At 29.2% G+C, this 230,686-nt stretch carries 243 protein-coding genes, 1 pseudogene, 2 riboswitches and 1 other annotated feature (1 of these 247 only partly in view); of the genes and pseudogenes, 51 read left to right on the top strand and 193 right to left on the bottom strand.

The window, feature by feature from the left end; genetic code table 11:
* The 7 genes from B3Z56_RS04685 to B3Z56_RS04655 all read right to left on the bottom strand — a co-directional run.
* Nucleotides 1–221, bottom strand: the start of a protein-coding gene (locus tag B3Z56_RS04685; protein WP_346878346.1) for an NAD-dependent epimerase/dehydratase family protein. It extends 580 nt beyond the left edge of the window; the window shows 221 of its 801 coding nt (coding positions 1–221); it begins with the start codon at nt 219–221; its stop codon lies off the left edge, out of view.
* Between the two features lie 86 nt (nt 222–307).
* Nucleotides 308–790 carry a GNAT family N-acetyltransferase gene (locus B3Z56_RS04680; protein WP_346849306.1) on the bottom strand — a complete coding sequence of 161 codons (483 nt, stop codon included), beginning with the start codon at nt 788–790 and terminating at the stop codon, nt 308–310.
* A 42-nt stretch (nt 791–832) separates the two neighbouring features.
* On the bottom strand, nt 833–1,450 hold the full coding sequence (locus B3Z56_RS04675) for a lactate utilization protein (RefSeq protein ID WP_346877891.1): 618 nt from the start codon (nt 1,448–1,450) through the stop codon (nt 833–835).
* Nucleotides 1,451–1,567: 117 nt separating this feature from the next.
* Nucleotides 1,568–2,383 (bottom strand): alpha/beta hydrolase, encoded by an 816-nt coding sequence (locus B3Z56_RS04670; protein WP_346849308.1) that lies wholly within the window; start codon nt 2,381–2,383, stop codon nt 1,568–1,570.
* A 123-nt stretch (nt 2,384–2,506) separates the two neighbouring features.
* Nucleotides 2,507–2,764 carry a TfoX/Sxy family protein gene (locus B3Z56_RS04665; protein ID WP_346849309.1) on the bottom strand — a complete coding sequence of 86 codons (258 nt, stop codon included), beginning with the start codon at nt 2,762–2,764 and terminating at the stop codon, nt 2,507–2,509.
* A gap of 36 nt (nt 2,765–2,800) precedes the next feature.
* Nucleotides 2,801–3,355 carry a GNAT family N-acetyltransferase gene (locus tag B3Z56_RS04660; RefSeq protein ID WP_346849310.1) on the bottom strand — a complete coding sequence of 185 codons (555 nt, stop codon included), beginning with the start codon at nt 3,353–3,355 and terminating at the stop codon, nt 2,801–2,803.
* Between the two features lie 48 nt (nt 3,356–3,403).
* The gene (locus B3Z56_RS04655) at nt 3,404–4,192 is read right to left on the bottom strand and encodes an alpha/beta hydrolase (RefSeq protein ID WP_346878345.1); all 789 of its coding nucleotides are present in this window, start codon (nt 4,190–4,192) and stop codon (nt 3,404–3,406) included.
* Between the two features lie 584 nt (nt 4,193–4,776).
* Here B3Z56_RS04655 and lepB point away from each other — a divergent pair.
* On the top strand, nt 4,777–5,289 hold the full coding sequence (gene lepB / locus B3Z56_RS04650) for a signal peptidase I (RefSeq protein WP_346878344.1): 513 nt from the start codon (nt 4,777–4,779) through the stop codon (nt 5,287–5,289).
* Nucleotides 5,290–5,387: 98 nt separating this feature from the next.
* Here lepB and B3Z56_RS04645 read toward each other — a convergent pair whose 3' ends face one another.
* Together B3Z56_RS04645 and B3Z56_RS04640 are read right to left on the bottom strand one after the other, a co-directional pair.
* Nucleotides 5,388–5,906 (bottom strand): GNAT family N-acetyltransferase, encoded by a 519-nt coding sequence (locus B3Z56_RS04645; protein WP_346877895.1) that lies wholly within the window; start codon nt 5,904–5,906, stop codon nt 5,388–5,390.
* 65 nt (nt 5,907–5,971) lie between these two features.
* Nucleotides 5,972–6,865, bottom strand: a complete 894-nt coding sequence (locus B3Z56_RS04640) for an SPL family radical SAM protein (protein ID WP_346878343.1) — start codon at nt 6,863–6,865, stop codon at nt 5,972–5,974.
* Between the two features lie 276 nt (nt 6,866–7,141).
* Between B3Z56_RS04640 and B3Z56_RS04635 the strand changes: the two genes are divergently transcribed.
* Nucleotides 7,142–8,389, top strand: coding sequence for an aminopeptidase P family protein (locus B3Z56_RS04635; RefSeq protein ID WP_346878342.1), 1,248 nt, complete (start codon nt 7,142–7,144; stop codon nt 8,387–8,389).
* A gap of 96 nt (nt 8,390–8,485) precedes the next feature.
* Here B3Z56_RS04635 and B3Z56_RS04630 read toward each other — a convergent pair whose 3' ends face one another.
* The 3 genes from B3Z56_RS04630 to B3Z56_RS04620 all read right to left on the bottom strand — a co-directional run bounded on the left by B3Z56_RS04630 (nt 8,486) and on the right by B3Z56_RS04620 (nt 10,372).
* Nucleotides 8,486–9,292: a hypothetical protein gene (locus tag B3Z56_RS04630; protein WP_346878341.1), complete on the bottom strand. Its 807-nt coding sequence runs from the start codon at nt 9,290–9,292 to the stop codon at nt 8,486–8,488.
* Nucleotides 9,293–9,461: 169 nt separating this feature from the next.
* Nucleotides 9,462–9,950, bottom strand: coding sequence for a GNAT family N-acetyltransferase (locus B3Z56_RS04625; protein ID WP_346877898.1), 489 nt, complete (start codon nt 9,948–9,950; stop codon nt 9,462–9,464).
* Between the two features lie 80 nt (nt 9,951–10,030).
* On the bottom strand, nt 10,031–10,372 hold the full coding sequence (locus B3Z56_RS04620; RefSeq protein WP_346877899.1) for a hypothetical protein: 342 nt from the start codon (nt 10,370–10,372) through the stop codon (nt 10,031–10,033).
* 339 nt (nt 10,373–10,711) lie between these two features.
* Between B3Z56_RS04620 and B3Z56_RS04615 the strand changes: the two genes are divergently transcribed.
* Nucleotides 10,712–11,710, top strand: coding sequence for a phosphotransferase enzyme family protein (locus B3Z56_RS04615; RefSeq protein ID WP_346877900.1), 999 nt, complete (start codon nt 10,712–10,714; stop codon nt 11,708–11,710).
* A 51-nt stretch (nt 11,711–11,761) separates the two neighbouring features.
* A complete protein-coding gene (locus B3Z56_RS04610) occupies nt 11,762–12,058 on the top strand; it encodes a hypothetical protein (RefSeq protein WP_346849004.1) in 297 nt (98 codons plus the stop codon).
* Nucleotides 12,059–12,626: 568 nt separating this feature from the next.
* On the opposite strand, the gene B3Z56_RS04605 is transcribed toward B3Z56_RS04610, so the two are convergent.
* From B3Z56_RS04605 to B3Z56_RS04445, 33 genes are all read right to left on the bottom strand, one after another.
* The gene (locus tag B3Z56_RS04605; RefSeq protein WP_346878340.1) at nt 12,627–13,832 is read right to left on the bottom strand and encodes a GNAT family N-acetyltransferase; all 1,206 of its coding nucleotides are present in this window, start codon (nt 13,830–13,832) and stop codon (nt 12,627–12,629) included.
* Complete coding sequence (locus tag B3Z56_RS04600; protein WP_346878339.1) at nt 13,822–14,409, bottom strand: GNAT family N-acetyltransferase; 588 nt, start codon at nt 14,407–14,409, stop codon at nt 13,822–13,824. Before B3Z56_RS04600 ends, B3Z56_RS04605 begins: the two co-directional genes overlap by 11 nt.
* A 14-nt stretch (nt 14,410–14,423) precedes the next feature.
* Complete coding sequence (locus tag B3Z56_RS04595) at nt 14,424–15,035, bottom strand: class I SAM-dependent methyltransferase (protein ID WP_346878338.1); 612 nt, start codon at nt 15,033–15,035, stop codon at nt 14,424–14,426.
* Between the two features lie 424 nt (nt 15,036–15,459).
* A complete protein-coding gene (locus B3Z56_RS04590) occupies nt 15,460–15,984 on the bottom strand; it encodes a GNAT family N-acetyltransferase (RefSeq protein WP_346849009.1) in 525 nt (174 codons plus the stop codon).
* A gap of 200 nt (nt 15,985–16,184) precedes the next feature.
* Nucleotides 16,185–16,541 (bottom strand): hypothetical protein, encoded by a 357-nt coding sequence (locus tag B3Z56_RS04585; protein ID WP_346878337.1) that lies wholly within the window; start codon nt 16,539–16,541, stop codon nt 16,185–16,187.
* 94 nt (nt 16,542–16,635) lie between these two features.
* Entirely contained in the window at nt 16,636–17,349 is a 714-nt protein-coding gene (locus B3Z56_RS04580) for a class I SAM-dependent methyltransferase (RefSeq protein ID WP_346849011.1), read from the bottom strand.
* A gap of 134 nt (nt 17,350–17,483) precedes the next feature.
* Nucleotides 17,484–17,708 carry a hypothetical protein gene (locus B3Z56_RS04575; protein WP_346849012.1) on the bottom strand — a complete coding sequence of 75 codons (225 nt, stop codon included), beginning with the start codon at nt 17,706–17,708 and terminating at the stop codon, nt 17,484–17,486.
* Nucleotides 17,709–17,839: 131 nt separating this feature from the next.
* Complete coding sequence (locus B3Z56_RS04570) at nt 17,840–18,298, bottom strand: GNAT family N-acetyltransferase (protein ID WP_346878336.1); 459 nt, start codon at nt 18,296–18,298, stop codon at nt 17,840–17,842.
* 51 nt (nt 18,299–18,349) lie between these two features.
* Nucleotides 18,350–19,132, bottom strand: coding sequence for a GNAT family N-acetyltransferase (locus tag B3Z56_RS04565; protein WP_346849014.1), 783 nt, complete (start codon nt 19,130–19,132; stop codon nt 18,350–18,352).
* Between the two features lie 285 nt (nt 19,133–19,417).
* Nucleotides 19,418–19,705: a metal-sensing transcriptional repressor gene (locus tag B3Z56_RS04560; protein ID WP_346849015.1), complete on the bottom strand. Its 288-nt coding sequence runs from the start codon at nt 19,703–19,705 to the stop codon at nt 19,418–19,420.
* Between the two features lie 28 nt (nt 19,706–19,733).
* The gene (locus tag B3Z56_RS04555; protein ID WP_346878335.1) at nt 19,734–21,059 is read right to left on the bottom strand and encodes an MATE family efflux transporter; all 1,326 of its coding nucleotides are present in this window, start codon (nt 21,057–21,059) and stop codon (nt 19,734–19,736) included.
* 320 nt (nt 21,060–21,379) lie between these two features.
* Entirely contained in the window at nt 21,380–22,357 is a 978-nt protein-coding gene (locus B3Z56_RS04550; protein WP_346878334.1) for a DUF2935 domain-containing protein, read from the bottom strand.
* A 108-nt stretch (nt 22,358–22,465) separates the two neighbouring features.
* Nucleotides 22,466–22,915, bottom strand: a complete 450-nt coding sequence (locus B3Z56_RS04545; protein ID WP_346849017.1) for a helix-turn-helix transcriptional regulator — start codon at nt 22,913–22,915, stop codon at nt 22,466–22,468.
* A 155-nt stretch (nt 22,916–23,070) separates the two neighbouring features.
* Complete coding sequence (locus B3Z56_RS04540) at nt 23,071–23,457, bottom strand: hypothetical protein (RefSeq protein WP_035131806.1); 387 nt, start codon at nt 23,455–23,457, stop codon at nt 23,071–23,073.
* A 27-nt stretch (nt 23,458–23,484) separates the two neighbouring features.
* Nucleotides 23,485–23,922, bottom strand: coding sequence for a GNAT family N-acetyltransferase (locus B3Z56_RS04535; protein ID WP_346878333.1), 438 nt, complete (start codon nt 23,920–23,922; stop codon nt 23,485–23,487).
* Between the two features lie 13 nt (nt 23,923–23,935).
* On the bottom strand, nt 23,936–24,418 hold the full coding sequence (locus tag B3Z56_RS04530; protein ID WP_346878332.1) for an NUDIX hydrolase: 483 nt from the start codon (nt 24,416–24,418) through the stop codon (nt 23,936–23,938).
* 60 nt (nt 24,419–24,478) lie between these two features.
* The gene (locus B3Z56_RS04525) at nt 24,479–25,687 is read right to left on the bottom strand and encodes a DNA glycosylase AlkZ-like family protein (protein WP_346878331.1); all 1,209 of its coding nucleotides are present in this window, start codon (nt 25,685–25,687) and stop codon (nt 24,479–24,481) included.
* Nucleotides 25,688–25,787: 100 nt separating this feature from the next.
* Nucleotides 25,788–26,336: a 2'-5' RNA ligase family protein gene (locus B3Z56_RS04520; RefSeq protein ID WP_346878330.1), complete on the bottom strand. Its 549-nt coding sequence runs from the start codon at nt 26,334–26,336 to the stop codon at nt 25,788–25,790.
* Between the two features lie 179 nt (nt 26,337–26,515).
* Nucleotides 26,516–27,025, bottom strand: a complete 510-nt coding sequence (locus B3Z56_RS04515) for an NUDIX hydrolase (RefSeq protein ID WP_346878329.1) — start codon at nt 27,023–27,025, stop codon at nt 26,516–26,518.
* A 204-nt stretch (nt 27,026–27,229) separates the two neighbouring features.
* Nucleotides 27,230–27,586, bottom strand: coding sequence for a hypothetical protein (locus tag B3Z56_RS04510; RefSeq protein ID WP_346878328.1), 357 nt, complete (start codon nt 27,584–27,586; stop codon nt 27,230–27,232).
* 44 nt (nt 27,587–27,630) lie between these two features.
* Complete coding sequence (locus tag B3Z56_RS04505) at nt 27,631–28,908, bottom strand: S8 family serine peptidase (protein WP_346878327.1); 1,278 nt, start codon at nt 28,906–28,908, stop codon at nt 27,631–27,633.
* A complete protein-coding gene (locus tag B3Z56_RS04500) occupies nt 28,905–29,483 on the bottom strand; it encodes a GNAT family N-acetyltransferase (RefSeq protein WP_346878326.1) in 579 nt (192 codons plus the stop codon). The genes B3Z56_RS04505 and B3Z56_RS04500 overlap by 4 nt, the downstream gene beginning before the upstream one ends.
* 62 nt (nt 29,484–29,545) lie before the next feature.
* Nucleotides 29,546–30,253, bottom strand: coding sequence for a class I SAM-dependent methyltransferase (locus tag B3Z56_RS04495; RefSeq protein WP_346878325.1), 708 nt, complete (start codon nt 30,251–30,253; stop codon nt 29,546–29,548).
* A gap of 92 nt (nt 30,254–30,345) precedes the next feature.
* A complete protein-coding gene (locus tag B3Z56_RS04490) occupies nt 30,346–30,969 on the bottom strand; it encodes an HAD family hydrolase (RefSeq protein ID WP_346878324.1) in 624 nt (207 codons plus the stop codon).
* A gap of 39 nt (nt 30,970–31,008) precedes the next feature.
* Complete coding sequence (locus B3Z56_RS04485; RefSeq protein ID WP_346878323.1) at nt 31,009–31,449, bottom strand: GNAT family N-acetyltransferase; 441 nt, start codon at nt 31,447–31,449, stop codon at nt 31,009–31,011.
* 158 nt (nt 31,450–31,607) lie between these two features.
* Nucleotides 31,608–32,138, bottom strand: a complete 531-nt coding sequence (locus B3Z56_RS04480) for a GNAT family N-acetyltransferase (protein ID WP_346849030.1) — start codon at nt 32,136–32,138, stop codon at nt 31,608–31,610.
* Between the two features lie 112 nt (nt 32,139–32,250).
* Complete coding sequence (locus B3Z56_RS04475) at nt 32,251–32,571, bottom strand: hypothetical protein (protein WP_346849031.1); 321 nt, start codon at nt 32,569–32,571, stop codon at nt 32,251–32,253.
* Nucleotides 32,572–32,724: 153 nt separating this feature from the next.
* Complete coding sequence (locus B3Z56_RS04470) at nt 32,725–33,552, bottom strand: GNAT family N-acetyltransferase (RefSeq protein ID WP_346878322.1); 828 nt, start codon at nt 33,550–33,552, stop codon at nt 32,725–32,727.
* A 25-nt stretch (nt 33,553–33,577) separates the two neighbouring features.
* The gene (locus B3Z56_RS04465; protein ID WP_346849033.1) at nt 33,578–34,000 is read right to left on the bottom strand and encodes a GNAT family N-acetyltransferase; all 423 of its coding nucleotides are present in this window, start codon (nt 33,998–34,000) and stop codon (nt 33,578–33,580) included.
* A gap of 353 nt (nt 34,001–34,353) precedes the next feature.
* Nucleotides 34,354–35,250: an AraC family transcriptional regulator gene (locus tag B3Z56_RS04460; RefSeq protein ID WP_346878321.1), complete on the bottom strand. Its 897-nt coding sequence runs from the start codon at nt 35,248–35,250 to the stop codon at nt 34,354–34,356.
* Nucleotides 35,251–35,403: 153 nt separating this feature from the next.
* Nucleotides 35,404–35,871, bottom strand: coding sequence for a GNAT family protein (locus tag B3Z56_RS04455; protein ID WP_346878320.1), 468 nt, complete (start codon nt 35,869–35,871; stop codon nt 35,404–35,406).
* Nucleotides 35,872–36,050: 179 nt separating this feature from the next.
* Entirely contained in the window at nt 36,051–37,283 is a 1,233-nt protein-coding gene (locus tag B3Z56_RS04450) for an alpha/beta hydrolase (protein WP_346878319.1), read from the bottom strand.
* Nucleotides 37,284–37,571: 288 nt separating this feature from the next.
* A complete protein-coding gene (locus B3Z56_RS04445) occupies nt 37,572–38,393 on the bottom strand; it encodes a MerR family transcriptional regulator (protein WP_346878318.1) in 822 nt (273 codons plus the stop codon).
* Between the two features lie 400 nt (nt 38,394–38,793).
* Here B3Z56_RS04445 and B3Z56_RS04440 point away from each other — a divergent pair, with 400 nt between their 5' ends.
* The 3 genes from B3Z56_RS04440 to ygiD all read left to right on the top strand — a co-directional run bounded on the left by B3Z56_RS04440 (nt 38,794) and on the right by ygiD (nt 41,068).
* Nucleotides 38,794–39,780, top strand: a complete 987-nt coding sequence (locus B3Z56_RS04440) for a 3-oxoacyl-ACP synthase III family protein (RefSeq protein WP_346878317.1) — start codon at nt 38,794–38,796, stop codon at nt 39,778–39,780.
* A 14-nt stretch (nt 39,781–39,794) separates the two neighbouring features.
* A complete protein-coding gene (locus B3Z56_RS04435) occupies nt 39,795–40,139 on the top strand; it encodes a hypothetical protein (protein ID WP_346849040.1) in 345 nt (114 codons plus the stop codon).
* 176 nt (nt 40,140–40,315) lie between these two features.
* A complete protein-coding gene (ygiD, locus tag B3Z56_RS04430; RefSeq protein ID WP_346849041.1) occupies nt 40,316–41,068 on the top strand; it encodes a 4,5-DOPA dioxygenase extradiol in 753 nt (250 codons plus the stop codon).
* A gap of 92 nt (nt 41,069–41,160) precedes the next feature.
* Here ygiD and B3Z56_RS04425 read toward each other — a convergent pair whose 3' ends face one another.
* The 6 genes from B3Z56_RS04425 to mntA all read right to left on the bottom strand — a co-directional run bounded on the left by B3Z56_RS04425 (nt 41,161) and on the right by mntA (nt 47,655).
* On the bottom strand, nt 41,161–41,493 hold the full coding sequence (locus B3Z56_RS04425; protein WP_035131768.1) for a PadR family transcriptional regulator: 333 nt from the start codon (nt 41,491–41,493) through the stop codon (nt 41,161–41,163).
* A gap of 12 nt (nt 41,494–41,505) precedes the next feature.
* On the bottom strand, nt 41,506–42,186 hold the full coding sequence (locus tag B3Z56_RS04420) for a DUF1048 domain-containing protein (protein ID WP_346849042.1): 681 nt from the start codon (nt 42,184–42,186) through the stop codon (nt 41,506–41,508).
* A 208-nt stretch (nt 42,187–42,394) separates the two neighbouring features.
* Nucleotides 42,395–45,811: a collagenase gene (locus B3Z56_RS04415; RefSeq protein WP_346877929.1), complete on the bottom strand. Its 3,417-nt coding sequence runs from the start codon at nt 45,809–45,811 to the stop codon at nt 42,395–42,397.
* Nucleotides 45,812–46,089: 278 nt separating this feature from the next.
* Entirely contained in the window at nt 46,090–46,731 is a 642-nt protein-coding gene (locus B3Z56_RS04410) for a lactate utilization protein (protein WP_346849044.1), read from the bottom strand.
* Between the two features lie 92 nt (nt 46,732–46,823).
* Complete coding sequence (locus B3Z56_RS04405; RefSeq protein ID WP_346878316.1) at nt 46,824–47,282, bottom strand: HepT-like ribonuclease domain-containing protein; 459 nt, start codon at nt 47,280–47,282, stop codon at nt 46,824–46,826.
* Nucleotides 47,236–47,655, bottom strand: coding sequence for a type VII toxin-antitoxin system MntA family adenylyltransferase antitoxin (gene mntA / locus B3Z56_RS04400; protein ID WP_346849045.1), 420 nt, complete (start codon nt 47,653–47,655; stop codon nt 47,236–47,238). Before mntA ends, B3Z56_RS04405 begins: the two co-directional genes overlap by 47 nt.
* A gap of 489 nt (nt 47,656–48,144) precedes the next feature.
* Here mntA and B3Z56_RS04395 point away from each other — a divergent pair, with 489 nt between their 5' ends.
* Nucleotides 48,145–48,309, top strand: a complete 165-nt coding sequence (locus tag B3Z56_RS04395; RefSeq protein WP_167402990.1) for a hypothetical protein — start codon at nt 48,145–48,147, stop codon at nt 48,307–48,309.
* A gap of 76 nt (nt 48,310–48,385) precedes the next feature.
* Here the strand turns inward: B3Z56_RS04395 and B3Z56_RS04390 are convergent, their stop codons facing one another.
* The 5 genes from B3Z56_RS04390 to B3Z56_RS04370 all read right to left on the bottom strand — a co-directional run bounded on the left by B3Z56_RS04390 (nt 48,386) and on the right by B3Z56_RS04370 (nt 52,513).
* Nucleotides 48,386–49,423: an MBL fold metallo-hydrolase gene (locus tag B3Z56_RS04390; RefSeq protein ID WP_346877930.1), complete on the bottom strand. Its 1,038-nt coding sequence runs from the start codon at nt 49,421–49,423 to the stop codon at nt 48,386–48,388.
* Nucleotides 49,424–49,518: 95 nt separating this feature from the next.
* Complete coding sequence (locus B3Z56_RS04385; protein WP_346849047.1) at nt 49,519–49,827, bottom strand: nucleoside triphosphate pyrophosphohydrolase; 309 nt, start codon at nt 49,825–49,827, stop codon at nt 49,519–49,521.
* 6 nt (nt 49,828–49,833) lie between these two features.
* Entirely contained in the window at nt 49,834–50,373 is a 540-nt protein-coding gene (locus tag B3Z56_RS04380) for a nitroreductase family protein (protein ID WP_346849048.1), read from the bottom strand.
* Nucleotides 50,374–50,540: 167 nt separating this feature from the next.
* Nucleotides 50,541–51,845: a branched-chain amino acid transport system II carrier protein gene (gene brnQ / locus B3Z56_RS04375; RefSeq protein WP_346877931.1), complete on the bottom strand. Its 1,305-nt coding sequence runs from the start codon at nt 51,843–51,845 to the stop codon at nt 50,541–50,543.
* Between the two features lie 185 nt (nt 51,846–52,030).
* A complete protein-coding gene (locus B3Z56_RS04370) occupies nt 52,031–52,513 on the bottom strand; it encodes a deoxycytidylate deaminase (protein ID WP_035131756.1) in 483 nt (160 codons plus the stop codon).
* 201 nt (nt 52,514–52,714) lie between these two features.
* On the opposite strand from B3Z56_RS04370, the gene B3Z56_RS04365 reads away from it, so the two are divergent.
* The 5 genes from B3Z56_RS04365 to B3Z56_RS04345 all read left to right on the top strand — a co-directional run bounded on the left by B3Z56_RS04365 (nt 52,715) and on the right by B3Z56_RS04345 (nt 55,942).
* On the top strand, nt 52,715–53,302 hold the full coding sequence (locus B3Z56_RS04365) for a restriction endonuclease (protein ID WP_346849050.1): 588 nt from the start codon (nt 52,715–52,717) through the stop codon (nt 53,300–53,302).
* A gap of 155 nt (nt 53,303–53,457) precedes the next feature.
* Nucleotides 53,458–53,649 (top strand): ferredoxin, encoded by a 192-nt coding sequence (locus B3Z56_RS04360; protein ID WP_346849051.1) that lies wholly within the window; start codon nt 53,458–53,460, stop codon nt 53,647–53,649.
* Between the two features lie 252 nt (nt 53,650–53,901).
* Complete coding sequence (locus tag B3Z56_RS04355) at nt 53,902–54,102, top strand: EscE/YscE/SsaE family type III secretion system needle protein co-chaperone (RefSeq protein WP_035131749.1); 201 nt, start codon at nt 53,902–53,904, stop codon at nt 54,100–54,102.
* A 284-nt stretch (nt 54,103–54,386) separates the two neighbouring features.
* The gene (locus B3Z56_RS04350; protein WP_346877932.1) at nt 54,387–55,457 is read left to right on the top strand and encodes a uroporphyrinogen decarboxylase family protein; all 1,071 of its coding nucleotides are present in this window, start codon (nt 54,387–54,389) and stop codon (nt 55,455–55,457) included.
* A 284-nt stretch (nt 55,458–55,741) separates the two neighbouring features.
* Nucleotides 55,742–55,942 carry a hypothetical protein gene (locus B3Z56_RS04345; RefSeq protein ID WP_035131744.1) on the top strand — a complete coding sequence of 67 codons (201 nt, stop codon included), beginning with the start codon at nt 55,742–55,744 and terminating at the stop codon, nt 55,940–55,942.
* Between the two features lie 116 nt (nt 55,943–56,058).
* Here B3Z56_RS04345 and B3Z56_RS04340 read toward each other — a convergent pair whose 3' ends face one another.
* The 25 genes from B3Z56_RS04340 to B3Z56_RS04220 all read right to left on the bottom strand — a co-directional run bounded on the left by B3Z56_RS04340 (nt 56,059) and on the right by B3Z56_RS04220 (nt 72,670).
* On the bottom strand, nt 56,059–56,589 hold the full coding sequence (locus tag B3Z56_RS04340; protein WP_346849053.1) for a DUF3888 domain-containing protein: 531 nt from the start codon (nt 56,587–56,589) through the stop codon (nt 56,059–56,061).
* 195 nt (nt 56,590–56,784) lie between these two features.
* Nucleotides 56,785–57,396, bottom strand: a complete 612-nt coding sequence (locus tag B3Z56_RS04335; RefSeq protein ID WP_346878315.1) for a DUF1048 domain-containing protein — start codon at nt 57,394–57,396, stop codon at nt 56,785–56,787.
* Nucleotides 57,389–57,721 (bottom strand): PadR family transcriptional regulator, encoded by a 333-nt coding sequence (locus tag B3Z56_RS04330; RefSeq protein ID WP_346849055.1) that lies wholly within the window; start codon nt 57,719–57,721, stop codon nt 57,389–57,391. Before B3Z56_RS04330 ends, B3Z56_RS04335 begins: the two co-directional genes overlap by 8 nt.
* Before the next feature lie 205 nt (nt 57,722–57,926).
* The gene (locus B3Z56_RS04325) at nt 57,927–58,781 is read right to left on the bottom strand and encodes an RNA methyltransferase (RefSeq protein ID WP_346878314.1); all 855 of its coding nucleotides are present in this window, start codon (nt 58,779–58,781) and stop codon (nt 57,927–57,929) included.
* Between the two features lie 201 nt (nt 58,782–58,982).
* A complete protein-coding gene (locus B3Z56_RS04320; protein ID WP_150843961.1) occupies nt 58,983–59,270 on the bottom strand; it encodes a CD3324 family protein in 288 nt (95 codons plus the stop codon).
* A 274-nt stretch (nt 59,271–59,544) separates the two neighbouring features.
* Nucleotides 59,545–60,294 carry a DUF5694 domain-containing protein gene (locus tag B3Z56_RS04315; RefSeq protein WP_346878313.1) on the bottom strand — a complete coding sequence of 250 codons (750 nt, stop codon included), beginning with the start codon at nt 60,292–60,294 and terminating at the stop codon, nt 59,545–59,547.
* Nucleotides 60,295–60,429: 135 nt separating this feature from the next.
* Nucleotides 60,430–60,903: a hypothetical protein gene (locus tag B3Z56_RS04310; RefSeq protein WP_346877937.1), complete on the bottom strand. Its 474-nt coding sequence runs from the start codon at nt 60,901–60,903 to the stop codon at nt 60,430–60,432.
* Between the two features lie 189 nt (nt 60,904–61,092).
* Nucleotides 61,093–61,539: a hypothetical protein gene (locus tag B3Z56_RS04305; protein ID WP_346849059.1), complete on the bottom strand. Its 447-nt coding sequence runs from the start codon at nt 61,537–61,539 to the stop codon at nt 61,093–61,095.
* A 49-nt stretch (nt 61,540–61,588) separates the two neighbouring features.
* Nucleotides 61,589–62,254: a Type 1 glutamine amidotransferase-like domain-containing protein gene (locus B3Z56_RS04300; protein ID WP_346878312.1), complete on the bottom strand. Its 666-nt coding sequence runs from the start codon at nt 62,252–62,254 to the stop codon at nt 61,589–61,591.
* A gap of 63 nt (nt 62,255–62,317) precedes the next feature.
* Nucleotides 62,318–63,091 carry a class I SAM-dependent methyltransferase gene (locus B3Z56_RS04295; protein WP_346877939.1) on the bottom strand — a complete coding sequence of 258 codons (774 nt, stop codon included), beginning with the start codon at nt 63,089–63,091 and terminating at the stop codon, nt 62,318–62,320.
* Between the two features lie 39 nt (nt 63,092–63,130).
* Nucleotides 63,131–63,259, bottom strand: a complete 129-nt coding sequence (locus B3Z56_RS04290) for a hypothetical protein (RefSeq protein WP_346878311.1) — start codon at nt 63,257–63,259, stop codon at nt 63,131–63,133.
* Nucleotides 63,246–63,731 (bottom strand): hypothetical protein, encoded by a 486-nt coding sequence (locus B3Z56_RS04285; RefSeq protein WP_346878310.1) that lies wholly within the window; start codon nt 63,729–63,731, stop codon nt 63,246–63,248. Before B3Z56_RS04285 ends, B3Z56_RS04290 begins: the two co-directional genes overlap by 14 nt.
* A gap of 53 nt (nt 63,732–63,784) precedes the next feature.
* Entirely contained in the window at nt 63,785–64,279 is a 495-nt protein-coding gene (locus B3Z56_RS04280; protein ID WP_346877941.1) for a hypothetical protein, read from the bottom strand.
* 289 nt (nt 64,280–64,568) lie between these two features.
* A complete protein-coding gene (locus B3Z56_RS04275; RefSeq protein WP_346878309.1) occupies nt 64,569–64,892 on the bottom strand; it encodes a hypothetical protein in 324 nt (107 codons plus the stop codon).
* Nucleotides 64,893–64,934: 42 nt separating this feature from the next.
* The gene (locus B3Z56_RS04270) at nt 64,935–65,252 is read right to left on the bottom strand and encodes a hypothetical protein (RefSeq protein WP_346877943.1); all 318 of its coding nucleotides are present in this window, start codon (nt 65,250–65,252) and stop codon (nt 64,935–64,937) included.
* A 55-nt stretch (nt 65,253–65,307) separates the two neighbouring features.
* A complete protein-coding gene (locus B3Z56_RS04265) occupies nt 65,308–65,811 on the bottom strand; it encodes a YcxB family protein (RefSeq protein ID WP_346877944.1) in 504 nt (167 codons plus the stop codon).
* A 247-nt stretch (nt 65,812–66,058) separates the two neighbouring features.
* Nucleotides 66,059–66,352: a GNAT family N-acetyltransferase gene (locus B3Z56_RS04260; protein ID WP_346877945.1), complete on the bottom strand. Its 294-nt coding sequence runs from the start codon at nt 66,350–66,352 to the stop codon at nt 66,059–66,061.
* A gap of 38 nt (nt 66,353–66,390) precedes the next feature.
* On the bottom strand, nt 66,391–67,206 hold the full coding sequence (locus B3Z56_RS04255; protein WP_346878308.1) for a class I SAM-dependent methyltransferase: 816 nt from the start codon (nt 67,204–67,206) through the stop codon (nt 66,391–66,393).
* Between the two features lie 68 nt (nt 67,207–67,274).
* A complete protein-coding gene (locus tag B3Z56_RS04250; protein WP_346878307.1) occupies nt 67,275–67,811 on the bottom strand; it encodes a flavodoxin domain-containing protein in 537 nt (178 codons plus the stop codon).
* A 35-nt stretch (nt 67,812–67,846) separates the two neighbouring features.
* Complete coding sequence (locus B3Z56_RS04245) at nt 67,847–68,515, bottom strand: hypothetical protein (protein ID WP_346878306.1); 669 nt, start codon at nt 68,513–68,515, stop codon at nt 67,847–67,849.
* A 185-nt stretch (nt 68,516–68,700) separates the two neighbouring features.
* On the bottom strand, nt 68,701–69,165 hold the full coding sequence (locus B3Z56_RS04240; protein ID WP_346849070.1) for a pyridoxamine 5'-phosphate oxidase family protein: 465 nt from the start codon (nt 69,163–69,165) through the stop codon (nt 68,701–68,703).
* Nucleotides 69,166–69,284: 119 nt separating this feature from the next.
* A complete protein-coding gene (locus B3Z56_RS04235; RefSeq protein WP_346877948.1) occupies nt 69,285–70,559 on the bottom strand; it encodes a MerR family transcriptional regulator in 1,275 nt (424 codons plus the stop codon).
* Between the two features lie 432 nt (nt 70,560–70,991).
* Entirely contained in the window at nt 70,992–71,621 is a 630-nt protein-coding gene (locus tag B3Z56_RS04230; protein WP_346877949.1) for a site-2 protease family protein, read from the bottom strand.
* Nucleotides 71,622–71,823: 202 nt separating this feature from the next.
* On the bottom strand, nt 71,824–72,075 hold the full coding sequence (locus B3Z56_RS04225) for a hypothetical protein (RefSeq protein ID WP_346877950.1): 252 nt from the start codon (nt 72,073–72,075) through the stop codon (nt 71,824–71,826).
* Nucleotides 72,076–72,088: 13 nt separating this feature from the next.
* The gene (locus B3Z56_RS04220) at nt 72,089–72,670 is read right to left on the bottom strand and encodes a hypothetical protein (protein WP_346878305.1); all 582 of its coding nucleotides are present in this window, start codon (nt 72,668–72,670) and stop codon (nt 72,089–72,091) included.
* Nucleotides 72,671–73,167: 497 nt separating this feature from the next.
* On the opposite strand from B3Z56_RS04220, the gene B3Z56_RS04215 reads away from it, so the two are divergent.
* The gene (locus tag B3Z56_RS04215; RefSeq protein WP_346878304.1) at nt 73,168–73,704 is read left to right on the top strand and encodes a nitroreductase family protein; all 537 of its coding nucleotides are present in this window, start codon (nt 73,168–73,170) and stop codon (nt 73,702–73,704) included.
* 63 nt (nt 73,705–73,767) lie between these two features.
* Here B3Z56_RS04215 and B3Z56_RS04210 read toward each other — a convergent pair whose 3' ends face one another.
* A complete protein-coding gene (locus B3Z56_RS04210; protein WP_346878303.1) occupies nt 73,768–75,189 on the bottom strand; it encodes a hypothetical protein in 1,422 nt (473 codons plus the stop codon).
* A 362-nt stretch (nt 75,190–75,551) separates the two neighbouring features.
* On the opposite strand from B3Z56_RS04210, the gene B3Z56_RS04205 reads away from it, so the two are divergent.
* The 3 genes from B3Z56_RS04205 to B3Z56_RS04195 all read left to right on the top strand — a co-directional run bounded on the left by B3Z56_RS04205 (nt 75,552) and on the right by B3Z56_RS04195 (nt 78,233).
* Nucleotides 75,552–76,931, top strand: coding sequence for a hypothetical protein (locus B3Z56_RS04205; protein ID WP_346878302.1), 1,380 nt, complete (start codon nt 75,552–75,554; stop codon nt 76,929–76,931).
* Between the two features lie 25 nt (nt 76,932–76,956).
* A complete protein-coding gene (locus B3Z56_RS04200; RefSeq protein WP_346849078.1) occupies nt 76,957–77,649 on the top strand; it encodes a hypothetical protein in 693 nt (230 codons plus the stop codon).
* Between the two features lie 77 nt (nt 77,650–77,726).
* On the top strand, nt 77,727–78,233 hold the full coding sequence (locus B3Z56_RS04195; protein WP_346877955.1) for a hypothetical protein: 507 nt from the start codon (nt 77,727–77,729) through the stop codon (nt 78,231–78,233).
* Nucleotides 78,234–78,407: 174 nt separating this feature from the next.
* Here the strand turns inward: B3Z56_RS04195 and proC are convergent, their stop codons facing one another.
* The 3 genes from proC to B3Z56_RS04180 form a co-directional block, all read right to left on the bottom strand.
* Nucleotides 78,408–79,208: a pyrroline-5-carboxylate reductase gene (gene proC / locus B3Z56_RS04190; protein ID WP_346849080.1), complete on the bottom strand. Its 801-nt coding sequence runs from the start codon at nt 79,206–79,208 to the stop codon at nt 78,408–78,410.
* 97 nt (nt 79,209–79,305) lie between these two features.
* Nucleotides 79,306–81,678 (bottom strand): trans-4-hydroxy-L-proline dehydratase, encoded by a 2,373-nt coding sequence (hypD, locus tag B3Z56_RS04185; protein WP_346877956.1) that lies wholly within the window; start codon nt 81,676–81,678, stop codon nt 79,306–79,308.
* Between the two features lie 3 nt (nt 81,679–81,681).
* Nucleotides 81,682–82,593: a trans-4-hydroxy-L-proline dehydratase activase gene (locus tag B3Z56_RS04180; protein WP_349680902.1), complete on the bottom strand. Its 912-nt coding sequence runs from the start codon at nt 82,591–82,593 to the stop codon at nt 81,682–81,684.
* A gap of 367 nt (nt 82,594–82,960) precedes the next feature.
* Between B3Z56_RS04180 and B3Z56_RS04175 the strand changes: the two genes are divergently transcribed.
* Nucleotides 82,961–83,371, top strand: coding sequence for a hypothetical protein (locus B3Z56_RS04175; protein WP_346877957.1), 411 nt, complete (start codon nt 82,961–82,963; stop codon nt 83,369–83,371).
* 68 nt (nt 83,372–83,439) lie between these two features.
* Here B3Z56_RS04175 and B3Z56_RS04170 read toward each other — a convergent pair whose 3' ends face one another.
* From B3Z56_RS04170 to B3Z56_RS04155, 4 genes are all read right to left on the bottom strand, one after another.
* Nucleotides 83,440–83,793: a hypothetical protein gene (locus tag B3Z56_RS04170; RefSeq protein ID WP_346877958.1), complete on the bottom strand. Its 354-nt coding sequence runs from the start codon at nt 83,791–83,793 to the stop codon at nt 83,440–83,442.
* Nucleotides 83,793–84,161 (bottom strand): PqqD family protein, encoded by a 369-nt coding sequence (locus tag B3Z56_RS04165; protein ID WP_346849084.1) that lies wholly within the window; start codon nt 84,159–84,161, stop codon nt 83,793–83,795. The genes B3Z56_RS04170 and B3Z56_RS04165 overlap by 1 nt, the downstream gene beginning before the upstream one ends.
* 96 nt (nt 84,162–84,257) lie before the next feature.
* Nucleotides 84,258–86,165 (bottom strand): OPT family oligopeptide transporter, encoded by a 1,908-nt coding sequence (locus B3Z56_RS04160; RefSeq protein WP_346877960.1) that lies wholly within the window; start codon nt 86,163–86,165, stop codon nt 84,258–84,260.
* Nucleotides 86,166–86,465: 300 nt separating this feature from the next.
* Nucleotides 86,466–87,971 carry a YfcC family protein gene (locus B3Z56_RS04155; protein ID WP_035131673.1) on the bottom strand — a complete coding sequence of 502 codons (1,506 nt, stop codon included), beginning with the start codon at nt 87,969–87,971 and terminating at the stop codon, nt 86,466–86,468.
* 772 nt (nt 87,972–88,743) lie between these two features.
* On the opposite strand from B3Z56_RS04155, the gene B3Z56_RS04150 reads away from it, so the two are divergent.
* The 3 genes from B3Z56_RS04150 to B3Z56_RS04140 are packed head-to-tail and all read left to right on the top strand — an operon-like array spanning nt 88,744 to nt 91,341.
* On the top strand, nt 88,744–89,118 hold the full coding sequence (locus tag B3Z56_RS04150; protein ID WP_346877961.1) for a GntR family transcriptional regulator: 375 nt from the start codon (nt 88,744–88,746) through the stop codon (nt 89,116–89,118).
* 1 nt (nt 89,119) lies between these two features.
* Nucleotides 89,120–90,028, top strand: coding sequence for an ABC transporter ATP-binding protein (locus B3Z56_RS04145; RefSeq protein ID WP_346877962.1), 909 nt, complete (start codon nt 89,120–89,122; stop codon nt 90,026–90,028).
* Nucleotides 90,010–91,341 (top strand): hypothetical protein, encoded by a 1,332-nt coding sequence (locus B3Z56_RS04140; protein WP_346878300.1) that lies wholly within the window; start codon nt 90,010–90,012, stop codon nt 91,339–91,341. The genes B3Z56_RS04145 and B3Z56_RS04140 overlap by 19 nt, the downstream gene beginning before the upstream one ends.
* A gap of 54 nt (nt 91,342–91,395) precedes the next feature.
* Here the strand turns inward: B3Z56_RS04140 and B3Z56_RS04135 are convergent, their stop codons facing one another.
* Nucleotides 91,396–91,923: a DUF5662 family protein gene (locus B3Z56_RS04135; protein WP_035131665.1), complete on the bottom strand. Its 528-nt coding sequence runs from the start codon at nt 91,921–91,923 to the stop codon at nt 91,396–91,398.
* Nucleotides 91,924–92,008: 85 nt separating this feature from the next.
* A complete protein-coding gene (locus B3Z56_RS04130) occupies nt 92,009–92,362 on the bottom strand; it encodes a YxeA family protein (RefSeq protein WP_346877964.1) in 354 nt (117 codons plus the stop codon).
* A 114-nt stretch (nt 92,363–92,476) separates the two neighbouring features.
* On the opposite strand from B3Z56_RS04130, the pseudogene B3Z56_RS04125 reads away from it, so the two are divergent.
* Nucleotides 92,477–92,599 (top strand): annotated as a pseudogene (locus B3Z56_RS04125) (transposase); the annotation flags it as partial.
* Between the two features lie 100 nt (nt 92,600–92,699).
* Here the strand turns inward: B3Z56_RS04125 and B3Z56_RS04120 are convergent.
* The 9 genes from B3Z56_RS04120 to B3Z56_RS04080 form a co-directional block, all read right to left on the bottom strand.
* Nucleotides 92,700–93,110: a DUF1259 domain-containing protein gene (locus B3Z56_RS04120; protein WP_346849091.1), complete on the bottom strand. Its 411-nt coding sequence runs from the start codon at nt 93,108–93,110 to the stop codon at nt 92,700–92,702.
* Nucleotides 93,111–93,354: 244 nt separating this feature from the next.
* Nucleotides 93,355–94,038, bottom strand: a complete 684-nt coding sequence (locus B3Z56_RS04115; protein WP_346878299.1) for an amino acid ABC transporter ATP-binding protein — start codon at nt 94,036–94,038, stop codon at nt 93,355–93,357.
* 13 nt (nt 94,039–94,051) lie between these two features.
* Nucleotides 94,052–94,693, bottom strand: coding sequence for an amino acid ABC transporter permease (locus B3Z56_RS04110; protein ID WP_346878298.1), 642 nt, complete (start codon nt 94,691–94,693; stop codon nt 94,052–94,054).
* Nucleotides 94,694–94,705: 12 nt separating this feature from the next.
* Nucleotides 94,706–95,503, bottom strand: a complete 798-nt coding sequence (locus tag B3Z56_RS04105; RefSeq protein WP_346849094.1) for an amino acid ABC transporter substrate-binding protein — start codon at nt 95,501–95,503, stop codon at nt 94,706–94,708.
* A gap of 148 nt (nt 95,504–95,651) precedes the next feature.
* A complete protein-coding gene (locus tag B3Z56_RS04100; RefSeq protein ID WP_035131655.1) occupies nt 95,652–96,248 on the bottom strand; it encodes an NAD(P)H-dependent oxidoreductase in 597 nt (198 codons plus the stop codon).
* Nucleotides 96,249–96,331: 83 nt separating this feature from the next.
* Nucleotides 96,332–97,045 (bottom strand): pirin family protein, encoded by a 714-nt coding sequence (locus B3Z56_RS04095; RefSeq protein ID WP_346878297.1) that lies wholly within the window; start codon nt 97,043–97,045, stop codon nt 96,332–96,334.
* A 50-nt stretch (nt 97,046–97,095) separates the two neighbouring features.
* The gene (locus B3Z56_RS04090; RefSeq protein ID WP_346878296.1) at nt 97,096–97,539 is read right to left on the bottom strand and encodes a MarR family transcriptional regulator; all 444 of its coding nucleotides are present in this window, start codon (nt 97,537–97,539) and stop codon (nt 97,096–97,098) included.
* A 103-nt stretch (nt 97,540–97,642) separates the two neighbouring features.
* On the bottom strand, nt 97,643–98,323 hold the full coding sequence (locus B3Z56_RS04085) for a DNA alkylation repair protein (RefSeq protein WP_346849097.1): 681 nt from the start codon (nt 98,321–98,323) through the stop codon (nt 97,643–97,645).
* Nucleotides 98,324–98,510: 187 nt separating this feature from the next.
* Entirely contained in the window at nt 98,511–100,238 is a 1,728-nt protein-coding gene (locus B3Z56_RS04080) for an oleate hydratase (protein ID WP_346849098.1), read from the bottom strand.
* 273 nt (nt 100,239–100,511) lie between these two features.
* Here B3Z56_RS04080 and B3Z56_RS04075 point away from each other — a divergent pair, with 273 nt between their 5' ends.
* Nucleotides 100,512–101,711 carry a DUF2812 domain-containing protein gene (locus B3Z56_RS04075; RefSeq protein WP_346878295.1) on the top strand — a complete coding sequence of 400 codons (1,200 nt, stop codon included), beginning with the start codon at nt 100,512–100,514 and terminating at the stop codon, nt 101,709–101,711.
* A 120-nt stretch (nt 101,712–101,831) separates the two neighbouring features.
* Here the strand turns inward: B3Z56_RS04075 and B3Z56_RS04070 are convergent, their stop codons facing one another.
* Nucleotides 101,832–102,320, bottom strand: a complete 489-nt coding sequence (locus B3Z56_RS04070; protein ID WP_346877974.1) for a hypothetical protein — start codon at nt 102,318–102,320, stop codon at nt 101,832–101,834.
* Between the two features lie 2 nt (nt 102,321–102,322).
* Nucleotides 102,323–102,475: a hypothetical protein gene (locus tag B3Z56_RS04065; protein WP_346877975.1), complete on the bottom strand. Its 153-nt coding sequence runs from the start codon at nt 102,473–102,475 to the stop codon at nt 102,323–102,325.
* 275 nt (nt 102,476–102,750) lie between these two features.
* On the opposite strand from B3Z56_RS04065, the gene B3Z56_RS04060 reads away from it, so the two are divergent.
* Entirely contained in the window at nt 102,751–103,527 is a 777-nt protein-coding gene (locus tag B3Z56_RS04060; protein ID WP_346849102.1) for an SDR family NAD(P)-dependent oxidoreductase, read from the top strand.
* A 103-nt stretch (nt 103,528–103,630) separates the two neighbouring features.
* Here the strand turns inward: B3Z56_RS04060 and B3Z56_RS04055 are convergent, their stop codons facing one another.
* From B3Z56_RS04055 to B3Z56_RS04035, 5 genes are all read right to left on the bottom strand, one after another.
* Nucleotides 103,631–105,031, bottom strand: coding sequence for an MATE family efflux transporter (locus B3Z56_RS04055; RefSeq protein WP_346849103.1), 1,401 nt, complete (start codon nt 105,029–105,031; stop codon nt 103,631–103,633).
* A gap of 326 nt (nt 105,032–105,357) precedes the next feature.
* Entirely contained in the window at nt 105,358–108,681 is a 3,324-nt protein-coding gene (locus B3Z56_RS04050; protein ID WP_346878294.1) for a DEAD/DEAH box helicase, read from the bottom strand.
* Nucleotides 108,682–108,898: 217 nt separating this feature from the next.
* Nucleotides 108,899–109,540 (bottom strand): hypothetical protein, encoded by a 642-nt coding sequence (locus B3Z56_RS04045; RefSeq protein ID WP_346878293.1) that lies wholly within the window; start codon nt 109,538–109,540, stop codon nt 108,899–108,901.
* Nucleotides 109,541–109,943: 403 nt separating this feature from the next.
* Nucleotides 109,944–110,255 carry a YbjQ family protein gene (locus B3Z56_RS04040; RefSeq protein ID WP_035131635.1) on the bottom strand — a complete coding sequence of 104 codons (312 nt, stop codon included), beginning with the start codon at nt 110,253–110,255 and terminating at the stop codon, nt 109,944–109,946.
* A complete protein-coding gene (locus tag B3Z56_RS04035; RefSeq protein ID WP_035131633.1) occupies nt 110,236–110,460 on the bottom strand; it encodes a hypothetical protein in 225 nt (74 codons plus the stop codon). The genes B3Z56_RS04040 and B3Z56_RS04035 overlap by 20 nt, the downstream gene beginning before the upstream one ends.
* A 262-nt stretch (nt 110,461–110,722) precedes the next feature.
* Between B3Z56_RS04035 and B3Z56_RS04030 the strand changes: the two genes are divergently transcribed.
* The 7 genes from B3Z56_RS04030 (at nt 110,723) to B3Z56_RS04000 (ending at nt 116,547) form a co-directional block, all read left to right on the top strand.
* Complete coding sequence (locus B3Z56_RS04030) at nt 110,723–111,394, top strand: DUF969 domain-containing protein (protein WP_346878399.1); 672 nt, start codon at nt 110,723–110,725, stop codon at nt 111,392–111,394.
* 14 nt (nt 111,395–111,408) lie between these two features.
* Nucleotides 111,409–112,338 (top strand): DUF979 domain-containing protein, encoded by a 930-nt coding sequence (locus B3Z56_RS04025; RefSeq protein ID WP_346877978.1) that lies wholly within the window; start codon nt 111,409–111,411, stop codon nt 112,336–112,338.
* Between the two features lie 67 nt (nt 112,339–112,405).
* A complete protein-coding gene (gene pcp / locus B3Z56_RS04020) occupies nt 112,406–113,050 on the top strand; it encodes a pyroglutamyl-peptidase I (RefSeq protein ID WP_346849107.1) in 645 nt (214 codons plus the stop codon).
* The gene (locus B3Z56_RS04015; protein ID WP_346877979.1) at nt 113,050–113,487 is read left to right on the top strand and encodes a gamma-glutamylcyclotransferase family protein; all 438 of its coding nucleotides are present in this window, start codon (nt 113,050–113,052) and stop codon (nt 113,485–113,487) included. The genes pcp and B3Z56_RS04015 overlap by 1 nt, the downstream gene beginning before the upstream one ends.
* Before the next feature lie 137 nt (nt 113,488–113,624).
* A complete protein-coding gene (locus tag B3Z56_RS04010) occupies nt 113,625–113,825 on the top strand; it encodes a hypothetical protein (RefSeq protein ID WP_346878292.1) in 201 nt (66 codons plus the stop codon).
* A gap of 119 nt (nt 113,826–113,944) precedes the next feature.
* Complete coding sequence (locus B3Z56_RS04005) at nt 113,945–114,622, top strand: Crp/Fnr family transcriptional regulator (RefSeq protein ID WP_346849110.1); 678 nt, start codon at nt 113,945–113,947, stop codon at nt 114,620–114,622.
* A 221-nt stretch (nt 114,623–114,843) separates the two neighbouring features.
* Nucleotides 114,844–116,547 (top strand): tetratricopeptide repeat-containing diguanylate cyclase, encoded by a 1,704-nt coding sequence (locus B3Z56_RS04000; protein ID WP_346878291.1) that lies wholly within the window; start codon nt 114,844–114,846, stop codon nt 116,545–116,547.
* A 153-nt stretch (nt 116,548–116,700) separates the two neighbouring features.
* On the opposite strand, the gene thiC is transcribed toward B3Z56_RS04000, so the two are convergent.
* A complete protein-coding gene (thiC, locus tag B3Z56_RS03995; RefSeq protein WP_346849112.1) occupies nt 116,701–118,014 on the bottom strand; it encodes a phosphomethylpyrimidine synthase ThiC in 1,314 nt (437 codons plus the stop codon).
* Nucleotides 118,015–118,212: 198 nt separating this feature from the next.
* Nucleotides 118,213–118,314: riboswitch (TPP riboswitch) on the bottom strand.
* A 243-nt stretch (nt 118,315–118,557) separates the two neighbouring features.
* Between thiC and B3Z56_RS03990 the strand changes: the two genes are divergently transcribed.
* Nucleotides 118,558–118,965 (top strand): hypothetical protein, encoded by a 408-nt coding sequence (locus B3Z56_RS03990; protein WP_035131622.1) that lies wholly within the window; start codon nt 118,558–118,560, stop codon nt 118,963–118,965.
* A gap of 72 nt (nt 118,966–119,037) precedes the next feature.
* Here the strand turns inward: B3Z56_RS03990 and B3Z56_RS03985 are convergent, their stop codons facing one another.
* The 4 genes from B3Z56_RS03985 to B3Z56_RS03970 all read right to left on the bottom strand — a co-directional run bounded on the left by B3Z56_RS03985 (nt 119,038) and on the right by B3Z56_RS03970 (nt 124,810).
* Nucleotides 119,038–119,532 (bottom strand): threonine/serine exporter family protein, encoded by a 495-nt coding sequence (locus tag B3Z56_RS03985; protein ID WP_414632766.1) that lies wholly within the window; start codon nt 119,530–119,532, stop codon nt 119,038–119,040.
* Between the two features lie 5 nt (nt 119,533–119,537).
* The gene (locus B3Z56_RS03980; protein WP_346877982.1) at nt 119,538–120,299 is read right to left on the bottom strand and encodes a threonine/serine exporter family protein; all 762 of its coding nucleotides are present in this window, start codon (nt 120,297–120,299) and stop codon (nt 119,538–119,540) included.
* Nucleotides 120,300–120,654: 355 nt separating this feature from the next.
* Nucleotides 120,655–122,556, bottom strand: coding sequence for an ABC transporter ATP-binding protein (locus B3Z56_RS03975; RefSeq protein WP_346877983.1), 1,902 nt, complete (start codon nt 122,554–122,556; stop codon nt 120,655–120,657).
* Nucleotides 122,549–124,810, bottom strand: a complete 2,262-nt coding sequence (locus B3Z56_RS03970; protein ID WP_346849115.1) for an ABC transporter ATP-binding protein — start codon at nt 124,808–124,810, stop codon at nt 122,549–122,551. Before B3Z56_RS03970 ends, B3Z56_RS03975 begins: the two co-directional genes overlap by 8 nt.
* A 341-nt stretch (nt 124,811–125,151) precedes the next feature.
* Between B3Z56_RS03970 and B3Z56_RS03965 the strand changes: the two genes are divergently transcribed.
* A complete protein-coding gene (locus B3Z56_RS03965) occupies nt 125,152–125,595 on the top strand; it encodes a MarR family transcriptional regulator (RefSeq protein ID WP_346878290.1) in 444 nt (147 codons plus the stop codon).
* 75 nt (nt 125,596–125,670) lie between these two features.
* Here B3Z56_RS03965 and B3Z56_RS03960 read toward each other — a convergent pair whose 3' ends face one another.
* The 10 genes from B3Z56_RS03960 to B3Z56_RS03915 form a co-directional block, all read right to left on the bottom strand.
* Nucleotides 125,671–125,976 carry a hypothetical protein gene (locus tag B3Z56_RS03960; protein WP_346878289.1) on the bottom strand — a complete coding sequence of 102 codons (306 nt, stop codon included), beginning with the start codon at nt 125,974–125,976 and terminating at the stop codon, nt 125,671–125,673.
* A gap of 37 nt (nt 125,977–126,013) precedes the next feature.
* Nucleotides 126,014–126,805: a hypothetical protein gene (locus tag B3Z56_RS03955; RefSeq protein WP_346878288.1), complete on the bottom strand. Its 792-nt coding sequence runs from the start codon at nt 126,803–126,805 to the stop codon at nt 126,014–126,016.
* Complete coding sequence (locus tag B3Z56_RS03950) at nt 126,798–127,436, bottom strand: HD domain-containing protein (protein WP_346878287.1); 639 nt, start codon at nt 127,434–127,436, stop codon at nt 126,798–126,800. Before B3Z56_RS03950 ends, B3Z56_RS03955 begins: the two co-directional genes overlap by 8 nt.
* Before the next feature lie 121 nt (nt 127,437–127,557).
* The gene (locus tag B3Z56_RS03945) at nt 127,558–128,247 is read right to left on the bottom strand and encodes an HAD family hydrolase (protein WP_346878286.1); all 690 of its coding nucleotides are present in this window, start codon (nt 128,245–128,247) and stop codon (nt 127,558–127,560) included.
* 31 nt (nt 128,248–128,278) lie between these two features.
* A complete protein-coding gene (locus tag B3Z56_RS03940; RefSeq protein WP_346878285.1) occupies nt 128,279–128,869 on the bottom strand; it encodes a Type 1 glutamine amidotransferase-like domain-containing protein in 591 nt (196 codons plus the stop codon).
* Nucleotides 128,870–129,037: 168 nt separating this feature from the next.
* On the bottom strand, nt 129,038–130,006 hold the full coding sequence (locus B3Z56_RS03935) for an NAD-dependent epimerase/dehydratase family protein (protein ID WP_346878284.1): 969 nt from the start codon (nt 130,004–130,006) through the stop codon (nt 129,038–129,040).
* Between the two features lie 253 nt (nt 130,007–130,259).
* A complete protein-coding gene (locus B3Z56_RS03930) occupies nt 130,260–132,269 on the bottom strand; it encodes an ABC transporter permease (protein ID WP_346878398.1) in 2,010 nt (669 codons plus the stop codon).
* A complete protein-coding gene (locus B3Z56_RS03925; RefSeq protein ID WP_346849123.1) occupies nt 132,259–133,026 on the bottom strand; it encodes an ABC transporter ATP-binding protein in 768 nt (255 codons plus the stop codon). The genes B3Z56_RS03930 and B3Z56_RS03925 overlap by 11 nt, the downstream gene beginning before the upstream one ends.
* A 275-nt stretch (nt 133,027–133,301) precedes the next feature.
* On the bottom strand, nt 133,302–134,312 hold the full coding sequence (locus B3Z56_RS03920; protein ID WP_346878283.1) for a sensor histidine kinase: 1,011 nt from the start codon (nt 134,310–134,312) through the stop codon (nt 133,302–133,304).
* A gap of 139 nt (nt 134,313–134,451) precedes the next feature.
* The gene (locus B3Z56_RS03915; protein ID WP_035135324.1) at nt 134,452–135,126 is read right to left on the bottom strand and encodes a response regulator transcription factor; all 675 of its coding nucleotides are present in this window, start codon (nt 135,124–135,126) and stop codon (nt 134,452–134,454) included.
* A 244-nt stretch (nt 135,127–135,370) separates the two neighbouring features.
* On the opposite strand from B3Z56_RS03915, the gene B3Z56_RS03910 reads away from it, so the two are divergent.
* A complete protein-coding gene (locus B3Z56_RS03910; protein ID WP_346878282.1) occupies nt 135,371–136,843 on the top strand; it encodes a S41 family peptidase in 1,473 nt (490 codons plus the stop codon).
* A gap of 47 nt (nt 136,844–136,890) precedes the next feature.
* On the opposite strand, the gene B3Z56_RS03905 is transcribed toward B3Z56_RS03910, so the two are convergent.
* Complete coding sequence (locus tag B3Z56_RS03905; protein ID WP_346849126.1) at nt 136,891–138,063, bottom strand: MalY/PatB family protein; 1,173 nt, start codon at nt 138,061–138,063, stop codon at nt 136,891–136,893.
* A gap of 232 nt (nt 138,064–138,295) precedes the next feature.
* On the opposite strand from B3Z56_RS03905, the gene B3Z56_RS03900 reads away from it, so the two are divergent.
* From B3Z56_RS03900 to B3Z56_RS03890, 3 genes are all read left to right on the top strand, one after another.
* Nucleotides 138,296–139,447 carry a double-cubane-cluster-containing anaerobic reductase gene (locus B3Z56_RS03900; protein ID WP_346849127.1) on the top strand — a complete coding sequence of 384 codons (1,152 nt, stop codon included), beginning with the start codon at nt 138,296–138,298 and terminating at the stop codon, nt 139,445–139,447.
* A 179-nt stretch (nt 139,448–139,626) separates the two neighbouring features.
* Entirely contained in the window at nt 139,627–141,795 is a 2,169-nt protein-coding gene (locus B3Z56_RS03895) for a helix-turn-helix domain-containing protein (RefSeq protein WP_346849128.1), read from the top strand.
* 345 nt (nt 141,796–142,140) lie between these two features.
* Nucleotides 142,141–143,517: an MATE family efflux transporter gene (locus tag B3Z56_RS03890; RefSeq protein ID WP_346878281.1), complete on the top strand. Its 1,377-nt coding sequence runs from the start codon at nt 142,141–142,143 to the stop codon at nt 143,515–143,517.
* 126 nt (nt 143,518–143,643) lie between these two features.
* Here B3Z56_RS03890 and B3Z56_RS03885 read toward each other — a convergent pair whose 3' ends face one another.
* The 4 genes from B3Z56_RS03885 to B3Z56_RS03870 form a co-directional block, all read right to left on the bottom strand.
* Nucleotides 143,644–144,123 carry a hypothetical protein gene (locus B3Z56_RS03885; RefSeq protein ID WP_346849130.1) on the bottom strand — a complete coding sequence of 160 codons (480 nt, stop codon included), beginning with the start codon at nt 144,121–144,123 and terminating at the stop codon, nt 143,644–143,646.
* A 277-nt stretch (nt 144,124–144,400) separates the two neighbouring features.
* Complete coding sequence (locus B3Z56_RS03880) at nt 144,401–144,991, bottom strand: hypothetical protein (RefSeq protein WP_346849131.1); 591 nt, start codon at nt 144,989–144,991, stop codon at nt 144,401–144,403.
* 170 nt (nt 144,992–145,161) lie between these two features.
* Nucleotides 145,162–145,788 (bottom strand): response regulator, encoded by a 627-nt coding sequence (locus B3Z56_RS03875; protein ID WP_035135308.1) that lies wholly within the window; start codon nt 145,786–145,788, stop codon nt 145,162–145,164.
* Complete coding sequence (locus B3Z56_RS03870; RefSeq protein ID WP_346849132.1) at nt 145,785–146,855, bottom strand: sensor histidine kinase; 1,071 nt, start codon at nt 146,853–146,855, stop codon at nt 145,785–145,787. The genes B3Z56_RS03875 and B3Z56_RS03870 overlap by 4 nt, the downstream gene beginning before the upstream one ends.
* Before the next feature lie 153 nt (nt 146,856–147,008).
* Here B3Z56_RS03870 and B3Z56_RS03865 point away from each other — a divergent pair, with 153 nt between their 5' ends.
* From B3Z56_RS03865 to B3Z56_RS03855, 3 genes are read left to right on the top strand one after another with little or no spacing between them, the layout of a single operon-like run.
* On the top strand, nt 147,009–147,941 hold the full coding sequence (locus B3Z56_RS03865) for an ABC transporter ATP-binding protein (RefSeq protein ID WP_346849133.1): 933 nt from the start codon (nt 147,009–147,011) through the stop codon (nt 147,939–147,941).
* A gap of 14 nt (nt 147,942–147,955) precedes the next feature.
* On the top strand, nt 147,956–149,071 hold the full coding sequence (locus B3Z56_RS03860; protein ID WP_346849134.1) for an ABC transporter permease: 1,116 nt from the start codon (nt 147,956–147,958) through the stop codon (nt 149,069–149,071).
* Complete coding sequence (locus B3Z56_RS03855) at nt 149,058–150,218, top strand: ABC transporter permease (RefSeq protein WP_346878280.1); 1,161 nt, start codon at nt 149,058–149,060, stop codon at nt 150,216–150,218. Before B3Z56_RS03860 ends, B3Z56_RS03855 begins: the two co-directional genes overlap by 14 nt.
* A gap of 169 nt (nt 150,219–150,387) precedes the next feature.
* On the opposite strand, the gene B3Z56_RS03850 is transcribed toward B3Z56_RS03855, so the two are convergent.
* The 10 genes from B3Z56_RS03850 to B3Z56_RS03805 all read right to left on the bottom strand — a co-directional run bounded on the left by B3Z56_RS03850 (nt 150,388) and on the right by B3Z56_RS03805 (nt 162,186).
* Nucleotides 150,388–151,200, bottom strand: coding sequence for an ABC transporter permease subunit (locus B3Z56_RS03850; protein ID WP_346849136.1), 813 nt, complete (start codon nt 151,198–151,200; stop codon nt 150,388–150,390).
* A gap of 1 nt (nt 151,201) precedes the next feature.
* Nucleotides 151,202–152,089, bottom strand: a complete 888-nt coding sequence (locus B3Z56_RS03845; RefSeq protein WP_346849137.1) for an ABC transporter ATP-binding protein — start codon at nt 152,087–152,089, stop codon at nt 151,202–151,204.
* A gap of 10 nt (nt 152,090–152,099) precedes the next feature.
* On the bottom strand, nt 152,100–152,546 hold the full coding sequence (locus tag B3Z56_RS03840) for a hypothetical protein (RefSeq protein WP_346849138.1): 447 nt from the start codon (nt 152,544–152,546) through the stop codon (nt 152,100–152,102).
* 12 nt (nt 152,547–152,558) lie between these two features.
* Nucleotides 152,559–152,996: a LytTR family DNA-binding domain-containing protein gene (locus tag B3Z56_RS03835; protein ID WP_346878279.1), complete on the bottom strand. Its 438-nt coding sequence runs from the start codon at nt 152,994–152,996 to the stop codon at nt 152,559–152,561.
* Between the two features lie 273 nt (nt 152,997–153,269).
* Nucleotides 153,270–154,559 (bottom strand): dicarboxylate/amino acid:cation symporter, encoded by a 1,290-nt coding sequence (locus B3Z56_RS03830; protein ID WP_346878278.1) that lies wholly within the window; start codon nt 154,557–154,559, stop codon nt 153,270–153,272.
* A gap of 168 nt (nt 154,560–154,727) precedes the next feature.
* Nucleotides 154,728–154,962 (bottom strand) — a binding site (T-box leader).
* A gap of 144 nt (nt 154,963–155,106) precedes the next feature.
* Nucleotides 155,107–156,315 (bottom strand): AfsR/SARP family transcriptional regulator, encoded by a 1,209-nt coding sequence (locus B3Z56_RS03825; RefSeq protein ID WP_346878277.1) that lies wholly within the window; start codon nt 156,313–156,315, stop codon nt 155,107–155,109.
* A gap of 17 nt (nt 156,316–156,332) precedes the next feature.
* A complete protein-coding gene (locus tag B3Z56_RS03820) occupies nt 156,333–157,886 on the bottom strand; it encodes an amidohydrolase (protein ID WP_346878276.1) in 1,554 nt (517 codons plus the stop codon).
* A gap of 143 nt (nt 157,887–158,029) precedes the next feature.
* Nucleotides 158,030–159,238, bottom strand: coding sequence for an ArgE/DapE family deacylase (locus B3Z56_RS03815; RefSeq protein ID WP_346878275.1), 1,209 nt, complete (start codon nt 159,236–159,238; stop codon nt 158,030–158,032).
* 16 nt (nt 159,239–159,254) lie between these two features.
* Entirely contained in the window at nt 159,255–160,691 is a 1,437-nt protein-coding gene (gene nhaC / locus B3Z56_RS03810) for a Na+/H+ antiporter NhaC (RefSeq protein ID WP_346878274.1), read from the bottom strand.
* A gap of 331 nt (nt 160,692–161,022) precedes the next feature.
* Nucleotides 161,023–162,186, bottom strand: a complete 1,164-nt coding sequence (locus B3Z56_RS03805) for a GerMN domain-containing protein (protein ID WP_346878273.1) — start codon at nt 162,184–162,186, stop codon at nt 161,023–161,025.
* Nucleotides 162,187–162,399: 213 nt separating this feature from the next.
* Between B3Z56_RS03805 and B3Z56_RS03800 the strand changes: the two genes are divergently transcribed.
* Complete coding sequence (locus B3Z56_RS03800; protein WP_346878272.1) at nt 162,400–163,746, top strand: Na+/H+ antiporter NhaC family protein; 1,347 nt, start codon at nt 162,400–162,402, stop codon at nt 163,744–163,746.
* A 130-nt stretch (nt 163,747–163,876) separates the two neighbouring features.
* Here the strand turns inward: B3Z56_RS03800 and B3Z56_RS03795 are convergent, their stop codons facing one another.
* The 3 genes from B3Z56_RS03795 to B3Z56_RS03785 form a co-directional block, all read right to left on the bottom strand.
* A complete protein-coding gene (locus B3Z56_RS03795; protein ID WP_346878271.1) occupies nt 163,877–164,980 on the bottom strand; it encodes a hypothetical protein in 1,104 nt (367 codons plus the stop codon).
* Between the two features lie 147 nt (nt 164,981–165,127).
* Nucleotides 165,128–166,087 (bottom strand): ribonuclease Z, encoded by a 960-nt coding sequence (locus tag B3Z56_RS03790; protein ID WP_346878270.1) that lies wholly within the window; start codon nt 166,085–166,087, stop codon nt 165,128–165,130.
* 156 nt (nt 166,088–166,243) lie between these two features.
* Nucleotides 166,244–166,552: a hypothetical protein gene (locus B3Z56_RS03785; RefSeq protein WP_346849148.1), complete on the bottom strand. Its 309-nt coding sequence runs from the start codon at nt 166,550–166,552 to the stop codon at nt 166,244–166,246.
* Between the two features lie 196 nt (nt 166,553–166,748).
* Here B3Z56_RS03785 and B3Z56_RS03780 point away from each other — a divergent pair, with 196 nt between their 5' ends.
* The 3 genes from B3Z56_RS03780 (at nt 166,749) to B3Z56_RS03770 (ending at nt 169,265) form a co-directional block, all read left to right on the top strand.
* Entirely contained in the window at nt 166,749–167,777 is a 1,029-nt protein-coding gene (locus B3Z56_RS03780; RefSeq protein ID WP_346878003.1) for a GntG family PLP-dependent aldolase, read from the top strand.
* A 223-nt stretch (nt 167,778–168,000) separates the two neighbouring features.
* Nucleotides 168,001–169,131 (top strand): sodium ion-translocating decarboxylase subunit beta, encoded by a 1,131-nt coding sequence (locus B3Z56_RS03775; RefSeq protein ID WP_346849150.1) that lies wholly within the window; start codon nt 168,001–168,003, stop codon nt 169,129–169,131.
* Entirely contained in the window at nt 169,131–169,265 is a 135-nt protein-coding gene (locus B3Z56_RS03770; RefSeq protein WP_341349072.1) for an OadG-related small transporter subunit, read from the top strand. Before B3Z56_RS03775 ends, B3Z56_RS03770 begins: the two co-directional genes overlap by 1 nt.
* A 57-nt stretch (nt 169,266–169,322) precedes the next feature.
* On the opposite strand, the gene B3Z56_RS03765 is transcribed toward B3Z56_RS03770, so the two are convergent.
* The 40 genes from B3Z56_RS03765 to B3Z56_RS03570 all read right to left on the bottom strand — a co-directional run bounded on the left by B3Z56_RS03765 (nt 169,323) and on the right by B3Z56_RS03570 (nt 210,801).
* Nucleotides 169,323–170,618 carry a metallopeptidase TldD-related protein gene (locus B3Z56_RS03765; RefSeq protein ID WP_346878269.1) on the bottom strand — a complete coding sequence of 432 codons (1,296 nt, stop codon included), beginning with the start codon at nt 170,616–170,618 and terminating at the stop codon, nt 169,323–169,325.
* A 1-nt stretch (nt 170,619) separates the two neighbouring features.
* Nucleotides 170,620–172,002 (bottom strand): TldD/PmbA family protein, encoded by a 1,383-nt coding sequence (locus tag B3Z56_RS03760; RefSeq protein WP_346847437.1) that lies wholly within the window; start codon nt 172,000–172,002, stop codon nt 170,620–170,622.
* A gap of 76 nt (nt 172,003–172,078) precedes the next feature.
* A complete protein-coding gene (locus B3Z56_RS03755) occupies nt 172,079–172,834 on the bottom strand; it encodes a nucleoside phosphorylase (protein ID WP_346878268.1) in 756 nt (251 codons plus the stop codon).
* Between the two features lie 42 nt (nt 172,835–172,876).
* Nucleotides 172,877–173,386, bottom strand: coding sequence for a DNA topology modulation protein (locus B3Z56_RS03750; protein WP_346878267.1), 510 nt, complete (start codon nt 173,384–173,386; stop codon nt 172,877–172,879).
* A 56-nt stretch (nt 173,387–173,442) separates the two neighbouring features.
* Nucleotides 173,443–173,964, bottom strand: coding sequence for a GNAT family protein (locus B3Z56_RS03745; RefSeq protein ID WP_346847440.1), 522 nt, complete (start codon nt 173,962–173,964; stop codon nt 173,443–173,445).
* Nucleotides 173,965–173,988: 24 nt separating this feature from the next.
* Nucleotides 173,989–174,552, bottom strand: a complete 564-nt coding sequence (locus B3Z56_RS03740) for a GNAT family protein (RefSeq protein ID WP_346878266.1) — start codon at nt 174,550–174,552, stop codon at nt 173,989–173,991.
* Nucleotides 174,553–174,693: 141 nt separating this feature from the next.
* Nucleotides 174,694–175,455, bottom strand: a complete 762-nt coding sequence (locus B3Z56_RS03735) for a GNAT family N-acetyltransferase (protein ID WP_346847442.1) — start codon at nt 175,453–175,455, stop codon at nt 174,694–174,696.
* A gap of 39 nt (nt 175,456–175,494) precedes the next feature.
* Nucleotides 175,495–176,067, bottom strand: a complete 573-nt coding sequence (locus B3Z56_RS03730; RefSeq protein WP_346878265.1) for a GNAT family N-acetyltransferase — start codon at nt 176,065–176,067, stop codon at nt 175,495–175,497.
* 80 nt (nt 176,068–176,147) lie between these two features.
* The gene (locus B3Z56_RS03725; RefSeq protein ID WP_346878264.1) at nt 176,148–176,714 is read right to left on the bottom strand and encodes a GNAT family N-acetyltransferase; all 567 of its coding nucleotides are present in this window, start codon (nt 176,712–176,714) and stop codon (nt 176,148–176,150) included.
* Between the two features lie 120 nt (nt 176,715–176,834).
* Nucleotides 176,835–177,374, bottom strand: a complete 540-nt coding sequence (locus tag B3Z56_RS03720; protein WP_346847447.1) for a GNAT family protein — start codon at nt 177,372–177,374, stop codon at nt 176,835–176,837.
* Nucleotides 177,375–177,435: 61 nt separating this feature from the next.
* Complete coding sequence (locus B3Z56_RS03715) at nt 177,436–177,834, bottom strand: GNAT family protein (protein WP_346847448.1); 399 nt, start codon at nt 177,832–177,834, stop codon at nt 177,436–177,438.
* A gap of 3 nt (nt 177,835–177,837) precedes the next feature.
* Nucleotides 177,838–178,914, bottom strand: a complete 1,077-nt coding sequence (locus tag B3Z56_RS03710) for a hypothetical protein (RefSeq protein ID WP_346878263.1) — start codon at nt 178,912–178,914, stop codon at nt 177,838–177,840.
* Between the two features lie 47 nt (nt 178,915–178,961).
* Nucleotides 178,962–179,705, bottom strand: a complete 744-nt coding sequence (locus tag B3Z56_RS03705) for a S66 peptidase family protein (protein WP_346878262.1) — start codon at nt 179,703–179,705, stop codon at nt 178,962–178,964.
* A gap of 160 nt (nt 179,706–179,865) precedes the next feature.
* On the bottom strand, nt 179,866–180,387 hold the full coding sequence (locus tag B3Z56_RS03700; protein WP_346878261.1) for a GNAT family N-acetyltransferase: 522 nt from the start codon (nt 180,385–180,387) through the stop codon (nt 179,866–179,868).
* A 30-nt stretch (nt 180,388–180,417) separates the two neighbouring features.
* Entirely contained in the window at nt 180,418–181,215 is a 798-nt protein-coding gene (locus B3Z56_RS03695) for a methyltransferase domain-containing protein (protein WP_150845740.1), read from the bottom strand.
* A 227-nt stretch (nt 181,216–181,442) separates the two neighbouring features.
* Nucleotides 181,443–182,018: a GNAT family N-acetyltransferase gene (locus B3Z56_RS03690; protein ID WP_150845739.1), complete on the bottom strand. Its 576-nt coding sequence runs from the start codon at nt 182,016–182,018 to the stop codon at nt 181,443–181,445.
* A 39-nt stretch (nt 182,019–182,057) separates the two neighbouring features.
* Entirely contained in the window at nt 182,058–182,939 is an 882-nt protein-coding gene (locus B3Z56_RS03685) for an aminoglycoside 6-adenylyltransferase (protein ID WP_346876533.1), read from the bottom strand.
* A gap of 1 nt (nt 182,940) precedes the next feature.
* Nucleotides 182,941–183,630 (bottom strand): 5'-methylthioadenosine/adenosylhomocysteine nucleosidase, encoded by a 690-nt coding sequence (locus B3Z56_RS03680; protein ID WP_346876534.1) that lies wholly within the window; start codon nt 183,628–183,630, stop codon nt 182,941–182,943.
* 54 nt (nt 183,631–183,684) lie between these two features.
* Complete coding sequence (locus B3Z56_RS03675; protein ID WP_346876535.1) at nt 183,685–184,278, bottom strand: GNAT family protein; 594 nt, start codon at nt 184,276–184,278, stop codon at nt 183,685–183,687.
* 81 nt (nt 184,279–184,359) lie between these two features.
* Nucleotides 184,360–184,833, bottom strand: a complete 474-nt coding sequence (locus B3Z56_RS03670; protein ID WP_346876536.1) for a GNAT family N-acetyltransferase — start codon at nt 184,831–184,833, stop codon at nt 184,360–184,362.
* An 11-nt stretch (nt 184,834–184,844) separates the two neighbouring features.
* Nucleotides 184,845–185,672, bottom strand: coding sequence for a DUF2785 domain-containing protein (locus B3Z56_RS03665; protein ID WP_346878260.1), 828 nt, complete (start codon nt 185,670–185,672; stop codon nt 184,845–184,847).
* Between the two features lie 48 nt (nt 185,673–185,720).
* A complete protein-coding gene (locus B3Z56_RS03660; protein ID WP_346878259.1) occupies nt 185,721–186,272 on the bottom strand; it encodes a GNAT family protein in 552 nt (183 codons plus the stop codon).
* Between the two features lie 32 nt (nt 186,273–186,304).
* Nucleotides 186,305–187,495, bottom strand: coding sequence for a hypothetical protein (locus B3Z56_RS03655; protein WP_346878258.1), 1,191 nt, complete (start codon nt 187,493–187,495; stop codon nt 186,305–186,307).
* A 104-nt stretch (nt 187,496–187,599) separates the two neighbouring features.
* On the bottom strand, nt 187,600–187,728 hold the full coding sequence (locus B3Z56_RS03650) for a hypothetical protein (RefSeq protein ID WP_346878257.1): 129 nt from the start codon (nt 187,726–187,728) through the stop codon (nt 187,600–187,602).
* Between the two features lie 306 nt (nt 187,729–188,034).
* Entirely contained in the window at nt 188,035–188,169 is a 135-nt protein-coding gene (locus B3Z56_RS03645) for a hypothetical protein (protein ID WP_346878256.1), read from the bottom strand.
* Between the two features lie 54 nt (nt 188,170–188,223).
* On the bottom strand, nt 188,224–189,084 hold the full coding sequence (locus tag B3Z56_RS03640; RefSeq protein ID WP_346847462.1) for a GNAT family N-acetyltransferase: 861 nt from the start codon (nt 189,082–189,084) through the stop codon (nt 188,224–188,226).
* Nucleotides 189,085–189,158: 74 nt separating this feature from the next.
* Nucleotides 189,159–190,001, bottom strand: coding sequence for an MBL fold metallo-hydrolase (locus tag B3Z56_RS03635; protein ID WP_346847463.1), 843 nt, complete (start codon nt 189,999–190,001; stop codon nt 189,159–189,161).
* Nucleotides 190,002–190,342: 341 nt separating this feature from the next.
* Nucleotides 190,343–190,918, bottom strand: a complete 576-nt coding sequence (locus B3Z56_RS03630; protein WP_346878255.1) for a Type 1 glutamine amidotransferase-like domain-containing protein — start codon at nt 190,916–190,918, stop codon at nt 190,343–190,345.
* A gap of 127 nt (nt 190,919–191,045) precedes the next feature.
* Nucleotides 191,046–191,330: a GNAT family protein gene (locus B3Z56_RS03625; protein WP_346878254.1), complete on the bottom strand. Its 285-nt coding sequence runs from the start codon at nt 191,328–191,330 to the stop codon at nt 191,046–191,048.
* Between the two features lie 5 nt (nt 191,331–191,335).
* Nucleotides 191,336–191,581 (bottom strand): hypothetical protein, encoded by a 246-nt coding sequence (locus B3Z56_RS03620; protein WP_346878253.1) that lies wholly within the window; start codon nt 191,579–191,581, stop codon nt 191,336–191,338.
* A 20-nt stretch (nt 191,582–191,601) separates the two neighbouring features.
* Entirely contained in the window at nt 191,602–192,375 is a 774-nt protein-coding gene (locus B3Z56_RS03615; protein WP_346878252.1) for a GNAT family N-acetyltransferase, read from the bottom strand.
* Nucleotides 192,376–192,421: 46 nt separating this feature from the next.
* Nucleotides 192,422–192,853, bottom strand: a complete 432-nt coding sequence (locus B3Z56_RS03610; protein WP_346878251.1) for a GNAT family N-acetyltransferase — start codon at nt 192,851–192,853, stop codon at nt 192,422–192,424.
* A 166-nt stretch (nt 192,854–193,019) separates the two neighbouring features.
* Nucleotides 193,020–193,496 (bottom strand): ASCH domain-containing protein, encoded by a 477-nt coding sequence (locus tag B3Z56_RS03605; protein WP_346878250.1) that lies wholly within the window; start codon nt 193,494–193,496, stop codon nt 193,020–193,022.
* 711 nt (nt 193,497–194,207) lie between these two features.
* Nucleotides 194,208–195,995, bottom strand: a complete 1,788-nt coding sequence (locus B3Z56_RS03600) for an ABC transporter ATP-binding protein (RefSeq protein WP_346847469.1) — start codon at nt 195,993–195,995, stop codon at nt 194,208–194,210.
* A 20-nt stretch (nt 195,996–196,015) separates the two neighbouring features.
* Nucleotides 196,016–197,761: an ABC transporter ATP-binding protein gene (locus B3Z56_RS03595; protein ID WP_346876545.1), complete on the bottom strand. Its 1,746-nt coding sequence runs from the start codon at nt 197,759–197,761 to the stop codon at nt 196,016–196,018.
* Nucleotides 197,762–198,153: 392 nt separating this feature from the next.
* Nucleotides 198,154–198,312, bottom strand: coding sequence for a hypothetical protein (locus tag B3Z56_RS03590; RefSeq protein ID WP_346878249.1), 159 nt, complete (start codon nt 198,310–198,312; stop codon nt 198,154–198,156).
* A 261-nt stretch (nt 198,313–198,573) separates the two neighbouring features.
* A complete protein-coding gene (locus tag B3Z56_RS03585; protein ID WP_346847472.1) occupies nt 198,574–199,080 on the bottom strand; it encodes a GNAT family N-acetyltransferase in 507 nt (168 codons plus the stop codon).
* A gap of 97 nt (nt 199,081–199,177) precedes the next feature.
* Entirely contained in the window at nt 199,178–199,591 is a 414-nt protein-coding gene (locus B3Z56_RS03580) for a hypothetical protein (RefSeq protein ID WP_150845722.1), read from the bottom strand.
* Nucleotides 199,592–199,745: 154 nt separating this feature from the next.
* The gene (locus B3Z56_RS03575) at nt 199,746–205,883 is read right to left on the bottom strand and encodes a S8 family serine peptidase (protein ID WP_346878248.1); all 6,138 of its coding nucleotides are present in this window, start codon (nt 205,881–205,883) and stop codon (nt 199,746–199,748) included.
* Between the two features lie 265 nt (nt 205,884–206,148).
* A complete protein-coding gene (locus B3Z56_RS03570) occupies nt 206,149–210,801 on the bottom strand; it encodes a cell wall-binding repeat-containing protein (protein WP_346878247.1) in 4,653 nt (1,550 codons plus the stop codon).
* A gap of 516 nt (nt 210,802–211,317) precedes the next feature.
* On the opposite strand from B3Z56_RS03570, the gene arsM reads away from it, so the two are divergent.
* Nucleotides 211,318–212,109 carry an arsenite methyltransferase gene (gene arsM / locus B3Z56_RS03565; protein WP_346876549.1) on the top strand — a complete coding sequence of 264 codons (792 nt, stop codon included), beginning with the start codon at nt 211,318–211,320 and terminating at the stop codon, nt 212,107–212,109.
* A 95-nt stretch (nt 212,110–212,204) separates the two neighbouring features.
* Here arsM and hisS read toward each other — a convergent pair whose 3' ends face one another.
* Both hisS and B3Z56_RS03555 read right to left on the bottom strand, forming a co-directional pair.
* Nucleotides 212,205–213,521, bottom strand: coding sequence for a histidine--tRNA ligase (gene hisS, locus B3Z56_RS03560; RefSeq protein ID WP_346847476.1), 1,317 nt, complete (start codon nt 213,519–213,521; stop codon nt 212,205–212,207).
* A 353-nt stretch (nt 213,522–213,874) separates the two neighbouring features.
* A complete protein-coding gene (locus tag B3Z56_RS03555; protein WP_346876550.1) occupies nt 213,875–214,933 on the bottom strand; it encodes a P1 family peptidase in 1,059 nt (352 codons plus the stop codon).
* 189 nt (nt 214,934–215,122) lie between these two features.
* Between B3Z56_RS03555 and B3Z56_RS03550 the strand changes: the two genes are divergently transcribed.
* Both B3Z56_RS03550 and B3Z56_RS03545 read left to right on the top strand, forming a co-directional pair.
* Nucleotides 215,123–215,347 (top strand): DUF1659 domain-containing protein, encoded by a 225-nt coding sequence (locus B3Z56_RS03550; protein WP_150845717.1) that lies wholly within the window; start codon nt 215,123–215,125, stop codon nt 215,345–215,347.
* Between the two features lie 58 nt (nt 215,348–215,405).
* Nucleotides 215,406–215,627: a DUF2922 domain-containing protein gene (locus B3Z56_RS03545; protein WP_346878246.1), complete on the top strand. Its 222-nt coding sequence runs from the start codon at nt 215,406–215,408 to the stop codon at nt 215,625–215,627.
* Between the two features lie 114 nt (nt 215,628–215,741).
* Here B3Z56_RS03545 and lysA read toward each other — a convergent pair whose 3' ends face one another.
* Complete coding sequence (gene lysA / locus B3Z56_RS03540) at nt 215,742–217,049, bottom strand: diaminopimelate decarboxylase (RefSeq protein WP_346847480.1); 1,308 nt, start codon at nt 217,047–217,049, stop codon at nt 215,742–215,744.
* A gap of 141 nt (nt 217,050–217,190) precedes the next feature.
* A riboswitch (Lysine riboswitch) is annotated at nt 217,191–217,362 on the bottom strand.
* A 238-nt stretch (nt 217,363–217,600) separates the two neighbouring features.
* On the opposite strand from lysA, the gene B3Z56_RS03535 reads away from it, so the two are divergent.
* Together B3Z56_RS03535 and B3Z56_RS03530 are read left to right on the top strand one after the other, a co-directional pair.
* Complete coding sequence (locus B3Z56_RS03535) at nt 217,601–218,335, top strand: DUF3784 domain-containing protein (RefSeq protein WP_346878245.1); 735 nt, start codon at nt 217,601–217,603, stop codon at nt 218,333–218,335.
* 114 nt (nt 218,336–218,449) lie between these two features.
* Nucleotides 218,450–218,605 carry a hypothetical protein gene (locus B3Z56_RS03530; RefSeq protein ID WP_346847482.1) on the top strand — a complete coding sequence of 52 codons (156 nt, stop codon included), beginning with the start codon at nt 218,450–218,452 and terminating at the stop codon, nt 218,603–218,605.
* 70 nt (nt 218,606–218,675) lie between these two features.
* Here the strand turns inward: B3Z56_RS03530 and B3Z56_RS03525 are convergent, their stop codons facing one another.
* The 10 genes from B3Z56_RS03525 to nrdD form a co-directional block, all read right to left on the bottom strand.
* Nucleotides 218,676–219,986: an ABC transporter permease gene (locus B3Z56_RS03525; protein WP_346847483.1), complete on the bottom strand. Its 1,311-nt coding sequence runs from the start codon at nt 219,984–219,986 to the stop codon at nt 218,676–218,678.
* A gap of 8 nt (nt 219,987–219,994) precedes the next feature.
* Nucleotides 219,995–220,885, bottom strand: coding sequence for an ABC transporter ATP-binding protein (locus tag B3Z56_RS03520; protein WP_346878244.1), 891 nt, complete (start codon nt 220,883–220,885; stop codon nt 219,995–219,997).
* A gap of 260 nt (nt 220,886–221,145) precedes the next feature.
* Complete coding sequence (locus B3Z56_RS03515; protein ID WP_346847485.1) at nt 221,146–221,679, bottom strand: DUF5317 family protein; 534 nt, start codon at nt 221,677–221,679, stop codon at nt 221,146–221,148.
* Between the two features lie 55 nt (nt 221,680–221,734).
* On the bottom strand, nt 221,735–223,027 hold the full coding sequence (locus B3Z56_RS03510; protein WP_346847486.1) for an HD-GYP domain-containing protein: 1,293 nt from the start codon (nt 223,025–223,027) through the stop codon (nt 221,735–221,737).
* Nucleotides 223,028–223,294: 267 nt separating this feature from the next.
* Nucleotides 223,295–223,903 (bottom strand): hypothetical protein, encoded by a 609-nt coding sequence (locus B3Z56_RS03505; protein WP_346876557.1) that lies wholly within the window; start codon nt 223,901–223,903, stop codon nt 223,295–223,297.
* 222 nt (nt 223,904–224,125) lie between these two features.
* Complete coding sequence (locus B3Z56_RS03500; protein WP_346847488.1) at nt 224,126–225,310, bottom strand: AI-2E family transporter; 1,185 nt, start codon at nt 225,308–225,310, stop codon at nt 224,126–224,128.
* Between the two features lie 229 nt (nt 225,311–225,539).
* Nucleotides 225,540–226,064, bottom strand: coding sequence for a hypothetical protein (locus tag B3Z56_RS03495; RefSeq protein WP_346847489.1), 525 nt, complete (start codon nt 226,062–226,064; stop codon nt 225,540–225,542).
* 89 nt (nt 226,065–226,153) lie between these two features.
* Nucleotides 226,154–226,609 (bottom strand): dUTP diphosphatase, encoded by a 456-nt coding sequence (locus B3Z56_RS03490; RefSeq protein ID WP_346847490.1) that lies wholly within the window; start codon nt 226,607–226,609, stop codon nt 226,154–226,156.
* A 37-nt stretch (nt 226,610–226,646) separates the two neighbouring features.
* The gene (gene nrdG, locus B3Z56_RS03485) at nt 226,647–227,141 is read right to left on the bottom strand and encodes an anaerobic ribonucleoside-triphosphate reductase activating protein (RefSeq protein ID WP_346847491.1); all 495 of its coding nucleotides are present in this window, start codon (nt 227,139–227,141) and stop codon (nt 226,647–226,649) included.
* Nucleotides 227,142–227,155: 14 nt separating this feature from the next.
* The gene (nrdD, locus tag B3Z56_RS03480; protein ID WP_346847492.1) at nt 227,156–229,399 is read right to left on the bottom strand and encodes an anaerobic ribonucleoside-triphosphate reductase; all 2,244 of its coding nucleotides are present in this window, start codon (nt 229,397–229,399) and stop codon (nt 227,156–227,158) included.
* Nucleotides 229,400–229,771: 372 nt separating this feature from the next.
* On the opposite strand from nrdD, the gene rbr reads away from it, so the two are divergent.
* Both rbr and B3Z56_RS03470 read left to right on the top strand, forming a co-directional pair.
* Entirely contained in the window at nt 229,772–230,380 is a 609-nt protein-coding gene (gene rbr, locus B3Z56_RS03475) for a rubrerythrin (RefSeq protein WP_346847493.1), read from the top strand.
* A 100-nt stretch (nt 230,381–230,480) separates the two neighbouring features.
* A complete protein-coding gene (locus B3Z56_RS03470) occupies nt 230,481–230,639 on the top strand; it encodes a DUF1540 domain-containing protein (RefSeq protein WP_346847494.1) in 159 nt (52 codons plus the stop codon).
* Nucleotides 230,640–230,686: the final 47 nt, after the last annotated feature.

Below are 230,686 nucleotides of genomic sequence, written 5' to 3'. Positions count from 1 at the left end.
GACATCTCTTTTTCCACATCAATAATACTCCAAATAATTATATCAGGTTTAAATGAAAGCAACTTCTCTATATCTAATTTATTCAATACATTGATTTGTAAAAGTTCATGATTCCCTAATCTATAACAAGTTCCATAAATATCATCATTATTACATTTCTTAAGTTTCTTATATATTGTATTTCCTAAATATCCACTTGCCCCTATAATTAATATTTTCATAGTTGTATTCCCTTCTAAAAAATATAGTAAATACTTTCTTATTCTAATATTGTAAAAAGTTTTATACTATTCCATTTTTTCTTTTTTTATAATCTTTTTAAGTATAATCCAAATGGAATCTCGTAGTAGGTCGGGTTATTATTGTTATCAATATAATGATAATCGTAGTTTTGAAACTTTACCAATTCAATAAATCCCCAAGATTTATACATAGCTGTTAATCTTTCTAAATCATTGTTATCAGCTGCAATTGTTACTTCTTTAAATCCTTTTTCTTCAACTCTTTGAAGAACCCTTTCCATGAGCTTCTTCCCAAGTCCTAACCCCCTAAAGCCTTTTTCTATTCTGAAAGCACAAAGATAAGCTCTGTCTTTACCATTAGCTTCATTCTTATCTTCCGAATTCCAAAATATATAAAGCTCTCCTATTAACGAGCTATCTTTCTCATTTTCAATTGTCCAAAACTCTATATTATCTTTTTCAATTTCTTTAATGAAATATTCTTTAGTGGGAGATTCATTTTTCCATAAAGCCTTTAATTCATTCAAATTACCCGTCCTAATTATCATATTTATCTCTACCTTTCATGTAACTATTGAGTTAAATACATATTAAAAACCACATTCCTCATTAACTATAAATAATTTCATCCTATTTTTATCCGCTTGTCCCTCAATTATGGAAAGCACATTACAAACCCTTTCCTTTGATTTACAATCTACACATCTATTTATTTCTACACAGGGTGGATTATAACCTGCTCTTTTTGCATTTAAAGGACATGCTATGTTCTTAACTCTTTTCATTCCCTCTTCAACATTGTCTACAATTTTATTTTTACCTACAACTACAATTACTTTATCTGGTCCAAAAGTAATTGCTGCTACCCTATTTCCACTATGATCCACATTGATAATTCTCCCATCAGTGGTCACAGCATTAGAACCAGTAATATACCAATCAGTTATAAGAGCTTTCTTTTTCAGCATTTTAGTTTCATCCTTAGTTTTTCCAAGTTCTTTATCATAAACTATATTTCCTCTGTCCATCAGTGATTCTACTATATTCATTTTCTGAAGGGTAGCTGAATGACCAATTCCAATGATACATTCTTCATGTATAATTTTTAATATATGATTCTTAACTTCAGTTAAATCTTCAAAACATTCAACCTCTATATTTCTCATCCTAAAGTTTTCTTTTAACTTATTTATAGTATTTATATCCATGATTATACCTCCATAATAATTTCATATAGAAAATACCGTATATACATAAATGAATAGTACGGTATTCTATAGATAAACATTTTAATTTCTTATTAAATACTCCTATGTTATAAGCTTCTATTCTTCAACAAATCTCATTAATTCTTCATTAAATTTTTCTTTCTGATCGTAAAATACTCCATGACCACTATATTTGAATGGTACAAGTTTTGAATTTCTAATACACTGATTTTGAATTTCAGCTAACTCAAATAGAACCACTTTATCATGAATGCCATGAAGAATTAATGTTGGAACTCTTATAGTCTCTAAATCAGAAAATAATTTTTCCTCACCTAGCCACGTGTTTGCAATAGATGCTGTGGCCCATCCAGCTGCCTGTAGTCCGAGATTAAAAAACCACTGAGAAAATGGTTCAGATATATATTTAAAGAAAAATATATCTCCGAAATCTCTCAGCATTTTAGGCCTATCATTATATGTCCCATCAATAATTTTAACAACTTCTTCTCTATCCAATCCATATGGAAAGTTTTTACGCTTAATAAGACTAGGTGCTGCTGCAGATATAAGAACTAGCTTAGATACTCCATATCCTTTATGACGAGCCATATATCTAATAGCTATAGCTCCACCTGTTGAATGCCCTGCTAGTGTGAAATCTCTAAGACTTAGTGCATCTACTACACATCTAACATCATCAGATAAACGATCATAATCATATCCATCATAAGGTTTATCAGAATCTCCAAAACCTCTGGTGTCTATTCCGATACATCTATACCCATACTTTGGAAATTGGTCAAACTGATATTCAAACAGATTATGGTTACCAGGCCAACCATGTAAAAATAGAATTGTTTTTTTTCCTTCTGGATTAAGATCCTCTACATAAATTTTCACATTTGGTTCAACTTTAATATAATATCCCACTCATTACCTCCATCAATGAAATAACTATATTGATAGATTATTCACTCAGAAGTTTTATGTGAGTATTTTCATGATGATTGTCCAATATATTGTTTGGTGATATTATAGGAATATTAGATTTACTTAGCTTTTTACTGTATTATAGAATTCTTTTAGATCTCGCTTTACTTCCTCTGAAAGAGAATGCCATCTGATTTCTTGTATTGCTCCCTCTAATGCACATAACCTATTGATACAAGCAGAATCGTCTATGGCTTTAATATCTAACCATGCTTGTTTACTCCCGACTGTTTTTAATTGTTCAACAGTTTTTATGCCGACTTCATTAAGTTGTTCTTCTAGTTTCTTACCTATATTAGGTAATTCAGATAATTTACTCATAGTTTCCTCCTATTTAAAGTTATTTAAATTTTAAACTTATACTTTTGTCCTTATAAAATAATCATCATATAGCATCATTTTTCTATTTAATGGTACATAATATTTTTTCTTTAATGACTCAATACGCTCAGTTGCATTTGGAATTGCTTTTGTAAGAATTCCCTCAACATTAAAGAGTTCAAAAAAATTCTTATTTACAATTTCTAAAATATCATCTATATATTTTTGTTTTTCATATTTACTATGCAAATCTATTCTCAATAATCCATAATGGTTAAACTCATCTTCTGCTTCTCTTTTAAACATTTCAATAGTTCCAATTCTTTCATTTGTATCATTCAAAATTATCGTCCATCTCACAAAGTATTTATTCTCATAGGAAAAAGTCCAAAATTTAATTGCCTCCTCCATTCTTTCAACTGTTGTATAATAGAAATCATCACCATTACAGTTATCAGAATTAAACAATTTCACAGCCTCTTTATCTGAATAACACTTTAGCAATTCCTCTGCATCTTTAATTGTTGTCTGTTTTAATGCAGTCAAATGATTTTTTAATATAGGGCACTGCTCATAAACATTCCTTATCATTTTAATCTTCTCCTTAAGTTAGTGCTTTTGCCTTAACTTTATCCTCATCTATCTTGATTCTAACTCTCTGAAGATTATTTCATAGAATTTATCTTTACTATAAACTTCATTCCAAGGGTTATGTCCACATTTCTTTAATAATATGAATTTAAAATCCTTTATGGTTCTTGTCAGTGGCTTTTCAACACCTTCAAAAGAATGAGAATCATATTCACCATGTATAGCAATTACAGGACATTTTATATTCTTTCCAAAATCCAAAAGCTCTCCATTGCTTCTTAATTTATTAATTTCTTCCATACAACTTTGAAAAACTTCTGGTTGGAAATCTAGAGATTCATTTTCAATAGAAATTGGACTAAAATAATCCGCCTTTGCCATTAATTCTCCAAATTCACGCAATACTTCTTTTTTGTTTGGATTATTATGTTCATTTAATAATTGAAATAATGTACCAACTCTTAAGTTTTCTTCTTCTGTAAGTCTGTTAGCTCTTTTACTATTCATTGATGAAAGATAAATATCTTCATAGGATCCACTTCCTATAAGTATAACCTTACTTACTAACTCTGGATATTTCCATGCAAAAATATAACTTAACCATGCTCCCCATGAATGACCAATTAGTGTTACTGGAAATTGTCCATTATTTTCAAGCAATTCTTTAAGTTCAGAAACTTGTCCATCAATAGAATTTGCTGATTGCATAGGTTCAAGAACTCCATATTTCATTGACAATTCTTTTGCTACTGGAGCCATTCCCCCTGGAGCACCAGGTCCTCCGTGAATAACTGCTATATTATATGGTTGGCTTCCATACCTTCGTATCTTAATCATATAATTACTCCCTTTTATAAATATATTAGACAATTTTTATATTATCTCTAATATTTTTTGAATTTTAATCCTTATCATTGTTAATCTTTACAATTATTTATTTTCTTTATTATACAAAACCTTAAAGTTTATTACAAATTTTTTCTATTTATGTATATTCATAATAATTATCTATTCTTATCAGTAAGTATTTTTCTTAATCTATTTCCCTAAATATAAAAAAATATTTTAAATCAATATATATTCCAATATGGTAAATAATAGTATAATAGACTTAACCCTCATTAAATCTTAGGCTGAATAAATGTGTTATTAAATGTTATGAAAGATGTGGATTCAAGGCTATAAAAATCCTTAAAAAAAGAGAATTTCATGAAGGTCAGTATAGAGATAATTTGATAATGCATCTGGTCAGGTTTTAATATATATCTACTATTTAATAAAAATATTATATAGAAGGATGTGCTTGTTTTGAAAAGATATTCTTTCCTAGACTTAGGTAAATGTTTATTAGTTGCTATTCCTACGGCCTATTTATTAGGAGTAGTAATTATGTTTATAATTCAATGTTGGAGGTTTTTCATATGAAGGAGTGGTTACAACGAAAGTCTATATCTAAACCAGAATTCCTATTAATAGTTATTTTATTATCTATTGCTTTTATCCTACAAGGCGGACTTTTAGTTTTTAAAATAGGTATATACTATTCAACTGTTTCTGGGAAATCTATGGAAAAAACTTTATCAGATGATTCCAAACTACTTCTTATTAAATCTGATTTGAAAAAAATTAAGCGTGGAGATTTAGTTTCTATTAAAGCTGATAATGAAGGTAGTTATAACTTACTTAAGCGTGTTATAGCACTCCCTAATGAAAATATAAAAATCAAGGAAAACAAAGTATATATTGATAGGCAGCTTCTAGATGAACCTTATGCCTATTATAGTCAATCCAGCAAAGATGATTTAAACCTTACGATTCCACCTGATGGATACTTTGTCATGGGGGATAATAGATTAGATAGCGTAGATTCTCGTGACTTTGGACCAATATCAAAAACTTTAATAAATTCTGTAGCATTAAAATTTAGAAAATAACTCAAAGAATAATCATTATACATTAAAAATAGGAATAGATATGTTGCTAGTAATATACCTACTCCTATTTACTATTATATCCGATTTAACTTTATCTCTTAATTTTCTTTTAAAAATCTAGCTAGTAACAATGTGTTTTTGTATTCACCTTTGATTTTTATGTTTTTATTTTTTCTTCCCTCTTCAATAAATCCGAACTTTTTATAAAGTGCTATAGCAGGTGTATTTTCTTCAAAAACCTCTAATTCAATTTTCTCAACTTGATTTTCTTTGCACCACTTTATAACCTCTTCCATTAACAAAGTTCCTATTTTTAACCCACTGTATTCCCTTAAAATTGTTATACCAAAATCTGCAACATGACTTGTCCTTTTAGTTCTACCCCTTTGTAATGTGGTAGAACCTACTATTTTCTCATTTATCTCTGCTACTAAAAATAAAGATGTATTTTTAATATATTCTGCCTCGTCTTCAGCTGTTAAGTCAAATTCGTCTGGGTCTTTAGGAAAGAAACTTACCTCGCCCATTACTTGTTTCACTAACATTACAATTTCATTAGAATCTTCAACTGTTGCTTTTCTAATTATAAGTTCATTGTGATTTTTTATCTTCATCATAATTATAATACCTTTCTACACTTTAAATATTTTCCAATTTGCCATTTGTATTATATTTTCCAATTTCAATCAAAAATTGATAATTGAGTATGGCATTCTTGATTTAACTTTTCTTTCATTGGTTTGGAATAACTACTTGATAAACCATATTTTTCTCTCAAAGCATTTACTGTTTTATATAAATTATTTTTATATTCCTTATTTGCTCCACCAGTTTTATATAATAATAGTAGGTCATCATATATCTTTGGAAATTCTTTCTTTATGAAATCTAAAAATACTTTTCTTGTACTACCTCTTAAATAAAGAGTTCCTGGTAGAACGTAATCCACATCACATTCTTTAGCATGTAAATATAGAGAATTTATATTTTCAAAAGTATCTGTTATATATGGAATAATAGGCATAAAATGAAGTCCAGTAGATGCATTAGTTTTACTAAATTCCTTTAACATTGCAAATCGTTTTAAAGATTCTACTCCATTTGGTTCAATTAATTTTCGTATATTTTCATCCATAGATGTAATTGTAGCTGCTATATTTACATAGGTAACCCTAGAAAGATCATCTATTAAATCATAATCTCTTAAAATTAAATCTGATTTAGTTGAAATAATGCATGGTGTTTTATACTTTATCATAAGTCTTAATATATCCGGCATTAGTTTATACTGTTCTTCTACTGGTTGATAGCTATCTGTTACCCCTCCAATATTAACAACTTCCCTTTTCCACGAAGGACTACTCAGTTGTTTTTCCAATTGTTCAACCACATTAGTTTTTACATATATGTCTTCAAAATATTTATCTGAATCTAAATATTGATGTGAATACATAGCATAACAATATTTACAACCATGTTCACAACCTCGATATATGTTTAAATCCCAGGCAAAGGGTATTTTTCTTTTTAATTTATTACACGCTACATCACAAGTAATTTCTCTAATCTTTGCCATTTATTCACCTCCAATATAACAATTATAAGGAATATAAAAACTAATTATTTCATTTTTTACTTATGGGTAATATTTTACCATACATATGTATATTAAAGATATCTTTAAGAAAAAAAATTATTTTTATCCATGAATAAGTTTCTATATTTTCACTTATGTAATCATTTACTATAAACTGAAATTAGGTTAATATTATTATATAAACATCTTTTATAAAAAATTTAATGTGCCTTGAACTTAACTATTATCTATTACTTAATGAAGGGGTTGTTTGAAATGAATAAAGATTTTTTCAAGAAGAATAGGCTAAAGTTATCAATGGAATTAGCTAATGGATCCATATTAATAATGTTTGCTGGAAAAGCACCGAAGAAATCAAATGACTATAATTATAAGTTCACACCAAATAGAAATTTCTATTACCTGTGTGGAGTTGATGAAGAGCATATAAATCTTGTAGTTATTAAAGATAGAAATGGGAATATAGAAGAAAGACTTTATATCAGAAAATTTGATGAAAAAAGAACTAAGTGGGTAGGTAAGAGTATTAATGTTGAGGATGCTAAAAAAATATCTGGAATAAATGATATTAGATTTATAGATGACTTTAAAACAGATTTAAATAGTTTAATATCAACTAAAAATTTAGTCCATATATATTTAGATTTAGAAAAAGATGCCTATGAAGATGATTTAACTACTAATGGTTGCTTTGCCAAAGATTTAAAGGAAAGATACTCTCAGGTATTTATACACAACGTATATCCTAAGTTATCCATTCTAAGAATGTGCAAAGAAAAAGAGGAAATTAAAGAAATTAAATCTGCTATAGAGAAAACTAAATTAGGAATAGAAGCGATGATGAAAAATGCTAAACCTAATATTATGGAATATCAACTTGAGTCCTATTTCGATTTTTCATTAAAAAACAATGGTGTGAAAGATTTTGCCTTTCCAAGTATAATTGCCAGTGGGAAAAATGGAACAATTCTCCATTATGAAGATAATAATTGCGAAATTAATGATAACTCTTTGGTTTTATGTGATGTAGGTGCAGCATGGAATTATTATCATGGAGATATAACTAGAACCTTTCCTGTTAACGGTAAGTTTACCGAAAGACAAAAACAAATATACAATATAGTATTAAATGCTGAACTTGAAACTATAAAAGCTCTTAAACCAGGTCATACTTTTCAGTCAATAAATGAGGTTACAAAAAAAGCTTTAACAGAGGGATTAATTGACCTTGGTATAATAAAGGATGAAAATGAATTGTCTAATTATTACTATCATCAGGTAAGTCATCATTTAGGACTAGATACCCATGATGTAGAAGATTATGATGCGCCTTTTGAAGAAGGCATGGTAATTACAGTAGAACCTGGCCTATATTTATCCCAAGAAGGCATAGGAATAAGAATTGAGGATGATGTAGTTATAACTAAAAATGGATGTAAAGTCTTGTCTGATGAGATTATAAAAACTGTCGAAGAAATTGAAGAATTTATGAAGAAATGTTAAAAACAAAGAATTTTTTAATCCTTTAAAATATGAAGGAGAGTAAGTAAGTTTGTGTAAACACAAATTTACTTCTCTCCTTTTTTAATATATAAACTTTTATTTAATAAGTGCATATCCAAAGAGAGAATTGAAGGTTTCATTTGCTATTTTTGTAAAGTTCTCAGGTGTAGAATATTTATTTTCTAGATTAAGATTTTCCCATGTAGCAGTCCAGATTAGATATTTATCTAGGGGTAACATGCCCTTTACCTTTAGATGACAACCATCACGAACTAATAATCCATCTTTAGCTATTTTTTCAATATCAAAATATAACCTTGCACCTGTTTTATATTTCATTTTCTCATCCATAATAATTTTATTATTTTCCTTGGATAATACAACGACTTCACTTGAAACATTCCCATTAGAAAACATAATATAATCACTATAGTCCTTTGGATCACCAAGAAGCTCACCTATAGGCTTGTCCTTGTAGTTGCTACCTTCTTTTTTTAGTATATTCCACGACTTTAAACATCCATCGCTTTTAATTTTTTCCCAATTCTCCATTGTGGTACTATGAATAAGAACCCTAGGTTCATTTCCCCTTAAAAAAGCTTCATTATAATGATGATTCTCATATTCTTCCTTTGCTTTAATTAAGTCTTCCTCATCTACCGACAAAATCATATTCTTACAATAGCTATTTTCATATTCTATAAAATCCATAAGATTAAATTCCCACTGCTTACACTTTTTACTTACCTTTAAAGTATATACAGATGAATTGCCTCTTCCATTGGTTATTTCATAATTCTTAGAATTAGTTAAGCAAAATACAATCCAATCATCAGTATATCTTTCATCTGTAAATGGATTTATATGCTTCGGTTCAAATCCAGGTTCTGTAATGTATATCAAAAGCCTTCCTCCGTTCTTTAGATAATTGTTACCACTATTAAAACTAAATTATAATTATTCTGTTTTTAATATTTCTATTATAGCATATTTTCTAAATATTCATTATTATTTTTTATTTAATTTAATTATTAATATCTATGGCTTTAATATACTTAACATTATTCCTTTATTAAATTATATTCTCAACTTCAATAAATCCAAATTTTTTATATAGATCATAAGCAGGTTTATTGTCTATATGTACATCTATAATAATATCTTCTATATTCTTTTTATGCATATCATTTACACAGGTAGCTAATAGTGTAGAAGCAACTCCTTTATTTCTATGATCTGGTGCAACATGCAGTGAATAAATATGCATCTCATTCACACTTCCAGGTAAAGCTATTAAAATACCTATTACATCATCCTTACATTGTGCAGTTATAATATATCGTTTCGAAAAATCTCCCAAAATATTATTCCTAAGATTTTCAATAAACTTATCTGGTTTTTTACCAGAAAGGTCAGTGTCTAAGGTTCCCTCTATAAACATTGATAGATAAGTATTTAATTTACTTTCTAACTCTGCTCCTTCTAAAACTAGGTCACTGATTTTAAATTGAAATGGTCTTTCTATTTGGTTAATTAACCTCTTTCTAAGTTGTATGCTCATTTACTTATCCTCCTTTATAAATAATTAGTACAAGATATCAAACTCAAAAATTTTATAACCTACATACAAATATATTTCACTTAAAAATACATAAATTTTATAGTAATAATAAGCGCTGGTAGGGTTAAAACTACAATACCAACATTTATAATTAGGGCAGCGATTGTTAAAAATAAATCCACTTTAGGAACACATATATTACTAATCTCTCTTTCTCTTAGTGATTTTGAACTTAAAATGCTATATATCATTCCAATAATACTAATTACTAAAATTAATGATATGGTGATTAGTAAAAGTAACTCATTATCTTTAGGTAGATAAAATATATCCATGATCATAAATATAAAATATATAACTGCACTAATCCCAATAGATATAAAGGAATATAAATTAAGTTTCGTATGTGATTTTATTTTCATTTTAACTCCCCCAATGCTACACAATATTTAATAAGCACAACCTTGTTTTACCATATTATAACATATGTTCAAATTAAAAGCTAATTATCTCCATGAATATCATTTTTTATTAGCATAATGGAGTTATAATACCACATGAAATTATATTAAATTTTCCTCTTAAAATATACACCATTTAAGTTAATTATAGTAAAATATTCTTATACTATTGTACAACTATATATTTTTTGATTACCAGATATGTATACATTGACGTATTATGACCTCAAATCATGCTATATAAATTGGTCTAAAATTTAAACTCAGAATTATATTTATTTTAATAAGGAAGTGGAAGAATTGGATAGAGAAATTGAGAAATTATTTAATAATCAAATTTTAGGAGAAGCGGCAAGAAAGTTTAATATAGATATGTCTACACTAAATTTAATTGGAGGTTTTCAAAACTATGTTTATGAATATAAAAAGCAGGAGAAATCTTATATTTTAAGATTTACTCATAGCTCACATAGAAGCGATAACCTTATAAAAGGTGAACTTGACTGGGTTTTATATTTAATTAATAGTGGAGTGTCAGCTTCAAAGCCCATCTACTCTATCTCTGGTAATTTATCAGAAAAAATCCATATAGGAGGATCGTACTTTACAGCTACTTCTTTTGAAAAAGCTACTGGAAGAAAGATTGGATATCCTGAATGCATTAGTAATAAAGATTTATTTGAGAAATGTGGTAGATTAACAGGGAAAATGCATTTTTTATCTAAGAAGTACATACCTTCATCAAAAGAAATTAAGAGACCTGATTGGTCACATAATTACTATCTGCAAAACATAAAGAAATATATTTCTGCTGATCAGTTCAAGATTTTTGAAAGTTATGATGATATAGTGAATAGAATAAATAAGCTCTGTAAGGATTCTGATTCCTTTGGAATTATTCACGGAGATATTAATGTTGGAAATTTTTTCCTAGATAATAAAGATATTAATATATTTGATTTTGATGAGTGTCAATATAGTTGGTTTATTGAAGATATAGCTATTCAATTGTTTTATATTACTTATGTATTCTTAGATGATAGCATGGATGAAAGACAAGCTCAAAGTTGTATTTTTATGAAAAGCTTTATGGATGGTTACCTTAAAGAAAATCATATAGATGAATATTGGCTAAAACAAATACCTCTATTTCTTCAACTAAGAGAACTTATCGTCTATATAGGTATATGTCGTAGCACTGGTTTTTCTAACATGAGTCAATGGATGAAAAACTATATTTCTCAGAGCAAATCTAGAATCGAACAAGGAATTTCTATAGTAAGTGAGAACTATGTATAAACTACATAATTCTTTTATATACTTAAATATTTATTTTAGGAGGATAACATTTTGGATCTTTTGGGGGCATTTTCATATGCATGTTTAGCATTTCTTATTTTCAACTTATTATATATGATACTTATGAAATATAGAGGTAAAGCCATTAATTCCTTTATTATTATAGTAAATTCTCTATTCTTAGTACTTATATCAAATTTAAGTATATGGCAAGGAGGAATATATGTTGATGAATATAACCTAAGTGGTAGCAGTATAGATTTCTACATTAACCTTGTAAATATATCTATTTTTATTATCATAGCTTCTATAGCATCTTCCAATAAAAATGGACGTAAAAATCATTAGAAGGAGTTCTAATAGTATTGAACACTTAAATGATTATATTTTTATGAAAGTATGAGGGGCCTTCGCAAAATAAGCTAATCTAAGTAAATGTTGAGCTTGTACTTATATTATTGCTGTTCAGCCGTTTCGAAGCATTGATTTACTAAAAGGATTTATTCAAGTTAAAATCTACAACACAACAACTCGTATTCACTCAAACAAGTTGCGTTGCTTTACGATTTTACCATTCATAAATCCTAAGTAATAAATGTTCTAGGAGGTTCTTCTAATAAATTAGAAGAACTGAGTTCGAATAACTAAATCAAAGATTTAGATTCTTACTTATGCAAATGGCGTTCGTTAACAATAATATTAAAGTACATGCTCAACAGTTTATATAAGATTAGTGATATATTTTGCGAAAGCATCTTCCTAACCTTCTACTCTCCTATTTCCTCCAAGTGCCCTGTATCATTAATGCATTTCACAGCTATCGTATTGCTTATCTCATCACATTTAACAATACTTATACTACAATTATCAAATTCCATGTTATATCTTTTAAAAATCATTATTACAAACTACACCATTAAAAATAATATGGATTATAAAGAAACTTTCTAGGAAACCAATGGTCTAATATTATTTTAAACTTTGAATCTGATAGTATAATCCATTCCTTAAATTCAAGCTCTTCTACAGAGTATGCACCATACAATAGTGCGGTAAGCCCTTTTATGTCCATCTTTACATCTGGTTTTTTACTCTCATATTTGCTCATTTTTAGTTTCTTATTCACAGCTTCTAACTTATAAATACCATTATTCCACTGACAATGTTCATCATATAATTCTAAAATAATATTACCTTCTAAAGCTACATTAATATCATTCATTGCTTCTACTGCATCAATAATTCTTACCATCCATGGATTATTGTTAATCTTTACTTCAAAAGGCCTCATTGGATCATTCAACCATGTCCAAAAATTAGTACCATATGGAACTCTTAATTCTATATGTGAAAATTGGTCTTTGTGCTTTGCAAAATATCTGAATAACATCACTCTGCTTTCTATGTCTTTCCAATACATTTCTGCCACAAAAATTTTTCCATTTTCTCCTGATCCTATTTTAATATACTTTGCTGCTGCCATAGTTTTATTATTTTTCTTTATAAATACTACAATTACACCACCATGATCTTCTATCCAATACTCCTTGGACATATTATTGAGAAAAACAAGTCCATGATGCTCCAACAAATCAAGTTCAAATTTAAATGCTTCAAATTCCTCTTGCACCTCAATAGCTCTTACTCTTTTCTCTTCCCATTCACCATTTATTTTTGATACATCTTTTAAATAATGAAAAAATCCATCTAAAGAAATTTTAACTAGCAAATTGTCATTTGTACCCACATACCCAAAAGAATTATAAAAACTTTCTTTAAAAGGATGTAATAAACTAATAGATTGATTTTTTTCTTTCATATCTATAAATGCTAATTTTATCAAGTCCTTTACATATCCCTGCAAACGATATTCAGGAAAAGTAGCCACATGGGAAACCCCTCCCATCTTCTTAATTACACCTCTCACTGACTGATTAAATGTATAGTTCCTTATCATAGCTACTAGTTTCTCTTCATCAAACATTCCTAATATTTCATCAGGAGTATAAAATGATAATTCATCCTTTGCTGGTTTAGTATCAGTCCACTGACGGCCTGTACAATATACGTGTAGCTCCCTTACTTGCTCAATATTCTCAGCTTTAATTTTTTTAATTTCCATAGGCATATTCTCCTATATATTTCTTTAGAGATTGCTCCATTCTGCTTTTCATTGATAATATGTCTATTAAGAATACATCCACCAAAAGTTTACCCTCCATCTGATATTCTTGTTTGGCAACTTGTCCACAAAATTTGTGATAAAACTGATTTGATGCTGCATAATGATGGTTATAGATAACAATCTTTTCCATACCCATAGACATGTAGAAACTCAATGTATAAATAATCATCATGAGAGAAATCCCCCTATTTCGCTGGTCAGGATATACCCAAATCCCATTTAACTCTATACCTTTTTCAGGTATATCAAAGGTTTCCGCAAAACTGCTAAAGGCTACTCCAAGCATCTTGTCATTTTCAAATGCTCCAATTAACAAGCGAACATCATTATTTTCTTTCCCTGTATGCATCCACTCTACCCAGAAGTCTAATTCTTGAGAAACTGAAAGGATGTTTTCAGCCTTACCTGCCAACTCTTCCGTCCAGCACAAAATCTTTAATTCTAAGGCCTGCTGCATGTCAGATTCCTTTAATTGTCTAATTTCAATCATTGATTCATCCCCCCAATTATACAACTAATCTTATTCAATTACTTTTTCACTAGTATATATTCAAGATAAACTGATGTATTTTCTCTATCATCGATATTTCTTTTTACTGATTTCTTTTCCTTATATATAACTTCAAATTTTGTAAGGGCTTGCTCAATTTCGTTATCCTTATAATGACAATAGATCACTTCATCATTATTTTCAATTTGTAAAAACTCCCCTTCACCAATTTCTTTTCCTATGCCATAAGTATCACACTCTTCACCTAAAAAATTCACATAGCATAGTCCTCCAGGTTTTAACACTCTATAAAATTCTGATAAAGCAAGTGAGAAATCTTCTTTTTTCATATGAACAGATGTATTATAAGAATACAAAAAACTAAAAAACTCATTTTCAAAAGGTATTTTTCTCATATCACCAAATATGATATTTAAATCTTTATCTTGTTCTATACAAAATGCCCTTGCTTTTTCTAGTTGATCTTCAGATATTTCAATTCCATAGGTTTCATATCCAAATTCATAAAACAAAGAAAGAGGTGGATTAGAACCACCAGCACCACAGTCTAATATAATTTTCTCAGAGGAATTGTTATTACAATATTTTAAGAAATTATATAACGGAATAGCATTTATAAGGTTATGCATATTTTATTACCACTCCTTATATTTAAAATTTATACTATTTGTTTACTAATAAAAATAATCTATTATACTGTTCATGTTGATTATAGTAAATATCCTTTTTAAGATATATATGAAAATATTTTTCCAATATACTACACCATTTTTCTGTTTCTAAATTCCACAAGTAATAAATCATTGTCTAAGTGTGTAATTCCCCACTTCCACATCCATATAATCTACAATGCTATTTGTTCCACTACTTAACCACTTTAAAGCTTCATTTAAATCTTCTTGTCCCAAATCTGCATTTTCATATTTATTTGGTATTACTGCTTAAAATATATTGTCCCAAAATATTTTTGTGCTATTATAATTCTCCATTGATATTTCTCCCTTCCTTCAATAGAGTTCTTCACTAGTGGACTTAGCTTACTACACGTTATGATTATAATCTTAGATTAGTCATTTCATATGATGGATGATACAGTCCTGTTGGTTCATAGAAATTATCTCCTATATAATGAAAATCTAAGCATACTAAAAGTTTTTTAGATCCAACATTATGTGGGTGATGTCCTGCAAAAAGCTTGTCTGCATTTAATTTAGAAAAACAATAATTGATTACTGCTTTTGCTGCTTCATGGGCATAACCTTGACCCCAGTATCTTTTACGAAGATGAAAACCAATTTCATATGAGTGTTGTTTAGATTTAAATGGGCGTGCACCACAGCAGCCAATCAGTTCTCCTGTTGTTATTTCAAATATAGGCCAATATTGAACATGAAAACCCTTGCCATTACAAATTTCAATATTTAAACGATTGTGAATATCATTTTCTGTAAATTCCCCTGTAGCACAAATAAATTTAGTAACATCCTTTTCTCCCCAAAGCTGATGTGCTAGTGTAAAGTCGCAATCTGACCAATTTGAGAAACCTATACGCTCTGTTTTCATAAAGTAATCTCTCAAACCTTTCACCTCCTATTATGTGGATAATATTTCTATGGCATTATGATACTTCCTATTAATAGGTTAGCTTATTTATTCTATTTTCATCTCAAATAATGCAAATGCTCCACCATTATCTAATAAGAATTTATCAACTATCTCAAATCCTAGACTCTTATAAAGATTACATAATTTCTTATTAGTCCATCCTGTATCTAATCTTAAGTATTTAATATTTCTTTTTTACATTCTTCTATTGCAAATTTAACCATTTTGCCTGGTAGACCCAATCCTGCATACTCTCTTCTCACGCACAGTTTATGTATATATCCAGCTTCATTTTCCTTTGAATTTGGCCAAAAGAAAGTATCACTCCATTGCAATATCATACAACATGCATTAGCTCCTGAAACTTTTCCCACACAAAAATCTTCTTCCATAACATTTACCATTAATTTTTCTTTTGTAAGGTGTTCATCCTTCCATACATTTAATCCAACAGAGCGTCCCCAATAAGCGACTTCTTTCATAATATTAATTACATTATCAACTTCTCCGGTAGATACGATAAAATTCATATTTCTCCCCCTCAAATTTGTAATCTGACACACCATAAATTGTCATCAACTTAATTTAAAATTTTCACTATATAAATATAAAGATATTTACATTTTATTTTTTCTTCAATAATGTTGTCCACATAAAAGATTTTCCAAATATATTGTCATTTTCGATCTCTTTCATCTCTCTAAATTCAAGTATATTGAAGTGTAGTTTTAAAATTGTTTTTAGCTTATACTCAGAAAATCCAAGTCCACCATGCATTGAATAATCTCTATACACATCATAATCAGATATATTTGCACCTCCGTTTAAATTAAAACAGTTCATGGAAAAATATCCATCTGGCTTTAAAAGTTTTAAAACAGCACTTAGGTATTGATTTCTCCTATGAGGTTTTATATGATGAAAACATCCTGAATCATAGATAAAATCAAAACTCTCTGGTTCACATTTAAAGTCAAATATTGATTGGCATAAAAAATTCACTTCTATAGATTGTTCTTTCGCCAATTGTTTTCCCCATTCAATAGATGTTTTTGAAAAATCAATTCCATAAACTTCAAACCCTTTGTGTGCAAGATATAATGAATTTCTACCATTTCCACATCCTATATCAAGTGCTTTTCCTTGTTTTAATAAATCTAACTCAAAATATGAAGCAAGGTTTTCATCAGGAATATTTTTAAAGAATGGAATTGCTTTTTCCTTATCAGAATAAAAATTGCTCCACCACTCATTATCCCGTTTCTCTACTAAATTATCTAACATATCAAGTATGTCATTTTCACTTTTAATAATCTCTGAATTGATTTTTTCTATCACACATATTCCCCCCTATACATTTATAACGGATATCAATCATTAATTTTCAAAGAAAAATATATCTCCCATTATCATCTCTCAATTGTAATTTTATCCCAATGCTCCAAGGATTTAGATATAGTTAAATGTATATATCATCTATTTGGATTTTCATTAGGAAAACAACAAATTACTGTATCGAGATACTCAATACCACAAAAATATTCACATATTGAAGTATTTTTCACTGCACATTTATGTGTATTAGAACCTTCTTTTTCATTCCAAGGACAACGACTTTGCTTCCAATCAACCTTGTCATTACTTGTTAAATCTATGTCCATATTTGCACCTAAAAGTTTTTTTATTTTTTCTTTCATAATCTTTACTCCTATTTGCCTAAATCAAAACTTAGTTAATATCTTCAAAGCTTCATTGACCATTATTAAAATATTATTAGTAATGTTTTAGAAGTTCATATTAAATCATCTTTGATATACAACTTTATAGTTTAACAAATTAACTTTTCATAAAAGAACAGAAATCCATCTTCTGATTGTCCAGTTTTTTTATAACCAGCTTTTTCATATAAATATTGATTTCTTACACTATAATAAGGAGTTCCCAATATCCATCTTTTTATCTGCGGATGCATTTCTTCCATTAGACTCATAGTCTTAAATCCAAAACCTTTATTATGATATTTCGGATGAATACATAGATCTTCCAATTCATAAAACTCTTGTTCTACTCCGTGTAGCCAAAAGAATCCAATTATATCATTATCAAGGATAATCTTATAGCATAAATAGTTTTTAATAAGTCTTCGTGTTTCTTCTTCTGAATCATATCCTGGAGGACCACCATCCCTTCCTGGTCCAAATCTACTTGTTTCATCATTATATGCAAATTTCTTAATTTCAGTTATAACTTTAGAATCTGTTAATTCTGCCTTTACAATGTTAATCATATTCATATTTCCTCCCCAACTATCTACTTTAATTCATGTTATAATCTATAACTATCTTATAAATAATATAGATGTCTTAATACCGCATATTGAGAATCCACATTTTTTATACATATCCTTTGCTGTATCGAAATTGTCTGTTATTAAGTATGCTATATCAGCTCCTGCATTAAGAGATTCTTCTAGCAATTTATGCAACATAGAAGTGCCATATCCTTGTTTTTGAAATTCCTCAATAATATCAAAATCCTCAATCTTTGCAATGCCATCTTTTATGAAAAGCTCACACTTACCTATAGGTTCCTTTCCCTTGTAGCAAACATAAAGGTTCAAATCAGGATTTTCCTTATATACCTCCATCTTTCTTTTGCTTCTTTTTATAGCAAACTCTTCTCCCATAGCTGCCTTATTGGCCTGTACATCAGCTTTGTATCCAGCATCAAGTATTTCAAGAGTATCTGCTTTTAAAGCTATGCAATCATCTTTTACTTTTAATTTCTTAAAATCTTTTGGCTCTATAGCCATAAAACAGTATTCTGTAATCTCAGGCTCTTGAATCAAGTTTTTTAACTCATCCCATTTCACACTATAATCCATCATGATATGTAAATGTTCATTATTTGACTTTTGCATTTCACCAAGCTTATTTTCAATAAAGCTTCTTAGTTCCCCCATCTCCATTGACTCTTTAAGAAAAGTGAAATTATGCATGTACATATCAAGTAGTTTTTTGTCTGTGAAAATGATTGATTTCTTCAGTTCAGCATAATCTGAAAAACATTTTATATATTTCAATTCAGTTTCCAAAATTTTTTCATATAATTCTGCCTTCATAATATAAATCTCCTTAACATATCTATTTTTGAATAATTACTATATATTTAAATTAATTACAAATAATTCTTTAAGAAAATTATAACATATAATTTTAATGAAAGTCCCAAAATATATCACATTCTTCTAATTTCTACTATTCTGTTTCCAACATCAACTATTTACATTTCAATGTTTGAATTGTAATATAGCTTGGTTATTAAATGAAAAAATATCACACATTCCTTTTAGAACATGTGATATTTAAACTAATTATAATTAGTATTATTAAAAATATTTTAGGATTTACTTAATAAATTTACCTATTGCATCATTTAAATCTGTGAGAACTTTTTTATCTCCTGTTTCTACAGCATCAACAACACAATTTTCAATATGATCTTGTAAAATTATTTTACCAATATTATTAATTGCAGATTTTACTGCTGAGACCTGTACTAATACTTCACTGCAATCTCGCCCATCCTCAACCATCTTTTTCACTGCCTCTAAATGTCCTATAGCTCTTGATAATCTATTTATTACAGCTTTAGTATTTTTATGTGTATGGTTATGTCCATTTTCATCACTCATAAATTTATCTCCTTTTGTTTTATTTTAATTATATGTTAATTTTCTGCCATTTTCCATTTAAGAAACGTTTTAGCAAAATAATACCTCTAATTGTAATATCTAAAGCATACCCAAGCCATACTCCCAATAATCCCAGCCCAAATGTTACTCCTAGTAAATATCCAACTATTACTCTCCCACACCAAATTCCTATTAGTGTTGCATACATTGGAAATTTTGTATCTCCAGCACCTTGCAACGCGCTGGTAAATACTTGGGTAATTGCTGCAAATGGCTGAAATAACGCAATCAACCTTAATACTCTTATAACCATTTCTTGTATTTCTTTTGCATCTGTAAAAATCATTGCAAATTGTGGGGCAAATATAAAAAATATAATTCCAATACAAATCATAAAAATAGTTGCAATGAAATCCGATAAAAAAACAATATTTTTAGCTTTATTAGTATTATCTTCACCAAGACTTATACCAACAAGAGTAGCTGTAGCAACCCCCAAACCCATTGCAGGTATATAGGAATAGCTTTCAATATTGCCTGCTATATTATGGGCTACATATGCTGATATACCAATAGAAATAATCATGCTATTGTATACTAATTGACCTAATCTCATAACTAATTTTTCAATTCCAGCTGGTATTCCAATTCTCATTATGGATTTTATTATATCTTTTTTAATCTTTATATTTGTCAAATCAAGCTTGATAACACTACCATTTACTAGTTTTAATAAAAGAATTAAAACATTTACTATACGTGAGATAGTTGTAGCTAAACCTAACCCTAGAATTCCTAATCCTAATCTCATAAAAATATAATTTAAAATTATGTTTAATATATTAGCAACACCCGTTGCTATCATTGGTGTACTAGTATCTTTAGTTGCTCTTAAACAACTTGATAGAATAAGTGATAAGCAAAGAAATACTGATGGTACTGCAACAACCATATAATATGGTACTGTATAACTTAATATTTCATTTGAAGCACCTGAAATCATTAATATCGGTTTATAAAATATTAAATTGACTGCTCCAACCAATATTCCTATTATGATACCTAATATATTGGATTGTTTTATGGTCGCATTGGCTTCCTCAAAATCACATCTCCCAACATTTCTTGAAATAATTGCGTTAGTTCCTATACTTATAGCAGTATAAAAAGCAATGAACACATTAACAATTAAATTAGTTACACTAATTGCTGCAATTGCACTATCATTAATCTGTCCTGCAAAGTAGGTATCTACCGTTCCCAGTAGTGTTTGAAGAATATTTTCTACTATTACAGGAATTGATAATAAAAATATAGTAATAATATTATCTTTATTTTTCTTTACCCAATTCATTCTATCCCTCCTTATATCATCCCCCCATAGGGGATAATATAAGGGTATCATTTATTAAAATACACTTCAAGGATCTTTGTAAAATTATCCATTTAACTTCTATAATACCAAACTTAAAATATTTTCTTTGACTTTATTAACGCATATGATAAATTAATCGCCTATATTCAATACCATTTTGCATGGTTATTATATGTAAATTATACCATATAAATTATAGGTAGCTTATTTATAAATTAATTATTGAAAAATAAAAATACCGTAAAATTCATCACTAAATTTCACAGTATTTTAGAAACCCATTTATTCTTATATCAATTTTATATATATGAAGAATATGTTTTTGTTTTGTAATTATTTAGCAATCTTAGATAATGATTTGCTTCTCTTAGAACATGATCTCCTAAGAGTGGTAAAATTATGGACTTAATCTTACAATTTAATAATCCTTCTGTTCCTTTCATCTTGAAATCTCTAATATCTTTAGTGGCCTCTCTACTCTCCTCAGTTACAGTGGATATATGTGCTAATGAAATTGTATTATCGTGCATAGTAAGTGCTTCTTCTGTCAATCTATCAAATTGCTTACCAAGCTTGTTAGCAACATTAAATAATTCCTCTTCTGTTGGATCTAAAAAGCCTCTAATAAATTTAGAATGCTCAGCCATAATTCTGTTCCAGAAAGCTTCCTGATCAACCATTTCCTTATTAATGTCCATCTCAACTCTTTCCTGTAACCTTCCTAACATTCTAAGATAGAACATTGCTTCTCTTAAAATATGATCCACTAAAAGTGGATAAGAACCTGTAAACATCTTGCACTTTAATACATTTACTTTTATTTTATTTTTTAACTTAGCTGTTTCATTTACTACAGGAATAATCTCTTTATTTAAATAAAATACTTCTTCTGATAAACCATCTAGAGTTTTACTATTTTGATAATCTCCTAAAGATAATTCCATTTCAGTTGTATTTGTATTGATATTAATTCCAGTGTAAAATTCTGTAGCTCTTTCTGCTTCTAGTGTATAGTTTGTAATTATTTCTCCTGTATTACCAATGTTTGGATCGATAATTCCACTAGATAATTTTATAGTCTTTCTAAGCAATCCATCTAGTTGTTCCTTTAACATATCTGCGTAATGAAGGTAATTTTGAGATCTAGGCATTAACGATGCACCAACAAAAACTAGATGCTCCTTCATTATTCTTAAAAAGAATAGATTTAATTCTAGCGATTGTTTAATAAACTTCTCCTTAGATAACATATTTTCTCCCTTTAAATAATACTTCATTAACAATATATGCTTATACCTATATACTGACATTGCAATTTAATTAATTTTTATTACAAAATATACTAATACACCTTGTTAATATTAAATTTACCACAAATTACGTTCTTACTGGTTGTTTTTCTTTTTTGCCATTTTATACTTTTGGTAAAGAATATCTTTTAAAACTAAAACAGTATTTACGTCATCAAACCCAAACTCAATTTTAAAAGCATCATATAACTCAGATATTTTCTCACTATAAGTATATATTCCTTTTATCCCTTGATATGAAGCCAAAATTGGATACTTTTTACTCCACGCACCTGTCCAGTCAATTTCATCAACTATCATTTCAATGCCAGTAACATCACCACTAATATGGCTTCCACTAATAAGATAATCATAACTTACATTATAAAGTTGACTTAGTAATTTTGCTTTAATAAGTTCAGGAACCGTTTGGTCGGTCTCCCATTTACTTACCGTTTGTCGAGATACACCTAATTTCTCTGCAACATCCTCCTGAGATAAACCTTTCTTTTTACGTAAATATAATAATTTTTCGCCTAATGACATAACTATCACCAGCCTTTCCTAAAATCCAAGTTAACTTGTAGCTATAGTATACTAAACACTAAACACCTTTTCTATCAAGTTAAAATGGAAATTTGTCAACTAAACTTAACATTCTAACTCTCTCGTATTTCCTTATCAACCCTAAAATATTTAATTTAATCGTAATTATTTATCATGCTCTCTTCATTAATGGCAGTATCTCCACTTACCTTTTCATCAGATTCCCCTTTAGACTTCATTAATTCATTAATGTATAAAGAATCTGCTATTGTTAAGCATTTCACTCTTGCCAATAATTCCTTTGATGCAGATTTTGCTGGAATACTCTTTATACACTTAGGTGGATTTTTACCATCACTAACATAAACTTTTATAATACCACCTTCAAGTATGTACTCTATTTTCCTTTTACCTGATGTTTTTATTTCAGTATTACTAGCTTTTGATTCTTCCAATAATTTCAAAAATTCTCCTTTTGAATTTTGCTTTTTATTTCTATCTTCATAATTTTTTATATAATAATTATTTAAAGTAACTTTCATTATGAATACTCTCCTTAAATTTATAACTTAATAACTCTTTCTAAATCCCATATTCGTTCTAAAACTATTTCTTTGATAAAAGTCGTCTGCTCCATCTGTTGAAAGTAAATCTAATCTTGTATTCGGATATAAATTATGACATATATCAATTAAAGCTTTTCCTATTCCCATTCCTCTATAGCTATTATCAATTATAATTTCAGCTATATAAGTAGTAATTTCTCCATCTGTTAATGCACGAACTAATCCAACTATTATGTCTCCATCTAATACAACAAGTGTAATATTAGAATTTTCCCATGCCTTTAATGCATTTTCTGATCTTTTTAAGAATGTCATCCATCCTTCTTTCTCATATAATACTTGAATAGAAGAAAAATCTGTTTCTTTAAATTGCCTAATATAAATTCCTTTTGGCAATTTTACTTGTCCAATTAATTCCTCTGTTAAAATAAATTTATTCATAAAAGAATTCCCCTTATATCTTTCTACTAACTTGTAAGTCAAATTCTGGCTTTGTAACATATGCTAGATATTGAACATTACCATCAAAATCTAAATATGCTTGAAAACGTTGACGAATTGATGGTGCCGTAATCATATCAAGAACTTTATCCTTCTTTACCCAACGTGATTCTGAATTCTCATCTGAAATACATAAGTCACCATCTACAAATGTACAAATAAAATCCATCATCACCTTTGTAGGTACTGTCTTAACTCCATTATATCCTTCATGTGTGGCTGTATTTGAGGAAATAGCAAAAAGTTTTTTTACTGTAACATTAATCCCACTTTCCTCTTTTATTTCTCTTACAACTGCATCAATAACGTTTTCTCCGACTTCAACTTGACCACCAGGAAAAACCCAGCCCCCATGATGAGTTTTGACTAATAAAATCTCTTCTTTATCATTTTCAACGACTCCTGCTCCTGTAACAATATGTGTTGGCATAATCATATATATCTCTCCTTGGTAAATTACTAGCAATTACTTTACATAATAAAAATTAACTATAGTCTAGCCTTTTATTTTCCTCCATGAACTTTCTTCTAATCCATCTGCTTTTAGATACTTACAGAATCTTTCAAAGCATCCCATCATAGCAGCTATAGACTCTTCTGTTACTTGATAGTTCTCTTCCCACCACCAATTTTTTATTATCAATGGTTCATTTCCTCGATGTATTTCAGGTTCAAATCTTGCTACAAGCTTATCTCCATATAAAACTGGTAATACATAATATCCATACTGCCTCTTTGAAACAGGTTTATATACTTCCCAACTATATTCAAAATCAAAAATATCTTTAACTAACTTTCTGTCCCAAAGAAGATTATCAAGTGGAGCCAGAAAACTTGCTTTTTTATCAATACTAGAATTAAGATTATCTAACATTGATGTATCGTCAGCCCTTATATAAAAAGTTTCATTTAGTCCTTCTACTTTTACAAGTATAAGCTCACCATCCTCTAGTAGTTCCTTTAATATTTTCTTTCTAAGATTTTTATCGGATACAAAATGACCAAGCCATCCTTCACCACTTCTCTCCCAATAAATCCCTATACTTCCTATTCTCCTTTTAAAATACCACTTATAAAAATCATCACCACTATTGAATGGATCTTTCATTTCCAGTATTTCTTTAGGCAATAGATTTTCTATCAAGTCATAAACCTTTTGTGTGTTCTTCTTTTCTTTAACGCCTAAAATTCCACTATTCCACATATAATCCATAGTAGCACTAGAAAGCTTTCCATGCCCCCAAACTCCACTTTCTACTCGTCCAAGATCCAACTTTGAAGGCAAGGTAGCACCATTTTTCCCTATATATTCCTTTGCTACACCAACATAGTTAATTGCTTCAATTGAATTCCTATGATGCAATACTCTCTCAATCTCTTCTTTTCTCCTTAATCTCACCCTCTCAAAATAAGGCCAGTCATTGACAGAATAGATAGCCATCATTTTATCCCAACCATCTATGATCTCTCTTTTATTATAAAGAAGAGTTTCTAGCATCATAGGGTTATAATTTTCAACTCTGGACTGAAGCACCAAATCAGCATTTCTCCCTACCATATTTAAAGGATCATATTGTATGCACCCTACTCTATTTATAAAATTCTTAATACCCTCTTCACCATCAAAAGATTTTGGTGAAGATAAACCCTGATACATAACCAGAAATTTTCTCAATTCGCCCTTTGACATAGTAATTTTTTTCATATTACTTCCTCACTAAAATTTTTATTTATTATATTATTTTCAATTTTAAGACTAGATTTTAAAATAAATTATTCTGAAAAACTTCTTATAATAATTATATTTACATGAAAATATTGAGCTTATGAGGTTTTGTTTCTTTTACAGGCATTACAACTTCAACAAAACCAATTTCTTCATATCTACTGTTTGGAAAAACCTCATAGTTTTCGATTATGTATTTTGTAGCTTCCACTAATGCTGATTCTTTATCTTCACTTCCCAGCATAACAGCACAATGAGGTACCCATTGTCCAGCTGTGTAATATTCCCAACCACTATGATCACAAAATGCAAAGGTTTCGTGTACATTTTTATGTAAAGCAATTAATTCATTACATACAACTGGTGCAAGATATACAGTTCTAGTATTATTAAACACCCCAATACTAGAAAGTAATGTAGGAAATGATTTTGTATCCTCAGCAATTTCTTTTAATAACTTGTCACACTTTTCAATATCAATATCATTAAATATAGCTATGGTAATATGAGGACGAGTCTTCCATTCTAAATACTTTTCACTGATTCCCTCTCTTGCAATTCCTTTAGCCAATTTAAGAATTTTTTCCTCTGTTTCCTTATCAAAATATAATTCTATTGCATATTTCATGCTAATTCTCCTCCAATATAAAGATAATTTATTATGAATGTGGCTATGAATTTCATGTTATTCAAACATCAAAGTCGCTGAAACCCTTGGTATGACAACAACTATTTAAATAGTTAAATAGTTGTATAGTTTCCTATGTAACTATTTTCATATATAAATAGTTACATATTTATTTTATTCTACTTAAAATTTAAAATAATTTCATTAACATAGTCATTCATAACTGTTCTATATTCTTCAGGTCTGTAGTCCATGGATTTTATCAAATTAATCATCTCTTGGGCTGAAATAAATTTAACATCGTCTACCTCTGACTTTTGTAAGGTTAAATCTGAAATATCAATATCTTTACATAATACAAAAATATCAATGAAATGATTGTATTTTTCCCATAAAACTCTTTTAAGAAAATTTATATCATCTATCTTTATACCTAATTCTTCATGTATCTCTCTAATAATAGCTTCTTTACTTGTTTCTCCAGCTATAACGTGCCCCATGTGAATATCCCATCCACCAGGTAAGAACTGTTTTGATTTTGACCTTTTCTGAATTAAGAATTCGCCCTTTGAGTTATGTATATATGCATGTGCTCCTAAATCATATTGTCCTTCTAAAAGCTCTTCATCTTTTGGTGCTATTTTACCACTTCTACTACCATCTCTATTTAAAATATCAAAATACTCCATGTGTTTTCCTCCTATAGAAATATTATTATTTTATCACCTACATAAACACTGCTTAAGCATGTTTTCATTGTAACATTTATTTTAATGCTATGTATATATTTTGTATATAAGTTAATTTATTCTACAAGAAAAAGCAAAGTGGTTACTTCAAAATAGAAGTAGCCACTTTTATAATTTTTAGAACAAATATCAGATATACCTATATTAATAAATCTCCAAGAATGATGTTATCTTTCCATCAGGACGACATTCTTCAAGAAGTCCAAACTCTGGATCATAAAATTTGCCTTTATAATGTACTACCCAATGTGTATACTTTGGCATGTGTACTGTCAAAATTGCTACTTCTGAAATCTTAGGATTCTTTTTAGATAATCTTACATTTTTATCAGCATGTTTAATGTTATAAAAATCAAGAGCTTCAATTAGCTGTCCAATGGATGTTGGCCCATGTGTATGCATATTTTTAATAACTTCATCAACTGACACTCCCGCAAGCATAGCTATGCATGCTTGTCCACATGCACATGGGTTTGGTTGCATTATTAATTTTATACTCATTTTCTTACTCCTCCCTAATGTACAAGTATTTAATATTACTATTCTTATTCAAAACTAGAGATTAATTTTTCAGGATTTATTATTTTTCCCTTATATTTTTCTGTTCCCTTTTCTATTTGTCTGCTATCTCCTGTTGCAAGAGCTTGTTTCCAAAATTCTTCTGGCGTAATATCTGGTTTTACTTGACAAGCTAAAGCATAAAGTCCAGCAAGATAAGGCATACACCAGCTCCATCCACCTTCTCTATAAAATACATAATCCTTCTCTCCTGTAGGGCTAGCTACGGTTTTAGAATCAATAGGAATAAGTAATAATTCTTCTGGTTTGTCCATATTAAATTTCTCTTCATAATACTTATTAAGTTCATCAATATGCTCTATTTTCGATACCCACTCTTTCCATTCTGTAACTTTATAATTAGAAATATCATTTTTATCTGCAAGGGAATCTATATCTAATCCATGGAAATAAAACTTATCCTCATATGTGTCAAACATATTTACTGTTATAACAAATATATTTTCTTCAATTGCTTTTTTTATTGCTTCTATAAATTCGTTATACCCCTTACTTTCAGGTTTGCATCCTGCTGATATAGATAAAACTCGTATCTTATCATCCTTTGGCAAAGATTTATTTACTTCAATAATTCTTTCAATTGCTTTTGCTGTCCAAGAAAAATCTATTTCCATTTCACTATTAACAAAGTTATAGTTTTCACATGCTATAAAATACAAATCTGCTTCTGATGCAACTCCAATATTCTTACCTGCTGCAATGGATGCCACTGCTGGAGCATGCATCTGTGCTTCTTCTGGTTCATAATGAATTTCTTCATACATCTTTACTCTATCATGATATTCCTCATGATTTACTAAAAGAGAATAATCGATAAATGCTATGTTTATCCCCTTACCAGTTATACCTCTTTCATGAAGTTTTTTTATTTGAAGACCTGGATTTTTATGAAACTCTAAAAAACTTTCAGGGTTAAACTCCTCTGGAAGTTTCCCTGGCCATTTTGTTTTACTATCAAACACTGAATTTAAAAGCTTATCTTTCTCCCCAGATAAATCAAGTTTCTCAAGGTCATATCCTCTTAAATCACTACTATTTTTTCCCCACTCATCTTTGAGTTCTTCAATGTTATTTATACTCCCTCTTCCAAAATCAGCCATGTACGGAAATCTTTCAATTTTTACATCTTCTTTAATATTATTATTAGTAGAAGTTGTTTCTTTGCTGTTAACTTTATTATTGCAGGCAGTTATATTTATTACAAATACTGCTACCAACAACACTATTGCTAACTTCTTTTTCATTTAATATCCACCCTTTCATTTTTCTCCACAATATTATCATCTTCTTTAGTTAGTACCGTTGCCTCTGGATTTCTTAATATATAATTTAGCTTATCTTCCCATCTATCATGCATATCATAAAAATGCTCTTCTCTATTTATAAACTCAAATCCAAATTTATCAAATATACTTTTCATTCTCTTATTTGAGCCCATTGTATCAGCATATATGCATTTAAGTTTTAATGTATTAAATACATAGTCTATTGCCAATTTAACTGCTTCAGTTCCATACCCTAATCCCTTATAATTATTATTGGCAAGGGTAATCCCAAGTTCACATCTGCTTTTTTCATAATCAATTCGCTTAAAAGATAATTCTCCAATGATTCTTCCATCCCTTAAAAAAATTCCAACCCTAGGATACCATGATTCCTTTTCTATAATAGAATCATACTTTTTATCAACCTTTTCTTTATCATAAATATAGGTATTTGGATCCATAATTGGATCTGTAACATAGGATTTATAGTGTTCATGATATTTATCTCTAGTATATGTTTTTAAATAAATCTTGTCTCCTTCAATTCTAATCATAGACTCCTCCTTAAAATAAGGTATACCTCCAGCTTTCCTAGCTTTACAGTTCATGAAGATTATTAGTTAACCTTTTTGACCACATAAAATATTTTATATGCTTTATCATCAATTGGAGATAATCTGAAATCTTTATACCTATTCATTATTTCAAAACCTGAAATCAAAAGAAATGCATCCATTTCTTCAACAGTATATGCCCTTTGAATATGTGTTTCACATTGATTATCACCAAAGTCAAAGACAGTTTTACCTATTTTACTTACCTTATCATATTCTAATATTTGTTTGAATTCTATATTATCAAACTTTCTATCAATTATTCCAAAATGCCTTTCTTCATATAAAACTGGAGTATTAATATCAAATATAAAAATTCCGTTATCCTCTAAATGTAAAAAAACATTTTTTAAAGTTTTTTTCATGTCTGAATCTGTTACTAAATAATTTAGTGCATCAAATGCACAAGTTATAAGCTGAAATTTTTTATTCAAAGTGAAATTTACCATATCTGCAACTGCAAATTCTATTCCCGTTGTAGTCTCCTTTGCTACATTAATCATATCCTTTGAAATATCAATTCCACTAACTTCAAAGTTTTCATTATATAGTTTCGATGCTAGTATGCCTGTACCACAACCAACATCTAACACAGAATTAATATTTAGATTGTAAATATTAATTACATTGTAAATTAAATCTACGTATTTAATACTCTCTTTTCCCCAACCTTTTTTATAAAACTTTGCTAATATCTCATAAGGTTTCATTGATTATTCTCCTCCTTTTTACTTCACAATATAATCTACAGATTGTTAATAAATCTATGTATTATAATTTATAAACATATGTTCTTATAGTGTTACACAAACTTTAAAAGTTCGTGAAAGCTATTAATTACATAATCATATTCTTTAACTTCCCCAAAACCATATTGTGCATAAATAAAAGGTATATTAGCAATTCGTGATGCTTTTAAATCTCCCTCAGTATCACCAACATATACTGAACTAATTAAGTTATTTCTTTTTATTATTAGTTTTATATTCTCACCTTTACTTAAACCTGTTCTTCCTACATTCTCATAATCTATAAAATATTTATCTAACTTATGTGATTTAAAAAAGGCTTCTATATATCCACATTGACAGTTACTAACAATAAATAATTTATATTTTTTAGATAATTCCTTTAAAGTTTCCTCTACCCTATCATATAGAATTGCACCATGTTTGCCTAAATGATTACATTCATCCTTACAGCAATGCTTAACTATTTTAAGTCTATTTTCTTCTTCTAAATATGGGAAAAACTTTAATGCAACATCCTCTATTACTAACCCCATAACACCCTTCATATCATCTAGCGTAAGTTTATTTATCACCTCATCATAGTTACCTATAGTTTTATTCCATGAATCTATAACACTAGATGTTGAGTCCCATATAGTTCCATCTAAATCAAAAATAATACTATCTATGTCCATATTTTTACACCTCATTTAACAGAATAAATGTATTTAACTCTATAAATCTAAAGCCATAATTATTTCATCTTCATCTACTTCTCCTGTATGAAGAAAGCCTAACTTTGTATAAAGATTTTTAGCAGCAATATCACCATCACAGTAACATAAAACTATTCTGCTGTATTTTGCATTATTTCTCATCAGTTCTATTGCTTTGAATACCGCTTCTTCTCCATATCCATTTCTCTGATATCTTCTATCAATCATCATTTGATCAAATACAAAGGCTTGTAATTCATCACACTCTCTATACATTAATAATCCTACTATTTCACTATCATTATATATTTCTTTAGCTTGACTTCTTTGAGGTCTAAAAACATAAGCTCTAGCCAAAATACCAACATTAGAGCATACATAATGTTGCTGTTCTTTTTCCACTTCTAGTAAGTTAACATCTCTCCAACTTTTCTCCGTAACTTCTTTTAAAAGTATCATTAAACTCCCTCCCTAGCATTCTCCAGAAACAGTAATCTTAATAAAATTATACCATATTACACCGGATTATCATCCATATATTTGTATATGTAGTAAAATTAGAAAATAAAAAAATATCGTATACTCATTTCTGAATAATCCGATATTTTATAACCTTACTATTTAATATAATACATGTTCAACTCTAAAGTACTTCCACAATTACTTTCTGCTTTATTGAATCCACCTTCTATTCCACCTAGAGCTTTAACTAACTGAATACTATTAGGATTACGACGATCTGCCTCATAAATAAAATAATCTAAATCCATATGTTCACGAAAAAAGTTAGTTAGACCAGTAATAGCTTCATATCCATACCCCTTACGTTGCTCATTCTTTCGTATCCATAAACCCACCTCAGGAGTCTTAGTATCTATCAGATGAATCTCTATACTTCCAATGAATTTATATTCCTTATCTAAAATACAACACACCAAATTTGTTCCCATTTCTTTAAGTTCTGTAAACTCATCAATAAATTTTCTTGTACTATCTAGGCTTTTAAAAGGCTCTGGATACTGGTATTTTGTTATTTCATCATTAAATTCAGTAAAATAATCATATGCAAATTCTTCTGAAATAGGCACAAGAAGTAACCTACTTGTTTCTATATTAAATCCTTTTTCATTAATAATATCCTTTATCATTCTTACCTCCGTTATATCTGAAAAACCAAATATCTTATCTAACTCATTTATCTACACTAGAGTTTTATCAACCATTATTTTTTGTTTCTTAACTATTTAGTTGAATTATGTATTATAACTGTTTCAAATCATTAACAGTCATTCCCTTTAATCTAGTACCATGGTTTTCACTATCAAAGTGAACATTACTATGTTTAGGATACATAAATTCGATCATTGCGAAGTTTGCAACATCAACTAAAAATTCTGTATTACCAGTTTCTTTATACTTTTTTAATCTTATTTCTAGATTTTCAACTGAATTAATTAAACCCTCACCATAGTTATTTTTTATAGGACCGTATTTATGATAACTGACGAACATTCTATTTTTTCTTAGTTTATCAAATTCTTCACTATATTCTGTCTGTAATACTTGTTCTATATCATTCATAATTTTCTCCTTAACTTTGCTTCACTATCTTAGAAATGCATCATTCATAAAAATATCATGAACTATTTAATATTGTTTATTCTCTTTTTTTATATTTACTTACTAACATCCATACAAATAGTTCAGGCATTAAATTTAATAAGCTAATCATATTTATTCATATGTATGTTCTGAAAAATAAGCAATTTCAATAAAACCATTTCTTTCATATAACTTTTTAGCACCAGTATTTGACTTAGCTACTCGAAGTCTTATGTTTCTAATAGATTCATTCATACTCATATTTCTAATACAATGTGCTAATATATAACTTCCATATCCTTTATTTTGAACTGTAGGTTTAACTACAATATCAGTTATATAGTTTTGGCAGAAAATATATGCACCTACCAACTCATTATTTATCCAGAATGAACGTACTTGGCTATGCTTATCTAAATCAATAAGCTTTTTGTAAAATTGTTCTTCATTTATGGCATTAGTATTTACCTGCCAACCATTATCTTTATATAACTGATAATATGAACTATCAAATAAGTTAATAAATTCTTTTAACATATCACTTTTGAATCCTTTATCAATTAAATTACAACAATTTAAATTAGGTAACTCCTTACCAATGAATTCAAGATGATATCCTTCAACATCTACTTTAAAACCTAATTTTCTTACTTCATTAATTATTTTTAGATTATTACCGTACACGTTAAAGCATATTTCTTTTGAGTCAAATTTTAAAATATATTCTTTAGTCTTATTTTTTATAATATCTAAAATTTGTTCTATATTGTTTCCATTAAGAAAATAAGCATAAAAAATGCAACAATCTTTATTGTCAACAGCTATAAATACTCCTATATTTTCCACTGTTGATACAGAATATATTATATCCACTTGATTGTTTTCAAATGCTTTTTCTACATACTCTTTTGCATGGGGAGATATATTATCTATGAGCATTAATATTTCTTTAGACTCCATTTATACTACTCCTTCCATAACATGCTTATTCTTCTGTATATATGGTTTCCCATGGATATTTAGAGTAAGCCGTTTTATGCCTTTTAAAACCAATTTTTTTATAGAAATCCTCATTTCCAAAAGTAGCGGTAAGATGAATAGGTATATAGTCTTCTCCTTCCAAAAGTGTGTTCATTAAATTCTTTCCTACACCCTTTTTCTGATATTCAGGCAATACCCCCACATCAAATACTGAGCCATAACATATGCCATCTGATATCATTCTACAGGCTCCTATTAATTTTTCATCATCCCATGCTATAACAACTTTATAACTATTTTTAAATGCTGATTGAATTTTGTGGTATTCATTATTTTCCATAAACCGTTTCAATAATCCAACTCTTTTATATAGGTCAAAAAGTTTATCCCACTGAATATTTTCTAATCCTACTTTATATGATATCATCTATACTTGCCCCTTCCTACTTTTCACTATTAAAATAATTATTTTATTTTAAATAAACATCACATTAAACACTAAAACTCATAATACTTTTTCCTATATGTGACCTGTAAAACAAGTAAACTTAATGAAATTATACCATATTAAACCAAATTATTTTCTATATATTTTTATAGTAATTTATATTTTAAATACCATGTTATTCAACTCTCAAATAATATTACTTTAATTATACAATTTACTATATAGTTAAATCATAAAATAAAAACACCGTGTAATCATTATTGAATACTACGGTATTTTAACCAATGAATATTTATTTTTTATAGATATTTTTAATTTTAGAATATATATATCTACTTCTTAGTAATAGGAACCCATATTTCGCAGGCATAATCATCATCATTTGTATCTCCTGGTAGATAAACTTCAAGTTCATAGTCTGCTGCTCTTTCATATCCACAGTTAGGAAGCCATTCTGCTGTTATTTTTGTCCACATGACATCAATTGGGTGCGCCTTGCCATTGAGGCTTCCTCTTGCAGTAAATACTGCCCATTTTCCTGCTGGTATAGTATAACTTTGCAAATCCGTTACAACATTTTCATCAACTTCAGCACCAATAGCCAGTATAGTTTCTCCATTTTCTAAAGTTTTGGTGAAACCCATCTGCCACATGGGGCTGCGATAAAGTTTGTATTCACATGCTATCTTCCTATCAATATCACCATCCAAAAATTCATCCCAAATATCCCATACTTCACCTAAAGCTTCTTTCCAATTATTAGCTTCAGCATTAGCAGACTGCCTCTTTATTTGTTTAACAAGTCCAACCAATTTTATTTCTTTCTTTTCCTCAATACGATACTCCATCTCAACATCTCCTTTTATTGAAATATGAAAAGTGATGGGTGGGTAGGCTTTAAGTTTTACTCCCAAAGTGCGCGCTACCTTAGGAGTTACACCATGCATTCCAACGAAAGCACGAGTAAATGCATCGGGCGAATTATATCCATACTTTATAGCAATATCAATAACTTTTTTATTGCTACTTTGTAAATCTAATCCTGCAAGGGTTAATCTTCTACGACGAATATATTCAGATAGAGATACTCCTACAACATAAGAAAAAACACGTCCAAATTGATGCATTGAGCAACAAGAAACTTTTGCTACTTCATCATACATAATATCATCAGTCAAATGATTCTCAATATAATCTATTGTTGCTGTCATTCTATCAACCCATTCCATTTTACCTTCCCCTTTCATATTTAATTGTAACAAAGGAAATATAAGACTACCCTACATTCCTAGTACAAATATGTAGGGTAGTCATCGGATAACGATTTACCCTAATGGACAACGAGTTCTAAGTATCGAAAGTACTGATACTAAGAACTCTATTTATAATTCTTTTGACATGGTTATAAATTCCATTTCTCCCTTAACTGTTTTTCCTATGAATTCATTTATAACTTTAAAATCTAAACTTTTATATAATCTTATAGCTCTTTCATTAAATTTAAGAACTGAAAGCTCTATATTTTTTAAATTGTACCTTTCCTTAGCAAATTCTAAAATAGCTTGTAAAAATTCCTTTCCCATGCCCTTGCTTGTTAAACTTGGTCTCATTTGAATTGAAAAGCTTACTTTATCATTAAGGTAAAAAGCACAATTTCCTACTAATTCATTTTTATCATCATAAATTGCGTACACATTATCATCCATAGGAAAACTTTTTACATAATTTATTTTTCCTTCTGAGAAGTCATTATCAAAAAATGAGTAAATTCCTTCATACTTCCATGTAAGCATATCTTCAACATCATTATTTGTTACTTTCCTAAATTCATATTTTGTAATTTTATTCATCCCCAAATCCCCCTAATTAAAATTTAACATTTTGTAAGTTTCACTGCTTATATGTAATTTAAACTTATATATTACATATTTATACATATTAGAACATACTTTTCAATATATTTATATCTATTACTATTTCAAAGAATACTGCTCTTATTTACCTTCCTAATGTACACATTGCTATATTCTTATAATTTCTCCTTTATTCCTATAAGTGAAATTAATCCATGTGCCAAGGTTTCTCCCCAAGATAAGTAATCATGTCCTCCATTAAACCATCGCAAATCAACTTTATATCCTTTAGATATCAATGTATCTCTTAAATTTATATTAGGATCTATAATTTTATACTTAGTTTCTAAAACCCCCATATCTAGGTAAAATTTAAGAGGAAGCCTGTTTACTTCTTTAAACATTTTGCTCATCCAGCAATCCTCATCAGGTACATAGTCTTCTGAATTATACCAAAAATAACCTGATTGAGAAAGGACATTTCCAAAAACTTCTGAATAGTTTAACCCTAAATAAGCTGCTGTTAATCCTCCTAGACTAAGTCCACAAATTATAGCTTTTTCTGGCATGCTAGAAATATTATAATTTTTTTTAGCCCATGGGATTACCTCCCTTGCAATGCACTTACAAAATGAATCATTACACTTTAGTTCTTTTCCTCTATTTTTTGTTGAATCAATAAATATGGCAACTATAGGTGGTATTTCTTTAGTGGCAATAAGATTATTCAAAGTTTCTATTGCAGAAAGATTAGAGATATAATCATCACCATCAGTTAAAACCATAAATCCATAAGGTTTTTCTTTCTTATCATATCCATAAGGTGTATAAACTCTGATTCTACGCTTATCCTCTAAGTTTTTACTTTCAAACCTATGTTCCTCTATTTTTCCTTCTGGTACATCTTCTATTTTTGTTGACCAAATATCTTCAGGTGACTTAGGCATTAATACATAAGAACCCTTATCTTCTGGATTCTCTTTATCAAAACTCAATGCTTTTTTGCAAAACTTATCATACTTAACTCTACTACCAAATCTTTCATTCCAATCATCATCCAATGGATCATTTGGTGAAAAGTAATATATAAATCTTAAATTATTTCTTACTTCATAAGTAATAAACCATAGATCCGTTTCCATTATTTTTTCCATTTGAAAATCTCTATAGTTATCTTTAAATTTATCTAATCCTATATCAGGTATAAACAAAACATTTTTACACTCTTTAATCCCTTCATATATAAAAGTAACTAAGCTATTCTTATCATCATTTTCTATATGTTCTATTATTGGAGAACCCTTATGTTGTAAATCATGTGTAAATTCTTCTACAGCCTTATGTCCATTCTGTTTAATCCTTTTTTCTAATTCAGTAATAGTTTTACTTTTTATTAAAGATTTTTTCATATAAATCTTTACTCCCTTCATTCACATAGCACTAAAAAAGTGAATCCTCATTTTATAACTCCCATAAAGTCATTAAAAGTAAGTATTAAAACCAAAAGCAGCTCCAAGGAAATTATACCATATTATACAAAATATCTATACTTGGTAATTTATATATAACACTTTAGCATTCAATTATTAAAAAATACCGTATATTCATTTTAAAGAATAATACGGTATTATAATATTCATTTTCTATTTATCTTTATATACATTTGAGTAGTCTATTTTTATTAAAAATTAATCATATTAATCTATAGGAAATTGTAGCTCTGTTACATATTCATTGGGATCATCTGTTACCCATTCACCTTCATGGTATATTTCACGCACTGGTCCACAGATTGAATACTTATTTTCTGAAATCCATTTGTACATTATTTCATAGGTTTCTCCAATTGTAGCAAATGAGCCATTATGAACTATACAAGCCATTTTTTCTATCATGGGCAGTTCAGATACTTTGACAGTATCACCTTCTGGGATTAATTTTGTTATAGGTTCTACAACCTCCATATCCTGTATTGAAGTATTATCTTTATGATAAAGTGTCATACACGGAATTGTACGTTTTCCTTTTACTTTATCTATATATTCATTAACTTGTACCCATAGGCTTTCACAAAATTCATCATAAGTTTGATTACCATCCTTCACAAAACATTTTCGCAATGATGCAACTAAGATTTTTTCTACTTTTTTAATTGAAATTTCATTCATAGTAGGTATGCCTCCATTCTTTATTAAAAATATATTTGTACGAAGACGTTGAAGCCTACTTGTTTCTAGTTCTAGTGCCTTTTCAAGTAAATCTGCTTTCACTTCCAAAACCTCTATAAGCGACTCATTACTAGAATTATTATTAAAGAAATTGCTAATTTCAACAAGTGAAAATCCAGCATCCTTTAAAGCAATTATTTTATTTATGGTTATAAGTTGACTTGCATCATAGTATCTATAACCAGTAAATTTGTCTATATATATAGGTTTTAAAATTCCTACATTGTCATAATGATACAGTGTATTAATTGAAAGTCCACTCATACGCGAAAATTCACCAATCTTAAACATAACTTCACCTCAACAAATAAGCTCTACAAGTGTGCACCTTGCCATCTATTATTATTATAAACCCTTCGGTAACCCAAGAGTCAACTACTATAAAAAAGTTAGAGGTTAATCCAACTTCCTCTCTTTTCATAAATTTATATCGGCTTCTAATAAAGTAAGAATATAAATTATAAAACATATAAAGTAAATCGAATTGTGACGATAATAATAGAGTGATATCAAAAATATAATACTATATTATATTTTAAATTTATTTTATTTGAAATTTTTGTAGAATAATAAACTCAGTAGAATATATTTTTTACTATATTTATAATTTTTACATATATATTGTACCATTTTGTTTATATGTAATATATATATTTAAACATCAAATTCAAATGTGAATGGGGAGGACTTTATGGGAATAAAAATTCAAGAAGTATCAATATATCATCCTAAAAAAAGAATAGAGAATCAACACTTCATTAACAAATATGGACAAGATTTAGAAAAACTTTTAAATCACTTAGGAAGAAAGTCTAGGTATTTAGTTGATAACAATACAGAAAATTCTCTTACTATGAGTGTGGAAGCTACTAAATCCTGTTTGAAAAAAGCTAATGTTAAGGCTTCTGAATTAGACATTATTGTATTTGTTAGTGATTCTGTAGAACATTTAATACCTACTAACGCTCTTTTGATACGAGATACTATAGATGCATGTAACTGCGATTTAACTTATGACATGAACGATAATTGTATAGGAATGATAACAGCTATAGATAGCATTGCGACCTATATGAAATCTAAAAGTAAATATAAAAAATCTTTAATCGTTGGTGCTTCATATGGCTCACTCCTTGCCAAAAGTGATTGTGAGTTAGTAAATTCTACTGTTGGAGATGGTGCTGCCGCAATATTACTTACTAGTGATGAAGAAACTGGTGGGGTTCTTAATTCTGCCTTCCATACTGATTCTAAAAATCATAAATATATGGTTTTCCCTGAATGTGGATTATCCCATATATATGATGAAGAACTGCCTATAGATAGTAAAAAATATGCTTGGGTAAATCATGATGTGTCTTACTTTAGTGATGAATGGGTAAAACTTATCAATAAACTCTTAAAAGAAGGAAATGAATCTATAACAGATGTAAAACACTTCTTATTTTCACAGTTTTCCCATGCTGATATAAAAGAAACATTAAATAAATTAAATTTAGAGGTTAGTAGTGACACTTATACCTTTGTTGCAGATGAATATGGTTATACTGGATGTACAAGCCCGTTTTTTGCGCTTAATAGAGCTATAGAAACTAAAAAGATAAATAAGGGAGATCTCGTTATTTTTTGTTCAGTTGGTTCTGGATACACAATGGGAGCTTTTTTATATAAATTTTAAAGGAGGAATTTTAAATGTATAAAGTAGAAGTTAATAATGCTAAGAAGGTCTTATTTATCACTGTAGGAGGATTTTTTCAAGAGGAGGATGGCAAAAATTTCTTAAATGATTATAATAATGCTGTAAAGTCTATAACTCCATCAAGCTTTACTCTTGCACTTGAAAGTTCAGAATTATCAACATCAAAAGCAGAAATGATTCCAATTCTTGAGAACTGCATTAAAATGTATAAAGCTACTGGGTTCAAAAATATAGTTTCAACACCACCAAGCTCAGCTATTGCTGCAATGCAATTAAAAAGATTATTAAGTTCATTAAATGTAGATATTGAATTTGTATCAGATTTATCTAAATTATAAAATACATATCTTAATTTTAAATAAGTGGTAAATAGCTTATCGACATGATTAGTTATTTGCCACTTATCTCTTGTATATTATAAATTTTAAGCAAAATAGTTATTAAATATATTTCACCTTATTTTTTGATATAATAAAATTAAGTTATATAATAAAGTATATTAAGGAGTGATATTATGAAATTCCCAATGGGTTTTATAGGGCATGGTTCACCAATGAATATCATAACTGACAATAGCTACACAAAAAGTATTTATAATATCTGTGAGACTCTACCTACACCAAAGGCAATAATGGTGGTTACTGCTCACTGGATGTCAGACGGTGCCACTGCAGTTACTACATCCCAAAATCCAGAACTTATATATGATTTTTATGGTTTTCCAAATGAATTATATGAAATAAAATATCCATGTCCAGGTTTTCCTGAAATCAGTAGAATGCTTGAAAATCTTGACATAAAGCCTATTAATACATATGGTCTTGACCATGGAGTTTGGTCAGTCTTAAAACATATGTATCCAAAGGCTGATGTTCCTGTAGTAGCCCTTAGTATTGATATGGCACAACCTGCTATATATCATTACGAAATGGGTAAAAAATTAAAATTTTTAAGAGAGCATGATATTTTAGTATTAGGCAGTGGAAACATTGTCCATAATTTATACTTAGCAGATATGAATTATGATACTACTCCATATCAATGGGCTATTGATTTTGAAAATGAAGTAGTAACAAATCTAAAATCAAGAAACTTTGAATCTCTAATTGAATATGGAGATAAAAAAAATAACGCCATTCCTACTAAGGATCACTATTTACCATTACTATATATACTTGGCATGGTGGATAAAAGTGATACAATAGAAATACTCTATAAAGGTATTCAAAATAAATCTATATCAATGTTAAGCTTTTTATTCAAATAATAGTTTAACATTACCGCCTCCAAAGTATACTAATATATAAGGATTTTATGGTTATATAAATTATTGAATATATTTAAATATTAAGAAATATATTACTGAATATTCCCTTTAATTATATCATTTATATTTTTACTCATATATTCCCAAGTATCCACAAAATCCTTTAGTTCTTCACGGCCTTTATCTGTTAAACTATAATATTTCCTAGCAGGGCCAAGGGGAGACTCCTTCATTTTTGACGATATAAAACCATTCTTTTGCAGGCGTGTATACAGTGGATATAAAGTTCCTTCAGAAATATCAGTAAAACCATTATCCTTTAATATTCTAGCAATGTCATATCCATAAATCTCATCTTTTAAATCTATAATTTTAAGAACACAGCCCTCTAAACTTCCCTTTAATAACTGTGATTTATTATTCATGGTTCCCTCCTTCTATTGATTTTTATTTTCAAAGAAATACTGTATCAAATAAATAGTTATAAGTATGCCCATGAATATTAAATAGTTAACTTCAAAAAGTACCTTTGTTAAAAACAGTTTAGTTAATACAAATATAGCTGTTATAATGCAAAAGCCTATCCATAATAAAAATGTTATCTTTCTATCTTTCTTTTTATCCTCTCCATTAAAAATATTATACATATATTGTATTTTAGATAATAAATAATTAGTTAATATAATTACAATTATAGTATTAACTAACATTGAAACTGTAACTGAAACTGTAAAAAGTGTTGTTTTATTTACCCAACTATCAATTAATTGTCCTACAAACATCTCAAACACGCCAGTAAAAATAATCAATATTATTGGTAGCTTAGAAACCTTCCAGTACACTTTTTCTAGCACTGAGTACCCTTCTATTGTTTCTGATATAAACTCATCACAAAAGGAATTTATATCACTATTTCCTAGTACTTCTTCTACGTCAATTCCTCTTTCCTCAGCTTGTAAAAATAAATCTAAACAATGGTGTATAAACTCCTCAGCATCATGATCATTAATATTTGAAAACCGTATTTTAAATAATATATTTTCAAACTTTTCCTCATTTTCTTTACTTAGTTTATTAATAAACTTATTAACCTCTTTTATATACTGTTTTGTTTTCATAAACTGCCCCTCCAAAACTTATTTCCAGTACTATTTATCACAAGGTATATTGTAATGCATAATAGTCCTTTTCTATATTGTATTGCATGGTAGTATTTTTGTCAATAAAAAAGCTTCAACTACATTTTAAATCTTACATTGTAGTTGAAACTTTATTATTTATCAAGTATAAAAAACTATAAATTTAGTTATAACTATTAAACTTACGCTATCTTTGTCTTATACCATCAACTTTAATAGTATAGTCAACACTGCTAGAGTTATTTAAAGAGTATAGTTTAATAAAATATTTACCAGGTACAGCCTTAAAGCTTCCACTAGTTCCATCTACTTCACTATTCTGACTCCAGCATACATAATTATTTAAGTTATCTGATTTACACACTATCCAAGTGTATCCTTGCTGAGTACTTCCAACCTTTATATTTACATTAGATGCAGTATCTACATCAAAGTAAAAAACGTCAGTGTCTCCACCTGTAGGTAGTTTTCCTTTTGCATCAATGTTGTTGTATATAGCTACATTTCCAGATTCAAAGCTATTATTTGGTTCTACTTCTGTAATATTACTTGGCACTTCTGGGTCATTATTATAGGACTTTATACCATTGATATTTATACTATAGTTTCCATTTTCTATAGCTTCATCTGTTGAGTATAGTTTAATATAATACTTTCCTGGAGTAGCACTAAAGCTTCCTTTACTTATATCTCCTTCAGTGTATTGCTTCCAACAGACGTAATTGTCTAAGTCATTCTCCTTAGAAACTATCCAAGTTATTTTAGATGAATTTCCTGTAATCTTTATATCAACTTCACCAGCATTATCTACTTCAAAAGCAAATGTATCCTCATCATTAGCATTTTGTATAGTACCAGTTACATCTTTATTATTAGCTATAAAGTAATTAGCCTGATTATAATCATTATTGGGTTCTACTTCTGAAGTTATTCCATTTTCTCCAGATGTTTTGCTAGCTTTAATATTAAATGTTGTTTCTCCAATGGCACCTTTGTTATCCGTAACTTTAAGGGTAACAACATAATTTCCTTCTTTATTATAAGAGTGAGTTGGATTTTTAGTTGAACTCGTAGATCCATCTCCAAAATCCCAATCATATGCTACTATAAATCCATCTGAATCTGCAGATTTATCTGCACTAAATAAAACCGTCTTATTTACTTCTACATTATCTGGAGCATCTATACTTGCAGTAGGAATTTTATTTTCAGGATTTACTGAGCTATCATTTAAAAGTCCTTTAAACACTAAGTTATATTCATATTTACCATTGACAACTTTATAATCAGTAAAATAGCAAGTTACTGTTTCATAGCCTGTCCAACCCTTTAATAATAGGTTTTTAAGCATTTCATTAGCTTTTTGATTCATTTCATTATTATCCTGTAATCTTCCTTTTGAAGTTCCACCTACATACTTACCAGATATCTTAAATGTGTTGAAATCTGCTGAATAAGTTTTATCTTGATTTACACCACTAATTCTACTTATACTTACTATGTCGGAAGAAATTTCTTCTATAGTTCTTTTAGGATGAACCTTTGTATAACTATCTGATACTAATGGAGTTCCTATAGTAGTATCCCCTATTAATTGCTGCATATATTGTTGATATTCTACATTTTTGTTTGAGTCAACCTTTAATTGTGAAATAAAATTTCTGTATGCTTTTATGTCAGTATTAATCACATAATCATTTATTTTATTTAATGATTCCATATCATTATTATACATGTAGCTTACAAGGGCAAAGCCATAATTATAGAATTGCCATCCACTATTGTATCCTGAAGATATAGTTTGACTTAATGTAAATCTGTTGGCTTCTTCCTTTGCAAGTTGATTCACTATAGCTTCTCTTGGTTTTACTCCTTCTGTACGAGTAGATCCAGCAAAGAACTCTGCTGAACCTTCTTCAAACCAAGTCAAATCTTCATTTTCATAAAATGGGCCTTGTCCCCATAAACCAGGAACTAAATATCTACCCTGTAGATAGTGAGTAAATTCATGTCTAAATAGTTCTTCTAAGCTATAAATACTTTCGTGAATTGTTCTTTCGTAAGTGTAAAAAGTTCCTATAGGTTCTATATATATTCCACCATTATCTGTACTAACATTACCTAAATATTGATTCATTTTATACTCTGATGGGGAGTTGAAAATTTTTATAGTTAGAACATTATCTTTATTTCCAGCTTCTAAAACTTTATCACTTCCAATATTTCTAAAGAATTGAGCTTCTACTTCCTTTGCTGCCCAATAAAGTCTTTTTACCTTTTCTTCTGAAACATTAGATCCAACTTGCATTACTATTGAGCCATTATCAAATGTATACTTATTAGGTAGGTACTTGTTGTAGCCCTCTTCTTGAAGTTGGGTATAGTTTATATTTTCTCCACGTGAGTTGATGCCTTTGTATAGATAATCAATTCTTTCTGCTGCTATAAAAAATTTCTCTGAATACTTATTTGAAGTATCCATAACATCAGTTAATAATCCAATTGCCATCTTCTGATTGCTGTGGAACACACCTAGTTCTCCTATTTGATAAATGGCATTATTAACTAACCATTGGTTACCACTACTAGTATTTTTCATCAATGCTATTTCTTTTAATTCATTTATAAAGGTATCAATTTTACCGTAGTAAGGCATTGTTGCAGGATCTTTTCCGTAGGCTGCAGAAGTTAAATCATAGGATATACCTTTAATTACTCCGTAGATAGCATTAGCCTTTGATAAATCAGTGCCATATATCTCTATATTGATTTTATAATCTCTTAATAGTGCTGCTGACTTATTAACTATTTCTACACTGGAAGATGCATTTCCAATTAAAGATCCAAAACTTTCAACTACACCATTTTGAAGTTTATTTCCAAACTTAAAGTTAGGATTGTCAATCATTGAGTTTAATGCTGGTAAGCATAAGTCTTTAAAGTTTCTATCATTTAGATAACTTAATTCAGTATTATAATATCCTAAATAGAACCCTGATCTTAAAACTTCTACTATAGTGGGAATACCATTGTTATTAGTGCCTGTAAAAGTTTTAGCTCTTGTATCTAGAGCCTCTATTATATACTTTACACGAGCTCTATCACCGTAAAATTCTTGTGAATCTGCAGAATACTTAAATAGTCCATCGATATTTCTCCACTCTAAGGATGCAATAGTATTAACCATTTCTTGATAGCTCATCGCTGAAAGTTCTTTTAATGTATAGTTGCGCTGAGCTTCAACTGCTTTTGTATCTACCCTCTTCTCTTCTGAAGGTTTAAGTAAACTGACATCATCTACTTTAGCCTCTGCTAATGTTTTAGCTTGAATAATTTCTTCATTATTTGAAATCCCATTTTTTAATACTCCATATGGTTTTAGCTTTTGTTCTAAATTTTGCTTTAAACTATCCTTATTATTTTCTGCTGCTATATTTATTGGTATCTTGTCCATATCTTCCATAGTCATAGCCATAACTCCAGTCGATGTATTTACCACCATAAATACACTTAAACATGCTAATGAAGCATTTCGCTTAAAATTTTTCCTCCCCATAAATCGGATTAAATTTTCAATTAATGTAATTTTAATCTTTTTATTCATTTTAATACCTCCATTGTAATTTTTTATTTTTTATATAATTATACTACTTTCATGAATAATTGCAATGTTTTTTAATCATTTTTTATATAATTATGAATATTTTTTATATTTTTTCAATATTTCAAAATACTATAATAAATTTATATATAAATATTTTCTATAAACAAAAAAATCCTTACATCAATCTATTACTTGATATAAGGATTTATTAAAGTCTATTATAGTATTGCAGACTAAAAAATTCATGTTCTATACGAACTATACATTATTTAAAATTATCAATAACCTAGTTGTTCTCCCACAATAATTACTTTTATTCTATTTTTAATAAACTGACCTCTTATAATTGTGAAATCATTACATATTCTGTTGGGACTTTTACAATCTACACAATAGCCTAAGGTAGTACATGGAGTATCTTTATTTAACCTCTTGGCATCAATAGGAGCAGCATAATTTCTAACTCTTTTTTCTGCCTCCTCTATGTCCTTTACAATCTTATTTATTCCAGCTACTAGAATAACTTGCTTTGGACCATAAAGTATGGGTGCAACCCTACTTCCATTACCATCAATATTATATAGTTCACCATTCTCTGTTAATGCATTAGTACTACACATGAATGTAGTTGCAGAAAAATTTTTTAGATAAATTTCCCTCTTCTCTTCACTAGTAATATCATCTCTATACTTGTCCCAAAATACATAATCACCTTTGCGTAGAAAATCTATAACTCCTGTTTCAAAAAGTGTCATAGAGTCTCCTACTCCTACTGTGGAATTATCATCTATTAGATTCTTTAAAAGCATTATTAGCTCATTTTTATCTTTAACAAAGAATCCACCCATGTTTCTTCTGTTCAGATTTTTTATAGTTCTATCAATTCTTTTCTCCATATACCATAAAGTATTGTTATCCATCTTAAGTGCTCCTTTCTAAAATAGAATTTTACATTTTAGTTGCTTTTGTAGATTGTGTTTTTTCATAATACTCTCTTTTCTTCTTTCATAATTTATAAATAACTAGCTGCTATTCTAATAATCTTTTTGAATTTACTTTTATATTTCACAATATGATTGAAAAGTTCTTCATGAGTTGGTTCTTTGTATCTATGAGCAATTCTATTTCTAATTAACTTAGATTTTTCTAAGAATTCATAAGTATCCTGATCTAAAATTCCCTCTTCTCTAAATATTTTTAAGCTATCACTTAAGCTTATACCTATCTTAAATCTTTTTATTTCCTTTAGTATAATGGAGCATAAATCCTCAAGTATGGTATGAAAACTAACAAATAACTGCCTTAAACTTGATTTTGCTAACTTTAAGAGTAATCTATCATTGCTAGTTTTAATAATTTCTATACATTCTTCTATATCACTACTACATTCCTTTAAATCCTCAATTATCCTCATAAGTCTTTCTTCATTCATACAAAACATCAACCTTTCTAAAATGAATAAAATTTTCATTTTCTCTATATATCCACTCCACGTCATCGCAAAACTCTTCAAAGACCTCATTATCAGTTGAATATATAATTTCGCAAGAGTTTAGAATACTTATCTTAACAAATATATCTAAAGTTTTACTCTTTAAATCTACAACATCAACTTCTCTTTCTAAAAACTTTTCTAAAAATAATTCTATTTCTAAAATATCATCTAAGGAGAAACTACCTCTTCCTAATACTGCAATATCTACATCTGATTCTTCATTAAACTCTTCAGTTAAAACACTTCCAAATACAACTATATTTATAATGTCAAATTTCTTTATAAAACCAGTAAATTCTTCTGATTTTAACTTATTTAAGATTTCTTCTTTAATTAATTGGTTTGACAATGTGATCACCAACTTTTCTAATATTCATATCTTTATTATATACAACATTTGTAAAATAATAAACCGTATTGTAAAATAAAATACGTTATACTACTTATCACTTTTTTTACTTTATATACACACTCTATTAATATATTTCACAATTACTTAATAGCTTTTAAAATTTATTGTAAATAGTTAATTTAATTAATTTATTTATAGTGTTTTATGTTAAAATAAAACTATAATATTACTTACATTAAAATTTTACGTTTTACATTTTTATTTAATTTTAAACTCTTATGAGATGAATGCTGGTTATGTTTTCGTTTCCATTTCCAGCATTTATCTTATAACCAAAATGTATAGATAATCAACATACCCTAAAAATATATAAGAGTAGTACTAATTTAATTGTGGTACTACTTTTTTTATTTAAGCTTATCTTAACTTTTAGTCATAACTCTGCCTTTCTAAAAATATATTTTTAAAGAAAGGAGCGATGAGAAAATGGGTAAGCAAAGAAGAGGTAAGGTTATTAAGAAAATAGTAGGTTGGAGAGGTACATGCCCTCTATGCGGTAGAAAAAGAGTAAAATTAGTTTGGACTAAGAAATGTGAAGACGGAAAAACTATAAACATCTGTAAAATCTGTTCATCAACAGTAGCTCAATAATTTCAGAACTTAAAAGGATGTTTTGAAATAACCTTATTTCTAAACATCCTTTATATTTATTTTAAAACTCACTCTTTTAACTTTCTTTAATGTATTTAACTATTGCCCAGACTAATCCTTTATTTGATATAACATAATAAATCTTTCCATCTTTATATAACTTATTTATCATTTCAAGCTTTTCAAGATAGACTAAGTGGGACATACACTCCCCTAACGCAAAGAATCTTTGAGTTATTGGGAAGTCTTCCCAGTTTTTAATTGTTATACTCCAGTGCATTCTTCCTGCAATTTCATAAGGGGAAAGTTTTTCTCCATTAGCCAAAATATCCATGATTTCCTCTAACCTAAGATCATAATGATCCTTGAGTTCTCTTATTCTCCTTTTAGTATTCCTTATAATAGCTCTATGAGAAGAAAGTGTTACGTCTATAGGTAGAGATGCAACTCTATCTAAGCTATCAAAGTATTCGTGTAAAGGGTTTTCCATCCATTGCTCAAGGTTATAGGCTATATTTGGAGTTATCTTTGCTAATATTAAATCTCCACCAATTAAAATCCTATGGTTTTCTTCGTATAAGCAGCAATGAGCTGGGGTGTGCCCTGGAGTCAAAATGCATTTAAACTCATACTTTCCTACCTTTAATGTTTCCCCATCCTTAATATCTGTATAAGTTGGCTCAGTGAAACTTTCTTCAAAACCTTCTTGATCTCTTAGAGCTTTTAGTGCTGATACCGCCTCGCCCTTAGGAAATCCCATTGCTTCATTAAATATATTAATTTCTTCCATATAAGTTACTTTTCTTAAATTATATATCTCTTCACTTTCTCTTGGATGAATATAAGCCTTATTATTAGAATTTAAAAGAAATGGTACAAGACCTGTATGGTCATCATGAAGATGAGTTAAAAATATATCCGTATTGTCCATATTTACATTCAATTCTTTTAAACTTTGTCTTAAGCTTTCTAAAGATTTAACCTTGCGAAAGCCTGTATCCACAAGTAGATTTCTTTCATTACCCTTAATTAAATAGGCATTTAGTGCCCTTAAAGGATTATCCGGAAGTTCTACCTCTATTTGATATATATCTTCAAATAATTCTCTTATCATCAGTATCTCCTTATCTTTTGCCTCATTACTAAAAACTATTTATAACATTACGCTCTATAATTTTAATCATACTGACTAAAATATAGCTAATATTTTTACTTAACAGACTTAAGAACAATTCCTTCCTTAAATCCCCCACGCTGCTTTAGCTTCCAATTTCTTTTCTCCACTAATTCCTCTTCAGAATATCCTAAATTATGAGCTAGCCCAAACAGCACTTCCATAATATCCGCTAGCTCCTCTAAATTTTTATCCTTTAGATATTCATTTACCTCTTCTTTTAGCTTATCTTCTAATAAAGAAATCATGTCCTCTTTAGATGCAATTTCTACATCACACTGATTTCCATCTTCAGCTATCACCTGTGGAATCTTATCTCTTACTAATTTATTATATACTTTCATTATCTATTACCACTGCTCATAATGAACTATTTCTTCTAAATTCTTTCTTGGACGAGGACTTGGTGCTTCATCTGGATAACCTAAAGTTAATACTGCAACCACATACTTATCATCAGGAATATTTAAAACTGGTCTAAAGTCCTTCTGTTCAAACCAAGCAATCCAACAAGTTCCCAACCCTAAATCTGTTGCTTCAAGTGCCATATGTTCAATGGCAATAGATGTATCTCTAATAATTTGCTTAACTTCGAATTCCTTACTATATTCATCAATATAAAGGTCATCACACTTAGGTAACCTTGATTTTATATCTGCAACACACACAAGGTGGACAGGTGCACTAACCATCCACTTTTGATTATACGCAGCAGCTGCTATTTTTTCTCTATTTCTCTGCTCCTTAACCACAATAATTTGCCATGGTTGTGTATTACTACCTGATGGTGCTAGTCTTGCACTATGAAGAATTTGTAATAACTTCTCATCTTCCACTTGTTTATCCATATATCTTCTTATGCTTCTACGCTCTTCAATTGCTTTAATCATAACTCTACCTCCAAACTAATTTTTATATTAAATTATGTAGGTATTCTATCTTTAAAATACGCATTTACATGTATCTATTATAACATGTTTGCTACAATTATATAAATCATCCATAACACTTATTGATTGCCTTGTATATCTTTGTAGTATGAAATATAATTTAAATATTATATTTCTGTGTTTGTTTTAATAAAATTCCCCATTATACCTGCCACTATAACTGGAACTATCCAGTTAAAACCTAAATTCGCAAATGGAAGTTTAGTTACTATTGGTACTCCTATTGAACTGCCTATTCCCATATGGTTTAAAACCGTTAATACACTTATAAACAAAGCTGTATATGTTGAAAAAATAAACACATAATTGTTCTTAATTTTTTCTTTAAATAATGTTAATATTACTAATGTAACTGTTGGAGGATAGATAACACTTAATATTGGTGCTGAAAATTTTATTATAGTACTTACTCCAAAATTAGCTACTATACTACTAAACACGCATACGAATATAACTATATCTCTATATTTCCATTTTCCCTTTGATACTTTACTAAAATACTGGGCTGTTGCAGACGTAAGTCCTATTGCTGTTGTAAGACATGCAAGACCTATTATTATTGCTAATAATATCTTTCCTGGTTTTCCAAGTAATATATCTGTTATATGTACTATTAATGCAGTTTGAGATATTTCTCCTAATGGTATGTTTGCATATTGATTTGAAATGGTAGCTCCTAAATAAGTCAACCCACCATAGACTAAAACTAGTCCTATTGAGGCAACAATAGATGCTTTTAAGGTTAATTTTATTTTTTCCTTTATTCCTTTATATCCTTTATTACTTAATGTTGTTATTACAACAGTAGATAATGCTATAGCTCCTAATGCATCCATGGTTTGATAGCCTTGGATTACTCCTTCTGCAAATATACTTTCTACTCTTGGCGCTATACTGATAGAATCAATTGGATTTATTATTCCAACTAATATGAGTAATAGTAGAGTTATGAGAAGCATTGGGGTTAAAAACTGACCTATTATATCAATTACTCTAGATGGTTTTATAGATAAAACCAATGTTATAGAAAAAAATATTATTGAAAATACTACTGGGCTAAATCCTTTGAATATTGGCACAATACCCATTTCATAGGTTGTTGCTGCTGTCCTCGGTATGGCTAAAAGTGGTCCTAAGCATACCATTATAACAGCACCCAAAATTATTGATAATTTTTTACCTACCTTTCCAAAAATTTCACTTACATCTCCATTGCATTTAGCTGCAGCTATAATTGATAGTATAGCTAAGCCTACATCAGCTAAAACAAATCCAAACAATCCACTACTCCAACTTATCCCTGATTCTAGTCCTAAAAATGTTGGAAATATAAGATTTCCTGCTCCAAAAAACATAGCAAATAAAGCAAAACCAATTACTATAGCATCTCTCGTCATATCTTTAGTTTTCATTTAATCTACTCCTTAACAAATTCTGTCTTTAAATATAATTATTTAACCTCTTAGGTATACGTTCAACCAATCTTAAAATGGGACTTTAATTCATTCTAAAATTCAGTTGATATTGCTCATAAATAAAAAAAGATTATCTCAATATAAAAATATGAGACAATCCTTTTAGCTCTAATTTAATAGGTCTATTTTAATTTTATCTCTATCTTGTCTACACTTGGAGTTAATTGAGTTAATTTCACATTAGCCTTTTCAAACATATATTTAGAGGCTTTTATAGAATCTGTTTCAGCATACTTATCACTAAGATAATAAACTTCCTTTATGCCTGATTGAATGATATTTCTAGCACATTCATGGCAAGGGAACAAATTTACATATAGTCTACAGCCTTCTAAAGACTTACCTCTAGCATTTAAAATAGCATTTTGCTCAGCATGCACTACATAAGGATACTTAGTTTCTAAAAATTCTCCATCTCTACTCCAAGGAAAATCTTCATCACTACATCCATTAATAAATCCATTATATCCAATAGAAACTATCCTATTGTTGCAATCAACTATACAAGCTCCAACCTGTGTTGATGGATCCTTACTTCTCATTCCTGATAACAAAGAAATACTCATAAAATAATCATTCCAAGAAATATAATCTTCTCTCTTCATACGTAACCTCCTTGAAGTATTTATTACTATTTTATATTAAAAACCTTCATAATTAAAGATACTTTTCTAAATCTGTTATGGATTTCATATAAAAATATCTGTTTATTGTGCTCATTAATATCACATGGTAAAGCAAAAATCCCAAATATATTGATTAATTTTTTTCTATAATGACAATAATTATTATACGAGGTGATTCTTATGAACAAATATGAAATTTTAGTACTACTTATAGTACTCATAATACTTATAAAGAGCTTTACTCAATTTATTGAGAAAATAAGAGGCTTTAAAGATGAACAACTAAAATTTACTATGAGGATTAAAAAAGAAAATATTAATAGATTAACAGGACTTCAATTTGAAGGCTTCTGTCAATGGCTTTTTCATAATAACCCTGAATATAAGGATATAAAGCTTACACCTCCTAGTAATGATGGTGGAGTTGATTTGATTCTTACAAATTATGACGATGAAAAAATCTATGTTGAATGTAAAAGATATAATTCTAATCCAACTCTAGCCTCTAATGATGAAGATAATGCTTCTGATGAGTTTTTTATAGGAAGAGTTATATGCCAAAAACTTGTTGGTGCTATGATGGCAAACAATATAAAAAAAGGTATTATTCTTACTACAGGCAGTGTGTCCCCTAATGCCCTAGAATACATTGGTAAACTAGAAGACAACAGTGATCTATCTCTTAAAATATATACTATGGATAATATTTTAAAGCTTATTGAAGAACGAGAAAATCAAGATGACTATGAACTCGCCGTAGAGATTTAAAGACTCAACTACTCCTGATATAAATACATAATTATATATATTTACTCTAACATCCATGTACCTATTATTAATTAATTTTCTAATTTTTGCGTATATGAAATCAATTACTGCAAACACTAATCTTGTTAATATATTAAAAACAAGGAGGAGTAAATATGGAAGCAATCGTAAATAAAGATACATGTATAAGTTGTGGAGCTTGTGTTGGTGTCTGCCCTGAGATTTATTCATTCGATGATGATGGTAAAGCTGAAGCTATAGATGGAGATGTTCCTTCTGATCTTGAAGCTGGAGCTGTTGATGGAAGAGATCAATGTCCTGTAGATGCCATAGATATTAAAGAATAATGAGCTAGGCTTACTGCCTAGCTTTTCTTATCTTAATACTTAGTTATGATTATATTATTAGTTTTGATAATAAAATTTAAAAGTATAATTTAAAATTTATAACATACAATAACTTTACTAGTTCATAGTGAATTTCTTTACCTCTTAGTAATAATAATTATCTATTGTACAGAAACTTACTATGACTAAAAATTAAATTAGGTATTAAATTTTATCTTAATATCTGAAAATAAAACTTAGGAGGAAATTGTTATGCAACAAAATCAAGGAAAAAATGCTAAACAACATGTTCAGGATGTACAAAGTAAACTTCAAGATTCAACAAACTGCTTAAATCAAGCATTAAACTCTGTTGAAAAACCACAAAACAGACAAAAAATCCAAAATACTCTTAATTCAGTAGAAAGTGCATTAAATTCAGTAAATAGTACTCTTTCTAACTATCAAGAATAACAAAACACAAGGTTAATCCCAAAACCTTGAGTTCTATATGAATACCAATTAATTTAATAGAGAGACTGAGATATTAAATAAAATAATTAATATCTCAGTCTTTTTCTATATTATATTTCATCATTTTAACAAACAAAATTTATCTTTTTATATTGGTTATATCAATAGATATATATTATATATAGGATAATTCAATTATACATATTCATTTTTGTCTTATATAATTACTTTAGAGTTATGTAACTAATATGTAAAATATATTTTTGTTAGGAGGGAACCTTTAAGTGATTAAAGAAGAAATGACTCCAAAAGAGAGAATGGATGCATTTTCTAGAGGATTAGAAATTGATAGACTAATTTGTATCCCCGACATGGGAGCAACTATGGCGCCATTCATTGGTATAACAACTAAGGATTACTATCATTCTGCACGACTAATGGCAGATTTAGAAATAGCTTTGTTTAAAAAACTTCGTCATGATAGCGTAGGCATATCTACTAGTCTTAGAGGAGTGGCTGAAGCTATGGGAGCCAAGGTATGCTATCCTGATTATGCTATCTCCTATTTACTAGAACCTGCTATTAAATCAATAGATGAAATTGAATCTCTCAAAATAGTAAACCCTCTAAAGGATGGAAAATTACCTATACTACTGGAAGCATTAAAACTTACTAAAGATGCACTTATAAATGATGTAGATGTCAGTGCCTCTATGTCTGGTCCTTTTAGTGTTGCAGCCTCTGTAGTAGGAACTGAAAATTTATTAAAATGGATGATTAAATATCCTAAAAAGGTTCATACTCTTATGGAAATAGTGTCAGAATCTAATAATAGATACATAGAAGAAGTTGCTAAACTGGGTATCTCAATTAGTTTTGCTGATCCAGTCTCATCAACAAGTCTTATAAGTCCAAAGCAATTCAGAGAATTTTCCTTACCTGCTCTTCAAAAAAACATAAATAAAATAAAAGAAAAAACTGGTAGTTACCCTGGTATACACATCTGCGGAAAAAGTAGAGACATTTGGGAAGATGTTGTGAATACTGGAATTTCTAATTTTAGTATTGATAATATAGAAGATATAGAAGAAGCTAAAAATGTGATTGGTGATAAAGTTGTAATAACCGGAAATGTTCCTCCTGTTGATGTTATATATGCTGGAACTAAAGAAGACATTTTTAAGTCAGTAAAACACTGTATTAGAAAAGGTTTCAATTCTCAAAAAGGTTATATTTTAAGCACTGGATGTCAAATTCCAATGCACACTCCAATGAAGAATATTGAAGCCTTTATGGATGCTGGTAAACTATACGGAAAGTATCCAATAGATCTAGAAGAACTAATGAATGATTAATAGAACTTTTTACTGAAACCTTAAGAAATAGATTCTTTAATAATCTATTTCTTAAGGTTTTTTCTTTCATAAGCTAAACTTTCCAAGTATGATTTTAAATTTATGACATATAATAATTTTGATATTCCATAGTGAAATTCTTCTGATAATAATGGTGTTAATAGGACTGTTGTAGATGAAGAAATTTACTATGAACAAAATTTCACTCTTGGATTGAGCTTAAGCTTATTTTCATAATATGCTAGCTCCATACCTTAAAAATAAAGTTTTAGGAGGTAATTGTTATGCACAATAATGAAGGAAAAAGCGCTAAACGCCATCTACGAGATGTACAAATTGAACTTCAAGATTCAAAAACTTGCTTGGATCAAGCATTAAAATCTGTTGAAAAATCACAAAACAGACAAATAATCGAAAATACCCTTAACTCAGTAGAAAGTGCACTACATTCATTAAATAACACACTTTCTAACTATGAAGAATAGTAAAAACTAGTGCTATTGTATTCCACTATTTCCTCTTCGCCAATATCCCTTTTAGGGTATTGGCGAATTTTATTTTACTCTAACTTCACTAGTTATAACAACCTGATGCTAAAATCTTATACAATCTCTGTCATTATATGCTCATAGGTTGGTGGTAAGTCATAACTTTTTATATGTTCAAACTTTTTCACCTTAACCCTTCCGTTACCTTCTACAGTGAAATCAATATTATCAGTTCCTACAAGAATATGAGGTCCTATATAGGGATTTACTTGAAGGCTTATATCAAATACAAAGGAACGATAACCATTTGGTCTAGAAATACTATTTATATATATGGAGTAAGGATCAACTAGTGGCGTTTGAGATAAGTATGTAGAATAATATTTTTCCACCTCAATCTGGATATAAGGCATTAGTAAAGCTAAAAACACATCTTGATACAGTTCTTCTGTGGACTCCTTAGGTGGTTGATGAGGTAAGTCTACGGTTGTAGATACATTCATAAAAATCTTATCACCTTCCATCCTTCCATGTACTTCATCATTTTCTACTCCAAATATTATTTTCTCATTTATATTATACATTAATACCATAACAGCCAATAAAATTTGTCCCTTCTTAATGTACTTTTTAAAATTAATCATTACTTATGCCCTCTTTTCTTTAATTCTCATTCCCTTTATGTATATAGTATGTGTATACTTACAGCCAAGGATACACTACAATAAAAACTCATATTGTAAAAACTTCTTACAGAAACCTATTTAAAAGGTTAAATATTTTGTTATTTGTCTATATAAATAAAGCAGTAGAAAGCTAAAATTCTACTGCTTTATTACTTAATCTAACCTCACCTTTCTATTTCTAAAAGCTTTACCTATGATGTAACTTAATAGCAATATTGCTACTAAAATCATGAATGTGTATAATGAATTAATTTCTACAACAAAATTTGTAATTAAGATAAAGTTTAGAATTGCTCCTGGTATCACAAATAAAATATATAATAATAACACCTTTATTATTTTTTTTGTATTTCCTTTATTTTTTATTATTACTTTCCTTAATCCTATACTAAAAATAAACCTACAAAACAAAAAGTCAACTATAAACATAAAAATTATATTTAAGGTGAATTTCATATGAAATATATAATATAATAATGACATCATTGCTGACATAATTATAGCCCACCTAGTACTTTGATATATATTAAGTATTGTACTACTATTAATATCCTTTGATTTTATTATTTCTTTACAAAATTCTTCAATATTATTACCAATTATACTCTTCACATCAATACCATCATCCTGTGCACTTATTAATAAGTCCTTTACATCCTCACTTACTTCATCCATAAAGTTACCTTCCATACCACTACTTGATAAGTATATTACTATACTGGTGTATGCTTCCTTATATTCATCCCTCAATATGCTATTACTCATCGTCCATCCCCCCTATAATCTTATTTACATTAACATGTAGTTTATTCCAGTATTCTATAAAACCTTCAAGTTCTATACTTCCCATTTCTGATAGTTTATAATATTTTCTATTAACTCCCGCGGATGATTTCCTTCTTTCAGCAATTATTAACTGATTTTTTTCAAGCCTAAGTAATAATGGATAAAGCGTTCCCTCAACAATATCTTCAAATCCACATCCTTTTAATTTTGTTAGTAGTTCATAACCATAGGTCTCTTCCTTTGAAATTATACTTAGTATACATCCTTCAAGAATACCTTTAAGAATTTGAGAATTATTATTCACAGCAACTCCTCCCTTACCTTGTAATACAAAGTATATTATTATTATATTAAAATGTACTTTGCATTGCAAGGTATATTTTAATAAATCCTGCTATTACTTAATACTTACTAAAAATAATCACTAAAAAAAGAAGGTGTAGCCTCTACGACTACGCCCTCTTTCCTACTTATATAATCCATAAAACTATGATTTATTTAAATCATAGTTAGCCAATTCTTTTACCTAAATTCTTTTGAGAAAGGCTTGCTTCATAAACAATCATAGTAGCTGCTACTCCTACATTTAAGGAATCTGCACCTCCAAACATGGGGATTATTATTCTTTCACATTCATATTTATTCCAAATTTCTGAAATTCCATGTATTTCATTTCCTACAATAATAGCAATTCTCCCCTTATAATTAGCATCATAGTAATTGTTACTGGCTTTTAAATCAGTAACAATAATCTTAAATCCGTTACTCTTAAGCCACCTTACAAGTAATTCTATGTCACTACTTACAACTGGCAACATAAAACTAGATCCCATGCTTGACTTTATCAGCTTTTGATTTGTTTTTCTAACTTTACTATTACAAATAATTACTCCATCTCCACCAGCACCATCAACTGACCTTATAATTGTTCCAATATTTCCTGGTTTCTCTAATCCATCAAGTACTACTAACAAATTGTTTTCCTTCAACCTTATATTCCCAAGATTATACTTTGGAAAACTACATAATAGAAAAAATCCTTCTCCACTATCTCTGCTACTCAATCTTTTACACAAATTACTTGATATTAAACATGAATTCTCTGCTATCATAGAAATACTCTTAACCATATCAAAGGTAGATTTGTTTTTAATAAACTCTAGACAAAATACAAAGTTTATTATTCTAATATTACTTTTAATTATCTTTTCATAGGCCCATAATCCCTCTATAACAAATAAATCTTCATCTTCAACCTTTTTATTCTTTATTATTCCATTGATTAGTCTTATTGAATTGTCCTTACTACCAACAAGTTTTAAATGAGAAAATTCTTCACCTAATTCCTCTATATCTAACCCCATTTTAAATATTATTCCTTTCTGTATACCTAATTCAAAAAATTTATTATTTATATTTCACCCCACAAACATAAATATCTTTAATTAAGAATTTCACATGTCAAAATTTATCATCATACTTATTTTAATATACAGAGATCATCAATTAATATATAAAGAACAATTCTATATTATTCTTTGCACATAAAAAGCTACCACTCATTATTAGAGTGATAGCTTTTCATTTCTATTTTTACTATATACAATTTTTTTAATACTATCTATAGAAAGAAAAAATTCTTCTGACAGCTCATCAATGGTATATCCACTTTCATGCTTATTACGTATAACTTCATTTCTATTTTGTATACGCTGCCTGGTTCCTGACTTTTCTCCCCACTTTTTCCGTGTTGTATGTTCAGATGGAATATATACATATTCTCCTTGAATATACTTTTGAATTTCTCTTAATAAATTATCTGGTAAAATTGTTTCAGCCTTTACATATCCCATAAAGCTCAGCTCCTTAAATTTATACTTTAAATTAAGGAAACAAAGCCTGTATAAGTATGAATTTATTTAGTAATGGCGACTAGATATTTACCTCTGTGCAATTGTCGCCTTAAGCCATACTTACAGACTTTGCACAGAGTATTTTGAGTTGTTCTTTCTTAGCTAATTGAAATCTCATATTTACTACCCCCAATAAACCTTATTTTCTATATAATACCAAACACTGTAGAAATCATCAATTAATTTTCTAAATTATAAATCTAGATATCTAGATTTATAGATAATCCAAGGTATCTACTAATTCAAAATCATTATACTCTGATACAAAATCCTGAAGTATTTTGCAATGCCCAGCTCCATAAATAACCAAAACTCTATCTCCAGATTCAACTATATCTTGTAGATTTCCAAAAATATAAAGATTTCTCCTATACCATTCTGTAAGCATGTCCACTCCATAATATTTACCTCCAGCTCCTATTTGAGCCATATCTAAATATAAATCACTATGCTCCTTTGCAATACGCGTAGGATCATTAAGATGCTTTAGGATTTCAATAACTGTACTATTCTTCATAATTTCATTTTCACTTATATTACATTCCTTTATTTCATTCATAAACTTCTCATAGAACTTTGGACAATTCTTTTCAGCATATTCAAAAACCTGCTCCGGTAAATCTACTGGATAGTCTATAGGATAAATTTTATTATGTTTTAATATTTGTCCTAACCTAAACCCTAATTGAACAATTTCATTTCTATGACTTATTATTTTGTTAGATGAATTATAATTATTTATACAATACTCGGAATAAGCCTTATTTAATTCCTCTTCTTTTCCTCGATTTGCTTCAACAGCAATTTTATTTGGTTTAAATTGCATTAGCTTTTCTATCACTACCTTAATTTCTTTTTGTTTTTTTTCAGTAGTCATATCTTCACATTGAGTTTTAATTAAATGTTCTCCACCATTTGCAAAATGATAAGTTCCTAATATAAGTATCTTGGCTTTTTTCTCCATAAATACGCCCCCTTTTTCTATATAATACCAAATATTGTAAAAATCATCAATTAATTCTCTAAATTACATTGAAACTCAAGAATACTATGACTTATTTTTATTGGTTAAGTTCAAAATATAATGCTTATATAATTTTTAATTACCATTAATATCAAAATAAGAAGCGTACCCACCATCATAAATAATTACATAATAGTAATCATCCTTTTTGCTATCTTCGTCCAATATAAAACTTTTATGCTCTAATAATTTACTATCAATTTTACCATCACTTATAACTCCAACCTCTATAGTTGGAGGATTATCTTTCTCTTCTATAGTATGAAAATCTCTTGATTTATAGTAGTTTTCTATATTTTCGGTATCCAATTCAGATTTTAATACTATAACAGTAGCAAAATCTAATCCATTACCATTACCATTTAATTTACCATATACAGAATCTTTATCAATTAACTGGGTATTATTTGGCAATTTACAATTATATAATTGCTTTGAAAACTTATATAACTTTATATTATTACTAATTGGAAATACTATCCAAGGCAATATTGTAATTGCTACTATTATAATTACTAATACTATAAATAATTTTTTAACCATCCTCATATCAGCTAATCTCCCATTATATATTTAAAGCTATAAATGTTATTAACAATTATTTCATTATCCAAAACATATACTTATTTACTCTTCTTATGTGATATATTTATGCCCTGCATAATACAAATAACAATTCCACTAAATTATTAATTTATCTCCTAATCAAACTCAATTATAATTATAGGAACAAATGGATTAAGCTGAAGTTATTCTATTTCTTTTTTGAAATATATACACTATCATTAAAACAAGTAATGAGATTAATAATATGTGTAAAATTATATGGTATAAATCAGGTATCAATATACTATCAGATTGTGGAATAATATGGTATGTGTTAGCAAAGAATTTATTATACCCACTTAATTTCCTCTCAGTTACACCAAAAATTGTGTAATTCCAATGTGAAAAATATTGAACTATAACCCAAACCGTAAGAAATACTGATAATACATATTTACCTTGTTTTTCTTTTAAGAAAAATAGCATAGAACAAACAACAAAAATTATCCACCAAGTAGTATCAAAACTCAGTATGCCTGGGCTTTCAACTAAGCAAGAATTTCCTATAGAAAACCCTGTAATATCCAACGTAAACCAAAACAGTAAACTAACCAATAATATATTTATAATTCTCTTCATAACTCCCCCATCTACACAATCAACTTTTTTAATTTTGAAAAAAGTTAAACTATTTCCTACTAAATATTTGTGTATCTCCAAGTAATGTAATTGCATTATTATCAACAATTATCCCACCAGTATCTTTAATTGCATATACAGTATCTGTTCTTTCATTTAATACCTTATTTATATAATTTTTTTCTATTTCTGTATCTTCATAATGAACTTCAATATCAAAGTCTCTAATCAAATTTAATCCTCTATTATATGAGAATGTATCATAATCTTTATCAGGAGTAATATGGTAATCTGCTATCTGAATTATTGCTCCAGCACTAATACCTATAATTACTCCTACAAAACTTTCAATCTCATTTATTAAATCAAACTCCTTTAAGCGATACATCATTTTATCAGGTAACCCTCCGGTAAAAAATATTATGTCACTGTTTCTTACTTTCTTTTTTGCACTTTCTTCTGTATCTTTAAAATAATTTATCCAGTCTATATTTTCTTCCCTAATTTCATAACTTAAAAATGGTAGAACAATAGTGTTATAATACTTTCCTTTATATTTACTATAGGCACTCTGCCACTCCATATCATTGCTTATATTTTCACCGAAAGAAAATGGAATTACCAAAACCTTATCATTACACTTTATATATTTTTCCATCGTATCTTTTGCCCAATTTTCATGGAAATTATATAAACTAAATAATATATTAACCATTAATATTCTTCCTCTCTTCATAATTCACAAAGTAATAATAGTTCCAATTATTATTTATGTAAACTACTTCATTTTGCAGTAGTATACTACTGTTTCATAATCAAAAATCAATGTCCCATTTTTATTATACTTTTTAAATAGAAGTTCAAGTTCCGTAATCATATAATTGAATTTTGGGTCTTCTTCATTTGGAATATACGAATAAGATACTAAATCCCCTTTTAATCTTTCCAAATTATACACTTGAGGATTAGAAAATATTTCTTTATCGATTGTTTTTAAACCAAAGAATTTGGGTAAATCCGTATTAAGTGAATTCCCCCCCTCACGTTCTGAGTATTTTTCAATTAGTTCCATATATTCATTCATAAATTTGCTATTGCTAAATTTTCTTCTATTATTGATAATTACTACGAACCCGCCAGGTTTTAATATTCTGAGAAATTCTTTTTTTGTAGCTTCTGGTTCAAACCAATGGAATGCTTGTCCTGATGTAATTATATCTACTGATTCTGATTCCAACTTTGTATATTCAGAAGATGCATCTATTGAATGAAAATTTGTGTAATTAATTAGATACTTCTCTCCAGCGTACCTCATTTCTGCATTAGGTTCAATGCCGTATACTTCGTTTCCATTATCCAAAAATAATTTAGCAGAGATTCCTGTTCCAGAGCCAATATCAGCAATAATTGCTTCTTTAGTTAAGCCAATTGATGTATTTAGAAACCCTATTATTTCATTAGGATAGTTAGGTCTATATTTTGCATAGTTTTCTACTCGACTACTAAATCTACCTTTAGGATTAAGTTCTGTTAAATTCATAATACCCTCCAAATTAAAAAATTTAATGTTTCCTTGTAAATTTTACTTGTATTATAACTCCCTATCATCAAATACTTTTATGATAGAATTTTCCTTTTTTGCATCAATATTTATAGGAACATGTTCTTTATCAATTATGTCTTCATAGTTAATGTCAGAAAAACAATTAATACCTTTCACATTTATTCACTCCTAATTGAACTCTATAAGTATTCCTTATTTCATATTTCCAAATTTTTATATTAACTCTATTCTTAATATAATCATCTATAATCTTAATATCCTTAATATCCTTCTCTCTTCCTAATTGTGCCTTCTGCTTTTTTATACTTTCTAAACTTCCTACAGGTAATCCATCAATAAACACTATTTCATCTACGAACCAATTTTCTAGTATTTCTATTGTATTATTTATCTGAACAATTCTTGAGTTATCTTTTTCTAATGTGTACTTACAACCTTTTTTTACAAATAGCTCAACTAAGTTTGTAGTACCCCCTAAATCAATATCATTTGTGGTTTCTTTAACACCATGAATTACTAAACCTGCACCAGAGGTTATCCAATATTCATTTAAAGGTAATTCCATGTCTTTAATCATTTTAATTATGTCTTCTTTTCCTAACATCTTAATCCCCTTAACTACATTCATTTTCATCTAATTTCTAATACTCTATAATCCATTATAAATTTCAATTAGTAACTTTATATTATCCCTATGATATGGACTATTGCCCCTGATAATAAAGCAACAATAGTGCCAATTACTATTCCTATAACAGCACCCTTTATGTGATGCCAGGGATTCTTATATTCTTTATCCATATCCTCAGTTCCAGGTATTCTTGTTCTTTTACTGTGACAAAAAAGTCCAATATCTAATACTATCATATCGTAAATATTCACCACAAAAAATAATATAAAAACGTGGATATATGCAGACTTAAAGTTTTTTGCACCAGAGTAATATGCCACTACAGCAAGAACAATTGCAAAAATCAATACTGCAATTAATTTAACTGATAAATGTCTTTTTTCTTCAACTTTAATAACATATTTATACTGAGGCAGATTTTCTACCCTATCTATAATTTCTTTAGGGTAAGACATAATATGCTTAATAGGGTCTTTATAAAGAGAAGGTAATATAATTAGCGTGAAAACTGCACAGGAAATAACACATTCTATAAATAAAATCATATTTTATCCCTCCTTCAAAATGAAAATAACTATAACATAACATATTTTTAGCTTTTATTATTTTTATGTTCTTCAATCTACAAAGCGTTGATATAACTATCATTAAGCCTCCTAGATATAAATAAAATTTTATAAACATATAATTATTTTTTTCAAAAATAATTTTCAAGAATTAAACTTTTCTTATGTCAACCAGAAATATATTTTATTTTCTTGCAGGATCATCCATATAAACTTTTTTTACAATCCCACTACCACTATTATCAGGAGTATAAAATTTTATTTTAAATCAATAGTCATTTCCCTCAACTATCTCGTCATATTGCTCTGATGTTAATATTAGTGTGCTATCAATAGGTTTTAAAGGATATATATAATCATGATATTTTAATGTGAATTGATTATTTTCTTTTTCTTTATATGCATAAGGATTTTTATATTTTTCATATTTAGCTATATCTTCCTTGTTATTGACATCAACAATTTTTATAGCAGATGTATAGGTTATTGTTTTTGGTTTTTCCCAAATCATATATCCAAAGAATGCCAATACTCCTACAAAAACCATTGCTATTAGTAATAACTTAATTCTAATTTTTGAATCTGATTTCATTCCTTTAACCTCCCAATTATTTACTTATATATTGTGAATTCATTAACTTTTGTTTAGCAGCCTTATAATGCCTCCAGTAATTAGTATAATACTTATGGTTATTATCACCACATTATTAAATATAGTTTCAATGCTAAAATTCTTAACTAAACTAAATATTATTGGTATTGCAAATATAACTCCTATTATTAACATAATTATAGGAGACTTTAATATATTCTTCATAGGTAATGGTGCTTTGCCTGAGCCAATAAAATAACCATGATTATTAGCGTTCTTTTGCCACTCATTTATCTCCTCTACTTGGTTTTCTAATGGATTTAACTTTGATTCATTATTTTTATTATTAATAATTTTCACCCCCTATTAAATCTAGATAAAAGAATGAAATTTATGCTCCTTCGACATTAGTATTTTATTCAATAAGTCCTTTTTCCTTTATAAACAATTTAAATTTATCAATATCTCCATTTATAAAACCGTTTTTACTAAGAATTATATTTTGTTTTTCTATCATCAATGAAAATAGATTTTCTGTTTCTAATACTTTAGTAATTTGACTATACTCTAATGTTAAATTAGACCTAAATGTAATAATATCTATTTTTTCATCGTAAAAATTTAACGTTATTTCCACTGATTCACCATATACCCCTTTAAAGTTTTTATAACTCTCTTTTAATTTTAAAGTATACCCTTTAAAAAACATAAAAAGGAAAAATACTGTAGATAAAAACATGGACACAGAAACCAAGTATACTCCATTTGTTATGAAGTTTATAACAGTAAAAAATGCAGATATAAGAAACATTAATAAAACAAAACTGCGATATTTCTTATTACATTCCTTATAATTTTCTTCTGAAAGCTCATTTATTACTTCTTTTGTAATTATTGTTTTATTTTCAAATATTGGCATCAATTCAACTCCTAACATTCCATTCTTTATTTTATCCCAAGTTTCTCAATCATTTTATTTATATTTTAATTATAACATTAATTTCAATATGATATATATACTTGTATATTAGTTAATTAATTCCTAAACAAAATAGAAAGCATTAATTTACTTAATGCCTTCTATCTCCATCTGTAACCTATTAAAATATTTTTCCATAAACTTAATTCTTTCTCTACCAATTTCTTTTGCTTTCTTTGTATATAACTTATCTTAAATTTTTACTTAACACTTCCGTTAAAGAACCATCATCTATTTCATATACCTTACATGATACAAAACCATTCTTTAATAATATTTTTCTAGATGCTATGTTATTAGGATCTATCATTCCTATAACTTGTTGTATACTCTTCATTTCTTCAGCTTTATTTAATAATTCCCTTAGAATCTCACTTCCATATCCCATTCCCCAATACTCAAGGAGCAGTAAATACTCAACCTCAGCCTCGGTAAAATCATCCTGAGAAAGAATTTTTTCAAAATATATTCTCTTAGCCATATTTACCACTCCTTGTCTATATTATTAAGCTAATATATTTATTTTTCTCCAAATGCATATATCACTGACATATTAAAATGAAGCCCGTCACCTTTGCCGAAACTTTCTAGTCCTTGAAATATGTCTTTTTTAAACTCTTCAAATACATAACAACCCAAATCTTCTATTTTTTCAAATATTCCTCTAACTGCATTGGTGCACATTTCTTGCCACCATTCCTCTTTATCCTTATACACAACATCTGTACTTTCTTCATGAACTTTAACATTTTTAAAACCTGACTCATCTAATATTTTTTTCACATCCACTACTGTATCAAACTTTGGAATATCTGGCTTTCTATCTTTATTTTCTTTCTGTATGTTCGTAGGTAAATATTTATTAACTATTTCAGTTAACCACTTTTGATCTTCCTGTTTACCCCATATACTAAATCCTACTCGTCCTCCATTTTTTAGTACCCCTAGTATTCCATTTAATCTATTTTCACTAAGTAAAAGATATCCTATTCCAAATCCACAAATAACATTATCAAATGAATCTTTTTTAAAGTTTAAATTCTGAGCATTCATATTTTTAACTTCCGCATTACATATTTTATTATTTAAAATATCTTTATGAGTTTCACTTACCATAACTTCTGAATTATCTATACCTACAGCATATCCATCTGTACCTATTTTATCTATTGCAGCAAATAATGAAGCACCTCTACCCATTCCAATATCTAACACTTTAGCTCCTTTGTTAATACTTGAAAGTTCAACTAATCTATCTCCAAAACTATTCCAATACTTAGGTCCAACTTTTCCAAAATCAACGGCAACCTTGTCCCATATTGTTACTAACTTCATTTTACTCCTCCAGTTATATTCCTCTATTGCTCCTTTATAAACATATCACCATATTATTTTGTAATACTCTATAATCCATTACAAAATTCAATTAATAGCTTGATTGATGATTTATCTGTAAAATCTACTACTTTACCATAGGTTTCAAGCATCATTTTTGCTTCATCATCCATTTTATCCTCAGGCATTTTACTTACTTTCTTTTTTAATAAAGCCATCATATATTTGTGGATAAAACCAAGATTTTTATAATCAATAGCACCTCTAAAATGATATAATTTAATCCTATCCTGCATTTCCTTTGTAAGATTCTTGTTAATAACAGGGATATATTGATTAGTGTTACTTGGATCAGCAAGTCCTACAGTAAATACAACTAAATTTTTATCTTTTAGCTTATCAAAGGCTTTAGTAATTAATGAAACACCCAGTATTCCACTTGCATAAAGACCGCCTCCATAAATAATAGTAGAATAATTTTGCATATCCGCTACATCAATTTTAGATGCCTCAAAAATATCCGCATCAAGTTCAGTAGCAATCCATTCTGCATATTTTTTTGTTGAACCATATTTTGATTTGTATATAACAACTGTTTTATTCATGTATTTCCTCCTATGATTTTATATGATAATTTACTTTATTTAATTATATTAGGCATATCCACATTAGTATTATCTATAATTAAATCTACAAAGGAATAAGGGTTATCAATCTTTTCATATAATTTATATGCTGGAACATACCTATCATTATATTGGTTTAATAACATTTTCAAGTTAACATTCTTAAATATATCTCTTTCAGAAGCACGTCTGAATTGTTCATCTATTTCAACTATAATCATAATACTATAATCATAATATTTCTTAAATTCATTTTTAAATATAAATATACCCTCAATTATGAGTATCCCTTCACTATCTAAGGAAACATCTAATTTTTTTGTATATTCATCCTCTAGTGTATCTAAAACAAAATCACTAAATTCTATTTTCCCTGTTATTCTGACTTTTTTTAAAATATCTCTTTCAAATTTTATATAGTCAAAGTTGTTATAATAGTGTTGTTCCCAACATGGTAATTCACCAGAATAGCGTATAGCTCTTTTATTACAGAAATCATCAATTGAAACCACTTCAGCTTTTACTCCTGACTTTATTAAAGAATCTTTAATATTTTGAGATAAAGTGGATTTTCCTGAACATCCTTGTCCATCAATTCCAACTATTAAGCATCTATCTTTTATCATTAATTTCTGAGTGATTAATTTTTCTACTATATACTCAGTTAATTCACTACACCTCAACCTTATTCCTCCATTTACTATAATTAGTAATATATATTCTAATTATAACATTAACTTCAATATAATGTATATTCAGCTCAATTTCTTTAATAATAAATATTAGCTAAATAGAAATGCTATGTTGTTCTCAACATAGCATTTTAATAATTAAGACTACACTCTTAATCTTAATTTCATTATTCTTATTATCCTCTTGATTTCCCAGTAATATGTTCTATTTTAATTTCTACTATTTTTGCACTATCTTGTGCTCTTTCAATATATCTTTTACCTTCTTCTATGAAGCTTTGAGAATATTTTTCAATAAATTTAAATAAAATATCTCTCTTTAACTCTCCAGTTAGTTCCTTCGCTTCTCCGAAAGCTATAATGCTTTTATATTTTGTACTAAACTTACCTGGTAACATTTCAGTATCCGTAACAATACAAAAGGATACTTTGTGATTTTTTTCAATATTATCAAGCTTATGCCCTTCTTTAGCACAATGAAAATAAATAGTGTTATCTTGATAAACATAACTTAATGGCACAGTATAAGGATAGCCATTTTCACTAACAGTTGCTAGAATTCCATATTCTCCATTAATTAAAATTTTTTCTATGTCTTCACCAAAAACTTCTCTATCCTTTTTTCTCATTTCTCTAAACATATACACAACTCCTTTAAATTTTCTTCATAATATTAACAGACTAAAAATACCTACACAAAACTACTAAAATAACTTTCCCCGGAAATAATTAAACCTTAATTATTTCCGACATTTTCAAATTACTTATTATCAATTATCCTCAAAAATCTATCTACATACCTTTGATCAAAGTCACATAGTTCATAATTTTCTTTAGATGATGTCTTTTCAGCCTTACCTGTGTCCATAAGAAGCTTATCAAATATTTCAAGTTCTAAATAAGTGTCTTCAAATTCACTATTAGCTTGATAAAAATTTACTTTATTACCATCATTAAAGAATACAGTATAATAAAATTCACCTGCTCCTTTTGGAAAAATGCCAAACTTCTTTCCATTAAATCCAGCTTCAACCTTAGAAATATCTTCATAGGAATAGGTTGTCCCCATTGGATTATAAAAACTATAGTCAGTAATCTTATTTTCTGTTACCACAGTAATGCCAGTAATGCACACATATAGTAGAATAATATTTATAATAATAGTTACAAATATATTCTTCTTTACAAAATTGCAAAAGTCTACAGTCCATTTTAACTCTATATTCTTTATTTTTTTATACACTCTTGATATTAAAAATGCAATTAATTCTATTTCATAGAAGAAGATAAAATAACTATATGGTGGTTTAAATATAAACATTAAATAACTCTTTGGTACAAATATAGCTTCTTGTAACGTCCCTATACCCACAAAAATTGAAATAGTTAAAACTATTGCAAGAATTGAAATTAAAAATACAGAGGCTGTACCTTTAGTCTTTTTATTAGGTTGCTTTAAATATTTTCTCCAAGTTAAAGTTAATATTACTGTACTAAATATTGCCATGATGCTATTAAGCCCTATAGAATCATAATTTTTATTAGTAATATTAAGCCAAAGCCACAATAATGGCCCACTAAGCATTAAAGTACCAAACAGTTGAGCTGTTAATGAAATTTCACTTAGCTCCTTAACTTCACCTAAAAATTCAGTGAATTCTTCACTTTTAATATATTCAAAGTCATCATGATAATAATCTAAATCTGCATTAGGATTTTTCTTTACTTCCTTTAATAAAACTTCAATAGTAAATTTCTTGCTTTGAATATCTAATTCACCTTTATTTAATTCTTCTAATTTTTCTTTTAAAATATTTTCTAATTGTAAGTCACCGTTTTTAAACTCTCTTATTTTAGAAATTGGGATTTCTAATTGTCTAAGAATTTTTATCCTTTTCAATTCCTTAATATTATCTTCATCATAATCCCTATATGTGTTTGAATTTCTTCTTACAGAAATTAAACCTTCACTCTCATAAAACCGAATTGTCTTAGCTGATAATCCTGTTAACAGTTCCGCATCTTTTATTTTCATCTATGGTCTCCTTTATGTGATTAATTATAAATATATTAAACACCTTACATCTACTGGAATGTCAATAACTTTAGCAAAAATACAAAATTTATCTATATATTATCAACTAATTTAACCATCAAAAGCCTCTAAAGCCCCATGGTGACAACAACTATTTAAATAGTTAACATTTTAAAATTTTATCTATATAACTTTTAAAAATTTAAAATAGGAAACTATGTAGATAGTTTCCTATGCATATATTCAATATAACTTTATCTTATCCTTCAATAAAATATAAGTCCAAAACTTACTTACAATCTTTTTAACTCTTAATTAAACTAATATAATTATTTTTCCTATTTATATATTTGACATTCTTCCAACGAATCCTTTTTTATATTTAAAAATCAGAAAACTTCTTTGTCTGATCTTAATTATAATGTAATTAAATTATACAACTAGCTTCACAATGCCCCAAATAATACTGTCTACTCCTCTTCTTGCCATGTCTAACGGAATATCTAAAAAATTAAACATTAATAATGCAATTATAATTAATTGACCATACCTTTCATACTTCATAAACTTAAAGTATTTCTCCTCTGGTAATAATGCTCCAATAATTTTAGCACCATCTAGTGGTGGAAATGGTATCAAATTAAACACGCCTAGCCCTATGTTAATTATATAAGTATAGTTAAGAAGATTGAATATGAACAAAATCACATCTCCACCATAACCTCCTGTGATTTTTAGAATTATTTCTATAACAAAAGCGCATATAAGAGCTATTAAAAAGTTCATCATAGGACCTGCTAATCCTACCAGTGCCATGCCCTTTCTTTTATCCTTATAGTAATACGGGTTTACTTGTACAGGTTTTGCCCATCCGAATCGAAAGAATAAAAGGCATAGTGTTCCTACTGGATCCAAATGTGCTAATGGATTTAGTGAAAGACGTCCCGTTACCTTTGGTGTTGGGTCTCCTAGTTTATAAGACACATAACCATGGGCAAATTCATGAAGAGATACTGCAATAAGAATAGCCGGTATAAGATAAATTAGTTCTTTTATATTCATAATTACTTTGCTCCTTTTGAATTCATATTTTACTACATATTGCTTCTTTATATAGTATATTATTATTTATTTGTTACATTTTCAATAAGTAATTTATTATGTTCACATATTGGTTTTATTTTAAGTAGGGCGCATACTTTATATAATTAAAAAAGTCCGAAATAAAAATAGAAGAATATCGAGTATTCTTCCATTTTATAACCTATTCTTTTTCTTTTAAAAATGATTTCAAGACTTCAATTGATTTCTCTGAATTTGTTATCTTATTCTTAATTAAATTTACTTCCTGTGATTTATCTTCTAAAAGCTTTAACTTTTCTTCGTATTGCTTATCAAATTCAGATGCATTATATGTTACTCTACCAGTTGTACCAATAGCAACTCCTATAATAATTCCTGTAATAATTACAAATGTTATGGCCAACTTTCTAAATAATGATCCTTTGTTTTCCATTAACCTACACCTCCTAATAACACTTAGAGCATGGAGTTAACCCTTGTGATTCTGCCGATTCTCTGGTTATATATGTGGCATTGTTAGGATTTGTGTTACCACAGTTATTAATTTTATGATACTTCTTACCTGTAGCAGTTCTCCACACCATTACTCCTATGGGTTCTTGATTTGCTACTGAATTCCCATTGTTTCCACTATTTTGACTTGCAGTGTTAGCAGATGCTACTTTTTCATCTTCTACTTTATCTATTTTTTCTTGTTCAGCCTTTGCTTTTGCAATTCTTTCAGCTTCTGCTTTCTCTAATCTTTCTTTCTCTGCTTTAGCTTCTTTTTCAACCTTTAAAATCTCTTCTTTTTTATTTTTAAGTTCAGTTTCTTTGCTAGCTAAGGTATTTAGATATACTTTACTTTCTTCTAATACCTTCTCTTGAGCATTAATTTTAGCAAGTATAACTTCATTTTTCTCATTTATTTTAGAAAACTCATATTTTGATATACTTCCCACAATTCCAAGACCAGAACCAATAAAAATACTAATTATAGCTAAAATTAAAACTTTTTTTATACTTACTGAGCTATCTTTAAACTTCAAAATTATCCCCCCATAATACCCATTCTGTTAAGTAATAAGTAGTATATTAAATATTAACCAATATTACAGATTTATTCTAACATCCAATTTAACTCATTTCAACCATATTATTATATAAAAGTTGACATATTCCAACATTAACTATTTATATATTTAATGAAAATATCAAGACTTTCAACAGTTCCTTGATTATATAGAAAAGCATAAAAATAAAATGTTTTTACCTGAACAAGATGTTATAAGTAGCTTGTACTCCTCTAAATCTAAAACTGCAGAATCTATAGTCATCACTTAGGGATATATATTTAGCTCTTTATAACATAAATCCTGAAAACTAATAAAAATTTCTTAGTTGCATGGCCTTGCTATACTATACTATACTATAATAGGTAATGAGATTATGTTTTTCTTAGATTTGGTAATTTAAAAAAGATTGATTATTTTATCTAAATTTTATGAAACTAAATATAAACAGAAAGATTAAAGGGTGTTTGATTATGGAATTTCAAAAGTGTATAGAAACAAGAAGAAGTATTCGTAACTTTAACTCAAAAGAAGTAAGTAATGATATTATAGAGGAGATAGTAAACACTGCTGCTTATGCTCCGTCTTGGAAAAATTCTCAAGTAACTCGTTACTATGCAATTAAAGACGCTAAAGTAAAAGATGCAATAATAGAAGCAATGCCCGACTTTAATAAACCTTCATGTAAAAGTGCTCCTGTTATTATAGTATCTAGTGTAGTTAAATTTAGATCTGGTTATACTCGTGATGGTGGCTTTGACTCTGCTAAGGGTGATGGTTGGCAAATGTATGATTGCGGATTATCTAACATGATTTTCTTATTAAAGGCTAAAGAACTAGGTCTAGGTACAGTTATTCTTGGCATCTTTGATGAAGAAAAGGTAGCTGAAATTGTTGGAATCCCTAATACAGAGGAAATTGTTTCAGTTATTCCTATTGGATATTATGATGAAGAAGTAGCAATGCCAAAACGTAAGTTTTCAGATACTATTTTAAAAGTAATAGAGTAATTATATGGAGGCTAACTCAAAATTCTGAGTTAGCCTTTTATTAAAATTATAAAATAATTAGTTTTAACTTGGATCAGGTATTCTACATAATCTTATTGGTCTGCTAGAACCATTATCTCCGCAACATACTTCCGTTACTCTTATTCTTACATCTTCTGTAACTCCCCTAATTTCTATTTCATAAGTATCTGGAATGTTACGGAAAATAACTTCCTTACATGAGCATGGTCCTACTGTTATACAAATAGTGCAAACCCTGCTTCTATCATTACATATATTTTTTCTGCGTATTTCTAATTCTACTGGGGTCCTAGAATTATTTCTTATATTAATAAATAAATTAGCTATTCTACATTCTCTTCTTACTCTACCAGTAGTTAAAGCAAACTTTCTTTTACAATTCATACAAGCTATTATACAGTCTAGTTTACATTGGATTTCTCTATTTCTAGCTTCTAATCTACATATGGTCTCCTTAACATTTCTTTCTATAGCTCTAACTTCTCTTTTTATCTCTGCCAATCCATAACGTGGATTTGTAATAATATTATAAACATCTTCAATGTCTGGTTCTTTATGATGACCACTATCCAAAACATTCAATTCACCGTCACCACTTTCTCTTTTAATATTGGATTCTTTTTGTTCCTCAACTGGTAAATCACCTTGACTATCAGTCATTATATCAGAAGAATTTGTTATATCCTTTAATTCAATGTTTTCTATGCTATCATTTTCTATTATATATTCCATACCATCACTTTCTCCTCTCATATATGTGAAGTATGATAGTGCTGATTTAATAACTAGAGGAAGAGTTTTATCATAATGACCTACATCTATATATAAACTATTTCCCTCAATTTTAAATTCACTAGCTACTTCTATATTTATTTCACTATAACTTTGATAAGCATTAGATTTTAGAACTGATAATTTACATTCTTTTATATTAACTTCTGCATTTTTATCTCTATCTAATTTAATGCGGTCTATACCTTCAAAAGTCATATTAATAATTTCTGGATTTGTTCCTTGCTGAAGTATAAATTTATAGTCTAGCTCCCCATTATTAAAATCAAAACATAAATCTATACCGTGATAAATTCCTTTATACCTTATTTGTGAATAAGTAGGTACATCTATAACTTCTTCATCAGGTACATCAAAATCAAAATAATTTTTCTTTTCATCACCTTCACCTTCTCCAATTATTTCAACATCAGGTAATGAATTCTTAAGTAATATCTTAAAAAAATTAATAGTTTCGGTATTCTTAGTTTCCTTTAATTGTTCTTCATCGTAATTAAGTGTTGTTACACTATTAGTATCTTTGAGCCCCATAATTATCTCATTTTTAAGAAACATTATAATATATCTATCATTAGTAACTGTATATTTTACATCTTTGTGATTCTGTCCATTATTAAATTCAAAGGGATAAATATTATTTGAATTTACTTTCTCATCCATATCATTTAACATTCTAAAACTCCTTCTTAATTCATTTAAAAGTTTATCATTATTAATGTATTCAAAAGGAATTTTATATGTGAAGCTAAATTCATGATTATGAGAAATTTTTATATTTATAATACTTCTAAAGTCTTAATTATAATTATTCAATTCTTTAATTATAAAAATAAATTGTTTGATATTAAATAATTCTATAATGTCAATGAACTTTTAATGCTTCAAAACTAATAATACCCTTTTTAGCTCCCTTATATTTCATTATTTTTCATTTTTGCATAAATATTGACAATATATTAATAGGATGTACAATATAAATAGAATGTTTACTTTATTTTTAAAATTTTATTATGATTGGGGGGAAACGTGTAGGTATGTCTCATTCTGATATAAGAACTGCTATAATATGTAAAAATTTATCTAAATTTAATGATGTATGTGAATATCTAAGATACAATTCTGATAATTATTTAGAATCCTCTATTCGTAAAACAAAAGCTATAGAAGAGATTCATAATACTTATCTATATCCTAAAGATAAAAAAGTTAGAAGACCTGCAATGAATATTTTATTAATAATTGCATTTATATGTTTTATATCTCCTTTTGCTTACACTTATTTTTTTGAAGGAGAAATTTTCTGGCCTACATTAGGACTAGGTGCAGGGTTATGTCTTGTTCCTCTGTTTATTTGTCTGTCATTTGCAAATCCAGATAAATATGCTTACTTTCATCTTGATGAAAATACAGAGGTTTTCATAAGAGGTAATATTTTAATAAAATTAAGTCCAAATGATTTAACTAGAACAGATTTTACTATTAATGTGAAATATATTGATTTAAAGAGTATTACTAAAATCAAATATAATACGTTTTCAAAACTTTACTCAATTACGGGTATTAATTATTGTTGTGATTTATCACCTAACTCTGCAAACGAAATAATAGATACCATAAATCCTAACTATTTCCAAAGATATTATAAGGAATTTCATATCTATGATACTTTTTATAATGGTGACTTTATTAATGAAATAACTGAAAAGTTCTCACTACCAGATATAGAGGAATATTGTGAATTCCCTGATAAAGAAAAAGAATCTCCAGAAGACTTCAGCTATCTTTCTATTGGCTTTTGGGGGTGTATTGGACTCTCTATCATCTTATTTTTTGAACTTTACTCTTCTGTAGGATTAATTCTTAAAACTCACTATTACTTTAATGACCTTATTTTAAATATATTATTTATATTAGTTATAATTGGACTTTTAACTTCCTTAAAAGCCTTAATCATTAGATTTAAAAAATGCAAATTAGAAATTTGCTGTTTTAGTTCAGAATTGAAATATTTAATAGGATTAACAATATCTTCATTAATATTATTTATAATAACAAAAATATTCTCTTCATCATATATAGAAAAATTTTCCTATGTAAGTTGTATTATAGTTATTGTTTTCGGGTTAATTTGCTTTTCTTATTACTATTTTGGTATAGGACATAAATTATCTCATTATAGGTTTTTAAGTTCTAATCTTGCACTTTATCTTATAGTTTTGTGTCTTATTTTAGGAGTTATAAAAGCAAATATTGAATTTGGGTTTATTCCCGGTTTATCTATTATAAATTTACTGGCTTTTTTTTATTCTTGTAGTAGATTAGGCAATATAATACGAAAATATTTGAATAGAGATAAGGTTGTTATACCACCTTATAAGAATTCCACTAATAAGACTAGAGGATTTTTGGAGTAATTTAACTATATAGGAGGGGATCTTATTGGTAAAAAAGTTTTATATACATAGTAACATAGATAATATAGGTGAATGGGTTATGGCACTAATATTAATGATACCTATAGAAGTGCTAGCGATGCTTGTATGTGTAAGTTTTATTAAGAATGAATATATAAAAGAAGGTATCCTTAATGACTTTTTAGAACCCATATTTATAGGTACTGCTGTTTTAAGTGCTACTGTTTTAATTTTGATTGCTATTATTATACTTATAGTTGGATTTAAGGTTTCCAAGCATGTACCTATAGATATATTTTATGGTCATTTATATGAACCTGCTGAAAGCTTAGTCTATGCTATTGATTACGATAAAAATATCTTATTCGCATATGAATATGAAGATTACAGCAAGAGCACAAAGTCACCTTCATTATTAAAAAAAATATTTGGTAACACTCTATTGAAAAAATTAACAAATGAAAAATCTAAGAGAAATCCTAAAACTTTAGATACATGTACAAAAATTAGCAATAATGGACCTACCTTAGTTATGAACTTTGAAATGCAAAATTTTTCAGTTGTAGAGAATAGAAGAGGTTATATTGTTCTAAAGACTGATGGAATAGAACATGGTGAAACAGAAAAAAAATCTAAACGTAAAACTTTTATTATAACATCTAAATATAAAAAATATAGAAGACTTAAAAAATTTATTTTAAAAAATGAGGTACAATAATGAGAAAAAAATTATTACTCTTCATTATAATTCTAATATCTGGAACAATAATTTATTATAATAAATATAGCAACATAATGGAATCATATACATTAGAAACTGAAAAAAAAATACATGATGCAATGGGTAAAAATTTACCCTATTATAATATAGATAAAGACTGTAACTATATTACATGCGAGTGGAAGCCTACTTCTAAGTCTGAAGATGATAAAAAATGGCTTAGCCATATAGATAACGCTTATCATGAATTTTACTTTATTTCTTCTACTACTAATAATAACCATATTCTAAAAAATACCACAAGTAGTAGATGGGACCTTTCTGAGCTTACTGAAAATGCTTTTAATGATTGTTATGAAAGTGGTAAAGCATTAAATAACTTTTTTGGAGAGGAAGTTATTAGATATGAAGATTTTTTACAATTTAAAAGTATATATGAAGAAAGTGAAAATCATGATGCTTATTTACGAAAATTAAGCCCTAACTACGAATCTATTTACACTATTATGATACATGGTTTATACCTAGATGAGGGCGAACTATCCTATACTATAGACCTTAGCATAAAACCTAGAAAATAGTACTTCTAATAACATTCAAAAAGAACTATAGGAAGGACACATATCCTTCCTATAGTTCTTTTTCATTGTTTGTGTGTTGTAATTTAAGGTTAACTGTCTACTGTAACATATTAAAGAGTGATAATGATTTAACATGTCGGGGATATCAATAGACAGGGGATAACTTTAATAGCTCTACATTTTTCCTGCCTTTTCTACACATGCCTTCATAGCTTCAATGACACTGCTACGTAAACCTCTTTCTTCTAAAACTCTCACCGCTTCTATAGTCGTACCTCCTGGAGAACATACCATATCCTTTAATTCTCCTGGATGTTTACCTGTTTCCATTACCATCTTAGCACTACCATAAACTGCTTGAGCTGCAAACTTGTAAGCTTTATCCCTTGGCATGCCTTCCATTACCGCTGCATCTGCCATGGCTTCAATAAACATAAATACATAAGCCGGTGAACTTCCACTTACAGCCATAACTGCATCCATCATTCTTTCCTCTACAACTTCTGCTTTTCCAAAGCCACTTAAAATATTACATATATAATTTAATTCTTCTTCACTGACTAAAGCATTTTTACACACTCCAGTGATTCCTTCTCCTACAAGAGCTGGCGTATTTGGCATAGTTCTAACTATCTTCACAGCTCTTCCAAATTGACCTTGTAATTTTTCAAGACTTTGACCTGGTGCTATAGTTACTATGATAGTTTCATCCTTAATCACAGATGAAATTTCTTTAATTACATTATCATAATATTGAGGCTTTATAGATAAAACTATCACATGACTATTCATTGCTACTTCTTTATTATCAGCAGTAATATTTATACCTAGCTCCTTATTTGTGTTAGCTAATCCTTCAGCATATGAATCAGAAGCTATAATTTCCTCTGCACTAAGAATCTTAGATGAAATAATTCCTCCGATCATAGCTTTTGCCATATTTCCACAACCAATAAATCCTAACTTCATTCCCATTTTAAAGACCCCTTTATATTTATATTTTTATAATATGCTCCGCCTCGCATTCACTCGGTGGAGTAACTTCCACTAACCAAATCATAGATTTGGAGTGTCAGTTAAATCGCTGTTCTGTTCTGTTTATTATTTCGTCCTGAAGTTCTTTGCTTAGATTTCTGAAGTGGTCACTGTAACCTGCAACTCTTACTATTAAATCCTTATAATCTTCAGGATATTTTTGAGCTTCTATTAAAGTTTCTCTATCAATTACATTGAATTGAATATGATGGCCATCCATATTGAAATAAGCTCTTACTAAGTTAGCCATGTGGTCTAGTCCTTCTTCTCCTGCTACTACACTTGGGGTGAATTTTTGATTTAGAAGAGTTCCTCCAGTTCTTAGATGATCCATCTTAGAGGCTGATTTTATAACCGCCGTTGGTCCATTAGTATCTGCTCCCTTTTCAGGTGATATCCCTTCTGATACTGGTTTATGAGCAAGACGACCATTTGGACTAGCTATCATCACTTCTCCAAAGTAAACATGGCAAGTAGTCGGTAGCATATTGATTCTATAACATCCGCCTTTAACATTTGGTCTACCAGTTATTATTTTATTATAGGCATCAAATACTGATGTCATGATTTCATCAGCATAATCATCGTCATTACCGTATTTGGGAGTTTTATTTCTAACTAGATTTGCAATTATCTCATTGCCTTTAAAGTTATTTTCTATGGCTTCTATCAATTTTTCCATGGTAAATTTCTTTTTATCATAGACATTATATTTTATAGCAGCTAGAGAATCAGTAATAGTTCCTATACCAACCCCTTGTATATAGTTAGTATTGTAACGAGCTCCTCCTGCATTGTAGTCTTTTCCTTTTCTTATGCAATCATTAGTTATAATTGAAAGAAAAGGTGCAGGCATATAATCTGCATATATTTTTTCAATGATATTACTTCCTTCTATTTTTATATCTGCAAAATACTCTATTTGTTTTTTATAAGCACTAAATAACTCTTCATAGTTTTTAAATTCCTTAGCATATCCTAATTCTAATCCTAGTTGCTTACCACTTACTTTATCATATCCATTAAATAATGTTAATTCTAATATCTTCGGTAGGTTAAAGTATCCTGTTAAAATATAGGCTTCATTTCCAAATGCTCCAGTTTCAACACATCCACTAGTACCACCTCTTCTTGCATCCTCTATGGATTTACCTGCATTAAGAAGTTCTTGTACAATGGCCTCTGTATTATAAAAGGCAGGTTGACCCCATCCCTCTCTAGAGATTTCACAAGCTCTTTTCAGGAATCTCTTAGGGGTTTTTTTACTGATTTGTACATTTGAGCTTGGCTGAAGCAGCTGCATTTCATCCATGCAATCTAGGATTAAATAGCTTATATCATTTACTCCATCTTGCCCTTCAGGTGTAATTCCACCAGTGTTAATGTTAGCAAAGTCAGTGTAGGTACCACTTTCCTTTAAGGTTACTCCTACCTTTGGAGGTGATGGTTGATTATTAAACTTAATCCATAGACATTCCAAAAGTTCCTTAGCCTTATCTTCATCTAAAATACCTTCCTCTGCATCTCTTTCATAGAAAGGATTTAAGTGTTGATCAAGTCTTCCTGGACTATATGCATCCCAAGGATTTAATTCTGTAGTTACTCCTAAATGAACAAACCAATACATCTGTATTGCCTGCCAGTAAGTCCTTGGAGCATGGGCTGGTACTACTTCACAGTTCGCTGCAATTTGAAGTAGCTCCTTTTTTCTTTTCTCATCTATTTCTTTGCTAGCTAGATCTCTAGCATATTTAGCATATCTCTCCCCTAGAATCATAATAGCATCACAGCTAATACTCATAGCATTTAGTTGCTCTCTTTTTGAAAATGCTTCTTTGTCATTTAAAAAATCCAATTTACATATAGCTTCCTTAATTTCATTTTTATAATCTAAGAATCCTTTTTTGTATATATTTTCAGAGCCTACTGTATGCCCTGGACCTCTTTGCTCCATGAACTCAGTAAAAATTCCACTTTCATAACACGACTTCCACTTATCACTCATGGCATTTATAATTTTATTTCTAATAGATCTTTTTTCCCAGTAAGGAATAATTTCTTCTTCCTGAGTTTTTAAATCCTCTTCATTTACTTTAAAGCAAATTAATTCTCTATCATTCATTATGTGCATATCTTCAAGGGTATGACAACATAGTTCTGGAAATGTTGGAGCTGCCTGTGGTCCATCTCCTTTTTCTCCAACTATAAGTTCCCCATCATTAATGCATAAAGTTTTGTTCTCCATAAAATACTTAAATGCTAAAGCTCTCATTTCTGGAATTGATACAGAACCTTCATACTTCTTATAGGCCTCAGTCATTAGCTTAGCTCTCTCCATATATATATGAGGAACAGTGTTTACACTTTGAGTCCTTAATTTTTTTATTCTTTCATTCATGCCTCTTTCCATGAATTAACCTCCTATTTTTATATTTATAAATCCAGCCTTTTCAAATTTCCCCTTTACAGTCTCCATTCTTTCCTTACTAGGTGCTTCAAAGTTAACTCCTTCATAGACCTTTTGAAGTCTTTGATATTTGCTCTTCCCTGTATTATGATAAGGAAGTAAATTTATCTTATGTACATTTATATTATTCTTTAAAAATTTTATTAATTCTTCTATAGATTCATCATCTGCATTAACCCCTTCTACCAAGGGTATCCTTATATTGATATTTGCTCCAGCTTCACTTAACTTTTTTAAGTTTTCAAGAATAAGATTATTAGACTTTCCTATATATTTTATATGCTTTTCATTATCCATAAGTTTTATATCATATAAAAAAGTATCTACATACTTAAGTATTCTATTATAATTTTCGTAGGGAGCTTGACCACAAGTATCAATGGCAATGTTATATCCCTTTTTCTTCAATTTTTTTAATAATTCTTCTATATAGTCCATGTTTTGAGTCATAACCTCTCCGCCAGATAATGTAATCCCTCCACTTGATTCCTCATAAAACATTCTATCTTTTTCTGCTTCCTTAACAAGCTGTGCTACTGTATATTCTTTCCCCACAATTTCACGAGCATTATTTACACAATAGTCAATACATTCCTTACAAAGATCACACTTGATTTTATCTGTAACAACGCATTTTTCTTCCTTTGAAATTGCCCTTTGAGGACAACTATCTATACATGCCATACACCCTGTACATTTTTCTTCATTGTACATAAGTTCTTCACTATAATTTTGACTTTCTGGATTATGACACCATAGACAAGATAGTGGACATCCCTTGAAAAAAATGGTGGTACGAATTCCATTCCCATCATGGATAGAATACTTTTGAATATTAATAATCTTTGGCAAGTTCAACATATCACCTCAACTCACATTGATAAATAAAATTTATACTCTTAAAAACAAATTCATATATATGAATTTATTCAATTATATTTTCACTTTAATTATAAAATTTATTATATCTAATGTCAAATAATATATTTTCATAAATATGTTGTAAATCTATAAAACTTCATACATTTTTTTATTCTTACTATATCTTTAATTTGATAGACTAACTTTAATCAATTACTGCGTCAACCGTTGTAGCACATAATTCTTCACATGACTGTGTAAAAGTTTGCATTTGCATAGAATTCTATATATAATGATATTTATACCTTATTATTTGTTTGAATAGTAATTATTATATACATATAGTGATTTTGGAGGAATTTTAATGTCAAAGGAAAAAAAGATTGAAAAAGCAAATGCAAAAGCAAGAAAAAGATTAGAAAATGCCATGAATAATATTTATGTAAAGTTCACTTTATTTAAGGAAGTTCATGAAACTGCATATAAATTAAACCCTGAATATAAGTACTTCTGGGATAAACATCCTGCCGAAACTAAGCAAGATATACTAAAAAATCAAAAACCTATGGATATGAATCTAAGCAAGGGCAGAATTCCAGAAATGCAGTTCGGCTTTGGAACCTTAGGCTTTGGCTATGGAATAAAGAGATTATTCTCTAGTGAAAGGTTATCTTCAGAAGAAAAAATAGAAATTTCTGTTACTTGTGAAAAGTTTACTAAAACTGTAAGAGCAGTAAATGAAACTCTTTGGAGAAAACCACCAAAAACTTTATAATTAGTTATAGAAAAAGTGTGCAAAATCATATGATTGTGCACACTTTTGTTATATTTAATTTATTTTTATTATCTTAATTTATACACCCTTTTATTACTATCAACATCTTCCATGATTAGATTTTTATTCATCATAAATTCTATTAAAGTTCTTGTAAATTCTTTTTTGTCAGTGACTACAGCTTTTTTTCTGCTATAGAATTGGGAAGCTGTAACGCCTAAAACTTCTTGCTCTATTTCCGATTTTGTAATGAACTTTTGTGTTTTTAACTTCTTAATTACTTTTTGGGCACCCTTGCTATATAAGATTTGTAAAAGATCCTTCTGTTGTGCACCTGATTTTTTTAGTCCCCATGCATATATAATAGCAGTAGCTACTGCAAATAATAAAATACCTATAATTGTTTGAATTCTAATTGGCATTATTTATTCTCCTTCCCTATGTAAAGAATAAATTTATTCTCGTGAAGAATTTGAAAAAATTTTACTAAACGGTTTAGTAAAGGCTCTGCTTCTTTACCAAAGTGTTTCTTTACCTCTTCCGAAATACCAAAAATTGTATTCATTCCATCGATATAATTCCATATGAAAGTTCCATAGGCATCTAGCTCTATATGGCTAACTTTAGGTTTGTGGAAGAATTTTTGAGCAATTCTATTATGAAGTCCTTTATTAGGTATATCTACTACTACTAGTTTTTTTTCATTTAAAGACCAAGTGTATTCTTCATTTTTCTTTGGAATGTAATCTAAATAATTTTCCTTCTGTGCACTTTTTTCTTTATTTAACATGACTATTCACTTCCTATTAAATAATATCCGGCCTAGGTTTTCCCTAGGTCGGATAACTTATTTTTTATTTTAATAGACTATTGCAAGAAATAATTTCTATTTTCTAATCTTATTTTTAGATGCACTGAATTTGAATATTGTGAATATTAAGAACAAGAAGAAGATTAAACCACCAATATTGCCTAAACTTATAGTTTCTGAAATATTAATTACATCACCAAGAGTAGATGCTCCAATTGGGATAATTGCAAATACTGCAAGTAAAATACCTACTAATCCTTCACCAGCAATTAAACCTGAGGTGTATAAAATACCATTCTCAACAACTTGACCTCTTTCTTCTTCTGAAACATTTTTCTTCTTATCAAAGTATAATCTTACTAATCCACCAGCCATAATTGGTGTACTTAAGTGAATTGGTAAATAAAGTCCTACAGCAAATGGTAATACTGGAATTCCTAGTATCTCAATTACAATTGCAATACCTGCACCTGCAAATACTAGTGCCCAAGGAAGATTTCCTTCCATTACACCTTCTACTACCATCTTCATTAATGTTGCCTGTGGCGCTGGTAATTCTGTAGAACCATAACCCCATGCCTTATTTAATAGGTATAACACTCCACCTATAGCTATGGCAGATACTAGCACTCCAATTAACTCGCCGATTTGTTGTTTTTTAGGTGTTGCACCAATGATATAACCAGTTTTTAAATCCTGTGATGTATCACCAGCAATAGCTGCTATAATACATATAATTGAACCAATTGCGATTGCAGCAGTCATACCCTCTTGTCCAATAGTTCCTGTAGCTTTTAAAATAATTGTTGCAAACAATAATGTTCCAATTGCCATTCCTGATACTGGGTTATTACTACTTCCTACTAATCCTACCATTCTAGAAGATACTGTAGCAAAGAAGAATCCAAATACTACAATTATAATTGCACCAACTAGATTTACAGGAATTACAGGTACTAGCCACATTAATATAATAATTATTAAGCAAGCTGCTAAAATACCTTTCATAGGTAAATCTTGTTCTGTTCTAAGGTCACTAATAGTGTTACTTCTACCGTAGCTCTTCATCGCTTGCCTAAATGTTTTCACAATTAATGGTAGTGACTTCACTAAGCTTAAAATACCACCCATTGCAACAGCACCTGCACCGATGTAACGGATATATTTACTCCAAATTGTAAAAGAATCCATAGCGCTTATAGGATCTGCACCTGGGTATATAACTGCATCTCCGCCAAATAAACTAATTAATGGCATTAATACAAACCAAGCAACTATTCCACCAGATAACATGTATGCAGATATCTTAGGTCCACATATATAACCTACTCCTGCTAGTGCTGGAAGTACGTCTATACCTACTCCAGATCCCTTATAGCCTGTAAGTTCATAATGTACTTCACTTGGAAATAACTTTAATCCATCAGCAATAAATTTGTATAATGCAGCTATTCCAAGACCTGCAAACACTGTAGAAGATTTTGCTCCTCCCTGTTCACCAGCAAGTAAAACTTCTGCACAAGCAGTTCCTTCTGGATATGGAAGCACTCCATGTTCTTCAACAATAAGAGCTTTACGAAGTGGTACCATAAATAAAACACCGAGAATACCACCACAAAGTGCGATAATTCCAATTTCCAGTAAAGATGGTGCTTCTGTTCCCCATTCTGATGCCCACATAAATAATGCTGGTAATGTGAAAATAGCTCCAGCTGCAAGTGATTCACCAGCAGAACCAATTGTCTGAACTATGTTGTTTTCAAGAATGGAGTCTTTTCTTAGAATAACACGTATAACTCCCATTGAGATAACCGCTGCTGGAATTGAAGCTGATACTGTCATACCAACTCTAAGACCTAAGTAAGCATTGGCTCCACCAAAAAGTACTGCCAGTAAAATTCCTAAAATAATAGATGTTAATGTAAATTCGGGTACGACTTTTTCAGCAGAAATGAACGGTTTAAAACTGTCTTCTTTTTTCATCAAATTCCCTCCCTATATATTCATCTTATTACATATTGTAGCATCCCTTGTTTTGTTTTACAATATGCTATATTACATTATATTATTTTTTATGAAACTTATAACTAATATACTATTTATAGTTAATATTTTTTATAAATTATTATTTATGTTAAATATTTAACTATAACAACTTTTATTTCTTATATTGCTAAATCAAAAGAAATAACTATCATATATATAAATACCCCCTAGGATAGACTATAATTAGCCTATCCTAGGGGGATTTTTTAAAATTCTATAAAGTTTTACTATTTCATATTAAAAATTAACTTGTATTAATAGCATTATTGCACTAAATGCTGCTATATATCCCATTAGAGGCATTATAAATTTTAACCACTTGTCATAAGTTACATCAACCATCTCTAATGTTGCAAGAATTAATCCTGTTGGAGTAATAAATGAAATTAATCCTAATCCGTATACATAAGCTGAAATTATAACATCTCTTGAAAGTCCAACTGAATCTGCAAGAGGAGCCATAATGGGAATGGATAGAACAGCCAGTCCTGATGAAGAAGGAATAAAGAATCCAAGTACTATAAATATTAAAAGCATTAGTACTATAAATATATTTCCGTTCATACCTGCTATAGCATTAGAGAAGAAGTTAAGTATTGTATCAGAAATCATACCATTTTCTAATACAAGGTTAATACTTCTAGCAACCCCTATAACTAATGCAACACTCATTAAATCAGCAGCTCCAGTTACGAATTGGTTTACAAACTCTTTCTCCCCTAATTTTGATAGGAATCCAATAATTATACCAGTTACTAAGAATAGAGCTGTCATTTCTGCGAACCACCAATCCAAAGAAGAAACTCCATAAATCATAACTACAAAGGTTAAAAGGAATATTAACAATATAATTTTGAATCTTAAAGTTAATTCTGGTGCTTCTCCTTGACTAGCAAATTTAGCTTCAATTTTTTCTTTGTCTGCAAATGTTAATGATTTACTTGGATCTGCTTTAACTTTCTTAGCATATCTTAAAATATATATTATAGTTATTAAAGTACCAAGAACAAAAGCAATAATTCTGAAGTTAAGTCCATTTGTAAAGCTTATTCCAGCAGCATTAGAACCTATAACTACTGAGAATGGGTTTACTGTTGAGAACATACTTCCTATAGAAGAACCCATGTATATTGCTGCAATACATACCATAACATCATAGTTTGCAGCTAAGAATACGGGAACCATTATTGGATACAGAGCTATTGTTTCCTCTGCCAGTCCAAAAGTAGTACCTCCAAGAGAAATCAAGAAAGTAATAAATACTATCAATATGTATTCTTTTCCTTTAGTTAATCTTGAAAGACTTGCAATCCCTGCATTAAATGCACCAATGTTATTTAATACTCCAATAACTCCACCTATAATAAATACAAATAAAATTATATCTATAGTATCATATACTCCGTTAATAGGTGATAGAATTATATCAATTATACCTTGTGGACTTTGTTCAACTTTTTCATAAGTACCTGGTATAGCTACTGGTTTATTAATACTACCATCTTCAAATTTAGAAATGTCACCAGTAACCTTAAGTTCATCTAAAGTTTCTTGAGTACCAGGCATTTCTTTTATATCTCCATTGGGAGCAGTAATCTCAAACACAGTGCTATCTGCATTATAAGATAACTTTGAATATGAACCAGCTGGTATCACATAAGTTAGCGCTGCTGCTAAAAGCAATACTATAATTAATACTGTAAAAGCAGTTGGAAATGATAATTTCCTTTTATTCTTTGCCATGTAAATCCCTCCAATAATTTAGTATTAGTGCTTGCCACATATAGTAGCTTAAATTATTTATATCTACTTTAAGCACATAGTTAATATTTTATTCATAAGCCAATAAAGATTTTATATTAGTAACATGCTCTTAAATATACACACTTTTATGAAATAATGAGAAACATTCATGTATTTTTGTATAATTATCCTATGAATTAAGAATTTTTATGCTTTAATTTAAGATTCTAGTCCTCATCGCTCTTTAAACGTTTTCAGACCTACGAAAAAATTTTTAGCCATTTCACGGCATAAATTCTATAATTTCCAGCATTTCCCCATCTTATCAATTTCTTTATTTATTTCATAATAATTTTATATTGTATATTATACTCATAACTTTCTTTACACGTATAAATAATAACTTGTCCTATGTACTTTAAGATTTTAGATATAAATCCAACAAATTTTGACTTTGAGAGTCAATATTTATCGATATTCTATAATTATATTACTATAAAATCACAAAAAAATAAAGTATCATATTCGCTCTTTTTCCCCTTTTTCCCCCTTATTTCTTATTAATTCTCAGCATTACACCTGTATATTCACATTTTTGTTCATTCTATGTTCATTTTTATAAGTTTTGAATTTATATTATAAAAATATTATCGTTTTATATTTTAATTATTTTTTTTAAAAGAATTGACATTAATTCCTAATGATAATATACTAAAAGTACAATACTACATTACTCATGTAATGTAGTTCCTGAAACAAAGGAGGTTTACCCTTGAAAATAGATGTAAATAGCCTAGTTCCTATATATGTTCAAATTGCAAATGCTATTGAAGATGATATTCTTAGTGGAACTTTGGAAGAAAGTGGTACTTGCTATTCTCAATTAGTAATTGCCAAAGAGCTTACAGTTAACCCTGCTACTGCAGCTAAGGGAATTAATTTATTAGTAGGAAGAGGTATTCTTGAAAAACAAAGAGGATTAGCTATGATTATAACTCCCAATGCAAAGAAAAAAATTATGAATAGAAGGAAAAATGAAACCTTTGAAAAACTGGTAAGAGATCTAGTCAATACAGCAAAAAAATTAGACTTATCTGAAGATTATGTACTTGAAACTATAAAAAAACACTATAAGGAGGATAAATAATATGACTTCTTGCATTATAGCTAGAAATCTTTTTAAAAGATATAAATCTAAGGTGGCTATAGATAATCTATCTGTAGAAATTAATGAAAATCAACTCATAGGTTTAATCGGTAGTAATGGCTCAGGTAAAACTACTTTTATGAAACTATGTGCAGGTCTAATTGAGAAAACCGAAGGAGAATTAATGGTTTTAGGTGAAGAACCCATGGATAATTTATCGGTATTAGAGGAAATTGTATATAGCTATCATAATATGTCCTATGAATCTAACTTATGTCTAGGTAGAATTGTTGAGTGTTATAATATGATGTACCCTAACTTTGACCTTAAGTTTGCAGAAAACCTTTTGAAACATTTTAATCTTAAAATGAAAATTAAGTATAAAAATTTATCTCAAGGTATGAGAAGTTTATTTAACTTTATATGTGGTATTTCCTGTCGTGCCAAGGTTACCATGTTTGACGAACCAATTTTAGGCATGGATATTAAAACTCGTAAATCTGTTTATGATATCATACTACGAGATTATATAGAACATCCACGAACTATAATTATTTCTAGCCATATTTTATCAGAGTTGGAAAATATTCTTTCAGAACTAGTAATAATTAATAATGGGTCTTTAGTTTTATATGAAGCTATGGATACTATAAAGGAGTCTGCCTATAGAGTAGATGGAAATCCTGATAATTTAGTAAATTTCATTAAAGATAAAAAAGTACTATATAAAGATTTTAGTAACATAACCTCCTTTGCAATAATAGAAGGCTTAATTACAGAATCTTTAGAGATAGAGATATCAACTAACAATTTGAATATTTCAAGAATTAGTCCCGAAGAGCTATATATTTATCTGACTGAAAATAATTATAATGGAGGCATGGAGGAGTTATGGATAAAAGACAATTAAAAAATATTAATAATCTATATAAAATACGCTCAAAAGAGCATAAAAAGGCACTTTGGATAATTTATATACTACTTGCATCCTTTTTTGCAATTGATTTAATTGCAACTCTTATGGATATTTTCACTTATTCTAAAGATGTAACTACCTACAGTCTACAGACCTATACCACTAATGGTCTTTTCCTAGCAATTAGTATAAGCATTGGAACTTTATTGTGGTATAACTCCTTCAATAATCAACATCAAGCTTTTCCCCAGGATAATAAAACAAGATTTATGTCTTATGCTCTGTTTAACTACATTACTCTATTAAAAGTGTCAGTAACTTCTTTACTTTTATACCTAATTCAATATAACATTTGGGCATTAATTGGAAAATTAAATTCTAATATATCTTTTGCTTATCCTATAAATTTACCTTTCTTAATCTCTGGTTTTATAGTTAATTTACTCTATGGCTCCATGTTAATTGCCCTGACTTTGTTAATCAATGTTTTGAGTAAAAAATTTCATATGTATTTCTATATTACTTTCATAATGTTTATAGTGGCTGCATTCTTTAACAATGGAGCTCTGTTCATTACCATTGGAAATCTTTTTAGCTTTTGGACTAAAGAACCTTCCCTTGGCATATTTGTTGTAAAGTGTACTATAACACTAGGAATTTTACTTATTTTGTCTGTAGTTATAAATAGTACTATAGTATATTATAAAGCTGAGACTAAAAATACAACTAAATCTAGATTTATTTTATGTGGAATTGCCCTTTTCTGTTTTATCATTGTGATATCTTTAAGTGTTTTTACCCATAATTATCCATACAATAGCAATAGTGAAATGGGATCTGATTCCATAAACTTTGTTAACGATAACCCCTTTAAAAATTTTGAAGAAAAAGAAATAGAAGTGGCTCTAACTAATCTTAACACTGATATCCCTATTGAAATAGTAACTCAATTTAATGAAGATGAAGAAAATATTTTTACTACTCGCTATAGCGACTCCTCAATAGAAGAAATTTATGAAAATATTATTGTAAAATACCATCTTCCCTGCAATGAAGTGGACTATATAAATCTTAATTATTTCAAAAACCCTATAGTTACAGCAAAACTTGAGGATAACAAACTATATATTAACTATACCTATGACGAAAACCAAAAGGTTATTCTTCTTAGCTCCTATGGTACAATGTCTCAATTTGATTGCTTTAAAGGGAAAACCCTCTTTAAATCTAATGCAGGTCACATGACTGGTAGCAGTGATGGTAGGATAGAAATAATCTATCCTAAGGGTACAAAATTTAAAAACTAAAAAATTAAAGCCATCTAAAAGGAGTAATTTCTCCTTTCGGATGGCTTTATTATGTTATTTTAAAATCTGTTTTTTTATATAATCTAGAGTTATCTGTTCACCTTCACTTGCTAACTTATTAAGTAAAAGCTCTAATAATTCCCTACTGTCCTCATGAATAATTTGATAATCCTTACCCCTTTCATAATATATTAAAGCCGAATTATCTTTATACTTCTCTTTTTCATAATTCATACAAGCGCAAATTCTGTCAATAAACATTTCAACTACATAATTATTGGGCATTTTCATACCAACTATTCCATCTTGTATTTTCGTACCATAATCAATCCAATATTCTAAGTGATGCTTATTTCTTCCCTTATGATGAAGCCAAGCCTTAGAATATCCTTCCACCTTCTTTTGTATTCCATTAGGGCTAACATCTCCTCTGTAATACTTTATTCCTGCTGAAAATTCTACCCAAGAGTACTTAGAAAGATCATGTAATATTCCTTGTTTATATAACCCCACCTTAAAGCAGTATTTCATAACTAATAACTTATGCTTTGTTATAGTCTTAAAGTGATTAATTGCGTTCATTGTATTTTCATCCCCTAAAAATTATGTTTTCTCTAGTCCTATATTAACATAATTTCCTTCTCAAATAAAAACATTGAATAATAAACTAATTTAATTTATAGATTTCTTTTACCTTATCGGGTAGTTCTTTTATTTCAACTTCTTCATAACTCTTTGTTTTTTCACCCTTAACATATACCTTTAAATATCTATCAACCTTTAGTATCTTTGACGTTGTAAATGTAATTGATTTCTCATTTCCTTCTTTATCATACCCATTTATTTTATACTCATACGTATTGTATCCTCCACTATTCTCACTTGTTATATCCTTATATTCACTTACAGTTTTAACGTAATACTTTGTTGAACCTAGATTAATTATACCGTTAGAACTTACTAACAATAAAACTCCACCTACTATTATTATACTTACAATAATTCCTATTAATTTTTTCATTTTATATCCTCCTATAGTTTCTTTTAAGTAAATTATATGTTTTTTATAACTAACTTCATATTTACATCTATTACATTAGTCTTTCATTATTGTCACCTAACTTAACACTTTTAAATGAATAGATCAATTCAAGTTGAAGGTACTTTTGGAGTGTTGAAAAGTGACTATAATTTCACTCGTTTTTTTACACGTGGAAAAAATAACGTTAAAACTGAATTTATTATGCTATGTTTTGGGTGCTAAACCCCAACAAAACCTTCGGTTATTTTTATTTGAAATAGCAAAAGGAGCATCACTCCATAACTTAATTACTTATTTTGTGATGCCCCCATTAAAATTATTTATGCTGTTTTCTTAATACCCTTAGAGCTTCTGCCACTTTTCTAGCAAAGTCTAATGGCCTATCAATTGACTCAAAATGAATATACATAAGTCTTGGATCCTCAAATAACCAATGGTTATGCAGTGCAGTTACTAGTATTCCTCTTGCTCTTAGCGCAGATATAAAATCATTTATTTCATTCTGAAGTATAACTGTTTCACCTAAATTAAGAGTTCTACCATTATTATCAGGAGATTCAAAAGAAAATAATGCTGCTAAAGCTAGTGGTGATTTTGTTCTTCTTCCTAATATTTCTGCATTTATATTTCTCATAAATGTTACTGTACAAACATTATTTTCTGTACTTAGAATTTCTGCTCCAAGTATCTCAGCAAATTCATCACAAATCCTACAAAAACTTTCCATAATATTCCTCCAATTATTAGATAGGTTCTATTATATAGTTAAAAATATTTTATCTATATATACATAATATGTTCTTCTTTACAATTTTGATAAGCATTGATTTAAATAAAGTAATTATTTGCAAAAAATATAATATAACATTAATGGACATTAATATCTTTTCCTATTTCTTTTATAAAACTATCCTCTAATAATAAACGAAATGAAAGAAGGATAATCCCATCATTAATAGATTATCCTCACTTTAAATATACATATGTTCATTTTTTAATACTCCGTTATCCATGGATAAAATTCTATCAGCTACTATAGTTGCAAAAGTCATATCATGAGTAATAATTAAAACTGTCATGCCCTTTTCAATACTTAATTTTTTTATAAGATTCGCTACTTCTTCAGTGATGCTTGGATCTAGGGCAGAGGTTGGTTCATCAAAACATATAAGTTTTGGATTCATTGCAAGTGCCCTTCCTATGGCAACTCGCTGTTTTTGTCCCCCTGAAAGTTGAAATTGATAGCTATTTTCTTTATTTTTAAGTCCTAAAAAACCTAATATTTCTTTAGCTTTATTTTTAGCTTCTTCAATACCAACTCCCAATACTACCCTTGGAGCTTCTGTAATATTTTCCAGAACATTCATATGTGGGAATAAATTAAAATTTTGAAATACTAGCCCCACATCCATCGGTATTTCCAACTTTTCCTTTCTTTGAGCCCCTTCTCCATCTTTGTATAAATACTTGTTGTTTATTATTATAGAACCCTTATCAGGTTTAGTTAATCCACTTATACACCTAAGAAGGGTGGTTTTTCCACCACCAGAAGGTCCTACTATAACAGTAATTTCCCCTTCTTTTACTTCAAGGTTTACACCTTTTAAAACTTTACTATCACCAAAACTTTTTTCTAATCCAATTACTCTAAGCACAATATACCCTCCTCTATTGATAGTAACTATACCTTTTTTCTAACTTTTTAAAGATTTCACCAAATAATGCAATTAAAAGTAAATATATCATTCCTACTATTAAAAGGGGCATAAGAGAAGCTTCTGTATTAGATGCTATTTTACCAACTTTTAGTAGTTCGTCTAATCCAACTACATACACTAATGCAGTATCCTTTACAAGTGTAATAATCTCATTTGCCAGAGCAGGAAGTATTCTCTTAATAGCTTGTGGAAGAATTATTTTAAAAAATATGTATTTTTGAGAAAAGCCAAGAACCTTAGCTCCTTCGTATTGTCCTTCCTCTATAGAAATTATTCCAGCCCTAAATATTTCTGCAAAATATGCTGCATAATTAAGAGTAAATGCTAATATAGCAGCGGGAAATCTGTTAAAGGTTATCCCTATAATAGGTAAACCAAAAAATATAAATACAACTTGTAGGAGTAGAGGGGTTCCTCTCATAATTAAAATGTACCCGCTTGTTATTTTGTTCAATATTTTATTTTTAGATAATCGTCCCTGCGCAACTAGTATTCCAAGAGGTATTGAAATTACAAGGGTTAATATAAATACCTCAATGGTTACTTTTAATCCTTGGAATACTTGTGGTAATAGGGTAATTAAATTATTCATATAAATACACTCCTATTTAATTATATCTTTTCCAAACCACTTTTCGGAAACTTTCTTAGCTGTACCATCTTTTTTAATATCCTCAAAGGCTTCATTAAGCTTCTCAAGCAATTCTTCATCACCTTTTCGTATACCAACACCATAAGATTCATCTCCAAAATCATCATTTAATATTTTAAATTTACCTTCACCTTTTTTGTTTATATAATATCTTGCTAAAATCTCGTCAGCTACAACAGCATCTATTCTTTTTGCTTCTAAATCCATTAATGCTTCATTATTTGTTTCAAAGGTATAAACCTTACCATCCTTAAAGGTTTTTAAAAGTTCCTCTTCCTTGTTTATTGCATCTACTGCACTAGATTGATTTTGTGCTCCAACATTCATACCTTTTAAATCAACTTTACTATTTATTTTTGAATTCACTAAAGTTATTATAACTTGTCTATTTTCCAGATAGGGATTTGTAAAATTCACCTTTTCTTTTCTTTCTTTGGTTATACTATAACCATTCCATATAAGATCTATTTTTCCTGAGTTAAGTTCTGATTCTTTCATAGACCAATCAATAGGCTGAAATGTTACTTGTTTACCTATTCTTTTTGATACTTCCTTTGCAAGATCAATATCAAAACCTACTATTTCTCCATTATTATCTTTAAATCCCATAGGAACAAAAGTATCATCAAAACCAATTATAAGCGTTTCCTTATCCATTGCATCCTGTGACTTATTGTTACATCCTGCTATTGATAATGCCATTACTGCAATAATTCCATAGATTATTACATTTCTTAATATTTTACTCATTTGCTTATCCCCCCCACTTAATTATAATCTACTACTTTATTACTTTACCATGGTAGAGTAATAAAGTAAATACATTTCTTTTTTTATTAATATTTAATCCATATAAAAAAGCCATAAAACTAATTATGGCTTTTTAACACATATAATTTTAAAACAACTTGGCAGTATCCTTAGCTACTTTTATTCCTTGTTCAACTTTCCCTTCAACATCTGCCCCAACAACATCTAAACTTTCTACAGCAATAGTCTTCATATCTTGAATTCCAAAGAATCCTAGGATTGTTCTTAAATATCTATCCCCCATTTCATATGGTGCATCCCCATATTCTCCTCCTCTAGATACAATGTGTACAGCTTTTTTATCCTTTAAAAGTCCAACTGGCCCTTCTGCTGTGTACTTAAATGTTATTCCTGTAACACTTACATAATCTATATAAGCTTTTAAAATTGCAGGAATACTTAAATTCCACATTGGTGCTGCAATTACATATTTATCTGCTTCTGCAAATTGATATGCATATTTTAGAATTGGGTGCTTCCTACTTTCTTCATTTTTAGCTCCAAATATTTCTCCTAAATCCTCTGGTTTTAGAAAATCTATATTTTCTTTATATAGATCTAAAGTAATTATTTCATCATTAGGATTACTACTTTTATACTCCTCTATAAAACTATCCGATACCTTAAAAGTTCTTGATTCTCCATCCTTCTTAATATTTGCTTTAATGTATAATACTTTACTCATATCTTTCTCTCCTTTTTTATCTTGTATATATCATCACACAAGACATAATTTTATTTTTGTTCTTAAATTTTATATTGTAGTTATCATATATATAGTGCTTCTGTTTTATTCATTTCTATTACAATTAAATGTGAGTTTTCATTAGCTTCAATTTTAATGTTTTCTTCAACTATTTCTAAGGCATCTTGTTCATTTAAATGCACATTATTAATTTCTGAGTTACCTTCAATTTGTACTAAGTATGCCTGTCTTCCTTTATTTACATTAAAGTATATCTCTTTATCCCTTTCTAAATAAGTTGCATACACATTTATATCTTGATGAACATTTATAGGTACATCCTTTAAAGTGCCAGATACCATGTGGAGCCAATTGTTGGTTCTATCTCTCCAATTAAATCTATAATCTCCGTAATTAGGTTTATATCCTTTCTTATCAGGCATAATCCATATTTGAAGAATCCTTAAATCCTCATTGCTATGATTAAATTCACTGTGGTATACTCCTGTGCCAGCACTCATATATTGCATTTGACCTCTCTCTAAGCTTCCAATATTGCCCATACTGTCTCCATGAGTTAATTCTCCTCTTACAATGTAAGTTATAATCTCCATGTCATTATGAGGATGAATATCAAATCCTGAATTAGCCTTCATAACCTCATCATTTAGTACCCTAAGCACACCAAAATTAATATTTGTTGGTTTAAAATACTCTGCAAAAGAAAAATGAAAATTTCCTTTTAACCATCCGTAGTTACTTTTCCCCATGTTATTACTATCTATTCTCTTTAACATAACAACCTCCATTTTATCACTAATTAGTGATAAATTTTTATAAAAACTCATTACAAGTTTTTAAATTTCTTTAATATACTTTTTAATATAATTTTTTCTTCATCCGTTAAAACACTAAAGATCCTATTAATATTTTTAATATGCTTTGGAAAAATGTCTTCAATAATTTTTTTCCCCCTATCTGTTATAGAGATTATAGCAACTCTCTTATCTTCTGGATCTATAATCTTTTTTACTAATCCTTCCTTCTCTAAATTTTTTATAACCACAGTTATATTACCAGAAGTAGTTAATATTTTTTCTATTAACTCATATATTTTTAAGTCTCCCTTATTGTATAAGGCCTCTAAAACTCCAAACTGAGCAACTGTAAGTCCAGTTTCCTTTATAGTTTGAAACTCCCTTTTATGAATTTCATGCTCTGCTCTAGTAAATACGACTAAAGTTGATAGGTCTAAGTTATTTTCTTTAATTAATTTCTTTATATCTTTCATAATCTAAATTTATCACTAATTAGTGATAATGTCAACAAATAAAAATATGATTTAAAAATTTATATTTTAAGTATAATAACCTTATCAATAATAGTAATATATATTAACTCATCATCAATCTTCTTCTAGTTTCTTCATCAACCTTCTCTAAAGCATACCTAAAAGCTACTCGTGGCATAATATTTTTATTCTTTAATAAATACTCATATACCTTATCCTTTTCAACCTGTGACAGCACTTTTAGCATCCAGCCATACCCTTTCAATACGAGATGATGTTCATCTTTCATAAGCATATCTGAAATTATGTAAGGATTGATTCCATGATACTTATCTTTTTTAATAGGATAAATTAAGATAACAGCAGCTGCACGTCTCACAAAAAAGCTTGGATGATTTGTCCAAATTATCACATATTTAAATAGTTCATTATTTTGACTTAATAATTCTCCAAAGGCATGTGTGCAAAAATCATCACAATCTCCCCAGCCTGTAACATACTTCTTTAACCAACTTTCAAATACAAAAAATGTGTCATTATTATACTGATTCCTAACTCTATAAGCCCAATCGTATGCAATAACCCCTAATTCCCATTTATGTTCATCAAGTAATTGTTCACATATATTAAAAATATTATCAATACTTTTATCTTCTATAGTTTTATATAGCTTTGATGAAAACGCTCTAACTTTACTGGTAGTTAGACCATTTTCTTTTGATAACCCTTTAAAATAATGCTTTGCTATTAAGATAATATCATTCACTCGTATCACTACTTTCATATAAAATAAATTCTCTCGTCCCAGTCTCATTCCTTTATTTTATTGTATAGGATATTAATACCATATTCAAATATAAATATATTAACATAAAAAACTAGTAGCTTTAGCACAAATGAAGCTACTAGTTTTTTTGACTTAGTGGAAGTTTTTATCCATAATAACCATTAATGAACTATGGATAATCTGTTTATCTATAAGAAGTTTTTAAAGCTTCTTTTAGTATCCTAGGATTCTTTTTATATGGAGTTACCGGACAGATTTTCTTATTCTTCACTTTGAATAAAGTATATACTGCAATTCTTGCTGCACGTACTGAATATTCTTCAGTAAATACCATGTCCTCTGGTATTTCAACGAATTGACTAATCATAGCAAAGTTAGTTGATCCTTCTGGTACAACCTTTGGTCGATCAGACATCTTACGAGGTTGGAATTGAGAATCTATATAAGGCATCATGCATGGAATAACATTCACCACATCTTCCATAATTTCATCTATCTGATCTTCTAAATGTAAATGATGTAAAAGTTCTATTAACATTTCTTCACCAGTACAGTCTCGCATTGGTTTCTTTACATAATCTCCAACTTTATCTGTATATAACCCATAACCCCAGAAAATAGTTGTATCCATTGTTTGAGCTTTAAAGTGTGGTTGAGCTGCAACTACAATACTCATTAACCAATTAGAATCTTTAAAAGTCATCAAAGCACCACTACCTGGAATATTAGTAGAAATCTGCTCTATTAATTTTAATAGTTTATTTCCTTTACAAGTTACAGTGAAGCTTTCCCAGTTAGTTTCATCCGGATGATTAAAGAAAGGATCCGGATTACCAAGTCCTGGTTTTTTATTAGCAACTTTTCTCCAAAGCTCACCTGAGATTGGAGCACTAGGGTCAAAAGCTGCCGGTGTATGAAGATCACCTAAAGTTGCACTATCAGTCATACAACCATTAGTCATGATACAAACATCACCTTCATTTAGTTCAATAACTCTTTCTCCATTTCCATCTTCTACATGAATAGCTGTTACTGTAATTTCATTACCTGGTCTAAAATCTAAATCTGTTACCGTTGCATTTATACTAAAATCAACTCCATGTTCATCTAGATATGCCTTTATTGGTAAAATCACAGATTCGTATTGGTTATATGGTGTACGAGTAACTCCTTCTAGTGTTTCTATACGAGAGAATTCAAAAATCATACGATTCATATAACGCTTTAATTCAAACAGACTAGACCATTTTTGGAAAGCAAAGGTTGTTTGCCACATATACCAGAAGTTAGTCTCAAAGAAATGAGGGGTATGACTAAACCATTGCTCTATAGTCATATCATCTAAACTTTCTTCTGGAGTAATCATTAATTTACCAAGAGCCATACGATCTTCATTGTTGAATCCCATGCTTTTTACATCTTGAATTACACCATACTTATCTACTAAACGAGCTTGAGCATGAGTTGGATGTAAATGGTCAAAGTTAAGTATTTCTTCTGTAACACTTTTACCTACCATATCTAAAGATGGAATGCTTGAAAATAGTTCCCAAAAATTTTCATAAGTTTCTTCATTTAGCATTCTACCACCACGACATAGGAAACCATTTTGTACATCTCCAGCACCATCATTGCTACCACCAAGAATTTGCATTCCCTCTATAATATGAATGTTTTCGCCTTTAAAATTACAGTCTCGTACAAGATAAGCTGCTCCTGCTAAAGAAGCTAAACCTCCTCCAACAAAGTAAACTTGTTTTCCTGAATGATCTATATATTCAATTTCCGTCTCTTGACTTTGTGATTTGTTCTTAAGTTTTTTAGCTCCTAAAGTAGCTATTGTTGCTGCCCCTGCTATAGCTCCTATAGCCACTAAAGGATTTATGCTACTTTTATTTGATTTTTTACTCATAATAATTACCTCAACTTTCTAGTTAAATTAATTAATGAAGATTGCTTATTTATTATTATAGTTTAATACAATTAAAATGTAATTATACAGATTTACTTATTTGTCTAAAAAAGTATTAAGAAATTTGAAATAATAAATGTACATTTCATAAACTCATAATTTTTTAAGAACAATAATAGACTTTCATTAACTTTAGATTAACTTCTATCAAATTTACTGGTATAATTTATTTAATATGTAATATATTATCCATGTTTTTAGGAGGATTTAATTTTGAGTAAATCTGTTTATAAATTTAAACCAGGCTCTCCTTGGAAAATTGGTGTTACCGAAAGCTGGCTTAATTCCATGGCTAAAAGAGGACTTTTCATAGAAAAAATGGGGAAATATTTCGCCAAATTTAATAAAGATGAACCTAGGGATATGTACTATAGAATAGAAATGTCTAAGGAAAAGAATGAATTGGGAGAAGAACAAATTAGAATGTATAAAGCTCATGGATGGGAATATGTTACAAACTATAACAATTTTCATATTTTCTCATCACCCTATGAATTCAATACCACAGAGGTTCATATTATCCCCGAAGAATATGCACAGCTATTAAAACCCTTTTATAAAAAAGCTTTAACACAACTTCTTATTTCTTTTGCAATTCTATTTGCATTTTATGCAGTTATCCCTATGTTTATTGATAAAAGATACGTTAGTGTTTTAGTAAATATGAGTTTTCTAGAACTTCTTTCCCAATTAATAATTATTTCAACCTTTATTAATGGATTGTTTGAAATTATATATATAGGCAAACTTAGAAAGTGCCCTTTACAAGGAACTTCTGTGGATCATAATGCACCTTGGAAGTCTAATTATATAGTATCTATTTTTATTAGTTCTTGTCTAATTCTACTTTCAATAACTTTAGTAGTTTTAACCTTCACATCATTGTTTACAGGTTATGATGATGAAAAAACTATTCCTGATGATACGACTTCCATGGCAATTATAAGACTAAAGGAAATAGAAAACTCAGAAACCTTAGAAGAAACTCCAATTTCCACTTCTGAGGAAGTTAATTATGAACGTCACTACAATTTGAAAAAAACCTTTTTTGCTCCATTAAAGTATACTAGTTTTGAAATGGGGGCTATAATGACTAATCCTACTACAACCTATTTAAAATCTCATGATGCTATACTAAATAATGAAGTATATCAAGTAAGATTTAAATCCATGTCCCAAAAACTACTCTTAGAATTATGGGAGGATGGTGATGACTCAAGAACGGATGATACTACGCCTCCTATTTTACATGATGATGAGCTAGATCTTTTAATTGTTCATAAAACAAGTGATGGATACGAAATCTATGCTTGTAAAGGAAAAGGTGTTATCCGTGTGATATATACTGGTAAAGAAAATGTAAATAAGATAATACCATTGATAAAACAAAAGATTTCTTTAATATCAGAATAGAATTATATAATGAATTTTCTATGTTAGTATAACTGTAATAATATAAATAAGGACTATATGGAAATTAACTAAGATTTCTAACTTAATTATTTTCATATGTCCCTTATAAACGATTTAATATTAGTCATTATCTACTTTTCTTATCTTAACCTGTTCATCCTCTTCAGTTTTAATTGAAATTTCAATCTTTCCCTTTGCTTTATTTCCTACAAATTTAAATCTATATTTTCCCTCTATTAATTTTATTGTTCTTTCTCCAGTTTTAGTGCCTACTAGTATATCCTCCACCTGTTTTTCTGGACTAATTAAAACCCCTTTAAAATCACCACTTTCAACCTTTGAATCATATTTAATGGTAATTTCACTTTGTCCCTCTGATTCTATATTCCAAATTGTATCTGCTCCTGAAAACTTCCCATATTTAACGGTAATTTCATTTTTAGAACCCGATTCATTCCTACCTACATAGCTATAGCTATCTCCATCTTTTGCAATTTTTTCATTATTATCATAAACATCTGCTTTCCCTGTATCCAATGTACAACCACTAAAACTGCATAATAATAGTATTAAGCAGATTCCTAAAAAAGTTTTATTTTTTAATTTCAATTCTACTCCTCCTTTATATAGTTTTCACTTACACCATAAGTGTTTTTATAACTTTTCATATATTCTTCACCATAACCCCAATATGCTTCCGAATTTATAGCAATATTACTTAAAATACTTTCTTCCTCTACTTTAGCTCTACAAATATTAATCATTCATATTCCTCAAGACTAACGTCTTATACTTGAGAGTATATTAAAATTATAGAATATTTTGTATGATAAATCTACAACTGCATGACAATTAATCTCTCAGATTAGCATAATACTAATTATAAATTAGTATTAAAGCACCTTGTTAAATAATTAATTAATTTACAATTTGTTGAAGTTATGCTACTATATTATTATAGCAAGTAAATATCTATTAATAATATTTGTTTATTGATAATATTTACAAGAGATTTATATTTTAGAAAGGATTTGATGTTATGAACAATTTATTCAATCTTACTGGTAAAGTTGCTATAGTTACAGGTGCTTCTAGTGGACTAGGAGCTGATGCCGCTAGAGCTTATGCTGAATATGGAGCTAGTGTTGCACTACTTGCAAGAAGAAAAGATAAACTTGATAATGTAGTTAAAGAAATTGAAAATAATGGTGGAAAAGCTCTAGCTGTTCAATGTGATGTTGCTAATGAAGAAAGTGTTATAGCAGCAATAGACGAAGTTATTAAGCACTTTGGACAAATTGATATCCTTCTTAATAACGCAGGAGTTGCAACTGCAGGTTCTGTTGAAAACATGTCTGTTGAAGCTTGGGATAAAGTTATGGACATTAACGTTAAGGGAATTTTCTTAATGAGTAAATATGTAGTTCCTCATATGAGAGACAGGAAATATGGTAAAATTGTTAACATAGCTTCTATAAATGCTGTTATTGCAGACAAAGATCCTTCTCTTTTCCGTCACTCCTACAATACTTCTAAAGCAGCTGTTAGAGGCTTAACTATGGGTATGGCTGCAAGCTATATGCAAGATAATATTACAGTTAATTCTATAGGTCCTGGCCTTTTTGAATCTGAGATGACAGAAAATACTCTTTTTAAGCATGAACCTTTTCTTAGAGCTTACAATGCTATTTCTCCTGCTGGAAGACCAGGTAAAAAAGGTGAACTTAATGGAACAATTATTTATCTATCATCAGATGCTTCTAGCTACGTAACTTCTCAACATATTCTTGTTGAAGGTGGTATTTCTATAGTTTAAAAGCTACACGACGTATAATTAAAATATAAAGACTTTTTAATATAAAAAAACTGTTAACATACTATTATGCTAACAGTTTTTTCATTTATCTAAGTTGAGAAACTTAAATGGCCTCTCCCATAACTTCTCCATCTTCTGAGTTAGGATTATCTAACTTCTTTATTTCATGTTTAAAGATAAAGTTAGTGATTATAACAGATATAAAATCACTAGTTGGCCCCGCCAACCATACTCCTGTTAATCCAAGAGTTTCTCCATTAGGAAGTGGTATCAAAGGAAGAATTATAATACATGGTATTAAAAGTATTACTTGTCTTAATAAACTTAAGAACATGGATTTCTTAGCTTTTCCAATACAAGAGAAGTAATTAGTTCTTATAATCTGCGGCCCTACAAAAATAATCATAGAAAGGAAAATTCTCATTCCATACTTTGTTATTGAAAGTAGATGTGGATCTGAGTTAAATGACTTTACTAAAACTCCTGGAATAAGTTCTACCATTAAAAATCCTATGGTAGCAATAATTAAAGCTGCTATTTGAGGATACTTTATAGCCTCCTTAACTCTATCATATTTTTTAGCTCCATAATTATATCCAATAATAGGCTGTACTCCTTGATTTAATCCAAAAATCGGCATAAGAATTATCATAGTTATGCTACTTATTATAGTCATTGCTCCTATGGCTAAATCTCCACCATAACTCCTTAAAGCATTGTTTGATATTACTTGAACTATACTTGCAGCAATTTGCATACTAAATGGCGACATACCTATAGCAAATATAGCTAGTATCAACTTTTTTTCTAGCTTAAAGTTTTTAACTTTAACTCTAAGATTAGCATTTCCCCTTAAAAAGAAACTTACTCCCCATATAGCTGAAGCAATTTGAGCTATTACTGTGGCTATAGCTCCTCCTTTAACTCCCATTCCTAATGTAAATATAAATATTGGGTCAAGAATTATATTTGTAATTGCACCTATAAGCATAGATGCCATGGCTATATTAGGACTTCCACTAGCTCTTATGGTATGGTTAAGTCCAAAACTTAACATGTTAAATATAGTACCTATAAATATAATCTGCATGTATTCTTCAGCATATACTAGGGTGTTTGAACTAGCTCCAAACATTCTTAGTATATCCTTTCCCCAGATTAATCCTATAGCTGTTATAGCTAAACTAATGATTATAATTAAAGTAAAAGCATTTCCTAGAATCTTCTCTGCTTCTTCTTTCTTATTTTGTCCTAATCTAATGGAAATAGTAGTAGCAGTACCTATTCCAACTAACATACCAAAGCCTAATATAATAGTTGATATTGGCATAGTTACTCCAATACCTGTAATTGCTAAATTTCCTACCTCTGGAATGTGTCCTATAAACATTCTATCTATAATATTATATAGTGCGTTAACCAACATCCCAATGATGGCTGGTATAGAAAACTTAAGTAATAATTTTGTGATTTTTTCTTCACCTAGTGCATTTTGTCTACCCATGTAGTATCTCCCTTCTAAATTAAATTGTCTATTTAAGTACTAATGCAAGGTTAGAAAAATCTTAACCTTGCAAAATACATCTTAATATATTTATTACATAACATATAATTATGGCTAAGATAATTCTTAACCTTTAAATTCTCATGTTGTAAACTTTAAGTACCTTATATCTAAACACTATTCTTCACAATATAATTATACTTCATATCCCTTATATTTTCAATGATTTATTTCGACAAGCTAAAAATTTCATTATCTAAATATAATTAATTGGTAATTATCTTCTTAAAATACGCTGTAGTAAACACTTTTCATATAGAATTTCATTATGAAAATAACTCTTCTAGTTCCTTTTCATTCATAGAAGATAAGGTCAATTCCGTATGTTCTTCTCCATCTATTACTTTATCTATGATTTCTTTTTTCTTTTCTTGTATATTGTAAATTTTCTCCTCTATAGTTCCCTTGGCTATAAGTTTTATTACCTCCACAGTATTCTTTTGTCCAATTCTATGAGCTCTATCTTCAGCCTGTTCTTCCACTGCTGGATTCCACCATGGATCAAAATGTATTACCATATCAGCTGATGTAAGATTAATTCCTGTTCCCCCAGCCTTTAAAGAAATTAAAAATACTGATGATTCCCCCTCATTAAACTCTTTAACTAAATTCATCCTATCTTTAGATGGAACAGAACCATCTAAATACATAGTGTTTATGCCCTTTTTATTTAACTTTTCTCTTATACTCCCTAGAATTGTAGTAAACTGAGAAAATAATAGTACCTTATGATTATTCTCTAAAGCTTCTTCTAAAATATCATAAAGAGCATGATACTTTCCACTATCACCTTTATAATTTTCTATAAAGGAAGCGGGATCACAACAAATTTGTCTAAGTCTAGTAATAAGTGACAGTATCTTCATCCTACTTTTGTTAAAGCCTTTTTCCTTTATTTCCTGCTCCATCTCTTCTTTATAGGCATCTACATAAGAATAGTATAGTTTTTTCTGTTCTGAAGTCATGTCCACCACTATTTTATGTTCTATCTTTGGTGGTAGTTCAAGAGCTACATCCCTTTTAAATCTTCTTAAAATAAATGGTTTTATAAGCTTCAATAATTCCTCTAAAGCTTTATCATTCTTTTCTTTTACTATAGGCAATTCAAAGTTTTTATTAAACTTTCCATGGGTTTTTAAATATCCAGGCATTATAAAATCAAAAATAGACCAAAGTTCTGTAAGTGAGTTCTCTATTGGTGTTCCTGTCATAGCAAATTTACTCTTAGCTTGAATTGACTTCACAGATTCTGCATTTAAAGAAGTTGGATTCTTAATATATTGTGCTTCATCGATAATACAAATATCAAATTTCATCTTCTCATAATATTCAAAATCCCTTCTTATTAATGCATAAGACGTAATTATTACATCGTACTCCTCTATGTTTTCTATTAATATTTCTCGCTCTGCTTTATTTCCACTTACAGCTACAATCCTTAGACCCTTAGAAAATTTTTCAAATTCCATAACCCAGTTATAAACTAATGAAGTGGGACATACAATTAGTGCCTTATTTCTCAAATTTCCTTCTTGTTTTTCTGAATTTATAAATGTTATAGCTTGAAGGGTTTTACCAAGTCCCATCTCATCTCCTAGAATTCCACCAAATCCACATTGAGATAAGGTCTTAAACCACTTAAATCCAATTTCTTGATAAGTTCTTAATACTTCACCTTGTTCTTCTGGAACCTTATATTCATTACTTTTTACATCTTTTATATTATCTATAAGATTTTTAAAGCCTTTATTTCTTGTAACAAAATTCAATGCCCCCTTATTGATCTTTTCATCTATATATAAGGATGCATACTTAGGTATTTCTACACTTCCACTAGCTAACTTTGAAATTGATATATCAAAGTTATCAATAACAGAATAAATATCTTTAAATTCACTTCCCTGAAGTGGAATTATAGAACCATTCTTTAGTTTATAGTATTTTTTCTTCTGTTTAACTGAAGTTAAAGTTGCCTTCAATTCTTCTTTAGAAATTCCTTCAATATTAAAATTAAACTCTAAAAGATCTGAATCATTTAATCTAATGCTAGAATTAAAGGATTTAGGCGTTAATATTTTTATCTCCTTAAAGCTATCAGAGTAGTAAACCTCTCCTACCTCAGCTAATTCCTCCACACCATAGGTTAAAAACTCTACTAATTCATCTTCATTTTCAATATAAAAACTTTTATCTATATTTTTAAATCCAAGTCCATTAAGCTTCTCTATAGTCTTTCTTTCCTTCACTAAATCTCTAATAATTATATCTTCACTAATATCTTCAGATACGCCCACTTCTTTTTCATTTAATAATTGTTGATTTTCTTCTTTGATATTTTTACTTTCATTTTCTAAATTATAATAAAAGCTTTCTTCTCCATAATTAAACTTCACATCACAAGTTACTCTATCTTTATCCTTATCTAAGTAAAATTCTGTTACTAAAGGCTCCTCCTTTATAAGTTCCTTTACACTTTCATCTTTAATAACAATGGGGCTTATACTCTTTAATTTAGGTAGAAGAAAATTTGCCACATCATTAATACTACTTTTTTTAAAGGATATAGTATTATTTTTTGATTTCATAAATGCTCTATGAAGTGGAGTAAAATCACTTTTTTCCTTTTCAGACAATAGATATAAAGTATTATTTAAATAATAAAGTCCTGTATTCTCACAAATGGCCTGTGAGATTTCACCATTCATATCTATATTTAGATTTTCTCCCTTCATAAACATATAAAAACTAGTAGGCATGTTTCCTAATGAAACAGTTATATCTTTATAATGCTCTCCCTTATAATCTAAATTGATAGTCTTCCCATTTTTAATGGTTAGAATATTTTTAAGTTGTCCTTCTGAAAGAAATACCCTTTTCCCACTAAAGAATACAGAACGATTAGTATATACCCTATTCATTACTTCTAAATTTAAATCATAAATTTCCTTTATAATATTCATGATTTCTTGATCCTTATCTTTAAACATATATTTAGTGTTATTATACTGAAGCTCTTTTCCAAAATTAATAGTTCCACCACTTGTATACATGCACTCCATAAGTTCACGAATATTTTTTACCACATATAATCTACTAGTTCCTATCTTTAACTCTAAATAAAAACTTTTTTTCTTACTTCCGTAGTGCTCATCCTCTACCACTAAGGTAATATCCATATTTAGAGGTTCTTTCTTAACTCCTCTAATAGCCTTGTCAAAGGTACTTTTATAGGTTTCAAGAAGCTCTTCTTCTCCAGACTTAGGAATATTTATACCCCTGCCTCTTACACCTTCCTTATTTAACTTTATAAGTACAGCTCCTACATGCTTACACATATGATATTGACTAAAAGCTTCACAACTACAGTTGGGATATAATTTAAAATTTTTATTATTTATAAGTACACTAGTTTTATAATTATTTACATCATAGGCTGACTGTACTATGGCTGTAACTGATAATATATTTATAGAGTTTTCATTGATCCTTATACTTCTAACTTTATTTCTAAGGTACATATCCATGGCTCTATTAAAAATAACATTTCCACATATATCCTTTATCTCTCTCAACTCTAAATCAAACTTCATTCTCACAATTCTCCTAATTAAAATTTCTTCCTTTTTCAATAAATTTACTCTACCTTTTATTATATACCTTTTTACATCTTTATAGCGCATTTATTTTAAAGTAATTCACCTTTTCTATAATTTCCAACTATAAAAGAAATATGAACTATAAATAATTACATAAAAAATGGTGAGCATGAATCTTAATATAATTACATGCTCACCATAAATTTAAAAACTAGTTTAGACCTTTAATCAAACCAAGATTCACTATATCATTTTCATCTACGTCTTCAGTATTTAACTCAATATATATATTCCATTCTGCCATATCTGCAGTTCCAATTCCAGGAACCATTCTCTCAATCGCTATAGAAATTTCATTGCCCTCTTTAATTACCTTTTTTACTTTATGCCTCACAGATCCACTTGATTCATCTAGTGTTACAATAATTAAAGCTTTTTTAGAAAAAAACTCATCATCATATTTGCTTGCATCTACGTCACGGTTTTCATTTACACATGACAGCATACTTACAGTAAGTCCTTTTACTTTCCCTTCATGCTCCCTTAAACATTCTTTTGATTTGCAAATAGTGATAATAGGATATTTTTTACTTGAATTATAATATGGAGATCTTTCATAACTATCCTTAAACTCAAGCTCCCTCGCAAAATCACTAGGTTTTTTAATAATCCCCCCTTTATCTTCTGTGCTTGCTGAAACTTCATCATTATCTTGATTTTCTGTATTTCCTACTTCAACAGTTTCCTCCTCTTTTTCACTTTCACCTGCATTTATATTATTACACCCTGAAAAAAGTACCACCGTAGTTAAAACTAAAGTACTACATAACAATTTAAATTTATTCTTTTTCATATATATACCTCCATATTTCATATAAATAGAGTTCTTTGCTTAAGATGGAGTTTTCTCCCACTGAAGCTTACTAACAGACTTCTAAGTATCAGTATTTTTGATACTTAGAAGTCGTTGTACTTTAGTGAAGATCGTTATATAAGAACGTATTAACTCTCTACTCATACTTTAAATCTTAATACCTATATCTTAAGAAATATCCTTTATTTATATACGCTTATTTATACAAAAAGATTTAAATTTTTTATTTCTAGCCTCTATTTAAAATTACATTATTATAATATACAAGCTATAGGAATATTAGTAGTCCTTCTTTAAAGGTCGTATTAAAACATTATTTTTGCAATAAATAATAAAGACTGAGTCAAAATTTTTTATTTGACTCAGTCTATCTCAGATAATTTTATTTAAATTTTACTGCAGTTCCATAACAAATAACTTCAGATGTACCATTCATTATTGAGCTTGTTGCATACCTTATATTTACTATAGCATCAGCACCCATAGTTTCTGCTTCGTCAGCCATACGCTTTGTAGATATGGCTCTAGCTTCATTCATCATTTCTGTATAGCCTTTTATCTCTCCACCTACAACGGTTTTAAGACCACTAAGAATGTCCTTACCTATATTTTTAGACCACACCACTGACCCTTTAACCATTCCTAACATTTCTAACTCTTTTCCTGCAATGTAATTAGTATTTACTAATATCATTTTCGTCTCCCCCTTTTATTTCTTTTATTCTTTCTATCATATTATAAATAATTGCTCCTGCTATACCTATGGCAATTAAAAGCAAAATTATTGGCAATAACTTTATTCCTTCTGCAAAAGTAACAAATATGATACCTCCAAAATAGAAAATTGCAAATAGGAGCATCAATACTGTTATTACTATGGTAAGTATAATTTTTCCCATACTCTTATCATCTCCCTAAAAATATGCTATAAATATTAATTATTCCATTTTACTAGACTAATATTATCATACTACAACTACTAATACAATATGGATAAAAATAGTTATTGATGCATAATGATTAAATTTTATTTTTATCCAATCAACCTCATCTATACCTAATATTTATCCGTTCTTTGTATACCTGTATACATATTTACTTTTCATAATAGTGTATAATTTTAAAAAATTATATAAATTCATGGGAGGAAGGATAATAATGATCAAATTAATCGGTATTATAATTGTTATCATTGGTTTTACGTTAAAACTCGATACTATTGCTGTGGTTCTTTCTGCGGGGGTTTTAACAGGGCTCGTTGCTGGTTTGAGTATTAACGAAATATTGACTACTCTAGGACAAACTTTTGTATCTCAAAGAGCCATAACATTATTCATATTAACATTACCTGTAATTGGTATGTGTGAAAGATATGGACTTAAAGAAAGAGCTGCAACTCTTATAAGTAATGCTAAATCTCTTTCTGCTGGAAAGCTATTAAGTGTCTATGCCCTAGTTAGACAAGTGGCAGCTGCCCTTTCTATTAGAATGAGTGGACATCCTCAATTTGTTAGACCTCTTGTTAACCCTATGGCACAAGGTGCTGCCGTTAGTAACTTTGGAGAAATTGATAAGGAAGATGAGGATAGAATTAAGGCTTCTTCTGCAGCTATGGACAACTATGGTAACTTCTTTGGACAAAACTTATTTATGGCTAGCTCAGGAGTACTTCTAATAACCAGTACACTTCAGGAACAAGGCTATGTAGTAGATTCTCTTGATGTAGCTAAAGCTTCTATCCCAATAGCTGTAATACTATTTATAATGGTATTAGTACAAAATCATTTATTAGATAAATCATTAATTAAGAAATATTCTAAAAAAGATAATTAAAGGAGGAATCGATTATGGATATGGCAGCACTATCAAATTTTTTATTGGAAATCTTTTATGCCTTAGTGGGCTTCCTAATGATTTCCCTATCAGTTTATACATTTACAAATAAAGATCATAAAGCTAGAATTGGTACTTCAATATTTTGGTCAATTCTAGGTATTATATTCATAGCTGGACCTTATATCCCAGCTAATATAGTTGGGATTTTAATAATAGCCTTAGGTTTCTTGACCGTTTCTAAGCAAGTTAAAATGCTACCTACCAAACCCCTCGATGGAGAGTTTGCTAAAACTCAATCTGGAAAACTTAAAAATAAAGTTTTCTTACCACCTCTAGTAATCGCAATTGTAGCTCTAGGAATAGCACAATTTACCTCTATTAGCGGAACAGCTGCTATTGGTATAGCTGCTGTGATAGCAACTATTGCAACCTTAATTATCACAAAAGCTAATCCAAAGTTCATTTTAGAGGATGGAGCTAGAATGATTGACTCTGTTGGACCTGTAAGTATCTTGCCTCAACTTCTTACTGCATTAGGCTCACTATTTACAGCTGCTGGAGTTGGTACTGTTATTGCTAATGGTATATCAAGCTTCATACCTGAAGGAAATCTTTTAATTGGAGTAGCTGCTTACTGCATTGGTATGGCTATCTTTACAATGATTATGGGAAATGCCTTTGCTGCATTTGCAGTTATCACTGCTGGTATTGGAATTCCATTTGTATTTGCACAGGGGGCTAATCCAGTAGTTGCTGGTGCCTTAGCTCTTACTGCTGGATATTGTGGAACACTAATGTCACCAATGGGAGCTAATTTTAATATTATGCCTGCAGCTCTTCTAGAAATTGACGACAAAAATGCAATTATTAAACGCCAATTTCCTGTGGCTATGACATTACTAATAGCACACATAGTTTTAATGTATTTCTTAGCATTTTAAAAGTTTATATAAGATATAACTAAAGGAGGTGAATTTTAATGAAGCTAATGCTTCATTAAATATATATATGAAAGTTTTAATAAGTGGTTTTGATCCCTTTGGAGGAGAACCTATAAATCCAGCTCTTGAAGCAGTAAAATTACTTCCTAATAATATCGCTGGCGTAGAAGTTATAAAGGTAGAAATTCCTACTGTCTTTAATAAATCAATAGAGGCCCTTGAAAGCTCTATCAAAAATCATAACCCAGATGCAGTTATTTGCATCGGACAAGCAGGTGGTAGATTTGCAGTTATGCCGGAGAGAGTTGCTATTAATATAGATGATGCTAGAATTAAAGATAACGAAGGAAATCAACCAATAGATATAAAAATTAAAGAAGATGGAGAAAATGCTTATTTCTCTAACTTACCTATAAAAGCAATGGTTAAAAACATGGTAGATAATGGCTATCCTTCTGCAATTTCTAATACTGCTGGAACATTTGTTTGTAACCATATAATGTATGGATTACTTTATCTTATCGATAAAAAGTACTCTCATATGAAAGGTGGATTTATTCACGTTCCATATATACCAAATCAAGTGGTTACAAAGCCAAATACACCTTATATGAATCTTCAAGATATTTCAAAATGTCTTGAGCTTTGTATAGAAGCCCTAGTTAATAATGGAAATGAAGACATTAAAACTATAGGAGGTACAATCTGCTAATGACATACCCAACAGAAGAAAAAAAAGTATTTGTATATGGAAGCTTAAGAGAAGGTTTCTTTAACTATGATAAATACTTAAAAAATAAAGTATCTCCAGCTTCTCTAGGCGAAGTAAGGGGAAAGCTTTTCCATCTTCCTCACAAGGGATACCCTGCTTTACTAGATGGAGAAGATACTGTTATTGGAGAAATTATGACACTAAAAGATTTTTATGAAGATATAGTTTCCTTAGATCAAATGGAAGGATTCAGATCCTTTGAAGATATATCAATCAATGAATATATAAGAACTACTATAAATGTCAAAAATCTTGAAACAAAGGCTATTGAAAATTGTTATGTATATAAATACGTAGATGGCAATGATAAAAACTTTAATTCCCATGCAATCTATATTCATCATGGAGACTGGAAAAAGTATATGAATAGCCTATAATAATACAAGTAGAAAAATCTATCATTTATTTGATAGATTTTTTATTGCAATAAACTAAAATTATATTTAAATTTATTGACATCTCTATTTCTATTGCATAATATATAAAATAATAATTATTTTCTTAAGGTGAATTTATGTCTTATAATCTAAACCCCGAAGAATTAGTTGTAGCAGCTGCTGTTCTCTCTCTATATATAGCTAAAAATAGAACTTCTGATGAAATTAATCTATTAGGAAATCTTTTTCAAGCTATAGGTACAAACCTATCAACTATTGCTACTGTTACTCCACAAAATGAATCTACTATTAATAACAAAAATAATACTAATGAATAAAATTTAGTTTAAAAATAATTCCTATAATATGAGGAATTATATTATACTATAGACGTTTTTTAAGATTTAACATAAACATTACTTATTACTCTATTAAATTGAAAAGGATGATTTAATATATGTATGAAGAATACTTTAAACATATTCCACAAGAAAAAATGAGAACCTTTTTTCTTGAAGAACTTGCTCCTTTAGGAATTATAAAACATTATAAAAAAAATGAGCATATAGATTACTTTCCTGGGGGTAAACTCTCAATAGTTACTGAAGGAAAAGTGAAGGTTTGTATCTATACTAAAAATGGTCTTGAAAAAATTTTATTTTTTTTAATACCAGGAGAAATATATGGGGAGGAAAGTTTATTTCATCACTCTCATATAGGCATTACTCCAGTTACATTAGAAGATACTTCAATCTCATTTATTGATTATGAAACTTTATATAATTATTTAAATGATAAACCTAAAAATTATGAGTATTTTCTTCAAAGTATATTAAGAAAATATCAAATTTCTTTATTTCAGATGGGAGACCTTTTAAAGAGATCACCACGAGCTCAAATTTGCTCTGCTCTTTGTAGAATTGTTGCTCAAACTATAAATAATTATTCTAAATGTAATGATCCAATTGAACTAAGTCTCCCGCTTACCCATGAAGGATTAGGAAATTTAATCGGCTGCTCTAGAGTTACCGTTACTAGAGTTCTTAATGAGTTAAAATCCCAAGGAATATTAGCAAGCACATCTAAAAAAATAGTTATTCTAGATTTTGAAAGATTAAAAAAATATTGTGACTAATAACAAGTAAATTAAATGTAACATATAATTACTTATTTAGACTTATATTACTTAAATTCTCTAAGTAATTTTTATGTAACATATAATTTTTTATTATTTTTCATCTAATTTTATGTTATTATATTATTGTAACCGCAAGGTTAAAAATTCATTGGTTAATCAGTTATAAGTTTAAATTCAAATTATAATTAAACTATTCTAAGAAAAGTAGGTTGTTTAGTATGGATAATAACTCAAAAGAACTTTTTAAACTTATTGATGATGGAAACACTATTGTACATAGCGATCCTAGAAAAGCTTATGAAATAACAAAAGAAGCATTAAAATTAGCTGAAGCGTTTAATAATAAATCTGCAATGGGCTATTGCTTTATTAATTTTGCTTTAATTTACAGATCACTATCAAATCTTGCCAACTGGGTAGAATATGGTCATCATGCTCTAGATATATTTATGGAATTAAATGAAGAGGAAGGCATTGTTGTAGCTTTAAATCTTTTAAGTTGCGCATATTTTCACGTTGGACTTTATGAGGATTCTTTAATAAATTGTCTTAGAGTTCTAGATTTGTGTATTGATGATAAACATAGCTTTATTCACACCTGTTCCCTTAATAATATGGCAGAGATTCACAGGATAACTACCCAATATAATAAAGCCTTGAAATATTATGAGAAAGCTTTAGCTAAAGCTAAAAAATTTAATTATACTTCACTATCTGCATCTATTTTATTTAATATAGGACAAGTTCTTCTAGAGAAGAATAATTACCATAAAGCTTTAAAAATATTTTTTGAAAGCTATGATATAGCTATTGAATTTAATAACTTTATACTCCTAGGTGAAATAGAAAATAATATTGGTTTCATTCACTTTAGAAATAAAGAGTTTGATAAAGCCATGGAATACTATAATAAATCCTTAGAACACTTAGAAACCATTAGTAACAAATTTTATATCATAGATTTATACTTTAACATTGGTTTTTTAAAGCTTTCCACTTCTTCTGGTGATGCTATAGAATATTTAAATAAAGCTATACATTGTGCTGAGGAACTTAATTCCAAACATAAGCTTAGTAAAATACATTTGCAGCTTTCTAAATACTACGAATCATTAGGAGATTTTAAAACAGCCTTAGAATATTACAGGCAGTACCACCTTTCAGAAGAAGAAGTTTCTTCATCTACTATGAAATCTAAACTAGAAATTATAAGAATTCAATGTAATCATGCTATAGAAGCTGAAGAATTAGAACAAATTAAAATAATAAATCAAAAACTAGAAATGGAAATAGAATCCCAAAATAAAAGGCTACAATATATGAAAAATGAGAATAAGAATTTACGATTTAAAGCATTGAAAGATTCTCTTACTAAAATTTCAAATAGACATGCCATTGACCAAATGTTTAGTAGACTATGGAAATATTCTAAACTCAATAAAAATAATATGGTTTTATTTATGATAGATGTAGATAACTTTAAATTATATAATGATTATTGGGGTCATATGCATGGTGATAAATGTCTTGCTAGTATTGCTCAATGTTTAAAAGACATTTCTACCTCCCGTCACGATTTTTGTGGTAGATACGGTGGAGAAGAATTTATATATCTTGCTGAGGATTTAACCTATGATGAAGCTATTTACCTAGGTAATCTAATAAGTTGTAAAGTTAAGGACTTAAAAATAAAATCTACTCATGATAATGAGAGTTCTGTAATTACTGTTAGTATTGGTGGGGTCTATGGAAACCTTTCCTCTCTTAGATCAACTGACTATATGATTGAAATTGCAGATAAACAATTATATATCTCTAAAGAATCTGGAAGAGATAAAGTTACGTTAATAAACACCTTAGAAGATGAATTAATGCTAAATTCAATAAATTCAGTGAACTTAGCAACTGCAGATATATATTAATAATTTAAACTTTAAAACAGTTATTCCTTTATTATTAATTATATTATTCAAGTTATTAAACATAAAAGTATAATAAAGAAGGACACTCTTAAAATTACTAAGCTTAAACTACCAATAAAAGCTTAATTTTTAATAGTGTCCTTTTATTAATTATTAATCATCTTCTCTTAAAAGGTTAATATCTTTTCCACTAAGAATCTTGTTCATATTTCTCATAGAACACATTTTACCACACATAGTGCAACTATCTTCATGATGAGGTGTAGATTCTTTTCTATATTTTCTTGGCTTTTCTTCATCTAAAGCTAAGGTAAACATCTTCTCCCAATCAAGTTCCTGTCTTGCCTTACTCATTTCATTATCCCACTGCGATGCACCTTTAATTCCTTTAGCAATATCCGCTGCATGAGCTGCAATTTTTACTGCTACTATACCTTCCTTCATATCATCTAGGTTTGGAAGTCTTAAATGTTCTGCTGGAGTTACATAACATAAAAAGTCTGCTCCATAACTTGCTGCAATAGCTCCACCAATGGCAGAAGTTATATGATCATAACCTGGAGCTACATCCGTAACTAAAGGTCCTAAAACATAAAATGGTGCTCCGTGACAAAGTCTTTTTTGAAGTAACATATTAGCTTCTATTTCATTTATAGCCATGTGCCCTGGACCTTCAATTATAACTTGTACATTTCTCTCCCAAGCTCTTTTTGTAAGCTCACCTAATACCATAAGCTCCTTAATTTGTGAAGCATCTGTGGCATCAGCTATCGAACCTGGTCTACATGCGTCTCCTAAACTTAAAGTTAAATCATATTTTTCACATATATCTAATAATCTATCAAAATATTCATAGAATGGATTTTCTCTCTGATTTAATTCCATCCAAGCAAACAAAAGAGATCCTCCCCTTGAAACTATATTAGTAATCCTCTTATTTCTTTTAAAAGTATTTATAGTTTCCCTGTTTAGTCCTGCATGGATAGTTACAAAATCTACTCCATCCTGTGCATGCTTTTCTACTACTTTAAAGAATTCATCTACAGAGATATCCTTTAGTTCCTTATCATAAAAGCCAACTACATCATACATTGGTACTGTTCCAATCATCGCTGTAGACATTTCTACTAACTTTTCTCTGAACTTTGCAGTTTTTCCATAATTAGAAAGGTCCATAATAGCCTCTGCTTTCATATCTAAAGCAACTTTTACCTTTTCCATTTCTTTATCTATATCATCACAATCTTTGGATATACCTAAATTTACATTTATTTTAGTTTTGAGACCTTGTCCTACTCCCTGTGGTACAAGGGATTTATGATTTTTATTAGCAGGTATAGCTACCTTTCCTTCCGCTACTAAAGCCCTTAACTCTTGAATATCCATATTCTCTGACTTAGCTACAATCTCCATCTCTCTTGTTACAATGCCCTTCCTAGCGGCATCCATTTGTGTTGTAAAATTCATACTTTCTTCCTCCCTAAGTACAATAATTATTTAATTTAATAATTTAGCGCCTTTCTTTAGGAGAAAATAATTGCTTACATATTTTTTTACAAACCTTTATTAATTCTTATCTAAAAAAATAAAGGCTTACACAAGGTAAGCCTTTAGATGAATTCATAAAATAAATATTTATAAACATTTTTATAAATAAGCTATTATTAAAATCTTTTAAAGCTTTCCTTCGATGGCATTATCCACATCAGGTTCAAGGGTTAAAGCAATTATTGCTTCTCTCAGCATTAGGCACCCCTAGCTAAATAATTATTAAATTAACTTCATTATAACATAAAAACTATAATTTTCAAATTTACTTTTAATTTATTATTATCCACATTTTTAATGGAAAATTTTTAATAACATATTTTTTCTTTCTAAGGATAAACTAAAGTCGAGTTTTCTTAAACCTTTTATTTTTCAATAGCTTATCCTTATTCTTGTTGTTCTCATCAAATATACTCATACTTAAGAATTTAAGTAAATACTTTAAAAGGACGGTGTATTACAATGAAAAAATCTTTAATTATGCTAACATTAGTTGGTGCCATCATGACTTCTTCTACTGTAGCCTTTGGATATGATAATATATCAATGGATTCTAATAGTGAAAAAATGACTACTATAGAGACTCCAGCAGAAAAATCTAAGGATGAAAAACCCACTGAGGAAAAGAAACCAACTATGATTGAGGAAGAAGAAAAGACAAAAAAACCTGATGAAAAGAAGCAAACTATAAGTGAGTCTAAGCCTGAGAATGAAAAAGCTCCTAAAGAAGATGAAAAGAAACCAACTCTAAACGAAACTGATGAGAAAAAACAAAATACAAAGACTCCTGGAAAACATATGAGAAAACCAGAGTGTGATAATAAGTGTAACCCTGAAGATAACAAGGAAAACGAAAAGAAGGCTCAATAATTAAGTATAAATTTAAACTTAATTTAAATATAGGCTATGTTTTAACAACAGTTTAAAACATAGCCTAATATTTTATTTTATTTTATTTTGTGCTGCTTTCTTTGTTTCTATATCTCTTTGAATTTTGCTAAAAAATTTATAAGTAGTTGAAGATAACATCATTCCAAAGGCAATAGCTCCACCTACTATAATAGTTTTCATTGCACTGCTATAAGCAAGGTCATAATTTTGAGCTACTATATATAATACTGTGTTATAGGCCATGACTCCTGGTACTAACGGGAATATTCCTGGTATTGAAAACTGCATACTTGGAGCCTTTAACCTTCTTGCCATTACTTCACTATAAACTCCTACTACAAATGCCCCCATGAAAGTAGCAATAATTACACTTCCTCCATAGTTGAACACTATTAAATAGCTTAACCATGCAAGAGTTCCTGAAATCCCAGCCCAAGCTAATTTTTTTCTATCTATATTAAATAATATGGCAGGAAATACACTTCCAAAAAACGCTAAAACAATTTGTCTAATCATAACATAGCCTCTACTTTCATCTAAATATATTATATCTAAAAGATTCCTAGAAAATTTCTAAAGGCTAATGCAGTACCAATTCCTGAACCAATTGCTGTAATTATTAAAACAGCCTCACCCACCTTTGAAATTCCTGATGTAAAATCACCATAAATTATATCTTTTATTCCATTAGTAAGGGCTACACCAGGTAATAGTACCATGATAGACCCTAGTATAATCTTGTCCTTGTTCACTATAGTTATAATATTTTCAAATAAAATACTTATACTAGCTATAAGAAATCCTGAGAAAAAGAAGATAAAGAACTGAAAAAATCCTACATTGGATACCTTATCTACCATATAATATATTATCATACCAATAATTGTAGATATAAAGGCTGCAAAAATTGTTCCGTTGAAAAATAATGAATAAATAAAACAAGTCATTCCACCAGCTAACACTCTAATAGGTAATTTAAAAGTAGGCGTTTTTCTTATATCTTCTAGTCTTTCCATTGCTTCCTCATAGGAAATCTTCTCTGACTCGATGCTTCGAGAAAAACTATTTACTAGCTCTATGCTATATAAATCAACACTCTTGCTTCTAACCTTTTTTAGTGATGTAACCTTTTCTTGATCCTCATCTAAAATAGATATAAAAATTCCTTTTCCTGTAGTTATGCATTCACTTTTATAATTATATGCTTTACATATCCTTTCAATAGTTTCCTCTACTCTATAGGATTCTGATCCATTACTAATAAGTAGTTCACCTGCTGAAAGAGCTATATCTAAAACCTGTTTTGCCTTCATGATAAATCTCCTTCTAATATTCCATATATTTAATAAACATGAATTTTATTCAGTTTACTATAATTATTTTTTAGCATATTTAATATTACACATTTATTAATGGTAATTATATCATCTTTTTCATATTTGTCTATTAATTATTTATATATTAAATGAACTTATATTTATTATATATTTAATTAATTACTTTATTATTATTTCCTAAATACTAGGTTATACTTATCTCTAAAATAAAAAGAACTAACTCAAATTAATTTACTTAATTTAAGCTAGTTCTTAAAAACTATGTCAATAAACTTCAGATGGAATAAACTCTATCCTAGTTAAAAAACTCTATTTACTTTTTATTTAGTTATTAAACTACATCTTCTTTAATGTCTTCAAATTGACTATTATATAAGTTTGCATAGAAGCCATTGGCTGCAAGTAACTCATTATGATTTCCTTGTTCTACTATATCTCCATCTTTCATTACAAGGATTAAATCTGCATCCCTTATAGTAGATAATCTATGAGCAATTACAAAACTAGTTCTACCCTTCATCAAATTATCCATTGCCTTTTGTATTAAAACCTCAGTACGAGTATCTACAGAACTAGTGGCTTCATCTAAAATTAGAATCTTAGGATCTGCAAGAATTGCACGAGCTATAGTAAGTAATTGCTTTTGACCTGCAGACACGTTATTAGCTTCTTCATTTAAAATCATATCATATCCATCAGGTAAAGTTTTTACAAAGTGATCCACATTGGCAGCCTTAGCTGCAGCAATAACTTCTTCATCATTGGCATTTAATCTACCATATCTGATATTTTCCTTAATAGAGCCATTAAATAACCAAGTATCTTGAAGTACCATACCAAATATACTACGTAAATCTTGACGGTTGAAATCTTGAATATTATGACCATCTATTAAGATAGCTCCACTATTCACATCGTAAAATCTCATAAGCAATTTAACCATGGTAGTTTTTCCTGCTCCAGTAGGTCCAACTATAGCAACCTTCTGTCCTGGTTTTACATGTGCTGAAAAATCATTGATAATAATCTTATCTTCTTTATACCCAAAGTGAACATTTTCAAAGTTTACTTCACCTTGAATTTCTTCTCCCTCATCTTCTGACAATAACAGATTTTTTATTTTAATAGGGTTTTCTGCAAATTGCACTTCCTCTTCTTCTGCTAAGAATTCAAAAACTCTTTCTGCCGCCGCTGCTGTAGATTGCATTAGATTTGCTATCTGAGCTGACTGAGCTATTGGTTGATTAAAAGATCTTACATATTGAATGAAGGATTGAATATCTCCAACTTCAATAGTTTTCTTAATAGCCAGCCATCCACCTAAAATAGATACTACTACATAGCCTATGTTTCCTACAAAGGTCATAATAGGCATCATCATTCCAGATAAAAATTGAGACTTCCAAGCCGAGTCGTATAATTTATCATTTAACTTATTAAATTCTCTAATTGCCTCTTCTTCTCCATTAAAGGCCTTAACTATATTATGACCTCCATAAACCTCTTCTACTTGACCATTAACATTTCCTAAATATTTCTGTTGATTTCTAAAGTGTTTTTGAGATTTCTTAACTACTACCGATATTAAAAACATAGATATTGGCAATATAAGGAGAGTTGCCCCTGTCATGATACCACTTATTGAAATCATCATTATTAGTACTCCAATTAATGTAGTAATTGAAGTTATAACTTGAGTCATACTTTGGTTTAAGTTTTGACTTACGGTATCTACATCATTTGTTATCCTAGATAAAACTTCACCATGAGTCTTATTATCAAAATATTTAAGAGGCATTCTATTAATTTTTTCAGAAATCTCTTTTCTAAGATTATATGAAACCTTTTGAGTAACTCCTGACATTATAAAACCTTGTACAAAAGAGAATAATGTACTAATTATATATAAAATCAAAAGTAATAATAAAATTCTTCCTATATATTCAAAGTCTATGCCTACTCCTGAACCTGTTATCTTACCTACAAGTCCCTTAAAAATGTTAGTGGTAGCTTTACCTAAAACCTTAGGTCCAATTATAGAAAAAGCAGCACTTCCAACGGCAAATATTATAACAATTATTATGGATGCAGTAAAAGGTTTAAGATAACTAATAAGCTTTTTCATGGTGCCCTTAAAGTTTTTAGCTTTTTCTCCAGGACCTCCCATTGGTCCACGTCCCATAGGTCCTCCACCACCCATAGGCCCTTTTTTCATATTTTGCTCCTTACTCATTAGCTAACTCCTCCTTTGAAAGTTGAGATAGTGCTATTTGTTTATACACATCACAAGTTTTCATTAACTCATTGTGAGTTCCAATACCTGCAATTCTACCTTCCTCTAAAACTATTATCTGCTCTGCATGTAGAATCGTACTTATTCTTTGAGCTACAATTAGAACTGTACTATTTAATGTTTCTTTTTTAAGGGCTTTTCGTAATGCCGCATCAGTCTTAAAATCTAAAGCTGAGAAACTATCATCAAAAATATATACCTCTGGTTTTTTAGCAATAGCTCTTGCAATAGAAAGTCTTTGTTTTTGGCCCCCTGAAACATTAGTACCCCCTTGAGATATTTCAGTATTATAACTCTCCTTAGTACCTTTAATAAAGTCAGTGGCTTGTGCAATCTCTGCAGCCTTTATCATATTTTCGTCTGTAATACTTTTACCTGAATATTTTAAGTTACTTTCAATGGTACCAGAGAATAGCACTCCTTTTTGAGGTACATAACCTATCTTTTCTCTTAAATCATGTTGACTTACTTTTCTAATGTCAATTCCATCTAAAAGTATTTCTCCCTCAGTCACATCATAAAATCTCGGTACAAGATTAATAAGGGTGGATTTACCGCTTCCTGTACTACCAATAAATGCGGTAGTCTCTCCAGGCATAGCAGTAAAAGTTATATTACTTAGAACATTTTCTTCAGCATTTGGATACTTAAAGGAAACATTATTAAATTTAAGAAATCCCTTTTTATCTTCTTCAAGTTTTATTGGAGCTACAGGATCCTTAACTACATATTCAGTGGATAATACTTCATCTATACGCCCAGCTGAAACTGTAGCACGAGGTAACATCACTGAAACCATAGATATCATTAAGAATGCCATTATAATTTGCATTGTATATTGAATAAATGCCATCATATCTCCAACTTGCATGGTTCCTGCATCAATGCTATGTGATCCATTCCATACTATTAAAATAGTAATTCCATTCATAATCAACATCATAGTTGGCATCATTAAAGCCATAGTTCTATTGACAAATAAATTATTCTTGGTTAAATCATTATTTGCTTTATCGAATCTTTTTTCTTCATGTCTTTCTGTACTAAAGGCACGAATTACCATCATACCAGTCAAAATTTCTCTAGTTACAAGGTTAATCCTATCAACTAGTTTCTGAACCCTCTTGAATCTTGGCATAACTACTGTAAATAAAACAATTACTACTGCTGAAATAGCAACTACTGCAACAACAATAATCCAAGCCATTGAAGTTTCTGTATTTAAAACCTTTATTACTCCACCAATTCCTAAGATTGGTGCATAGAATACTACTCTTAGAAGCATTACCATAAGCATTTGAATTTGCTGAATATCGTTGGTACTACGAGTTATAAGTGACGCAGTAGAAAATTTATCTAATTCTGCATTAGAAAAACCTATAACTTTAGAAAATACTTTACTTCTAAGGTTTTTACCAAGGTTTGCTGCCACTCTAGCCCCAATAAATCCAACAGTTACTGTAGCAGCCATACTTAGTAGGGCTATAAGTATCATTAATCCTCCTGTATAAAGAAGATAGTTAGTTTGCATTTTGTCTATATTCAAACCAATATTATTATACTCATTTTTTACATAACTAATAGCTGCTTGGTCTATCATAGTATTAGGTAAGTTCTCAAAATTTTTATCTATATCTTTCATCATAGTATCTCGCTGTTCCTGCGGTAACTGTGACATCACTTCCAATATATCTGCATTTTCATCTATACCCATATTAGGAGGAAACTCCGCTATAATTGCTGCTTTCATGGCCTTACTTTCTTCACTGTCACTTTCAAAGCCTTGCACTACTAACATTGGCCTTGCAAATATTCCATTTAACTTTTCAATGGTTTCTTTATCCTTTTTCTTAGTTGTAAGCTTATATACACCTTCATTTTCTAAAGAAGGATACTTCTTCACATATTTATTGTATTCTTCATCACTAAGAGAATCTTTATCTAACAAAGTATAATTACTCTTAATTTCTATTCTATCCTCTTCACTAATAAATAGTTCTAACTTTTCTAATTGACTCTTTCTAATTACTTCTGGTGTAACTTTTTCTACTCCCCCCTGCTGAATTCCAACATTTACTATATTAGAAGTATAGTCAGGTAAAGAAAGGTCACAGACTGCTTGAACAATTAGTAATCCAATTATGATGATAATTGGCACCACTGAGTTCTTTAAATATTTAATTAACTTGAACATATTCCTCCACTCCCTCTTACAATAATGAATCACTAAGAAATAAACTAAAAACAAAATACTTTATTACCTATGCTATATGAACATAGATAACAATAGTATTTACAATTTATCAGTTTATTTGCAATTTAAAAAAAATTTATTTATAATAATCTTATAAAATACTTATTAATTTATATAAATTATGATATTATATTATTTATAAGTATATAACAGTTATAAACATATATTAATTATAGTTTTATAACTATTATAAGTCAATAACTATTTTATTGTGGATTTTTTAATTTTTAATTAACGATTTTAATATAGAAATTCAATACTGCAGCCAAAGGAGAATTATTATGGATGAAAAAAATTTAACTAAACTATCTGAGGACTTTTTCCTTCTTATGATGCTACTTCATAAAAAGATTATAAAATTAGAAGACTTTATGAAAAATACAGTTGTGCCACCATCTCATGTAAAAGTGGTTTTTTACCTAGCTCAAAATGGACCTTCATCGGTGTCTAGTATAGCCCGAGACCTTTGTATATCTAAACCCAATATGACCCCAATAATAGATAAACTCCTTGAGTGTGGTTATGTTAATAGATATGAAGATCCAAAAGATAGAAGAGTTATTAGAATTGAAATAACAGAAAAAGCCAATGAAGTCTTTAAAATCAAAAAGGATTTAATGAAAAGCTTTCTTAAGGAAAAGTTATCTGTGCTACCAGATGAAGATTTAATTTCTCTTAATGGTGCAATATCCGAATTTAAAAGAGTTATGTCTAAAATAAATTAAAATAAAAGGTATAAAGCTATCATAAAACTAGCTTTATACCTTATTAATACTATAAAATTTTATACTTTAATATTATTATAGATTGTCTATTCTCTTCTCAAATACTCCTCTCTCAAAGATTATGTCATTAAGCGACAATAAAACTCCAATTAATATACCATACCAAATGTAATGTAGTTCAAAACTATCCTTAATTGTCAAAGCAATAAAAACAGCAATACCATACCCTATAGCACTCCATATTTTCTTCTTCTTAGATTTTGATACAAATTTCTGCATCGGTTTAAAAAGTCCAATAATGCTATCATTAAGTCCTTTAAACAATATTGAACATATAAACTCAGCCACTATAACCCCTATAACAATATATAAAAAATCCATATAACACTCACCCTACCCTTTATCTAAAGTTCATCCATTATATATTAATTTTATCATATATACATTTAATATTCCCCTTAATCTCGGGATTTTCTTTTAATATAGCACTTATGGATCTACTACCTAGCTCATAAAAGATTACTCTACTAAAAGGTTTTTCTAATTTATTAGAATTTAATTTTACTTGTAACTTTTCTCTAATAAGATTTTCAATATATCTAGCAAATCCTTCTATAAACTCTTGCCATACCATATATTCAAAGTCTATTTGATTTAAATGGTTCTTCATAACTTTATGATAATCTACCATATCTTTATATTGTAGTTTTTTATCCACAAATTCTAGTTTAGAAGTTTCATTTATGAACACCTTATCCTCATAAGGAAATGAATGATTTATCTCCCACATAAAATCTTTTTTCTCTTTAGCTATTTTAGCAATTTCTAGTTCTTCTCTAATTTCACTATCTCCTTGCTCCCATTGATAGCAGTGAACAAACTCATGAAATATAAATATATATCCCTCCAAGGTATTAAATGCATCCTTAGATACTACCGCCGCAGGCTTCATATCATAAAAATCTAGTGGAAAGGAGGCCAACACTTTTTCTGGTACAATCATAGGTGCTTTATATTCACCTTTAAATTCATAGCAAGTACCATTGTCAGATAAATCAAAGATAAAAAAATACCCCTCTTCTACTACAGCTACTGTATAAAGCTTTAATAAAGATGTATCTATATCCTTTATTATTTCATGAATAGAGAATATCTTATTTACCTTAGCTATGGTATCTACTATAAACTGATTCTTTTCTTCTTTATTCATAACCACTTACTTCCTTCCTTGTATTACAATGACCATCTAGCCATTGTTTTCCTTCTATAAACCATTTATGTGGATATAATATTAATTTATTATCTACAATATAATTCATATACGTTAAAGCTGCATGATATAATGACTTGTCTAATTCTTCTTTTATCAAATCATAAAAAGGAGGTCTTCCATCTTGATCCCATGAAAGTTTGTCAGCTATAAATAAAGTCATCTCATATGGTGTAGGATTTAATTTTAAAGTAGTATGACAACCTATTGCACCTAGTATATTATTATCTTCTATGTTAAAAACTTCCTTTGCTAATTCAACTGAACAACGTTGATGTAATAAAAATGGGTACTTTTTTTCTGCCTCATCTATATACCAATTATTATCCTTAGCATACTGTAGCATGTCTTCAGGGCTAATAATTGCACTAATATCATGAAGATATCCAGCAATTTCACAAACATCTTTATCTAAGTTATATTTTTCTGCAATTATAATACTAGTTTTAGCAACATTAATACTGTGCTCTAAGGTCTTTTCTCCATTATTCCCCATGAATATTCTTTCAATATTTTCTTTTATTTCTCTAGACATATCCAAATTATTTAAATTTGTGTACTGTTTTATCATAGCTATCCTCCAATGTATTTTTAATTATCACAGTATAATAAATAGTTTTTCTAAATCTAATGATTATCTTATCTTGTATGAACTCAATAGCTTATTGCTAACCATTTTCAATATTAATTTTCTATACTATTATTTCTTTCACTCCTAATAAATCCTTTGAGTAATATCTAACATTTTCTTCTGTATTAGATCTTACTAATACTGCTTTAATTCCAACATGTTCTGGACCTATTACATCAGCTAAAATACTATCTCCAACCATCCATATATCCCTATAATTGCAATGCTTTTTCAAAGCATAATGATATATTTTAGGATTTGGCTTCTCATATCCAACATTAGCAGATGATATACAATCGATTATATACGGTGATAATCCTAATTTCTCTACTATCTTAGGTAATTCAGGAATATGATTTGAGAGTATTACGTTTGAATAACCCTTTTTCATAAAGTACTGTAATACTTCTATTGTATCTTCATATATTTGAAAACTTTCTCCTGATGCAAGGACTTGTCTAATTTCTTTTGAGTAGATAGCTGCTTTTTCTTCTGATATATTTAACTTTATATATCCCTTTATTAATATCTCTTCAATATGGTTCCACCAAGCATCGCTAGAAGTGAGATTCACATATTCCTTTTCAGGTTGTTGCCAAGGAAATCCCACTAATGAGATTTTCTTAAAATCTTCAATACTTATTTCCGTATATGGTTCATACTTACATAAAACCTTGAATAAAGCTTTACTAAGCATCCACTCATTATGAGCTAATGTACCTTGAAAATCCCAAAATATTAACTTACTCATTTTAATCTCCATCTTCAATTTCTATTAAACTTTACAAAATAGAGAGTTGTCCATTGTCACAAATAATCATTTCTTCATCAGTAATTTTATAAACATTATATTTTTCTTTTTTTATTGCTTCGAAATAATACTTCTCTCTGCTTTCATTATAATGACAGAATATTATGCCATCAAATAGCCCCATTGCATCAAAGTTTTCTAACCCAATTTGATTCTCATCAAAAGGTAAGACATGTTCTATATTTTTTGTCGCAATATGAGTGCCAGCGCTTCTTCCAATGTATATCACATCTCTACTTAAATATTTTGCTATTTCTGAACCAAATCCACATTCATTTATCAATTTTACTAATGTAAAAGTGTTACCGCCACATACGTAAATAATATCAATATTCAAATTGTAATATTCTTTACAGTTGTCTTCATCAAAAACAATGATATTGTCTTTACTGAAGCCAGCAACAAGCAATTCATTTATATATTTATCAGGCTGGTGCATTCCACTCAAAGCTGTTGGTATGAGAAGCAGTCTTATTATTCCTACATCCTTCTTTAATCGGCTTAATATTTTCTTTGTTATAACGGAATTTCCAAATGCTTTTGATGATAAAAACAACTTCATATAAGCTCACCTCTTCAAGTAACTTAAATAATTAATTCTTCGCAATATCTTACGATTGCGACTTACTTCATACTTCTTAATTTATCTAATTGTTCTCTTATACCATTTATTTAAATTATTCTAAAGTAATTAATTTTATCATATAGTTCATTCAAAATTAATTACAAATTATTTCTCTAGTAATTTATAAATTTCTTCTTCCTTTTCTGCTACATGTTTTTTCATCATAACCACCGATTCATTGTGAAGATACCATTGATAAGAATTCTTTAAACCTTCCTCCATAGAAGTTTCTTCTTTAAATATTCTATGGACTTTTTTTACATCTAACACATTATCATAATCAAAGAATGGGAAAAAGTCTCTCTCCTTATATCCATTCTTTTCATAATAAAAATGATGCTTTATTGACTTTTGGCCAGCAGCCTTCTCACATAGTTCTATCCATCTATTAAAAGTTACAGCCTCACTATTTCCCACGTTATAAATAGATAGATTATCCTGCTTTGTCTCTAAAATTCCTGCTACTATATTGCCTAAGTCTTTAGCATAGATAAATTGTATCTTAGTTTCTCCATCATTAGGAATTAGGATAGGCCTATCATTGATAATATGATGGAAAATAAAGCCTTCCCTTGCTGCATAATTATTTTCTCCATAAACATAAGGAGGGCGTAGTATTATAAGCTGAACATTACTATAGTTATACTTATCCTCTAAAAACTCTTCACACTCTATTTTGTTTGTTCCATAATCTCCCCAATATTTATTTTTTCCTAGCATAAATGATTCCTTAAAAGGTATTTTATAATTTTCTACATCATAGACAGCACTTGAACTAATAAAAATAAATTTCTCTAACTTTTCATAATTTAAGGCTTCATGAAGAATTTCTAACTGATTTACATTAAGTCCAGACACATCAATTATATAATTAAATTCATGCTCTCTAAGACATTTTTTCATTTCATTTAAATCTTCTCTGTCACAAATTATATTAGTAATTCTTTTATCTTCTGTTTTTCTGCTTCCTCTATTTAAGGTGTAAATTTCATAATCTTTCTGAGAACCTAATAAAGCTTCTACAATGGCTTTTCCTATAAAATAGCTTCCTCCAAGAACTAAGACTTTTTTCATTTTCTCCACCTCTACATCTATAAATTAAAAGCTTTTATAAAAACTTTCCAAAAACCGCCTTAACATTCTTTTTAAATAAATTTTTATATTTTCCATTTGTCTATCATAATATTATTTTACAGGATTAAATTGTATAAGTATATAATTAATGTAATATCAGTTAAATATAAATATAAAGGTAGCCATTAAGGCTACCTTTACTACTAAAAAATATATTCATTTCATTCCCTGGAGTAAATAACACTTAGCCAAATCATAGATTTGGAGTGTTAGTTACATTCTTATAGCCTATATAGGTGGCGTAGAAATAGCCTCCATATATAGCTATTATCAGTAGTGCTGTTATAGTGGCTGAAGCCCCTATCTCTGCATTGCCGTAAAGAGATATAAATTCATTAGCTACACTAATTCCAACTATGGAGTGAATTATAGCTAATACTAATGGCATTGCAAAGTATATTAAAGTTTGAATAAATATGGTTTTATTTATCATCTTTCTTGAAGCTCCAATCCTTCTTAGAGCTTTATATCTATCAATGCTCTCACTAGCTTCTGATAATTGTTGAAGAGCAAGGACTGCTGCACTAGATATTAAAAATACAATCCCAATATATATACCTATATATAAAATTGTGGTAGTAGCTCCTTTTGTCATACTGTATATGCCAGTCTTAGTATCACCTAATATTATAAAGTCTTTACCCGAAGCATTTTCATCTCTGCTATTTTTGAATATTTCTCCTATTTCTGATTCTCGTTTTTCTCTATCTTCACCTACAAAGTTACAATTTAATATAGAGTCATAGGGCTTAAGGTTTTCTAATTCTTTATCTGGAAGTATTACTGTAAAGAAATTATTAGCAAAGCCTGTGCTTTCATAAGCTTCTGTAATAAGCTCTTGATTTTTTATATTATAGTTTATATTATTTATTTTAATTACTGTGTTTTCCTTCATATAGCTTTTAACTAAAGGCACTAATTTACTAAAGTTAGAGGTTATTAATACTTCATCTTCTTTTAAGTCTATGGAACTTTGTCCATTTAACTCTCTTAGTTTATTATAATCACTTATTTTTAGAGCTGACATGTTACTATAATCGTTATCAAGAAATTTATCTTCTTTATCATATCCTCTTAATATATCACCATAACTTTCTTCTAGTCTATACTCTTGTAATACTACATACTTTTCTTTATCTGTGAAATTGAACCCTAATTCTTTAATGGCCTGTTCTATAGTTTTGTTTTCCGAGCCTTCAAAATTTATAATTCTAGCTGAGACATCAAAAGGTACTGTATCCTTAAGACTACTTTCTAAAGAATTTTTAAAACTCAATCCCGTAGATAATATAGAAATAGTTATAAAGAGCATTAAACATATAACTGTTATAGATACAAAATTTGTGTTAATTTTACTACTTATCTGTCTAGTAACAAATATATTTAGTTTTTTAAGGTATATATTTTTACTATTCTTGATTACATACAATATAAATCCAGCTAATCCATAATAAAATAATATAGTTCCTAGAATCCCCAGTATTATCGAAATAGTAAATCTAGAATCAGTTATGTCTAATCCCACTTCTATTATAAACTTATAAGCAGTTATAAGTATTCCTACTCCTAAAATAAAAATAATAATTGATACTATAGGATTTTTAATCTTTATATTTTCACTTTTCTTATTAGCATTTATCATATCTATAAGTTTGTATTTTGAAATTACAAAGGTATTAAATATCATTATAAGTAAAAACATTATTCCAAAATAAGCTATAGTCTTTACAGCAGCATTTTGTGAAAATACAAATTTGTATTCACTCATGCCTACCTGAAATAACTTCGCTGTAAAAAGAGATAATCCTTGTGATAAAACTATACCAAAGATTAACCCTGCTACTAAAGACATAAGGCCTATGAAAAAAGATTCAGACACTAAAATACTTGAGATTTTTCTTTTACTCATACCCAATGTCATATATACACCAAGTTCTTTTTTTCTTCGTTTTATCATAAAGTTATTTGCATAAACAATGAGTCCACCCAAAATTACTGACACAAATACAGATACCCAAGAAATAACTGTAGTTAACATATCTATAAAACTAGCTTCCTTCTTACTTATTTCAAACATTGCCTTTTGTGATTCTATAGAGTTAAAGCTATAAAATATACAAACGGCAAAGGTTAAAGTTAAAAAATATATGGTATAGTCTTTAAAACTTTTCTTTACATTATTTAATGCAATTTTAGAATACATCTCCACTGTCACCTCCAAGTAATGTCACTACCTCAATAATTCTATTAAAGAATTCTTTTCTACTATCATTTCCTCTAATTAGTTCATTAAATACTTTTCCATCTTTTATAAATAAAATCCTATGAGCATAACTAGCTGTAAACGCATCATGTGTGACCATGAGTATAGTAGCTTCTAGTTCTTCATTTAATTTCTCAAAGGAGTCTAGTAATAATCTAGAAGACTTAGAATCTAATGCTCCTGTTGGTTCATCAGCTAAAATTAGTGATGGATTAGTAACGATAGCTCTAGCTGAAGCAACTCTTTGTTTTTGACCACCAGACATTTCATAAGGATATTTATTTATAATTTCACTTATACCTAATTTGTTTGCTACTGCTTTAATTCTTCCATCTATACTTTTAGGTTTTACATCTTGTATAGTAAGTGCCAATGCAATATTTTCATAAGCAGTTAATGTATCTAAAAGATTAAAATCTTGAAATATAAATCCAAGCTCATCTCTTCTAAACTTTTCAATATCATTATTCTTAAGACTAGTTATATCTTTATTATTTATAATTATATTTCCTGTAGTCACTGTGTCAATGGTAGATATACAATTTAAAAGTGTAGTTTTACCACTTCCAGAAGGTCCCATTATTCCAAGGAACTCCCCCTTCTCTACCTCAAAACTTATATTATCAATAGCCTTAGTCACATTTCCCTTTCCACCATAATATTTTTCTATATTTACAACCTTTAAGACATTTTCCATAATTCATCCTCCTAAAATACATTTTAAGTTTTTCCTTAACTTTATGAGCTTATTATATATTTTTCTAAAAGTATGTTGTATTTAATTTCATGTCATTAATCTTTCATTTTCGTAAGATAATAATGAAAGTCTAGAAGTTCATCTATAAAATTAGGAGTAGCCCTGTTTTTTAGACTATTGAAGTCCTAGGTATAAGTATAATATAATCAAATATTTACCACAAAAAAACTGATTGAGATTAATTTTTATCCAATCAGTTTTTATTTTAGCTATTATTAGAAACTAGTAAATCTTCCTAGGGGAAAATTTATATACACCTTAGTTCCATATTCTAACTTTGACTCAATACTTATCCCCAATCCAAGTCTATTACAAAGTTTTTTACACAGATATAATCCCATTCCTGTGGATTTACCAAACTTTCTTCCATTATCCCCAGTAAAACCTTTTTCAAAAACCCTAAAAATGTCTCTTTCTGAAATTCCAACACCATTATCTTCTATAGTTAAAGTTATTTTATTTTCTGTAGAAGTTGAATATATTTTTATTATCCCATTTGATTCCTTAGAGTACTTTATGGCGTTTCCTAAAACTTGATTTAAAATAAATTCCACCCATTTTATATCACTGAAAATTTTACCTCCCATATCTCCTATCTCTAAGGATATTTTTTTATTTATGAAATCTCTAGAATTCTTTCTTAAAATCTCCATAACAGCTTCTTCTAAATTAAATTCTCTTATAATATAGTCCTTACTTACATCGTTGCTCTTTGAGTAATAAAGGACTTGTTCTATAAAATCTTCTACCTTCTTCAATTCATGTCCAATTTTATTTGTTACCGTACTTTCGTTATTATCTATAATAAGTCTAGCAGAAGCAATAGGCGTCTTTACTTCATGAACCCACATTTCTATGTATTCTCTATATTCTTTTTGGGTACATTCATACTTTTTTACATTTTCGTGCATATTTTTATTACATTCCTTAAGAACTTGATAAACTATTTCACCTTCTAAAAAATCTGGCTTTCCCATAACCTCTGGAAGCAAATACTTTTTATCCAAGCTATCTATAGTTCCTGTAATATTGTCTAGAAATTTCTTATGTTTAATAACTTCAAGGGTTAAATATGTACTTAATGGAGTAAACCATAATATGAAAGATAAAAATATTAGTCCACTCCCTACATTTAAAAATATTAAAATAGATACAAAAATCATAAATAGGACTCCATTAATTATTAAAAAGCCAATTCTTGATTTAAGATAATCCCTAACTTTCATTTTATCTATTCCTCTCTACTATTTATAGTAGAAAACTCCTTCAAACCCGCATAAACAGAACAACTATTTAAATAGTTTTATTTTTCCATATTTAAATAGTTTTATGTATAAATAGTTCTCTACATAAATATTTATATATTTATGGCATTATATATCCAAGTCCCCTTCTTGTTTCTATAACATCTTTAATTCCAATTTCCTCTAATTTTTTTCTAAGTCTTGTCACATTAACTGACAAAGTGTTATCATCTACAAACAAATTAGACTTCCATAGATAATCCATTAGATCCTCCCTAGATACAATGTTTCCTTTATTCTTTATAAGGTAATAAAGAACTTTTAATTCATTTTTAGTGATTTCTAAAGCATTATCTCCACAGTTTATGGTCCCATTAGATAGATTTAACTTTAAATCATTATATACTAATATTTCTTGATTCCCTTCATTCCCTTGATTTACCCTCTTTAGCACTGAATTTATCCTTGCTAAAAGTATTTGTGTATTATAAGGCTTAGTTATAAAGTCATCTGCTCCTAGATTCATACTCATTAGCTCATCCATATCACTATCTCTACTTGTAACCACAATTATAGGTACTTGAGAAGTTTTCCTCACTTCTCTACAAATGTAGAATCCATCAAATACAGGTAAGTTTATATCTAAGAGTATGAGATTGGGCTCTTCTTTTTCAATAATAGATATTATATTTTCAAAATTAGTAGGGGCTATTACCTCATATCCATATCTATTTAAAAATGTTGCAAGCTCCTGCCTAATAGTTTCTGTATCCTCTATTATAATAATCTTTGCCACTTTATCACTCCCAAATTTTTTTATACTATATATTAACATTAATGTAAAATTAACATTTATCTATACTAAAACTAGTTGAAATACTTTTCCAATTCTTATTAATAACATTATAACCAAAACATAGTCTAACTAAAAGGCAGTCAATTATTAATTTGTTTTATTTTTATTCATAAAGTCTTTATTTTTTTACATTTTATGGTATAATAACCTTATTTAATAGAATTATAGGGAGGTGGATTTTAATTTGAAAAAAACTTTTAAAATTCTTTTTATTATAATTTTAGGTTTAATTTTAATTTATTTACCTTATTATAAAAAAGATATTTCCTTTGAAAAAGCTTTAGAAAAGATAAATCATAAAAATTTAAATATTCCCATATCTAAATTAAATATTAGAGAATTTATATCCGAAATTCCAAATGAAGATATACTAACTGCTAAAGAGCACGCTCTACTATTTTCAACACCTCACGTAATATCTCCTACTGCTATAACCAGAAAAGAAGCTATTTATGATGTAGAACTATATTTTAAGGCTTTAAAATCTAGCTACGCACCATATAATTATTATGGTAGTGATAAATTATTTTTACAGGCTAAGGAATCAGTTTTAAGTTTTATTGGTGATAATGATGTAATTAATGTAGCTGAACTAACAAAAACCTTAAAAGATAATCTTGCTTTTATTCCTGATAGACATTTTTATATAGGTAACAATGGCTTTGACTTAGAAAATACCTCTAGATATTATACAAATTCAACTCTAGGAATTTTCAAAAACAGAATAGGCTATTATGTAGAATATGGAGGTGTTCTTTACTACATTAAATCTATAAATAAAGATGAAAACATCGAAAATTATTTATATCTTTCAATAAATACTGAAGGTAAGCTATTATACAATTTAGGTGTTTTAGCAAAATATTCTGGACAAGCTTCAAGGAACTTAAATGTTGTTTTTTATAGAGGTGAATCAGAATATACTAAAGATATTGAACTGAAATTATCAAATACTTTTTCAGATGAGTCTATTTCACCTTTAGACTACACAACTATAGATGATGTTCCTATAATATCTTCCAGAGAAGTTCCCTACAATATAGGTTTAGAACGAATAGATTTCATTAATACTGCTTCTAAAGTAAAGGATTCTCCTGTAAGTATATTAGATTTACGTGGTAATAATGGTGGTGATATATTGACCGCTTTAAACTGGATAAATGAATATTTTGGAGTTTCATCTCAAGGGAAGGGTCTTTTTCTACTTCTTTATGGAAGATCTAAGGATGCCCCCTCCTACTACGATTTTAACACCTTTCATAAGGACCTAAAAACTTTACAACTTGAAAAAATTCATGCTTATTATTATGAACATATACCTAAATCTAAAAAAGAGCTTAATAAAAATTTAAATACTATCTTTGTTCTTACAGATAAAAAAACCTCCTCAGCTGCTGAATTCTTTGTAGAGCATCTAAAGGATTTTGAAAATATTGTAGTAGTTGGTACTAATACTCATGGTACTCTTGAAAGTTCTAATGTAGAACTGGGTTACCTTCCAAATTCCCATATTGAATTTTCCTATGGAAACTGGTTAAGGCTATATGATGAAAAGTTCTTTAAGGAAGGTGAAGGTATCAAACCTGATATATGGGTAAATGGAGAAGATGCTTTAGAACTAACTCTAAAACTTATTGAAAATTACAATTTAAAGTAACTATTTAAGAGGTTGCCTGATTTTTTAGGCAACCTCTTATTATAAACCTATAATTTATTTACTTCTCTTTCTATTCTTTCTAAAGCTTCTTGAAGAACAACTCTACTAGTTCCTATATTCATTCTTTGGAACATAGCTCCATCATGTCCAAACATGCTACCATCATTTAACCATACTTTACACTTTTTAAGGAAGAATTTACTTAATTCTTCTGGCTTCATATTTAATCCTGAGCAATCAAGCCACAATAAATAGGTTCCTTCTGGTTTTCTAATCTTAATTTTAGGAATTCTTTTATCAAAGAATTCTAAAGTAAAGCCTATATTTCCTGCTAAATATTCCATAAGACCTTGATACCATTCTTCTCCACTAGTATACGCTGCTTCTTGTGCTACTGCACCTAAAGTAGTTGCTCCTTCTATACAGTCTTTTTCCATTTGCAATATATATTGATTTCTTAATTTTTCATTTTTCATAATTATATTTGCAGTTTTAAACCCTGCAATATTAAAGGTTTTATTTGGTGCTGTGCATATTATAGAATTATCAGCAAATTCTTCATTGATAGATGCAAATACTGTATGTATATTAGGTTTATAAACTATATCTGCATGAATTTCATCTACTACCACTAGTACATTATTCTTTATACATATTTCTCCAACCATTTTTAATTCTTCTACAGTCCATACTCTTCCTACTGGATTATGAGGACTACAAAGAATTATCATCTTAGTTTTTTTAGTAATTATCTTTTCTAAGTTATCAAAGTCCATTTCATATCTACCATCTTTACAAGTTAAGGGATTTTCTACAACCTGACACCCATTATTTTTTATAATACTATAAAAAGGATGATATACCGGCGTTTGAATTATAATTTCATCTCCTGGTTTTGTGTAAGCAGCAACTATAGTTTTTAGACCTGGTACAACTCCCGGAGCAAACTTCATCCATCCCTTTTCAACTTTCCATTGAAATCTTTTATCAAACCAATTTATAGCAGCTTTATAGTATGATGGTGGTGTAAGGGAATATCCAAAAATAGGATGTTCTAACCTTTTTCTTATAGCATCTCCTATTTCTTCTGGCACTTTAAAATCCATATCTGCTACCCATAGAGGTATAATTTCACTATCATTATATGTTCTATTTATTAAGTCCCACTTTAAACAGTTACTACCTATCCTGTCCACTTTTTCATCAAAACTGTATTTCATTTTCCCTACCTCCTATAAAATCCTAATAAATTAATAATAATTTTTACTACTTAAACTACTATATACAATATAATTTTATCACTATTTTTATCAATGTAGTATTATAACATTCTATAGATAGATATAAATGTATAAAATAACACTATAATTCATAATATTACATAATTTCTATGTATAATCTTATTAGATAGATTATTTTTAAATAACCACGTAAAATGATAGGAGAATTAAAATGAAAATAAGAAAAGAACTACCTGAAATATTTGAAGACTTTGCAGAGGCTAGGAGAAACTCCTTTATTGCAGCAAAAAAACTTAAAGATGAAAATATACCTTTAGTAGGAGTATTTTGTACTTATATGCCACAGGAATTACCTCTTGCCATGGGTGCAAGTGTTGTATCTCTTTGTTCTATGTCTGATGAGACAATTGCAGAAGCTGAAAAAGAATTACCGCGTAATCTATGTCCACTTATCAAATCAAGTTATGGATTTGCAAAAACAGATAAATGTCCATTCTTTTACTTTTCTGATTTAGTTGTAGGTGAAACTACTTGTGATGGAAAGAAAAAAATGTATGAATATTTAAGTGAGTTTAAGCCTGTTCATGTTATGGAACTACCAAACTCTCAAAGTGAAGAAGGTTTAAAGCTTTGGAAGAAAGAAGTAATAAAATTTAAAGAAGTTTTAGAAAAACAATTTGAAACTAATATAAGTGATGAAAATATTAAAAAAGCTATTAAATTAAAAAATGAAGAAAGAAAAGCTCTTAAAGCCTTCTACGGTCTTGGAAAACTTGATCCCCCAGCGATATTAGGACAAGATATGTTTAAAGTTCTTTATGGTACTACATTTAAATTTGATAAAGCAGAGGTACCAAAAGAAATATATGCCCTAATTGAGAAAATTAAGGGTGAATATGAAGTAGAAAAAAAATATGAAAAGAAACCTCGTATTCTTATAACTGGATGTCCTATTGGTGGAGCTACAGAAAAAGTTATAAAAGCAATAGAAGATAATGGAGCTCATGTCGTGGCTTTTGAAAACTGTACTGGTGCTAAAGCTATCGATGAATTAGTAGATGAAAATAATCCTGATATCTATGATGCTATTGCTCGTAAATATTTAAATATTGGATGTTCTTGTATGACACCTAATCCTAACCGTACAGAGCTACTTAATAGAATGATAGATGAATATAAAGTTGATGCAGTGGTGGATGTAGTACTTCAAGCTTGTCATACTTATAGCGTAGAAACATTGCAAATTAAAAGATTTGTTAATAACACTAAAAAAATACCTTACATCAGTATAGAAACAGATTATTCTACTGCTGACATTGGACAACTTAACACTAGAATGGCAGCTTTTATAGAAATGTTATAGAGCCTTAAAATATTGCTTAGGTAAAAATTAGCTATGCAAGTTCATAATAAATCCAAAAACCTCAAGAAAAATAGTTTCTTGAGGTTTTCCCCTTTCTCACTTTTATTCCCCTAGCATGTTTTTTCTAATTAATGCTATAATACTATTAATACTAAAGAAACTGGCAAGGAGAGTTTATAATGCATAGACAATATATTAATTATTCTGCAAATATGCCTGTATCTATTTCTTTTAATACCATTAAAAATTATCCAATCCATTGGCATTATTGCATCGAAATTCTTTATGTTATAAAAGGCACAATCAATCTATATATAAATACTGAAAAATATGTAATAAGTGAAAATCAAATTGAAATTATAAATATAGATGAAGTTCATAGCATTGAAAGTGATGATCCTGACAATAAAGTACTCATATTTCAAATAGATCCATACTTTTTTCAAAAGTACTATAACGATATTGAGAATATGTTTTTTTATACAAACTCTTCTAGTAAGGCTTCGCAATTAGGTGAAGAGTATGAAGATTTAAGAGTATTTCTTTGTCAAGTGCTTTGTGAAACAGTACAAAAACAAGATAATTATGATGAAGAAATCGAAGATATCCTTGTAAAACTCCTTTATCATCTAATAAATAACTTTAACTATTTAATTCATGAAAAACAAGAACTTAAAGAAAATAAAGATCAACTTCAAAGATATCATAGTATATCTAAATATATTTATAATAATTATCAAAATAATATAACCCTTAAAGATATATCTAGTAACGAATATCTAAGCACCCATTATTTATCAAGAGAAATAAAATATGCTACAGGATATTCCTTTACTGATTTTCTAAATCTTATTAGAGTTGAAGAATCTATAAAATTAATTTTGGATACAGATATGACACTATCTGAAATTTCTGAGGAAATTGGCTTTTCTCATACTAGATACTTTAATAAGCACTTTAAACTTCACTATAAGCTTACGCCTTTACAATTCAGAAAAAAATATAAATCTACTCCTGAAGTCCTAGAAAAGTTGACTAAATATATAACTCATCCTTTAGAAGAAAGTCTAGATGAAGTAATATATTATCTGGAGGACTACGACAGGTTTAATTATGAGGATAAAATTCATCAGTTAAATATTAATATGGAAAATTGTATAGGTGAATTTGATAAGAATTTTAATAGAATTATAACCATCGGTGATGCCTTTGACCTCTTAATTGAAGATAATAAAGATACACTAGAAGAACTTCAAAGGGAAATGGATTTTGAATATGGACGGATCCTAAATTTATTTAGTACTGATATGGCTATTTTCCCTGGCTCTAAATTTCATAACTGGAATAGAGCAAAGGATGTACTAGAGTTTATAGAATTTTTAGATATAGTGCCTATAATTGTTTTAGATATGAATAGCACCTATGAAGAACATATAAATGACATTAACGATGAAAGCTATGAAGTTGCCTCTAAAAATATATTATCCCTTAAAAATTCTATAGATATACATGAAGATTTTAAAAATATTCTTCTATCCTTCATGGAATATTTCAGTGCAATAGAAACTCTTAATTACAAAAATTTTAGATTTGAATTTTCCTCTACCTTTCCTGAAAATTTGAGGATTTCAATTGAAGAAATATTAATTTACAATAAATTAGATTTTGAAGAAGAACCTTTTATGATAAATAATGAAGTAAATAATATATATGATACAGCCTATATGATTCCATTTATTATTGATAATGTAGTAAATCATAAGGGAGATTTAAGCTTTATAAGGGCCTTTGACGTCCTTGATAAGCAAGTAAATATAACCAATGAACTATTCTTTGGTTATCCTGGTCTTATAAATGATAAGGGAATAAAAAAACCTGCCTTTTATGCCTATTCACTTTTAAATAAATTAGGTAATACATTAGTAGCTAAAGGTGATGGATATGTAGTTACTAAAACTAACAATCAATATGAGATTTTACTTTATACTTATCATGATAAAATCAATGATTTAATTTCTATGGCAAGTTTTTCAAAGCTTAGAGGTATAAAAAATGCGACTTCGAAAAAACTTTCTCTTAATATAACTAATATTCACTCAGATATTAATGTAACTACCTATGAAATAAATGAAAAGATTGGTTCATCCTATAACTATTGGATTGATATGGGGAGACCAACTAGACTTAACAAAGATGAAAATGGTATTCTTCATAAAGCTTCTTATCCTAATATTAGATTTAAATACTTTAAGAAGAGTACAGTTATAAATATTTTAGTTACCCTAAAAACCTATGGAGCTACATTAGTTATAATCAATGAAGTTCAGAAGCCTATTAAGATTAATTAATTTTACCTCAATTTATATGAATATATATATACTTTCAGTTAAAATATATTATGTTATGTATAAAATATATTGATTTTAAGTACAAAAGCATCCTAATTAAGGTGCTTTTGTGCTTTTTCCTATTTTTAACCAATAACTATTTGGGCAGAATAGTACTTTTTGATGGACACTTAAGTGAATGTTTATTTAATTGTTTTCAACTATAATATTAATATAAGATAAAATATTTTAATAATAAATTAAACATGAAGACAAAACGTATTTTTCTATAAAAATAAAGAGAACTTTTTATAAAATAAACTCAAGAAGAATATGCAGAATTTTCAAATAAATGAGGTGAGACTAATGGGAATTAACCCTAAAATATTTTCGGATGGAAGAACATACAGAGTATTATTTAAATTTGCCATACCTGCAATTTTTTCTTTACTAGTAGCAGAACTCTATAACATGGTAGACACAGTTTTTGTTGGTAGATATATTGGTCCTAATGCTATCGGTGCCTTAACAGTTGCATTTCCAATTCAACGTTTTCTTATAGCAATCGCTTTCTTAATTGGTGTAGGAGCTTCAACCTACGTTTCAAGATATTCCGGTGAAAAACAACCTGAAAAGATTAAATCCACAATAATTAATTCAATATCTATTACAATAGGATCTTTAACAATAATCCCTCTACTTTTATTCTTATTTAGAGGTGGATTATTATATAAACTTGGTGCAAGTGACGTTACTTTTGGGCTAACTAATGATTATATATCTATAATTTTTATAGGAGCAATATTTCAAGGATTAACTATAGTATGCTCTCAAGTAATGACAGCCTTAGGAAACTCTAAAATAGGACTTTATGCTAACAGTATCGGTGCACTTCTAAATATTGTAGTTGACTACATATTAGTAGCTCATTTAGATATAGGTATAGCTGGTGCAGCTATTGCTACTGTAGTTTCTCAATTTGTAGGCTTAATTTTTGTTCTATACAAGTTTAAAGATGTAACTAAACACTTTAAAATTAAACTTTCAATAAATAATATTCTACCAAATATAGATATTACATTAATTAAAGGATTAATTGCTGTGGGATTTTCAACCTTTGTTATTGAAATATCAGATGCAATAGTTTCTGTAGTTTTAAATAACTTATTAATTTCTAGAGGTGGTAACGAAGCTATAATAATAGTAGGTGTTATTACTAAAATATCTATGTTTATGTTTATTGCAATAATTGGTATAAGTTCTGCTATGCAGCCGATTGTAGCCTTTAACTTTGGTGCAAGAAACTTTGATAGAGTTAAAAATACAGTTAAAGCATCTATAAAAACTGTAACAATAATCTCTTTAATATTTGGAGTATTTATTATGTATTTTGCTCCAAAAATGATAGGTTTGTTTTTAACTGATGCAAAGTTATTACCTGAGGCTGTTAAGGCCCTTAGAATATGTATATTCCTTCTTCCTTTAGTTGGTTTATATTATATAGGTATATACTACTATCAAGCAATTGATGAAGCTAAAAAAGGATTTAGATTATCTTTATTTAGACAGTTAATAGTATTCATTCCTTTAGCTATAGTTTTTGTAAATATTTTTGGTACCATAGGTGCATGGATAGCATATCCTGCTTCAGATTTAATTTCTGCAGTAACATCTTTCTATTTATTAAATAGTACTTGGAAAAAGGATCAAAAAGAAGAGACTACTAAAACCGTAATAGCTTAATAAAAAAAATTACTCCTTAGAAAGTTATATTCTAAGGAGTTTTTACATAATAATTATAAGTTAGGTACTAGGATGACAATCTTAGCTCCTATTATTTTATTAAAGTTACCTAATAATATTTCAAAACTATAATTCGCAAGAATTCACATAGTTTCCAGTAACATCAAAGCCTATATATTGTCCAGAGCATAAAGGTTCTTTAATAGCTAATTTAAAATAAACTATATCTTCTCCACAATTGTCGCATCCAGTAAATTTTGCAATTTTGCAATCTTCTGCGATAGGTACTCTAACCCATTTATGAGGCCAAACCCAAACCCACTTATATAATACTACATCAACTAAATATTCTTTTCCTCTACAAAGATTCTTAACTTTAATAGAAAATTTAACTATTCTGCATTTAGTTTCAGCATCTATTATTTTTACTTGTCCAAAATCTTGTGGGCATTCGCAAGGATTTAACATTTTATCTGTCCCATATTTAGGAGGTGTGCCTTGTGGCCCTGGATCTTTACTCTGTTCTTGAATTAGATTTGTCTCTAGTTCTATGGAATCAGAATTTTCATTTGTCACATATTTTAATTCATTTTCAATTGTATCCATATATTACACCTCATACACTAATATATTTTGTTTTAATTACAGTACTTCCTTCGATTATATATTTAATTCATCTGTAATTTTCGAATAATTTTTTATCCTTGATTTTATTCTATTAGTATATTATATGTATATAGAATTTCAATGCTACTCTATTCTTATATAAATAGCATTTTAATATCATTAAACTAAAAAACTATCTCAAAATAAGCTAAACCTTAATGTAAAGTTTAGTAATTCATTTTGAGACAGTCCCTTTTTATTACCAATCTAATATATATTATTTATTAGTACCATTAGTAGTAGAATATACACCTCTATTTAAAGCATCATGTATAGCTGATGTTACCTTACCTACTTCAACTTTTTGATCCATATCCTTAACTATAGAAGAAGGGTTATATAAATCATTAAGACTTTGTCTTATATCTTTATCCTTTAAATAGTTTATCAAAGCTTCGTAATGATTTTTCACATTCTTGAAATTACTATCTTTTAAATAATTATCATCATTATTAGATAATGCTATAAATTTAATATCCTTAATTTGATTATTAGCTAAAGTAAATTCAACTGTTAATTCATCCTCATCTATATATGAACCACGATATATACCGTTAGAATAATTATTGTTAGTTAAGTCCATACCAAAGAGTGTATTATTATTACTATTCGTATCATTTATACCTAAAACTCCACTCTCTTTAATTCCGTTATTATTAGTTGCATTATTAGCTATTCCATTTTTAGTTTGATTCTGAGCAATTTCACCACCAGTATTTTTATTATTTCTTGCAGTGCCATTATTAGTACATCCTACAAGTCCTGTGGTTAATGCTATTGTTGCAATTAAAAGCGCTATTTTTTTCATAATAAACCTCCTATGCATATTTTTATAATTATAGTATAAGCATATACACAGTTATTATTCTTTTATTGCTTTTCCTATTATATCCTTTCTTTCTACAATATATAAGGATAATTAAATTTTTTAATTTCTAATAAATTAAAGTTATATTTATTTTTAAATATAGAATTTTTTCACTTTATATTGTTAAAATAAAATATTGCAAGTTGTGTTCTATCTCTAAGATTTAATTTTTCTAAAATACTACTTATATAGTTTCTTATTGTACCTTCACTCAAAAATAATTTTGCTGATATTTCTTTATTTGAAAGTCCTTTAGAAACTAAAGTGATTATTTCAATGTCTCTATCAATTAAATCATACTTTGATATATCTTTTTTATTTTCAGTACTATTTAACATGGTAGGAATTTTAGATATAATTTCTTGTCCAAAAACACTTTGTCCAAGTTCTACTGCCTTTAAGGCAGGTACTATGCTTTCAAAATGTTGTTTTAAAATATATCCCTTAGCACCAACTTTTAATGCAGTTATAATATATTCATCATCCTCAAAAGTGGTTAAAAATAATATTCTCCCCTCATTATGAGATTTTAAAATCTTCTGTGCAGCCTCTAGCCCTGACATTCCCCCCATACGAATATCCATAAGTAATATATCTGGAGTATACTTATTATACAGCTCTATAGCTTCTTCACCACTATATCCAAGAGATATAACTTTTATATCACTTGATGTCTCTATGATTGTCTTTAATGATGCTGCTATAAGCTTATCATCATCTATAATAATTATTCTCATAGTTTCCCCTCCTTCATAATAGAAATAAATATTTTAAACCCTTTTGAATTATCAAAATTCACAATACCATTTAGGCTATTTACTCTCTTTTCAATGCTTTGTAATCCCATTCCACCATCCATACTTACCTTCTTTTTACTTCCATCATCTAAAATAATTACTTGATATAATTTTGGATGTTCATATAAACTTACAGTTACTGTGGTTGCATTTGAATGTTTTATTATATTAGATAGTGCCTCTTTTACAATAGCAATAATAGCATATTTAATCTTAACATCTGGATTAGAAGAAAACTCATAATTTAAAGTAGCCTTACAAAACTTAAATTCATTTATAAGCTTTGAAAGTTGTACATATAAGTCGATAGAATCTTCATGTAAATTATGAACACTACTTCTAATAGAATCCATACCTTGGTCCAAGGTAGATTTAATGTCCTCTAGAAGCCTTTTTGTTTGTTCCTCTTTAGTAACTACCATAATAGCACCAATTTGCAATATAGAGCTAGTTAAAAGGTGTCCTACATTATCGTGAATTTCTCTTGAAATACGATTTCTCTCCTTTAATGTTGCAAAATTGACTTCAAAATCTTGTTTATATTGTAATTCCTTTACTTTCTCTTCTAATACTATAGATATCTCAGTTAAATCATCTCTTTGTTTTATAAATTTATCATGCAATTTTTCATATTTCACAGTATTAAACTTTAAGGTTGCTGACGTAATAAGAAGTCCAAGAATCATTATACTAATAATATGTGAGTATTTATGTATATTCATAAGGTACGGAATTAAAGTTAAGATGCATATATATTTATACTTTGAAAAAATAGTATCATAAAATATTATAGGAATGCCCATAAGAAATTCAGGATATAAAATGCAAAGGATACTATATATTATTAATACTATTACATTTAATTTATCCTGGCTAAAATATTCTAGAAAACAAGTTATTGCCACTGTAACTAAAATGGGTAAGATTAATTTTTCTATACTATAATTTTCTATAAGTAATAATGCCGAACCTATAATCAAAATAATTTTATTTAATATATTATTCATCTATACTCCCTCACTTTATATATCTATAATACCATATACAAATTTCTTAATGTGACAAATGTAATGTAATATTAATGACAAATAGCACTTACCTACAAAGAGATTCTCTAATAAACTATAAGTATAAACTAAATAAAGTAAGGAGTATTAACTATGATTGTAAAAATAGAAAACCTGGTAAAAAGATATGGTGAACTAATTGCTTTAGATCACTTAAATTTGGACATTAAAAAAGGTGAAATATTTGGTCTTTTAGGTCCAAATGGTTCTGGTAAAACTACTACTATAAACTGTATGCTATCTCTACTTAAATATGATAAAGGGACTATTGAAATCCTAGGAGAGGAAATGACTCCAACAACTTATAAAGTAAAAAAAGATATTGGAATCGTCATGCAGAATGTAGCCGTCTTTGATGAATTAACAGTGTATGAAAACATTGATTATTTCTGTGGATTATATGTAACCAATAAGAAGGAACGGAAAGTACTTGTGGAGAGGGCTATTGATTTTGTTGGTCTTTCAGATTACAAAAAATTTATTCCTAAAAAGTTAAGTGGAGGACTTCTTAGACGATTAAACATTGCTTGTGGTATAGCTCATAATCCAAAACTAATCATTTTAGACGAGCCAACGGTAGCTGTTGACCCTCAAAGTAGAAATCACATTTTAGAGGGAATAAAAAAATTAAATGCTGAAGGAGCCACAATTATATATACCTCGCACTACATGGAAGAAATTGAACAGCTTTGTACTTCAATCGCTATTATGGACAAGGGAAAAGTCATTGCTAAGGGCACAAAGGAAGAACTAAAGTCAATTATTGATTTAGGTGAGAAAATAACTATTGAGGCCTTTAATTTAAATGAAAATCATATAAAAAATATAAATATTCTCCCTAATGTTATATCAGTAGACTATAAAAATAATTTACTAAATATTAGAACAAAAAGTGGACATAGTTCTCTTGGTGACATTGTTAGTTATATTGGAGATAATAAAATAAGTTATGGGAAAATTTACTCAGAGCAACCTACCTTAAATGATGTATTCTTGGAAATTACAGGTAAAGAGCTTAGAGATTAAAGGAGGAATATAGAATGTTTTGGCATATTTTTAAGTATCAACTTAAATGTCGTTTTAGAGATAAATTAAGTGTCTTTTGGACCTTATTATTTCCAATTGCATTAGCTACAATTTTCAATTTAGCCTTTTCAAATATACTCACCGGTGAAGAGTTTGAGAATGTTAATATTGCTCTTGTAAGTAATAGCAATATACCTGAAAGCTTTTCTACAGCTATGAAGGAAAGTGATTTATTTAATATAGAAAGTACTGATGAGAATAGTGCGAAAGAATTGCTTTCTAAAGGTAAAATTTCAGGGTATATAACTTTTGTAAATAATATTGAAATAACTGTTGCAAAGTCTGGTATTAACGAGTCCATAATAAAAACTTTTGTAGATAGTTATAGTCAAAAGTATTCCACCATATCAAATTTAGTATCCATAAACCCAAGTATTATGAATGAAGATTTTATGAATAATATTGCTCTTTATAATAACTACACTAAAGATAAAGAATTGAATAGTTCTACAAACGTTGTTGTAATTTATTTTTATACCCTTTTAGCTATGACTTGCATTCTAGGTTCAACCCCTGGTTGTACTGATGTTATAAACATCCAAGGAAATCAATCTCAAAGAGCAGCAAGAATTAATATAGCTCCTGTGAATAAAATAAAAACCTTTTTAGCTGCAATTAGTGCTACTTTATTATTTTATTTTTCAACAGTGCTAATAGTTATACTATATATTTCTCAAGTTTTAAAAATAGACTTTGGTAACTCCATAGGTTATGTAATTTTACTTTGCTTTGTAGGCTGTTTTAATGGAATAACTTTGGGTGCCATGGTAAGTTCTTTAATTAATAAAAAAGCTAGCGTAAAGGAAGGCATTTTACTGGCATTTACAATGGTATGCTCTTTTTTGTCTGGAATGATGGCAGTTCAGATTAAATACTTCATTCAAGATAAATTTCCTATCTTATCCTATATAAATCCTGTTAACTTAATTACTGACGGATTTTATTCATTATACTATTATAGTACCTATGATAGATATTTTCTTAATCTTGGTCTTCTATCCTTGTATGGAGTTATATTCTCAATAGTTACTTATCTAGTTTTAAGGAGGCAAAAGTATGCAAGTATTTAAACAGTATTTTAGAATAGTAAAAAAAAGTGCCCTTTCCTCTTTATTGCTTTATATGGCTATATTTATATTTATGACAATTATTTTTAGTAATGTTGGGAATTCTACAGATTCAACCTCTTTTGAAACTGAAAAATGTAAAGTAGCAGTTTTAAATAATGATAATTCTCCTCTTTCAAATAATTTAGAAGCATACATTGAAGAAAATTCTAAATTGGTAAAAATTAAAACTACCGATGAAGGAATAAGAGATGCATTATTTTTTAGAGAAGCAGAAATTGTAATCACCATCCCTAAAGGATTTGAAGATAGTTTTCTTAAAGATAATTCCTATACTTTAGAAACTCAAAGTATACCTAACTCTTCCAGTAGTATTTTTATAAAATCAATGATAAATAATTATCTTAACACAACCAAAGTTTACATTGATAATACTAAGAACTTAGATTTTGAAAAAATAAGTGATCTAGTAAATAAAGATTTATCTATAGATACAGAAGTTACTTTAGCAAAGGATAATAAAGAAGATACTAAAAGTAGCGTTACCTATTACTTTAACTATTTAGCTTATCCTATGCTATGTATGTTAATACTTGGAATATCTATAGTATCAAATATTTTCAATTCTCCAGATTTAAAAAGGAGAAATTTATGCTCACCTATTAATTCCTATAACTTCAACATGCAGATATTTTTAGGAGATATGGTTTTAGCATTATCTACTTGGACTATATTCATGGCACTAGCAATAGTAATGTATCCTAAAGACATGTTTTCTTTTAGTGGAGTGTTACATGGTATAAACTCTCTAATATTTACAATAACTTGTTTATGCCTTAGCTTCTTAATTAGCAATATATCCACTAAAAATTCCATAGGGCCAATTTCTAACCTTGTGTCTTTAGGTTGTTGCTTCTTAGGAGGTGCCTTTGTTCCTCAGCAACTTCTCAGCGAAACAGTAAAAAGTACTGCTATATTTAATCCAGTATATTGGTTTATAAATGTAAATGATAAACTTAATGCCCTATCAACATTTAATATGGATACTCTCACTCCACTCCTATTTGAAATGTTAATAATGTTAGCTTTTTCAGTAGCTTTCTTAGGAGTAGGATTAGTTATCATGAAACAAAGAAGAACTAAATATTAAATGAAAATAAATACCTAGCTCTTTAATTAAAGTGCTAGGTATTTATTTATATAAGTTTATCCGATGACTACCAGCTCTAATACTCCCATCTTTCTTCAAAGTGGGTGCGAAGATCTGCTACGTCCCTGGATAACGATTTCTAAAGCTTCGAAGAAGCTAAGAACTCTGTTTAGGCTAAATCCTTTTTATTATAAATAGCATAAGTAGTTACAATAGATATGGCAATTATTCCTAATCCTAAAAGTACATATTTCACTTCAAACCCATTCTTTAGCAGCTTAGCTGGAACTACATAATCAAAGGGTGATAAATATAAAAATCCTTCTAGTTCATCTTTCATCTTCCCTATAATTCCAAATATATAAGTTGTAAAGAATACTCCTAGTGCAATAGATGTCCCTTGTTTGCTAGATTTTATTATAACCGATAATAAAAATCCTATGGCCATAAATATATATCCGAGAAAAGCCATTCCTATAAATAAAGTTTTTATATCCATTAATAGTGTCATAGTCTCAACCTCTTCTGGCTTTACAGCCATAGAAATTCCCATAGTTACAACTCCAACTATAACAATAAATAAGTAAAATATAATTGCTGAGGAAATTAATTTTGAAGTTACTATTTTATTTCTCGTAATTGGCTTTGAATATAAAAACTCAATGGTACCTTCACTTTCTTCTTTTACTAAAGCAGTTATTCCAAGAATTATTCCATATATTCCAGCTGCCATAGATATATATTGAATTGCATAGGCTAAATAATCTGAAATGTTTCCAAAATCTACAGCATCTTCAAGATTAAAAGCCTCTAATAGTGCAGGTGGCAAAGCATCTAGTTTTGTAGCAACAATTTCTTGCATTCCACTATCCTTCATGCTAGGAAATAATGCCATAAACATTATTACTAGTCCTACACATACTACAGACCAAATAATAGCAGATTTTAATAGTCTTCTAAATTCAAACTTGAATATATTCATCCTACTTCTCCCCTTCCCTCTTATAATAATCCATAAATGTATCCTCTAAAGTATGCTCACCTATAAGTAACTTCTCAACATTAAACTTAGCAATTTCTTTAATTAATTCATCAATATCTCCTATAAAACTAAAAGTTATTTCACCTTTATTATTTTCTATAACCTCTCCCTTACACTCTTCAACCTTCTTATTATCTATCCCCTCAGCTTTTAAGGTAATTTTTACTCCCGTTTTTCTGGCAAGCTTATCTATTTCAATTACATCAATAATCTTTCCATCTTTTATTACTGCAACTCTATCACATAGATTTTCAACTTCAACTAAATTATGAGAAGATAAGAATATTGTAGTTCCCTTAGCTCTTTGTTTTTCTAGTATATTGAAAAGTTTTTTTTGTATAAGTGGATCTAGTCCATTAGTAGGTTCATCAAGAATTAAGAGCTTAGGATTATGAATAAGTGCTTGTACTATAGCTACCTTTTTCTTGTTTCCAAGACTCAATTCACTCATTTTTTTCTCTAACTCTACCTCTAGTTCTTTACATAGTTCATCAGTATCTTCTTTATTAGTATTTTCGTAAAAACTCTCAGCATATCTTATAATATCTTTAACCTTTGATTCATCATAAAACTTTACTTCACTAGGTACATATCCAATATACTTTTTTATTTCACTACTTTCTTTAACTATATCCTTTCCAAGAATTGTTCCATACCCAGAAGTCGGAAAATTAAAATTTAAAAGAGTTCTAATAGTAGTAGATTTTCCTGCTCCATTTGGACCTACAAATCCAAAAATTTCTCCTTCTTTAACCTGCAAGTTCACATCTACTATTCCTCGATTTTTTCCATAACTCTTTGTTAATTTGTTAGTTTCAATTATATTCATTACTATCCCCCTATTTATCATCAAATTTTGAACTTTTATACAGTTTCAATTTTTCATTAAATCTTTCTCCTGAAACCTTATTGTATAATGCAATAGACCCAGTAAAGGAAATAAAACATACAGTAAATATACTTAATGCAATAGTAAAATTATTACCACTACTTAAGTCAAACCAATTAAAGATCATAGCTAATATATAACCTATAAAAACAAGCAGCAAATAATGAACAATTATCTTAATCCAAGTCTTTACCTTCATAAATATATTAGATGCATATATAACATATTGGAGAAGAGTTAAAATTATAGATATAAATATCATCTGCCATATTAAACTTAGCTGAATACTTTTTTCTCCTAAAAAAGGAGCAATAAGAGTATAAATAACAACCTGAGATGTAAAGAACATACATGTTATTATCTTTATTTCTAATGTGTTCTTAAAAAATTCTTTCATACAATACTCCTCCTATAAATCTAACTTATTTTTTAAGATAGGTACATACTGTCTTGAAACTACTAATTTTTCATCATTATCTAGAAGTATCTCTATTCGTCCTCCAAACATAGGGACTATATTTCTTACCTTTCGCAGATTTATAATAGTAGATTTAGAACCTCTAAAAAAATCTGTATTTTTAAGTCTTTCTTCTAATTCATAGAGTCTTAAATGTGTCTGTAAAACCTCCTTATCCATATAAATAAAGGTTTTCTTATCAACTGACTCAAAGTAAAATATCTCATTTGTATCTAGAATAAATATCTTTCCATCCTTATTCCCTGTTATTTTTTCTTCTAAGGCTTTAAGTTTAGATATAATTCTTGTCACATTTTTATCTATTGTTTTGCAGTTAATTACTATTTCTACATCTTCAATATCTTCAACTTCATTTATTATAATCTTCATTTAACGCCTTCCTTTCTATTCAAATTCTTTAACCAGTTAAAAAATTTGAATTATCTATAATCTATAATTTAAGTATATTCTTTAAAATTTATTAAGACAATCATATCCTTCTAAGCTGCATAAATCCTATGCTAAGTTGCATATAAAAAACTTCATCCTAAAGCTAATTATCTTTAGGATGAAGTTATTTTGAATTTATTATTATTTGTTTTCAGAATTTAGTTTAACTCACTGTTAAAATGTGTTTAAATATTATAATGATATATTCGTTTACTATTTGTTCTTTTTGGCAACTTTTCTCTTTTCTGTTTCATCTACTACTAAAGCTGCCACTGCAGAGCCTGTAACATTAGTTGCTGTTCTCATCATATCAATTATAGAATCAACGGCAATTATCATTGCCATACCTTCTATAGGTAATCCTAATGTTGCTAATACTACTGTTGTAGACATAGTTGCTGAACCTGGAACTCCTGCAATACCTATTGAAGATACTATAGTAGTTAATACTATTAAAGCATATGAGTAAATTGTCATATCCACATTAAATACATTAGCAACAAATATAGCTACTATAGCTGGATACAATCCTCCACAAGCATTCATTCCTATAGTCGATCCAAGAGGTGCTACAAAGCTAGCTATATTTTCAGAAACTCCAGCTCCTTCAACTAAAGATTTTATAGTTACTGGTAGTGTTCCATAGCTACTTTGACTTGTAAAAGCCATTGTTTGAGCTGGAAAGATTCCCTTGAAGAATTTTAAAGGATTTTTCTTCGCTACAAAAGCAATAAGTGGAGTATAAACCACTATAAACTGAAGTATAGCTGCTATATAAACTGCCGCAATAACCCATATTAAGGATTTAATAGTTTCTAATCCATTGCTTGCTACAGTCTTTGCAATTAAAGCAAAAACTCCATAAGGTATAAATTTTAATACTATTTGAGTTATTCTTGATACTATAGTATGAGCTGATAACACAAAATCTTTAAAAGGTTTTGCTTTAGTTGGATTTATATTATCTTCTGTAACTAAAGCTATAGCTACAAATAGTGAGAATATAACTATGGGAATTATTCTATTATCTACTATAGCTGCTATTGGATTTGATGGTAGCATGTCCACTAGCACTTGAGTAAATGTAGGTATTTCCCTAGCTACAAAGTCTTCTGCTCCCGGAAAAGTTAATCCTTGTCCTAAGTTAAATACCTTAGCTACTACAATTCCTATAGCTGCTGCTATACCTGTAGTTCCTAATAAAATCCCTAGTGTTTTTATTCCTATAGACTTTAATGTATCTAAATTTTTAAGTCTAACTATACTTGTAATTAGTGAAACCATAACTAAAGGTACAACTATCATTTTAATTAAGGACATATATCCTTTTCCAACTATATCCAAAAACAAAATATTTTCTTTAAATATTGCTCCTAAAATAACTCCTAAAGTCAGTGCTGTTAATGTAGTATAAGTAAATTTATTAGTCTTTTCTTCAACTGCATATATGGTAAACACTGCTAGTAATGATAGTATTACTGCTAATATTAAATTTATATTCATTTTAAAATCTCCTTTTATTTTTATTTTGTTTAGTAATTTTGAATTTACTTATAAGCATTTTAGTAGAGCTTCCTTATTTTATTTGTTCTTTGCTGGCCAGCAAAATTCTATAAGCTACTAATTTTACCCATAAACTTATAGAACAAAAAACCTTCTGCCCCTGTAATATACAGAGGCAGAAGGTATACTTCCGCGGTTCCACTCTTATTAGATATAAAAATATCCATCTCATTTTAGGTACTACATACCCTAACTCTGTAATGGGAGTTCCCATAAAAACCTACTTGCTTCGGCTTTTCTGCTCCAAGGGGCACTTCACTAATACTTATTATAGGTTATCTCAGCAAACTAACCCTCTCTGTAATAACTTATACTAATTACTTTCCCTTTTCGTTGCATTTGTAAATTCATATTTAACTGTTATCATAGTATCCTATTTTAATTTAATAGTCAACACCTTTTATTCATGAAATTTTTTCCTATAGATTTAAATATATCTGATAATACTCATTTTATTCTTCTTGTTAAAGTCTTATTTTGATTCTATCTATAATATAATTTTGTTATCATCTACTAAGATTTTCATTTTACATTCTGGGTTTTTCAAACTAAATAATTTAAGTATATTGTGCGATACATCATCAATATTACTAACATTTTTAATATGAATTTCTATAGGATAAACTTTCTCAATATATAAAAGTAAACTTTCGAAAGAAAAATAAATTCTATTCTCTTCGTTATAATGGTTTAAATTATCTTCAATTCTTAGATTTTTATTTATTAACAAAACTTTTGGCTGTATTCTTAACAGGTCCTTTAGAATAAACTCATCTAAATCCATTAACTGCTCAATTGAATACCTCTGCATAATTTTTTCCACTATACATGCTATACCAAAATATTTAATCTCATTTATAGGATAACACTGTACAATTATACTAGTCTTTTTAACATTATTCACATTAACTTTATCTACCCTATAAAAATTTATTTTTGTATTTTCACTATTACAAATAATACTTTTGTAATAGCTTATAACTTCTTCACTAGGACGTATATTTAACTCCTCTCTTAAAATATACTCACATTTCTTATATTCCTTTAAAGCAGCTTGTATATCATTAATTTGCATATATAAATTCATTAACTCCAAATAAATATCTTCTCTATAGGGATTAATTTTTAGCACTTCATTTAATACTATAATAGATTCACTATACATACTATTTTCTGAATATAGCTTAGCTAATTTAAATAACAATGTGCTATAACACTCCTGATATTTTTCTCTCTCAAAGAAAATCCAATCATTAAAATCAGGACAATTCTTCAAATAAAATCCTTGAAGAAATTCACCATTATAAATATCTTTACATTTTTCTAAAGATAATATAGGATTTTCTTCATTTTCTAAATTTTCCATTACAAAATTTATTTGTAGAACATCTATATAATAATCAAATTCTGGATTTATCATGCAACTATCTTTTGAACTAATAAATAAATCACAATCCTCGCGATTAAATATTTTACGTAATACCCAAAGGCTATATCTTAGATTATATCTAGCATTTTCAATAGTTGCATTATTCCAAAAAAACGTACAAAGCCTATCTCTAGTAAATTTTTTACCTTTATTAGTACATAAAAAACAAAGCAATCCTATAGCCTTATTACTAAGCTTATCGGTTACACTTACACCATCTACTTTGATATCTACTTCACCTAAAACACATATATGAACTCTACTCAATATTTATCACCTACTAACTAATAAGTATCCTGCCTAAGTCGACATTCATATAGTATATTACCTTCTTTAATAGTTGCCACAACACCTATATCGTTAATTTCCTTAGAATCTATGCTAAGGGGATTTTTGTCTAATATAACTAAATCAGCATATTTTCCGACTTCTATAGATCCCTTTTTATCCTCTTCAAATACAGCATAGGCACTATTAATAGTAAAAATTTTTATAGCTTCTAACACAGTTATTCTCTCATTTTCATTAGGATGATTTACTGCAGAATAAATACCTAGTAATGGATTAATAGGAGTTACATCACTATCAGAGCCTCCACAAACTATAAGATTATTATGAATCATAGTTCTATATGGATTTGTCTTTCTAGTTCGTTCTTTTCCCAATCGCTTCTCATACATCTTCCCTTTTCCCCCCCAAAAATATTCATAGGTGGGTTGAACAGATGCAATCAATCCTAACTTTTTTGCACGATTAATATGCTCATTAGATGGAAGTTCAAAATGCTCTATTCGATGACGAAGATTTTTATTTGGATATATACTATTTGCAAATTCATGGGCAGAAATTATTTGCTCAATAGCTAATTCACCTATAGCATGGGTACCTAACTGAATATTATTTTCATAGCATTTCAATACAAATTCATTTAATTCTTCTTGAGTATAATATAATATACCTGATTTGGTAACATCATCCTCATATGGTTCACATAACGCTGCTGTTCTTGAACCAAAAGATCCATCTAAAAAAATACTTCCACCAATCCTATTTAATTTTTTCTCCATCACCTTATCCACATTAATAGTTTGATAAAATAATATGATATCTATTGGATAATCATCCTTTGTATCAAAAATAAACTCTGCATCCTTATCATGGAAAGTATATCCCCCCTCCATAGCATTAATTGTAGTTACACCTTTCGCAATAGCACTTTTTAAAGTATTATTTACTGCAGAAAATCGCGCTTTATTACTAATACTTTCCAATATCTGCTTTCTAACTAATGCATTCGCAGTATGGGTAAGGACACCAGTTGGAATATTAGCTTCATTCTTTACTACACCTTTAAGATTTAAAGGTATAGTAAATTTGTGTAATGCTAAGGAATTTAAAATACTAGTATGATACTCTTTTCTATTTATCCAAACTGGATGATCTGGAGAAACTTTATCAATTTCATATCTTGTTGGAAGTCTCTTCTCTTTAAGTTTAGTTTCATCTAGACCTGTTGCTCTAACTAAGGTATCCTTTGGTTCAGTATCACAATATTTCTTAATAAGCTTAAAAATTTCATCAAAACTTGTAGCATTGCTTAAATCAACACTGATAGAATTCAATCCCGTTTGAACAAGATGAACATGGCTATCATAAAATCCTGGAAGCACAGTCATTCCTTTTAAATCTATTAGCTCTGTGTTATTATCTGCTATATGTAAGTAATCTTCTTCAAATCCCATTTGTGTTATCATTTTATTTTTAATTGCAATCCACTGAAAGCATTGCATCTCTGAAAAAGTTATTATATTCCCATTATATAAAATTAAGTCAGCCATATTAACAACCTCGAATTTTCATTATATACCCCATTATAACACTTATAATTTTATTAATACATATTTAAAAGAGGCCGCTAAAATGTTTTAATAAAACTTTTAACGTTACCTCTCCTTAAAATCTTTTAACAATCTACAGAATTCTAATTACATAGAAGGTTACATAAATAATTGTAAATAGACAAAGCTGTTTCTGTTACAGTATCTATTATCACATATTCATTACTTGTATGATAGTTACCTCCATCAGGACCAAATATTATAGTTGGAACCTTTAATCTTGAACCTACATAATTAAAATCTCCTATACTTTTAAAATAGTCAATAGTGCACTTCTTCTTAGAAGCTTCCTCTACGCTTTCTATGAATTTTTCAACATATGAGTTATTTTCATCAATAGTATATGGAAGAAACCCCTTAGTCTCTTCATTGGGATGTTCTCTTAATGAATATTCAACCTTAGAACTAATACCAGCTCTTGCTACCGCATTAAATAATTCTTTCTTAACATAATCTTCATCCTCGCCATTAACTACATGTCTAAATACTGTAAAAGATGCTTCATCTGGTACACTACAAGCTTCATTTTTGCTATTGCATCCTAAAATACATATTGAACCCTTACCTAACTTTTCATCTTCAATAAGAGATGACTTTTCAAGCTCTATCATTAATTTTGCGGAATCGACTAATGCATTTATTCCTCTTTCAGGATTTGCTGCATGTGATGATTTTCCCTTTAAAGTTACAATATAATTGAATCCACCTCTTGCCCCTAAACAAACACATGGAAAAGGTTTCTTACAAAATCCACTACTAGGTTCTGTTACTATTGCCACATCAACATTGTCTGCAATACCATCCCTTATAACCGCATCTGTACCTAATCCATATGGTCCTTCTTCGTCAGAAACAATTGAATAAACAATTTCTCCATTAAAATCATTATGAAGTGACTTGAATGCTTCAAGGGCAAGCATTATAGCTACCACTCCTGATTTCATATCTAAAGCTCCTAATCCATAAAGCTTTCCCTCTTTAATTACAGCTTTAAAAGGGTCAGTATCCCATCCATTACACTGATTTACAGTATCTATATGTCCATTGAAATAAACTTTAGGTCCATGTTTTTCCCCCTTAATAGTACCTATAACATTTAGTCCTTGAAATTGAGTAATTTTCTTTTCATTGTAGTGATGAAATTGTGGGCTTAGGTTATGCTCTTCTAGCCAGGTATAAACAGTATCCATAATTTCCTTTTCATGAAAGTAAGGACTCGGAATATTAACAAGTGTTTTTAAAAGACACGTAACACTTTCTTTATTTATATAATCAATTGCTGTTCTTTTCATAAGTATATACCCCTAACTATACAGATTTATTTTCATAAGTACTTGAAGATTTTATGTCGCCTTCTTTAAATACAAATTTATCAGTATATGCATATATAATTGTAATTAAAGGACAAAGTAATGCTAAAAATACATAAGGTATATATTCAATGGTAGAGACCCCTAAAACTCCTGAAAAATATACCCCGCATAATCCCCATGGAACCAATGGTGAAGTAACCGTTGCAGAATCTTCACAAGTTCTTGAACAAACTTGAGGAAGAATTTTAAGTTTTTTATAAGCAGGTACAAGCATTCTTCCTGGAATTATTAATGCTATATATTGACTTGCAGAGAATAAATTAACTGCAATAGATGAAATAACATGTGTAGTGATTAATCCTCCCTGTTTACTAACTAGCCCTGACATCTTTTCTAATAAAACACCTAAAACTTTAGTTTTTTCTAGTAGTCCACCAAAACTTATTCCAATAAATCCTAGTGATATTGTCCACATCATGCTTTGAAGTCCTCCTCGGCTTAGAAGTGCATCGATCTCTGCAATTCCCGTGCTAGATATGAATCCATCATTCATAAATCCAAGCATTTCTCCAATTCCAAACCCCTGAAATATCACAGCAAATATTAATCCCACAATAGATGCTATAACCATTACTGCAAGTCCAGAAACTTTTTTTACTGCTAAAATAGCAACTATAATTGGTGGAATTAACATTAATGGATTTAATGTAAAGTTATCTTTCAATCCGTTAAGTATAATATTAATTTGTGAAGCATCTATAGCATCCGCTTTAAATTGAAATCCTATAAATGCATAAAGCACTAATGATATTATAAAAGCCGGTCCTGTAGTATAACACATAGATTTAATATGATCAAAAAGGTTAGCTTCTGCCACACCAGCTGCCAGATTTGTAGAATCTGACAATGGAGACATTTTATCACCAAAAATAGCTCCTGAAATTACTGCACCTGCTGTTAATGGTGCTGGAATTCCTAGTCCCATTCCTATTCCCATGAATGCAACTCCAAATGTAGCTCCTGTAGTGTAACTGCTTCCTGTTGAAACTGAAGCTATAGAACAAACTAATGCTGATGTAACTAGAAAGAATGATGGAGATATTATTTTTAACCCATAATATATAAGAGTTGGTATAGTTCCGGCTGCAATCCATGTAGCAATAAGAACTCCTACAAGCATAAGTATAAGCATTGGTACTAATGCAATATTACATCCATATACAATCCCATCTTCAATATCTTTCCATGTAAACCCAGATATTAATGCTACTACTGCAGCAACAGCTGTTACTATGATAAGTGTAATATGAGTAGCATAGTTTTGTTTAAAAACAAAAATTTGTAAAGCCATTGCAACACATAAGAAAAGAATTATAAATATTGCTGCTCCAAAGCTAGGTCGTTTTTCCTGAGAAATGTTATTCGTTTTCATTGTCTTTATATCCCCCTTAATTTATATAATAATTATCTTAATATCATCTTAACTTTTCTATGTTTATTCTACTGTTTTATATAATGTTTTATAAACAAATAAATTTTCTTAATTTATTAAATTCATTTTCTTTTTATAATAAATTATTGTATTTATGTGTCTATTGTTGGTTTTTCTGTTGTTATTATATTTTACATAAAATAAACAATTCCACCTAAAAGATACCATTAAGTAATCTTTTAATGAAATTGTTTATCTAATATACTACTTTTTAAATAGCTTTTATATCATTTTAATATTCAACACATTTTTTATAAAAATTTTTCCTAACTTATTCACATGTTACTTTAAAATATTCACCCTTAGCTTTTACTATATGACCTGAACTATAAGGCTTATTATCTATAGTAATATAAACTTTATTAACTCCGTAGTATTTTCCTATAGTATTTACAATGCTCTCTAAGATAGCACTTTCAAATCCTGAGCCTGCATTCATTTCTTTTACAAAATTACTGCTAAAATCTATATATACCATGCCATCATCATTTAAATATAAACTATTTATAGTTACATTTTTCCCTAACAATTGTCCCTTGTTATTTCCTGGAAAGTTCTTAAATAAATTTTGAATAGCTATTTTAGTTATATCATTAGTGGAAAAAGTAAGTTTTTTATCTTCATAATGAATTTTATAATTTTCATCTGGATAATAACATCTTATACTTTGATTTAATCTCATATTCTCTTCTATACTTTTTAAAGTTGAAGTAACTTTCATGGTTTTAATATCATAAATAGATTTAATTAACCCCTTGTTAACAGCGTAATACTGTAAATCAATTTGGCCATTTGTATTTTCTGTTGTAACTTCAAGAGCTCTACAATCTCCATTGCCTATTGAAATCTTTACATCTACCTTTGAAATATATCTTTTACTTCCATCTGATAATTTCCATGTAGTACCTACCACTAGTGGCTCCTTTAGTAATACTTCACTTACGTTATATGGTTTATTGGTGAAATTTTCTCTATAATAACACTCATTTCTTTCAAATATTTTTGCAATTTCTCCATTATTATTTTGTAAAACTGTGACCGTTTCTGTTCCTCCATTATTACTTCTTAGTTGAACCTTATTACCATTTATATAATCAACGTAGGTAACATATTCTGCATACTCTGAATTTGTACCAGTATAACTGTATTTTACATTTCCCTTAAATTTAAAATAGTCATCTATACTATAACTTGACTTATGGTTATTATTACTTTCTTCTGGTTTAGTAGTGCTATTCTCTTTAGTAGTTTCTTTAGAACCTGTATTTTTTTCTTCTTTTAAGGTATTATCAGTGTTGTTTGTTACAACATTATTATTATTATTTATATTAGTATCTACATGAATATTCTTATCTTCTTCACTATTTTTATTACCACAACCAGCAAGAAAAACTGCTACTGCAAAAATTATTACAGGAATCACTTTTCTTCTCACAACAATCACTCCCTAAAATATTCTCTATATAATATACGTAAATATAACCAAATAATCCCACAAAATAAAAATAAATTCATTCCATATAACACCTTTTTCTGAATTTACTATATTTTTAAAATCAGTAGACTATAAATTTATCGCTTTCTATATTGTAAATTTATAATATTAAAGATAATATATAAGTGAAATTTATTTATATGGGGGATTTTTATGGACGTAATTTTAGGGCTAATCATTTCTACAATTATATTTATAACAGGAGTAATTAGAAATATAGATACTGTTCTATCTTTATTCATGGTACTATGTATATTCTTTATTATAGCAATAAAAAGAGGCGTCTCCATTAGGGATGGATTTAGATATTTAATTGAAGGAGGCAAAGAATCCTTAGGGGTATTAAAGATATTTATTCTAATAGGAGCAATCGTTTCTCTTTGGATGATTTCTGGTACAGTTCCTTCAATTGTTTATTATGGAATTAATCTTATTCATCCAAGCTTCTTTGCTGTAAGCGCCTTTATTTTGTCAGCTTTTATATCCATGCTCCTTGGAACTTCTTTTGGTACCATTGGTACTGTAGGTATTTCTTTGATAGTAATGGCTAGAGCTGGTGGTGGTAATACCCTTATAATAGCTGGAGCAATTCTTTCTGGTGCCTATCTTGGAGATAGAGCATCACCTATGTCTTCCAGTGCAAATCTAGTTGCATCTATTACAAATACCAATCTCTACGATAATATTAAGAGAATGACTAAAACTTCTTTAATGCCCTTAATATTATCTCTAGGTTTATATTTAATTCTATCCTTATTCATGCCTGTAAATTATAGTAACTCAGATATATTATCTCAGCTAACCGAAACTTTTAATATAAATATAATAGCATTGCTTCCTGCATTAATTATAATTGTACTATCATTCTTTAAAATTGAAGTGAAAATTTCTATGTTTATCAGTATGACTGTTGCTGCTATTATATCCTTCATTTTTCAACATGCTACCTGTAGTGAAATTATTAAAACTGCCATCTTTGGTTTTCAATTACCTATTGATAACCCTCTTTACAGCATCATAAAGGGTGGAGGTATAATATCAATGATAAAGTTAGCCTTTATAGTATTTCTCTCTTCAGCACTTACCGGAATATTTCAAGGGGCTAATATGCTAGATTTTATAGAAGAATATTTAAATAAAATAAAAAGACCTGATACTTTATTTCTCACTACAATAATAACTAGTATCATTAGTTCCATGGTTGGCTGTACTCAAGTATTGGCAGTAATGCTTACAAAAATGACTATGAATGATACCTATATTAGATTAGGTTATGATAAAGAACGATTGGCACTTGATCTAGAAAATTCAGCTATTGTAATAGCTCCTTTAATACCTTGGAATGTAGCTGTATTAGTACCTTTAACCACTTTAGGTGTAGATGCAAGAGCTATTTTATTCTCTTTTTATTTAATTTTATTACCACTAATAAGCCTAATGTCTACATATTTAAAAAGTCATAAAGAATATAATTTTATGACATATAATATTGAAAAATAACTTAATAAAAAACTTATATAACATAGTTTTTAAAACAAAACAATACCTATAGACTAGGCACACAACAGTGTTTTAGTCCATAGGTATTTATAATAATTATTCATAAATTCATCTTACATATTACTTGAATTTATTCAAATATTATCTTAGATTCTTCCATAATATCAATTTCTATGCCTTTAGCTTTGGCTGCTTTTATAAGCTCTTCATTAACATTAAGTGGTGAATATAATGATATTTTCTTCAATGTAGGCATACTAAGCAATTTATCATAATTCTTAATAACCTTATCATGTAGTGTAATTTCTTTTAAATTAGTAAGGTTTTCTATACCATCCAAATCTGGAGTTCCTGTAACAGATAAAGATAAATCTTCAACTTTAGGGAAGTTTTTCAACCCTAAGAGACTAATTGGTTTATCTGCATTAATATACAATATTTTTGCATCTGGAAAATATGGTATATCTTCCAAAGAACCTTTTTTTATGTAATCAATACCCACATCTTCTATATTTTCAAAGGTTTCAACTTCACCTAGCTTATCTAAACAACCATTATAAATGTTTAATATTTTTAGGCTTTTACATTTTAAAAGAGGACTATAATCTATAATAAAACCATCATCATCTATGCTTAACTGTTTCAGAGCATTCATTTCTTCTATCCCCCTTAAGTCCTTTACTTTATTTATACTTCCAATAGTTATTCTATTTATCTTATTTAACTCATCTTGTTTTAAAGGTAAAAAAGTAGGTCTATATATTTCTTGAGAATGTATTACTTCAGTTTCCAAATTTCTATCTTTTATTATTTTATTAGAATAATGGTAATAATTTAAAGAAAATAATAATATACCTAAAGTTACTACAAAAGCAATTTTAATTTTCTTTTTATGGGAATTTTCTTTAACTGCATAAAAAATAGTTAAAACTGATAACACTATAAAAATTATAATATAGTTAGGAATATAAATATAAGAAAATCTAAATATAAAATAATTTAATATTGGAAAAATCAATATCATATATTTCTTCCAATCTTTCCTGTGAAACCCAATACCGCTTACCATAAGTATAATCCAAAACACTGGTGAATCATCATAAATATCATGAAATCCTGAAACAAATAATTGGAGAAATATAAATCCTATTAAAATACATATCCCTATTAAGTACTCCTTTTTATAATTTTTAGGTTTATCTTTAATTTTATCATTATTAATAGTATTATCCATTTTAGACCTCCAGCAATAATTAAAACTACATTTACATCAATTTCAACTTACTCATATTTACAGTTTATCTTTAGTCAATATAACAGTATACCCTACATTTTACAATATATAGAGTTATAATGCTATAAATTTAATGAATAATTCATTTTAGTTCATATAAGTTAATTCCCTAACCATCCTATCTTCTCCTATGATACTATTTTCAAATATCTTTTTAGCATTATCTATAAACTGTGCTGGTTCTCCCATAATAGGACTAAAATGAGTTAATATAAGCTCTTTAACTCTCCCTTCCTTAGCTAGAGTGGCAGATTCTCTAAAAATCATATGCTTATTTTTGATAGCCTTGTCTATATCCTCATCCTTACCATAGGTGCCTTCACAGATAAACAAATCACTTTCTGCAATGAATTCCACCATTGAATCCATTGGTCTGCTATCAGTTATTAAACTAATCTTAACTCCTCTTCTCTCATCTCCTAATACCATATCTCCAGTATATGTTTTCCCTTCAAAAGTTACTTCTTCCTGCCTTTGTAGCTTACTCCATAGATTTTTAGGAATGTTATTTGCCATAGCCTTTTCTACATTAAACTTTCTTTCCCTTTTAAAATAAAAACTATATCCCTTGCAAGGTGATGAATGGTCTACATCTATAGCATTTAATATTATTTCACTACTATGAATTTTTCTATGCTCATTATTCTCTGCCACATATATCCCATCCTTTGATACATTAAGCTCTACCTTTGAAGGGGCTTCTATAATATTTACCTCATAGGGTAAATATTCTGCAACAACCCTTAGACCATTTACAACCCTAGTAATTCCCTCAGGACCAATTATAGTTAAAGGCTCAGTTCTACCACTATTACCTATAGTTGAAAGAAGCCCTGGAAGTCCTATGATATGGTCTCCATGGGTATGGGTAATACATATAATATCAATGGACTTAAACCCCCATGCCACCATCTTCATAGAAACCTGAGTCCCTTCACCACAATCTATAAGTATCTTTCTTCCTTTATAATTAATTAAAGTAGCTGAAAGGTTTCTTTCCGGCATTGGCATAGATCCTCCACAGCCTAATAAACATACATCTATCATTGTTTTCCTCCGTTATACCCATAATTTAAAATCTAGTTAACAACATTTTCAAAAACCTTTAACTTATTTCGCCCTAGGATTACTAGTATAAATTTTTTTAACAACACCACTATTATCTTTCTCTGGATCATAATTCTTTACTTTAAACCAATAGTATTATCCTTCTACTAATTCATTGTACTGTTCCTCTGTTAGCATTAATGTTTCTAAATTACTTTTATTATATCCACTTTCATACTTTAATAAAAACTTATCTTGTTCTTTTATTTTGTATCCATAAGCATTATTATACTTCTTATATATGGTTATAGATTCTTCATCATTTTCTCTTACAATCTTCACCATACCTATATAAGATATTGCCTCAATATTGCTCCCAATTATATATCTAACCCCTAATAACATTAATAAAAAACAGATACCTATAAGCAATAATTGTAATCGATCCTTTGTAGCAGATTTCATTTAAACTCAACCCCTTTTTAATATAACTCTGTATTAAAAATTTATAATTCATACTAATATTATATATGTTACATGAAAATAATTATATAATTTGAAATTTTTTCTATAATTCTCTCTTATCTGAAATACCATGAGATATTCTAGACTTTTAACCCCTCTCATAGTACAATTTAATTATGACGTAGGGGGGATATGTATGAAATTTATCGATTTAAGAAGTGACACCGTAACAGAACCGACGGAAGCTATGAGAAAGGCTATGTATGAAGCTACTGTAGGTGATGATGTATATGGAGATGATGAGACTACTGTAGAACTTGAAAAATATGCTGCAGAACTTGTAGGCAAAGAAGCTGCACTATTTGTTCCTAGTGGAACTTTTGGTAACCAACTTTCATTACTTACTCACTGTAGACAAGGGAATGAGGTTATTCTAGGAAATGACTGTCATATAGTTTGTCATGAAGTTGGAGCAGCATCAATTATTGCTGGAGTTCAACTTAGAACCTTAAATAGCAATATGGGTGAACTTTCACCTAGTGAAATAGAAGCAACCATAAGAAAAGAAGAAGATATCCATTATCCTGATACTGCCTTAATATGTCTTGAAAATTCTCATTCAAATGGAAGAGTTATTTCTCTAGAAAATATGGCTGAAATACGAAAAGTTGCTAATAAATATAATTTACCTATTCATTTAGATGGTGCAAGATTATTTAATGCTGCTGCTTATCTTGATGTAGATGTAAAGGAAATCACTAAAAATGTAGATACAGTAATGTTCTGCTTATCAAAAGGACTTTGTTCTCCTGTAGGATCTATTTTAGCAGGTAGCAAAGAATTTATTGATAGAGCTAGAAAATATAGAAAACTAATGGGTGGTGGCTTAAGACAATGTGGTGTAATAACTGCTGCTGGGCTTGTGGCATTAAAAGATATGAGAGAAAACCTAAAAGTAGATCATGAGAAAGCTGTATACTTATCTAAAGAACTAGCAAAACTTCCTGGATTTAAAGTAATGGAAGATAACCTACACATAAATATGGTATTCTTTGAGCTACCTACTTCTGTAAATTCTCAAGACTTAGTTCAACACCTTTTAGAAAGAGGCATAAAGGTTTGTGATATAGAAGATGGCTTAATGAGATTTGTTACTCACTACTGGATTAGTTATGAAAACATAGATTTTATTATAAAAACACTAAAAGATTACTTAACTACTTAATGATTATATTTTAACCTAAGGTTGTAGGTTAAGTGATTATTCTATTCACTTTTTACTACAACCTAGGTTATTTTTATGTTATATAAATACAATTATAGAAATTATGTATACGTTGTAGTAAAATTATGTTGTTGTAATAAATATATTGGGGAATACTATTTTATTATAATTACACTCACTAACTACAATGGCAAAATATTCAACTTATATGGGAGGATTAATCATGGAATTTCTACTGAAAGGCATAATGTCCGTCACCTGGCAACAACTAATAATGTGGGGTATAGGTGCAGGGCTAATATGGCTTGCAATTAAAAAAGGTTTTGAACCGGCACTTTTACTACCAATGGGGTTTGGTGCAATTCTTGTAAACTTACCGCTCTCTGGAGCTGTAACTCAACTTATTAATGGTCATGAAGAAATCGGAATAATAGACAATTTATTTAATATGGGTATAGCTAATGAGCTGTTTCCACTTATTTTATTCATAGGTATTGGAGCTATGATCGACTTTGGTCCATTGCTTACAAATCCGAAAATGCTTTTATTTGGCGCTGCAGCTCAGTTTGGTATATTCTTTACCATTTCTTTAGCGGCACTATTAGGATTTTCATTAAAAGATGCAGCTTCCATCGGAATTATAGGAGCTGCTGATGGACCTACTTCTATCTTTGTTGCAAACTATTTTAAAAGCAATTACATAGGACCCATAACCGTGGCCGCCTATTCTTATATGTCTTTAGTACCAATTATTCAACCAGCTGCTATCAAGCTAGTAACTACTAAAAAAGAGAGACAGATAAAAATGAAGTACAATCCTAAATCTGTTTCTAAAACTACAAAGATATTATTTCCAATAATAGTTACTGTTATTGCTGGTCTTATTGCACCAACCTCTGTAGCTTTAATAGGTTTCTTAATGTTTGGTAACCTAATTAGAGAATGTGGTGTTTTAGAAAGGTTATCCAGCACTGCACAAAATGAATTAGCTAACTTAGTAACCTTACTTTTAGGAATTACTATAGCTTCTAAGATGAAAGCTGAATTCTTTGTAACCTCTCAAACCTTTATGATTATAGGTCTTGGTCTAATTGCCTTCATATTTGACACTATTGGTGGAGTTTTATTTGCTAAATTTATAAATCTATTTGCAAAGGATAAAATTAATCCAATGGTTGGAGCAGCTGGAATATCTGCATTTCCTATGTCCGCTAGAGTAATCCAAAAAATGGGTCAAAAAGAAGATCCTCAAAACTTCTTATTAATGCATGCGGTTGCAGCTAACGTATCTGGACAAATAGGATCTGTTATAGCTGGTGGATTAGTTCTCTTCTTAATCGGAGGTGGCATGTAATGAATATAAATATAGAGGCATTCATGGAAAGTTTAATTGTAATGGGTAAAGGTATGGGCGGAATCTTTGTAGTAATGCTTATAATATTTTTAGCTATTAAAGGATTAGGCTCCATATTTAAAGGTGAAGAATAAACAATATATAGCAAAGCTCTATGACTAAAAGTCTTCAGTCATAGAGCTTTTATGATTTTAATTTCCTGAAATAGTTACACCTTTAATTTTCATCCAAGGAGTTACGGATTCTCCAGTATTTAAAGTTTCTATAGAGATTTCTTCTATATTATTAAACATATCCTTTAAATTTGAAGTTATCATAGTTTCAGTTATGGCATACTTAATTTCTCCATTTTCAACATAAAAACTATTTTTAGCTACTCCTGAAAAATCTCCATTTGATGCTGGCATATCTCCTGAAAATCTTCCTAGAATTATTCCTTTTTTAGTCGATTTTATTATATCTTCTATGGATTTATCTCCATTATCCACAACTATATTAAAGTCAGTTTTAGTAACTGGCTTTCCAATTTTCTTTGCAGCATATAATCCTATAATAAATGACTTTAATATCCCATTTTCTATGATACTTATATTTTCTGTTTTATAGCCATCTTTAGTTACAAAACTCTTATTAGCTATTTCATCATTTAGAGGCATGCATTTAACCGTAAAATTATGATTAGCAACCTTCTCATTTAATTTATCCTTTAAAATACTTGTACCACCAATTAGTGATCTATCTCCAAGAAAATTTATATTATAGTAATATAGCATTTCTACTACTAACTCTGGAGTTAAAATTATATCTCCAATAAATTTATCCTTTATTCTCTCGCAATTAAGTTGACTAACTATATCCTTAAATCTTTGTCTAACATCAGCATACTCCATAAAATCTAAAGGTAATTCATTAAATAAATAACTAAAACCTGTAAAAGATGTAGATTTTTCACCCTCCTTTGCCAAGAACCCTATGTCAACTCTATATATTCCTTCTACTATTTTAAAGTCTACACCATTAGAATTTAAAAAATTAGTTTCACTACTATTAAATTCTAAGGTAGTTCCATCCGAAAACTTAACCTGTGGAAACTCTTCCTTTAGTTTCTTTAAAAATACACTTGTAAATTCATACATCTTATCTAAGTCTGGCTCACTAGCTCCACTACTAAATTCCTCTTTAGGTTGCTCTTCTGCAATATCATTACACTGATCACTCTCTGCTGATTCACACATCTCCATTAACTCTTTAATTTTTGTATTTATTGCTTCTTCTTCTAGTTTATTTAAGGTTATAGTAGATTTTTTATCATCCTTTATAGCTACTAAATCTATGTTAGTATCAATAGTTGTTCTTAAAAGAGTTATATCTTCATTTCCAAAATTCAACTCATATTTTTTATTACTTTTAAGAATGCATTGAGACTTATCCGCCCCTTGCTTCACTATATTATCAATACAATATAAGGCTATTTCTCTATTTCCCATACTATTTTCCCCCTATATTTACACTACATTTTATTGCAGGTCCACCCATACCTACAGTTATAGGTTGTTTCTTTCCACACATTCCACTATTTGACCATGAAAGGTCATCAGATACCATAGTAACAGTCTTTAACATATCAAAGGCCACTCCTGATATAGTGGTATCCTTTATGGCTTTACCTAGCTTTCCATTCTTTATTTCATAGCCCATAGTTACTCCAAACATAAACTCACTAGTAGCATCAGCTTGACCATTACCAGGATTCATTAGATAGTATCCATCCTCTACAGAAGCAATCATTTCTTCAAGTTTATTCGTTCCTGGAAGGATACAAGTGTTTCGCATTCTTATTATAGGCTCATCTGAAAACTCATAGGCTCTTGCATTTCCCGTTGGTGCTACATTAAACATATTTGCACTTTCTTTATTATGCATATATCCCTTTAAAATGCCCTTATCTATTATAGTTACATCCTCTGCCTTAGTTCCTTCATCATCTATATATATAGGTACTAGACATGTATCACCAAATGCTGTATTAGCATAATCCACTAAAGTAATTAAGGGACTAGCTACCTCTTTGCCCATATATTCATTTGCTATAGAGCCAGCTAGTACAACGTCTGCCTCTGTAGTGTGTCCAACTGCTTCATGGGCAAGGATACCAGCTAAATCTGTAGCCAATATACACTCTTTTAATCCACCACTTGCATATACTCCCTCAGCCTTTTCTCTTAGTCTTTCATAAGTCTTATCTATTTTTTCATATAGATCATCTGGTTTTAAAAACTTATCCTCAAATTGACCCAATCCACTTATAATTTCATATAATTCTACAGGTACACCATTATTATCATTAACCACTAATTCTATCATTATATTTGCTCTTGGTAAAAATGAATATAACTCAGCTCCTGAAGATGTAATAAGACTTTTTTCCATATTTAATTCATTAATTCTTATACTTCTGCTAACTAAATTACTATATTTTTTTATAATATAATTATCTATCTCTTTAGTAAATTCTATTAATTGTTTTTGAGTTAATCTTGCCTTCTTTGTAGCAAATGATTTTTCTATAGAATAGTTTGAAATTATTAACTCTCTATGCCTACTCACTGACTTAGAATTTAAAAATTCCCCATTTTGCCTTGCAATATTTAGTACTTGTCTAATACTTTCATCCTTAATATTAGAATTAGAAGCAAATCCCCATGCTCCATTTACATTTACTCTTGCAGAAATACCACTAGAATTTGTTCTAATATTCTGAATCAAACTGCCATTTGTCATCATTATACCTATGGATGAATTTTCTTGGCATCGCAGTTCTGTATACCCCTTTAGCAAATTAGAATATTTACTGAAATTTGATATAATCATAAACTTCCCCCCTAAAATGAGCATTTACACTCCCTTGTTATTATTATACATTACTTACATTTATTTTAAAATAATTTTATATATTACTTGCAACCTCAAAAGCTATCATCATATATCTTTCTCTTTCACTTAAATCAAGATTACCAAGAATTCTTTTTTCCCACTTTTCACTATCTAAGTTATCTGCTGAGTATAGAAATTGAAAAAACTCTACTCCTCTAAACTTGCACATAGCTGCTAGTGATGCACATTCCATATCCACAGCAATACATCCTTCAGCCTTTCTTTTTTGCATATTTCCTATGGTTTCTCTATAAATTGCATCAGTTGTCCAAATCTTTCCTTTAACATAGGGAATTTTTAAATCATTTAATATACTTGCCAATTTATCAGCCTTTTCAATAGTTACATAATCACTTGGTTTCATATAGTGATAACTTACCCCTTCATCTCTATATGCATCAGTTGGAACAATTAAATGTCCAGCTGTAATATTTTTATCTAATGAACCACAAGAGCCATATACTATAACCTTCTCTGCCCCCATAGCTATAATTTCTTCAAGGGTACCTGTTGCAAAGGAGCCTCCTACTGGAGTCATATAAAATCCTATATCCTTGCCCTCGTAATTCATCTTATAAATAATTACGTCACCATTTACTGACCTTGTAACCCCTACTTGAACTACACCTTCTAACTTTGAAAAAACATCCATTACTTTATGAGAAAAAGTAGCTATTATTACTTTAGGAAAACCCTCAATTCTATCTACTACTTCCTTTGGATTTATTATAGCCTCCATGCACTCATCAAAACTATGAATTATACTCATTCTTTCATCTCCTTTACACTCTTATCAACTTTACTTACCATTCTAATTTTCTTTTAAATTCTTAAGAAGTTCATCTACTTCTCTTAGATTATTAAGTACTATTATCTTTTTGTCTTCATAGTTTTTAAGCTTTTCTAAAATCTTAGGTCTTTCATTTTTATTGAACTTCAATACCCATTTAACAAACTCTAAATCTAGCTTTTCTTCACATCCCTCTGTCATATCTGGCCTTTTCTTTCCTTTGAATATGAATCTTCTCTTTACAATTCTATAGATGCAAAGTAGAGTTGACATATTAAGAAATATTATTGTATCTGCTGAGTTTAACCTGATATCCATAGTTGATCTATAGTTTCCATCTATAATCCATTGATCATTATCAGCTAATTCTCTTACTACACTCTCCCATTTATCCTTTGGTGTCTCTATCCAACCCGGATTCCAATACAAAGTATCTAGATGATATACAGGAAGATTTAATATGCTTCCTAACTTACGTGAAAATGTAGATTTACCTGAACCGCCACTTCCTATTACAGCAATCTTATTCATATTTATCAATATTCTCCTTATCCTTAATAATTTTTTACGTGATAAACACTATACTATCAAATGCTCTTATCTAAGGATAAATAAACCAATTCTTCATCTTCTCTAACCTTAGTCATTCCAACCTTATTTAATAAATTAATAGATGGCATATTATCTCTTAAGCATTCTGCCATAATTACCTTCACAGATTCCTGAGAAAATGCCCATTCTATCAAAGCATTAACGGCTTCATAGCCATACCCAAGCATTCTTTTGCTTTCAACTATGTTATAACCAATTTCAATTTCTCCAATATCATTTGGAGAACCTTTAAATCCACCATCTCCAATTATGGTATTGTCCGCCTTATCAATAAAAATCCAAGGTCCATACCCATCTGGAAGTTTCTTTTCTAGCTGAGCCTTAAATATTGGTAACGCAGGCATTATATCGGAACTTGGCCATTCTTCATTAAAATTTACACCTATATGATCATACGCATTTATATCATTTTTTAAGACTTCTGTTATAAATCTAAGTGACATTGTTCTAATAATTAATCTCTCAGTTTCAATTCCTATAACTTGGTTTAAAATCATAATTATCTCCTTCTGATGTATCTGTTACAATACTTCTTCTCTAATATCAATCCATTCTCTTTTCAATAAATCCATGTACATTACATCTGAAAACTTTCCTGTTCTACTATCAAAGAACCCTTCCCTTACAATTCTAATTTCTTTGAAGCCTAATGCTCTATATAAACTGTGAGCGCGTTTATTATCTATCATGCTAGTAAGTTCAATCTTATTTAAATTTAAAAATCTAAACATGAAATCTATGAAATGACTTAAAGCATCCTTTCCATAGCCCTTTCCTTGCTCTTCCTTCCAAATCTTTATTCCAAATTCACATTTTTGCTCCCTTTTATCCCAGCCACAATAACTCATCTCACCTATAGGAGTCATATCCTCCTTCTTGCAGATTATAAATCTTTTACTTGCAGCATATAACTGTGAATTTAAAACTTCCTTCTCTATACTATTTCTTATTGCAGTCTTACTCTCTAAAGTACCATAGGCTAAGGCAGCATGAGACATAAAACTTCCATCATTCCACCATTTATATAAATACTCCTCATCTCCTAGTTCAATTTGCCTTATAACTACACTTTTCCCCTCTATCATAAATATCTCCTTTAATATTTTATAAAATCAAAACCTAAAACTTCTATATGCTCATCCTTATCTAAGGTTTTATCATAATTTTTTCTAAGCTGTATCATGTTTAAGTGATCAAAACCACATTCCTTATACAATTTAATGGCACTAGCATTCCTTGGAATTACTTCTCGAATAAAGTTCCGCCCATGCTGGGAAAAAGCCTGAATTTATGGCAATATTCTGTGAGTGAAAATGAGATTCCACCGTTCCATAAAAAGGAACCTTTCCTCTCTTTAAAATTTCATTCTTTAAAAGTTTAACTAAGGTTGTTCCTATTCTCTTACCTCTATATTCTGGCAAAATATCAATACCTATTTGCCACATAGTTTTACTATCTGCACTTGCACCCGCCATACCAATTATTTCATCACCATCCCAAGCAGAGACTGCAAGCATATCTGGAATATTTTTATCAAATAAAAAAGCTTCTCCAAATCTCTTATCACCCTTAAACTTCAAAATTTCTTCTTGCTCGTACCATTTTATATCATAAATAGGTTTATCCATCTCTTGAACATCAGGATTTGGTAGATAATAATGGTGAGCATCTGCTATCTCATGTCCAACCTCCTGTAGCTTTTTATCAATAGCCCTAAGTTTAGGATATTCAAATAGCCATGCCGCACTTGCATTAATAAATTTTTCTTCAAGCCATGGCATCAATGTAGGAGTTGTACTAATAATTGCTTTGTTTCCAAAACATAGTATTTTAAGAGCACATCCATCAGTATCATAAATTCTTCTACCTTCAACAAGTTTATTCTCAACTATTGTATTTACTTCTTTTTCAAAATCAGATACCTCACAGTTATAATCCAGAGCTAACTGAGCCTTAGCAATTTCTATAATTTCATTTTTTGTATACATATCAATATTCTCCTTTATATTCATAGAACTTTCTCTATTTTAACTTCTACTTTCACTATTCCATTCATCTTTTAATATGGCATATATCGCTAAATCATAAAAGCCTCTTTTCTCACTGAAACTAGCTTGTCTTAATGTTCCTTCATACTTCATTCCACTTTTATTCATTACCTTTCCTGATGCACCATTTTTAGTATCATGAAGTGCTACTATTCTATTAAATCTAATTTCAGAAAATAAATAATCAATCACAGCCTTCAATGCTTCAGTCATTATGCCCATATTCCAATATTTTCTTGACATACAATATCCTACTTCACAGGAATAATGTTTTTCATTTATTCTCACCAAAGAAATTTCACCTATAACTTCTCCAATATCTTTTAACACAATAGCCCAATTATAGTTATCATCATTTGCATATTCCAAAGTCCACTGTTTTATAATTTCTTTAGTTTCTTCTACATTATCATGGGGCTTCCAAGATAAAAATTTTGTTACTTCACTATCTGTTGCCCAGTTTTTAAACATGTCATTGGAATCTTCAATTTCAAGCTTTCTCAGTAAAAGCCTATCTGTATTTATTGTTTGTGTCCCCTTATGTGTCAACATATAAATTTCCCCTTTTTAATTTAAGTTCCTTTACTTTCCTTTAGTATTGTTTTACTACCATAATATATAAAATATAATTATTATGAATGACTATTATATAATTTATAATAATTAAACTTACACATTTCACCATCATATAGTACTACTCTGTCGTCAACATAATTAAATCCAAGTTTATTAATCACAGTTTTAGATGAAGTGTTCTCTGGCTTTACGATTGCAGTTAAAGACTTTAATTCAGTATTTTCAAAAACCCACTGAATTAGCGCTTTAGCTGCTTCTGTTGCATATCCATTCCCTTGGTAGCTATCAGAAATACCATATAAAATCTCAACTTCATTATCTATTTCAGCTTTTGCATGAACTCCCACAACACCAATACATTTATGCTCCACTTTATATTCAATTGCCAATATTATAAAAGGCTCATTTATATTAAACTTTTCATTTAGCCAATTTATCCAAGAAAGTGCTTCTGACTCATTATGCAAAACCATATCAGACAGCCAGTAAGACACATTGGGTTGTTGACTATAATATACTGCATCCTTTGCATCGTATGGTAAAAATGGTCTTATAATTAGATTTTCTGTTTCTATACTAATATTTATCATTTTAAAATCTTCTTTCTTTATTGTAATTCTCATCATTATCTTTAGTTAAACTTGTACAATAAGTGAATAAGCTTAACTAAAATTTATCTATTTTATTTTTGTACTACTACATCTTTATAATTCGTCAAATAAGAATTTTGTTTATTTATATAATTAACACTTAAAGTCATTCCAATTTACTGGGGTAGTTTTTCCATTTTGCCAATCTTCTCTTGTAATACCATAACCAATTGCATCATATAGTTTTCCATTTTTACTTCCCCATGCCTTTCGATGATGTGCCTCTTTAACAAAACCACACTTATGGAATACACATCTCATTGCATAATTATCCTGCCTTGTATTTCCCTCTATCCTTTCCTTATCAGAGTAATTATTAAATATATAATCAACAAGCCAGTTCACAGTAATTGTCCCGATTCCCATACCTTTGTACTTGCTCAAAAGTTTTATGTCAAACAACGGGCTATCATCTTGTAAATCATAAATTCTTATCATTCCCACTTTTATACCCTCATCTAGAATAACCCAAAACGTTTTGCAGTCATCCCCAGTATAATAATGTTTTTCATAGCTCTCTCTAATTCTTTCAGGATTTTGGTTCGGTGTTCCATAAAATTCCCAAGTATCTGATGTTAAAAATCCTACAAGAGTATCAATTTCATCTTTAAATTCTTCAAAGCATATTTTCATGATTTTATTTTCTCCTTTAAATTTATTACAATTGAATCTTTTCTTTTAATCTCTCCTTTGGTTATTCTTCATTTATTTTTGCATAGAGCAAATTATCATAATAGTTATTCTCAAACTTCATAACCTTTTTTAATAAGCCTTCTTTTTTAAAATTATTCTTTATAGCAACTCTTTCACTTGCTTTATTTCGTGGATCCATACGAATTTCCAGTCTTATTAATTTCAAATTATTAAAAGCAATATTTTCTAACATCTTTACAACTTCAGTTGCAATACCCCTATTAAAAAAATTTCTATCTATAAAATAACCTATTTCTCCTACGTGAGGACTATCTTGAAATATTTTTATATTACATCCACCAATCACAGCATCTTCATAGATCATTCCACTTTTAATAATTACTTTTCCTGAGGTAATATTATTAGTATCATGAACTGCTACTATTCTAATAAAAATCATTGATTACCCTAAATACATTTTTTCAAATTTATCCAAATTTTTGTAATATTCAATCTCCATACCAAGTGTTTCATAGTTCTTTTTATATTCTTCCATTGAATTATCAAATTCTTTTGCTGATAAAGCTAAGTTGTCTGGAGTGATATTCTTCATTAGGTCTGTTCTAGCAATATCGTATTTACTATACATTTCGTCATAGAATTGTTGGCAACTGGCAGCTGTCATCAATGATAAATAGGTATCACCCTTTTCAGCAGCATGATACATTTTATTCTTCCAATTAGAATAAATTTCTTCATATGTGCCAATAATGTCAGCTTGGGAGATTACCTTTTTTGAAATAACTTTATCCTTCATTTCCTTTGCAAAATCTTTTAGTGATTTCATTAACATTGTTGATGATTCTTTAACCTCTTGAATACTTGTCGCTTTGATTAAATTCCAATATAATTCATTAAAACCTATGGGAAGATATTTCATTGTAGAAATTTCTTCTGGGACTCTTTTAACACCTCTTTTTACATATGACTTATTATACATATAAATAGCAAACTCAATATAATATAAAATACTTGCTGCCTCATATCTACATTCACCGTATTTATTACTCAGCATTACATTTCCATATCCTTTCATTGCTTCATTGACAAAATTTTCAGCCTTCTCAATATTTTCTATTGAATACTCTTCATTTAGTTTATTTATAACAACTGATCTTAATTTCATATATTTCTGCATGTACTTCTCATCATCACAGTAAACAATATCTAACTCTATTAGTTTTGTAATATAGGGATCATTATATTTTGACATTTCCTCGAGTCTATTCCATGGAGTACAATATATATCAAAAGCTACATCCTCAATGATAAAGCACGATGCAACTTTCCAACCACTATCATCATTAATAACGATACATAAATCTAAGTCGGATTTTTCATAGATATCACCAGAATGGAACGAACCGGCAATTCCTATTAATGCAATGGAGCCTGGACATACATTTTCTGCCTTTTTGATTATAGCTTCAATTATTCTATGGTTTCTTTCCTGCAATTTCTTTTTTATATATGTTTCCATAAATTCTCCCTCCAGTAATTAGTAAACATTGTTAAATTCGCAATACCCTATAATCCCCATTCCTCAATAATACTTACTTTCTTGTTTGTAGCATCAAGTTCAATCTCACATCCTATTGGTAGAGTCATCATTGGATATGTATGACAGCAATCGAAATCTGCAATGAATGGTAATTTTTTATTGCCTAACACTTCTAACAATATTTCATATGGTTTTTTACCTGTCTTTAAGTAGTCAAACAACTCATGTTTTCCAAGTATTATTCCTGAAACTCTATCAAAGACACCATTTACTTTTAAAAAAGAAAAACTTCTTTCTATTGTTGCAGCATCTTTTAAAGAATCTTCTATAAAAAGTATATCTCCATCCTTTATTTCAGGCATGTATTTGCTCCCCCATATACCTTGCATTGTATTCAGATTTCCACCTATTATTCTACCTCTAGCAACCCCTTCATAGATCGTAATCCATTTATTTTCTCTCTCTTCTTTGCCTCTATCTTGTGTTTCCCAATTAACATATTCATCTGTCCAATATTGTGGAATTTCAAAAACATAAGGAATTTTTATTTCATCCATTGTAATTTCTTTAAAATATCTATAAGTAGAATCAACAAAGGGTGATAATTCCCCAAATGAAGCTACCAATGCAGGTCCATAATAAGTACTTATCCCTGTTTGTTCATAAATAGCCAGTAGAATTGCTGTAACATCAGAATAACCTATTATTATTTTAGGATTCTTTTTAAATGCTTCATAATCTATATAAGGAAGGAGTGAATTTGAGTTCATTCCTCCAGTCGAATAATAACTTCATTCCTTTAATTCTTGTAGACTTTATCTTTCATATTATTTATATCACTATAGTTCATATATCATATACCAATTAAATAGATATCTTAAATAATATACTTTTCCATAGCTATCTGTGGTAAAAAGAAATCCTTTCCAATTAAAGTTCTATCCAATATCTTAATACCTCTTTACCTGATTCCTTTGAAATTACAGTGTTTTCTAACCTTCCACCATTGTACTCAATTATCTTTTTAGAACCAATATTATCAAAGTCACATGTTACTAAAACTGTTCTATGTCCTAGCACCCTTGCTTTTTCCAATATTAAATTTAATATTAACTTTCCATATCCCTTTCTTCTATACCTTGGTGATATATCATAACCAATATGTCCACCTTCTTCATAGTTTGTCTCATTAAGCTCATATCTTAATCTAACAGTTCCTAAAATATCCTTGTTTTCATTTAAAAGCCACCATTCTGATGATGCAACGTGTCCCACTTCTAGATTAACTCCCTTTTCCCTATTCTTAAGATAATCTAAATAACTTTTAAAATCATAATTTGCTATAGAATACCTTCTCTCAATCACATCTTCGTCATTTTTATTATAGTCATTAAACATTTCAATAAATTTTTCCTCAAGGCAGGGTTCTGGCTGTACCAAATCAATCATCATTTACACCTCAATTCACAATGAATTTAATATTTACTTCTCCGCTACAAATAAAAGGTGGTTACTTGTACCTAAAAACTCAGGCTTTTCACAGCAATAATAATGATAGTTAAGCCACTTACTATAACTTTCCTCATCCATATTATTTATTTTATCTGCCAAGAGTTCACTTAATCCATCTGTAGCAACCTCTGACGTAATTTTTAAGTCAGATTCTCTTAATAGCTTTCTACACTGGTCTACTGTATGGAAAACAAAAGGAAAGTCTACAACTTTAAAGGTGTCATGATTATAGTTATTTCCCTTTAAAAAATCTTCTTCATAGAGCATAGTTTCCGTAGTAATAACCATGTCATTAGATATAAATGCAAAGAACATCTTTCCATCCTTCTTACAAACTCTTTTTACTTCTGCTATGCACTTCATCCTATCTTGAATTTTTGACAAATGATATAAGGGACCAAAGCATAATACAATATCATAAGTTTTATCTTTAATCATAGATATATCCATTGCATTACCTTGAAATACTTCCATGGACATTTGAGAATCAACTTTTCCCTTTATTTGCATAACATGTTTTTCAACTAGCTCAATGGCAGTTACATCAAATCCCCGTTTTGCAAAGTACAAGCTATATTCTCCTGTTCCAGCTCCTAAATCTAGTATTTTCATACCTGGTCTAAGATTTTTTTCAATCTGCCTTACCGTTGTTAAAAACTCCACTTGCCTTGCCTTTGTAGATAATCTTGAACCTTCATCAAAAATATCATAAAGAGCTGAAACTCTATCCGCTTCCTGTTCTATCTTTGAAATATCCTCTATCTTCATCTAAATACCACCTTACTTAAAATTATGGGTCTGCCCCTCTTTGTCCTAATTTTCTATAGTTCTAGTTCCATTACCTCATTCTTAATTGAAAAGTCTTCCTCTTCCTATTCACGTTGCCATCTCATTCTGCGAAAACTTCCAAATCCTCTTCTCCATCTAATCTACATATCATCTTTCCTTAAACTCTTACACACTTTAAAAAAGTTTCATTTATCTATTCTTAACTATTATTGATTATATTTCCAATTTTTATTAATAATATAGTATATTTCATTGTCTCTCCACTCATTATCTTCCAGAATAAACTTTTCTCTAATTCCTTCAAAATGAAAACCGGCTGATAAAATTACTTTTTTAGAAACTATATTATCAAGATTTATATGAGCCTCTAATCTGTGAAAATTCAAGTCTTCAAATCCTATATTAACTAGTGCTTTTATACTCTCCTTTCCATAACCTTTATTCCAAAACTGATTATGTATTGTATAACCAACCCTTGCATATTGGAAGTCTTCACGCACATGAGTTGTAATATCACAATAACCAATTGAAGCTCCATCCTCTTTACGAAAAATATTCAACATATAGGTGGAATCATTTTTGCCTAGTTCCTCTCGTTCCTTTAATTTCTTAGCATACCATTCCTCAGTGATAAAAGATGTATCAAACCATCCCTCATCATAAGGAGATTGAGATTCATTCTGTTCTTTGAACCCCCTTAGCCATACTTTATAATCTTCTAATTTTAGTGCCCTTATTTCAAGCCTTTCAGTTCTTTCTAAAATATCATTATAGATTACCATTATTTTATCCCACCCCAATTACTATATATTTTTATTTAATCAATATATTTCTGTAGCATCCCTCGGTAATTCTTTGATATGCTTTATAAACTCATAGCTTCTCTTAGCCTCTTCATAATTATATTCATATCCAAATATTTTACCTACTTTAGGTGCAATCTCTTCAAATAACTGGCATGTTGTAATTAGTGCATTCCAAGAGGAATCATAATCACTCATATTAAAGGTACTCATTAACCTTGTCCATACATCTAAATCCAAATATTCTTTTAAATATTTATTTGCTTTCCCTATACTTACTTTAAATTCTGTTTGAATCCCCACCTGCCAAGATAACATAGTTAATAATTCTTTTCTTACATAACTATTCATTACCTCTATTGTAAAAAGAATTTCTTCCCTCCAAAGTCCTTTTGCACAGTATGGCGCTACCCACCAAAACTCATTACATCGACTATAATATTGTCCATAGGTAGGTCTTTTTACCCAATAATCTTCATCAGTTGTTGCTGGTATTTGTGGTAAACAGCTGTCTTTATCAAGTAAAGGAACAGTTAATTTATCTTTTCCATATTCCTTTATTAATATCTCTATAGGCTGAATATGCAAGTCAATTCTATTTCCATCTGTAAACTGCATTAAATAAGTATAGCCATTTTTAAAATCAACATCTCTTCCTTGCATTTTATCAAGCTTATCAGGTTCTTGGAAAATAATTGGCTCACCAAAAACACTTATCCAATCCTCATCTCTCAGAAAAGATTCTGTATCAGTAACTACATAAACAATGTCATAGTCCTGAAAAATGTCTTTTTTCACATTAGGATTTGCCCGAGAACCATTCATATAAACAGCTCTAATTCGGCTATCTCTATTTGCAACACTCAATATTAAATCAAACATTTCCTTTTCAGTTCTCATGTTACATCCACCTCATCTCTAATATTTTTTTAACCATATTAATTGAATTATTTGATGCTGATACACAGTTCTTTTCAAATACTTCTACCCCACACTGATCTTCTGTATCTGTTATAGACCTTATTGCTATGAATGGAACATTATTCACGTAACACACATGAGCAATACTTGCCGTTTCCATATCTACACAAAGTGGATGATATTTAGAAATTATTTCAGTACGACCATTATTACTTATAAAGGCTTCTCCAGTAACAATTCTTCCAAAGAATATTTTTTGAGTGAATGTATTTTTATCTATCACTGCTCTACATAATTCAACCAGCTTACTGTCTGCTTTAAAGTATATACTTTCCATCCATGGATGATATTCAGTCAAGATACCTTCATCCACATCATGATATGTTATTTCTGTTGAAATAACAGTATCTCCAATATTTAATATATTATCTATTCCTCCTGCTACCCCTGTTACAATAATATGAGTAACATTGAATTTATCTATTAATATTTGAGTTGCAATGGCTGCATTTACTTTACAAACCCCACAATACAATGCAACAACATCTCTGTTTTCATATATACCACTGTAAAATGTCAGCATAGCAACATTTTCTACTTTTTTATTAGAAATCTCCTCAATAAAAGGCATAATTTCATTTTCCGTTGGTCCAATAACCCCAATTTTCAAAAACTCATCCCCTAATTATTTACTTAAAAGCATAAATCCATAAGAACTTTATCATCATACTTTATAATCTTTCTTTAATATGGCTAATACAATATCATCCACAAACTCACCTTTCATAATGGTTCTTTCTCTAAAAATACCCTCTTGAACAAAGTTTGCTTTTTTTAGAGCTTTTACAGACGCTTCATTACCAAGGGTTACAGTGGCTTCTATCCTATTAAAGTTCATTACTTCAAATCCGAATTTCACCAAAACCCTTATAACTTCAGTTGCATATCCTTTATTCCATTCATCACGATTAAATCCATATCCAATCTCGCTTCTTATTGAAGCATCATCAAAGCTCCCTAAATTACAATATCCAATGATTTTATTATCATTCTTTCTTGCTACACCCCATGTAATCTCTTCTTTATTTTTAAATTCATTTTTGTAATGATTTATTATGGATAGTGCATCATCTTTAGTATTAATGGGTGTAAACCAATCATATTTAGCAACTTCAGGATCACTATAAATCTTAAATATCTCTTCTACATCTTCTGGATTTACCTCTCTAAATATTAATCTATCAGATTCTAATTCTGGAAATACCTCAAAGCACGACTTGTCAATTTTCACTTCATGCATAATATTATGACTTGTCACTTAGTATCACTCCTCTTTTTCAAATTAGGCAAGTTTGAACTATCTTATAATTTTAAAATTACTTCTAGTAAATAATCAATCTTATATTTTACATATCTTTTCATAACTAACAAGTGTCATTCTTTCATTTATCGGTATTAGATCACCAACTTTTTTATATCCTAATTTTTCGTATAGATGACAGTTGCCCTTTTCCTGAAATATTGTATCCAAAACCCACTTCTGTACTTTAGGATAATAACTTTCTATTTGTTTCAATGCTTCTTGTGCAATTCCCCTATTTTGGTATTCTGGAAGAACACATAAAGCTGATATCTTATAAGTCATTTCCTCTAATTCTGTTACTCTAACCCAGCCAACATTAACGTCGTTCAGTTTAAAAATATAAGCAGTAGTATTGGCTCTATCCATCTTTTCTTTAACCATATCAATACTTTCCATTGCAGGATTTACATCATAATCATGATATTTGTCAAGCAATTGTTTAAATGACCTTTTCTGTATATCATGGATAATATCTGCAATATCGCTTGAAATCTGCATTACCTTTATCATTTCTACTCCCCTTATTTAAATCTACTTATTTCATTCAATACTTCTCTAGCTGTATTTGCAATATTCTCATATTTAGGTATATCAATTAGTCTAAAGTACAGGCTTTTCAAAAATATATTGACATTAAAAGCAATGACTAGATCTTCTGGATATCTTCCCACTTTTTCTATTTTGTTGAACCCCTTAACCCAAGCTTCTATTTCTTCTATTGGTATTATTTCTCTTTCCAATATAGATTTAATAGCTGTAATCATACGTTCATCTTCAAAATGAATATATCCATAATAATTTATATTTAACTTTTTATAAAATGCATCTAGTATGTTTTTTAATCTCTCATATCCAATTTCTTCACACTTAGCAAATTCATCAAGAGCATCAGCACCATGGGCAGCTCCATGAGCCCAGCCTTTAACTTCTACATATCCTCTAACATCCTTATCTTCATTATAAAATTTCAAAAGAATATCAAAGGCCTTTTCAATATCACTTTTAGATAAGAACTTATCACTTCTATGTCTATAGATGCATGCTGCAACTATTTCACTTGAAAAGGTTCTACCGAAAACCGAATCATCAATATTACCTAAACCCTTAAGAATATGCTTTTCATCTAAAGCTATCCACAATAGCTCATTAACCTGCTTTCCTGATAGCTGATTTCCATCTATCCACGTAAATAAATTGGAAAGTATAAGATCATCACGTAATTCACTATCAATATCCCCTATATTGTCCATCATTTTCAAAGATAACTCATATGGATTTACCCCTTCTGGTACTTTATAATCATTTTCCTTTATACTCTTTAACAATTGTTTTAATTCTTGTTTTTCCAACTTATATTTCTCCCCTTTAACCTTTTATTAAATCCCCGTAATACGTCTTTAATCTATATATAAATCCATAAGAATTTCATCATCATAAATTCCATCTATGTTAAAGTAGTTTCTATGAACTCCCACTTTTTCAAATCCAAGCTTCTCATAAAGATGTTGAGCTTTTTTATTGCTAGCTTTAAAACCTAAACTTATAGTTTTTATAGTTTCATGATTCTTAGCAAAGTCTATTAATACTTCCATAACTGTAGTGCCAATTCCCATGCTCCAGTATTCCTTTTTTACTGAAATAGCTAATTCACTATTATGGGCTATTCTTTTTATTTTCGGAGCACCAACTTGAGAAACACTAACTATTTGGTTATCTATAATACCTAAGAGCATAAGAGCATTATTATTTTCATTTATATTTTTAATATATTCTCTCTCCTGTTCTACAGTAAGTCTAAACTCATTCTTACCAAATAGAAGGTTATCACTTTCTCCACCAACTATATTTAGATACTCAATCATAGCCTCTGAATCCTCTTCTGTTGGTTTTCTTAATATAAGCACCTTGTCATTTTCTAATTTTACTAGCTTTAATATGCCACCCTTCATATTCATCACTTCTTTCTATAAACCTATTTTTATTAATCATATACCCTCATGCTCTTTAAGTATCTTCCTTCTTTCTTACTCTCATATGGTTTAGCTACAATTCCTTCTTTTATTAATTCCTCATTGGCACGTCCAAATATTTGATGCCAAAGTTCATTTCCTACTTCCTTTATACTCACTTTATGCTTAATTGCCGTTAAACCCTTGGAATATTTCTCTATGCTACTTAAGGTATTTTTTACTGTTTCAAGGACCTCTATAAGAATAATTTCACCTATTTCCGTGACTATTTTCATATCTGTTTCTTGAAATATAGGTACATTACAATGTAATTTATTATCTGTTTCATCTATGTTTATGTAGTCCATCTCTTTAAGAAAAATTGCTAACTCTTTATCTTCATTTGACAACTCATTATAATTAGTTGCTTCACTAAAAATTCCCCACATTAGTTGGCCACATTTTTCTGCAATGTTTTTATTAACCTTATCTATAATTTTTATATATGTTAGATTTAAATCTTGGAAAGAAGTTGAATTTTTAATACTCTGCTGTGTCATTCTAAAAAATCTATACATATCTTTACGCACTCCATTAGAATCTCCAAAACTATTAAAGATAAACTTATTACTTCCATAATTATTACTACTGCATAAAGGTTTATTGCTATAACTATCAACAATATAGCTGTCTTCATATCCAATTATCATATAATTCCTATTACCTGGCTGAAGCTTAGAGCTAGTAAATACATTTCTTTCTTCAAAAAAATCAAAGGCAATTCCATCAAAAATCATGTCGCAAATTATATGATATAGTAATCTTTCTTCATCAAAAATCTTATAACTTGATAAATTTTGAAGCTTCTCAACTACTAAAGGTTTTATCTTAATAATTCTATCTACTATTTGCTCTTCCACATTCTTTAGATATACATCCATGATTTCAATATCACTCTGTAAAAATATAGGGAAGTTTATTTTAAATTTTTCTTTATTTTCTTCTATTGCATTTATTCTTTTCAAATTACTTATAATACTATTTAACCTATGATTATCAATATCTATAAATTTACTTATATCCTCCTGTGTTAATGAAAATGCCTCATTTTCTGCAATGATATATAATATTTCTGATGCAAAATTTTCATCACACACATATGCAGGGTTATATTTATCATAAACTTGTATATCACCAAAATAATATAAGTTTAATCTTTTCATATTATTCCTCTTTTCTTTTACGCCTTTAATAAATCCTTATTTTTTACTTTTTAGCATATTGTAAAAGCTATTTCCTTCTCTTGTGATTATTACTATTTAAAAACTTAACTTTTTAAATATCTTAAAACTTCTTTTTCTATAAGATTAAAATCCATAGCTGCTATATCTTCCACGGTATATCTCTTACTTAACTCACCTATCAGCTTAGATCCTAAGAAATACCCCCACATCACTGATACCTAAAACTTTGAACCAATCACCATAAAAGTCTCTAGTTCCTTTTTCTTTGTCCTTTAAAGCTTCTACATATTTTAATTTAAGTTCTTTTTCTAACTCTTCACAGTCAATGCTCCACTGCTCTCTCCTAGAATCAAAACTACTCTCTCCTAATACTTGTTGAAAATATTGGGCAAAGCCTTCCTCATATATATTCCAGATTCCTTCATTATACTTACTCTGCTCTACCTGCTTTGGTAATTTTGATTCACCTCTTATTTGAAAGTGAACTACATGACAAAGTTCGTGACAAACTAAAGCATCTATTTTCTCCCCATCTCTGGAAAATTACTATTGTAAAACTTCTCCCATAACTCCATCTTTTCCTTAGGCTCTTTATTTAAGTTTTCTTCCATAAATCCCTTATAATCCTTAAAAGTATCTATAATGTTTATCATCATAAGTCACCTAGCTTTCTAAAAATCCTAAAAATTACTCTCTCTCTTTAATCCCTACTGAACAATTCTATAATCAAAATTATCTTCAATAATTTTATATCCTATCTTAGTGTAAACTCCGTTAGATACAGGATTGCGTTTATCTACAAAGAGGCTGCAGAACTCATTTCCTCTTTCTAAATATAATTTACTTAGGTTATAAACTACAGCAACTCCATAGCCCATGCCCCTCTTTCTAGCATCTGAGTAAACTAAACTAACAGAAATTCCTTTCTTTAATTGTTTTGTAAATGCTGCCATAGAAACTGGCACATGATTTTCATCTTCGAAAATATATATAGCTCCATTTCTAATTCTAGTAACTAGCTTTTCTATAAAGGTTTCTACAACCATGTCCTCATTTAAAGCTTCTTTTCCAAATTTAATATGCCAATCTATTACTAAATCTAAATCCTGCTCTGTAGCTTCTCGAAAATACCCTTTAGGCAATGTAACAGAATTTAATTTTCTCAACTCCATAATATCCATGGCTAAGCGTTCCTTGAATTGACACTTTGTTTTACCTTCATAATATTCAATAAATTTATCACAAACTTTTTTATTTGCATTAATACCTACTATATTAATTTTACTTTCTATCAAATAATCAACTAATGCTTTAATAGCATTATCATCTTTTTCTTTTAAATTGTTTATTTGCAAATTATATGGACTCACATTACAGAAAACAAGGGATACTCCTGACTCATCTTCTACACGCCCAAATAAAACATCACTATCAGTATCTTTTTCTCTATTTACATATGCATTAAATAATATTAATTGGTTTACTGATTCCTTCTCAAGAAGTATCTCTTCATTAATATTTAAAAAATCCTTAACCTTATCATATATAACCACCTTCATAATTTTCATAGTATGAGACTTAACTCATACTAAATACACCCCCTTTTTCTATATAAATGATTTGTACTCTTATTGAATAAGTTTTATAATTTTATTACCATTCCATCGTAAGCAAAGCTAATATCTTCATAATGATTTTGTAACTCTAAATAATCATCATAGGATTTTCCCCAATCTTCCTCAAGATGTGTCATTATAACCTTTTTAATATTATATTTATTCTTTAAGTCCACTATCTCATCCATTACAAATAATTCTTCTCTTAAAGGATTGTCCTCTTCTAACTTAAAGTCACCCTTTAAGACATCACCAATAACTGTATTACCTATAATCATTACATCAGCATCCTTAAAGATTCCATTCACTGGGAAAGGTTTTACATCACAAGGAGCATATATAAGCTTCTTTTCTCCTTCTTCAAAAACAAATACTGTAGCAGATTCAGCCTTAATTAGAGTTATTTTTATTTCTCCTATTTGTATTGAATCATTAACCACATGTCTTTTTATTAAATTTCTTATTTTTTCATAGTAGTCAAAATATGAGCCATGCTTTGAGCGTATGGAATTTAAATCCTCCATTACATGATCCATAGCTATAACTTCTATGGGATTTTCACATTCTATTCCTTGGGAAATATTTAGCCAATTTAGTCGAAGCTGTTCAAATACCCTCATACCAAGGGTATGATCTGGATCCATATGACTATATAAAACTCTATCTATTTCCTTAATTTCTCCATAATTTAAGCTTTGAGAAATATCCTCTGGGGTATCTATAAGTAGCTTAGCTTCTTCTAGATATATGCTACATCCAAATCTTGCATAAGGATTTCCCTTCTTTCTAGCCTCCATACATACTCTACAACAGCAAAGTGGCTTTGGTAGTGTAACACATCCTCCACTACCTATTATTTTAAAATTCATAGTAATCCCTCCTGTTTTCTCTCTAGTTATAATTAGATTTTTTATTATATATGTTTTAATAAAGTCTCTACATTAAATTTACTTGCAATCTTAGATCACATTAGGGAATATTAATGAGTTTTATTTATTGAAACTTATATATCACGTATTTTTAAACTCCTTTACTATCTTCAACTTTATCATATACAACTACCTTCATACCTTTATAGCAAGAGCTATTAACTCTAAGTAAAATTCACTTCTTTTATTTTTAGACTATTTTCTGTGTATAACTTTGTTAATAATTCGTGATATATGAAAGTTGCGTATTAACTTATATTCAATTAATAAATTGTAATATGTCAAACTCGAATTACTTGTCCCTTATCTATCAAGAATACTTCACCTATGTATAAGGTGTTATCCTCTGCACATATGATAGCACCGTCATCACATATACCATACAATGGATATTTTTCTGAAAGTAAAAGCAACTCCTCGGTTATATTATTTTTATCTAAATGAGGTTCAACTGAAAATTCAACTAATCCGAGTGCTTCATATATTTTCAGTTCATCATGTTCGCAAGTTAATGTACACACTGCCGTTTTCGTCATATTTATCGAACCAGCACTCATTCCGATAATTACACCTTTTTGTTCTCTAATACATGGTATCAGTCCATAAGATTCCAAATAAGCAAACTGTGTTGGTGTATCGCCACCTGCGAGCCATAAAACATCGGCATTTCTAACTATATCTTGTGCAGTTTCTTTTGACATTCTGCCATCTATAACCTTTACGCTACTAAAAGTTATTCCACAATCAGAAAACATCTTTAAAAAGTGATTACAATACCAATCCGTTTTGTCATATATGTTTTCAAATTCAGAAGCCACAAAAACAAAGTTCATACCCGTATATATATATGACTTCAATAGTCTGTTAAAATCATCAGGGAATCCATTAGAAAATCCGCTTGTTAGTATTTTAACCATCATATATCCTCCTTTTCATATTCCTTAATTTCGTTGTTTCTTATTACAATCCTTATAGCACAATAGATTACGATTGCAACTTTCTCATCCATAATACTTTGACTTTCTCTCCTGCAATCTCGCCATCATATTCACTAAATACTTTAAAGCCTGATTTCTCATAAGTTTTTATGGCTCTTTCATTAAATTCAGCTACTCCCAACCTTACATAATCACCTTTATATTGATGATGTTCTACTGCAAAATTGACACAAGCAGAAACAAACTCTTTTCCTAAACCTATTCCTGTTAAATTAGGTTCTAACCCAAAACCAACCCACATTTCATAATTTATATCAGGATTATCTTTCACGGTGTCTATATCAACATAACCATCATCATCTGAATCTTCTTCAACTTCTCTAAAAAATTTATAGTTAATTCCCCTACTAAAATTTCTTTTTCATTTAAAACTGCAAATTTACTGAAACCCCAATTTTTCTTTTCCAATAAATCTTCTGCCTCATTACAATAATCATATATGGAATATTCATTTTCATATTTCCATTCATTAATCATTGTTTTTGCATAATTATCATTCATAGGTACAAACTTAAACTTCATAGTCAAACTCCTTCTTAAATTTATCTTATATAATTAATATAATAAGTATCATATGGTTCTTTTAATACATATCCAAGCTTCTGAGCTAACTTAACAGACTCAAGATTAGCAGCATCCCAACTAGGATACTTCCCCTTGCTAATACAGTCTAAAATTAATGCAGCAGCTGCTATAGTTGCTAACCCTTTCCTTCTATATTCTGGAAGTGTATCAACTTCAATTTCGATTCCTTCATCGTAAACACTATAAGATGACGCTGCCGATACAATCTTTTCATTATGCAAAATACAGAATCCAATGCCTATATTGATATAATCATCTATGGATTTAAACTGACTTGTAAAATCTTCTGATAACTCTTGTAGTGATGGATTTTTTGCTAAAGATTTATCTATTTTTTTTAACTCATATCCTTCAGGTAATGTTGATAGAAATGTATTTAAATGATCAACATCTAAATTCTTAATATCCCTTTTAAATCTATATCGTTGAAACTTTTCCATACGTCCCTTATGAATAATTTCTATACGTTTTTTCCACTCTTCAGTATCCACGATAACTAAAATATTCTCAGGCAAATTATATAATAGTTCTTCTGCTTCCTTACTGTTATGGTTTCCTGCATAAAATGCAAAAACCCCTACTATAACCTGTACAACTGTTGGTTTTTCAATGTCATCAGCCCAAGCTTTTCCCATATGTCCTTGAAGGCATGAGAGAATAAGTGTACAATCTATATTTTTAAAAACAGAACATAAATTTTTTCTTAAATTACTATCTACTTCATAGATCATTAAAATTTTCTCCTCATTTCAATTCAAATATTTCCCTTAACTTCATTTATAATTTCTTAGTTAAAAAATACTCCTTATGTCCTTTAGGGCTATCCTCTAAAATTCCAAAAACCTTATATCCATTCTTTATATAAAAGTCTGGTCCTTGAAAATCGAAGGTATCTAGATGTGCTATATGACATCCCTGACTCCTTGCTGCATCCTCTGCCTCTTTCAAAAGTATTGAACCATACCCTCTATTGCGATAATCATCTTTAACCCACAATGTGTCAATATAGAAGATGTGCCAAAACACAGAGTAAGCTAATATGCCTCCCATAACTTCACCCTTTTCATTCTTAATACAACGATTTATCTTAATGTATGGCTCCTCTTGTTCAAAGGGTTTAGACAGTTTGTTATGTTCCATAAGCATTTCATCAATATAATCTATTTCTTCCTCATTAGGTATTTCTATTTTGATATTGTCTTTATTCATAATTTATCTTTAGTGAGAGATTATATTGTAAGTACCAATCCCTCACTAAATCTATCCTCCTTTCATTTTATACACCTTTATGTGTCTAATAAGTTGTTAATTCGATTTATAAGAACGTTATATCTCAACAATAACATTACATATTAGGTTTATTTTTATATAATATCTATACTTGATATACTACTTCAAAATCTTCAAAAACCACTAGCATATCATCACTGAATTCATACCCTAGCTGTTTTCCATCTTCCTTGAAGAAATGAGCATGTCCCTCAACCCAAGATTCCAATGTATCATCCTCACCCTCACGCTTACAAATGTCATAAGTAATATCTGAAAATGGAATAATTGTTATCTCAGTAGTTTCAATAACACATCGTGGTACACCTTCCCAATCAGTGACAATACTTAAATCACCAACCTGAGGTATACGCTCGCCTTCAATTTCATACCTCAATAAACTACTTGCTGTAGCCCTCTTTTGCCCAATTAATACTAAACCCAACAGTTCATTGGCCCATTTTTCAGTTAATTCAAAATGGAATACCTCTAAACACTTTGTTGTTTCATTTCTGTTCGTTTCCCTCAAAAATGTTTTCCAGAACATATCAATTTTTTCTTGTGAATATTTTTCATTTTCCATTACCGCTACCTCCCTCTAGTTTTATACTAGATTTTTTGTATATAGTTGTTTTATCCTATCATCTTTAGCCTTTATTTTATCTTTATGTATATCAACTATATTCCTATTCTATAAGGTCTAATTCCTTTTTTAAAATAGGATAAAACTTAATATCAGTAACGTAGTTAGGGCAATTATAAAAAAAATAACCATAACTATCTGAACATTAATAATTACTCAATCTCACTTCCTAATTTAAGAATTTAATTGTTCTATTTTAGGTATCTGAAAATAAATAATAAGTCAAAGATGGAAAGTATATTTTGAGTTAGACAAGGAAACAGGTTCCGCAGATAGTAGCACTATCTAAGGGTTCTGTTGACGCAGTATAACACAAAATAGACGAGCATTCTGACTTATTTATTTTTTGAAGATGCCTTAATACTATTTCCCATATAGAAAAAATGCTGAAACCCGCATGAACAGAACAACTAGTTATCTAGTTAACTAGTTATATATTTAAATAGTTATATATGAAACTATTTAAATATACAAATAGTTTCCTATTAAGCTATATAACTATTTACATAGCTCATAGGTAAAATTTAATTTAAAATCATGCATTGAATCAGCTATAAATTTTATTTTCTTATATTATTTACAAGGACACTCCTTTTCACTTTGTTCAAATGAGTAAGTTCCTAGATCTAAATCGTAGATTTAGATGGTCACTTATGCTCCTTCATTTAAGAAGCTGTACTGAGCCATGTATAAGTTATAGTAGAATCCTTTAAGTTTTAATAATTCTTCATGGGTTCCACTCTCTACAATTTCACCATCATCTACTACCATAATTTTGTCACAGTCTCTTATGGTTGAAAGTCTGTGGGCAATTACAAAGGAAGTTCTTCCATGAAGTAATTTATTTATACCTTTTTGAACTAATATTTCTGTTGCAGTATCTATATTAGATGTTGCTTCATCAAGGATAAGAATTCTTGGATTTGCAAGTAATGCTCTTGCAAAGGATATAAGTTGTCTTTGTCCTACTGAAAGTCTTGAACCTCTTTCGTTAACTTCTGTGTCATATCCTTTTTCTAATTTCATAATAAAATCATGGGCATTAACTGCCTTTGCTGCTGCTATGATTTCTTCATCAGTAGCATCTAATTTTCCATATCTTATATTCTCCTTAATAGAAGTCGAGAATAAGAATGTATCTTGAAGCATTATTCCCATTTGGCTTCTTAATGAATAAAGATTGACCTTAGAAACATCCTTACCATCAATTAAAACATCCCCTTCAGTAGTATCGTAAAATCTACTGATTAAACTAGTTATAGTAGTCTTTCCTGCCCCTGTTGGTCCAACTAAGGCGATATTTTCACCTGGTCTTATTTTAAAGTTTACATTGTGAAGTACCTGAACGTCTTTCTCATATTCAAAGGAAACATTTTTAAACTCTACTGCTCCCTTAATAGTTGGCATATCTTCACTTCCCTCCATCTCATCAATGGTTGGTACTACATCCATAATTTCAAATATTCTCTCTGCTGCTGCAAAGTTAGTAACTAATGTATTGTAGTAAGAAGCTATATTTATGATTGGTCTCCAGAACATACTTGTATATGATATAAAAGCTATTATGGTTCCAATGGAAACTTCTCCACGTCTAGTTAAGGTTGCTCCATACCAAAACACTATGATGGAACTTATTCCAAAGGACATATCTATAAAAGACCAAAGCCAGTCATTATATTTAACTGCTGATAAAAATCCATCTCTAACCTCACCTACAGCTTTTTCAAATTTCTTAGTAGTTTCTCCTTCAAAGGTGAAGTTTTGAATAATCTTTATCCCTGAAAAAGATTCATGGGTAAAGCCATTTAAATTAGAACGTTTTTGTCTAAATACCTGCCATTTAGCTCTAGCTTTTACCATCATTGTAGATACTACAACTGCAAGTACCGGTAAAATTATTATAGAAACTATAGCCAATTTTGCATTCATTACAAAAAGTATTACTCCTATAGCTATAAGATTTAGTGCCTGTGGTATAACTGTAGTAACAGATTTTGAAAACAGCTCTGAAAGAGAGTTTACGTCTCCAACAACTCTCGCTAAAATCTTTCCTACTGGTCTATCGTCAAAAAAGGAAAATGAGAGTTTTTGTATATGAATATAAAGCTCTTGCCTTATAGTATGCAGTATACTGTGAGTGGTTTTATTCATTTGATAGGTAGATAATTTACTAGCATACATACCTATAACATTTATTCCTACTAACCCTAGACTTATAACTATAAGTCCTACTACATCTTTTACTTCAATATAATTATCTATAGCAATTTTTAAAAGCATAGGGCTTAAAAGCCCTGTACCCATTACTATAAGCATAAGAAAAAGTACTAAAGATACTTTTAACTTATAGGGTTTTACATATTTCACTAATCTTAATAGTATATCCCGCCCCTTTAAACTATTAATTTTTTCGTCTTGATTAACTGAATTTTTAGCCATTCTAGCACCTTCTTTCTCTCTTAAAAGTTAGCCACATCTTCATCTGACAACTCTAAGAAATCTTTAAATTGAGTTTGATATATCTCAAAATACTTACCTTTTTTATTTAAGAGTTCTTGATGATTTCCTCTCTCTACTATCTTTCCATCCTCCATATATAAAATCATATCTGCATTTTTTACAGCTGATATTCTATGGGCAATGATAAAGGTAGTCTTCTTCGTGTCTCCATGATATAAATTTTTAAGCAATTGATACTCGGTTTCCATATCTAAAGCAGAAGTTGAATCATCTAAAATTAAAATTTTGCTATCTCTTATCAAAGCTCTAGCTATACATAATCTTTGCTTTTGACCTCCTGAGAGTCCAAGACCTCTCTCACCGATTAATGTGTCATATCCATCCTTAAGTCCATCTACAAATTCCTTTGCACATGCAAGCTCTACAGCCTTTTCTAGTTCTTCTTTAGTAGCATTGTTCTTACCATATTTAAGGTTATTCTCAATGGTATCAGAGAATAGAAAAGAATCTTGTGGAACTATAGAAATACTATCTCTTAAAGATTTTAGGTTTAAATCCTTAAGATTTATACCATCTAAAGTTATTTCTCCTTCTGTAGCATCATAGTTTCTTCCTAAGAGTGCCATTAATGTTGATTTTCCTGAACCTGTAGTACCCATAATAGCTACTGTAGATCCAGCTTTAATATTAAGATTTATATTATCTAATACATTCTTTTCTCCATAGGTAAAAGATACATTTTTAAGTGATAATTCACCTTCTATATTCTGTGGAACAATTCCCTCTTTAGAATTTTCAATAGTAGTGCTTACCTCTAAAATGTTGTTTATCTTTCCTGCTGAAGCCTTAGTTCTAGAGAATAGATTCATAAGCCATCCAAATTCTCTCATTGGCCATATAAGCATCCATAGATAACTAGTGAATGCCACCAATTGACCTACAGTAATCTTATTGTAGATTACTAAAATACCACCTACACAGGTTACAAGAACTACAGAAAGATTCCCTAAGAACTCCTCTAATGGGAAGAATTTAATCCATATCTTTGTATGTTCCATTTGTAAATCAAAGTTTTTAGAATTGTATTTTAAGAATTTAAGAATTTCATGTTTTTCTCTTCCAAAAGCTTTAACTAGCTTAACTCCAGCAATATTTTCTTGTGCTGTAGTATTTAGCTCTGCAATGTGGTCACTTATTCTGTCATATACATCATCAATCTTCTTTTCAGATTTTATGGTGATATATGCTATTATTGGCATAGTAGAAAGAGCTACTAAGGTAAGTGTTGGACTTATCCTTAATAATAGAACTGAAGCTATACCAAAATAGGCTATATTTTCTATTAAAAGCCTAAACCCAAAGCCCATAATGTCCATTATATTATCTGCATCTTCCCCTACCCTTGACATTAATTCACCGGTGTTTACTTTGTCAAAGTAAGAGAAGGACAGTCCTTCAATATGCTTGAATAAAGTTTCCTTTACTTCCTTAGAAATAGTTATTCCTAAATAATCAAATAAGTACTCCTTTAGATATCCAAAGAAAAACTTTATTAATGATATACATCCTATAATAAACAATATTTTATTTATAATTTCATAGTTTTTACCACGAAGTACATCATCTATAAATATTTCAGTTACATAGGGAATTGTTAAATCTGCTGAAATTACCAGAATCATTGAAACTATACCAAATATAGCTACCCCTAAATGATTTTTTACATAGCTCAAGATTTTTTTCACTTGAATCCCTCCTTCAATGTGGTTATTATTATTAACCTCTTATGTTTTAATGTGTAAAATTAGTATCTGCAAACCACCTCTTAGTCATAATACTTCCTCCCTTTTGTCATATAATCCCCAATCATGTTAAACTCTGCTGTCTATAAATTTGCTATAGATATAAATAAAAATAAAAAAGTCATAGTCCTATACCTCTTGGTATATAGGACTATGACTTAAATCATCTATAGCGTGAATAATACTAAGGAATTAATCCTTAAATATTAAAATTCATTTTAGGCTTATGTATATCTAACTTATCTTAGTATAAATAATTGTATTAAAAGCCTTATAAATATATAAAAAGTCCCGGGTTACCCTAGGACTTTTCTCACAAAATAGTTTGTTAAAAATCAATCTTTTAAACCTATATTCTGAGGCAGGGTAATATTCCAAATATTAAGTTGTAAAATGTGATTATATGCACTATTAATATTGCCAGCACCAACATTGACTCTAGCATTAACTCTATTTCTATTCATTTCACTGATTACTAATAAATTGTTTAACATTTTCCTACCTCCTTTTTTAAAATTTATTTTCTAGTTTTATTTAGTTTTACTAATTTTTACTACCCTTTTATTATATACAATTAGTATAAATAATGTCAATGACTTTTTCTAAATTTTTTGAATTTATTAAATATATTTTCTATTATATAAATTTCATAAAAAATAGCGACTATAAAATAGTCGCTAAAAAATAAAAATATTTACTATATAAATCATATAATATATTAAAATTTTACCTATTATTTTAAATACAGCTATGAATTAAAATTCTGCTGCCAAATTAGTTAATGCTTTATCACATACTCTATATACAGTCCATTCATCCATTGGTATTGCACCAAGCTGCTTATAGAATTTTATTGATGGTTCATTCCAATCAATACACCACCATTCAAATCTACCACAATCTCTCTCTACAGCTAATTTAGCTAAGAATGAAAGAAGTGCTTTTCCCATTCCTTTTCCTCTCATTTCAGGTCTCACATATAAATCTTCTAAATATAAACCTGGTTTACCTGTGAAGGTTGAGAAGTTGTGGAAAAATAATGCAAAACTTACTGGTATACCTTCATACTCACCAATTACTACTTGAGCTGCCTTTCTAACAAATAATGATTCCATTAAAATTTCTTCAGTAGCAACTACTTCATTTAAAAGCTTTTCATAATCAGCTAATTCCTTTATAAATTTTAGAATTAAAGGTATGTCCTTCTCTTCAGCAAATCTTAAAGTATAATTTTCTACTTTAGTTTTTATTGTACCTTCCATGTTAAAAATCCCCCTATAATACATCTTTGTATTTTGAAAGTTAATAAACCTTCTATAATTATATTAACCCTTTACATATGAGTTTGTAAATATGCTTTTATTTATACTTAGATAAGTCCCATTTGCTTGTAGTAGGTCTTTCCCTTATTTCTTTTGAAATATTCTTTGTTAATAACACAAAGAATACAAAGGATATTCCTGAAATTAAAAAATATTTCTTAACATATTTTTTATCTTCTTCAATAGTTGATTTAACAAAATTTACATCTAATTCTTCATATTCCTCTTTTTCATTATTAACCATGTACTCTAAAGTATCCTCTGCCTCTATTATTTTTATACCAATAAGTGCTCCATTTCCAGCAAACCATACCATTATACAAATAAGTATTGCAATACATCCATTTTTTAGTCCACTTTCAGATAATCTGTAGTTAATAAGTATATTTTTCACCATATAAATTACCGCTATGAAAACTAACAATATATTTAGTCCTACTATTATATACATGATATCCCCCTTAACATTTTAATACAATTATACCATATATATAATAATATGAATGTTAAATCATATTAAAAGACTGAAATAGTTAATTTATCTATTTCAGTCTTTTGGTTTTATATTATAATTATATCTTCTTTTGTTTATTAGTTAATTTTAATTATTTTTTTCTTTTTAAAACTAGTGATCCAATTGCAACGGTAATTATACCTCCTAATGCCATTACACCACTTCCAATCATACCACCTGTTTGTGGTATCTTACCTGTTGGTTTGCTTGGAGTCCCTGGATTACTCGGTTTTCCTGTACTTGGATTACTTGGTTTTTCTGGATTCTCTGGTTTTTCTGGATTTCCCGGATTTTCTGGTTTTTCTGGTTTCTCTGTCATTTTATATTTTACTATCTCACTTATATTGCCAACTTCATCTATTGCTCTTGCATATATTGTTGCTTTTACATCAACTTTTACTGGTTCTTTATAGATAGTCCATGTTTTATTGTCTAAGCTATATTCCATTTTTGCTGTATCTTTATCTGCTGCAGTTAATGTTACTAAACCATCCTTCTCAGTTATAACTGGAGACTTAGGTGCTGTTCTATCTGGAACTGTATACTGTGCTAGTTCACTTATATTACCATATCCATCTACAGCTCTTACATATATTGTTACTTTTTCATCAACTTTTACTGGTTCAGTGTAAATAGTCCAGTTTTTGTTATCTAAGCTATATTCCATTTTTGCTGTATCTTTGTCTGCTGCTTTTATTGTTACTACACCAGATTTTTCAGTTATAATCGGAGACTTAGGTGCTGTTACATCTGGAGATATATAGGATACTATCGCACTTATATTACCACTTTCATCAACAGCTCTAACATATATAGTCTCTTGTTCTTTTAATGCTACTGGTTCTGTATAGGTATCCCAGTTTTTATTGTCTAAGCTATATTCCATCTTCACTGTATCCTCATCTACTGCTGTTAATGTTACTAAGCCATCCTTATCAGTAATAACAGGAGCTTTCGGCGCTGTTATATCAGGTATTGTGTAAGTTATTACACCACTAATATTACCAGCTTCATCTATAGCTCTTACATATATTGTTGACTTTTCCGGTACCTGTACTGGTTCACTATATTCTTCCCATTCCTTACCATCTAAGCTATATTGTATAACTTTAGTGTCTTCATCTGCTGGTGTTAATGTTACCAAGCCTTTTTCTTCTTTTATTTTTGGAACTCCTGGTGCTGTCCTATCTGGTACTGTATACTGTGCTACTTCACTTATATTTCCAGCTTTATCTATAGCTCTTACATATATTGTTGCTTTTTCATCAACTTTTACTGGTTCTGTATAGACAGTCCAGGTTTTATTATCTAAACTATATTCCATTTTTGTTGTATCTTCATCTGCTGCTGTTAATGTTACTAACCCATTCTCTTCAACTATAGTTGGAGTTTTTGGAGGAGTAATGTCTATTTCTTCAACACTAGTCTTACCATCCTTTACTGTTACAAGGAACATCTTATTTACACCATCTGCTAAAACTTCTACTTTGTATGGCTCAGTTTTATCTACTAGATATAAATAAATATTTTCGTCTTCTTCATGTCCTTTTGTTATATTCCAATCTACACCATCAACCTTAACATTTGTTACATTAGGTGCTGAAATTGTTGCTATATAAGGAGTTAAGTCATTTATTCCTTTTAATGTGCACTCTTCTCCACCTTCACCTCTACCTATTGCTTGTCCTTTATCTGTTGCTGTAGCTTTTATTGTACCCTTTAATATGGTTATATCTTGTTTCTTACCACTATAACCACTACCTATAGCTGCACCATAACTACTTGAAGTTGCAGTAATGGTACCACCTTCAATATTTATAGTTCCAGCTTCACTTTTAGAGCCTCCACCTATGGCAGCACCTCTACTTGTAGTTGTAGCATTTACTATACCACCTGAAATATTTATTGATATTTTACCTTTAGCTGAAACACCTGAACCTATGGCTGCTCCAGCAGTTAAGGTACTCTTGCTATTTGATTCAGCGCTTAAACTACCACCTGAAACTAATATATTGTAATCTGTCTTACCCATACTACAATCACCTATAGTCGCGCCATTACTACAGTTAATTGCTTTAATTTCACCACCAGTAACTTTAATTGTTCCAGGTAATTTATCAATATTTTCAGCTCCTGATCCACTACCTATAGTTGCTGATCCATTATAGCTCTTAACATCTGCAATAGCTGTTACCTTACCACCACTTATATTTATATTAGTAGCAATACCGCCATATCCACCGCCTATGGCTGCACCTGCTCCATAGGTAGTAGCATTAATAACACCATCACTTATATTTATTGTACCAGAATCCATAATTTTCTCTGAACTTCCGCCACCAATACATGCTCCATAATTATTTTTTGATGCTATTACGTTTAATGTACCCTTACCTAATATTTCAAGCTCTGTACCATAAGCTGCACTTATAATAGCTCTATCTGAGTACTCAGATACACTTGTAAGGGTATTATCACCTTTTAATGTTAAAGTATTCTTAGCTCCTTTAAATTCAATTGCATTTTTAAAGAATGAAGTTACTTTTGTATTGAAATTATTTATTACAAGGTCTACATTTCCCTCACAGCTTATGTCTACGCCAGAATATGGATTCATATTTGTATTTGTATTATTTCCAACAATAGATACTGATTTTGCTGTATCTTTTATTACAACTGTTTTATCTAATAAATCTACTGGAAGTTTATAATTACCATCATTATAAATTATATATGGCGCTTTTAATTCAGTAGTGAGTTCATCTTTATCTACAACTTTTAATGTAGTAGAATCTGTTTTTCCATTTACTGTAGAAACTGTAATTGTGGTTTCACCTTTAGTCAGAGCCTTAACATAACCGGTTTCACTTATTGTTGCAACATCTTCATTAGAAGAGGACCATGTTAAAGTCTTATCCTTTGAATTATAAGGATTTACTTTAGCACTCATTTGAAATTCTGAGCCTTCTGCCAATTCAAGATTTCTATCCTTCAAGGTTACACTCTCAGGGGCAATATCTCCCTCAGATAATGCAATAGAATCAGTTTCTAGGAAATTCATAGCATAATCCACGGCTACGACTTTTACTGATTCCATATTTAAGTCACCTATCTTAAATATTTGGTCATATTCACTTCCTGTTTTATCTTTATCTAACACAATAATTTCTGTTAAAGGATCTCCTTTTTCATCTACTAATTGCATACCTTGTAAGTAATGATTATCTTTTAAAGTTATAGTTAGATATTTTACTCCATCAATTGTTTGAATTTTTGTATTTATCAATTCTGGTTCTTGTGTGTCAATTGTAACTGGGAATTTAATCTCTTGTGAATCCTTTTCATCCCCCCCTATTGGTATTCCACTTATTTTATAAGTATAAACTCCATCCTCAAGAGGATTATTTCCCTTACTATTCATACTATCCCAACCAGCACCATCTACTGCATAGGTAATGCTACCACTATTTCCATCATAGAAGGATTTAGTTTCTTTTCCAGCCTTATTTTTATAAACTTCATTGCCTTTGCTATCAGTTACTGTGTAACTTACTTCTTCTGCATTTCTCAATAATCCAACTACTGCATTTACAGAATAAGAGCCGTTAATATTTGGTCCTATAGCAATCTTATTTTCATCAGCTATTACAGGTTTATCCTTCCCATTGAAAAGATTTACCCCTAGGTAACTTCCTTTCCAAGTAGTTCTATTGAAATATCCAAGAGTAGTTTCATACATAGCTGCTGTTTCATCATCGTATAAATCGTTATCAAATATTGGTATAGCTTGCCAATCTCCATAGAAACCTACAAATGGAAAATTCAAATTAATCTTATCCGTATTTTCAGATATAAGTGTAACAAAACCATCAATGAAAGTTCCATTATTACAGACTTTTAAATCTTTCTTTGCACTATCAGTAAGTTTTAAAGAAATACTTATAGATTCTGTTTTTCCTCCATCTACTGTTATAATATTTCCCTCTATTCCTTCTAATGTAGCACTTACCTTAGATGCATCTAATTCTTCAGAAGCTTGTGCAAAGAATTTGCCTTCATCTGTAGCCAATATTTTTTCTGTTAAAACTGTAGTATCTACAGTATACTTAACTGGCAAATCTGATGTGTTCTTTACACTAAATTTGAAAGAATATTCACCTGATGTACTATCACCCAATTCAGCCTTTGGTTTTCCATCACTTCCAATTAAGTATGCTGATGTTTTTACAGCACTATAAATATTAGCAACTCCAGAACCTTGTTTACGTGGTGAATATGCAACGCCATCTGGATCAGTTGCAGGAATTGCTGTACTCATCAACAATTGTGTTGCTAATAATTCTTTCTCCTTCATTGTTAAAGAAGGAAACTTTTCATTTATATATTGTCTCACTAAGCTAGAAGCACCAGCCATATGAGGGGTAGCCATTGATGTACCACTCATTGAACCATAAACTCCTCCTGGTAATGTAGAGTATATGTCTCCTCCCGGAGCTGTTATTTCTGGTTTTAATTTCAAATCTGGACTTACACCCCAAGATGAAAAGTCAGACATTTGACCTTTGGAAGTTGAATCAAAGGCTTCCTTGTATGATTTTGATATAGAAATGTTTTTTTCTGACTTATTAACGAGGATTTCACCATGTTCCTTTGAAATAAAAATAGCTGGTATTTTACCATCAGTCTTCATATTTAATAGGTTTCCTGGAGCATTGTCATAAACAATAATTCCTGATGCTCCTGCAGTAACAGCATTAGTCTCTTTCTCTGTAAAAGTTATGGTTCCACGTTTTACTAGAACTATTTTACCCTTTACATCAATATTTTTAAAATCATCTACTGTGCCAATACCTTGAATAACTACATATTCTACTGATTCACCTTCAAGAGAATTAAATTCTTTACTAGTTCCCTCATTTGCATCTGTATATCTTATTTTTGTTTCATCTGCTAATATATATGCTCCAATTATTTTGCTATTATTAATACTTGCAACTGATGTGGCAGCATTATAGGTTGATGGAGATCCCACCATAGAATTATCTGGATTAGATACTAATGGAAGATCTATTCCTAAATTAGAATTATAACTTGAGCTATAGTCATTTCCTGCTGCACACATTAAATTTATTCCTGCTTCTGCTACTCTATCATAGGTTTTATTAATTACCTCTTCAGCTTCTGCTGTAAATCCAGCCCCTGAACCAAGACTCATATTAATTGCATCTGCACCTAATGCTACTGCATCGTTTAATGCTGCTAAAATATCACTATCTCTTGCCCCACTAGACTTATCACTAAATACTTTCATAATCATAAGTTGTGCATCTGGAGCAACTCCAGTTAAATTTTCACCATTAGCCCCTACTGTTCCAGCTACATGAGTACCATGACTTTGTAAATCCTTTACATCATTATCTTTATCTGCATAATCATAGGCAAAAGGAATCTTCTCATTCTTATATATCTTACCCTTTGCATTTGTATATTTAGAATTCATAAGATCAGTAATTTCAGTTTCTGTGTACTTTATGTCTTCTGGACTATTTTTAAACGCTTCGTGATTAACATCTAGTCCAGTGTCTAACACTGCAACAACCATATTTTTACCTGTATATCCTGCTTTATTAGCCTCATTAGAACTAATAATTTCACTACTATTTTTCATAGTTGGTTCATGCCCAACTTCTGGTTCTGGTAAATAGTGAATTGTTGAAACAAATGCATTTTTTACTCCTTTAACTGCCTTAATGGTATCTAAATCACCGTATTTAGCAGTTAAGGAAAATCCATTCATTACCACAGTGTATTCTTGTTCCACAACTATAGGAACTTCTTTCAAAATTCTTTTCGTTACAACTTCTTGTTCTTTCAATAATTTGTTATTAATTCCTTGAGATTTTGCTGACGTGATAAAAGATGATACATTATCAGATGTCTTCTCTGCTGAATAATATTCAATTAAGGGCTTGTCCTCTAATTCAACAATAATAGTTACCTCATCATCAGATTTATATAGTGGATCAAATTCACTGCTTGACTGAGAATCTGTTATAGCACTTAATATTGTTTTTTCCCCTCTAGTAATTGAATGCGCTCTACTGACATCAATATGCAATTCATTATTATCCGCATATGCTACAAATCCATTTGTAGTAAATACAGAAGTGGTCATTACGATAATAGTAAAAATTCCTGCCATGATACGCCTTAACCTATCACTTTTCATACATATCCCCCCTATACATTTTTCAATGTAAAATTTTACACTTACAAGAATATTTTAACATTATATTCGTTTATTTCAAGAGGATTATTTCTTTGTATTTCTCACTTTTACTACATAAAAAAATATTTATATCGTATGCGATTTATATTTTGGGATTTTTAAACATATACGTGTACTAAAATATAAATAATTGCAATATATTCATATTTTACATAAAAAACATCCTAGGCATTACTACCTAGGATATTTTACTATTATCTTTATTTTACTTATTATTTATTCTATTTGCTAAATCTTGCACAGCAGTTTTACTAACTTCTCCACCCACTTCTACTACTTTCTTAACTAACATCTTATCTGCTAAAGACTTTTGTTTATCAGATAAATTAGAATTAGTTATTATAACTGGTGAACCTGTTTTAGCTGCTAGAGGTGCAACTACTAGAGAATCTACTAACTTCATACTTTCAGTTACATACATATTTTTTTGCTCTTTTGCAAATAATTTTTCTATAACTAATGCATTAGTTTCGTATCTATCTGCTCCTCCTATTCTATTTTTAGCTATATCCTCAGATGTGATTTTATTTAAATCTTTCATAACTGAGTTCTTAACTACACCTTCTCCACCTATAACATAAGCTGATTTAAGTTTTTGATTTTTAAGCCATGATAATACTTTCTCAGGAATCTTTTTAGTCTCAACTAATATTATTGGGGTCTTATCTGTAGCTGCTTTAGATGAAATAGTTACTGCATCTGCTGGAGCATATCCACCTACTACATAGATATTTTCAACATTCTTTTGTCTATCTATCTGTGTAGCCACTGCTAGTGAAGTTTCATATCTATTTGCTCCACCTAATCTTACTACATCAATTCCCATCTTAGCCATCTCTTTAACTGTAGCTTCAGATACAACACCTGTTCCACCTACTACATAAACCGTTTTAACACCTAATCTCTTTAATTCAGTCTTTGTAGCTTCAGTTAATTTACCAACTTCAGTTAATAGTATTGGTGCGTCGTAGTTTGCTGCAAGAGGTGCTGCTACTAAAGCATCAGCATATGCTGTTCCATTAGCTATTACAGCCATATCAGACTTTTTCCAACCAGTCTTACTAACTTCTACTGCTGTTGCATATCTATCTTTTCCATATAATCTACCAGTAGACTCAACAATCTTTTTAACCTTTTTAACAGTTATTTCCTTAACAGTTGTATTTCCTGCATCATCTATAGCTTCAACAGAAATTTTATTTTCACCTTCAGCTAATTTTACTTCATAAGCTAAATCATATTTAGCACTTTCTAAATCATTAAAGTATGACCAATCTGGTGCTATTGTTTTAACAACATTACCATTTACCTTAACTTTTAAGCTTGGTAGGTTATCGTTTATTTTACCAGAAATAATTACTGAATCTTTAGTAGTTTCAGATGGTACACCTTCAAGGTTAACTACTGGTGCTGTAGTATCTACAAATATTTTATGAGCAAATTCTATTTTATTATTTGCAGCATCTCTAGCAGCAACCATAATGCTATGATATCCATCTTTTAATTCTACTTCAGTTGAGAAATTCCAAAGACCACTATGAGTATCAAAGGTTAATGGTACATTCTTTCCATTTACAGTAAACTCTGCTATAGCTGAAGCATCCTTTACGGTACCTTCAACAACTACTTTACCACTCTTTGATACTCCAAAGAATTCTGGTCCTTCAACCATCACTGTAGGAATTGTAGTATCTCCTTGTGCTGCTCCTGTAGGCTCCTTATATTCTCCTGTAGTTGCTTCTGTTACTTTAGTAGACGTTTTATTTTGTGCATAATCATAAACTTCTACAGAACACTTTTTATAATCTAACTTGCTTAAATCAAATTTTCCTGTTGCATTTTCTTCTACTGCTTTACCATCACTAATAAGTACATATTTATAAACATGTCCCTTATTATTATCTTCTGCAATTACTTCTAGTTGTTTAGTATCTTTATCATAATTAACTTTATTAACTGCAGGTGCCTTTGTATCAACATTTACCTTAAAGTCAAAGTTTTGCCATTTAGCATTATCATAATCTACTTTTGCTTTAACTCTATAAGTATATGCACCATCTGCAACTACCTTATTGTTAACAGTTCCATCCCAAGTAGCATCTTTGCGGATACTATACTTATCGTATTTTCCATCATGGTAATGCTTTTTTACATTGAAATCTTGAGTTAAATTTCTTATAACTTTTCCATCTTTATCTAATACTTCTATATCCAATTCCTTCATATTTCTTAAGTAAGAAAGAATAGGTAATATTGCATCATTTGCACCATCACCATTTGGTGAGAATGCAACTTTATTACCATCTGTATTTTTACCTGATAAATCTACACCTAGGAAATCTAAATCACTATTTACTATAGATGTAACTCCATAGAAAGAAGCTCTTTCTGTTTCATAGATTGATGCATCTATAGCTGGAGCTTTATCCCATGCTCCCTTAAATCCTAGATATGGAATACTTAAAGTTGGGTTTGTATCTGTAGGATCAGATAAAGTTACAAATCCCTCAACATATCCACCATTTACAAAAACATCTTCAATGGATGCTTTATTAAATGCTGTTATAGTATTGCTTAAATCCACAGTAGCAGTAAGTTGAGCTTTTCCATTTTTAGCTACTTTAATTGTATTATTACTAAAAGATATTGGGAATTTTTTAGTATCTTTATTAATTATATTTTGTGCTTCTAAAAGTGTATATCCTTTATACATTAAATCTGTTTGAACAGTACCTGCCACATTATAAGTTAATTCTTTGTCACTAAAGTTCTGAACTTCTATAGTAAATGTAGCTTTATTATCTTTAATTTCTTTTAAATTGACCTTACATTCACCAGTAGTTGTATCTGTAACTATAGCTGGTGTAGTAGTAGACGCTTGAAGATCCATAATTCCAGCACCCTGTCTTCTAGGTGATGTATAGTTGGGTCCTGCAACAATTCCTTCTGCCTGATTTGCTCCATTGTCTACATGAGCTACGGCTGTACTCATCATTAAATTTTTAGCCATTTTAGCTCTTGCTTCACCAGTTAATTTAAAGTCTTTATCTACTCTTTGAAGTACTAATGCTGATCCACCTGCTACATGTGGTGAAGCCATAGATGTACCACTCATGTTTCCATATTTATTATTATTAAGTGTTGACCATATATTACCACCAGGTGCAGTAATTTCAGGTTTAAACTCTAAATCTGGAGTAGTTCCCCAAGATGTAAAATCTGACATGCTTCCTTTAACTGTATTAGGAACTGATATAGTATTACCATTTGCTACAACCTTAACTTCTGAAGTTTTTAGTTGTGTAGCAATTTTAGCACCAAATGAATTTCCTATAAACAACGCTGGAATTGTACCACCCTCTGGATACATCATGCTTATAAGTCCTTCTCCACCACTAGCATTATTATAAACTATAACTGCAGTAGCACCTGCTGCTTCAGCATTAGCTATTTTATCTGTAAAATTATAACCACCACGCTCGATCAAAGCTAAATTACCTTTTACTTCTGCTGGGAAGTGTTCTGGTAATCCGCCTAATCCACAATCTACAGCTTTAAGTTCTTTCCCTTTAAATACAGATAAAATATCTGTTCCTGATGAAGTATATGGAGCTATATTCTTTTCTCCACCAATTGAAAACTCTAGTCCATATCCAGTAACAACATTGTTTTCTATAGATGCAACTTGAAGAGAATCTGTCGCTAACCCTGGAGAACCAACAACACCGTAATCAGGATTCTCAGCATATGGATTATCATGCCCATTTCCAAACACATTAGAGTTTCCTGCTGATATTGCCATAACTACACCATTATCTACAGCTCTATTAACTGCAACTTGCTCTAAATCTGTATCATCTACAAAAGATGCCGTTGAACCTAAGCTCATATTAATAACATCTGCGCCAAGAAGTACTGAATCATCTATAGCCTTAACTATAACATCACCAAAAGTAGAAGCCATAGCTGGGTCATTACCAAATACCTTCATAGCAAGAATTTGTGCTTCCGGAGCAACTCCCTTAATTCCAGCCTTGCTAGTATCTCCATTAGCTCCTACTGTTCCCGCAACGTGCATTCCATGCATTGAAGCATCTGGACCTAAATCTAAGATTTCTTGATTATTATCCATGTAGTTGTATCCATAAGGAACCTTTGAGGTTCTATAGGTACCTAGTAATTTCTTTTCCTTAGATATAGCTTGTACTTCATCTGCTTGAAGTTCAGCTTTATTTTTATCTGTAAGAACCATATCTTTATGTGTTGAATCCACACCAGTATCAATAACTGCTACTACTGTACCTTCTCCATTGTATCCACTAGCCCATGTTTGCTCCGTTTTTATGATTTCACCACTATTATTCATCATAGGCTCTGGTCTTTCATATTCATTAGCAATAGTAACTGACTTAATTCCAGCCATACTTTCAAGATTTTTAGCTTGTCCTAATGTAGTTTTCATACTAAATCCATTAGCTACATTAGTAAAGCTATTTATAACTTCAAATTTAATTCCTTTAGAACTGATTTTACTTTGTAATGATCGTTGTTCTTTTAAAACTTGGCTTTGAAGTTTACCAACTTCAAATTTACTCATTTCATCAAGTTTTATCCCCTTTTTAGTAGCCTTTTCAAGTACTGCCTCACTGTCTAACTCTACTATAACTCTAACTTCATCAGAGTCTTTAATTGTTTGAAGTGCTGGCTCTTGTTTTATCTGAGCCTGTAATACCATTAGTTTTTCTTTACTTTCTCCCAAAGACTTAACTAGTTCATTAGGAGAAGCAAACGCTGTCATTGTTGAACCTAACACTAAAGATAGAGCTAGTCCAACAGATATGCCCTTTTTAAAGTTCATTAAATTACCCCCTTGATATATAATTTTCTTAACCTTATATGATATGTATATAAACTTATTAACTTATGTTAATTATTTTATATACTTTTAAGAATATATTAACAGTATAAGAATTTATTTCAATAAAAAAATTATCTGATTTTTCTTCCATAAACACTATTCTATTACATAAAAATACTTTTTATTGTTTTTTTATCCATATATTTGATATTTTTTCAACATGTAAATCCATAATAATCCAAATATCTACATTATTTCGAAAATAAAGTATAACAAAAATTTTAACTTCGTATACCTAATTATTCTTAATTTTATTTAAAATTTATATTTTGTTAACTATATATTCATTGATTTTATAATCAAATTATGATTTAAAATCACATTGATTTATTATATATTAATCCATTTTATCTACTACTAAGTATAAATAAGCCATTTTATATAGTATAATAAAATGCATAATATACTAATTATTGCTTACCCTACTATTTAATAAATAATTAAGGAGAGTTTTATATGAATCCAAATAAAAACTTACTAATAAAAAATGCTGTTCGTGAAAGCTATAAAAACATAGCTCTCGGAAAGATAGATAAAAATAGTTGCTGCAGCACTAGTAAAATATCTCTTAAAAAGTCCGCAGTAGAAATTTCAAATAAAATAGGGTACTCTGAAGAAGAAATAAACTCTGTACCTTCAGGAGTAAATATGGGACTTGGCTGTGGTAATCCTCTTTCTATATCTAACTTAAGTCCTAATGAAACTGTTTTAGATTTGGGAAGTGGCGGTGGATTTGATTGTTTTCTAGCTTCAAAAAAAGTTGGTCCTACGGGTTTTGTAATTGGAGTTGATATGACTCATGAAATGTTAAGAAAAGCTCGAATGGCAGCCTCTCAAAACGGCTATAAAAATATAGATTTTAGACTTGGCGAAATTGAAAACTTACCTGTAGCAGACAACATTGTAGATGTAGTTATTTCTAACTGTGTTATAAATCTATCTCCAAATAAACAAAGGGTTTATGATGAAATATATAGAGTTCTAAAACCTGGTGGACGTATTGCAATTTCTGATATAGTTTTAATGAGGGAACTTACAGAGGACATGAAGGCGGATGAATCTTTATATTGTGGGTGAGTTACCGGTGCTTCTTCAGTTGAAGAATTAGAAGTATACTTAAAAAACTCAGGTTTTAAAGAAATTAATATAACTACTAAAGCCGTTCCTAATGAATATGAGGAAAAGTGGGGACATAATCTTAAAGTTGGAGAATACATAATGTCTTCATATATAAAAGCATTTAAATAATACTTAAATAAAAAATGATTAGAGTTAATTGACTCTAATCATTTTTATACTAAAAATGTTATATCATTTATTAGATTTTAATACTACCATTATAATTATCTACTATTTAAAATTGAAATACATTCTTCTGTAGATACTAATTGTTGCTCACCATTTTCCATATTTTTCAAAAGTATTTTATTAGATGTTTTCTCATCTTCTCCAATGATAATAACATATGGTATAGCTAATTTATTTGCATATTTCATTTTTTTAGCAAACTTTCCACCTTCAAGGTAAATATCAACCTTAACTTTAGATTTTCTTAATTGATTACAAACTTCAATACCATAATCAAAATCTTCATCCATTGGTATCACTAAAACATCTATAAGTGAATTACTATCTAAATCTATAATATTACTTTCCATAAAACTCCAGAATAATCTTGTTAATCCAATAGATATACCAACTCCAGGAAGCTTCTTATCCGTATAAAACTGGGCTAAATCATCATATCTACCACCTGAACACACTGAACCAAATTCTGGATAATCATCTAAGAATGTTTCATATACTGTTCCAGTATAATAATCTAATCCTCTAGTTATCTTAAAGTCAACTACATAATTTTTATCAGGAATTCCAAAAGCTTTTATATACTTATTTACAGTTTCTAATTCTTCAACACCTTCTAAAAATCTTTCGTTGGTCACTGAACTATTTTTTAAGAACTGAATCTTCTCCTCATTGCTACCTTCTATAGTTATAAATTTAATAACCTCATCTATTCCTTCACTGGTTTTTATATATTCCTCTAATTCTTCTCTGACCTTGGCTTCTCCAATCTTTTCAATTTTATCTACAACTCTTAATACCTCTATATAATTATCTATATTTAAACTTCTTAAAAATCCATCTAGGATTTTTCTATTATTAATTCTTATTTTAAAGTTATCAAAGCCTAACTCTTTAAATATTTTATATATAGTACTAGGAATCTGGGCATCATTTACTATGCTTAATGCTCCATTTCCAATTACATCTACATCACACTGATAAAATTCTCTAAATCTACCCCTCTGATTCCTCTCACCTCTATAAACTTTTCCAATTTGATATCTTTTAAATGGAAAGGCTATTTCTTCCATGTGTTGAGCTACATAACGTGCAAGTGGTACTGTTAAGTCAAATCTTAATGCCATCTCTGTACTACCCTTAGTTAAAGTATATATTTGCTTTTCTGTGTCTCCACCAGTTTTAGCAAGTAATACTTCACTTTTTTCAATTATAGGAGTGTCTATAGGTAGAAATCCAAAAGACTCATAATTTCTTCTAATGACATCATAAACATTATTAAAGGCTACTTGCTCTCTTGGAGTAAGCTCCATAAATCCTGGCAATATACTAGGCTTTGTTATTTTTGTACTCATATCAATCTCTCCTTAATTTATAAAACTTATATAATATTTATCTGAAAATCTAAAGCTTTCATACTATAAAAAAATCTCTAAAGACAACTAGTATCCTTAGAGATATAAAACTCAATAACTCCATAGATACATTTGCCCTCGCACAAATAGGCCCTATCTATGGCTTAATTTTAAAACCATAATTATAAGACCTTGCATCTATGATGATGTTCATATTTTCTATTTGACAAGTATTTCACTACAACCATCTCCTGTGTAAATAAATCCTATTATAAATAATTTATCATTTAATATATTTCATGTCAATAATTTTAAGTGACTTATACTCTAATTCTTATATACAATCCTGTTTATTAATCTAAGGATTTAGATAACCCATCTCTTCTATTTCCATTTCGACCAATAACTGTGTCGGCTGTAATTAGAGAATTTAGAACTGACTCCTCTACCGCTTCTGCAGCTGCTCTAAAAAAGAAGTCGATATAATTTTCATTAATTACATTAACTTTACTAGTTACACATTCCTCATAATGTTTAATTTTATTAGCTGTACTAAAAGCAATTGCTATATCACCACTTCCATTTCCAAGATAAGAACCTAATCTTGTTATACCCACAATACTTCTCTTTGCCACTCTTTTCAATTGTCTTGGTGATAGCGGAGCATCTGTAGCTAAAATTATCATAATAGATCCCTTTTCCAAATTATCTATATTACAGTTTGTATTAGTTATATTTACACCTATATTATTCCCATATAACATAGGTTTTATATCATTGTTATTAAGTATAAAATCTTCCTTGATTCCAAAATTGGATAATACCAATGCACCTAGTGTATATTCTTCATCTTTTATATTTATTTTTCTAGAAGAAGATCCTATGCCACCCTTATACCCAAAGCAACTCATTCCAGTTCCTGCTCCTACTGCTCCTTCTAAAAAATCTGTAGATGCATTATTTATACTTTCAAATACGTGCTCTTCTTTAACATGAAGTCCTCTAATATCATTTAGATACCCATCATTACATTCTCCAACTATAGGGTTAATAGTTCCTGTTTCAACACCTATATCAGTGTTTATTGAAAGCATATATCTGACTAATCCTTGGCTTACTGTCCCCACATTTAAAGTATTTGTAAGCATAATTGGTGTTTCAATTGTTCCAAGTTCCTCTAATTGTATGGTTCCTACAGTCTTTCCAAAACCATTTATTACGTGAACAGCTCCATATACTTTATCCTTGAATAGATTTCCATCATGGGGTAATATAGCTGTTACTCCTGTGTTTACATCTCCATCTTTTAATGTAACATGACCTACCCTTACTCCTTTTACATCAGTAATTTTATTTTTTTCTCCCCTTGGTAATTTTCCTACAGTAACTTCATAATCTCTAATTCTCTTCATTGTTTCCTCCTAAATTCAAATCACTTATTATAACACTCTATACACTTATCTATATATTTTTAAATAATGACTTATTAAATATTCATCTTCTTAATTTTACTATATTATCTTTCTAAATTTCAAAGTTCTATAATTATTTTCCACTTTTATCTTGAAATGCATATATGTTCATTGAAAGGAGTTGATACTATGGCAATAACAAATACTAAAAATAATACAGCCTTAGTTATTAAATATACAAAGGGGCAAAACCAGGATGGTAGTCCGAAAATTCAAAGTCAAAAGTTTTCAAAGGTAAGTGGATCTGCTACTGATGAAGAGGTCTACAATTTAGGCATAGTAATTGGATCTGTACTAATAAGTGAACCTACAGAAATTAAAAAACTAGATGATTATACTTTGAATGAAGGCTAAAGATAAAAAATTTCTACTCTCTCATAATTATAATTCTAAAAAATAAGGAGGATTAATAATGGAAAAAAAATTAGTTATGACCTTTAAGGATGAAACGGAAAATAAATTTAATCTTACAGTTAACTCTGTTAAAGATAGTATATCACCTACAGAAATTAACAATATAATGGACTATATTATATCAACTGAAATATTTAAAAGCAAAAATGGAAAATTAGTTTCTAAAACTTCTGCTGTAACTGTAGATACTAGCGCTACTGAACACCCAGTAGGTAACTAAAAAGGAGTGATAAACACGAGGATACTTTTTTAGTATCCCCGTGTTTATATCACTCCCTTTTTATATTTTCATTTCCTTTCACCTGTATCTCTTGTTATAAGCTAAAATTAATTACTATATAATGTCTAAATCTAATTCATTTCTTAACATATCTTCGTAGGTTTCTCTTTTACATATGAGCCTTGGTCCTAATTTTCCAACTAAAACCACTGGTGCCTTAGGAATCTTATTATAATTACTACTCATGGAATAGCAATAGGCTCCTGTAGAAAGCACTGCTAATATATCACCTTTTTTTACCTTTGGAAGACTTATATCATTAATTAATACATCTCCTGATTCACAACATTTACCAGAAATAGTAACCATAGCTTCTTCATTATTTTCTACATTATTGGCTATTAATCCTTGATACTGTGCACTATATAATGATGGTCTTATATTATCTGTCATTCCCCCATCTACAGATACATATTTTTTAATATTAGGAATTTCTTTAACTCCTCCAATAGTATATAAAGTGATTCCACTATTTCCAACTATACTTCTACCTGGTTCTATTATTATATTAGGATTTTTCATCTGTAATTTTCTACTACAACTCTCTACTTCATTTAAAATTCCAGCACAATATTCCTCTATAGTTTTGGGATCGTCACCTTCACCATAATATATACCAAAACCTCCACCTAGGTTAAGTTCTGTCATAGTAATTTCAAAATGATTATTAATACTATTCATTAAATTAATCATAATCCTTACAGCTTCTCTATATGGTTCTATATCAAATATCTGCGATCCTATATGACAGTGAAGTCCTTTTAAATTTATATTCTCAAGCTCACTTATACTCTTTACTACTCTAAATATATTATCCTCCAAAAGAGTAAATCCAAACTTAGAATCAATCTGTCCAGTCTTGATATATTCATGAGTATGTGCCTCAATTCCCGGAATTATTCTAAGTAATATATCCTGAGTTTTTCCATAAACCTCACATATATTATTAATATTCTCCAATTCCATCATATTGTCCACAATAAAGGTTCCAACACCCGCTTTTATTCCTAGTTTTATCTCTTCAATAGTTTTATTATTTCCATGAAAATATACTTTATCCATAGGAAATTCACTGACTATAGCAGTGTAAATTTCTCCTCCTGATACAACATCCAGGCATAGGCCTTCATTCTTCATAACTTGAACAATAGCCTTAGTTAAAAATGCTTTTCCAGCATAGGCTACTTTGTTATCATTTATTTTTGCACCCATAGCTTTCATATATCTTCTACAGTTATCTCTAATTTGCTCTTCATCCATGACGTAAAGAGGAGTTCCAAATTTCTTAACCAGCTCTAAAGTATTAATTCCACCCACAAAAAGATTGTTTTCTTTAACATTCATTGTTCCAAATAAGTTCATAGTAAATTCTCCTTTCAGCTCCCCACTATAAGTTTATGAGAGTAATATTTATTTGGGTACTTATGTACCAAAAATAAAAAAAGGCGGACAAAGGAACACCCTTGTCACGCTCAATTTAATTCACTATGAACACAACAGGTGTTACTTTGTAGCTCTCCACTATTTTCATAGTGGCAGTATAGCACATATTTTGTACTATCCCAGAGAATATCCTTGCCAGGTTATTCTCTTCGGCTTTTCTCCCCTTTCTTCTTGTATCATCGTGTGCCCACTTCTCAAGAATACTTTTGGTAAAAGCTCCTCTACCCTAAATAACATCTCTTAATTATCTAAATTTAATTTTAATACTTATTGGGATAAATATTTTAATTTTCTTAATAATATAATACTCAACAAACATAGTCAATACTTATTTAACATATTTTTTAACTCAACATATACATTTTAAATTTCACTTCTTATATTTTGTATTTATTACATTATTTTCTTGATATATTTCATAACTAATCATATAATTTGTATATAATATACTGTATTTAGGAGGAATCTATATGGGAATAAATATTGTACTTTTAATTATTGCATCCTTATTCTTTGGTATTGGAATATGCATAAGTAAATTAAAGTGGTATTGGCTAATCTCAGGATACAACACTATGAATAAAGAAGAAAAAGCAAATGTGGAAATTGAAGCCTTAGGAAATTATATGAGTAAAACATTCTTTTTTATCTCTAGTTTGAATATTATCGGATTTATATTAAATTATTTTTTTAATATTTCTTTATCTATTTTTATAGTTCTAACTGTAATTGTACTACTGTATTCTATTTATAATTGTCAACGCTTTGACCATAATCCAAACTCTAGTAAAGAAACAAAAATTGTATTAGTAATAGTTATATTTATTATGCTGATAACTTGTATACCTATAATGGCTATTGGTTATTCCTCAACTAAAGTAACAATCACTGATACTTCTATAAAAATATCTAGTGGAGTTAATGCTTCAATTCCAAAGGATAAAATAAAAAGTGTTTCCCTAGTAGATGAAATGCCTAAAATTCATATTAGGACAGGCGGCATAGGTATGGGTAGAATCCAAAAAGGAAATTATAGTCTAGAGAATGATATTAAAGCTAAGCTATTCTTAGCTAGCAAAGAGGGTCCCTTCATTGAAATCATATTGGACTCAAGCCCTTCCCATTATTACATTAACTATAAAGATTCAAAGAATACTAAGACAACCTATGATGATATTATAAATAAATTAGACTTAGATAAATAATACAATAACATGAATTTTTACTATAACACTACTACCATATATACAATATATTACTAGTATTATTTTATGTAATTCTACAAATGATAATATTACTTATATTAAGGAGGAAGTATTATGTCTAAAAATTCTTGTAAAACTAAAAATAAAAAAACTACTTCACTAAAATCTGATCCAATATCCCCTAAATACCAAGAAGGTGTTAAAAATAAAGCTAATGAGCATTCTCCATATGGAGAAAATGAACCTTCTACTCATACTATCTTTAGATAAGATAAGCTAACTAGGAATAATCTTTTACAATTTTATTCTTAGTTAGCTTTAAACTTATAATTTCCTTATACTATTTTTCGTTATTAAATATGGTGAATAGATCTTTTATTTTTAGTCTATTACCTGTATGAAGTATTACTACAGAGTATACCCTAGCTGTAAATAGAGTCAACACTACAATTGTTGCTATTAATATTAATAATGAAACTCCCATCTGAACTATACCTATTGTTTCTGACAAAATCATAGATGGTATATAAAATGGTGCTGAAAATGGTACATAGGTTGCAATGGTTCCTATCACTGATTCTGGTGACATTATTGCTGCATATGCTAGGTAAAAACCTATTATTGAAATAAATGATACTGGCATTATAGCTGTATTTAAATCTTCTAACTTACTTATAGTTGCACCAACTAAAGCATTTATAATAGCATACAATACATATCCTAATATGAAGAACAGTATTATTAATACCACTTGTATCACCGGAATTTTTCCAAGTACTGCTGATATATCAAATATATTTGCAGATGTATCTATAAACTTCTTAACTATAGCTCCACTTCCTACAAAGGATATATAGGCAGTTAATAATATAGATGCAAACTGAGTTATTGCTAAGAATCCCATACCAACACACTTACCTACAACAAGTTCCATTGGTTTAGTTGATGTAAGTAATAATTCCATTACTCTTGAGGTTTTCTCTGCAACTATAGAACTGGCAACCCAATATCCATAAAAATAAATTATATAGAATAGTAGCATACATGCTACCATAGGAAATACCATTTTTATTATCATATCTTCCAAGGTATCATCCTCATCACCTGCAGTAAATACTTGAGTGTTTATAGGTGTAGATAATTTTACTAGCTCTTCTTGTGATACTCCAGCCTTAATTAATCTACTATTATTTAAAATACTAGATATAGTTTCCGCTAGTATTTGTCCATCCTCTGAAGACACAGCATCACTAGTGGGTGTTATTACCTCCACGTAATATCCTATGTTTTCATTACTAATAGAAACTAAAACCATCTTATCTTCTAAGGTTTTAAGTTTTTCTAATATAGCCTCTCTACTTTCTGTAGCCTTTTTTAATTTTAAATTTGGAAAAGCTACTTTTAATCCTGACTCTAAATCTACCTTCAGGTCAGAGTCATTCATATAATAAGCAGTCTCTATTCCAATTTCTTTGCTACCATTAGTTGCCTCTTTACTGTCATCATCCTTACCAAAAATTGCAGGAATAAAGTTTACTAATGATGTTAATATAAGCACCGCTATCAATATTATGGTGGTAGAAATCTTAAATGCCTTACCCTTAACTTGTTGAGCTACAGTGAATTTTGTAACCTTCCAGAAATTATCCATACTCAATTCTACTCACCTACCTTTTCAATAAATATTTCATGAAGAGTTGGTTCCCTAAGCTCAAATCTAATAACTTGAATATTTCTACTTAATATTTCTTTAAGTAAACTTGTAGCTTCATCTTCACTATTAATACTTAACTCTATATAATCTTGATTTTCATTTAAAATTTTCATATTAGCTTTTTCCAATAGTTCTTTTATATCTCCATCACAACTTAAAATTAAGTGATTTCTTCCATAAGATTTTTTAATCTCTTTTAAGTTACCACTTAACACAGTTTTGCCTTTATTAAGTATAACAAGATTCTCACAAAACTCTTCTATAGTACTCATTTGGTGACTTGACATTATTATATATTTACCTCTTGCTATTTCTTCCTTAATTATATCTTTAAACAAATCTGTATTTACTGGATCAAGTCCACTTAAAGGTTCATCTAAAATTAGTACTTCTGGATTAGATATTAAGGCTGCAATAAATTGTATTTTCTGCTGATTACCCTTAGATAATTGCTCTGCTCTTTTATCTCTATATTCAGTAGCTTCTAATCTTTCAAGCCAATATTCAATACTTTTTAACGCCTCCTTGCGAGTCATTCCTTTTAACTCACCAAAGTATATTAATTGATCTAACACAGTAAATTTTGAATATATACCACGTTCTTCTGCTAAATATCCTGTTGAAACTTCTTTAGAATTATACGGTTTCTCATTCCAAGTAATCGTCCCATTATCTTTTTTCAACATTCCTAGCATCATTCTTATGGTAGTAGTTTTTCCTGCACCATTAGTTCCTAATAATCCAAAAACTCCCGGTTCTTCTATGGAAAAGCTTAAATTATCAACTACCAATTTATCACCATAGCTCTTAGCAAGATTATTTACCTTTAACGCCATATTTCCTCCCCCTTATCAATTTTTTCAATTGAGTTATGTTATAACTTTATGTAAATCCTTTTTTACCCATGGTATAAATATATATTATTGTTAATTTGTAGTCAATACACTTTTTTTTAATATAACTTGAATTTTACTTGAAACTACTTGAATTTATACCTATTTTCTTCTTCAACAATTATATTTTATTATTCTATGTAATATGCAAAAACACCTAAAAGGTGTTCTATAAGCATTAAATATATAATTTTATATTTATTTTAATCTGCCCTAAGCTTCATTCCCTTTACTATAATACCAATGATACCTATAGATAATATAATATCTCCAATACTGGCTATACCCCCATACTTCCATAACTTATATGGTATTACATCTGCTAGAAATTTAAACTTTGTTTCTCCACTAATAATAGAATATAAACCTTTAGTTTCTACTGGTCCACTTACATTTAATATGTCCATAGCCTTTGTACTAATAGGCATAGTACATCCATTTCCGAATATAACCACTATATTCAATAAAAAGCCTATCCCAATCACTAAAATCATCTTATATTTTCTATTGATATATATAAATGCCATTATACAACTATACATTACTATATTTAAAACATAAGTTAAACTTCCAATTTGAAGGTTTCCTGATTTAAGAAAAATCTTCATTATAAATTCCACTAAAAACCCTAGGGCTATAAGCCACCATCCTTTAATTTCGAGATTATTTAAATTTTCTATATTTCCTTTTAGCAAATATCCTAATACTACTCCAAGAATCACTGAAAATAAGAACATGTCTATCCCCCATATATGTAAAATATTTTAAGTTAAATTATTTTTAATTATTATATTAAGGCAACTTTCCACCATTCTTTCCTACAATTCTTAAATAAGTTTCTGCCACCTTAGGATGAAATTGAGTACCTGAATATTTTTTAATTTCCTCTAAAATAATACTTTCCGAAAGTCCTTTCCTATAAGGCCTATCAGATGCCATAGCATCCACCGTATCTGCTAGTTGAACTATGTAAACATTTAAAGGTAATTCATCACCTTTTTTACCATCTGGATATCCTTTTCCGTCATACCTTTCATGATGGTTTCTAACTACAGGATAAACATAATCAATATTTTTAATATCCTTAATTATTTTAATTCCTATCTCCGGATGTTCCTTTATTGCATCGAATTCCTCATCCGTTAACTTACCTGGTTTATTTAAAATAGCATCACTAACTCCAATTTTACCAACATCATGCAGCATAGCAGCTATATTTAATTCTTCAATACTCCACTGATTATATTTTAACTCTTTTCCAATAGCTACAGATATCTCTGCAACTCTTCTAGAATGTCCTTCTGTATATTGATCCCTAGCATCAATTGCATTCATTAAGGCTTCAACAGTATCAATAAACTGAGATTTTGAATCTGAATATAGTAATAGAGTATATCTAATTAACAATAATGGAAATGTTATGAATGCTATGCCTAAATAACCATACTTAATAAATACTAGTGCTAATAAAATTCCTATTGGAATCATAACTACAGAATTTAATATTCCCATTCTTATATTACCCGTAAAACAGAATACTACATTCTTATTTGTAACTATAGACATTAATATAGACATTATTAAACTATTAACTATTATGAAAGCAAAACAAAATACTATCAATGGTCCTATATTGCTAACTATAAAGCTTAGACTAAATTGTCCACCTAAGGTTTTATAAAAAAAATTACCAACTACAACTGGTAATATTAACGCACAACAATTAAATATTGTTCCATATAGTGGAGTATTAAATACATGTTTATACTTATATCCATATATATTTTCATCAACCTTAATTACTCTACATAAAAATCCTAATATAAGAATTATAATGCATTCAAACGTTCCAAATAACACAAAGGAAGCTATAGTTACAGCAAAACTTGTACTAAAAGACATATTCTTAAATGATACTGTAAATGATTCTGTAATTGCTGTTAAAATTATGAATACTATAATATTTGTAAAATTACCAACTTCAATTTCCATTTTCCCATTCATTATAGGAATTACAAAAGAAATTACAGTAACTAAATAAATTAAAATAAAAAATCTTTTTTGTTTTAAAGATATATTATTCATCTTATTCCTCCGATATATTTAAGGCCGATTATTTATTAATCTTAACTATTAAAATATCCAAGTGATAGTTGAACCACCACCCATTGCTAAAGCTAGTAAAGCTATTAAAGCTGGCATAACTTTTTTCATGTTTTTCATTATAAAATCCCCCTTATATGCAAATTAACAAAGATCCGCTAAAAATCTGTCATAATTTCCACTCCGCTAAGGGAAGATAAATAAAACTTAAATATAATTTAAATATAATCGGCCATTAAACCAGTTTAACTATTTTTCTATTCTTCTGTTTATTGCATCAAGAGTGGCCTTTGCTATTGCCTCATTTACATCATTTCTTACAATGGCAGTTCCTATTAGAACTTCTTCTGCAATGTCATTTATCATATTTACAATAACGGTTACATAGGATATATTTCTAATTGAATTTACTACTATATCCTCTACATCAAAAACAGAGACTTGTCCAATTATTTCTTCTACAGCTGACACAGTAGCTTTAGCTACTACCTTAAGTCTATTAATACTTGTTCCAATTGCAGTTTGCGTAGACGTATACTCATCATCATCCATATTTAATCTAATTTCACATCTTACGTTATTATCTTTAACTTCTAAAGAAATACCTTCATATCTAATTCTCTTTATAGACTTCGTTTCCCCAGTATCTATTTGAGCTATACTAATTAATTTTCTATTTATTCTATAATTAAATATCGCAAGAAGTGCTGATTCGATGTCTCTTACAATCTGTTTAGGTGATCTTGTAGTATTTGCAATTATATGAACCTCTTCTACTTCATCCTCATTATATACTACTTTACTATGAGTTACACCTTGAATTTTCGCTATAACATCTTCAAAGGACATAAAATCCATAATTAACACCTCATTTTTATATTTTCAGTTAAATTATACATCATATTTCCTTTATTAACAATATTAATATCTGTAATTATTTTGAAATGTGTTCTTAACATTATATTATTATTGAAATATGGATTATTTTTTACTAGAATTTGTAACAAACTTAAGACTATAAAATAAAAATATGTTGAGATATAGATCTACCTCATATCTCAACATATTAATGTACATTTTCTAAAATTTAATTTTATTTTCTGGAGCTGCATACTCCTTAGCTTCTACTGGCAATCCCTTTTCCTTTAGTACATTATTAATTACACTTACTATAATTGAATAAATCACAGCAAATGTTGGAACTCCTAATATCATTCCTACCACTCCAAATAATCCATTTCCTAAAAGTATGGCAAACATTACCCAAAATGCAGTCAATCCTGTGGAGTTTCCTAAAATCTTAGGCCCTAATATATTTCCATCAAACTGTTGAAGCACTAAAATAAATAATATAAACCATAATGCCTTAATTGGACTAGCAATAAATATAATTATAACACTAGGAACTGCTCCTATAAATGGTCCAAATACCGGGACAATGTTAGTTATTCCTATTATAAAGCTTACAAGAAGTGGATATGGCATTTTAAATATCTTCATACCCACAAAGCATATGATTCCTATAATTAATGAATCTAACAACTTACCACCAAGAAAACCTATGAAAGTTTTATGACTAGACCTAGTGAGCTCTATTACATATTTTACAGGTTTCTCCGGTAACATAGCATATAAGAATTTTTTAATCTGTGCAAAAAATTTTTCTTTTCCTGCTAATAAGTAAATAGATATAATTGTTGCTATAAATATGTTTAGTATATATTGAGTAATATTAGCAGAGAATTGGAATAAATCTAACACTGCTGTGCCTGCAATACTTGTTATATACTTAGATATGCTATTAAAATCTTTTACTATATCTTCTACCATATCACCATTTAAATTTAAAGCTATAACTATATTATTTATGTATTCCTCTAGAGCCTTAATATAGTCAGGTATATTTTCTAAAAGTGTATATATGCTACGACTCAGCTCTGGAACTAATATAGAAAATACAATACTAATTAATATAGCTGCAGATATATATGTAATAGTTATTGAAATAAACCTTTTTGCTTTGTACTGATTTTTCTTGTCCATAAATTTAAGAACTTTATCTTCTAAAAACTTTAATGGTATAGCTAATAAATATGCCATAGAAAAACCATATATAAATGGCATTAATAGTTTAATTACTTCTCCTACTTTATTAAAAATACCTCCTAGATTTTTTATTATAAAAAACAGTATAATCCCTACTGAAACTACAATAATATTAGATATAGTTCTTTTAGCAATATTGGAGTTTAGTTTTATTTTCATAATTGTCTCCCTTATTTTACTTTTTAAATTTTTCTATGTTCTAAATTATATATCAACATTACTTATTTAATACTTAAGTTTATTGTTTATTTCCACATTATTAACTTATGCTACACAATTATACTATTTCTTAAGCTTATTTACTACAATAAACCTCGAAACAAAAGAAGTTCTTATATATCGCCATAAATAAGAACTTCTTTATAATATATTTATCTACAAAGTTAATCTACCTTATACTTGAAATAGCCCATTTATTATTATTGTACATTATAGTTAATGTGTTATAGACTGGTTTCTCATTGCCCTCTGCTGTAGTTAAATTGAATTTTATCTTATGCAATTTAACCTTGCTACTTACATCAACTTGGTCTATGATTTCATAGCTAGTAATCCATGGACTTGAAGTCCCTGTTACCCATGATGTATTATTTTCATTAGAAAGATGATTTTTAAAATCTTGCTGAAGTTCCTTATTCATAACAGCGTATTGAAGTACTCCATTTCTAGTCATCATTCCCTTTGCCCAAAGCTTTGCAGCTTCTTCACTACTCATAGCCCCGAACTCCTTTAAAGCTTCTTCTGCTAAGCCTATATGCTCAATGATTTTATTATTAACTAATAAATTATCACTTACCATAGCTTCTACAAATGGTTCATTTTCTTTTCTTTCAATAATGTTAAAAAAATATACCATAGAAATAGCTGAAATAATTAAAGTCCAACTTACTACTGTTATCATAGTTCTTTTCATTTGCCATATCCCTACCTTTATAAGCGTTAATAAAAGATTAAGAATATAGTGCCCTTGTTCTAAAGAATAAATACACCAATTAAAACTTATTATTTACCTGTACTACCAAAACCTCCAATTCTTTCCTCTTCAGTATTACAGTTATCACTTACTAAGAAAGGTATAAACATAGCTTGAGCTATTCTATCACCTTTTTTAATTATATAAGGCTCTTTTCCTAGATTTAAAAGATTTATTCCCAAATTTCCATCATTCTTAGGATTGTTATAATAGTCACACTCTACCCAGCCTTGAGCATTAGCCATTAAAACTGGATGACTTCCCATAGAACTTCTAACATTAATAATCAAAGCTTCCCCTGGTTGAAAATATGACTTTACATCTGTCCATATTAATTGCTTACCCATAGGCTCTATAACTACATCTATAGGTGAATATATATCATAGGCTATAGCATGCTTGCTTCCCCTTGTTGGTAACTGTATGTCTTCCTGTGGATGCTTTCTTTTCTCATCTGTAACTATTTCAAATCCTCTTGTTCTCATTGCGTCTCTCCTCTTTCTAATGCTCTTATATTAATTTTTATAACTTAAATTCTTTAACATTATTTTCCCTAAGGCTTTCTTTAACATCTATAATTCTTTGTGAGCTACTTCCTCGAAATTTTAGAGTTACATCCCTTTCGCTTATTTCAAATCTTCCATCTACAATTACATCTATATATTTTAAAACTTCAGCTTTATTCAATGAAAATAACTGCTCCCAAGTATATCCTGTATATAACCATATATTTTTATTACATTTTTCTTTTAACCTCTTAAGTAATTCTAGAGTATTTTCATACTGAACAGTTAGCCCATCTCCACCACTTATAGTTATATCTGTAATTGGATTTTTAGTAAGCTTATCTACAACCTCATCTATTTTATATAAATCGCCCTCTTCATACCAATACTTTTCATTCTGGCATCCTGGACACTTATGAGTGCATTCCGCTATATAGCATACTTCCCTAAGACCTACTCCCTCATTTAAAGAACAAGGATTATATCCTATTAATCTTATAGTATCAATCAATTTTATTTTCCTTCCTATAGCTTAGTTATAGTACTATGTTTAAATCTTTCTTTAACTTCAGCTTGCTTAGCTTTATTGAAGTTGCGATAATCTGTAGTTAAATATCCTGTAACTCTTCTAAGTTGTTCTATTTCCTCGCTATGGCAAATTGGACATCTATCATTAAATTCTCCTTGATAGCCACACTTTAAGCAAGTATCTATAGGGAAATTGAAAGCTAAATACGGAATGTCTAAGCTAAAGGCATAATCTATGATTTGCTCTATTGCTTTTGGATTTTCTACTACTGAACTATCTAACTCTACATAAGTTATACATCCTGAAGTAGGGTACTTAGTAAATGGAGCCTCAAGTTGTAACTTAGTAAATACATCTATATTTTTCCAAACTGGTATGTGATGTGAATTAGTTATCCACTCCCTGTCCGTTACATTTTTTATAATTCCAAATTCATCCCTTAAACCTTTAATTTCTCTATTTCCTGTTATTATAGTTCCACAAGTAGACTCAATTGGCGCTGCATAACAACCAAAGTTTAAATTGTATCTTTCTGAAGCTTCCTCTGCAAACCTTGAAATTCTTTCTACCACCGATAATGCAAACTTATGAACATCCTTATCATCACCATGATCTTTTCCAAAGAGAGCTTGACACATTTCTGCAATACCTGCATATCCTATAGCTTGGCTTCCATGTTTCATTACATCATAAATACAAGTGTCTGAGTCATATTCTCCACCTAACATACTTTTATTTCTATACATGAAAGGGGCTGATTTAGCACTTTGTGAACATATATATTTAAATCTATCTACTAAGGCTGTAGCTGAAAGTTCTAAAAGCTCATTTAATTCATTCCAAAAACCTTCAAGATTAGCTTCTTCTCTTTCTCCTAAACATATCCCATGTTTTATACCTATTTTTACCAAGTTAATTGTTACTGGAGTAACATTTCCTCTTCCTACCTTTGAATATCCCATACCATGTCTATCAAATCCAACTAAGGTTCTACATCCCATAGTTGCCATAGCTGTATCCGGATTACTTAAATCTTCTACATTCTTACTCCAATCACAGTTTACCCAGTTAGGATATATTCTTTTAGACATAGATTCTATAGCTAACTTCTTTAAGTCATAATTTGGAGTTTCTTCTGTATCATTAACCCCTTTTTTATATTGGAAGATTGCTATTGGGAATATACTTGTTTTATGATGTTTTCCTATTCCATCTATACTAGCAAGCATAAGCCATCTAGTAAGCATCCTACCAGCAACTGTAGTTCTTCTTCCTAAATTTATAGATGTAAATGGTACTTGGGAACCTGGTCTTGATTCTAGTGTATTCAGATTATGGTATAAGCCTTGAGCTGATTGCATACCCTCTCTATCTAACTCTCTTAATGCAAAAGCTGTTAGCTTAGGATATTTCTTCTTTAGCTCTTCTTTATTTTCTACGCATATCTCAGAATCTAACTCTTTCCAGCTTAATTCTTTATCTTCAAAGTAAAAAAGTGCATCAGAAAAATGCTTTTTGAAAGATATATCCACCTGCTCTTCTAAATCATAATCTATATGGCAACTTCCTGTACCTCCAAATTGTTCTTGGCTTTGTATTTGGAATATTACTGCTACTAATTGAAATGCTGTAGATAGTCCATTAGCTCCTCTTACATCCCCATTTCTAGTAATAAATCCATTGTTAACTAGTTTCTTTATATCTGGGAAACTACAATTATGCATTCCCGTAGCATAACTATCTAAGTCATGTATGTATAATCTATTTTCAATATGTGCCCTTGCTATTTCAGGCTTTATTACCTTATCTAGGGTATACCTTTTTAATATTACATTTGCACTTTCAAATTTACGACCACCAAAACTATGCTCGTCCACATTAGCATTGGAGTTCATAATATCAGAGCATTGAAGTACCTTATCTAATTTTTTATATGTATCACCATTAGTATCTCTTGCAATTCTACGCTTTTCACGATAATCTTCATAGGCCTTTGATACAGTTTTATCTTTATTATTTAAAGCCTTAACTACTATGTCTTGAATTTCTTCAATAAACAGCTCTTCTTTTCCTAACTCTATAATAGTTTTTTCTATGTTAATTTCTAAGTCACTCCAATGTTCTTTAAACACAAAGTCATTTCCATGGACTTCTTCATAAGCCTTTTTAATGGCTATATGTATTCTCTCCATATCAAAGTCTTTAACTCTTGAATCCCTTTTAATAATACTTAATTTCATATTATTCCTACCTTCCCTGAAATTTTTAATTACTACTTTTGTCCCTTAGCAGTAAATTTTTCATATTTTCATGGGCTATGAAAATATAAAACCACAGATAGATTTATTATATCTTTCACTCTATTTTAAATCAATGTCTATAAATTGAAGTAATGTACATATACCTACTGTATTAACATTTAATTCTACTTCATACTCTCTTTATCTTTATCAGATTCTAAGTACATACTATTTCAACTTATATAAGCTAACTCTGATAATGTTCTCGTATCAATTTAACTCTTGCTTTAACTTACTTTTAAAAGTTATGAATAAAATTACTCTACTTTTGGAAACTTAGTAATAAGATTTAAAAATTTGGAGGTAATAAAAATGAATTTTAAAGATAGTGAAACTCGCATTAATTTAATGAGATCCTTTGCTGGTGAAAGTCAAGCAAGAAATAGATATACTATTGCTGCAAGCTTTGCAAAAAAAGAGGGACTTTACATAGTTGAGCAAGTATTTAATTATACTGCAAACCAAGAAATGGCTCACGCTAATCAATTCTATCAAAAATTAAAAGAAGAAGCTGGAAATAATATAGAAATAGGAAATGGTGCATATCCTGTAGACCTATATGATTCAACTCTAAAATTGTTAAAAGCTGCTCATCACAATGAGTATGAAGAATACGATGATGTTTATAGTAATTTTTCTAAAATTGCTAAAGAAGAAGGGTTTAATGCTATTTCTACATTATTTAGCAACATAGCTTCTGTAGAAAAAATTCATGGAGATAGATTTAATTATTTTGCTAAGCAATTAGAAGAAGAGACTTTATTTAGACGTGATGAATCAATTCAATGGTTTTGTACTAATTGTGGATATATATATGAAGGGAAGGAAGCTCCTAAAGCTTGTCCTGTTTGTCTACATCCTCAAGGCTATTTCATAGAATTCTGCCGTTCTCAATTTGGTTCTAATTACACTACAAAATAAATTTTTATATTTTTAATAAACATTACAAGGAATAATAACAAATATAAAAGCCATACTAACTTTGTAGTTAATACAAAAACTTTTTAAGGAGTGAATTTAAATGGAAAAAAATGAATCTATTAAATGTACAATCAACAACTGCAAGTACAATAATCGTAACGAAAACTACTGTACATTAAATCAAATTAAAGTAGGAACTCATGAACAAAATCCTACAGTAGTTGAATGTACAGACTGCCAATCTTTTGAACTTAAATAGAATATAATTAAACGTAACCCCTTACTAAAAAATACTATATGCAATAT

Source organism: Clostridium sp. UBA7791, from assembly GCF_002480755.1.
Lineage (GTDB): Bacteria > Bacillota > Clostridia > Clostridiales > Clostridiaceae > Clostridium_J > Clostridium_J sulfidigenes.
This window is presented reverse-complemented; position numbering and strand designations above follow the sequence as displayed.

Excerpts from the sequence above, each read along its gene's own strand:
- B3Z56_RS04680 (WP_346849306.1), bottom strand. The coding sequence starts at position 790 with ATGATAATTAGGACGGGTAATTTGAATGAATTAAAGGCTTTATGGAAA.
- B3Z56_RS04675 (WP_346877891.1), bottom strand. The coding sequence starts at position 1,450 with ATGGATATAAATACTATAAATAAGTTAAAAGAAAACTTTAGGATGAGA.
- B3Z56_RS04665 (WP_346849309.1), bottom strand. The coding sequence starts at position 2,764 with ATGAGTAAATTATCTGAATTACCTAATATAGGTAAGAAACTAGAAGAA.
- B3Z56_RS04660 (WP_346849310.1), bottom strand. The coding sequence starts at position 3,355 with ATGATAAGGAATGTTTATGAGCAGTGCCCTATATTAAAAAATCATTTG.
- B3Z56_RS04655 (WP_346878345.1), bottom strand. The coding sequence starts at position 4,192 with ATGATTAAGATACGAAGGTATGGAAGCCAACCATATAATATAGCAGTT.
- lepB (WP_346878344.1), top strand. The coding sequence starts at position 4,777 with ATGAAGGAGTGGTTACAACGAAAGTCTATATCTAAACCAGAATTCCTA.
- B3Z56_RS04645 (WP_346877895.1), bottom strand. The coding sequence starts at position 5,906 with ATGATGAAGATAAAAAATCACAATGAACTTATAATTAGAAAAGCAACA.
- B3Z56_RS04640 (WP_346878343.1), bottom strand. The coding sequence starts at position 6,865 with ATGGCAAAGATTAGAGAAATTACTTGTGATGTAGCGTGTAATAAATTA.
- B3Z56_RS04635 (WP_346878342.1), top strand. The coding sequence starts at position 7,142 with ATGAATAAAGATTTTTTCAAGAAGAATAGGCTAAAGTTATCAATGGAA.
- B3Z56_RS04625 (WP_346877898.1), bottom strand. The coding sequence starts at position 9,950 with ATGAGCATACAACTTAGAAAGAGGTTAATTAACCAAATAGAAAGACCA.
- B3Z56_RS04620 (WP_346877899.1), bottom strand. The coding sequence starts at position 10,372 with ATGAAAATAAAATCACATACGAAACTTAATTTATATTCCTTTATATCT.
- B3Z56_RS04605 (WP_346878340.1), bottom strand. The coding sequence starts at position 13,832 with ATGGAAATTAAAAAAATTAAAGCTGAGAATATTGAGCAAGTAAGGGAG.
- B3Z56_RS04595 (WP_346878338.1), bottom strand. The coding sequence starts at position 15,035 with ATGCATAACCTTATAAATGCTATTCCGTTATATAATTTCTTAAAATAT.
- B3Z56_RS04585 (WP_346878337.1), bottom strand. The coding sequence starts at position 16,541 with ATGAATTTTATCGTATCTACCGGAGAAGTTGATAATGTAATTAATATT.
- B3Z56_RS04575 (WP_346849012.1), bottom strand. The coding sequence starts at position 17,708 with ATGAAAGAAAAAATAAAAAAACTTTTAGGTGCAAATATGGACATAGAT.
- B3Z56_RS04570 (WP_346878336.1), bottom strand. The coding sequence starts at position 18,298 with ATGATTAACATTGTAAAGGCAGAATTAACAGATTCTAAAGTTATAACT.
- B3Z56_RS04565 (WP_346849014.1), bottom strand. The coding sequence starts at position 19,132 with ATGAAGGCAGAATTATATGAAAAAATTTTGGAAACTGAATTGAAATAT.
- B3Z56_RS04560 (WP_346849015.1), bottom strand. The coding sequence starts at position 19,705 with ATGAGTGATGAAAATGGACATAACCATACACATAAAAATACTAAAGCT.
- B3Z56_RS04555 (WP_346878335.1), bottom strand. The coding sequence starts at position 21,059 with ATGAATTGGGTAAAGAAAAATAAAGATAATATTATTACTATATTTTTA.
- B3Z56_RS04550 (WP_346878334.1), bottom strand. The coding sequence starts at position 22,357 with ATGAAGTATTATTTAAAGGGAGAAAATATGTTATCTAAGGAGAAGTTT.
- B3Z56_RS04545 (WP_346849017.1), bottom strand. The coding sequence starts at position 22,915 with ATGTCATTAGGCGAAAAATTATTATATTTACGTAAAAAGAAAGGTTTA.
- B3Z56_RS04540 (WP_035131806.1), bottom strand. The coding sequence starts at position 23,457 with ATGAAAGTTACTTTAAATAATTATTATATAAAAAATTATGAAGATAGA.
- B3Z56_RS04535 (WP_346878333.1), bottom strand. The coding sequence starts at position 23,922 with ATGAATAAATTTATTTTAACAGAGGAATTAATTGGACAAGTAAAATTG.
- B3Z56_RS04530 (WP_346878332.1), bottom strand. The coding sequence starts at position 24,418 with ATGATTATGCCAACACATATTGTTACAGGAGCAGGAGTCGTTGAAAAT.
- B3Z56_RS04525 (WP_346878331.1), bottom strand. The coding sequence starts at position 25,687 with ATGAAAAAAATTACTATGTCAAAGGGCGAATTGAGAAAATTTCTGGTT.
- B3Z56_RS04520 (WP_346878330.1), bottom strand. The coding sequence starts at position 26,336 with ATGAAATATGCAATAGAATTATATTTTGATAAGGAAACAGAGGAAAAA.
- B3Z56_RS04515 (WP_346878329.1), bottom strand. The coding sequence starts at position 27,025 with ATGGAGTATTTTGATATTTTAAATAGAGATGGTAGTAGAAGTGGTAAA.
- B3Z56_RS04510 (WP_346878328.1), bottom strand. The coding sequence starts at position 27,586 with ATGAGTATAAAATTAATAATGCAACCAAACCCATGTGCATGTGGACAA.
- B3Z56_RS04505 (WP_346878327.1), bottom strand. The coding sequence starts at position 28,908 with ATGAAAAAGAAGTTAGCAATAGTGTTGTTGGTAGCAGTATTTGTAATA.
- B3Z56_RS04500 (WP_346878326.1), bottom strand. The coding sequence starts at position 29,483 with ATGATTAGAATTGAAGGAGACAAGATTTATTTAAAAACATATACTAGA.
- B3Z56_RS04495 (WP_346878325.1), bottom strand. The coding sequence starts at position 30,253 with ATGAAACCTTATGAGATATTAGCAAAGTTTTATAAAAAAGGTTGGGGA.
- B3Z56_RS04490 (WP_346878324.1), bottom strand. The coding sequence starts at position 30,969 with ATGGACATAGATAGTATTATTTTTGATTTAGATGGAACTATATGGGAC.
- B3Z56_RS04485 (WP_346878323.1), bottom strand. The coding sequence starts at position 31,449 with ATGATACTTTTAAAAGAAGTTACGGAGAAAAGTTGGAGAGATGTTAAC.
- B3Z56_RS04480 (WP_346849030.1), bottom strand. The coding sequence starts at position 32,138 with ATGATAAAGGATATTATTAATGAAAAAGGATTTAATATAGAAACAAGT.
- B3Z56_RS04475 (WP_346849031.1), bottom strand. The coding sequence starts at position 32,571 with ATGAATGATATAGAACAAGTATTACAGACAGAATATAGTGAAGAATTT.
- B3Z56_RS04470 (WP_346878322.1), bottom strand. The coding sequence starts at position 33,552 with ATGGAGTCTAAAGAAATATTAATGCTCATAGATAATATATCTCCCCAT.
- B3Z56_RS04465 (WP_346849033.1), bottom strand. The coding sequence starts at position 34,000 with ATGATATCATATAAAGTAGGATTAGAAAATATTCAGTGGGATAAACTT.
- B3Z56_RS04460 (WP_346878321.1), bottom strand. The coding sequence starts at position 35,250 with ATGGAATGGGTTGATAGAATGACAGCAACAATAGATTATATTGAGAAT.
- B3Z56_RS04455 (WP_346878320.1), bottom strand. The coding sequence starts at position 35,871 with ATGAATAAAATTACAAAATATGAATTTAGGAAAGTAACAAATAATGAT.
- B3Z56_RS04450 (WP_346878319.1), bottom strand. The coding sequence starts at position 37,283 with ATGAAAAAATCTTTAATAAAAAGTAAAACTATTACTGAATTAGAAAAA.
- B3Z56_RS04445 (WP_346878318.1), bottom strand. The coding sequence starts at position 38,393 with ATGTTTAAGATTGGTGAATTTTCGCGTATGAGTGGACTTTCAATTAAT.
- B3Z56_RS04440 (WP_346878317.1), top strand. The coding sequence starts at position 38,794 with ATGGGAATAAAAATTCAAGAAGTATCAATATATCATCCTAAAAAAAGA.
- B3Z56_RS04435 (WP_346849040.1), top strand. The coding sequence starts at position 39,795 with ATGTATAAAGTAGAAGTTAATAATGCTAAGAAGGTCTTATTTATCACT.
- ygiD (WP_346849041.1), top strand. The coding sequence starts at position 40,316 with ATGAAATTCCCAATGGGTTTTATAGGGCATGGTTCACCAATGAATATC.
- B3Z56_RS04425 (WP_035131768.1), bottom strand. The coding sequence starts at position 41,493 with ATGAATAATAAATCACAGTTATTAAAGGGAAGTTTAGAGGGCTGTGTT.
- B3Z56_RS04420 (WP_346849042.1), bottom strand. The coding sequence starts at position 42,186 with ATGAAAACAAAACAGTATATAAAAGAGGTTAATAAGTTTATTAATAAA.
- B3Z56_RS04415 (WP_346877929.1), bottom strand. The coding sequence starts at position 45,811 with ATGAATAAAAAGATTAAAATTACATTAATTGAAAATTTAATCCGATTT.
- B3Z56_RS04410 (WP_346849044.1), bottom strand. The coding sequence starts at position 46,731 with ATGGATAACAATACTTTATGGTATATGGAGAAAAGAATTGATAGAACT.
- B3Z56_RS04405 (WP_346878316.1), bottom strand. The coding sequence starts at position 47,282 with ATGAAAATTTTATTCATTTTAGAAAGGTTGATGTTTTGTATGAATGAA.
- B3Z56_RS04395 (WP_167402990.1), top strand. The coding sequence starts at position 48,145 with ATGGGTAAGCAAAGAAGAGGTAAGGTTATTAAGAAAATAGTAGGTTGG.
- B3Z56_RS04390 (WP_346877930.1), bottom strand. The coding sequence starts at position 49,423 with ATGATAAGAGAATTATTTGAAGATATATATCAAATAGAGGTAGAACTT.
- B3Z56_RS04385 (WP_346849047.1), bottom strand. The coding sequence starts at position 49,827 with ATGAAAGTATATAATAAATTAGTAAGAGATAAGATTCCACAGGTGATA.
- B3Z56_RS04380 (WP_346849048.1), bottom strand. The coding sequence starts at position 50,373 with ATGATTAAAGCAATTGAAGAGCGTAGAAGCATAAGAAGATATATGGAT.
- brnQ (WP_346877931.1), bottom strand. The coding sequence starts at position 51,845 with ATGAAAACTAAAGATATGACGAGAGATGCTATAGTAATTGGTTTTGCT.
- B3Z56_RS04370 (WP_035131756.1), bottom strand. The coding sequence starts at position 52,513 with ATGAAGAGAGAAGATTATATTTCTTGGAATGATTATTTTATGAGTATT.
- B3Z56_RS04365 (WP_346849050.1), top strand. The coding sequence starts at position 52,715 with ATGAACAAATATGAAATTTTAGTACTACTTATAGTACTCATAATACTT.
- B3Z56_RS04360 (WP_346849051.1), top strand. The coding sequence starts at position 53,458 with ATGGAAGCAATCGTAAATAAAGATACATGTATAAGTTGTGGAGCTTGT.
- B3Z56_RS04355 (WP_035131749.1), top strand. The coding sequence starts at position 53,902 with ATGCAACAAAATCAAGGAAAAAATGCTAAACAACATGTTCAGGATGTA.
- B3Z56_RS04345 (WP_035131744.1), top strand. The coding sequence starts at position 55,742 with ATGCACAATAATGAAGGAAAAAGCGCTAAACGCCATCTACGAGATGTA.
- B3Z56_RS04340 (WP_346849053.1), bottom strand. The coding sequence starts at position 56,589 with ATGATTAATTTTAAAAAGTACATTAAGAAGGGACAAATTTTATTGGCT.
- B3Z56_RS04335 (WP_346878315.1), bottom strand. The coding sequence starts at position 57,396 with ATGAGTAATAGCATATTGAGGGATGAATATAAGGAAGCATACACCAGT.
- B3Z56_RS04325 (WP_346878314.1), bottom strand. The coding sequence starts at position 58,781 with ATGGGGTTAGATATAGAGGAATTAGGTGAAGAATTTTCTCATTTAAAA.
- B3Z56_RS04320 (WP_150843961.1), bottom strand. The coding sequence starts at position 59,270 with ATGGGATATGTAAAGGCTGAAACAATTTTACCAGATAATTTATTAAGA.
- B3Z56_RS04315 (WP_346878313.1), bottom strand. The coding sequence starts at position 60,294 with ATGGAGAAAAAAGCCAAGATACTTATATTAGGAACTTATCATTTTGCA.
- B3Z56_RS04310 (WP_346877937.1), bottom strand. The coding sequence starts at position 60,903 with ATGAGGATGGTTAAAAAATTATTTATAGTATTAGTAATTATAATAGTA.
- B3Z56_RS04305 (WP_346849059.1), bottom strand. The coding sequence starts at position 61,539 with ATGAAGAGAATTATAAATATATTATTGGTTAGTTTACTGTTTTGGTTT.
- B3Z56_RS04300 (WP_346878312.1), bottom strand. The coding sequence starts at position 62,254 with ATGGTTAATATATTATTTAGTTTATATAATTTCCATGAAAATTGGGCA.
- B3Z56_RS04285 (WP_346878310.1), bottom strand. The coding sequence starts at position 63,731 with ATGAATGTAGTTAAGGGGATTAAGATGTTAGGAAAAGAAGACATAATT.
- B3Z56_RS04280 (WP_346877941.1), bottom strand. The coding sequence starts at position 64,279 with ATGATTTTATTTATAGAATGTGTTATTTCCTGTGCAGTTTTCACGCTA.
- B3Z56_RS04275 (WP_346878309.1), bottom strand. The coding sequence starts at position 64,892 with ATGAAATCAGATTCAAAAATTAGAATTAAGTTATTACTAATAGCAATG.
- B3Z56_RS04265 (WP_346877944.1), bottom strand. The coding sequence starts at position 65,811 with ATGCCAATATTTGAAAATAAAACAATAATTACAAAAGAAGTAATAAAT.
- B3Z56_RS04260 (WP_346877945.1), bottom strand. The coding sequence starts at position 66,352 with ATGGCTAAGAGAATATATTTTGAAAAAATTCTTTCTCAGGATGATTTT.
- B3Z56_RS04255 (WP_346878308.1), bottom strand. The coding sequence starts at position 67,206 with ATGAAGTTAGTAACAATATGGGACAAGGTTGCCGTTGATTTTGGAAAA.
- B3Z56_RS04250 (WP_346878307.1), bottom strand. The coding sequence starts at position 67,811 with ATGAATAAAACAGTTGTTATATACAAATCAAAATATGGTTCAACAAAA.
- B3Z56_RS04240 (WP_346849070.1), bottom strand. The coding sequence starts at position 69,165 with ATGTTTAGAGAAATGAGAAAAAAGGATAGAGAAGTTTTTGGTGAAGAC.
- B3Z56_RS04235 (WP_346877948.1), bottom strand. The coding sequence starts at position 70,559 with ATGAAAATAAAAGATGCGGAACTGTTAACAGGATTATCAGCTAAGACA.
- B3Z56_RS04230 (WP_346877949.1), bottom strand. The coding sequence starts at position 71,621 with ATGAATATAAAAGAACTAATTTATCTTATACCGGCTATTCTTATTGCA.
- B3Z56_RS04225 (WP_346877950.1), bottom strand. The coding sequence starts at position 72,075 with ATGGAAAACAAAGGATCATTATTTAGAAAGTTGGCCATAACATTTGTA.
- B3Z56_RS04215 (WP_346878304.1), top strand. The coding sequence starts at position 73,168 with ATGGAATTTCAAAAGTGTATAGAAACAAGAAGAAGTATTCGTAACTTT.
- B3Z56_RS04210 (WP_346878303.1), bottom strand. The coding sequence starts at position 75,189 with ATGTTAAATGATATGGATGAGAAAGTAAATTCAAATAATATTTATCCC.
- B3Z56_RS04205 (WP_346878302.1), top strand. The coding sequence starts at position 75,552 with ATGTCTCATTCTGATATAAGAACTGCTATAATATGTAAAAATTTATCT.
- B3Z56_RS04195 (WP_346877955.1), top strand. The coding sequence starts at position 77,727 with ATGGAATCATATACATTAGAAACTGAAAAAAAAATACATGATGCAATG.
- proC (WP_346849080.1), bottom strand. The coding sequence starts at position 79,208 with ATGGGAATGAAGTTAGGATTTATTGGTTGTGGAAATATGGCAAAAGCT.
- hypD (WP_346877956.1), bottom strand. The coding sequence starts at position 81,678 with ATGGAAAGAGGCATGAATGAAAGAATAAAAAAATTAAGGACTCAAAGT.
- B3Z56_RS04175 (WP_346877957.1), top strand. The coding sequence starts at position 82,961 with ATGTCAAAGGAAAAAAAGATTGAAAAAGCAAATGCAAAAGCAAGAAAA.
- B3Z56_RS04170 (WP_346877958.1), bottom strand. The coding sequence starts at position 83,793 with ATGCCAATTAGAATTCAAACAATTATAGGTATTTTATTATTTGCAGTA.
- B3Z56_RS04165 (WP_346849084.1), bottom strand. The coding sequence starts at position 84,161 with ATGTTAAATAAAGAAAAAAGTGCACAGAAGGAAAATTATTTAGATTAC.
- B3Z56_RS04160 (WP_346877960.1), bottom strand. The coding sequence starts at position 86,165 with ATGAAAAAAGAAGACAGTTTTAAACCGTTCATTTCTGCTGAAAAAGTC.
- B3Z56_RS04155 (WP_035131673.1), bottom strand. The coding sequence starts at position 87,971 with ATGGCAAAGAATAAAAGGAAATTATCATTTCCAACTGCTTTTACAGTA.
- B3Z56_RS04145 (WP_346877962.1), top strand. The coding sequence starts at position 89,120 with ATGACTTCTTGCATTATAGCTAGAAATCTTTTTAAAAGATATAAATCT.
- B3Z56_RS04140 (WP_346878300.1), top strand. The coding sequence starts at position 90,010 with ATGGATAAAAGACAATTAAAAAATATTAATAATCTATATAAAATACGC.
- B3Z56_RS04135 (WP_035131665.1), bottom strand. The coding sequence starts at position 91,923 with ATGAACGCAATTAATCACTTTAAGACTATAACAAAGCATAAGTTATTA.
- B3Z56_RS04130 (WP_346877964.1), bottom strand. The coding sequence starts at position 92,362 with ATGAAAAAATTAATAGGAATTATTGTAAGTATAATAATAGTAGGTGGA.
- B3Z56_RS04120 (WP_346849091.1), bottom strand. The coding sequence starts at position 93,110 with ATGGAAAGTTTTTGTAGGATTTGTGATGAATTTGCTGAGATACTTGGA.
- B3Z56_RS04110 (WP_346878298.1), bottom strand. The coding sequence starts at position 94,693 with ATGAATAATTTAATTACCCTATTACCACAAGTATTCCAAGGATTAAAA.
- B3Z56_RS04105 (WP_346849094.1), bottom strand. The coding sequence starts at position 95,503 with ATGAGTAAAATATTAAGAAATGTAATAATCTATGGAATTATTGCAGTA.
- B3Z56_RS04100 (WP_035131655.1), bottom strand. The coding sequence starts at position 96,248 with ATGAGTAAAGTATTATACATTAAAGCAAATATTAAGAAGGATGGAGAA.
- B3Z56_RS04095 (WP_346878297.1), bottom strand. The coding sequence starts at position 97,045 with ATGTTAAAGAGAATAGATAGTAATAACATGGGGAAAAGTAACTACGGA.
- B3Z56_RS04090 (WP_346878296.1), bottom strand. The coding sequence starts at position 97,539 with ATGAAAGATATAAAGAAATTAATTAAAGAAAATAACTTAGACCTATCA.
- B3Z56_RS04085 (WP_346849097.1), bottom strand. The coding sequence starts at position 98,323 with ATGAAAGTAGTGATACGAGTGAATGATATTATCTTAATAGCAAAGCAT.
- B3Z56_RS04080 (WP_346849098.1), bottom strand. The coding sequence starts at position 100,238 with ATGAGTAAAAAATCAAATAAAAGTAGCATAAATCCTTTAGTGGCTATA.
- B3Z56_RS04065 (WP_346877975.1), bottom strand. The coding sequence starts at position 102,475 with ATGATTAATATTTGTAGAGCTAAAGTAGAGGAAGAAAGTATTTTAAGT.
- B3Z56_RS04060 (WP_346849102.1), top strand. The coding sequence starts at position 102,751 with ATGAACAATTTATTCAATCTTACTGGTAAAGTTGCTATAGTTACAGGT.
- B3Z56_RS04055 (WP_346849103.1), bottom strand. The coding sequence starts at position 105,031 with ATGGGTAGACAAAATGCACTAGGTGAAGAAAAAATCACAAAATTATTA.
- B3Z56_RS04050 (WP_346878294.1), bottom strand. The coding sequence starts at position 108,681 with ATGAAGTTTGATTTAGAGTTGAGAGAGATAAAGGATATATGTGGAAAT.
- B3Z56_RS04045 (WP_346878293.1), bottom strand. The coding sequence starts at position 109,540 with ATGAAAAAGAATAAATTTAAATTGTTATGTAGTACTTTAGTTTTAACT.
- B3Z56_RS04040 (WP_035131635.1), bottom strand. The coding sequence starts at position 110,255 with ATGATATTAGTAAATACTAATTACATTGCAGGAAAAGAGTTAGAAATG.
- B3Z56_RS04035 (WP_035131633.1), bottom strand. The coding sequence starts at position 110,460 with ATGGGAAAAATTATACTTACCATAGTAATAACAGTATTGATGCTCCTA.
- B3Z56_RS04025 (WP_346877978.1), top strand. The coding sequence starts at position 111,409 with ATGGATATGGCAGCACTATCAAATTTTTTATTGGAAATCTTTTATGCC.
- pcp (WP_346849107.1), top strand. The coding sequence starts at position 112,406 with ATGAAAGTTTTAATAAGTGGTTTTGATCCCTTTGGAGGAGAACCTATA.
- B3Z56_RS04015 (WP_346877979.1), top strand. The coding sequence starts at position 113,050 with ATGACATACCCAACAGAAGAAAAAAAAGTATTTGTATATGGAAGCTTA.
- B3Z56_RS04010 (WP_346878292.1), top strand. The coding sequence starts at position 113,625 with ATGTCTTATAATCTAAACCCCGAAGAATTAGTTGTAGCAGCTGCTGTT.
- B3Z56_RS04005 (WP_346849110.1), top strand. The coding sequence starts at position 113,945 with ATGTATGAAGAATACTTTAAACATATTCCACAAGAAAAAATGAGAACC.
- B3Z56_RS04000 (WP_346878291.1), top strand. The coding sequence starts at position 114,844 with ATGGATAATAACTCAAAAGAACTTTTTAAACTTATTGATGATGGAAAC.
- thiC (WP_346849112.1), bottom strand. The coding sequence starts at position 118,014 with ATGAATTTTACAACACAAATGGATGCCGCTAGGAAGGGCATTGTAACA.
- B3Z56_RS03990 (WP_035131622.1), top strand. The coding sequence starts at position 118,558 with ATGAAAAAATCTTTAATTATGCTAACATTAGTTGGTGCCATCATGACT.
- B3Z56_RS03980 (WP_346877982.1), bottom strand. The coding sequence starts at position 120,299 with ATGAAGGCAAAACAGGTTTTAGATATAGCTCTTTCAGCAGGTGAACTA.
- B3Z56_RS03975 (WP_346877983.1), bottom strand. The coding sequence starts at position 122,556 with ATGAGTAAGGAGCAAAATATGAAAAAAGGGCCTATGGGTGGTGGAGGA.
- B3Z56_RS03970 (WP_346849115.1), bottom strand. The coding sequence starts at position 124,810 with ATGTTCAAGTTAATTAAATATTTAAAGAACTCAGTGGTGCCAATTATC.
- B3Z56_RS03965 (WP_346878290.1), top strand. The coding sequence starts at position 125,152 with ATGGATGAAAAAAATTTAACTAAACTATCTGAGGACTTTTTCCTTCTT.
- B3Z56_RS03960 (WP_346878289.1), bottom strand. The coding sequence starts at position 125,976 with ATGGATTTTTTATATATTGTTATAGGGGTTATAGTGGCTGAGTTTATA.
- B3Z56_RS03955 (WP_346878288.1), bottom strand. The coding sequence starts at position 126,805 with ATGAATAAAGAAGAAAAGAATCAGTTTATAGTAGATACCATAGCTAAG.
- B3Z56_RS03950 (WP_346878287.1), bottom strand. The coding sequence starts at position 127,436 with ATGATAAAACAGTACACAAATTTAAATAATTTGGATATGTCTAGAGAA.
- B3Z56_RS03945 (WP_346878286.1), bottom strand. The coding sequence starts at position 128,247 with ATGAGTAAGTTAATATTTTGGGATTTTCAAGGTACATTAGCTCATAAT.
- B3Z56_RS03940 (WP_346878285.1), bottom strand. The coding sequence starts at position 128,869 with ATGAAGTTGTTTTTATCATCAAAAGCATTTGGAAATTCCGTTATAACA.
- B3Z56_RS03935 (WP_346878284.1), bottom strand. The coding sequence starts at position 130,006 with ATGAAAAAAGTCTTAGTTCTTGGAGGAAGCTATTTTATAGGAAAAGCC.
- B3Z56_RS03930 (WP_346878398.1), bottom strand. The coding sequence starts at position 132,269 with ATGTATTCTAAAATTGCATTAAATAATGTAAAGAAAAGTTTTAAAGAC.
- B3Z56_RS03925 (WP_346849123.1), bottom strand. The coding sequence starts at position 133,026 with ATGGAAAATGTCTTAAAGGTTGTAAATATAGAAAAATATTATGGTGGA.
- B3Z56_RS03920 (WP_346878283.1), bottom strand. The coding sequence starts at position 134,312 with ATGAAAGTTAGGGATTATCTTAAATCAAGAATTGGCTTTTTAATAATT.
- B3Z56_RS03905 (WP_346849126.1), bottom strand. The coding sequence starts at position 138,063 with ATGAAATACAGTTTTGATGAAAAAGTGGACAGGATAGGTAGTAACTGT.
- B3Z56_RS03900 (WP_346849127.1), top strand. The coding sequence starts at position 138,296 with ATGAAAATAAGAAAAGAACTACCTGAAATATTTGAAGACTTTGCAGAG.
- B3Z56_RS03895 (WP_346849128.1), top strand. The coding sequence starts at position 139,627 with ATGCATAGACAATATATTAATTATTCTGCAAATATGCCTGTATCTATT.
- B3Z56_RS03890 (WP_346878281.1), top strand. The coding sequence starts at position 142,141 with ATGGGAATTAACCCTAAAATATTTTCGGATGGAAGAACATACAGAGTA.
- B3Z56_RS03885 (WP_346849130.1), bottom strand. The coding sequence starts at position 144,123 with ATGGATACAATTGAAAATGAATTAAAATATGTGACAAATGAAAATTCT.
- B3Z56_RS03880 (WP_346849131.1), bottom strand. The coding sequence starts at position 144,991 with ATGAAAAAAATAGCGCTTTTAATTGCAACAATAGCATTAACCACAGGA.
- B3Z56_RS03875 (WP_035135308.1), bottom strand. The coding sequence starts at position 145,788 with ATGAGAATAATTATTATAGATGATGATAAGCTTATAGCAGCATCATTA.
- B3Z56_RS03870 (WP_346849132.1), bottom strand. The coding sequence starts at position 146,855 with ATGAATAATATATTAAATAAAATTATTTTGATTATAGGTTCGGCATTA.
- B3Z56_RS03865 (WP_346849133.1), top strand. The coding sequence starts at position 147,009 with ATGATTGTAAAAATAGAAAACCTGGTAAAAAGATATGGTGAACTAATT.
- B3Z56_RS03860 (WP_346849134.1), top strand. The coding sequence starts at position 147,956 with ATGTTTTGGCATATTTTTAAGTATCAACTTAAATGTCGTTTTAGAGAT.
- B3Z56_RS03855 (WP_346878280.1), top strand. The coding sequence starts at position 149,058 with ATGCAAGTATTTAAACAGTATTTTAGAATAGTAAAAAAAAGTGCCCTT.
- B3Z56_RS03850 (WP_346849136.1), bottom strand. The coding sequence starts at position 151,200 with ATGAATATATTCAAGTTTGAATTTAGAAGACTATTAAAATCTGCTATT.
- B3Z56_RS03845 (WP_346849137.1), bottom strand. The coding sequence starts at position 152,089 with ATGAATATAATTGAAACTAACAAATTAACAAAGAGTTATGGAAAAAAT.
- B3Z56_RS03840 (WP_346849138.1), bottom strand. The coding sequence starts at position 152,546 with ATGAAAGAATTTTTTAAGAACACATTAGAAATAAAGATAATAACATGT.
- B3Z56_RS03835 (WP_346878279.1), bottom strand. The coding sequence starts at position 152,996 with ATGAAGATTATAATAAATGAAGTTGAAGATATTGAAGATGTAGAAATA.
- B3Z56_RS03830 (WP_346878278.1), bottom strand. The coding sequence starts at position 154,559 with ATGAATATAAATTTAATATTAGCAGTAATACTATCATTACTAGCAGTG.
- B3Z56_RS03820 (WP_346878276.1), bottom strand. The coding sequence starts at position 157,886 with ATGGCTGACTTAATTTTATATAATGGGAATATAATAACTTTTTCAGAG.
- B3Z56_RS03815 (WP_346878275.1), bottom strand. The coding sequence starts at position 159,238 with ATGAAAAGAACAGCAATTGATTATATAAATAAAGAAAGTGTTACGTGT.
- nhaC (WP_346878274.1), bottom strand. The coding sequence starts at position 160,691 with ATGAAAACGAATAACATTTCTCAGGAAAAACGACCTAGCTTTGGAGCA.
- B3Z56_RS03800 (WP_346878272.1), top strand. The coding sequence starts at position 162,400 with ATGGACGTAATTTTAGGGCTAATCATTTCTACAATTATATTTATAACA.
- B3Z56_RS03795 (WP_346878271.1), bottom strand. The coding sequence starts at position 164,980 with ATGGATAATACTATTAATAATGATAAAATTAAAGATAAACCTAAAAAT.
- B3Z56_RS03790 (WP_346878270.1), bottom strand. The coding sequence starts at position 166,087 with ATGATAGATGTATGTTTATTAGGCTGTGGAGGATCTATGCCAATGCCG.
- B3Z56_RS03785 (WP_346849148.1), bottom strand. The coding sequence starts at position 166,552 with ATGAAATCTGCTACAAAGGATCGATTACAATTATTGCTTATAGGTATC.
- B3Z56_RS03780 (WP_346878003.1), top strand. The coding sequence starts at position 166,749 with ATGAAATTTATCGATTTAAGAAGTGACACCGTAACAGAACCGACGGAA.
- B3Z56_RS03775 (WP_346849150.1), top strand. The coding sequence starts at position 168,001 with ATGGAATTTCTACTGAAAGGCATAATGTCCGTCACCTGGCAACAACTA.
- B3Z56_RS03770 (WP_341349072.1), top strand. The coding sequence starts at position 169,131 with ATGAATATAAATATAGAGGCATTCATGGAAAGTTTAATTGTAATGGGT.
- B3Z56_RS03765 (WP_346878269.1), bottom strand. The coding sequence starts at position 170,618 with ATGGGAAATAGAGAAATAGCCTTATATTGTATTGATAATATAGTGAAG.
- B3Z56_RS03760 (WP_346847437.1), bottom strand. The coding sequence starts at position 172,002 with ATGATTATATCAAATTTCAGTAAATATTCTAATTTGCTAAAGGGGTAT.
- B3Z56_RS03755 (WP_346878268.1), bottom strand. The coding sequence starts at position 172,834 with ATGAGTATAATTCATAGTTTTGATGAGTGCATGGAGGCTATAATAAAT.
- B3Z56_RS03750 (WP_346878267.1), bottom strand. The coding sequence starts at position 173,386 with ATGAATAAGATTGCTGTAATAGGAAGTGGCGGTTCAGGTAAATCTACA.
- B3Z56_RS03745 (WP_346847440.1), bottom strand. The coding sequence starts at position 173,964 with ATGATTTTAAACCAAGTTATAGGAATTGAAACTGAGAGATTAATTATT.
- B3Z56_RS03740 (WP_346878266.1), bottom strand. The coding sequence starts at position 174,552 with ATGATAGAGGGGAAAAGTGTAGTTATAAGGCAAATTGAACTAGGAGAT.
- B3Z56_RS03735 (WP_346847442.1), bottom strand. The coding sequence starts at position 175,455 with ATGTATACAAAAAATGAAATTATAGAAATTGCTAAGGCTCAGTTAGCT.
- B3Z56_RS03730 (WP_346878265.1), bottom strand. The coding sequence starts at position 176,067 with ATGTTGACACATAAGGGGACACAAACAATAAATACAGATAGGCTTTTA.
- B3Z56_RS03725 (WP_346878264.1), bottom strand. The coding sequence starts at position 176,714 with ATGAGAATTACAATAAAGAAAGAAGATTTTAAAATGATAAATATTAGT.
- B3Z56_RS03720 (WP_346847447.1), bottom strand. The coding sequence starts at position 177,374 with ATGAAAATATGCTTTGAAGAATTTAAAGATGAAATTGATACTCTTGTA.
- B3Z56_RS03715 (WP_346847448.1), bottom strand. The coding sequence starts at position 177,834 with ATGATTTTTATTAGAATAGTAGCAGTTCATGATACTAATAATATTACC.
- B3Z56_RS03710 (WP_346878263.1), bottom strand. The coding sequence starts at position 178,914 with ATGGAAACATATATAAAAAAGAAATTGCAGGAAAGAAACCATAGAATA.
- B3Z56_RS03705 (WP_346878262.1), bottom strand. The coding sequence starts at position 179,705 with ATGAACTCAAATTCACTCCTTCCTTATATAGATTATGAAGCATTTAAA.
- B3Z56_RS03700 (WP_346878261.1), bottom strand. The coding sequence starts at position 180,387 with ATGATGATTGATTTGGTACAGCCAGAACCCTGCCTTGAGGAAAAATTT.
- B3Z56_RS03695 (WP_150845740.1), bottom strand. The coding sequence starts at position 181,215 with ATGAAGATAGAGGATATTTCAAAGATAGAACAGGAAGCGGATAGAGTT.
- B3Z56_RS03690 (WP_150845739.1), bottom strand. The coding sequence starts at position 182,018 with ATGGTAATCTATAATGATATTTTAGAAAGAACTGAAAGGCTTGAAATA.
- B3Z56_RS03685 (WP_346876533.1), bottom strand. The coding sequence starts at position 182,939 with ATGAGAACTGAAAAGGAAATGTTTGATTTAATATTGAGTGTTGCAAAT.
- B3Z56_RS03670 (WP_346876536.1), bottom strand. The coding sequence starts at position 184,833 with ATGATAAAGGTAATGCAGATTTCAAGCGATATTGCAGATATTATCCAT.
- B3Z56_RS03660 (WP_346878259.1), bottom strand. The coding sequence starts at position 186,272 with ATGAAGGGTGGCATATTAAAGCTAGTAAAATTAGAAAATGACAAGGTG.
- B3Z56_RS03655 (WP_346878258.1), bottom strand. The coding sequence starts at position 187,495 with ATGAAAAGATTAAACTTATATTATTTTGGTGATATACAAGTTTATGAT.
- B3Z56_RS03645 (WP_346878256.1), bottom strand. The coding sequence starts at position 188,169 with ATGATAAACATTATAGATACTTTTAAGGATTATAAGGGATTTATGGAA.
- B3Z56_RS03640 (WP_346847462.1), bottom strand. The coding sequence starts at position 189,084 with ATGAAAATTATGAAGGTGGTTATATATGATAAGGTTAAGGATTTTTTA.
- B3Z56_RS03635 (WP_346847463.1), bottom strand. The coding sequence starts at position 190,001 with ATGAATTTTAAAATAATAGGTAGTGGAGGATGTGTTACACTACCAAAG.
- B3Z56_RS03620 (WP_346878253.1), bottom strand. The coding sequence starts at position 191,581 with ATGAAGTTTAAGTTTGTACCTATGAATGATAATTATGCAAAAACAATG.
- B3Z56_RS03615 (WP_346878252.1), bottom strand. The coding sequence starts at position 192,375 with ATGATCTATGAAGTAGATAGTAATTTAAGAAAAAATTTATGTTCTGTT.
- B3Z56_RS03610 (WP_346878251.1), bottom strand. The coding sequence starts at position 192,853 with ATGAATAAAGACAATATCAAAATAGAAATACCTAATGAGGAAGAAATA.
- B3Z56_RS03605 (WP_346878250.1), bottom strand. The coding sequence starts at position 193,496 with ATGGAAAATGAAAAATATTCACAAGAAAAAATTGATATGTTCTGGAAA.
- B3Z56_RS03600 (WP_346847469.1), bottom strand. The coding sequence starts at position 195,995 with ATGGCTAAAAATTCAGTTAATCAAGACGAAAAAATTAATAGTTTAAAG.
- B3Z56_RS03590 (WP_346878249.1), bottom strand. The coding sequence starts at position 198,312 with ATGTTAAACAATTTATTAGTAATCAGTGAAATGAATAGAAATAGAGTT.
- B3Z56_RS03585 (WP_346847472.1), bottom strand. The coding sequence starts at position 199,080 with ATGGAAGGTACAATAAAAACTAAAGTAGAAAATTATACTTTAAGATTT.
- B3Z56_RS03580 (WP_150845722.1), bottom strand. The coding sequence starts at position 199,591 with ATGTATATAATAGTAGGACTAAATATATTGTTAGTTTTCATAGCGGTA.
- B3Z56_RS03575 (WP_346878248.1), bottom strand. The coding sequence starts at position 205,883 with ATGAAAAGTGATAGGTTAAGGCGTATCATGGCAGGAATTTTTACTATT.
- B3Z56_RS03570 (WP_346878247.1), bottom strand. The coding sequence starts at position 210,801 with ATGAACTTTAAAAAGGGCATATCTGTTGGACTAGCTCTATCTTTAGTG.
- hisS (WP_346847476.1), bottom strand. The coding sequence starts at position 213,521 with ATGAGTACAAAAATAACAAAGCCTAGTATATTGCCAGGATTTATGGAG.
- B3Z56_RS03555 (WP_346876550.1), bottom strand. The coding sequence starts at position 214,933 with ATGAAGAGAATTAGAGATTATGAAGTTACTGTAGGAAAATTACCAAGG.
- B3Z56_RS03550 (WP_150845717.1), top strand. The coding sequence starts at position 215,123 with ATGGCAATAACAAATACTAAAAATAATACAGCCTTAGTTATTAAATAT.
- B3Z56_RS03545 (WP_346878246.1), top strand. The coding sequence starts at position 215,406 with ATGGAAAAAAAATTAGTTATGACCTTTAAGGATGAAACGGAAAATAAA.
- lysA (WP_346847480.1), bottom strand. The coding sequence starts at position 217,049 with ATGAACTTATTTGGAACAATGAATGTTAAAGAAAACAATCTTTTTGTG.
- B3Z56_RS03535 (WP_346878245.1), top strand. The coding sequence starts at position 217,601 with ATGGGAATAAATATTGTACTTTTAATTATTGCATCCTTATTCTTTGGT.
- B3Z56_RS03530 (WP_346847482.1), top strand. The coding sequence starts at position 218,450 with ATGTCTAAAAATTCTTGTAAAACTAAAAATAAAAAAACTACTTCACTA.
- B3Z56_RS03525 (WP_346847483.1), bottom strand. The coding sequence starts at position 219,986 with ATGGATAATTTCTGGAAGGTTACAAAATTCACTGTAGCTCAACAAGTT.
- B3Z56_RS03520 (WP_346878244.1), bottom strand. The coding sequence starts at position 220,885 with ATGGCGTTAAAGGTAAATAATCTTGCTAAGAGCTATGGTGATAAATTG.
- B3Z56_RS03515 (WP_346847485.1), bottom strand. The coding sequence starts at position 221,679 with ATGTTCTTATTTTCAGTGATTCTTGGAGTAGTATTAGGATATTTGCTA.
- B3Z56_RS03510 (WP_346847486.1), bottom strand. The coding sequence starts at position 223,027 with ATGAATAATATATCTTTAAAACAAAAAAGATTTTTTATTTTAATTTAT.
- B3Z56_RS03505 (WP_346876557.1), bottom strand. The coding sequence starts at position 223,903 with ATGGATTTTATGTCCTTTGAAGATGTTATAGCGAAAATTCAAGGTGTA.
- B3Z56_RS03500 (WP_346847488.1), bottom strand. The coding sequence starts at position 225,310 with ATGAAAATAAAACTAAACTCCAATATTGCTAAAAGAACTATATCTAAT.
- B3Z56_RS03495 (WP_346847489.1), bottom strand. The coding sequence starts at position 226,064 with ATGAAAAGAACTATGATAACAGTAGTAAGTTGGACTTTAATTATTTCA.
- B3Z56_RS03490 (WP_346847490.1), bottom strand. The coding sequence starts at position 226,609 with ATGAGAACAAGAGGATTTGAAATAGTTACAGATGAGAAAAGAAAGCAT.
- nrdD (WP_346847492.1), bottom strand. The coding sequence starts at position 229,399 with ATGAAATTAAGTATTATTAAAAGGGATTCAAGAGTTAAAGACTTTGAT.
- rbr (WP_346847493.1), top strand. The coding sequence starts at position 229,772 with ATGAATTTTAAAGATAGTGAAACTCGCATTAATTTAATGAGATCCTTT.
- B3Z56_RS03470 (WP_346847494.1), top strand. The coding sequence starts at position 230,481 with ATGGAAAAAAATGAATCTATTAAATGTACAATCAACAACTGCAAGTAC.